The organism is Bacillus cereus group sp. N14 (genome assembly GCF_016483555.1).
GTDB classification, from domain to species: domain Bacteria; phylum Bacillota; class Bacilli; order Bacillales; family Bacillaceae_G; genus Bacillus_A; species Bacillus_A wiedmannii.
The window spans coordinates 115,343-346,028 of sequence record NZ_JAEHBQ010000001.1; the positions used below are offsets into that span (position 1 = coordinate 115,343).

A 230,686-nucleotide genomic window follows, 5' to 3' on the forward strand; every position below is an offset into this window, starting at 1 on the left:
TAAAGAATATGAAGCTGAGATAGATATATTTGTGAATGACGCTTTGACAATAGAAGAGCAAATAGAAGATAAATTTAAAAAAATAGAAAATACCACCAATGGAGGTTATATTCTTTTTGGTAAATTGCTTAAAGATAATATTTTAGACGTTGGATTCTTTATAACTAGTGACTTATTTGAAGACTACAAATATTTAGAAGGTCAATATGTCTGTTTACAAGTTGACAGACTACAAGTATCTTTTGACTAGCTACTTTTCTAGATTCTGAGGGCAAGAAAGAAACTTTTTGAAGAACAAGCCTTCTTTAAGATTGGATATTTCAATGAACCATGTTATCTAACTTGGAGTAAGTGAAGAGAAAGTTACATATGGAGAATAATCAACAAAAGAGACCTCACATTCGGGGTCTCTTTTGTTGATTTAAATTAAAAATTATTATTTAAGTGGATGCTCTTTTGTAACTCTTACTTTACATACACATATGCTTCAATTGCTGATACATGATATGTTTTACCCTTGCTGTTATGTACTTTGTATTGTGGCGCTCCATTCACAGTTACCTTTACATCAATGGTAAATCCTAATCCTGCATCTAAAGTACCAACAACATCTTTATCCTGCCAAGAAGGAGCATCATAGAAACGTAGATTGTTAACTTTTGAAACAACGTGCTTCCCTACAATAGAAGAATCCACTGTACTTTTCTTGTTAAACTTCACATAAGATGGATCGTTCTTAATCCATTGTTCTCCACTAAGATTTAACCAACCATCCTTTTCAGCCCATACAGCATAATATAAATCATTAGCATCAATTTATTACTTTCCCATTTGTATTTCACCTCTACGTTATACTACATTACCTATTTAGAACTATAACAAACACATATGTTGTAAAATACATTTTTTCCAAGGAAACTTTAACTATTTATTGTTATAATTATATCTGCAATATTTTCCCAGGAGAGGCCCTATGAAGAACAGTAAGATAATGGACATACATACTAGGCACTCCCCTTCCTTAATACGTTCATAGAAATAAGAACAAAAGGTATGTATCAAATTGAGGGAAAAGTAGATGGAATAACATATATTGTTGGATTTAAAAATGGCAGAATAGGACAATTATATCCTAAATAGAAATCCGAGGAGACGTTAATATGATTAGTGTAAAATCATATATAAAAAATGATAAAATAATAACTTCATTAGATAATATTGAAAGTAACTTTCTTGAATATTTCATAGATTTTGATAACACGAAATGTTTAGAACTAGTTATTGATTTTGATTATATGGAAGGTGCAATAATAATAAACTATTACGGAAATACTATTTTAGGATTTAAAGAATGGGATATGATTGATCAGTTATGGTCATATTTCATAAATGCAATTGAAGAATTGTTTGAAAATCAAAACGATGTAAGTTTTTATTTTCCAGACCAACCTTTAGAGGTAAAAATGCAGGTTATTTCGCAAGAGCAAATTTTATTATCTATTGCAGGAGAAAAAACATGTTTTAATAAAGATGAATTATTATTAGCTTTATTAAAAGGAGCAGAAAACTTTTTTGATATATTGAAAGAATGTCCTGATGAATATCTTGTAGAACAGAGTAATAATGAATTAAAGAGAATAGAAAAATTATTAAATAAATTGAACATTTAAATGAGAACATATTATTAAATACACTGTTTAAATTTAACACCTATAGTATGGTTAAAGTAGACACTTGAAACACTAAAAGAATCTATAAACAGTAAAGAATAAAGTTGCAATTAACAAAGCCGACTCATATCAATTTGAGTCGGCTTTTACTATTACTTCACACTCACATACTTCTCACTAGCAGTAATATAAAATGTCTTCCCTTTAGAATTATGTACACGATATTGTGGAAAACCATTCACCATTACTTTTTTATCAATTGCAAATCCTAAGCCTACATCTAATGTACCAGCAACATCTTTATCCTGCCAAGAAGGAGAATCATAAAAACGTAGATTGTTAACTTTCGAAACAACTCGCTTCCCTACAATAGAGGAATCTACTGTACTTTTCTTGTTAAACTTCACATAAGATGGATCGTTCTTAATCCATTGTTCTCCACTAAGATTTAACCAACCATCCTTTTCAGCCCATACAGCATAATATAAATCATTAGCATCAATTTATTACTTTCCCATTAGTATTTTACCTCTACGTTATACTACATTACCTATTTAGAACTATAACAAACACATATGTTGTAAAATACATTTTTTTGAGGATACTTTAACCGTTTATTGTTATAATTATATCTGCAATATTTTCCCAAAGGAGTTCCTATAAAGAACAATAGGATATGGAAGAAAAATTCTGTAGGGACCAAGAAAAAATCCTAATAAGAATGAAATTATTAGGGGACATTCTTCTGGAATAAATAATAATCATCATAACTATGTTGTAGAGGAAATTAAAATTAATCCAGATGGAACAAAGAACATTAAGTATACTACTCAGTTTCCAGATGGTAAATTATCTAAAATAAAAAGTAGTACAGTATTTCCAGATGGGTGGCGTGACACAAAAATAATAAATTGCGTTGAGAATATCGGGAATTCTAAATTTATAAGTACTAGAGCTAGGGACGGAGCAACTTGGCATCGAGGTACTATTGATGGTGTAGAAATAGGTGTGATAAAGAAAGGAGATAGTGTTATTAGTGCCTATCCGACAGGTAAAGCTAATGCATTACCACCATCTGGATTTTAGAAATAAAGGAGGAATAAGAAATGTATGAAGAATTAAATGAAATATTATCCGAAAATAGTTCAGAAGATTCTTGGTATGATGATGGATTTATGTATGCTCAAGAACTGCTGAATGATTTTACTGACAAAGATTGGGGAAAATTATTTCAAAGTATTAATGATAAAAATGATAAGTGGAAAATTAGGCTGGCTTATTGCATTGATGATGATTTAGGGATAAATGGATTAGAATTACTATTGAATATGCTTGATGAAAGTGATGAAGTTGTTGAGACTACGATAGATTCTTTAAGGTCTTTCAATTCTGAAGAACATAAAAAGATGATAGTATCCAATAGTCGAGTAATTGATACAGCACAAAAATTATTGGAAAAGGCTAGCTTACCCGTCAAAAAAGTTCTAGAAGATTTTTTGAAAGATATTAAAAATTAATTTTTTCGGAATATGAAGAAGAAGTAGCATGGGTGAAAGTAATTGAATTTGACTAGCTATTTTGGTAGATTCTGAGCACAAGTAAAGTAGAGAACTTTTCGAAGAAAAAGTTTTCTTTAAGATTGAATATTTCAATGAAGCATGTTATCTAGCTTGGATTAAGTGAAGAGAAGTTACATATGGAGAATAATCAACAAAAGAGGCCTCACATTTGAGGTCTCTTTTGTAACTCTTACTTTACATACACATAGGCTTCAATTGCTGATACATAGTATGTTTTGCCCTTGCCATTGTGTATTTTGTATTGTGGCGAACCATTTACACTTACCTTTGCACCAAGAGTAAAGTCTAATCCCATATCTACAGAACCAGCAACATCTCTCCCCTGCCAAAAAGGAGATTCATAGAAAGGAGAATTTTATATGTCTTTAGATAAGTATAAAAATATGTCTGATGAAGAGTTTAAACAATTGTCTACTGAAGAATTTCAAAATTATATTAGATTAAAGCAAGAAGATTTTTCAAGACATTATAGGAAAATAAATGAAATTACTGTAGATGTGATGTTAAAGCCTCAGGAAGCAATAGAAATTGCTAAACATTATCATAAGAAAAATAAATTAGATGGAGTAGTTAATGAAGATATCAACCATCTTTTCTTTGATGAGGCTTATACATTTAAAATTGAGAAAGAAAATAGAAACAAAGATGATATAAGACCAGCTTGGAGAATATTAGTGGATTTACCAAAAAAACCTTTTCTTATGGAGGACTATACACTAATTGTGTCTGATAAGGATAAAAAAGTGATGGGTATGCTCGATCCAAATGGGCATCCAGTATTTAAAGGCAATGAATTTACAGATGAAGATATCGAATATATTATGAGCGATGAGGATTCTAAAGATTAATTAAGGTAATAACTTAGTGGATAGTTTTATAAATAGAATTACTGTCTTTTTTAATTAGTTATTATCCTATTTTGCTAGATTCTAAGGGCGGAGAAAGATGAATTTAAAAGAACAAGATAAATAGTTAGAGCAAACAGTGGTAGCAGAAGGAACAAATATAGAAGCATAAAAGAAGACAGCCCCTTAACAGACAGTTTTTCTATGTCCTCACAACACTACTCTACTATTTCACAATGGAAGAAAAAATTTCTACATCTCCAGTTTTTGATATAATGATACAGTTATTACTATCATCTAGGAGGAACAAATGCATTTAAAGATTTAACTTTAATACAAAATCATTCCTATCATAAAGCTATAACTAATACACAACGTATATTAACTAGATACTTACAAGATGGAGATAGTGTAGACGTAAGCTGGCCTATCCAAAAATACAACATCTACCCTAAGGAAAAATAAAATAAACTTAGAAAGGGATTTTTATATGTGGAAAAATCTGATTGTAGATATTGAAAAAATAGAGAAAAGTTTTAATGATAAACTGAATACACCAGCAACAGATAGTGAAGTTCAGAAATTAAAAGAACGTATGAAAGAGAATTTTAATATTGACTTACCGAGTGAATATGAGGAATTTCTCAAAACTGTAAATGGATTAGATTTTAACGGGCTAGTACTTTATGGAGTTGACTCTTATTTGTTAGATATAGAAAGGGACGAATCAATTTGCGGGCTTATAGAAACCAATGAGATTTGGTATGAAAATGAATTTCAAAAAGAGTACCTTTTCCTTGGAGATTCAGATATTGCATGGTTTTGTAAAAAACTATCTGATGGTACTTACTTAGAACTTGATAAACCATCTGGTACAGTGATGGAAACATATAATGATTTCAATACAATGCTTGAGGAAGCATTGAAAACAGCCTTGCTTTAATAGGGGGTATTAATGACAAGGTAATTTACACGACGGAATATCATTTTACTAATAAGGAATATACGGGACGAGGTAATAGATACATTGGTAGAACGCCACATGGTATAGAAATTATGATGTTCATTGATTCAAGGAATCGCGTTATTTCGGCCTTTCCATTACGTTAACCATTGAAAGGATGATCTTTAATATATGAAATACACATATGAATTTTATCAAGGACCTTTTAATCTTTTGATGATTAAACTTCCTGAAAATATATCGTTGGTAGGGGAATTTTTAGAAAATGATATTCAAAATAGTGACGGTGTGTTTTGGCTATCTCGTATAAATAAAGTATTGAACTGCGAAGTTGATTCTCTAGAATTAGGTGGAAATAGTTGTGATTTAGAAATACGTAATGACTTCACAAAAATTATCCATCGATATATAGAAGATGAAAACTACTCTTGCAACATCGAAACCGATGAACTACAAGAATTAATTTTAGTATGGGTTAAAGAAAAAGAAAAAGAAAAACAAAAAAAATAAGTTCGAATATTTTTGGGCAGATATTCAAAAATATAAAACTTTCATAGTTAATAATTATGATGAAGATGAAATCTCTCTTGAAATAGAAACTATTACATTACGAAATCTAATACACATTTGAATAAATGAGCACACAAAATTGACAACCGAAAAAAATAACAAGTAAATAATGTTACATACAGCACGAAAAAGACCGCACATTCACATACGCATCACTAGCCGTAATATAGAACACTCGCCAATAACTATTATGCACTTTACATTGATACGAACCATTTACACTTATCTTCGCATCAATCGTAAATGCTAATACTCCCCCACAGAACCAGCCACATCTTTATCATGCCAAGATGGAGATTCATAGAAATGCAGATTGTCCACTCTAGAAACAAAACACTTTCCTATAATAAACTAATCACAATATTTCTTTATTACTGTATCTTTCTTCTCCACATCAAATTAAATAAACGTCAAAATTATTAGTACACATAACCTGTCTATTTTCTATACAAAAAAAGAGGAATTACTCCTCAATATTTTCTTTCGTTTGCAATTCATCAATGATGGCCCAACTAGCCTTGTAATATGCTCGAAGGATTTTATCAATATCCTTTTTGGTTTTCGGCTCTGGAGCCACAATATAAACTTTCGTTTTCCCAAATTTATAAGACGCGGCATATTTTTCTTGTTGGCTCATGGTGTCACCTCTTGAAGTGCTTTCTATATTTGTATGCTGCTGATTTGTTAGTACTGCCATATTAGTTGCTAACCATTTCAAAGCAGAACAATCATCGAAATATTAAAGTATCGGAAAACGACGAAGAATCTTAAATGCTTTCTTAAATCAAACATGTCATTACTTTCGCTACTTTAAATAGCCATTTCTACTTCTTATATATACATTTCTCGTATATGAATTAACTATATAAGGAGGTCTAATCATGAAAACCGCAATCTACCTAAGAAAATCCCGCGCCGATCTCGAAGCCGAGGCACGAGGCGAAGGTGAAACGTTAGCAAAGCACCGCACTACCCTGCTGAAAATAGCGAAGGAAATGAACTTAAATGTTTTAGCTGTCCGTGAGGAAATCGTTTCTGGTGAGAGTTTAGTGAAACGACCTGAGATGTTAGCATTGCTTGAAGAAATTGAAGATAACAAATATGATGTTGTTCTTTGTATGGATATGGACCGTTTAGGTCGTGGTGGTATGAAAGAACAAGGAATCATTTTAGAGACGTTTAAACGCTCGAATACGAAGATTATGACACCTAGGAAGACTTATGACCTTAATGATGAGTGGGATGAAGAATACAGCGAATTTGAAGCGTTTATGGCTCGTAAGGAGTTAAAGATTATTACACGACGTATGCAACGAGGTCGTGTAGCCAGTGTAGAGGCTGGGAATTATCTTGGTACACATGCACCATTCGGATATGATATCCATCGCTTAAATAAGCGAGAACGTACTTTAACGATTAATCCAGAAGAAGCTTCAGTTGTAAGAATGATATTTGATTGGTATGCAAATGAAGATATGGGCGCTAACGCAATCCGAAGCAAGTTAAATGATCTTGGCTACAAAAGTAAGCTAGGTAATGAATGGAACCCCTACAGCATCTTGGATATATTAAAAAATAATGTATACATAGGAAAAGTAACGTGGCAAAAACGAAAAGAGGTAAAACAACCTGATGCCGTAAAAAGAAGTTGTGCTCGTCAAGATAAATCAGATTGGATTATTGCTGATGGTAAACATGAGCCTATCATACCTGAAAGCTTATTTGAGCAAGTGCAAGAAAAATTAAATTCAAGGTATCACGTTCCTTACAATACGAATGGAATTAAAAATCCACTAGCTGGTATTATTAAATGTAGTAAATGTGGTTATAGTATGGTCCAACGTTATCCGAAGAACCGAAAAGAAACGATGGATTGTAAGCATCGCGGTTGCGAAAACAAATCAAGCTATACGGAATTAATTGAGAAGCGTTCACTCGAGGCATTAAAAGAATGGTACATCAATTATAAAGCTGATTTTGAAAAACATAAGCAAGATGACAAATTAAAAGAAACACAAGTTATTCAAATGAATGAAGCTGCGTTACGTAAGCTTGAAAAAGAATTAGTGGATGTCCAAAAACAAAAAAATAATTTACATGATTTATTAGAGCGTGGTATTTACACAGTCGATATGTTTTTAGAACGTTCGAATGTAATTTCTGATCGCATTACTGAAATTACTTCCACGATGGAAAACTTAAAGAAAGAAATTAAAACTGAAATTAAGAAGGAAAAAGTGAAGAAAGATACAATACCTCAAGTGGAGCATGTTCTTGATCTGTACTTTAAAACAGATGATCCCAAAAAGAAAAACAGCCTCCTAAAGTCAGTTTTAGAAAAGGCTGTTTATAAAAAGGAAAAGTGGCAAAGGCTCGATGATTTCGAACTTGTGCTTTACCCTAAACTCCCTCAAGATGGCGACATATAAGCGTTTATGCTTTGTCGTCACCTTGTTGGTGTAATTAGATTTACTCCATTCAGCCCTAAAGCATCATTCGTCGAAACAGCCAATACGACAGGCTTGCCATTTCTTAACGTCGCTTTCGCTGCCATTAGTACTGGAGAGTCTGTCATTGCATTTGCAAATTTACTCATAGAATTTCCTGTTAGTGGTGCAATTACCATACAATCTAGTGGAATTTTAGGTCCTAGTGGTTCTGCGCCAACGATTGAATTAATCGCTTTAAATCCTGTTACTTCTTCAATCTTTTTAATCCACTCTGCTCCTTCTCCAAATCTCGTATTTGTTGATTGAACAGTGTAAGAAACAACGGGGCGTACTTCTGCTCCCTCAGCAATTAATTTTTCTAAATGAGGCATTACTTCTTCGTACGTACAATGTGAACCAGTAAAACCAAACCCTATTCTTTTCCCTTTTAAATTCATTCCCCATTCTCCTTTCTTGCTATTACGTCTTCTGCTAGTAACTGAGAAAGAACGTTCGCTAAAATTTGTCCTGCTGTTTTTGGAGCAACAATACCTGGTAATCCAGGTGCTAACAGCGCTTTGACTCCTCTTTTTTCCGCATATCTAAAGTCGGTACCGCCTGGTTTAGAAGCTAAATCAATTACTAACGTATGAGCCGGCATTTTCGAAATAACATTCGCTGTCACGACGAGATGCGGAATTGTATTAATGACAATATCGATATTTCCTACTTCTTTCTCAATATTTTGCATATGAAAAGGAGAAAACATCATTTCTGTAATACGTGCAATATGTTCCGATCGTCTTGCTCCAACTTTGACATGGGCTCCTAATGATTGAAATGCTCTGGCAACACTCATCCCTGTTCTACCAAATCCTAAAACCATTACATTGGAACCATGAATTGTATAGTCGGTATGTTGAATTACCATCATTAATGTACCTTCTACAGTTGGAATAGAATTGTAGATTGCCACATCATCACGATCAAATAATTTAACAAGTTTGCGGTTTGTAGTAGATACGAGATTTTCCAAGTAAGGCGTACCAATACCTGAATATATAGTAAAATGTTCTGGTGTATTTTCAATTTGTTCTTTCGTTATAGAAACTTTTTCGTTTGAAAAAATAGTATCTACTTCTCCCTTGGCATTTGTACCTGCAACTGGCAAAATAATTGCATCTACAGAAGTGAAATCTAAATTTTGTATACTTTCTTTTGCTGCCCCTGTGAAGCCATGATCTAACTGATCAAACCCTATCAATGAAAGTTTCGCATCCAATTCAACTAGCTTGCGAATTACTTCTAGCTGTCTTGCATCTCCTCCTATGACAGCAATATGCATCTCAGTCAACATTCCCTAATTCACCTTCTTTTTCTGTCATTTATAAGAAAAGTGCCTACTTTTTCTTTTTCCTCCACATCATATGTAATGTACGAGTTTTAGGTGATTGAAAAACGAAAGCATGTATGATTTATCCCGCTATTTGTATGCAGTTAGACCTCCATCTCAACATTCGACATATGAGAGGACATTATACGGGAAATTGATTTCCGGTAAACGCTCGATTCATGTGAGCTTTTACTCAGAAGAGAATGAACAAAAAAAGATGACCAAAATGGCCACCTTTCACTTCGAATTTGAATGATCCGTAATATCACAAAGGATCATATCGTGCCCTACTTTCTTAATTTGGCTCCACGTGACTCTTACTTCTTGTGGTTCCTTTTTAAAACCTCCCCATTTCCCAGCCGGTATGATAAGAGCCTGTATTTGGCCATCCTTCTCATCAATCTCTAAATCCACATAACCTAAAACTCCCATTTTTTCTGCTCTTTCTAAATTTACAATCTCTTTGCCACTTAATTCACTTAATCGCATACAATCTCCCCCTACCGAATTATGAATTTAAGTTATCCATAATTAGTACCTATTCTGTATATCAAAAAAAAATAACCGTATCTCTTTTAAAAGAGATACGGTTATTTTTACATACTTCATATAAAGCAATTATAGTTTTATTCCTTTTGGAAGTTTTCCATCTGGACTAATTAATGCTGCAGAGAATTCATCTGTAAACATGTTACGAATTAACTCATCAACATTTTCTTTTGTTACTGTGTTTACACTTTCAATAATCTCATCAAGTGAACGATGCTTACGAAGTAGCAACTCATTTTTACCATTACGGCTCATACGGCTATTCGTACTTTCTAAACTTAACATTAAGTTTCCTTTTAATTGCTCTTTACTATTAATAAGCTCTTTTTCTGTAATACCTGTATTTTTCAATGTTTCTAATGTTTCTTGCATTGTTTCATACAGTGTATCTAATTGTTGGCTACCTGTTCCACCATACAGCGTTAACATACCTGTATCTTCATAAGAAGAATGGTAAGAAAATACTGAATAGGCTAACCCGCGTTGCTCACGTACTTCTTGGAATAAACGGCTACTCATACTACCGCCTAAAACGTTATTTAATACAATTAAGTTATAAATATCTTCGTGTCCCATTTGTAAGCCTTTATATCCTAAACATAAATGAGCTTGTTCTGTTTCCTTTTTACGTGCTACCTTATTAAAATGGAAAATTGGGCTATGTACTTGTTCACGGTTTGTTGTTCCTTCATAACTACCGAAATATTGCTCTACCGTTTGCAAGAAGGCTTCATCAATATTTCCTGCAACTGAAACAACGACATTTTCAGGTGTGTAATGATCCTTGATATATTGGCGTAGCGTATCACCTGTAAACGTATCAAGCGTTTCTTCTGTTCCTAAAATAGGATATCCAAGTGGATGCGTTTCATATGTTGCTTTCGTTAACATATCATGCACAATATCATCTGGAGCATCTTCGTACATTTTAATTTCTTCACATACGACATTCTTCTCTTTTTTCAGTTCTTCCTCATCAAATGTTGAATTAAAGAACATATCTGCTAATACATCTAAAGCATATTTAGCATGCTCATCTAGCACTTTTGCATAGTAACAAGTGTATTCTTTTGAAGTAAAAGCATTCACTTGCCCACCAATGCTATCAAATGATTCTGCAATTTCGCGTGCACTACGTGTTTCCGTTCCTTTAAAGAACATATGCTCTAAAAAGTGGGAAACCCCGTTATTTTTTTCATTTTCATTTCTTGATCCCGCATGAATCCAAATACCAATTGCAACCGATCTTACTGTTGGTATATTCTCCATAACGATTCTTACACCATTTTTACAAGTATATTTTTTAATCAAAAACTTTCCTCCTACTGCCAGTTTCTCTAATTAATTGCTATTATTTAATGATAACAAGTTTAAGGATGAATGTCATGCAAATGTATTTAATCCACACGTTTTTCATCCAGTAATTCTGTTATATTCCCTACTTTATATCCTTGTTCCTTCAATTTTGTAATCATTGTATCTAATGCTTCTGCTGTAGATGAAGTTGGATGCATTAATACGATAGCACCTGGATGTATTTTTGTCATCACTCTCTGCAATAGTACCTCTGGTTCAGGTCGCTTCCAATCAATTGTATCTACAGTCCACATAATCGTTCCCATTTGGAAATCATCTGCAATTTTCACGACTTCATCCCGAAAACTTCCACTCGGCGGAGCAAACCATCTTACCTTTTGATTCGTAGCTGCTTCGATCATTCGATTTGTTTTTTGTAACTGATCTCGGATTTCATCAGAAGATAGCGTTTTCATATTAGGGTGTGTGTAAGAATGATTTCCGACTTCTTGATTTGCATCAACAATCATTTTTGCAAATCGCAAATTTTCCTTCACCCAACGTCCTTCTAAAAAGAAAGTCGCTTTCACATCATGTTTTTTCAATATTTCTAATATACGAGGCAAATACTCGTTTCCCCACGCCACATTTATTGTTAATCCCACCATCTTTTTATTTGGATGTCCCCTATAAATTGGAGCTGGTGATAAACCTTCTAAGTGGACACTCGGTGATACTTCCTTGAATTCCAGATATTTTTGATCAAATTTCTTTAGTTTCCTCATATTATTATAAGATGCTTCGATATCAACTTTTCTTCCATTATATCCTGGTGTTGCTTTCCATATTTTATCAACCATCGCATTTTGAGGTGCAATCTCATATTGTTTTGCATGTTTTTGAATTTCTTCATACAAATTATCCTGTGCAAAAACGGAATAAGAGCCTACACTGACATATAAAAAGAATATACATATGTATGCCAATATACGAGCTTTCATATAAACCCTCCCATTAACTATATAAAAACCTTTTTTCTTCTTATCTTTGTTAATTTGAGCGTTATAATGAAAACTATACCTATACTGACATAAAAATATATGTAAATCATATTTTTTACATAACAAAAAAAGCCAGTTTAACTGGCTTTTACTTATTGCTGCTCTTGTTTGTTTTCTTCTTTAGCAGCTTCTTTTTCTTGCTCTTCTTTTAGCAATACTTTTCTAGATAGATTCACACGACCTTGCTTGTCAATCTCGATAACTTTAACTGTAATTACATCACCGATCTTCACAACGTCTTCTACTTTACCTACACGCTCAAGTGCAAGTTCTGAAATGTGAACTAATCCATCTTTACCGCTGAATAATTCAACGAAAGCACCGAATTTCTCAACACGTTTCACTTTTCCTTCGTAGATTTCACCTACTTGTACTTCGCGAACGATATCTTCGATAATTTTCTTAGCTTTGTCATTCATTTCTTGATTTATTGAAGAAATGAATACTGTACCATCTTGCTCGATGTCAATTTTAACGCCAGTTTCTTCAATAATTTTATTGATTTGTTTACCGCTCGGCCCAATAACGTCACGGATTTTATCTGGGTTAATTGTCATTGTAATAATCTTTGGAGCGTAAGCTGATAATTCAGTACGTGGCTCTGCAATAACAGATAACATATGATTTAGAATGTGCACACGACCAACTTTCGCTTGTTGTAATGCCTCTTCTAAAATTTCACGAGATAGACCATCGATTTTAATGTCCATTTGCAGTGCAGTTACACCTTTTGCTGTACCTGCTACTTTAAAGTCCATATCACCTAAATGATCTTCCATACCTTGAATATCAGATAAAATTGTGTAATGCTCACCAGTTTTAACTAGACCCATTGCAATACCTGCAACTGGAGCTTTAAGTGGAACACCAGCATCCATCATTGCTAAAGTACTACCACAAATACTTGCTTGTGAAGTAGAACCATTTGATTCTAAAACTTCAGATACAAGACGTACTGTATATGGGAAATCTTTTTCAGATGGAATTACAGGCTCAAGAGCACGTTCTCCTAGTGCACCGTGACCAATTTCACGACGACCTGGTCCACGCATCGGTCTTGTTTCACCAACACTAAATGATGGGAAATTGTAATGGTGCATAAAGCGTTTTGATTCTTCTACACCAAGACCATCTAAAATTTGTACATCGCCTAATGCACCTAATGTACAAATACTTAATGCTTGTGTTTGTCCACGTGTGAATAAACCAGAACCGTGTGTACGAGATAAAATACCAACCTCTGATGCTAATGGACGGATTTCGTCACCTTTACGGCCATCTGGGCGGATTTTTTCAACTGTAATAAGACGACGTACTTCTTCTTTTACAATTTTATATAAAATCTCACTTACTTGTCCTAATGTATCAGCGTCAGCTTCCTGCGCTTCGTAATGCTCAATTACACGCTTTTTCACTTCGTTAATTGCATCTTCACGTGCATGTTTCTCATGTACTTGAATTGCAGAATGCATATCCTTCTCAGACATTTCACGTACAGCTTGATTAAGATCAGCGTCAACTTCATAAAGTTTCACTTCTGTTTTCTCTTTACCTACAGCTTGTACAATCTCTTCTTGGAATGCAATTAGACGTTTAATTTCGTCATGTCCAAACATAATTGCTTCTAACATTGTTTCTTCAGGCACTTGATCTGCTCCTGCTTCAACCATGTTAATTGCATCTTTCGTACCAGCTACAACAAGGTGAATATCACTTTGTTCTTGCTGTTCTACTGTTGGATTAATAACGAATTCGCCGTTAATACGACCAACTGTTGCGCCCGCGATTGGACCTTCAAATGGAATATCTGAAATCGATAACGCTAATGAAGAACCTAGCATAGCTGCCATTTCAGAAGAACAATCTTGATCAACACTCATTACTATGCTGACAACTTGTACTTCGTTACGGAAACCATCTGCGAAAAGCGGACGAATTGGACGGTCGATTAAACGACTTGCCAAAATTGCTTTTTCACTCGGACGACCTTCACGTTTAATGAAACCGCCAGGAATTTTTCCGACTGCATATAAACGCTCTTCATAGTTTACTGTAAGTGGGAAGAAATCTACATTTTTTGGTTCTTTTGATGCAGTTGCTGTAGATAGAACCGCTGTATCGCCATATCTTACTAATACTGCTCCGTTCGCTTGCTTCGCAAGCTGACTTGTTTCAACTGTTAGCTGGCGACCAGCTAAATCTATCGAGAAGACTTGCTTTTCTTGACTCATTTAAGTACCCCTCTCAATTTAAAGTATTCAATTCTTCTATGTAAATGGATAGTATATCACAATATTCTACCTCTAGTATTACCGAAAATGAAGTAAGCTATAAAGGGTAGAAGATATATTTTTACCTAACAAAAAAGCGGGAATATTCCCGCTTCTTTGACTATCGACGTAAGCCAAGCTTTGTGATTAATTCACGGTAACGTGTGATATCGCTATTACGAAGGTAAGTTAGTAAGTTACGACGTTTACCAACCATCTTTAATAGACCACGACGTGAATGATGATCTTTCTTGTGAGTACGTAAGTGCTCGTTTAGAGTGTTAATTTGCTCCGTTAGGACAGCAATTTGAACCTCTGGAGAACCAGTATCAGTCTCATGAGTTCTAAATTGTGCAATGATTTCATTTTTACGCTCTTGTGTTAAAGCCATCCTATTTCACCTCCTATTAATTAAACCCCCAATTACCTAGCAAGCGTCGGTGAGTCGCAATGCCAAGCAATGGTTGTCATAAAGTACATAACATAGAATACTACTTTTCATTTGAAAAAGCAAGTATATTCTTTTCGTTCGCAAAATATTCTTGTGCTGTTTTCTTATCTTTTGCAATTTGTTCAACTAACTCATCGATGCCATTGAATTTCTTTTCTTCTCTTATACGCATATGCCACTCTACTGTAACATTTTGATCATATATGTCTTTGTTAAATTCAAATAAGTGCACTTCAATAGATAATTGACGCTCATCTTCTTTAAATGTTGGTTTATATCCAATATTACATACACCATCGTACCATTCATCGTGAACTTTTAATCTCACTGCATAAACACCTACAGGTGGTAATAGATACTCATCACTTAAACCTATATTAGCTGTGGGAAAACCAATTTGACGTCCACGCTTATCACCGTGTACAACCGTTCCCCCTACTGTATATGCTCTACCTAAAATAGATGGAATTTGTTCCATTTCGCCATTTCGAATTAACTTTCGTAATGCTGTAGAACTTACTTTCTCTTCTTGAAATTCAACTTTTTCAATCACAGTCTGTGTAAACTCCCCTCTTGCATGAAATGGTAAAGTCTCCATCTTTCCTTTTCCTAAACGTCCATATGAATAATCAAACCCTGCTACTACATGCTTTACATTCAAACCAATAATATAATCATCTACAAATTGTTGTGGCAATAAGCCTGCAAACGATTCATCAAATTTAATAACATATAATATATCGATCCCTAAGTTTTCGACTATTTTTTCTTTATCACACATTGGTGTAATATACTCCGCATGCGCTTCCTTTTTTCCTAAAACAACAGATGGGTGCGGATAAAATGTCATAACTGCACTTTTATATCCTCGTTCATCAGCTATTTGTTTCGCAGTTCGAATCACACATTGATGTCCTAAATGAATGCCATCAAAAAATCCTAATGCCATTACAGTAGGTGGTAATTCTAATTTATTTTGTTCATGTGGATGAGTTAAATGAATAAGTTTCACGCTTGAATTCACCTTTTTCTGTAATAATCCTTCCAATAATTCATTATAGCTTTAGTTCTTGATTATTCACAAGTACTTTCATCGGCTTTAGCATACCAGGGTGTTTTGGATGGTGCTCATAAATTGCAAGGCAGCGATTATTTGTATCAAACACTGTTATAAATGGCGCCGTTATTTGCAATTCATTTTTTAAGAACATACCATTCTTTATTTTCTCTGCTTGCTTTTCATCTACAACCATTTTCGGAAACTTACTTAATGCTTCATCAATTGAAATGAAGATAGACTCTACTGTTCCATTTTGCACGTTTTCTTCAATTTCTTCAAATGATATGCAATCTTCTAATAAAAATTCACCAGAAGCTGTTCTTACAAGGTGAGACATATGTGATGGGAAACCAAGTTTTTCACCAATCATTACTGCTAACGTTCTTACATATGTCCCTTTACTACACGTTACACGGAAACGGAATGAAATATTTTCCCCCTCAAACACTTCACGGTCATCTAGTAATACAAATTCATGAATTGTAATTGTACGAACTGGACGTTCAACTTCTTGTCCTGCTCTTGCATATTCATATAATTTTTTTCCGTTAACTTTTACAGCTGAAAACATAGGAGGCATTTGTTCAATCGTACCTGTTAATGCAGCAAGAGCCCCTTCTACTTCCTTACGAGTAATAACACGATCTACATTTTTCCTTTCAACAACTTCACCAGAAGCATCTTCAGTTGTCGTTGAAAATCCAAGTGTTACTTCACCTTCATATGTTTTCGTCTCACTTGTTAAAAATTGTGCAATCTTCGTTGCTCGTCCTACACAAATAGGTAATACTCCTGTTACATCTGGATCTAATGTTCCTGTATGACCAATTCGTTTCTCACGCAATATCTTTCTTAATTTAAATACACAATCATGTGATGTCATGCCTTTTGGCTTATGTAATAATACTACACCTTCCATATATGTTCACCTCATCATAATTCTTTCATAGTAATTATCCAAAATTAATTTTGCATTGAAAAAATGGATAGACAAATGTCTATCCATTATTCTTCACGTTTACCGTCTTTATTAATTTGATGTAAAAGTGTATCAATTCGATGACCATATCCGATAGACTCATCAAACTCAAAGGAAATTTCCGGTGTTTTACGAAGACGAATGCGCTGGCCAATTTCTGAACGAATGAAACCTTTTGCCTTCGCTAAACCTTTTAATGTACTTTCTTTCTGTTCCTCATCACCTAAAACAGAAATATATACTGTAGCAATTTGTAAATCTCCACTCACTTGTACATCTGTTACTGTAACAAATCCAACACGTGGATCTTTAATTTTACGACTGATGATGTCGCCTAATTCTTTTTTCATTTGCTCGCCTACACGGTTTGCACGTAATTTCATAACTCTTCACCTCATTCAATACCATTCCAATTGTGTTATTGTACGTTCAATTTCAGGAAATGAATCGATGTACTCGAGTACACGATTCATTTCTTTTTCACAAATAACACGATTAGAGGATACAGAAACAATTGCAATTTCTGTACGTTGCCATACATCTTGATGCCCTACTTCTGAAACAGCTACATTATAACGCTGCTTCACACGAGTTAGCACCCGTTGCAAAATTGCTCGTTTCTCTTTTAAAGAATGCACATCGTAAATCATACACTCGAATGAGAGTGAAGCGATAATCATCGCTTCACTTCTTCCATAATGTACGCTTCAATGATGTCCCCTTCTTTAAGATCATTATATCTCTCAATTGTAATACCACACTCATAGTTTTGTGCAACTTCTTTTACGTCATCTTTGAAACGTTTTAACGTATCAAGTTGTCCTTCGAAAATTACTACGCCATCACGGATAATACGCACGCCACTATCACGTGTAATTTTACCGTCAATTACGTAACAACCTGCGATTGTTCCAACTTTTGTTACTTTGAATGTTTGGCGTACTTCCGCTTGACCGATTACTTTTTCTTCGAATTCTGGATCCAGCATACCTTGCATTGCTGATTCGATTTCTTCGATTACTTTATAGATAATACGGTGTAAACGAACATCAACATTCTCTAATTCAGCTGTACGCTTCGCATTCACATCAGGGCGTACGTTAAATCCAATTACAATTGCATTAGATGCAGAAGCTAAAATAACATCAGATTCTGTAATCGCACCTACGCCTGTATGGATAATTTTAACTTTAACACCTTCAACATCAATTTTACGAAGTGACGCTGCCATTGCTTCTACAGAACCTTGTACGTCTGCTTTCACAATTAAGTTAATTTCTTTTACATCGCCTTCTTGGATTTGTTGGAATAAATCTTCAAGGCTTAATTTAGATTTTTCACCACGCTGAGCAAGTAACGCTTCTTGTGCACGTGATTCACCGATTTGACGAGCTTTCTTCTCATCAGCGAATGCCATGAAACGATCTCCCGCTTGTGGTACTTCGTTTAAACCTGTAATTTCAACAGGAGTTGATGGACCAGCAACTTTTACACGACGACCAATATCACTTACCATTGCACGAACACGTCCGAATGAAGTACCAACAACGATTGGATCTCCAACTCGAAGTGTACCGTTTTGAACAAGTAATGTCGCGATAGTTCCTTTACCTTTATCAAGCTGTGCTTCGATTACAGTACCAGTTGCATAGCGGTTTGGATTTGCTTTATATTCTTCTACTTCACTTACAAGAAGAATCATTTCTAATAAGTTGTCAATTCCTTCACCTTGAATTGCAGAAATTGGTACGAAAATTGTATCTCCGCCCCAAGCTTCTGGAACTAATTCATATTCTGTTAATTCTTGCATTACACGATCAGGATTTGCCGCTGGTTTATCCATTTTATTCACAGCTACAATAATTGGTACTCCAGCTGCTTTCGCATGGCTAATTGCTTCAACTGTTTGTGGCATAACACCGTCATCAGCTGCAACAACAAGGATTGTAATATCCGTTACTTGCGCACCACGAGCACGCATCGTTGTAAATGCCGCGTGACCAGGCGTATCTAAGAATGTAATCTTCTTGTCATTTACTTCAACTTGGTATGCACCAATATGCTGAGTAATTCCACCTGCTTCGCCTGCAGTTACTTTTGAATTACGGATAGAGTCAAGTAAAGTTGTTTTACCATGGTCAACGTGCCCCATAATTGTAACTACAGCTGGACGCTCTTTTAAGTTCTCTTCATCATCTTGCTCATCGATGAATGTTTCAAATTCAGTTTCACTTACAACTACTTCTTCTTCTACTTCAATACCATAATCAGTAGCAATTAACTCAATTGTATCTTTATCTAAGTCTTGGTTAATTGTTGCCATAATTCCAAGCATAAAGAGCTTCTTAATAATTTCAGACGGCTCTTTGCTTAATTTTTTAGCAAGCTCACCTACTGTAAGACTTCCAGAGAAAGTAACTTTATCTGGTGTTTCTACAGTTTGTGTTTGTTGTCTTCCAGCAAAGTTATCTTGACGTTTGTCTTCATTTCCCTTGCCTTTTTTCTTTTTCTTATTGCTGTTCTTTTTACTACGAACAACTTTTTCTTCTACTTCAAACTCATCTGCAACAGAAGGTTTTTCAGTTTGATACGCATTATCTAATTTATTTACTACTTCATCTTCTAACATTGTCATATGATTCGAAACCTCGATATTCATTTCTTTTAGTTTTGTCATAAGATCTTTACTTGAGATATTATGTTGTTTTGCATATTCATGCACTCGAATTTTACTCATACCTTCACCCCCGGTAATTTGTATCGAGCATGCTACGCAGCTTTTTCGCAAAGCCCTCATCTAACACAGCTACAACGACTCGCTCGTCTCTCCCAATCGCATGCCCTAATTGTTGTCGATTTTCGACCTTTCTCATTGGTACGTTGTAATACGTCGCTTTATCCGTGATGCGTTTTGTAGTATTTGCTGACGCATCTTCAGATAGCAATACAAGTTTTGCTTTGCCACTTCGTACTTCTTTTAAAACAAGTTCTTCACCCGAAATAATTTTCCGAGCCCGGTTTGCTAGTCCTAAAAACGATTTCCAATCGGACACTTATTTCGACTCCTTCTCAACAAGCTCAAGAAGCTCTTCGTATAGAGAACCGTCGATTTTCGCTTTTAGATGATGTTCCAAAACATTTTTCTTTTGAGCTTGAAGAATACTTTCTTTATCTTTTGATAAATAAGCACCTCGTCCTGATTTCTTTCCAGTTAAATCAATGGACACTTCTCCCTCTTTGGAACGAACAATGCGAACGAGCTCTCGTTTTGATTTCATTTCTTGCGTTGCAACACATTTTCGTAACGGAACTTTTCGATTGCTCATACTCATCACCTCTATTCGATTTCGTCTTCAACTGAATCGAATCCGAATGCGATTACGCTATCTTCTTCTGTTACAATACCAAGTTGTTTCGCATCAGACTCACTCTTAATATCAATTTTCCAACCTGTTAATTTAGCTGCAAGACGTGCATTTTGTCCACGCTTACCAATAGCTAATGACAGTTGGTGGTCTGGAACAACAACTGTTGTTGCTTTTTCTTCTTCATCTACAAGCACTTTAACAACTTGTGATGGGCTTAAAGCATTTGCAACATATTCTACTGGATCATTTGACCAGCGAACGATGTCAATCTTTTCGCCTTTTAGTTCGTCTACAATGCGTTGTACACGTTGTCCTTTCGGTCCTACACAAGAACCTACTGGATCAACATCAATGTTCTCTGCATGTACAGAAATTTTAGAGCGATCGCCTGCTTCACGTGCTACAGAACGAATTTCAACAGTTCCATCATAAATTTCAGGAACTTCCATTTCGAATAAACGTTTTAAAAGACCAGGATGTGTACGTGATACGTAAATTTGTGGTCCTTTCGTTGTTTTTTCTACTTTCGTAATGAATACGCGAATACGATCATGTGGTTTGTACTGTTCGTTTGGCATTTGCTCACTTACAGGTAATAAAGCTTCTACTTTCCCTAAGCTTACATAGATGAAACGAGCATCTTGACGTTGTACGATACCCACCATGATATCTTCTTCACGGTCACTAAACTCAGAGTAAATAACACCACGCTCTGCTTCGCGCACTCGTTGTGTTACAACCTGTTTTGCAGTTTGTGCTGCAATACGACCGAAATCTTTTGGTGTTACTTCAATCTCTAGTACGTCACCATCTTGATAGTTTGGATTAATTTGTCTTGCTTCTTCAACAGAAATTTCAAGACGTGGATCAAACACATTATCTACAACGTCTTTACGTGCTAAAACTTGAATTGTTCCCACTTCTGGGTTAAAGCTCACACGAACGTTTTGTGCTTGATTAAAATTGCGTTTATAAGCAGAGATTAACGCTGCTTCAATCGCATCAATAATAATATCTTTGCTGATTCCTTTTTCTGACTCTAATACGAGCAAGGCATCTAACAACTCAGTGCTCATGAAGATCCCCCTTCTAACTAAAACGTAACAGCAAGTCGCGCATTTGCAACTTTATCCATTGGAATTTGGATTTCTTTTTTACGTGTTTTAATTGTTAATAATAATGTAATTGTAGTACCATCGTAGGAAAGTAGCTTTCCTTCAAACATTTTTTCACCATCAATCGGCTCATATGTTTTAATTGCCACTTGTTTTCCTACCGCTTGCTGGAAGTCTTTCTCTTTCTTTAATGGGCGTTCCGCTCCAGGAGATGATACATCCAAAAAGTAAAGATGAGGAATTGGATCCTCTTTATCTAAAGCTTCGCTTAAACGTTCACTTACCGCACCGCATTCTTCAATGTCGACTCCCTTTTCAGAATCGATGAATACGCGTAAGAACCAGTCTTGTCCTTCTTGCACATACTCTACATCTACAAGTTCAAGATTTAACTCTTCAACGATTGGCTGCGCAAATGCTTCTACAACTTCTGTGACTTTCTTATCCATAAACAGCCTCCTTCCTGCCGCCATGTACCATTTACAAGAAAAGACCCCGTCCATAAAAACGGTCCATCTTATTCTTTCTCGTTAGCTAACAAAAGCCCCTGCCGTTAAGCAGGGAATATCTGTCTTAGTATTACCAAATTTAAGAAGTAAAACTTGTAACAAAATATGTATATACGACAGAAATTTCTTACCTCTCCACATCAATAAAACGTAGATAGTAACACGAAAGAGTGGGTTTCCCCACTCTTTTTTTTACACAATATACATGACATGGTTATCTCGGTTAATAGTATACCATAGCAAATGTTGATTTGCAAAGAATTTTCCTACCTATTAGAACAGTGATAACTGGTTTTGATCAGGTAGATCGCCTAAGCAACCTTGACTATCTAAATACTCAATAATTGTTTTCGAAACCTTACTGCGCTGCTGTAAATCTTCTTTTGATAAGAAATCTCCATTTTTGCGTGCTTCTACAATACTTAAAGCTGCGTTTGTACCAAGTCCAGGCACTGCATTAAATGGAGGAATTAAAGTATCCCCATCAATAATAAATTCTGTTGCATGCGAACGGTATAAATCAACCTTTTGGAATGAGTATCCACGCTCACACATTTCAAGTGTCATTTCTAGTACTGTTAATAAACTTTTCTCTTTCGGCGCTGCATCCAAACCTTTTTGCGCAATTTCATCAATTCTTACACGTATAGATGCTGAACCTTTCGCCATCGCCTCTATATCAAAGTCATCTGCACGAACTGTAAAGTATGCCGCATAGAATAGAAGCGCGAAATGTACTTTAAAGTATGCAATACGTACAGCCATAAGTACGTAAGCAGCCGCATGGGCTTTAGGGAACATGTACTTTATTTTCTTACATGAATCAATATACCAACCTGGTACATTATTACTTTTCATGTCATCTTCCCATTCTTCCGGTACACCTTTACCTTTACGAACTGACTCCATGATTTTGAAGGCTAATGATGGGTCTAAACCTTGATAGATTAAATATACCATGATGTCATCACGACAACCGATAACTTCACTCAGCGTACATGTACCGTTATAAATTAACTCGTTTGCATTACCAAGCCATACGTCTGTACCATGTGATAGTCCAGAGATTTGGACTAACTCAGAGAATGTCGTAGGTTTCGTCTCTTCTAACATCTGCCTTACGAATTTCGTACCAAACTCTGGTATACCAAGTGTACCTGTTTTACAGTTAATTTGTTCTTCCGTTACCCCTAACGATTCCGGGCCTGAGAAAATTTTCATTACTTCCGGATCGTCTGTTGGGATTGTTTTCGGATCAATACCACTTAAATCTTGTAACATACGAATAACAGTAGGATCATCGTGTCCTAGTATATCAAGTTTCAATAAATTATCATGAATGGAGTGGAAATCAAAGTGTGTCGTTCTCCACTCAGCCCCTATTGAATCTGCCGGAAACTGAATTGGTGAGAAATCAAAGATATCCATGTAATCTGGCACAACGATAATACCACCTGGATGCTGTCCTGTTGTACGTTTTACGCCCGTACATCCTGCTACTAAGCGGTCAATCTCTGCATTTCGAATCGTTAAATTATGATCATTTGCATAACCTTTTACATATCCATAAGCCGTTTTTTCCGCAACTGTACCTATTGTACCCGCACGGTATACATAATCTTCACCGAACAGTACTTTCGTATAGTTATGGGCACGTGGTTGGTATTCCCCGGAGAAGTTCAGATCGATATCGGGTACCTTATCTCCTTTAAATCCAAGGAACGTTTCGAACGGAATATCATGTCCATCTTTCACGTATGGAACATTACATGCAGGACATTCTTTATCCGGCAAGTCAAAACCAGAACCTACAGAACCATCATTAAAGAATTCTGATTGCTTACACTTCGGACATACATAGTGTGGTGGTAATGGGTTTACTTCTGTAATTTCCATCATCGTTGCAACGAATGATGAACCTACCGATCCACGCGAACCTACTAAATATCCGTCTACTAATGATTTTTTTACGAGCTTATGTGAAATTAAATAAATTACGGCGAATCCATGCCCAATAATACTTTTTAATTCTTTTTCTAAACGCGCTTCTACAATTTCAGGTAACTCTTCACCATAAATGCTACGCGCCATTTTATAACTCATGTCACGCGTCTCATCATCTGCACCTTCAATTTTCGGTGTATATAGATCATCTTTCACTGGATGAACATCACCAATTAATGATGCAATCTTCTGTGTATTCGTTACAACAATTTCTTTCGCTACGTCTTCACCTAAGAATGAAAAACACTCTAACATTTCATCCGTTGTACGGAAATGTACAGGTGGTAAAGAATGTCGGTTTAACGGATTGGCTCCACCCTGCGAACTGACTAAAATTTTGCGATACATCGCATCCTCTGGATCTATATAATGCACGTTTCCTGTAGCAACAACTGGTTTATCTAACGTCTCACCTAGTTTTACTAAGTTAGAAATAATTGTTTTTAATTGTCCCTCATCTCGAACAAGTTCACGTTCTACTAAATGACGTAACACCTCTGGAGGCATTACTTCAATATAATCATAGAACTGCGCAATTTCTTCTACCTCTTCAGGAGCTTTTTGCATCATCGCCTCAAACACTTCACCTTTATCACAAGCCGTTCCTACTAAAATTCCTTCACGATATTTTTTTAATAGTGACCTTGGTACTCGTGGTACACGATAAAAGTAATTTAGGTGAGAATAGGAAACAAGTTTATATAAATTTTTCAACCCTACATCTGATGTGGCAAGTAACGTCATATGACTTGGACGTCCACGCTTATACGCATCCCCTTGCCCCATGCTATCATTTAATTGATCGTGATATTCAAATCCCTTTTCAATCACATCTTTTAACATTTTCACAAGTAAGTATCCCGTTGCTTCTGTATCATAAATCGCACGGTGATGTTGCGTTAATTCAATATCAAGCTTTTTACACATCGTATTTAATCGATGGTTTTTCATTTCTGGGAATAAGAATCTTGCAAGTTCTAACGTATCAATAACAGGGTTATTCGTTTTTTCTAGTCCAGCCTTTTTAAAACCTACGTTAATAAAGCCCATATCAAAACTTGCGTTATGAGCAACAAGTGTATGGTCGCCCATCCATTCTTCAAACTTTTTAAACACTTCGTCCACTTCTGGTGCATCCGTTAACATATCATCTGTAATACCTGTTAATTCAATAATCGTCGCAGATAATGGTTGATGTGGATTTGCGAAAGATTCAAAGCGGTCAATAATTTCGCCACCTTTTACTTTTACAGCCGCTAACTCGATAACAGTATCATATACAGCTGATAAACCTGTCGTCTCAACGTCGAAAACAACATACGTTTCCTCTGCAAGTAAACGATGCGCTTCGTTATATGCAATTGGTACACCATCATTAACTAGATTCGCTTCTACACCATATATAACTTTAACCCCAGCCTTTTTACCCGCAGAATATGCCTCTGGGAAAGACTGTGCAACAGCATGGTCTGTAACAGCGATTGCCTCATGTCCCCATTTACCTGCTTGGGCAACAAGTCTAGAAACAGGAGTAACAGCGTCCATTTGGCTCATCGGTGTGTGAAGATGCAGCTCTACACGTTTTTCACCTTCTGGCGCTTTATCTTTACGAGACGGTCCTGTTATTTCATTTATATCATTTGCAATCATTACTAAATCTCGAACGAATGTATCATTTTGAACAGAACCACGCGCTTTCACCCACATTCCTTTTTTCAAGGATTGCAGCATTGGAATATCTTCTTTGTCACGCGAGAACATTTTGATCATAATTGAATCCGTATAGTCTGTTATTTTTAACGTTAATAACGTACGGCCACTACGCAGCTCTTTCGTTTCTACATGGAAGACGTACCCTTGAACTGTTTTTCTTCTTTCTTCATCTTGAATTTCTCGCATCGGTGTAATCTCTTCATCCGGCTTAATAAGATATCCGAGTACAACCGGTCCTTCATGCACAACGCTACTTTCTTCAGCTTGCTTCTTCGCCATTTCTTCCATAGCTTGTATAACACGTTCACGATCTTCTTGCTGCGTTTGCTCACGAAACTTTTGCATTTCTTCTGTATTTTGCTGTATATGTGTGTCTAACTGAAAACGCGGGAATCCAAAAGTTTCGTATTGATCCCCTACTGGTTTCGCAACGTTTTTCTTTAAAGCAGTAGATTCCAGCTCATTATTCACATTTATTAGCAACTTCACTCCATTCACCTGCGGAAGCTGCTTCTTTAAGTAAGCAAACATAGGTGAAAATGTAATTCGTTCCGTACAAAGCGGCCAATACGCCCTCACTTCTTCTTCTGTAAATTGTTTATTCTCTGTTTCTAATGCAAATGTTGTTCTTGCAATATGAGAAAATGATTGCTTAAGCTTTGTTTCTAGCAATTCATATAATTCTGTAGGCAAAATACGTGGCACTTGTAAATCAAAATGCCAACTTTTATTCGATTTATCAATAACGAGCCTTTCAATACCACCACCTTGTAAATATTGATTTATAAGGTCGTCTGGTATTTGCAACTGCTGGAGCAAAATTTGAAATCGCTCTTGTTGTTCATTTGTTAAAGACATAAGCACTCTCCTTCCATTTGCTATTATAAATTGAAACGTACTACAAAGAAAGATTTCTCCCTTCTTCTTTTACAAAATACGTTTACAAAGAAAGAGAAGGTACCTCATTACGAGGTACCTCTTCTTATTTTAAAATATTTGCAATATATGTTTGAAGTTCTTCTACTTTCACTTCTTCAGACTCGCCTGTAGCACGTACTTTCACTTCTACAATACCTTCGTCTGCTTTTTTACCAACTGTCACGCGAACTGGAAGGCCGAATAAATCTGCATCTGCAAATTTAACACCTGCACGTTCTGCACGATCATCTAGTAATACTTCGTACCCTTGCTCTTGTAATGAGTTGTAGATGTTTTCACCCATTTCACGTTGCGCATCAGATTTCATATTTACTGGAATTACATGCACATGGAATGGTGCTACAGCTTTTGGCCAAACTAAACCGTTCTCATCATTAAACTGCTCTGCGATTGCTGCCACTGTACGAGATACACCGATACCGTAACAACCCATAATAAGTGGTTGTGTTTTTCCGTTTTCATCTAGGAATGTTGCGTTCATTGCTTCACTATAACGTGTTCCTAATTTGAATACATGACCAACTTCAATTCCGCGTGCGAAAAGAATTGTTCCATTTCCGTCTGGAGATTGGTCTCCTTCTTGAATGAAGCGTAAATCTGTGTATTGACTTACTTTAAAGTCGCGTTTTGGATTTACATTTACATAATGGAATCCTTCTTCGTTTGCTCCTGAACATCCGTTAACAATTGATGCTACAGCATGGTCAGCGATAATTTCTATATCACCTGTTACACCAATCGGTCCTAAAGAACCAACTTCACAGTTTAATAATTCTTTCACTTCTTCATGAGAAGCAAGCTCAACAACTGAAGCGCCGTATACGTTTTTCACTTTTACATCGTTTACTTCATGATCACCACGAACAAGTACAACTACTAATTTCTCATCTACTTTAAATACCATAGACTTAATGCACTTGTCAGCTTCAATGTTTAAGAATGCAGATACTTCTTCAATTGCTTTTTGATCTGGTGTTGCTACTTTTTCAAGTGCCTTTTCTGCTTCATCACTCTTCGTATACGTAGCTACCACAGGAGCCATTTCGATGTTTGCTGCATAATTAGATGTATCAGAGTATGCAATTGTATCTTCACCAACTTCAGATAATACCATAAATTCATGCGTATCTTTTCCGCCCATTGCTCCAGAGTCAGCAATAACTGCACGGAAATTCAAGCCACAACGAGCAAAAATGTTAGAGTATGCTTTGTATAAGCGATCGTATACTTCATCTAAGCTCTCTTGTGTAGCATGGAAAGAGTATGCATCTTTCATTAGAAACTCTCTTCCACGTAATAAACCGAAACGCGGTCTTTGTTCATCACGGAATTTTGTTTGAATTTGGTACAATGTTAACGGTAATTTTTTATATGATTTCACTTCATCACGTACAAGATCCGTAATTACTTCTTCATGTGTCGCTCCTAATGCGAATTCACGAGCGTTACGATCTTTCATACGCATTAATTCAGATCCGTAAGAATACCAACGGCCTGATTCTTGCCATAATTCTGCAGCTTGCATCGCTGGCATTAATAATTCTACAGCTCCTGCGCGCTCCATTTCTTCTCGAACGATACGTTCTACTTTGTGTAGTACTTTTAATCCAAATGGTAGAAAACTATAAATACCAGAAGCATTTTGACGCATAAAACCTGCACGAAGTAATAACTGATGACTCTTAATCTCCGCATCAGCTGGAACTTCACGTAATGTAGGACTGAATACCATACTTTGTTTCATTTATTCGCACCTCTTCATTTTACTCTTACACGCAGTAAAACCCCTCACCTCGAGTTAGGTGAGGGATTTTATTCTACGAGCTCTATTTCATTATAAGTTTCACTTTATTTTACAAGAAAAACTTACGAATGTCATTCCAAGTTACAACTAACATAAGTAACATTAATAATGCAAAACCAATAAAGTGAACCATTCCTTCTTTTTGGCGGTCAATTGGTTTCCCTCGTAACGCTTCAATTAAGAAGAAGAACAAACGTCCACCGTCTAAAGCAGGAACTGGTAGTAAATTAAATAAACCAAGGTTAATACTTAAAACTGCTGCTAAACTTAATACACGCGTAAATCCATAATCTACAACTTGATCTGTTAGATTATAAATTCCTACTGGACCTGACAACTCATTAATAGAGAATTGACCAGTTACTAATTTCACAAGTGAATCAAAAATTAGTTTTGTCCATTGGTATGTTTGTTCAAATCCTGATTTAATAGAACCCATTACTGTTTTCTCTACTGGAGAGTAAACACCAATTCTACCTACTTCGTCTTTTCCTTCTTTATCGAGCGTTGGCGTTACTTTTACATTAAACTGTTCACTATCACGCTTTACTTGTAACGTAATTTCTTTATTTGGGTTTTCACGTACAATGGTAACAACATCTTTCCATGTACTTGTGTTTTTCCCATCGATTGCTTGAATTGTATCATTTTCTTTTAATCCAGCTTGCTCGGCTGCACTATTTCCCATTATTTTTCCGACCATTGGCTTGTCAACAGGAACACCTTGTACAAATCCAAGAATCACAAAAATAACAAATGCTAAAATGAAGTTCATTGCAGGACCTGCAAAGATTGTTAAAGCACGTTGACCCAATTTCTTGGAGCCGAACTGCCTATTATACGGAGCAATTTGTATTTCTTCACCAGCAGTAATAATACGAGCCTTTTCATTCACTCGGAATGTTTGAAGCTCTTCCTCGTACTCTTCATAGCCCGAAATTGCTAAATTATGCTCTAAATCAGCTTGTTCGACTTCAATGACACGAACATTTGGATACTTTTCGTATCCATCAAAAACTAATTTCGCAACTTCGTCTTTTTCATTTAATACAAGGCCAACCTTTTTTCCAGGCTTTAACTCAACTGTGTCTGCATCCTCGCCAGCCATTCTTACATAGCCACCAAGGGGCAGTAATCGAATCGTATACACCGTTTCATTCTTTTCAAATGAGAATATTTTCGGACCAAAACCAATCGCAAACTCACGGCATAAAATACCTGCTCTTTTTGCGAAATATAGATGCCCTAGCTCATGGAAAAATACGAGTGCACCGAAAATTAATATAAAGGCAATCGCTGTATTCAATTCCATACCACCTTTGCTAAATTTGTTCCATCACAAACCGTCTTGTGGTTGCATCAATTTCCAGAATTTCCTCTAAGCTCGGACGTGCAATGACATTGTGATGGTTCATTGCTTTTTCAATGAGGTCTTCCACTGTTAAGAAACCAATTCTCTTTTGTAAAAAAGCTTCAACAGCTACTTCATTCGCTGCATTCATTACAGCTGGCATACTTCCACCTGTTTTTCCAGCTTCATACGCAAAACGCAAACAACGGAAACGTTCTTGGTTCATTTTCTCAAAATGCAATGTTCCCATTTCCCATAAATTTAACTGCTTTGTGTCTGAAAGAGGTAATCGATCAGGATATGTAAGTGCGTATTGAATTGGTACTCGCATATCCGGTGAGCCAAGCTGTGCCATCACACTACGATCTTCAAATTCAACCATAGAATGAATAATACTTTCTTTATGTAAAACAACATCGATTTGCTCATAAGGGATACCAAAAAGCCAATGTGCTTCAATTACTTCTAGCCCCTTATTCATCATTGTAGCAGAATCAATTGTAATTTTCGAACCCATTGACCAGTTTGGATGTCGAAGCGCATCTTCTACCGTCACATGATGCAATTCATCTCTCGTTTTATCACGGAAACTTCCTCCAGAAGCTGTAATAATCAGTCGAGAAATTCTTTTTTCATTTTCACCATTCAAGCATTGAAAAATAGCTGAATGTTCACTGTCTACTGGAAGTAACGAAACATTATGTTTTCGTGCTGCTTCCATTACAAGATGCCCTGCGGTTACTAACGTTTCTTTGTTTGCAATTCCGATTGTTTTTTTCGCCTCAATTGCACGAAGTGTTGGTAACAACCCTACGCTACCTACAACAGCATTTACTACAATCTCTGCATCTGGATGTAATGCTACTTCTAAAAGCCCTTCACTACCATATACAATTTTTGTATTACCAGAGACAGCTTGTAATTTTAAAACATCTTCCTCTCTTTGCACAGAGACAATTTGCGGAGAAAATTCTTGAATTACCTTTACTGCGTAGTCAATATTTTTCCCTACAGAAAAAGCAACGAGACGGAATTGGTCTGGGTGCGAGCGTAATACATCTAAAGTTTGTGTACCAATTGATCCGCTTGCACCTAATAAACTAATGTTTTTCATGACTCCAACCCCTCGTTCATTTATTAATTGTATTGTAATAAGAAGTAGAGAATTGGTAAAACGAATAACCAACTATCTGTTCGATCTAATATACCACCATGGCCAGGTAAAATTGTACCTGAATCTTTTACGCCATAATGACGTTTAAATGCAGATTGTACTAAATCACCAATTTGTCCAAAAATAGAAATGATAATTGTCAACACAATTAAAATCCCTACATTAGCCTCAACTGGGAAGAACATATTGTAAACAAGTGCCACAACAATCCCACAAACGATGCCGCCTAATGAACCTTCAATCGTTTTATTCGGACTAATTTCTGGCCATAATTTTCTTTTTCCTAATGCTTTCCCTACGAAATATGCGCCTGAATCGGTAGCCCATATAACAAATAATGCGCAAAACACATATTTAATTCCTAAAATTCTCGTTTCATTCAAATATAAGAATCCCATTGCAACATATGTTGTTGCCATTAGTAAAAAGGAAGCATGGTCAAAAGTAAATGTATTCTTAGAAAGGACTGTATATGATAAAAGTAATAAAACAATCACAAATGTGATTTCTAATTTACCTAATCCAATCTGCGTAAACAGCTCTGATGCACTACTTGGAATTAAAATAATCCATAATAATACTGCAGCTAAAACTGTTGGTATTGACATAAGCGTAAGCTTACTCATACGAATTAATTCATATAAACCTATAGAAGCAAGTGCATACACTAAAACCGTAAAAGGCACGCCACCGTAAATTACGATGGGAATGAATAGCGCGGCAGCAACCACTCCAGTAATAATTCTCTGTTTCACTACCAAACCCTCTCTTTCTACACGCCTCCGAATCTGCGCCCTCTATGCTGAAAGTCTGTAATCGCATTTAGCAAATGTTCCTCGGTAAAATCTGGCCAATACACATCTGTAAACCAAAATTCCGAATATGCAATTTGCCATAACATGAAATTACTAATACGTAGCTCTCCGCTCGTACGGATTAACAACTCTGGGTCAGGTAAAGAACTCGTCATTAAATAAGAAGAAAGCATTTCTTCACTTACATCTTCAACACGAATTTTTCCTTCCTCACTATCTTTCACCATATGTTGCACAGCAGAAACGATCTCGTCTCGACTTCCATAGTTTAACGCGAAATTAAGAATTAATCCCGTATTCTCTTTCGTATCTTCCATGGCCTTTTCCATCGCTCTGCGTGTATGCGTAGGAAGACGATCTTGTTGTCCTATTACTCGGACTTGTACGTTCTCTTCAATCAATTCTGGTAAAAATGTACCTAGAAATTCTTCTGGAAGCCTCATTAAATAGTCAACTTCCTTTTTCGGTCTTTTCCAGTTCTCAGTTGAAAAAGCATAAAGAGTTAATACTTTCACATTAAGTTTGCTTGCAAATTTTGTGATTTTCTTTACAACTTGCATGCCTTCATGATGTCCCGCAATACGAGGCATCGCTCTCCTCTTTGCCCATCTTCCATTACCATCCATAATGATGGCAATATGTTCTGGGATGTATCCTTTTTTCACTTTTTCAACGAGATGATCAAACGATGCGACCTTTTTACTTTTAAAAAAAGGAAAGTTTTTAAACATCATTCATACCCTCCAGCAAGCAGACGTATGCCTAAAAGTGTAAAAAGACCCCCTTAAGAAGAGGGTCATATTTGCGAAGGTATCGCTATTACACTTCCATGATTTCTTTTTCTTTGTTTTTTGCGATTTCGTCAACTTTTGCAATATATTTATCTGTTTCTTTTTGGATATCTTCAGTATATCCTCTTAAATCATCTTCTGTAATATCGCCAGCTTTTTCAAGCTTCTTAAGATCATCGTTACTGTCACGACGTACGTTACGAACAGCAACTTTTGCTTCTTCAGCATATTTTTTCACAACTTTTACAAGATCGCGACGACGCTCTTCTGTTAATGCAGGGAATGCAATACGAATTACAGTTCCATCATTAGAAGGATTTAAGCCTAAATCTGCTTTTAAGATTGCTTTTTCAATATCACCGATAGAAGTTTTATCATAAGGTTGAATTACAAGTAAACGTGCTTCTGGAACTGTAATGTTCGCTAATTGCACAACAGGTGTTGGTGCACCATAGTAATCAACTTGTACCTTATCTAATACAGACGAGCTTGCACGACCTGCGCGAACTGTTGCCAATTCACGAGAGTAAGCAGCAACTGCTTTTTCCATTTTTTCATTTGAAGACTTCAATACTTGTTGTCCCATATTTATTTCCCCCTTACAACTGTTCCGATATTTTCGCCTAAAACGGCACGTTTAATGTTACCTTTTTCCATAACTGAGAATACAATTAATGGAATATCATTGTCCATACATAAAGAAGAAGCTGTTGAATCCATTACACCTAAACCTTCTTTTAATACATCTAAGTAAGTAAGTGTTTCGTATTTCGTAGCTGTTGGGTCAAGAGATGGATCTGCATTATATACGCCATCTACATTGTTTTTCGCCATTAAGATAACGTCTGCTTCGATTTCCGCTGCACGTAGGGCTGCTGTTGTATCTGTAGAGAAATATGGGTTACCTGTACCTGCTGCAAAGATCACAACACGTTTTTTCTCTAGATGACGAACTGCTTTACGACGAATGTAAGGCTCTGCTACTTGACGCATTTCGATTGAAGTTTGAACACGAGTTTGAATTCCAATGTTCTCCAGGCTATCTTGAAGAGCTAATGAGTTCATAACTGTTGCTAACATACCCATGTAATCCGCTCCAGCACGATCCATTCCCATTTCACTTCCGATTTTTCCACGCCAAATGTTTCCGCCACCAACAACAACAGCAACTTCTACATCAAGTTCTGCAATTTCTTTCACTTGTTCCGCAACTGATTTAATAACAGATGGGTTAATTCCAAATCCTTGTTCGCCAGCTAACGCTTCTCCGCTTAGCTTTAATACGACACGATTATATTTCGGTTTACTCATAATGAACCTCCAATTGCTTACATCTTTATTTTAAAAAAGGGAACACAATGTGCTCCCTAATCTGTATTAGTTACTACCTTTTACTTGGTTCATTACTTCTTCAGCAAAGTTGTCTTCGCGTTTTTCGATACCTTCACCAACAGCGTAGCGAACGAATCCTTTTAATGTTCCGCCTTTAGACTCAACGAACTGACGAACTTTCATATCAGGGTTTTTAACGAATGCTTGGTCAAGTAAGCAAATTTCTTCGAAGAATTTGCCAAGACGGCCTTCAACCATTTTTGCAACGATTTTTTCAGGCTTGCCTTCGTTTAACGCTTGTTGTGTTAATACTTGACGCTCATGCTCAACTTCTTCAGCTGTTACAGCATCGCGGTCGATGTATTTAGGGTTAACTGCTGCGATGTGCATTGCTACATCTTTAGCAGCAGCTTCGTCAGTAGAACCTTCAAGAACTGTTAATACACCAATACGTCCACCCATGTGTAGGTAAGCGCCGAATGCATCAGCATCAGTTTTTGTTACGATTTCGAAACGACGAAGTGTAAGTTTTTCACCAATTTTAGCGATTGCTTCGTTGATGTGCTCTTCTACTGTTTTGCCGCCTTCGATTGTTTGAGCCATAGCTTCTTCAATGTTAGCTGGTTTGTTAGCTAATAAGTGAGCAGCTAATTCTTTAATTAATGCTTGGAAACCTTCGTTTTTCGCAACGAAATCAGTTTCAGAGTTTAATTCTAAGATTAAACCTTCGTTACCGTTTGTTTCGATGAAAGTTAAACCTTCAGCAGCGATGCGGTCTGCTTTTTTAGCAGCTTTTGCAATACCTTTTTCACGTAAGAAGTCAATTGCTTTCTCCATGTCGCCATTAGTCTCAGTTAAAGCTTTTTTGCAGTCCATCATACCTGCGCCTGTTTTTTCACGAAGTTCTTTTACCATTTGTGCAGTGATTGCCATATTTTTCATCCTCCTAAAATATGTATTTATACCTTTTATAAAGGTGTTTATACCTTAAAAAAGGTGATAAAAGGCCGAACCCCTTATCACCTTTCCAAATTTGTTACGCAGTAACAGTTTCTTCACCTTGTTTTGCTTCAAGGATCGCGTCTGCCATTTTAGATGTAAGAAGTTTTACAGCACGAATTGCATCATCGTTTGCTGGGATAACGTGATCGATTTCGTCTGGATCACAGTTTGTATCAACGATACCGATGATTGGAATGTGTAATTTGCGTGCTTCAGCAACTGCAATACGCTCTTTACGAGGGTCTACTACGAATAATGCACTTGGAAGACCTTTCATATCTTTAATACCGCCTAAGAATTTCTCAAGACGCTCTAACTCTTTTTTAAGTTGAACAACTTCTTTCTTAGGAAGTACTTCGAAAGTACCATCTTCTTGCATTTTTTCGATGTCTTTAAGGCGCTTGATACGCTTTTGGATTGTTTGGAAGTTTGTTAAAGTTCCACCTAACCAACGTTGGTTAACGAAGTACATACCAGCACGAGTTGCTTCTTCTTTAATAGCTTCTTGTGCTTGTTTTTTAGTACCTACGAATAAGATGTCTCCGCCTTCAGCAGCGATGTCACGCATCGTTCTGTAAGCTTCCTCAACTTTTTTCACAGTTTTTTGTAAGTCGATGATGTAGATACCGTTACGCTCTGTGAAAATGTAACGCTTCATTTTTGGGTTCCAACGACGAGTTTGATGTCCGAAATGAACACCAGCTTCAAGCAATTGCTTCATAGAAATTACTGACATAATATAGTTCCTCCTAAATGGTTTTTGATATCCTCCGTTTACTTCATCTCTAAGCGAAACTACAAACGTAGCACCAACACTTAAATCAGTAAACGTGTGTACTTTGTACTGACACCACTGCTTACTATATCATACTGAAATATTACAATCAAGTCGAAAATGCGAACAATGTAAAACTTTCTTTGTTCACGCTCGAATTCTAGTATTACCAACCTGTATTTCCTTTAAGCAAAAAAATAAAATTCAACTCATAGCTTTTCCGAAAAACACGATTATGACGCTATTTACAAACAACATCAATCTTTTATACACAAAAAAACTCTCCTCAAAAAATGAGGAGAGTTTTATAAATTAGTTTGTTTTTAATTTAGCAAGTTCCTGTAGAAACTTGTCGTTTAGCACTTTAATGTATGTTCCTTTCATACCTAAAGAGCGAGACTCAATAACACCAGCACTCTCTAATTTACGAAGTGCATTTACGATTACAGAACGAGTAATTCCTACGCGATCAGCAATTTTACTTGCAACAAGTAAACCTTCTGTTCCATTTAATTCTTCGAAGATATGCTCGATTGCTTCTAACTCACTGTAAGATAATGAGCTAATCGCCATTTGAACAACAGCTTTACTACGTGCTTCCTCTTCGATTTCTTCTGCTTTTTCACGTAAGATTTCCATACCTACTACAGTTGAACTGTATTCAGCAAGGATTAAATCATCGTCTAAGAACTCTTGACCAAGACGAGCTAACACTAATGTGCCTAGACGCTCACCGCCACCAACGATTGGTACGATTGTAGTTAAACCTTGACCAAATAATTCTCTATTTTCTACTGGGAATGCTGTGTAAGCACTGTTTACATCTAAGTTTGAAGATGTTTCTGTAATGTTGAATAAGCTTTGCGTGTATTCTTCCGGGAATTGACGCTCTGCAAGCATTTGTTTCATACGCTCATTCTCAATTTGTTGGTGAATTGCATAACCTAGTAATTTACCACGACGGCTTACTACGAATACGTTCGCTTCGATTACTTCACACATTGTGTCAGACATTTCTCTAAAGTTTACAGGCTTTCCTGCTGCGCTCTGTAATAACGCATTTAATTTTCTTGTTTTTGCTAATAATTCCATTTCAAAAGTTCCTCCTACATGTTACTTACATATTTTTTCATCACTTGGAAACTAGGGCGAGTCACCTGATGACACTATTACAAAATAAACTGGCTCACATCTTTATTTTTAGCAATCGTTGCTAATTTCTCCTCAACGTATTGAGGTGTTATCGTTATTTTCTCTAACGTAATTTCAGATGCTTCAAACGATAAATCTTCAAGGAGTTTCTCCATAATCGTATGAAGTCTTCTTGCTCCAATATTATCTGTATCCTGATTAACTTGATAAGCAATCTCAGCAATCTTACGAATAGCTTCGTCTGAAAATTCAATTTCTATACCTTCAGTCGCTAATAAAGCCATATATTGTTTAATTAACGCATTGTCAGGCTCGATTAATATTTTAACGAAATCATCTGTCGATAATTTTGTTAATTCTACTCGAATCGGAAATCTCCCTTGCAGTTCCGGAATTAAATCCGACGGTTTAGACATATGAAACGCTCCAGCTGCAACGAATAAAATATAATCCGTTTTTACTGATCCGTATTTTGTCGCAACATTCGATCCTTCTACAATTGGTAAAATGTCACGTTGCACACCTTCACGTGATACATCTACGCTATTCGACTGCTTACCAGCAATTTTGTCAATTTCATCGATAAAAATAATCCCGAGCTGTTCAGCACGATAAACAGCCTCTTGTGTAACTTCATCCATATCAATTAAGCGCTGTGCTTCCTCATTTGTCAAGAGTTTTCTTGCTTCTTTCACAGAAAGTTTACGTTTTTTTGTTTTTTTCGGCATAAAACTTCCTAATGCATCTTGGAAATTCATTCCCATTTGTTCCATGCCAGTTCCTTGTAACATATCAAACATGGAAGACTGTTGCTCAGTCACTTCAATCGATACAATTTCATCTTCAAGAAGTCCTGCAGCAAGCTTTCTTTCCACGTCTTGACGTTTCTTTTCGATTTCAACATCTTCCTGTGCATCAGATGTTTGATTCGAATTTTGAGCACCGCCAAATAGCATTTCTAATGGGTTTTTAAATCCAGATTGTTTCTCCGGACTCGGCACTAAAATTTCAACAAGACGTTGGTTCGCTTGTTCTTCTGCTTTGTCTTGTACTTTAATTACCATTTCTTCTTTCACGATACGAACTGACGTTTCCACAAGGTCACGTACCATCGATTCTACATCTCTACCTACATATCCAACTTCTGTAAATTTGGTAGCTTCAACCTTAATAAAAGGTGCTCCAACGAGTTTCGCCATTCGTCGTGCTACCTCTGTTTTACCAACACCTGTCGGTCCAATCATTAAAATATTTTTAGGTGCAATTTCATCACGTAGATTTTCAGCTAATTTACTTCGACGATATCGATTTCTTAAAGCTACAGCAACCGCTTTCTTCGCATCTTTTTGACCGATAATGTATTGATCTAATTTTTCCACAATTTGACGCGGAGTAAAATGTAAATGCATATAAAATGCCTCCCTTACGATTCTACAATTCTTCCACAATTATATTGTGGTTTGTATAAACACAAATATCGCCAGCAATGTCTAAACTCGCTTTCGCAATTTGCTTCGCTGTTAAATGTTCACTTGCATATTGCTTTAAAGCACGACCTGCAGAAAGCGCATAATTCCCACCAGATCCAATCGCTAAAATACCATCATCCGGTTCAATCACTTCTCCTGTACCTGAAACAAGAAGCATAGTTGTTTTATCCATGACAATGAGCATCGCTTCTAGCTGACGTAACATTTTGTCGCCACGCCATTGTTTTGCCATCTCAACTGCAGCACGCTGCAAGTTCCCATTGTACTCTTCTAATTTCCCTTCAAACATTTCAAAAAGAGTAAATGCGTCAGCAACGGAACCTGCAAAGCCAGCTAAAACTTTCCCTTGGAAAAGTTTACGGACTTTACGAGCTGTATGTTTCATTACAACTGCATTTCCCATTGTCACCTGACCATCTCCAGCCATTGCACATTCTCCATTATGATGAACTGCAAATATCGTTGTAGCGTGGAAATTTCCCATAGAAAAAAACTCCTTTATATGTTTTTATAGCTTTAAAAGCAATTTATGCCCGCGGGTGATGCTTCATGTAGACCGAACGCAATCTTTCTTTAGAGACATGCGTATAAATTTGTGTCGTCGACAAATTCTCATGACCAAGTAGCTCCTGTACAGTACGTAAATCTGCCCCTTCATCTAACATGTGTGTAGCAAATGTATGCCTTAACATATGGGGACTTATCCGCATTGTCAGTGAAGCCTTCTTAATGAGTTCGTTTAATACATAACGTACCCCTCGACTTGTTAGCGGCGTGCCTTTCGCATTTAAAAATACCATATGAGAGTGCTCTTCAGTTTTGTGAGCTAACTGTTTTCTCCCGTTCTCTATATAAGTAATTAAAGCATCTTGCGCATAGCTTCCGAACGGAATATACCTTTGTTTTTTTCCTTTTCCCATTACTAAAATTGTTCCCACCGCGAAGTCAATATCGGTAAGTTGTAAATTGACACATTCACTCACACGGATTCCAGTCGCATACATCAACTCTAATAAAGCTTGATTCCTTTGACCTAACGGCGTTTCCGTATCAGCAACTTCAAATAATTCCTCTAATTCTTCAGCATATAAAAACTTTGGGATTGACAATTCTTTTTTGGGGAGTGACGCAAGTGCAAACGGATTATCTTTCCGATAACCTTCACGCATCAAAAAACGATATAAACTTCGTAAGCTTGATACTTTTCTTGCGACAGATTTACGGGCTAACTTTTCATCGTGCAACGTCGTTAAGTACAAACGAACATCCGCGTATGTAACATCTAAAAAAGAGGATATGCCTTCTCGCTCCATAAATTGCACAAAATGTTCTAAATCATTTTGATAACTTGCAATTGTATATTTTGAATAATTTCTTTCAATTTGTAAATATCCAACGAATAATTGTAACAATTTCTTCACATTCACACAATTCACCTCAATAAAGGCTACTAAATCGTATCACAACTTAGTAGCCTTTGCAAGAAATTTAACTAAATATTTACAAAATTTTGAATTGTTTCTAAAGCGCGTGTTGCATATGCTTCATTTCGTTCTGCTTTCCTCTTAACTTTCTTCTCTAACGGTGCAAACAAACCGAAGTTTGCATTCATTGGCTGGAAGTTTTTCGCGTTTGTCGCAGTAATATAATTCGCCATACTCCCCATTGCAGTTACAGGCGGTAATACAACCGGCTCTTCACCTTTCACAAGTCGAGCAGCGTTAATACCAGCTAGTAATCCTGATGCCGCCGATTCAACATATCCCTCTACTCCAGTCATTTGGCCAGCGAAGAATAAATCATCACGTTGTTTATATTGATATGTTGGACGAAGCAAGTTAGGTGAATTAATAAACGTATTACGATGCATTACACCATAACGTACAATCTCTGCGTTTTCCAGTCCCGGAATCAACTGTAACACTTCTTTTTGTGGCCCCCACTTTAAATGCGTTTGGAAACCTACGATATTGTATAACGTTCCCGCTGCATCATCTTGGCGTAACTGAACAACGGCATATGGCGTTTTCCCTGTTTTCGGATCTTCTAATCCAACAGGTTTCATCGGTCCAAATACTAGCGTCTGTCTTCCTCTACTTGCCATAACTTCTACCGGCATACAACCTTCAAAGAAAATTTCTTTTTCAAATTCTTTTAAAGGTACTGTTTCAGCAGCAATTAAAGCCTCGTAAAAACGGTCAAATTCCTCTTCCGTCATTGGGCAGTTTAAATATGCAGCTTCACCTTTATCGTAACGAGACTTTAAATATACTTTATTCATATCAATGCTGTCTTTCTCAACAATCGGTGCTGCAGCATCATAGAAATAAAAATAATCTTCACCTGTTAATTCTTTTAATTGCGCAGCAAGATCAGGAGACGTAAGTGGACCTGTCGCGATAACAGTAGGTCCTTCTGGAATTTCAGTAATTTCTTCATTCATCACAGTTACGTTCGGATGGTTTTTCACATACTCCGTTACCTTTGCCGCAAATTCATGACGATCTACAGCTAAAGCCCCTCCTGCTGGTACAGAGCACTCATCAGCTGCACGAATAATAACAGAGTCCATTAAACGCATTTCTTCTTTAATAACACCAACAGCGTTTGTTAATGTGTTTGCGCGAAGTGAGTTACTGCATACTAACTCTGCAAATTTATCTGTGTGATGAGCTGGCGTTTGCCTTACTGGTCTCATTTCATATAATTTTACTTGGACACCACGTTTTGCAATTTGGTAAGCTGCTTCACTTCCTGCAAGACCTGCGCCAATGACGTTTACTACTTGTGTTGTCATATTTATCACCTTTCCTTTTCTTCCCGAAAAAAATGTGAGCAGTTACGCTCACATTTGTTGTTCTTCTTCATAATCACACGAAATACATTGTACTTGCACGCCTTTTTTCAACTTCTTCTCTACAAGCATACCTTCGCACTTCGGACATTTACGACCAATTGGTTTATCCCAAGATACAAAGTCACACTCTGGATACGTACCGCATCCATAGAAAAGACGTTTCTTTTTATTACTACGGCGTTCAATAATTTGACCTTTATCACACTTCGGACAAGTAACACCGATTTCTTTCACAATCGGTTTTGTATTACGACAATCTGGGAAATTCGAACAAGCCATAAATTTCCCGTATTTACCCATTTTAAAGACCATTGGGTGATCACACAATTCACAGTCTTCCCCAGCTGGTTCATCTTTAATTTCCACTTCACGCATTTCTTTTTCCGCTTTTTCTAAACGCGGTTCAAAGCCTACGTAGAAATCATCAACAATTTTTACCCAATTCGCATTTCCTTCTTCTACTTCATCAAGACTTTGCTCCATGTTAGCAGTAAATTCAATGTTAATAATTTCTGGGAAAAACTCTAAAATAAGTTCAATTACTATTTCACCAAGTTCAGTTGGAACGAAGCGTTTATTATCCAAACCTACGTATCCACGTTTTTGAATCGTTTCAAGTGTCGGTACGTAAGTCGACGGTCTTCCAATTCCAAGCTCTTCAAGTGTTCTTACTAGACGAGCCTCTGTATAGCGCGGCGGAGGTTGTGTAAAGTGTTGCTTCGGTTCTAAATCCTTCGAAAATACCGTTTCCCCTACTTCTAAAGGTGGCAACATTTTATCCTTTTCTTCAGCCCCGTCATCTTTCGACTCTACATACACTTTCATAAATCCTGGAAACTTTACAACCGATCCACTTGCACGGAACTGAACATTGTTATTAATGAGTCTAGCTGTCACAGTATCCATTATAGCAGACGCCATTTGACTTGCAACAAATCGCTCCCAAATCAGTTTATACAACCGAAGTTGATCACGACTTAAGAAACTCTTTAGTTCCTCTGGCCTTCTCATTACCGAAGTAGGACGAATTGCCTCATGCGCATCTTGCGCGTTCGACTTTTTCGTTTCTTTCTTCTTTTCTGTCCCTATGTATTCCGCACCAAACGCCTCAGTAATGTAAGTACGCGCCTCTGTTTGAGCTGTTTCTGAGATACGTGTTGAGTCAGTTCTCATATACGTAATAAGACCTACAGTCCCTTGCTTTCCAAGATCTATACCTTCATACAATTGCTGCGCGAGCATCATTGTTTTCTTTGCTCGCATGTTTAACTTACGCGCTGCCTCTTGTTGCAAGGAAGATGTTGTAAACGGTAATGCAGGATTACGTTTTCGCTCTTTTCGCGTTACATTTTCAACTGAAAACGCATTATCTTTCATCTGTTCAATTATTTCATTCACTTGCGTTTCATTCGTTAATTGAACTTTTTCACCATCTACACCGTAAAAGCTTGCTTCAAATGTGTCTTTCCCCTTCACAAATTCTGTCTTAATTGTCCAGAATTCTTCAGGCTCAAAGATTTGAATTTCTTTTTCACGTTCGATAATTAAACGAACTGCTACAGATTGTACGCGCCCTGCACTTAATCCTTTTTTTACTTTCTTCCATAATAAAGGACTAATATTGTAACCAACAAGACGATCTAGTATACGCCTTGCTTGTTGTGCATCTACTAAATCCATATTAATCGCACGAGGATGTTTAAACGATTCTTTTATTGCATCTTTTGTAATCTCATTAAACACAACTCGACAATCTGATTCAACGTCCACATTTAACGTATTGGCTAAATGCCAAGCAATTGCTTCCCCTTCGCGGTCTGGATCGGCCGCGAGATAGACTTTCTTTGCTTTTTTGGCCGCTGATTTTAAATCTTTTAAGACGGGACCTTTACCACGAATGGTAATATACTTCGGGGTGAAGTTGTTCTTTACTTCTATCCCCATTTGGCTTTTAGGTAAATCGCGAACGTGTCCCATAGACGCGACAACTTTGTATTTTTTCCCTAAATATTTCTCAATGGTCTTCGCCTTAGAAGGCGACTCCACGATTACGAGGTAATCTGACATGCTAGTGCCTCCTTAAGAGGTGGATTCAAGTCTTCATCAATCTTATTGATTTCTCTTGTTTTTGTCAATCAAGAATGAATATACCATACAGTGCCTATCTACCATTTGTCAATAATTGTTTAATAAAAACATAAAAATATAAGGTTAATTTAAAACCTCTTCCAAGATATCTTCTGCATTTCTTACTAGTTTTGCTCCTTGTTGAATCAGATGATTCGTTCCTGATGCACTATCTATAAATATAGGCCCAGGAAGTGCAAATACCTCTCTATTTTGCTCTAAAGCAAGGTCCGCAGTAATAAGTGTTCCACTTCTTGATTTCGCTTCTACAACTAAAACACCCTTACTTATACCACTAATAATCCGGTTCCTTTTTGGAAAATACCATTTTTTCGGTGCATAGTGCGGCGGATACTCTGTTAATAACAATATATATTCATTCCACGTTTCATATAAATGTCTATTCTCTTTTGGATACATATACGATAATCCGTGTCCTAGTATTGCAATAGTCGGGCAATGCCGTCTTACTGTAATTTCATGAGACATTGTATCTATACCTCTTGCAAACCCACTGACAATAAGCCATTCCCTTTCTAATAATGGGTGTAAAATAAATTTTAAACTCTCATGTCCATATAAAGTCGGTTCTCTCGTGCCAATAACCGCTAATTTATTCGCTTTATTGAGAAAATCCTTCTCTCCTTTTCCATATAACACAAAGGGGGGATCTTGTATTTCACGTAATAATTGTGGATAATCTTCATCCCATATAGTCATATAAAAGATTCGATTTTTCTCTAAATAAGATATATATTGCGGGAGATTTGAACTTTGAAGAAAATTTACTAATTCTGAAGATTTTTTCGAAGATATTCCAGTGTAGTATTCCATTTGTTTTGTATTAAAAGTGTATATTCCCTTCAATTCAGGATCGACATATAGTAGTCTTTTCATCGCCTTCCAATGATCTGCTAAAAAATAATGAAGATGTAATAATCGTTCTCTTTTCATCTTAATTCCCCTTACCCATAATTTTTATTATGTAAACAAAAATTGCGTAAAAAGACACCTTCAAGCGAGAAGGTGTCTTTCAACAGATTAGTAGTTTTTACAAGTCTCAAATAGACCTTTTTCTTTTAAGACAGAGATTAGCGTTTCGCCCATAACCGCTGGAGTTTCCGCTACTTTAATACCGCAAGCTTCCATCGTTTTAATCTTTTCTGCAGCAGTTCCTTTACCACCAGAAATGATTGCACCAGCATGGCCCATACGTTTGCCAGCAGGCGCTGTTTGGCCACCAATGAAGCCTACAACAGGTTTTGTCATATTAGCTTTCACCCATTCAGCTGCCTCTTCTTCTGCTGTACCACCGATTTCACCAATCATAATTACAGCATGCGTTTCTTCATCTTCATTAAATGCTTTTAACGCATCAATAAAGTCCGTACCGTTAACTGGGTCCCCACCGATACCTACAGCAGTAGATTGGCCAATACCTTCTTGTGTTAACTGATGTACAGCCTCATACGTTAATGTACCAGAGCGAGATACGATACCTACATGGCCTTTTTTATGAATGTACCCTGGCATAATACCAATTTTGCATTCATCAGGCGTAATAACACCAGGACAGTTTGGTCCAAGTAAACGTGTATGTTTACCCGCCATATATCTCTTTACATTTACCATATCTAATACAGGAATTCCTTCAGTAATACATACTACTAAATCGATTTCTGCATCAACTGCTTCCATAATTGCATCAGCCGCAAAAGCGGGTGGAACGTATACAACCGAAGCATTTGCGCCTGTTGCCTTCACTGCATCTTCTACAGTATCAAATACTGGTACACCTTCAATATCAGTGCCACCTTTACCTGGCGTTACACCACCGACAATTTTCGTACCGTATTCAATCATTTGTTTTGTGTGGAATAAACCTTGAGAACCTGTAATACCTTGAACAATAACTTTTGTATCTTTATTAACTAATACGCTCATTTTTCTCCCCCGCTTTCTATTAGCCCACTAGTGAAACAATTTTTTGTGCACCGTCTGCCATAGATTCTGCTGCAACAATATTTAAGCCAGACTCATTTAAAATTTTCTTACCTAACTCGACGTTTGTACCTTCAAGACGCACAACTAAAGGCAATTCAAGACCTACTTGTTTCGTCGCTTCAATAACACCTTCTGCGATAACATCACACTTCATAATGCCACCAAAAATGTTAACGAAGATACCTTTTACATTTTTGTCAGAAAGGATAATTTTGAATGCTTCTGTAACTTTTTCAGCTGTTGCACCGCCACCAACATCTAAGAAGTTAGCTGGATCGCCATGGTAATGTTTAATGATATCCATTGTAGCCATCGCTAAACCTGCACCATTAACCATACAACCGATATTTCCATCTAAAGGAATGTAGTTTAAGTCATATTTAGAAGCTTCAATTTCTTTTGAATCTTCTTCATCAAGATCACGAAGTTCTAAAATGTCTTTATTGCGATATAAAGCATTAGAATCAAAGTTTAATTTCGCATCTAATGCCATAACTTTACCGTCACCTGTTGTAACAAGTGGATTAATCTCCGCGATTGAGCAATCTTTTTCGATAAACGCACGGTATAAGCCCATCATAAACTTCACAGCTTGTCCTACAAGCTCTTTTGGAATATTGATGTTAAACGCGATTCGGCGCGCTTGGAAGCCTTGTAAGCCTACTGCTGGATCAATATATTCTTTAAAGATCTTTTCAGGTGTTTGCTCTGCTACCTCTTCAATTTCTGTTCCACCTTCTTCAGATGCCATTAAAACAACTTGAGAAGTTGCACGATCTAAAACTAAACCAACATAATATTCTTTTTTAATATCGCAACCTTCTTCGATAAGTAAGCGTTTTACTTCCTTACCTTCAGGACCTGTTTGATGTGTCACAAGTGTAGTTCCTAAAATGCTCTCTGCATATGTACGAACTTCATCTAAATTTTTTGCAACTTTTACTCCGCCAGCTTTGCCGCGTCCACCAGCGTGAATTTGTGCTTTTACTACACATACATCCGTTCCTAATTCTTTCGCTGCTTCTACAGCTTCTTCTACTGTAAATGCAACCTTCCCGTTTGGAACGCTAACCCCATAGCTTTTAAGGACTGCCTTACCTTGGTACTCATGGATATTCATGGTCCCATCCTCCCCTGTTTTCCTGTTTTACTCGAAAAGTTTTTTAATGTTTAAAAAACATTACATTGCCATTGTATAAGATGATTGGCACGCTGTCTACAATAAAGTGTCAGAAAACTGAAATCGCTTTATTCTTTTTTGAAAATAATAATGTTCATATACCAAAATAAAAAAATAAGCTGCATATTCACAGCTTATTTTTGAATCGTATCTTTAATTGGTGCAAAAGATTTCCGATGTTCTTCTAATACTCCATGCGCTTCAATCGCTTCTAAATGTTGTTTTGTGCCATATCCCATATGTTGTTCAAATCCATATGCAGGATACTTTTCTCCAAGCTCTTTCATCATACGATCTCTCGTTACTTTCGCAATAATGGATGCAGCTGAAATAGAAATACTTTTCGCATCCCCTTTAATAATGGACGTTTGCGGAATTGGTGTAGGAAGTTTCATCGCATCAATTAATAAATGTTCTGGTGCACAAGATAAATTCGCAACAGCATCTAACATCGCTTGTTTCGTCGCTTGATAAATATTTATCTCATCAATAACTTGTGGTGATACAATTCCAACTCCAATTGCAATTGCTTGTGCTTTAATTTCATCATAAAAACGCTCTCGCTTCGCCTCACTCAGCTTTTTCGAGTCATTTAACCCTGGAATATAAAAATTTTCTGGAAGGACAACAGCTGCCGTCACGACAGGCCCAGCTAGCGGCCCACGCCCTACTTCATCTATACCGGCGATAAGTGTGAGCCCTTTTTCACGTAATGCAATCTCGTACTTGGACATTTCGAAAAACTTTTCTTTTTCTTTCTGCGCTAACTCTTTTTGTTTATGCCACTTCAAAATAAGCTTTTGTATTCCTTTTCGCTCGTCTTTCATTAATATTTGGAAGCAGTCGTCCTCCTCACTCATTATTTCATGCAGTAAACGTTCCGCTTCTTGAATAGTCACTTTTTGCATTCATGCCACTCCCTTTATATACAAAAAAGAAAAGACGTACAAACGCACGTCTTATACTTCTTCTACTTTTTCTGCATCTTCTGTCTGCTCCGCAAACTCTTCTGGTGTTTCAAACGTCATTTTCCCAAGTTTTCCACCACGAAGCTCACGAAGTATAAGCTCAGATGTTTTATCATAATCAATCATTCCGCCGCCCATTAAACAGCCTCTATTTTTTCCAATTGCATCGAATAACTCCACAATATCTTCTGGAATTTCATTTAAATTATATCGATCTTTCAAACGTTCTGGATAATGTTTTTCCATAAAACGTAAAGCGTAAACAGCAACATCTTGTAAATTTAAAATTGAATCTTTAATTGCGCCCGTTGTCGCTAAACGAAGACCCACTAATTGATCTTCAAATTTAGGCCATAAAATACCGGGTGTATCTAACAGTTCCATTTCCTTCCCAACTTTAATCCATTGTTGAGCTGTTGTCACACCAGGACGATCTCCTGTTTTAGCAATATTTTTCTTCGCCAACTTATTAATTAACGTAGATTTACCAACATTCGGTATACCTACAATTAATGCACGAATTGCTCTCGGTCTAATACCTTTTGCAACCATTTTATCAAATTTTTCTTTCACTAACACTTTACAAGCCGCTGCAATTTCTTTCATACCTTGTCCAGCTTGTGCGTTAATTGAAATTGCCATCTGACCTTTTTCTTTAAAATATGCGATCCATTGCTTTGTTAAACGATCATCTGCCATATCCGCTTTATTTAAAACAACAAGCCTCGGCTTATGTGTAATAATCTCATCGATCATTGGATTTCGAGAAGATAAAGGTAATCGAGCATCTACAAGCTCAATTACAACATCAATTAACTTTAATTTTTCTGTTACTTGGCGTCTAGCCTTTGCCATATGTCCCGGGAACCATTGAATTACCATGTTGCCACCTTCTTTTTCTTTTATTTCACAATACGAGCATCTTTTAACGGCCAATATAGTATATTTGCTTTTCCAATCACTTGGTCCATTGAAATTGTACCAATCGAACGGCTATCTTTACTAAAACGACGATTATCGCCTAAAACAAATAATTGACCTTCTGGAACAGTTTTCTTCCCTGTCATTTCTTCAAGAGTAAAATCATATGTAAGCGGTCCGTCAGCAATTTGTTTTTTTTGCTTGTCTAAATACGGCTCCTCATAAGCCTTTCCGTTAACATATAGTTTATCATTACGATACTCTATTTCATCGCCTGGCAGGCCGATAATGCGCTTAATATAATCTTTATCTTCCGTCGCTTGGAATACGATAATATCAAATCGTTTCGGATCTCCTATGTGATAACCGATTTTATTGACAATCATTCGATCGCGATCATGTAAAGTAGACGCCATCGATACTCCATCTACGAGAATTGGAGCAAAGAAAAACTGTCTAATAACACCCGCTAATACAACAGCAATCAAAATTGCTTTGATCCATTCCCAAAGTGAACTCTTTTCTTTCTTCATGCATTTCCCCTCCACAATTATGTAAGCTGCTCGTATTATATCAAAATTTTATATAGATTGGAAAAAGGGAGCTTGTGTATTTACAAGCTCCCATACATGTCTTATCGAATTTCTTTAATACGTGCTTTTTTACCGCGAAGGTTACGTAAGTAGTATAACTTAGCACGACGTACTTTACCACGACGAAGTACTTCAAGTTTCGCGATTCTTGGCGTGTGAACTGGGAATGTACGCTCAACACCTACACCGTAAGAAATCTTACGAACTGTGAATGTTTCACTGATTCCGCCACCACGACGTTTAATTACAACACCTTCGAAAAGCTGAATTCTTTCACGAGTTCCCTCAACTACTTTTACGTGTACACGTAAAGTGTCTCCAGGACGGAATGAAGGAAGGTCAGTTTTTAATTGGCCTTGAGTAATTTCTGCGATTAATTGTTGCATATTAAATTCTCTCCTTTAAACAGATGCTCTTATAAAGTCTTAATAAATTACAGCGGAACATCGTTAATACGGCCACTGATTTCAGTAGCACAAGTGTTATAATAGCATATTGCTAGGACTGTTGCAATAGAAAATATATCAAGCCCTTACTCGTCTTCTTTAATTTGTTCTAGCCATTTCGCTTCTTGCTTAGATAATTCTCGTTCTTCCAGTAAATCCGGTCTACGCGTGTACGTACGACGTAGAGATTCTTTGTGTCGCCATTCATCAATATTTTTATGATTTCCTGACATTAGTACATCCGGTACCTTCATACCACGAAAATCAGCTGGACGTGTATAATGAGGATGTTCTAATAAACCTGTACTAAACGAATCCTCGACTTGTGAAGCATGATTTCCTAGCACTCCCGGGAGGAGACGCACGACACTATCCGTAATAACCATAGAGGCTAACTCTCCGCCGGTTAATACGTAGTCACCGATCGAAATTTCATCCGTTACGAGATGCTCACGAATTCGTTCATCGTACCCTTCATAATGACCACACACAAAAATAACATGCTCTTCTTCAGCAAGTTCTTCTGCCTTCTTCTGCGTAAAACGCTCTCCTTGTGGACACATTAGGACAACTCTCGGTTTACGGTCTGTTTCCTTCGTTAACTCTTCCACTGCATCAAAGATAGGCTGGGGGGTTAATACCATCCCAGCGCCACCACCATACGGATAATCATCTACGCTATTATGCTTACTCGTTGTATAATCGCGGAAATTGACAACACGAAGCTCTACCGCTTCTTTTTCTTGTGCTTTCTTTAAAATTGAAGATCCAAACACACCCGTAAACATATCTGGAAACAATGTTAAAATGTCAATTTTCATTATAATAGCCCTTCCATTACATGAATGGTTACTAATTTATTCTCAATGTTAACTTGAAGTACAACATCATCAATATAAGGAATTAATAGATCTTGACCTTTTGGACGTTTAATTACCCAAACATCATTTGCACCAGGAGATAAAATTTCTTTTATTGTTCCTAACGCTTCTCCTTCTTCCGTTACAACACTGCAACCAATAATTTCATGGTAGTAGTATTCGCCTTCAGCTAGTTCACCTAACTGCTCTTCTGGTACTTTTATTAAAGAACCTTTAAACTTCTCTGCTTCATCTACATTGTTGTATCCTTCAAATGTTAATAAATCAAATGTCTTATGTTGACGATGAGAAGTTACTTTCACTGGAAGGTAGTCTGTACTTTTCTCATTACTTATGTATAACGTGTTTCCTACTTTATATCGCTCTTCTGGAAAATCAGTACGAGAAATAACACGAATTTCTCCTCTTACGCCATGAGTATTTACAATTTTCCCTACGTTAAACCATTTTGTCATAAATAGTATGTCACCCCTGGTTTCTATATAAATTAAGCATCTCCATTTCACATATGGAACATGCAACTTCTCTTTAAATGTTAAAAAAGGGAGAGGAAATAACTCCTCGCCCTTTTTACGTTTATTGAATTTCCAGTGTTACTTTTTCATCATTATGATGTCCCACTGAATACAAGAGCATTCGAATTGCTTTCGCAACTTTCCCTTGCTTTCCAATGACTTTTCCAACATCCTCAGGATGTACAGTTAATCGATACTTTATCTCTCCGTTGTAAAGTTCCTGTGTAACTTTTACATCTTCAGGATGATCGACAAGAGGCTTGACAATCGTCTCGACTAACTTCTTCATAGTCATTGCCTCAATTACTTACCTTGTTTAGATAAGTGGAATTTCTCCATGATACCTTGGTTAGAGAATAAGTTACGAACTGTATCAGATGGTTTAGCACCATTTCCTAACCATTTTAATGCTGCTTCTTCGTTGATCTTAACTTCAGCTGGTTGAGCAACCGGATTGTAAGTACCGATTTCCTCAATGAAACGTCCGTCACGAGGAGAACGAGAATCTGCAACAACTACACGATAGAAAGGAGTTTTTTTAGCTCCCATACGTTTTAAACGAATTTTAACTGCCATTTATAAAGCACCTCCGAATTTATTTCACACAGATAATTATATTAGCAAAAAGACTATTGCTTTGTAAAGTATTTTTTCTTAACAGAGCCATCTTTTTTCCTTACATGAATGGAAACTTCAATCCACCTAGTCCTTTTTTCTTACCTTTTTGCATTCCCGTCATCGTTTTCATCATCTTTTTCATATCATCAAATTGCTTGATTAAACGATTGATTTCTTGTACCGTTGTACCGCTACCTTTGGCAATGCGCTTTTTGCGACTAGCATTGATTATTTCCGGTTGTTCTCGCTCTAATTTAGTCATAGAACGAATAATTGCCTCAATATGCCCAATTTGTTTTTCATCAACTTGCGCATTTTTCAGCCCTTTAATTTTATTTGCACCAGGAAGCATTCCTAACAATTCATCAAGCGGTCCAAGTTGACGCACTTGTCCAAGTTGTTCTAGGAAATCGTCAAGCGTAAACGAAAGCGTACGCATTTTTTGCTCAAGTTCTTTTGCTTTCTCTTCATCAACTGTAGCTTGCGCTTTTTCAATTAATGTTAAGACGTCTCCCATCCCTAAAATACGGGATGCCATACGCTCTGGATGGAACGCTTCAATCGCATCTAGTTTTTCACCCATACCAGCAAATTTAATCGGTGTATTTGTTACCGCCTTAATAGATAATGCCGCACCACCGCGCGTATCACCATCTAATTTCGTTAATACAACACCTGTTAAACCTAACTGTTCATGGAAACTTTGCGCAACATTTACCGCGTCTTGTCCCGTCATCGCATCGACAACAAGGAAAATTTCATCCGGTTTCGCAACTTCTTTCACTTTCGCTAATTCATCCATTAGTTCTTCATCAATATGCAGGCGACCTGCTGTATCAATTAAAACATAATCGTGATGATCTTCTTTTGCTTTTGCAATCGCTTGTTTCGCAATTTCAACAGGACTTACTTGATCTCCTAAAGAGAATACAGGCATGTCCAATTGCTTCCCTAATGTTTCAAGCTGTTTAATCGCTGCTGGACGGTAAATATCCGCTGCAACAAGCATTGGTTTACGATTATGCTTTTTACGAAGCAAATTCGCAAGCTTACCTGTCGTCGTTGTTTTACCCGCACCTTGCAGACCAACCATCATTATAACAGTCGGTGGCCTATTAGCAACAGCAATTTTACTTTGCTCTCCGCCCATAAGTTCTGTAAGTTCTTCCTGTACGACTTTAATTACTTGTTGTCCAGGTGTCAAACTTGTCATTACATCTTGTCCGACAGCACGTTCAGACACACGCTTTACAAAATCTTTTACTACTTTAAAGTTAACGTCCGCTTCTAAAAGAGCTAGACGAACTTCTCTCATCATTTCTTTCACATCGGCTTCAGAAACTTTTCCTTTGCCGCGGATTTTTTGCATTGTCTGTTGAAGTCGGTCGGCTAATCCTTCAAATGCCATATTGCCGCCCTCCTAATCTAATTTTTCGATAGCTTCAACAACTTGTTTCATTTCTTCATTCACATGCTCTTCTTCGCTGATTAGCTGTTTTAGCTTTGCAACAAGTCGCTGTCGCTCTTGAAACTTTTGAAGTAATACTAATTTATCTTCATATTCTTCAAGCATCGCTTCAGTCCGTTTAATGTTATCATACACGGCTTGGCGACTTACATCAAATTCTTCCGCAATTTCACCAAGAGATAAATCATCTAGATAATAAAGCGACATATAACTTCTTTGTTTTTGCGTTAACAACGATTGATAAAAATCAAATAAATAGTTCATTCTCGTTGTTTTCTCGAGCATGTTGGATCATCCTTTGTTAAGTGATTTCCCTTTACATGAATTAGTTTACATGGAGTACAAAAGAGTGTCAAGTTTTTTTCTTAACATCACATATTTTTATAGAAAAAGAAGCGGAAAATGCCGCTTCTTTCACTTACACTTCTTCTGTTTCTACTAAGTTCGCAAATAAACCATACACATATTGTTCTGGATCAAACTGCTGCAAGTCATCCATTTGCTCTCCTAATCCAACGAATTTCACCGGTACATCCATTTCGTTACGAATCGCTAATACAATACCACCTTTAGCAGTTCCATCTAACTTCGTTAAAACAATACCAGTAACGTTCGTTGCTTCACGGAATGTCTTCGCTTGACTTAAACCGTTTTGTCCTGTTGTTGCATCAATAACAAGTAATACTTCGTGAGGAGCCCCCGGTACTTCACGCTCAATTACACGCTTCACTTTCTCTAACTCTTTCATTAAGTTTACTTTATTTTGTAAGCGTCCTGCTGTGTCACATAGTAATACGTCTACTTTACGTGCTTTCGCGGCTTGTACAGCGTCATACATAACCGCCGCTGGATCAGATCCTGACCCTTGTTTAATCACTTCTACACCAACGCGATCGCCCCATACTTCTAATTGTTCAATCGCTCCTGCGCGGAATGTATCTCCTGCCGCCAATAGGACAGACTTACCTTCTGATTTGAATTTATGTGCTAGTTTACCAATCGTCGTCGTTTTCCCTACGCCGTTAACACCGACAAATAAAACAACTGTTAGTTGATCCTCTTGCATATTAATTTCGTTACTAAACTCACTGTCACCTTTGTAAATTCCTACTAACTTTTCTGAAATAACAGCTTGTACTTCTTTTGGATCTTGGATGTTACGACGTTGCACTTCTTCTTTCAATTGATCAATTAATTCCATTACCGTCGAAACTCCGACATCTGCACCAATTAAAATTTCTTCTAATTCCTCAAAGAAATCTTCATCTACTTTACGATAACGATAAACTAAATCATTTACTTTATCTGCAAACGAATTTCTCGTTTTTTCTAATCCATGTTTAAATTTCTCTGTTACTGTATCTGTTTGTTTTGAAATTCTTTCTTTTAATTTTTTAAAAAAACTCATACTGTCCCATCCTTCCTAATTACTTGCAACTAGTTCTTCTCCATCATCTAAACGAACCGAAACAAGTTTAGATACCCCTGACTCTTGCATTGTTACACCGTACAATACGTCAGACTCTTCCATTGTACCTTTTCTATGTGTAATGACAATAAACTGTGTCTCATCACTAAATCTCTTTAAATACTGCGCAAAACGAGCAACATTCGCCTCATCAAGAGCCGCCTCTACCTCATCTAATACACAGAATGGGACTGGGCGCACTTTTAAAATACCGAATAACAGCGCAATTGCTGTTAAAGCACGCTCCCCACCAGAAAGTAAACCTAAGTTTTGCAGTTTCTTCCCTGGCGGTTGCGCTACAATATCAATACCAGTATTTAATAAGTCCTCTGGATTCGTCATGACTAAATCCGCTCTACCGCCACCAAATAATTCAGAGAATACCGATTGAAACTCCATTCTAATTCCTTCAAACGTAGTAGAAAAACGTTTTTTCATTTCTTCATCCATTTCGGTAATAAGTTGGTGCAATGTCGCTTTCGCTTCTTCTAGGTCATCTTTTTGCTCTAGTAAGAATGTATGACGCTCTGCTACACGCTCATACTCTTCAATTGCCCCTAAGTTCACTGTGCCTAGCTCTTCGATGGATAATTTAATTAGTTTCACCTTTTTACGTGCATCCTCTGCAGGCATCATCATTGTATACTTCAGTTTTGCTGCTTCAAATGAAATCGTATATGTTTCACGTAAATGTTGTAATCTATTTTCTAACTCTACATCAAGTCGGTTTATTTTTACTTCTTGATTTTTCAGCATCTCAAGAATGTATTTATGTTTACCTGTTGTTTCTTTCAGATTACGTTCTAAATGTTCTACTCCCTCTTGTAACGATACGCGTTGTTCACGACGAGAGCGAATTAACTCTGAAGTTTGATTACGATCATATGCTTTCTTCTCAATCATATTCGTAATCTGTTCTTCACCACTTGAATTAGATGTCATTTCTTGTTTTAAGAATGCTAAATCCTCTTTCGTTTTGACAAGCGTTGCATCCGTTTCTTCTTTTTCCTTCGTCAATCGTTCAACTTTTTCTTTTTGATTAGATAAGCGTTGTTGCTTTTCAGCCGCCAACACTTTTAACTCAGTCATTTCTTTTTGCACTTTTTCTTTCGAAGAATACTGCTCACTTTTTTGTTTTGTTAAAGCGACAATTTTGCTATCTAATTCCGTAATCTCCGCTTGAAGCGTTGCTAAAATCTTTTCTAGCTCTTCTTTACGCCCTTGTATCTTCACTTGATCTTGTAAAAAACCTTCAATCTCTAAATCGTAAATAGATAAACGATCATTAATACGATGTTCTTCTAATTCTAAGCGACTAATTTCTTCTCTTAATTTCTGTTCATCTACACGCTCTGCTTCTACACCTTGCCTTAGTTCGCGTATTTTCACTTCTTTTTCTTGAATCTCTTGCTTTACTGCTTTAACAAAGTTTTCTAACTTCGTTGTTTTTTCTTCCATATCAGTTAACTTGCTCGTCCACTCTTCTAGCTCACGTTGACGTCCTAATAAAGAAGATTTCGCCTGTTTTACCGCTCCACCAGTCATAGAACCGCCAGGGTTCACTACATCACCTTCGATTGTTACAATGCGATAACGGTATTGCAGTTGTTTCGCCAACTCATTCGCCCCGCGTAAATCTTTCGCAACAATAACAGTACCTAATAAATTTGAAACTACATTTTCATATTTATTGTTATATTGCACAAGTTCTGCCGCCACACCTACAAACGATGGGTGTTGATTTACAATACGTAATTGTTCAAATGATAACGATCTACTTTTAATAACAGCTTGCGGTAAAAACGTTGCTCGTCCATGTTTATTTTGTTTTAAAAATGTAATTGCATTACGAGCATGTTCTTCTTTTTGTACGACAATATGCTGCATCGCTGCACCTAGAGCAATTTCCATTGCAATTTCATATTCTTTCGGTACCGTTAGCAGTTCTGCAACAGCACCCTCGATACCTTGCAACCTATCTTCTCTAGCTTTTAACACTTCACGTACCCCTTGATAGAAACCAGAGTAATCCTCTTGCATCTCTTCTAGCATTTCTTTTCGAGAACGTGCCTGTTGTACAAATTGATACGCTTGATACAGTTTTGTTTCATTTTCACTATACTGCGTCTTGCATTTCCCAAGTGCCACTTCTGTCTTTTGTATATTCGAAAGGATACCAGCTACTTTTTCTTTCACTTGTTCATAACTTTCCACAAGTTTCGTCTTTTTCGCTGTAATTTCCATGCGTATTTCTACATATTTCGCATTTTCTTCATCGAGGCGTTCATTTTTTGAGTTTTGTTGTTTAGATTGTTCTTCAATCATAGATAACTCATTACGATGACTAGCTTGTTGATTTAAAAGTTCAATATAGTCACCTTTTAAATTCTCAATTTGTTCCTCTAAATTGTCAGCAAAAGTTGCAAGCAGTAGCTCATTATCATGCAATTTTGTCTCCAACTCTTTTACTTGATTTACAAATTGCATCAACACTTCTGTACTGGATTCAATTTCACCATCATAACTTGTAGCTTTCTCTGTTAATTCAACAATTAACTGTTCGAGTTGTGCACAATGCGTCGTTGCATTTTGTTTTCTCTCTTTTAATAACTCACGCTGTCCTTCTAACTTTTCTAGCTCTTTACTAGAAAGAAGCAGCACTTCTTGTAAGGAATCTACAGACTCATCTACTGCTTGTAATTGTCCTCGTAATTCCTCAAGCTCTTCTTCACCTTTTTGTAAATGCGTTGACATTTTAGCTTCTTCGTTTTTATTATGCCCAAACTGATTTCGAAGCGCTTCCCATTTCTCATGTAATTCTTCAATTTCATGTACAATAAGCGCCGCTTCTACTTTCTCTAATTCTTCTTTTTTCTCGAGATAATCTTTCGCAATAGAAGCTTGTCTTTCTAAAGGTTCTACTTGACTACTTAATTCGTGAATGATATCTTGTACACGATTTAAGTTTTCTTGTGTGTCTGCTAATTTCACTTCAGCTTTCTTTTTACGAAGTTTGTATTTCAGCACTCCCGCAGCTTCTTCAAATACACCACGACGTTCTTCTGATTTACTACTTAAAATCTCTTCAACTTTCCCCTGGCTAATAATCGAAAAAGCTTCTCTTCCCATACCAGAGTCCATAAATAAATCGATAATATCTTTCAATCTACATGATTGTTTATTAATATAAAAATCACTATCACCAGAACGAGATACACGACGCGTTACACACACCTCATTATATTCAATCGGTAAACGTTGATCTTCATTATTTAAAGTTATTGTTACTTCAGCAACATTAACTGCTCTTCTCGTATCACTGCCTGCAAAAATAATATCCTCCATCTTTGCACCACGTAATGATTTTGCAGATTGTTCACCAAGTACCCAGCGAATCGCATCAGTAATATTACTTTTCCCACTTCCATTAGGTCCTACTACGGAAGTTACACCTGGGACAAAATCAACAGATACACGCTCAGCAAAAGACTTAAACCCTGCTATTTCTAATCTTTTTAAAAACACGAAAGGCCTTCCTCCTATTCTCCGTTGTTATAACTGTTGTCTATACAAACACAAGCTATTATACGGATTTCCCTTCCCTTTATTCACAAACAAAAAGAAAGTTTCATTCTATGCATAAGGAATCCCCCTCATTCAAAGGGGGATTCCTTATAGTTGTTCTTTTAATTTTTTCAATGCTTCTGCAGCAGCTTGTTGCTCTGCTTCTTTTTTCGACTTGCCACTACCAAGACCTAAAGCCACGTTATTTAACGTAACACGTGACACAAATTCTCGATTGTGGGCCGGTCCTTTTTCCTGCAAAATTTGATACTCAATATTGCCACTACCATCACGCTGAATCAACTCTTGTAATTGACTCTTATAATCCATCACATGAGAAAAAGCACCTTCATTAATTTTAGGGTATACAATTTCTTTTAAGAAGCCCCATACTGTTTCTAACCCTTGATCAAGATAAAGGGCACCAATAAACGCTTCAAAGACATCCGCTAATAAAGCTGGTCGTTCACGTCCACCTGTCATTTCCTCACCTTTTCCTAATAAAACAAGGCTACCAAATGACAACTCGTTTGCAAAACGAACAAGAGATGGTTCACATACAATAGCTGCACGTAGTTTTGTTAACTCTCCTTCGCTCATTGTCGGATATTTTTGAAACAGATACTGTGACACAGTAAGTTCCAATACTGCATCTCCAAGGAATTCGAGACGCTCATTATCTTCATGCGGTTTTTTTCGATGCTCATTCACATACGATGAATGCGTAAATGCTTGAATCAATAATTTTTCATCTGAAAACGTAATACCTATCTCTTCTTGAAATACTTTAAACGCTTCACGATATTTTGTTTCGTATTTTTTTTCTCTATGTTTTCGGTACGGCATAGGTCCCTCCAGATATAAGCCGAGAAGCCCCGCTAAAAAACGGGACTTCACTTAAGCATTATAGATGACTCTCTATGTAAGTCACAGCATCGCCAACAGTAGCAATCTTTTCAGCATCTTCATCAGAAATTTCCATTTCGAATTCATCTTCCAATTGCATTACAAGTTCTACTACATCTAGGGAGTCTGCGCCTAAATCTTCTTTAAAGCTCGCAGCTGGTACTACTTCAGTTTCTTCTACACCTAAACGATCAACGATGATTTTTGTTACACGCTCTAAAACATCTGCCATTCCATTCACCTCCCCTCAAATATTATATTAAATATTGGCCAAAAAAACTAGTTGAAATCAATTCTTTTATTACATTACCATTCCGCCATCAACATTTAACGTTTGCCCTGTAATATATTTGCTTTGATCAGAAGCAAAAAACGTTACAGTATTTGCGATATCTTGCGCTTCACCAAACTGAGCTGCAGGAATTAACTTTAACATTTCGGTTTTTATATTTTCATCTAATATATCCGTCATATCAGTCGCAATAAAACCTGGAGCAATTGCATTTACAGTAATATTACGGCTCGCTAATTCTTTTGCTGATGTTTTTGTTAATCCAATTACACCCGCTTTAGCAGCAACATAGTTTGCTTGTCCTGGATTACCTGTCACTCCAACAACAGAAGCGATATTAATAATACGTCCATGACGCTGGCGCATCATGTATCGAGATACTGCCTTCGTACATAAGAATACACCTTTTAGGTTTGTATTAATAACTGTATCCCATTCTTCTTCTTTCATACGCATTAATAAATTATCTTTTGTTACACCTGCATTATTTACAAGAATATCAACTTGTCCAAATGTATCTACAGTTTGTTTCACCATATTTGTAACGTCTTCAGCATTTGCAACATCTGCTCTTACTGCAATTGCATCCGAACCTAATTTCTTTATTTCATCAACTACTTCATTCGCCTTTTGCTCATTACCAGCATAATTTACTACAACATTTGCCCCTTGTTTCGCTAAATCAATCGCAATCGCACGACCAATTCCACGTGAAGCGCCAGTTACTAATGCTACTTTCCCTTTTAACATCAGTTTTCTCCTCTCAAATTTGAAATGGTATCTTTTAATGTCTCTTCATCGTATATCGCATATGCTTTCACTGATGAATCAATTGACTTCATAAGTCCAGCAAGTACTTTCCCAGGTCCAATCTCAATAAATGTATCTACCCCTTGATTCACCATGTTTTCAATGGACGGGTACCATAAGACAGGGGAATAGAGCTGTTCAATTAGCTTTTCTTGAATAAGTGCACCATTTGTAATAACGTCTGCTGTTACATTTGCGATAACAGGAATATTCGTATCTTGAATTGTAATTTCTTTTAAGACACTTTGGAACTTCTCCGCTGCTGGCTTCATAAGCGAAGAGTGGAACGGTCCACTTACCTTAAGCGGAATTGCTCTCTTTGCACCATTTTCTTTCGCTCTTTGAGAAGCAATCTCAACTCCTTGCTTTGTTCCAGAAATCACAATTTGCTTCGTACTATTCATATTAGCGATTTGCACTGCATATCCTTCACTTGTTACTTCTTCTGTAACTTGTTTCAGCATATGTGGATCAGCACCTAAAATAGCCGCCATTGCACCTTCTCCACCAGGAACAGCTTCTTCCATATATTCCCCACGTTTTCTTACAGCATATACAGCGTCTTCAAAAGTTATTGCACCCGCTGCTACAAGAGCGCTATATTCACCTAAACTATGCCCTGCAACAAAGTCTGGTGTAATATCATACTCTTTCAAAGCTGTCAAAATAGCAAAACTCGTTGTTAATAAGGCCGGCTGCGCATTTGTCGTTAACGTAAGCTTTTCCTGCGGCCCTTCAAAAATCACTTCTGAAAGTGAATCTTGCAACACCTCATCTGCTTTCGCAAACACATTTGCAACCTCTTTATTATTCTCCGCTAACTGTTTACCCATTCCAACTGCCTGTGAACCTTGGCCCGGAAAAAGAAATGCTAGTTTTCCCATTTCAAATCCTCCTCTTATTGGAGTGGCTCTTTCTCCATTACGCTTGAAATAGTAGGAATAACTTCTTTCGCTACCATTTCTCTCGTTTGACGAATCGCACTAAATATTGATTGGTCATTGGAAGAACCGTGAGCCTTAATGACTGGAGCTTTCAATCCAAATAATGCCGCTCCTCCATACTCCGAATAATCCATTTTATCTTTTAATACCATAAGTTTTGGCTTTAATACCGCTGCTGCTAATTTGCTCGTAAACGAACTCATTAACTGCTCTTTTAACATAGAAAATAACGCAAGTGCTGTTCCTTCTAATGATTTTAGCGCTACATTCCCTGTAAAACCATCACATACAACAACATCTGCTACACCTTGCAATAAATCTCTTGATTCAACGTTCCCAACGAAATTAATTGGGGCATCCTTAAGCATTGCAAAGACTTGTTTTGAAAGCTCGTTCCCTTTGCCATCCTCTGTTCCAACGTTCAAAAGTCCAACGCGAGGATTTTTAATTCCTCTTACTTTCTCAGCGTATACAGATCCCATTACTGCATATTGATATAAATGAATTGGTTTTGCATCAACGTTCGCTCCAACATCTAACATAACAAAACCTTCTCCATCAACCGTTGGCATTGTAGGGGATAAAGCTGGTCGCTCAATCCCTTCCATACGACCTACAACGAACAATCCAGCCGCCATTAAAGCTCCTGTACTACCAGCTGATATACAAGCATCCGCTACGCCGTCTTTCACTTGCTGCGCTGCTAGTACCATTGAGGCTTGTTTTTTTCGACGAACCGCTCTTACTGGTTCATCTGTCGATTCGATTTTTTCATCTGTATGAAGTATAGTAATTCGTTCTTCACTCGTTAAGTATTGACGAATTTCCTCTTCTTTCCCTACTAACGTAATATGTAAATCAGAATATTCCTTAATAGCTTTCATTGCTCCTAATACGACAGCCTTTGGAGCATGATCGCCGCCCATTGCATCTATTGCGATTTTCATAAGTTGTTACCTTCCTCACTATAATTACTAGATCGATACATTTCAAAAGTGCCTGTAAAAACAAGTTCTTCTCCAACAAAGCTACGCACTTTGACAACGGTCCGTCCTTTATCATTCTCTACATCTTCAACGCGCGCTTTTGCAACAACACGCTCTCCTAATTTTACAGGACGAATGTATCGAATGGTAGACTTTGCAGTTAAAGCTAATTCTTCATCAATAACCGCAACAGCTAGTGAGTTTGCTTGTGCAAACAAATGATGCCCACGGGCAATCTGATTTCTTTTAAATACGTGTTCTACCTTCACTTCAAAGATAGAAATCGCATGTCTATCTAATTCTATATCGATAATTTCTCCGACAACCTCTTCTAACGGTAAAGATTTCACATCTTCTTCATGTTGCTTTGTAGCTACATGTTTAATTCTTTCTCTTAATTCAGGAATAGATAATTCCATACGGTCAAGACGTACGGTTTGTATACTCACTTGAAATTTTTCTGCTAAATCTTCATCCGTAATAAAAGGATTCGTTTCTATTGTTTGTTGTAATAATTCTTGTCTTTCTTTTTTACTTCTTCTTTTTTTCATACCGCACCATCCATTTTTATGACTAGGTACTAACAGTAGTATATAATCATTAAAAGTAGAATGCAACAAAAACTTTCGTTGCCTCCCTTTAATCGAGCTTCTCTCCTTGGAACACACCTGTCCCGTCAAGATAAGTACGCAGCGAAGCATACTGATCATTATGCCAAAACGCTTCTGATTCTACTAGTAACGCCGCATCTTGTCTAGCTGTTTCTAACGCTCGATAATCATGTACCATATCAGCAACCTTAAATTCTGGTAAACCACTTTGCTTACTTCCAAAGAAATCTCCAGGACCTCTTAACTCTAAATCTTTTTCTGACAATACAAATCCATCATTCGTTTCGGTCATAATACGCATTCGCTCTTTTCCCGTTTCCGATTTTGGATCCGCGATTAATAAACAATATGATTGTTCACTACCACGCCCAACACGTCCCCTGAGCTGATGGAGCTGCGATAAACCGAAACGCTCTGCATCATAAATAACCATTACAGTCGCATTCGGTACGTTCACACCTACTTCAACAACTGTTGTCGACACAAGAATTTGCACTTTATTTTCACTAAATTGTCCCATTATCTCTTCTTTTTCTTGAGATGAGAGTCTGCCATGCATTAATCCGACTTGACATTTCCCTTGATAATGATGAGTCAGCATACTATGTAAGTCAATCGCATTTTGTACATCAAGTTTCTCAGATTCTTCAATAAGGGGACAAATAACATATGCTTGTCTTCCTTTTTTTATCTCCTTCTCCACAAAACCGAGAACTCGATCTAACATATCATGTTTTGCCCAGTATGTTTCAATTACCTTTCTACCAGCTGGCATCTCATCGATTATAGAAACATCCATCTCTCCAAATGCAGTAATTGCTAACGTACGCGGAATTGGCGTCGCCGTCATAAATAAAACATCCGGACTTTCACCTTTCTCCCTTAAAACTCGTCGCTGCGCTACACCAAATCGATGTTGTTCATCAGTAATAACGAGACCTAACCTATGAAAGATAACTTCATCTTGAATTAAAGCATGTGTTCCAACAAGGATATCTATTTCTCCTTGTTCTAATTTTGCCAAAATCTCTCGACGCCTTACACCTTTAACAGAACTGGTTAACAATTCAACATTCATACCAAAGTGCGAGAACGTCTCTGCAAGCGATTGATAATGTTGCTCTGCTAAAATTTCTGTAGGAACCATTAAAGCACCTTGATAATGTGCTAACTTCGCTGCATAAAGGCCAATCGCTGCAACGACTGTTTTCCCAGAACCTACATCACCTTGCAACAGACGATTCATCCGATAAGGAGATGTCATATCTTTCATAATTTCATCTACTACCCGACGCTGCGCACCAGTTAATGGAAACGGAAGTGCATCAATAAACTCTTGCAATTCTGCTGAAGGAATTTCTTTTTTCGTCCCTTTCGAATTTTCCCTCTCCATTTTCCGTAATGTTTGCATTTTTAGCTGAAATAAGAAAAACTCCTCATATACAAAACGGCGACGTGCTTGTTTTAAATCTTCCTGTCCTGCTGGAAAATGCAACGACCGAAGCGCTTCATAACGCGGCAATAATTTATATCGACTTAGCAATCCATCAGGTAACACTTCAACTATAGATTCTCCATACTCCTTGAACGCTTGGGCAATAAAACGGCGCATCTGTTTTACTGTAAGTTTCCCTTTCACTGAGTATACAGGCTCTACTTCTTGTTGACGTACAACTGGTCCAAAATGAAGCTCTGATACCGCAATCGTTTGACGGTGCTGATCCCATTTACCAGTAATCGTTACTGTTTCATTTAAATTTAACTTCTGCTTATAGTACGGCCTATTAAAGCATACAGCTGTAATTAAATAACGACCGACGAGGACACGAACCGTAAGACGCGACTTCTTCTTCCCATAATATTGCAGTAAAGGAGCACTATGAACCTTTCCCTCAACTGTTACACGTTCATCATGCTTTACTTCAGCAAGATCTTTCATCGCATAATCTTCATAACGGTACGGAAAATGTTCTAATAGATGAGAAACTGTATAAATCCCCATCTCGTTTAGTAATTCAGATGTTTCTCCTCCGATTCCCTTTACATCCGTAACAGGAACTTGTACAACTTCATTCAAGATTCTCACGCTCCGTCACATTATTTTCTTTGATTCATTCATACTATTGACATCTGTAATCGCTCTCTTTCACCCTATATATTCTATCATAGGCATTCTTAGAGAAACTACTCAAATCCCTCATAAACAATACGAAAGAAAAGAGCCTCACTATTAGCAGCAAGGCTCTTTTTTATCTTCAATATGCTAGCCTTTTGAATAAAAACTAGTAATAAACTTCATATTACTACTTCTTATCCATTAGCAAGTAAGTAATCCATTTATTTTCAAAACGAATTTTCTCTTATTCTACAGAGAAGATGAACGAATACACCGGTTGGTTTCCAGCATGTACTTCTACTTCTGCATCTTCAAAATTCTCTTCTACAAATGCAACTAACTCAGCTACTTCTTCGTCAGTTGCATCTTCACCTTGAAGAATCGTTACAATTTCAGAATCTTCATCAATAAGTGCTTCTAGTAATTGCTTTGCAGCTCCTACTTTTGCAGCGTTTGTTGATACAATTTTTCCATCTGCAATACACATGAAATCATCTTTTTGAATCGCTACACCATCAATTTCCGTATCACGTACAGCATACGTAATTTGACCGGTTTTCACATGAGATAAAGCTTCTTTCATGTTTTCTTCGTTCTCTTCTAACGTTCCAACTGGATTAAATGCTAACATTGCAGCCATACCTTGAGGAACTGTTTTTGAACGAATTACAATCACTTCTTGATCCACAACTGACGCTGCTTGTTCTGCTGCCATCACGATATTTCCGTTGTTCGGTAAAATAATGATTTTTTCAGCATTCGCTTCTTCAATCGCCTTCACAATATCCTCCGTACTTGGATTCATCGTTTGGCCACCTTCGATAACTTTCGTCGCGCCAATGCTCTCAAATAAAGTTTTGATACCAGATCCCATAGCAACAGTTACGATACCGTACGGTTGTTTCTCTTTAGACTGGCTAGTTGGCTCAGGCATCATAGTAGGCTCATCTAATAAAGCAGTATGCTGTTCACGCATATTTTCTACTTTAATCTTAATTAAACTACCATAGCGTTGTCCATAATTCATAGGATCTCCAGGATGTTCCGCATGAATATGAACCTTAACAACCTCATCATCTGATACAACAAGTAGTGAATCTCCGTACACACTAATATCTTCACGGAATTTTTGTTCAGAGAAATTATGTTCTTTCATTTTTTCAGGCTCTAATTTCACCATGAATTCCGTACAATATCCATACTTAATATCTTCTGTACTCAATTGGCTTTGTACACTACGGTGATGTTCTGCGCGTACCATGTCATTCATAGATGGTTGGGCAGACACATTAGAAGAAATCGTTTCTCCTTTTAAGTCAGCTAAAAATCCTTCGTATACAACAACAAGACCTTTACCACCGCTATCTACAACGCCAACTTGTTTTAATACAGGTAATAAATCCGGCGTACGATTTAACGATGCATTCGCTTCTTTCACAACGTCTTCCATAAACAAAACAAAGTCGCGCTGTTTTTTCGCAACTGTCACTGCATATTTACCCGTTTCTCTTGCAACCGTTAAAATCGTTCCTTCAATCGGTTTCATAACCGCTTTGTAAGCCGCTTCTACCCCAGCATCTAAAGCTGCAGCAAAATCAACTGTTGTTAATTCTTCTTTTTGTTCAATGGATTTAGAGAAACCGCGGAACAACTGAGATAAAATAACTCCAGAGTTACCACGTGCTCCCATTAATAATCCTTTGGCTAAACTTACGCCGACTTTACCAGCATGCTGTGAAGGATTTGCTTTCACTTCACGTGCGCCTGAAGTCATTGATAAGTTCATGTTTGTACCGGTATCGCCATCTGGAACCGGAAATACGTTTAATGCATCAACAAGCTGAACATTATTTGTTAAATTATTCGCTCCTTGCATGATCATTTGTGATAAACGTTTCCCATCAATTTTTTGAATTGACACAGATTTTCCTCCTTAATGCACATTACAAGTTTATTACTTTAACTCCTTGTACGTAGATGTTTACAGAATCTACTGCTAGTCCTACAGTTTGATCTAATGTATATTTCACTTTCGTCTGCACGTTATGTGCTACTTCTGAAATTTTCGTACCATAGCTCACAATAATATACATATCAATATGTACTTCATCTTCATCTTTACGAACAATAACACCTCTAGTGAAGTTTTCTTTTCGTAAAATGTCTGTTAAACCATCTTTTAACTGATTTTTTGATGCCATACCTACGATACCGTAGCAATCTACTGCGGCACCTCCAGCAATTGTTGCAATTACATCTGTACTAATATCAATTTGACCATACTTCGTTTTAATTTCAATTGACATCTCGTTTCCCCCTTCATAAATGGTGAAAGTGAGCTAGACTACTTTAGTTACTATCATATAATCTTTTTAAAGAAAATTCCATCGTTCTTTCTTTTCACTCTCATATTTTATGTTTTAAATCACATTTTTTATGATGAGCAAAATAGTCCATTGTTATTATACAACATGTACCACTATAATATGTCAAGCAATTTTTCTTGATTTCAACTTTTCATCATCGACATATGGTGTCAAGTAATTTTTCTTGATTTCTTTTTTCTACGGTGTTGCATTCTCTTTTTAGTTGTGTTAAATTATAGTAGTGTTTTTAGCATCGCAAAAAAGACTAACATTGAAAAATTACGTATGGTAAGGTATCAAGGGAGGGAAATATAAATGGCTCGTGTTTGTGCTATCACTGGAAGAAAAGCTCGTTCTGGTAACTCTCGTTCTCACGCAATGAACGCTACAAAACGTAAATGGGGCGCTAACCTTCAAAAAGTTCGCGTACGCATCGACGGAAAAGTTCAACGTGTTTACGTTTCTGCTAGAGCATTAAAATCTGGCAAAATCGAACGTGTTTAATAATAAAAAAAAGAGCCGATAGGCTCTTTTTTTACTATGACAATGGAAAAGCACCGGTAATAGGTGCTTTTTTTAATCTTTTTTGAAGGTATTTAACATGGCACGAACAATTCCACCAAGAAATTTAGGTAACTTAATTGTATAAAATCTCATGGTTTCCCTCCTAATCCCCATTACTCCACTTGTTCACTATATGATGTAAGGAGCAAAATTGTTTCTTTAATCAGTGCTTCTTATCACCATTAATATGCCAGAAGTAAATGAAAAAGTACCTTTTTCCTCAACGAGTTCATTACTAATACAAAGTGTTGATCCCCATTCTATTGTTTTATTAGTTAGAGGATACTTAAAACCAAGTAATGTAATCCCTTCTACTATTTCAGTAACCGGCACAAAAGATACATAAGGGAAATTTTTATTTTCTTCAATTATATGTGTACCCACTTTTTTCACGCTTATTTCATTTTTATTATCTACAATACACATTTCTATCCCTACTTCTAACCCTCTTAAAAGCATCTGTATATTTGCTAAACCGTGATCCAGCCTTCCACCGGTGGCACCAAAAATACGAATCAATGTCGGATTTTCTTCTAACGCCCAGTTAATCGCAATTTCTAAATCTGTTTGATCTTTTTCACGAGGAACAATATGTAAGTCATTTGTTTGCTGGCCCATCCATACTAATTCCTCTTCAGTAACTGAATCGTAATCTCCAAATGCAACCGCTGGAGTAATCCCTCCTTTTAATAGACGATATACTCCTCTATCAACTGCCGCCCACACTACTTTCTCATTTTCATATCGAGAAAAATCTGCACAATATTCCGCAGGTCCACCCGCTAAAATATGAATAATCATGTTTCCTTCCCCTTCTATTGTAAAAAGGCAATCTGCCATTCGGTAGATTGCCTTTTTACATATTTTTTCTCTATCCTTTATAAATAGTGAAAACTTACTACACTAGCAGTTTCACTAGGATAAAGACTCGTTCATTCATTATCCACGAATGACACGAATTGCTTCACCACGGTCTTTTTGATTGTATACTGCTGATCCAGCTACAAGTACATTTGCTCCTGCTTCAACACAAAGTCGTGCTGTTTCAGTGTTTACACCACCATCAACTTCAATTTCTACTTCTAGATTGCGCTCTTTAACCATTTCTGCCACTTGTTTAATTTTCGGTAATACAGAATGGATGAATTTCTGTCCACCAAATCCAGGGTTTACTGTCATAAGTAATACCATATCGATATCTTCTAATACATGCTCAATCGTCGAAACTGGCGTATGCGGATTTAATACAACTCCCGCTTTAATGCCATGAGACTTAATTAGCTGAATTGTACGATGCAAATGAGGGCACGCCTCTACATGAACAGTAATAATATCCGCTCCCGCTTTTGCGAAAGTCGGGATATAGTTATCAGGATTTTCAATCATTAAATGTACATCTAATGGTAAAGATGTAATTGGACGGATAGCTTCTACAATTAATGGTCCAATCGTAATATTTGGTACGAAATGTCCATCCATTACATCGACGTGAATGTAATCCGCTCCACCTTTTTCTACATCTTTAATCTCTTCCCCTAATTTTGAAAAATCTGCTGATAAGATCGATGGTGCAATTTTAATCATAACTAATACCTCGGCTTTCTCTCTCTAATTTCTTCTACGAATTGTTTGTAATTTTTATAACGATATTCTGTAATCTTCCCTTCTTCAACTGCTGTCTTCACAGCACATTTCGGTTCAGAAAGATGTGTACACCCTCTAAATTTACAGTATTGGCTCGCTTCTTTCAACTCTGGAAAACAATATGTAAGATCTTCTACCTCTATATCTATGAAATCAAGTGAACTAAAACCAGGTGTATCTGCAACTAGTCCGCTTCCAACCGCAATTAATTCCACGTGTCTTGTCGTATGTTTCCCGCGTCCTAAATGCGAGGAAATATCATTCGTTTTCAGTTCTAACTCTGGACGTAAAACGTTAAGCATAGAAGATTTTCCAACACCAGATTGCCCTGCAACGACAGAAATACAACCTTCTAAGAATGGTTTTAAAATATCAATACTTTCCGATGTATTTATAGAAGTAAATAATACATCATATCCCATCTCACGATAGTCATTTGCATAAGATTCAACAGTCTCTCTCATTTTTTCATCCACTAAATCCATCTTACTAATGCAAATAATCGGCTTAATGTTATGATATTCAATCAGCACTAAAAATCGATCTAATAGTCCCGGATTAAAATCTGGTTCTACTGCAGAGAAAACGAGAATTGCTTGATCAACATTAGCAATAGGAGGCCTAACAAGTTCATTTTTCCGATCAAATACTTCAAGCACATATCCTTCAGTTGGATTATCTGCTTGAAAGACAACTTGGTCTCCTACCAGTGGCGTAATTTTATTTTTTCTGAACACACCACGCCCACGGCATTGTGTAATCCCTTCTTCATGCTGCACATAATAAAATCCACTTAGAGCTTTTACAATTTTTCCTTCTGGCATATAATTCTCCTTTATTTTGTATAAAGTGAAGCTGTCATTAATATTAAATGGTTTAAAATTCTTTAAATACTTATTTCAAAACCCGTCATATATACAAGTTAATATATTTAATCTACCATCAAATTTAAAATATTATTTATAACAGTATCACTTTTATAGCTTTTTGAATCATATATTTTTGCCTGTTATACAGTCCACTATATGTAGACAGCATAACAGGCAAGAGTAATACATTCCATCCCCTCTAGAAAGAAAATGGAAGTCATTGTTATTGAGTTGGGTATGGTACTTCTTTGTCGATAATCGTTACACCATCTCGTACAATTTTATAGTGTCCTTTTGTACCTTCTTGAATTACAAATTCTAAAGAAATAGTTGCCGACTCTGAAATTGTTCTAGTTTCAATTGGTCTATCCATTTTTTGTTGCATATCTTCTTTATAAATTTCTATTGTTTGCGGTTTTTTCTCACCAATTATAGAAGACTCATACGGAATAGAAATATTATCCACTTTCACTGTTTTCGTTACTTTCGGCTTAGGCCCCTCTGAGATGATAATCGTCACTTTATCTCCTTCTTTTAACGGCGTTCCTGGTTTTGGAAATTGCGAAATTACAAGTCCTTTATCAACAGTATCGGAATACTCTCGTTTTATATCTGGAGTTAGTTTTCTCTCATTCAAATAACCGTTTACGCTATTTTCAGTCCATCCTGAAAAATCACCTGGTCTAATTTGATAAGGACCTTTACTTACCCAAATTTTCAGTTCTTGTTCCGCCTCTACTACCATTTGATCAGGCGTCGGAATTTGCTCTACGATTTCACCTTTTGGCCTATCATTTTCAATATAATTTATTGTAACTTGCTTATATTTTTCTTCTAATTCATTCCTTATACTCTCAAAATCTTTTCCTGTGAGATCACTCATCTTACTTTTCTTTTTTCCACCTGATTGATAGATAGTAATTTTAGAGTTTTCTTTCACGACTCTACCAGCCACAGGGTCTGTTTTTATCACATCACCGGTTTCAACATCATCTGTATATACAATATTAGGTTCCGTAACCTCAAAACCCTTTTCAACTAATTTATTTACTGCTGTCGTATACTTCATACCAGCCACATCAGGGACTTTTACATCTTTTGGAATAAAGAATCCCGGAATAACAGTAAGCGCTAACGTTATTCCAATTGCTAAAAGTAAAAATGTCGTAATTAAAACTTTGATCCATTTATTACTTCGTTTTTTCTTCTTATTTAATTCCGTTTCTTCTTTTCTTTTCTGTTCATCCACTTTACTTCCTTTTAAAACAATTGTTTCATCAGTTACATTTTCGAATAATTGTTCTTGTTGAATAATCGGAATCGCTTTTGTCGCTTCCATATCTTCCGGTATGTAAAATGGCTGCTCATTTATCCTCTCTGGATATAGCGCAGTTTCAATATCTCGTTTCATCGCATTGGCAGATTGATATCGGTGAAACGGATCTTTCGCAGTTGCCTTTAATATAATATTTTCGACACTTTGCGGAATATTTTCATTCCATCTCTTTGGAGACGGAATTTCACTTTGTAAATGTTTTAAAGCTATAGCAACAGCAGATTCGCCAGAAAACGGTTGTCTTCCTGTTAACAACTCAAACATAACGATTCCTAGGGAATAAATATCTGATTGTTTATTTGCTATCCCGCCGCGTGCTTGTTCTGGTGATAAGTAATGCACCGAACCGAGTACCGAATTTGTATGTGTAATTGTTGTTGCACTTGTAGCTGTCGCAATTCCAAAATCTGTTACTTTTATTACTCCATCAGCTCGAATTAAAATATTGTGCGGTTTAATATCACGGTGCACAATTTCAAAATGATGGGCGTGTGCCATGGCGGATGTTAACTGCTCCATAATATCAAGAGCTTCTCCTATAGGTAACATCCCTCGCTCAATTATGTATTGCTTCAATGTTTGTCCTGGTACATACTCCATTACAAGATAATATATACCATCTTCTTCTCCGACATCATACATATTCACAATATTTGGATGCGACAACGTTGTAACAGACTGCGCTTCTCGATGGAAACGTTTAATAAACTCTTCATTATTTGAATAGTCGAGTCTTAATATTTTTACCGCTACATCTCGGCCAAGTATATCATCATGAGCTAAATACACATTGGCCATTCCACCACCACCAATCATTTTCAGCAGCTTATAACGGTCATTTAAGCGTTTTCCAATCAGCACGTTGCACTTCACCTACTTTCGTTTGTCGAACCCGCATAATCAATAAGAACAAGGGTGATATTATCTTCCCCGCCACGATCATTCGCCAATTGAATGAGACGTTGTCCCTTAGCTTCAAGCTGTTCATTTAACTGTAAAATTTGTTGCATATCAGCAATAGAAACTTTGTTAGATAACCCATCCGAGCAAAGAAGTAACTGATCATCTTCCTCAAGCACCAATGTTTTAACATCTAATCCGACTTTTTCTTCTGTTCCTAATGCCCTTAACAAAACATTCTTTTTCGGGTGATATTCTGCGTCTTCTTTTGAAATTTCACCATGTCTTACAAGTTCATTTACAAGTGAGTGATCTTCCGTTACAAGCGAGATTTCTCCCTCTGATACCATATAACAACGACTATCTCCTATATGACCTATTGTCACAAAGTTTGGCGTACAAATCGCTATTATAAGTGTTGTTCCCATACCATTACATTCTACATGTTGCTTAGAGTACTCATATATACGCTCATTAATAATCCCAACACTCGTATGTAACCACTCTTCTACTTTTTTTGGTTCATTCATATTATGCGTTTGCTTCCAATAATCATGGAATAATTGAATGGTCATCGAGCTAGCTACATCACCAGCTCGATGACCTCCCATTCCATCTGCTACTACCGCTAAAATATTTCCATCTAAATTGTGAAAAACTCCCGCACTATCTTCATTATGTTGACGAACTTTTCCTTTATCTGATAGAAACACGGCTTTCATCTCGTCACCTCGTCTCTTCTTTACGCTCCTTCGCACGTAACTGACCGCAGGCTGCATCAATATCATGACCTTGTTCACGGCGAATTGTTACATTCACTCCACGATCTTTTAACGTTTTTTCAAATAAGAAAATTTGTTCACGTGGCGTACGTACATAATCACGTTCAGGTACGTAGTTTACCGGAATTAAGTTTACATGACATTTTACACCTTTTAAAAGCGCAGCAAGTTCTTCAGCTTGCTCAACTTGGTCATTTTCTCCTCCAAATAAGCCATATTCAAACGTAATACGACGCCCTGTTCTATTTACATAGTATTTAACAGCTTCCATTAAGTCTGGTAGCTTATAAGCACGGTTAATCGGCATTAATTTTGAACGTAACTCTGTATTTGCAGAATGCAATGAAATCGCAAAATTAATTTGCATATCTTCTTCAGCGAACTTATAAATTTTTGGAACAATTCCACTTGTTGAAACTGTCATATGTCTTGCACCAATATGAATTCCTTTTTCATGGTTTACAATGCGTAAGAATGACATTAAGTTGTCGTAATTATCAAACGGCTCTCCAATTCCCATAACAACAAGCGAACTTACACGTTCTTCTGTTTCATCAAGTGCACGTTGCACTTCTACTACTTGCGCTACAATCTCTCCAGCCTCTAAGTTTCGTTTTAACCCACCAAGTGTAGATGCACAGAACGTACAACCAATACGGCATCCAACCTGTGTTGTTACACAAATAGAATTTCCATATTCGTGTCGCATTAACACTGTTTCAATAGAATAGCCATCATATAATTGGAATAAAAATTTAATTGTTCCATCAGAAGATGTTTGTTTTACTAATGTATTTAAAGTAGTAATATCAAAGGAATTCGACAATTTATCGCGTAATCCTTTAGAAAGATTCGACATGTCGTCATAATTTTTTACACGTTTTTTATATAGCCAATCAAAGATTTGTCCTGCACGGAATTTAGGTTCTCCTTGTTCCTTTAACCAATCTTGCATTTCATGAAGTTGTAAAGAATAAATTGATGGTTTCTTCGTTTCTAGATTTTTCTTTTGTTTTCTCACAGTCGTTTCCACGATGCTACACCTTCTTCCTTAAACAAGCAATATAAAAGCCATCTGTTGCAAAATAATGCGGTAAAATTCGCACTTGACCTTCATCAATATACGGATTTAATTTTTCTGGCATGCGATCTTTTATCGTAGTATCCCATTCAAATTCAGGATGCTCTTGTAAAAATTGCTTTATTACTTGTTCATTTTCTATTTTTTCTATTGTGCACGTACTATAAACAAGGCGACCACCTTGTTTTAATAACGGTGCTATTTTTTCTAGTATTGCAAGTTGAATCGTCGATAATCTTTCACTATCGCCTTTATTTTTACCTAACTTAATATCAGGTTTACGTCTAATCACACCAAATCCAGAACATGGTGCATCTACTAATATTTTATCAAATGTTTCATTCGCGAAGTGTTCTTGTACTTTTCTAGCATCTAGTGCTTTTGTTTCGACATTTTCTAAACCAAGTCTCTCCGCTTGTTGTTTAATTAAACGTACTTTGTGTGCATGTAAATCAAGAGACATAACTTGACCTGTTCCTTTTAATCGCTCTGCAATGTGCGTTGTCTTTCCGCCCGGAGCAGCACAACTATCAAGAACTTCATCTCCCTCATTTGGTTCTAAAGCGCGTGCTACAAGCATAGAACTTTCATCTTGAATAGAAAGAAAACCTTTTTTGAACGCATCTGTATGCGCTACATTCCCTCTTTCAATTTGAATTGCATCCTCTGATAAATCGCCGCGCTTCGCTTCTATACCTTCACCAGCCAACAACTCAATTGCTTCTTCTACTGTTATTTTATCAACATTTACACGCGCTGTTGGTACCGGGGGTAGCATGTTCACTTCACACATTTTCTCTGCTGTCTCTAAACCATATTCAGAAGCCCAGTCTTGCACAAGCCACATTGGATGACTTGTTGCAATTGCCAAACGTTCTATTGGATCCTTGATTTCATCTACAGAAGGTACCCCTTCTCTCTGAATCGAACGTAATACCCCGTTTACCATACCAGCAATCCCTTTATGCCCGCGACGCTTTGCAATTTCAACTGCTTCATGAATAGCCGCTCTTTCTGGCACTCGGTCTAAATAAATCATTTGATATAAAGATAAGCGAAGTAATACTCTTACCCACGCCTCAACCTTCTTTTTTAAAAAAGGCTGTAAATAATAATCTAATGTGTCACGACGTTGAATCGTTCCATATACAATTTCAGTTAACAAACCAATATCTTTTCTATCAATTGCATTTTTTTCAATTAGATTATTTAAAAGTAAGTTACTGTATGCACCACTTTTTTCTACTTGAATTAAGCCATCAAGAGCTAACTCACGAACATTTTGTCTCATGCATTTTCTCCTAACTTCGTTCCAATTTCAGGTTTTGTGCCACGTAAAAATTGCGAACAACTCATACGTTTTTTACCAGAAGGTTGCAATTCAGTGATTTTAACACCTGTCTCATTCCCTGTTGCAACAACAAATCCATCTTCTTCAAGAGCTACTATTGTACCTGGTTCAGCTTTCTCTGTAATAGAGACCTTCTCTCCCCACCATACTTTAATAACTTGTCCTGCCAAAGTCGTATAAGCGACTGGCCATGGATTCAATCCGCGAATGTGATTGTATACTTCTTCACCTGTTTTTGTCCAATCAATTTTCTCTTGCTCACGTTTTATATTATATGCAAACGTTACTTCTTCTTCGTTTTGTTTAATTGGTTCTAACTTACCTTGAATTAATAAAGGTACTGTTTTAGATAGAAGGTGTGCCCCTGCTTCACTTAACTTATCGAATAAAGAGCCTGTCGTTTCACGCTCTTCAATCTCGACTTCTACTTGCGTTAAGATATCACCAGCATCCAATTTCTCTACCATATACATAATTGTAATACCCGTTTTTTCTTTACCTTCCATAATTGCATAATGGATTGGTGCACCACCACGAAGTTCAGGTAGTAAAGATGCGTGGACGTTAATACATCCATACTTCGGTGCTTCTAAAATTTCATTTGGTACAATCTGACCGAAAGCAGCTGTTACAATTAAATCTGGCTCTAATGCCAAGACTTGTTCATATTCGTCTTTTTCACGAATTCTTAACGGTTGTAACACCGGAATACCATGTTTTTCTGCTTCAACTTTAACAGGTGTAGGTGTTAATACTTTTTTTCTACCTACCGGACGATCAGGCTGCGTCACAACACCTATTACATCATAGCCATCTTCGATAAGACGACGAAGCACCGGCACTGAAAAGTCCGGTGTTCCCATAAATACTACTTTTATCATTCAAAAACCGCTCCTTTTAATACCTATTCTAATTCGTTTTCCTCATAATATCTTGTCACTTTCGATGTAAATAACACACCGTGTAAATGATCGATTTCATGTTGAATGGCACGTGCTAAAAATCCTTCTGCTTCTAGTAAAAATACTTTACCTCGGCGATTTTGCGCACGTACTTTAATATAATCCGCACGTTCCACTTCACCATAAAGTCCCGGGAAGCTTAGACAGCCTTCGGGACCTACTTGTTCACCACGTTTTTCTAGTATCGATGGATTGATTAACTCGATTTTTCCCGTATCATCACCGATATCAACTACCGCAACTTGCAAGCTTACACCTACTTGAGGCGCAGCTAAACCGACTCCGTCCGCAATTAACATTGTTTCATGCATATCTTTCAACAATTTCACTAACTTTTTATCAAAGTTAATTACTCTTTCGCATGGTGTTTCTAATACTTCATTTGGATGCTTTACTATTTCTAAAACTGCCATATTTCCCTCCGCTACATTAACATTGTTGGATTAAAATCAATTGAGATTTGTAGCTCTTTTTGCATTTCTGCTTGATAATGTTCATTTACCATTTTGAGCACGTTCTTTAAGTTTGGTTCCCGTTTGTATTTTATCATGCATTGATAACGATATCTATCTTTTATCCTTGGAATTGCTGAAGCAACCGGTCCTAACACCATCGTTTGCTCTGTGCAGTGTGCCCGTAAATGACCGACAATTTTTTCCGTCACTTGCACTGCCTTTAATAATTCTGGATGAGATACTGTTACAAGTACAACATAGTAATAAGGTGGATATTGTCTTGTTCGTCTCATTTGCATTTCTTGATCAAAAAACACATCATATTGTTGGTTCTTTGCTAACTCTATACTGTAATGTTCTGGCGTATACGTTTGAATTATAACTTCCCCTGGCAATTCATGTCTGCCTGCTCGTCCACTTACTTGCGTCAATAACTGATACGTCTTTTCACTCGCTCGAAAATCAGGCAAGTGAAGCATCGTATCTGCAGTTAAAACCCCGACAAGCGTTACTTTAGGAAAATCTAATCCTTTCGCAATCATTTGTGTTCCAAGTAGTATATCTGCTTTTTCTTCCCCGAACGCCTTTAATAATTTTTCATGCATTCCTTTACGACTTGTCGTATCTACATCCATTCGAATGACTCGTGCCTCTGGAAATAGTTTTGTAATTTCTTCTTCTACCTTTTGTGTACCTGTACCAAAGAAACGAATATATGTACTTTGACAAGCAGGACACGCAGTCGGCATATTCTCTTCGTGACTGCAGTAATGACATTTTAAACGATGGTTCATTTTATGATATGTCAGCGAGATATCACAATGCGGACATTGTACAACATACCCACAATCACGGCACATAACAAATGTAGAATGACCTCTTCTATTTAAAAAGAGCACCATCTGTTCTTTCTTTTCTAATCGATCTGCTATTTTTTCATGCAATGCCTTCGAAAACATGGAACGATTCCCGTCACGAAGTTCCTCACGCATATCAACAATCTCTACTGTTGGTAACGCTTGTTTATTCATACGTTTTTCCATCGTTAGTAATTCATACACACCTTTTTTCGCTCTTGCAAACGATTCAAGTGTCGGTGTTGCACTACCAAGAACGATAGGACATTTATGATATTGCCCCCTCCAGACAGCTACATCCCTTGCATGATACCTCGGATTATCTTCTTGCTTATAGCTCGATTCATGCTCCTCATCAATAATAATAATCCCTAAATTTTCAAAAGGAGCAAATACAGCTGAACGTGCACCAACTACAACTTTCACTTCTTTTCTTAAAATTTTACGCCATTCATCATATTTTTCTCCAACAGACAGCGCACTATGAAGAACCGCAACTTGCGAGCCAAATCTGCCTTTAAAACGATCTACCATTTGAGGCGTTAGTGCAATTTCAGGAACAAGTACAATAGCTTCTTTCCCTTTCGCGAGCACCGCTGCTATAGATTGTAAATATACTTCTGTTTTTCCGCTTCCTGTAACACCATATAGTAAAAATGGATTGTAAGTTTCATTTGTAATTGATGATAAAATCGGTGCAATAACTTGCTTTTGTTCCTCCGTAAGTGGGAATGGTTTCGTTTGTTCAAAATCATCATCGTCATACGGATTTCGGTACACTTCCACATACTTTTCTGAAATTAGCCCCTTTTTAACAAGTGCTTTAATCGGAGCGTCTGTTATTTGCAACTCTTCTGTTATCACTTTCAACGGCACACTTTTATAATTTTCCACAAAATAATAGAGTACGTCTTGTTGTTTTTTACTTTTCAGTTCAAATGCTGCTAATTCCAATTTATCTTCTGACAACTCCGGTTGAACGACTCTTTGTTTCTTCTTTTGCACTTTATCTTTTACCTGATAAACAACTTCAATCGTGCCATTTTTAATTTCTTGTTGAATCGTGCGGTATAGATGCGGCTGCGTCTCAATCGCTTCCCAATCTATCGCTTCTTTGTCCTGAAATAAAAACAGTAGTTCAGGTGCTACTTCTTCTTGTTTACGAAGTTGTAGACGCTTTTTATACGTGGCTTTTATTGCCGTTGGAAGCATGACTTGAAAGGCTGAAATCATATAACATAACGTTTCGCTTGTAAGCCAATATCCAAGCTTTAATAATTCCTCGTTTAAAACTGGTGTTACATCTAATATTTCATGGATTGTCTTTAGCTTCTTACTTTCTACTTCAGCCGAATCTTTGATCCCAATAATAAAGCCTTGCAATTTCCTTGGGCCAAATGGAACTACTACACGCATGCCTGTCTGAACAATATCTTCCCACTTTTTAGGGATAATATAATCAAATGGTCGATCTGTCTGACGTGCAGGTACATCAACAATTACACTTGCAAATTTCATAGACGATCATCTTCTAACATCATTTCAATTTGCTTTAATATTTCACGAGCAACCTCTTTCTTCGTTAAAAGTGGTAACTCGATAACTTCTCCATCTTTTCTATACATTGTTACAATGTTTGTATCTGTACCAAATCCAGCTCCTTGTGCCTTTACATCGTTCGCAACAATCATATTCGCATTTTTCTCACGTAATTTTTTTGTTGCGTATTCCTCTACCTTTGTCGTTTCAGCCGCAAAACCGACAAGTAACTGTTTATCCTTCATCTCACCTAACGTTTTTAAAATATCTACTGTTCTCTCAAGTTCGATTACAGCATCACCATTTTTCTTTTTCATTTTATTATCATGAACATATTTCGGGCGATAATCTGCAACTGCTGCTGTTTTAATGACAACATCTACGTTTTGATACTGTTGCAGAACTACTTCTAACATATCTTGTGCAGATTCCACTTGTACCGTATTTACATGTAATGGTGGGTTTAATGCTGTCGGTCCCGAAACAAGTATGACATCAGCACCTAAGTTCGCTGCCACTTCCGCAATTGCATATCCCATTTTCCCAGAAGAAAAATTGGTCATAAAACGCACTGGATCAATCTTTTCACGAGTTGGGCCAGCAGTTATTAATATTTTTTTTCCTTGCAACGGTTTTTGTTCGGAAAAAGCCTCTTCTAACCGTGCAATAATTGCTTCCGGTTCTTCTAGTCTTCCCTTCGCAACATAACCACACGCTAAAAAACCTTCTCCAGGCTCAATAAATGTATATCCTAACGTTTTCAACGTCATCATATTTTTTTGTACAATTTTGTTTTCATACATATGCACATTCATAGCAGGTGCAATCCACACTGGGGCTGTAGTAGCTAACAAAGTAGTTGTAATCATATCGTCTGCAATACCACCAGCTAACTTCCCAATACAATTGGCAGTAGCAGGTGCAACAAGTACTACATCTGCCCAATCTGCTAAATCGATATGTGCAATAACAGCCGAGTCTTTCTCATCGAATGTATCTGTATATACGTCATGGCGAGAAAGTGCTTGAAATGTAAGAGGCGTAACAAACTTCATTGCCGACTCACTCATCATTACTTTTACACTAGCACCAGCTTGTGTCAATTTACTAGTTAACGCAGCCGCTTTAAAGACCGCAATGCCTCCTGTTACACATAGAAGTATCTTTTTCCCTTTTAGCATATGGCTCGTCCTCTTTCTTTTTCAAACTTATAATACTGAAACAGAATTCCCAGCTCATCAGTACCAATATTTCTTCCCTATCCTAAAAAAATAACAACCTACTTGTAAATAGGTTGTTACCGTTACATAGAAAATTATAAAGTCTATGTTTTAATTTGTCGAAAAGAATGTCTTAATCGATGATTTTGCCTTCGCTTGGTACATATTTTAATACTTCTGCATCGATTTCTTCTAATGATTTACCTACACATTTATGAGAAACAGGTTGCTCGATAACACAGTTATCAGCAAGTTGCATTTCACGCGCACGTTTTGCAGCTACTGTTACAAGTGTATATTTAGAATCGATTTTTGTTAATAATGAATCAATTGATGGATTTAACATAATTATAGACCCTCCGTCATTTCTTTATAATATTTTGCTACTCTTTCGCGGCGGCAATGTTCACCAACCACAATTGCTTTAATTCTTTCACAAGCTAATTCAACTTGATCGTTTTCTACAACATAGTCGTAAGCGTCCATCATTTCGATTTCTTCTTTCGCTACCGTTAAACGATTTTCAATAACATCTTCAGTTTCTGTACCACGGCCGACAATACGGTTCTTTAGTTCAGATAAACTTGGAGGTGCTAAGAAAATAAATACACCTTCTGGGAAAGCTTTCTTAACTTGAATTGCTCCTTGCACTTCAATTTCTAAGAATACATCTTTTCCTTCTTGTAATGTTTTTTCAACATAGTCAATCGGTGTTCCGTAATAATTACCTACGAACTCAGCCCACTCCAGTAATTTTTCATTACGAATCATTTCCTCAAATTCTTCTCTCTCTTTAAAGAAATAATCCACACCATCTACTTCACCTTCACGTGGCTTACGTGTCGTTACTGAAATGGAGTACTGAAAACGTGTATCCTCATGACTAAACAGCTCTTTTCGAACCGTTCCTTTACCAACCCCAGAAGGTCCTGAAAGAACGATGAGCAATCCTCTTCTACTTCTCATAAATATGTAAAACCTACCCTTCCTCACTTAAATCTTCTTTATTATTCAAACGATGTGCAATCGTCTCTGGCTGAATTGGACTTAATACCACATGCCCATCATCCATAACAATAACCGCCCTTGTTTTTCTCCCATACGTAGCATCAAGCAAAGCATTATGTTCGCGTGCTTCCTGTACTGTTCGTTTAATAGGAGCTGACTCCGGACTTACAATAGCAATAATTCGATGAGCAGATACAATATTTCCGTATCCAATATTTAAAAACCGCATGGCCATAGTTTGCGCCTCCTAGTAAGTCTATCCGATTTCTCCACCACGTATAACTTTATATATTTTTTGAAAGCTACTCAATATTTTGTACTTGTTCACGAATTTTTTCAAGGTTATTTTTCATTTCTACAACATATTTTGAAATTGTTAAGTCATTTGCCTTAGAACCAATCGTATTAATTTCTCTATGCATCTCTTGCACGATGAAATCCATTTTCCTTCCAACAGGCTCTTCAATCTGCAGTGTTTCACGAAATTGCTCTAAATGACTTTGCAAACGAACTAACTCTTCGTGAATATCACAACGCTCTGCAAAGATTGCGACTTCTGTTAACAATCTTTGTTCATCTAGATCTTGATTATGTAATTCTTTTAAGCGATTTTCTAATCGTTCACGATATTTTTGTGTAACAATCGGTACATGCGGAATAATTGCATTTACACAATTGTGAATCTCTTGTAAACGATACGCTATATCTTTATGTAATCGTTCTCCTTCGCCATCTCTCATCGTTTTTAACATATGAGCAGCTTGGCGAACAGCCTCATATAAACCGTTCTCAAATTGTTCATTTACATTTTCTACTTCTTCAATCGCTGTTACTTCTGGCATTTCCATTAATTGCTGAAGTGTAATAGAATCTTGTAATTGAAATTTTTCTTTTATATCTTCCATAATCGATTGGTACTGCTCAAGAAGCGACCAATTCACACTTAATTTTCTTTCAACAAGCCCTTCACCCGTTATACTAATAGACACTTCAATGCGTCCACGCCGAACTTGTTCTGCAATTATTTTACGAATTTTTTCTTCAAATATCATCATTTGCTTCGGAAGTCGAATACTCATCTCTAGGAAACGGTGGTTCACCGATTTCATTTCTACTGTAATTTGAAAAGTATCATTTTCCACTTTCGATCTTCCAAATCCTGTCATACTACAAATCATTTTTATCACATCCAAGCCATGAAATAACTCAATGAAAAAGGTAATAGAGACAAGGCTCTACTACCTTCTGTAAATTATATCACATTTTCATATCATTGACTATTTCAAGTTTAATCCCTTCTTATATAATACTGACTTTTCCTTCTTCCCCTTTTTCCCTGTTAATAAAGAACCTACTAATAAGAAGGTCGGAATTGATGACAAACCTCCAATTAACAACCAATCTCTCGCTTGTATTGGCATTGTACTAAAGATCGGTTGTAGCGGTGGGTAATATATAACCACTAACATTAACAGTAAAGAAATAATAACCGCTCCTACTAAATACACGTTCCCAAACGGATTACGGTGGAAGATAGAATGTTCACTTCGGCAATCAAATACATGAATAAGTTGTGCAAGTACCAACGTCGCAAACGCCACAGTTTGTGCATATTTCAGTTCATTTGGATGCTGATTATATGCAATAATAAACGCCACTAACGTCACTGCTCCAATTAGAAAGCCACGGCTTATAATTTTCCAGGCAAGCCCTCTAGCAAATACCCCTTCTTTCGGATGACGCGGCGTTCTCTTCATAACGTCTCCTTCCGCCTTATCCAATCCTAATGCCATCGCCGGTAATCCGTCAGTCACTAAGTTCACCCATAAAATTTGAATGGGAACCATCGGCAGCGGTAATGCAAGTAACATTGCAAATAACATGACTAAAATTTCTCCTACGTTCGATGCTAATAAATAACGAATAAACTTACGTATATTCTCGTATATATTTCTACCTTCTTTAATTGCTGATTTAATCGTAGCAAAATTATCATCTAGCAAAACAAGAGAAGAAGCTTCTTTCGCAACGTCTGTCCCTGTAATTCCCATCGCTATCCCAATATCCGCTGTTTTTATAGCCGGAGCATCGTTTACTCCATCACCTGTCATCGCTACTATATGCCCTTTATTTTGCAACGCCTTAACAATCTTCAATTTATGTTCAGGTGATACTCGAGCAAATACATACGTATCTTCTACAACACTTTCTAGTTCCTCTACATCCATATTCGCGAGTTCTACTCCTTCAACAACACGTCCACCAGGTGGTAAAACCCCTAATTGTTCCGCAATTGCCATTGCTGTCACTTTATGATCTCCTGTAATCATCACTGTTCGAATACCAGCTTCTCTGCACTCTTTTACAGCCTGTTCTACCTCTGGTCTTGGCGGATCAATCATTCCCTGTATCCCGACCAACATAAAATCTTTTTCAACGTCTCTTTCATGTTCAATAGAATCTGTTACTTTTAATGGCTTAAATGCAACTGCAATTGTTCGGAGCGCTTGACTACCTAAACTATGAATAGCCGCCTGTACTTCTTTTCTATACAACTCACTTAACGGTTGTTGCTTATCCCCCCATAAAATCGTTTGACTCATTTGCAGGAGGACATCTGGTGCTCCCTTCGTAACAAGAAACTTTTTCCCCTCCCTATCTCGCACAATAACACTCATCATTTTTCGAGTTGAATCGAATGGAAATTCACGAATAATTTCAAATTTCCCTTTCAGTGCCTCACGCGTTATCCCCGCTTTCATTGCTGCAGCTACAAGTGCTCCCTCAGTTGGATCTCCATCTAATACATACGCCTTTTTCTTTTGAATAATATTTGCGTTATTACAAAGTGAACCAAATGTTAGTAGTTGATACAGTGCTTTTGTTTTAGCTGGATCGCATTCTTTTTCACCTTTCAAAAAAGAGCCATTAGGTTCATATCCTTGACCCGTAACTTTCCATAATTCCCCACCTGACCACATATGTGTTACCATCATTTTGTTTTGCGTCATTGTTCCTGTTTTATCAGAGCATATAACAGAAGCGCATCCTAACGTTTCTACCGCTGGTAACTTCCTTACAATTGCTCTCTTTTTAATCATACGCTGTACACCAAGCGATAAAGCTACTGTAACAATTGCTGGTAATCCTTCAGGAATAGCAGCAACAGCTAGCGACACGCCTGCTAAAAACATATGATACACTTCATTCCCTTGATACACACCGGCTAATACAACAAGCGCTGTCAAAATAAGAGCTACAATAATTAATATTTTCCCGAGTTGCTCTAATCTTCTTTGCAGTGGTGTTTCCATTTGCTCTGCATTTTGTAACATATTTGCAATTTGGCCCATCGCTGTATTCATACCAGTTGCTACAACGACCCCTGTTCCAGCTCCTCGTGTAATCATCGTACCCATAAAAGCCATATTTTTTTGATCACCAATTGAAACATCTTTCCCCTGCAGAGCTTCTACCTTCTTCTGCACCGGTACTGACTCTCCTGTCAAAGCTGATTCTTCGATATATAAACTTGATGCCTCAACAAGACGTACATCCGCCCCAATACGATCACCACTAGAAAATTTAATGATATCACCTAAAACAAGTGCTTTAGACGGTGCTTTTACCCAATTTCCATTCCGCATTACAGTAACTTGCGGGGCGGCTAGCTCTTTTAAAGCTTCCAGTGACTTTTCAGCCTTTCTTTCTTGAAAAAAGCCAAGAATACCATTGATAATAACAATCGCAACAATCGCAATAGAATCAATGTATTCACCTAAAAAAGCTGAAACTATTGTTGCACCAAATAAAACAAGCACCATAAAATCTTTAAACTGCGCCAAAAATACCATCAGTGCAGAAGGCCTTTTGGCTTCATCTAATTCATTTGTACCAAATTTTTTTATTCGCCCTTCTGCTTCCTTCTCTGTAAGCCCAACCTTCACATTCGTATTCGTTCTTTCTTCCACTTCGTGTGCGCGCATTCCATACCAGTTCATCCCGCTATCGACCTCCTGATTCCAGACATACTCTATTGAAAGCTTATTCAGCCTCGTCCAAAAAAATGCTATAATTAACTTTTAGTTAGAAAGGAGTGTTCATTTATGGCATTCGATGGATTATTTACAAGAGCAATTACACATGAAATTGCAAATTCTCTTTACACAGGAAGAATTTCCAAAATATATCAACCTTCAAAATACGAGATTTTATTACATATTCGAGCAAACGGAAAAAATCAAAAACTAATTCTTTCCGCTCATCCGACATATGCACGTTTACACTTAACAAATCAAAATTACGATTCACCTGCACTTCCGCCAATGTTTTGTATGCTTCTTCGTAAGCATTTAGAAGGTGGGTTCATTGAAAAAATTGAACAAATTGATTTAGAGCGCATTATTCAAATTACAGTTCGTAGCAGAAATGAAATTGGTGACGAATCGCTAAAAACATTAGTAATTGAAATAATGGGACGACATAGTAACATCATTTTAGTAGATACAAAAACAAACAATATTTTAGATAGCTTAAAACACGTTTCTTTAGCGGTAAACCGACATCGAACTGTATATGCTGGAGCGGAGTACATTGCACCACCAGCACAACATAAAATTAACCCACTCCAGATTGAAACAAATGATGAATTTATTAGACCGCTAGACTTTCTATCTGGAAACATGGATAAACAGCTTGTCGGCACCTTTACGGGAATTTCGCCGTTATTCGCAAAAGAAGTAGTGAAAAAAGCAGGTATGGTAAATGAAAAAGCATTAGCGGACGCATTTTTCTCCATACAAAAACCATTACTAACTCATACATATTCACCAACAATGACTACTTCAAATGGGAAAGAATTCTTTTATCTTTTCCCTCTTGCACACTTGCAAGGAGAAGACAAGACATTCTCATCTGTTAGTGAATTGCTAGACCGTTTCTTTTTCGGAAAAGCAGAGCGCGACCGTGTAAAACAACAAGCTTATGATTTAGAGCGCTTTATGCAAAACGAAAAAAATAAAAATGAGAAGAAACTCATTAAACTAGAAAAAACATTACAAGATGCCGGAAAAGCAGATAAATATCAACTATTTGGAGAACTACTTACAGCCAATATGTACGCTTTGAAAAAAGGTGATAAAGATATTGAAGTCGTTAACTATTACGACGAAAATGGCGGAACTGTAAAAATTACATTAGATCCTTTAAAAACACCATCTGACAATGCGCAACGCTATTTCCAAAAGTACCAAAAAGCGAAAAATTCAGTTGTTGTTGTAGAAGAACAAATCGAAAAAACAAATGAAGAAATTCTTTATTTTGATAGCTTACTTCAACAAATGGAAGCTGCTTCTTCAAAAGATATTGAAGAAATTCGCGAGGAATTAGCTGAAGAAGGTTATATGCGCAATCGTAAAGCAAAAAATGCTAAGAAGAAACCAACTAAACCGGTATTAGACAAATATTTAGCTAGTGACGGAACAGAAATTTTCGTCGGTAAAAACAACAAGCAAAACGATTATTTAACAACGAAGTTTGCCCGTCGTGATGAAATTTGGTTACATACGAAAGATATCCCTGGGTCTCATGTTGTCATTCGTTCTCTTGAACCTACCGAAGAAACCGTGTTAGAAGCTGCTAAAATCGCTGCCTATTTCAGTAAAGCAAAAGATTCTAGTTCTGTTCCTGTAGATTTCACCAAAATACGCCATGTCAAAAAACCGAGTGGTGCAAAACTTGGTTTTGTTACGTACGACAATCAGCAAACCGTATATGTAACACCTGATGCTGATACTGTAATGAAATTAAAAGCTTAAATATAAAAATGCGTTGCTCATAAGCAACGCATTTTTATATTCGTTCAAACTAGTTCATATACCCATTCACTAATTCATAACATCTTTCTTTTGTCATGTTGTATTTCTCTTCTGAAGCTTCTATACGTCTCATCGTTCCGTTATTTGTATCAGTACCAATTGCTTTAACCTTACTTTCCTTTTCTTTAACCCACGCAATTTGTTTCGTTTTTAATGACTGGAATGCATCAGGGGACATCGTATTTTTTAATGTACTGTAAATTTCATTTAGCTTATTATCCCACAGTTCATAATTTCCTTCTATTTCATTTACTATGTCATTTGTTGATATAGCATTTATATGTTTTTCTTGGTTTTCTAGAGCTGCTAACTCATTTAAAACCTTAGTTTTACCTACCGCTAACGAAGTTTCTTTTTTTGAACTAGTATACGTACTAGAATCATTCCCCTTAACTGTTTCTTGCTCTTGAATAAAATCCTTTTTCGTTACCTTTTCTTGCTCTTCATCATCTACATTGTGAGTAATAACCGAGTTTTTGGCGTCAACAGCAACTACTCCGTTACTTTCTTTAAAAATATATTTTTTATTTCCACTATTCTCTTCTCTAACAAAAGAGACATTCTTGAAACCCTGTACTCTAAGAAGTTCTTTAGCTTCTTCTTTAGTTAAATTTAAATCTACTGGCGTATTTGATGACCATTTATCCATTAACCAATTTCCATCGGTATACACTAAAACAAATTCCCACATCTCCGCTTCACTCCCCATATCATTTGCAAGAGTAAGCGTCTCAACCTTTAAAACATCATTTTTCTGTGAATAAGTTATCCTCACGTCCGGCTCAATATGAATCGGAAATGGTAACATATCAGTTTCTCTTGATCTATTAAATGTATCAAGCAATCCTGGAAGCTCCTTCTCCACAAACTTATCTGAAACTAACCCCTTAACGCCTTTTTTAGCTGTTCCTAAATCTCCAGGATTATTTCGGCTCCATCCATTTTCTTTTTCCATCTCATTAAATGCATTTGCTATTGCATCTACATTCTTTCTTACAATCTTTTTCGCTTCTTTTTCTGTCACTTCTGGCGCTTCATTAAGCTGTTCAATCGTTTCATTTACTTGAACTTTGTTTTCACTTTTTTCACAACCTGTTACAACTAACATACTAGCCACCAAGCAAAATGACATTACTTTACTTAATTTCTTCATGTATTCACAACCCTTATTCCTTCATATTCGTTACGTTTCCCTATCTTCGAGAGAAATCCAACAATTACCTATTATATCAATAACAATTATTTATTTATATATTAAATTTTACATCAGAACAAAACAAAGAACATACTTTCAAAATATATATACTAAAAAACCTCTTATCCTTTTCTTCCATATTGTCAAAAAAATTGACAGTGCTCTTTCGAATTTGTATAAATTTTTTGACAAATTGTAAAGAAAGTGAAATTGTAGTCGATATTTTTCTCATTCTCCCACTGACAATTGAAATAATCTGTATTTCACGAGCAGCCCACCACCCACAAATAGCGGGCTAAATTTCCTACCTAAAAGATATGCAATTTCTGCTAACTTCTCTCGAAAAATATTTTTGTGGCACGCTATTTGCTTTATTCAATACTGTGAATAGGGGGAATTAACATGACTTTAAAAATTAATAAAATCCAAAATCAACTACAAAACTATGAAATTGACGGATTACTAATTACAAAAAAAGAAAATCGCCAATATGCAACAGGCTTTACAGGTAGTGCTGGCGTCGTCTTAATCTCTGCGGATAAAGCTGTTTTTATCACTGATTTTCGCTATGTAGATCAAGCGAAATCACAAATAAAAGATGCTGAAATTATTATGCATACAGGAAATTTAGAAAAAGAAATTGCACATCAAGTATCGAAATTAAACATTCAAAAACTTGGAATTGAAGAAAACAACATGACATTGCAACAATATAAAAACTTACAAAAATACGTACATGCGGAAATGGTTCAAGTGTGCGAAATCATTGAAAATATTCGTATTATTAAAGACACGCCTGAAATAGAAACAATGAAAATCGCAGCTAATATTGCTGATGAAGCATTTCACCACATCCTTACGTTTCTAAAACCAGGAATAAGTGAAAATGATGTACGAGATGAGTTAGAATTTTTCATGCGGAAAAAAGGAGCTACATCCTCTTCCTTCCAAATTATTGTAGCTTCTGGCGTCCGTTCTTCACTTCCTCATGGAGTTGCATCAAATAAAATAATCGAACGAGGTGACATCGTTACATTAGATTTCGGCGCACTTTACGACGGATATTGTTCCGATATTACACGTACTGTAGCAATTGGGGAACCATCAGAAGAATTCAAAAAGATATACAATGTTGTACGAGAAGCGTTAAAACGTGGGACGGAAGCAATTAAACCTGGGGAAACTGCGAAAAGTATCGATGATATAACGAGAGATTACATTACTGAACATGGATACGGCCAATATTTTGGACACTCTACTGGTCATGGTCTTGGGTTAGAAATTCATGAACCTCTCCGCTTATCCCAAGAAAGTAAAGCTACTTTAGAAGAAGGTATGGTTGTTACAGTGGAACCAGGCATTTATATACCAGACTGGGGCGGTTGCAGAATTGAAGATGATATTGTCATCACAAAAGACGGATATGAAGTTATTACAAAATCAAATCGGGAACTAATTATTATTCCTTGTTAAAATCATGGGCTTTTTAAAAGGAGTTTTTCGCTGCACATAGAATTCTTTCTCTGGAGTCATCGTTTAAAGAGGGGGAATTTAAATTGAACTTTGTAATTGATAAAATAGATGGTTTACAGCTTGAATTTTCCAAACTTGTTTCCATGATGAATTACGCTCGCTATACAACAATGCAAGCGGTGGAAGGTTTAACAATTGAAGAACTTGATTATTTGTATGATGAAGAAGCAAATTCAGTCGGCATGTTATTGTACCATATGGCCGCTATTGAATTTTACTACCAGATTCATACTTTTGAAGACCGTGAACCAACGGAGGCTGAGTTAGAACGGTGGTTACCTGCTATTGAGTTAGGAGATCTTGGACGCGAGAAAATAAAAGGCAACTCTATAGAATTTTACATACGTACATTGCAAGAAGTACGTTCCAAAACGATCGAGACTTTTCAATCGTTACCTGATGAATGGTTATTTAAAACGACAGACTTTTGGTATGATAAACCAGCAAATAACTACTTTAAATGGTTTCACGTATTTGAAGATGAAATCAATCATCGCGGACAAATTCGTTTAATTAAGAAAATGCAAAAAGCCCATTCAGTAAAGTAAGAAAGTGCCACCTTATTCGGTGGCACTTTCTTCTATTCATTAGCAAATATTATTTCATTTACTTTTTTAGCAATCACTACTATCGCTATTAGAATGCAAATTAAATATAGCAATTTCGCGATAAATAACCACCCTTGAAACATTACAATTTCACCTATTATCTCATTTCCTTTCAATAACAAAAACGGAATTGTACTAATTATAATGACAAACTCAATACTGAAAACAATTTTCTTTTTTCGACTATATGCTTTCCATTCATCCCAGCGATACATGGGAGCAAAAATCAATACTCCTATACATAATATAATCGGTATCCATTCACTTTTAAGAAATTGTCCTGAAATAACTGATAATAGTAAACAAACGAGCACACCATAATAACCTATTCTCTCTCTCATTCATACTCCCCCATTCTACTTTCCCTTTAATATGTAGCTTGCTATGCTTATAACAATTTTCAGAAAAACAACTACTACAATTACAATATAAAGACCTTTTGCAGACGACATCCATTCTTGAAAAATAGACATTTTTTCCATTTGTTTCTGCCCCTCTATTAAAATAAACCCTACGAAAAATGAGCAAACAACAGTGATACCTATTATAATTCTGATACTTTTCTTACTATATTGTGTCATGTCATCCCAGCGGTATAACAGTATAAAAACAAACCCGAAAACAGGTATGATACCTATCCATTCGGTATTTGTAAATAGATTTAAAATGATTACTAGAATACAAGATATGATGAATCCCCAAAATCCAATTTTTTGCACATAACCCCTCCTTAAATTCCATTTTTAGGATTAATTGTATTGTAACATCCATTTCAAAAACTTACCATTACAGTACATGAAATTTCACTTTTTTCTTTTTCCTATACTCACATACTTTCACTGCTTTCATACAATAAACTACACGAATGCCTAAAGGATGTGAATGTTATGGGAGTTGAATTAACGCTATTACACGCTCTCTATGTTCTTTGTTTACTCACTATTATTACCTTTTTTATTCTCCGAAAAGATACGACGATCATTTGTATCGTTTTTATCTTTTTACTAGCATTAACCGCAACAAACTCTATCCCTCTTGCCGTTAGCGGCATTTTTCAAAGTTTCATTTACGCCATTACTGAACTATTACCAACTATATTAATCATCTCCATTATCGTATCCATGAGCAATTTACTCGTTCATACCGGCATAAATGATACGATGATTTCACCATTTACAAAGATGATTCGTACACCTACACTCGCCTACTGGATTATCGGTCTTTTAATGATGACAATTTCTTTCTTCTTTTGGCCTTCTCCAGCTGTCGCTTTAATGGGAGCTATTTTATTACCAGTCGCTGTACGCGTCGGTCTTCCGCCAATTGGAGTTGCAATTGCTATGAACTTATTCGGTCATGGGATTGCTTTATCCGGCGACTTCGTTATACAAGGCGCACCAAAATTAACCGCAGACGCTGCTGGTCTCCCTGTTTCCAGCGTTGTATCTGCAAGTTTTCCACTCGTTATCGTTATGGGCGTTGTTACAACTTCTGTCGCTTTTTTCTTCTTACGAAAAGAGTTTCATACAGGACTATCATTGCAAGACACCTCTTCATCAACTGAACCATCTAAAACTACCATTTTATTATCTCCTCGCATAAAGAAATGGCTCGCTATATGTATCCCTATCGTATATATCATTGACATCCTTTGCATGATTCAATATAAACTACAAGGAAGCGACGCAACTGCACTTATCGGCGGGACGACTGTTATTATGATTATCATCATTTCTCTCATCACCTACAAAGGACATGGACTAAATAAAACGACCGATTATTTTATAGAAGGGCTTCAATTTGGATTTAAAATTTTCGGACCAGTCATTCCAATTGCTGCACTTTTTTATTTAGGAGATAGCGGCTTTGTGAAAATCATCGGAGACTATTTACCGAAAGGTTCACACGGAATCATTAACGACTTAGGAATCGCTTTATCACAAACTGTTCCTTTAAACCAATATGTATCAGCTGGAACATTAACTATCGTTGGTGCCATAACAGGATTAGATGGATCTGGATTTTCCGGCATTTCACTTGCTGGTTCAATTGCCAATCTTTTCGGAACAGCGCTTGGGCATGGGACCGCTACATTAACAGCTCTCGGACAAATTGCAGCTATATGGACCGGGGGCGGGACGTTAATTCCTTGGGCGCTTATTCCTGCTGCTGCCATTTGTAAGGTGGATCCATTTGAACTTGCACACCGAAACTTTTTACCGGTTGTGATTGGCTTAATTGTCACCACAATCGTTGCGATGTTTATTTTATAACGTAAGCAAGTGTTCTCTTGCTTACGTTTTTTTCTTGTGAAATTCATCATGAATTACTCGTTTTCAAGAGGGATTCGTTATTACTTAGCGAAATTATATTAGGAGAGTAATTATTTCAAAACGTTTACGAGAAACAGATTACTGCAATTCGAAAAGGGGACATAACTATGAATGAATTGATTTTCGTCTTATTAATTTGTCCATTACTTATCTTTATCGTTTCTGTTATTGGAACGCGCAAGACGAAAACGTATTACGTAATGCCGATTGTAACGTTTGCTAGTTTTTTAATAATAGGTGTTATCGCCTTTACTCCAAAATTTTTCTTTTGGGTTGGCATGTACAGCATCTTCTCGTTTATTGTTTCTTATATGACACTATTGTTTGTGAGAGGGTATGAAGTTGCGGAAAACGCTAAATAGTTATTAACGAGGAGTTTGTCATATGATTTTCTTTGATGTCGATGGAACTTTATTTGATTATGAGGCGGCTGAAAGAAATGGTATTATAGATTTCTTTCAAGTATATAGTACTATTTTTTCAGGTAATGAATTAGAGGCCACAAAAGTCTGGCATGAATTATCCGAAGAATATTTCAACAAATTTTTATCCAAGGAATTATCTTTTCAAGAACAACAAAGGATGCGAATGTATCATTTATTTAAAACATATGGATTAAACTTATCACCCGAGGAATCTCAGCACAGATTCAATCAATATATAGAACTTTATAAGAACAACTGGGCCGCGTTTGAAGATGTACACTATACATTACAGACCTTAAAGCAAGAAGGGCACTCATTAGGTATCATTAGTAATGGTGACTATGAACAACAAGTCGAAAAATTAACTGCCCTAAACATTTTAAAACATTTCAAATATATATTTACTTCTAGTGAACTTGGTATATCGAAACCAGATCCTGAAATTTTTCACAGAACCGTATTACAATCGAATCTTGAAATGAAAGATTGCTATTATATTGGCGATCGATTAGAGACTGATGCAATTAGTAGTACAGCAGCTGGGATGCAAGGGATATGGTTAAATCGGGATAACTCACAACTCAAGTACGATATTCCTACTATCTGTTCTTTACATGAAGTTTTAACAATAATATAAAAAACGACCGCGTTCCCCCGCGGTCGTTTTTTTCGTGTTACGCTGTGATCCAAGCTTCGTTTGCTGGATTTTTACGCCACTCTTGTAATTTTTTCGTTTCAGCTTGTCCGATCATACCTTTTTCTGCTGCTACTTCAGTTAATGCACTGTAGTCGCTTAAAGAGTATGATGCTACGTTAGCTGCTTCTAGTTTTTCTTTTCCTGCTTCTAGCTCGTATGTGAAGATTGATACGATTCCTAATACTTCACATCCAGCTTCGCGAAGTGCTTCTACACATGTAATTGCACTACCGCCAGTTGAAATTAAGTCTTCTACTACTACTACTTTTTGACCTTTTTCAGCTTTTCCTTCAATTTGGTTCCCTTTACCGTGACCTTTTGCTTTACTACGTACGTAGCACATTGGTAAATCCATACGATCGCTTACCCATGCAGCGTGCGCAATACCAGCCGTTGCTGTTCCTGCAATAACTTCTACAGTTGGGAAGTGCTCTTTAATTAACTCTTCTAATCCAGCTGCAATCGCTTGACGTACTTTTGGATAAGATAAAGTTAAACGATTATCACAATAAATTGGTGATTTCATACCTGAAGACCAAGTGAATGGATCATTCGGTTGTAAAAATACTGCTCCAATTTCTAATAAATGCGATGCGATTTCTTTTTTCATACTGATACACCTTCCCACTGTTGTTTTACTGTTTTATACGCTTCAAGCGGATTTTCCGCTTTTGTAATACTACGTCCAACTACGATGTAGCTTGAGCCAAGTTCCCTCGCACGTTTCGGTGTTGCTACGCGCACCTGGTCATTTACATCATCGCTTGCAAGACGAATCCCCGGTGTTACTGTTACAAATTCATTTCCGCATACTTCACGTAATTTCGGAACTTCAAGTGTTGAACAAACAACACCATCAAGTCCACTTTCTTTCGTTAGTTTTGCATAATGAGCAACCGCTTCTTCTAACGTTTTCTCAATGCCAATCTCTTTTTTCATCATAGCTTCCGAAGTGCTTGTTAGTTGTGTAACTGCAATACAAATCGGTCTCTCTTTTCCTTCTTGCTTACCTTCCTCTAATCCCTCAATCGCAGCTTTCATCATACTGCTTCCCCCAGCAGCATGAACATTTACCATATCAACATCTAGACTAGCTAGGCTACGCATAGCGCTTTTTACTGTATTCGGAATATCATGAAGTTTTAAATCTAGGAAGATCTTATGCCCTTTTTCTTTTAAGTACGTAATAATCGCAGGTCCTTCTTTGTAGAATAACTCCATACCAACTTTGACAAATAACTCTTCCCCTTCAAAGTGGTGTAAGAATTGTTCTACATCTTGTTTCCCTGGAAAATCTAGTGCAACGATTAACGACTGTGACATGTTTGCTTCCAGCTCCTTCCTTGACATTCCGAAATGTGATCAAATCCTAATTCATCTAGTAATGCTGGTAATTCTTCAATAATTGTCGGACATACGAATGGATCGATAAAGTTCGCTGTTCCAACTGCAACCGCGCTTGCGCCAGCATAGAAGAATTCAATTACATCTTCCGCAGTTTCAATACCACCCATTCCGATAATCGGAATGTTAACCGCTTGGCTTACTTCATGTACCATACGAATTGCTACTGGCTTAATCGCAGGACCTGATAATCCGCCTGTACGGTTTGCTAAAATTGGTTTAGCTGTTTTTAAATCTAGACGCATACCAAGCAATGTATTAATCATCGTTAAACCGTCCGCACCCGCATTTTCAATTGCTTTTGCAATCTCCACAATGTTTGCCACGTTCGGTGACAATTTCACATATACCGGTACTTCAGAAACCTCTTTTACTCGCTTCGTTAAATCAGCAGCAATTTCAGGATTCGTACCAAAAGCGATACCACCCGTTTTTACGTTTGGACAAGAAATATTTAATTCTAGCGCATGAACATTAGGTGCCTTTGAAATTTCCTTCGCAACTGCTACATAATCCTCAGCTTGTGAGCCAGCAACATTTGCAATAATCGGAAGATCAAATTGCTCGAGAAAAGGTAATTCAGAATTCATTACCTTTTCTAATCCAGGATTTTGAAGCCCGATTGCATTTAGCATTCCGCCTGGTGTTTCCGCAACACGAGGCGTTGGGTTTCCGTAACGAGGCTGTTCTGTTGTCGCTTTAATCATAATTGATCCAAGTACACTTAAATCATAGAACTGTGCATACTCACGACCAAATCCGAAGCAACCAGATGCTGGGATGATTGGATTTTTTAATGATAACCCTGGTAATTCAACTTGCAATCTGTTCATAGTACAACCTCCCCGATTGGAAATACTGGTCCGTCGCTACACACCTTCTTGTAAGAATGTCCACTCGGATCTGCTTGTAAATGGCATACACATGCGAAACATGCTCCAATGCCACAGCCCATACGCTCTTCTAATGAAATATAGGCTTTTCTCTCTTTATAGCGTCCTTCTAATGCACGAAGCATCGCTAAAGGTCCACATGAGTATAGAATGTCAAAGTCGATTCCATAGCTATCAATTACATCTGTTACAAAGCCTTCTGTACCATGCGTACCATCAACTGTTGCAACATACGTATCACCAAGCTCTGCGAATTTCTCTTCATAGAAGACAACATCTTTCGTTTGGAAACCTAAGATGTGAATAACGCGTACTCCCTTTGCTACAAGACGCTGTGACAATTCATATAGTGGTGGTACACCAATTCCCCCTCCAACTAATAGAGCCGTTTGTCCAGCTTCCGCTTCTTCTACAGGAAAACCATGTCCAAGTGGTCCTAACACATCTACAAGTTCGCCTTGTTTTCTTTTCGCTAATGTTTTTGTTCCTTGTCCTTCCGCACGATATAGCATTGTAAATTCGTTCTTCTCTTGATCGACATTACAAATACTAATTGGGCGGCGCAGAAGGGGCGTAATGCCCTCTGCTACCTTAATGTGTACAAACTGCCCTGGATCGTTCATTTGCTGCACTAGATCCCCTTGAAGCACTAATTCGTAAATGTTTTTTGCGATTTCTTTTTGGTTAACGACGATCATATTTTGCTTTTGCATCATGCATGTACCACCTCGTGACGCTTCGTTTGCGTAATTTCTTTCATTGAATGAGCTGAGAATGTCATAGATTCTAGTACTCGTAAGATTGCTCTCGTTGTATCAAGTGATGTTAAGCAAGCCACACCATTTTCTACTGATTCACGGCGAATGCGGAAACCATCACGCGCTGGTTGTTTGCCTTTTGTTAATGTATTGATTACAAACTGTGCTTTTCCTTGACGGATAATATCAAGTAAGTTGTATTCTTCAGAATCAATTTTATTTACAACTTGCACTGGAATGTTTTGCTCTGCTAACGACTGTGCTGTTCCAGCTGTTGCTAATAAGTTATAGCCGATTTCGTGGAAACGTTTTGCAATTTCCATTGCTTCTTCTTTATCTTTATCCGCTACAGTGATGATTACTGATCCGTGCGTTGGGATGTTAATTCCTGAAGCAACTAACCCTTTGTATAATGCTTTTTCAAGTGTTAAGTCTTTACCCATTACTTCCCCTGTTGATTTCATTTCAGGTCCTAATGTTGTATCAACTGAACGTAGTTTCGCAAATGAGAATACCGGAGCTTTTACATATACTTCTTTCTCTTCTGGGTGATAACCCGTTCCATATCCTTGCTCTACTAGGTCTTGCCCTAAAATAACTTTCGTTGCAACATTCGCCATCGGTACACCTGTAATTTTACTTAAGAATGGTACTGTACGGCTCGCACGTGGATTTACTTCAATTACATACACTTCATCTTTGAATACTACAAACTGAATGTTTAGTAATCCAACAATGTTTAAACCTTTTCCAAGTGCAATTGTATGTTCAATAATTTGTTCTTTCAGTTTTGCAGATAAGCTTTGCGGTGGATATACTCCGATTGAGTCACCAGAGTGAACTCCAGCGCGTTCAATATGTTCCATAATACCTGGAATGAATACATTCTCACCGTCTGAAATTGCATCTACTTCAATTTCTTTACCAACCATGTAACGATCGATTAATACTGGGTGATCTGCGTGAACTTTAACCGCATTTTTCATGTAGTGCAGCAGTTCTTCTTGACGATATACGATTTCCATCGCGCGTCCACCTAGTACGTAAGATGGTCTTACTAATACTGGGTAACCAATTTTGTCAGCGATTGCTACTGCTTGCTCTACAGTCGTTGCTGTTTTACCAACTGGTTGCGGGATACCAAGCTGTGTTAGAGCTGCTTCAAACTTATCACGATCTTCTGCACGGTCTAAATCTTCAAGTGATGTTCCTAAGATTTTCACACCGTGAGCCTCTAATTTAGCAGCTAAGTTAATTGCCGTTTGTCCACCGAATTGGACGATAACACCTTCTGGTTTTTCTAAATCGATAATGTGCATTACATCTTCGATTGTTAATGGTTCAAAGTATAATTTGTCAGAAATACTGAAGTCTGTTGAAACTGTTTCTGGATTGTTATTAACAATAATTGCCTCATATCCAGCTTCTTTAATTGCCCATACAGAGTGAACTGTTGCATAGTCAAACTCAACACCTTGACCGATACGGATTGGACCAGATCCTAGAACTACTACACTCTTACGATCTGTTCTAACCGATTCATTCTCATCACCATATGTGCTGTAGTAGTATGGTGTTGCAGATTCAAACTCTGCAGCACAAGTATCTACCATTTTATAAACAGGAGTTATATTGCTTTCTTTACGCATGTCGTAAATTTCACGCTCTGTTTTGTTCCAAGCATTGGCGATGTAATGGTCACTGAATCCCATTTCTTTCGCTGATTGTAATACTTCCATATTTCCTACATTTGCTTTTACTTCGCGTTCCATGTTTACGATATTTTCAACTTTTTGTAAGAAGAAGAAGTCCATTTCACACCAATCGTTGATTTCTTCTTTCGTTACACCTTGACGAATTGCTTCCGCTACAATAAACAGTCGCTCATCATCAGCTTTTATAATGCGTTTTTTCATTGTCTCTTTATCAAGCTCTTTTAAATGCTCTAACTCTAAGTGATAAACACCAAGTTCTAAAGAACGAATCGCTTTTAATAATGATTGCTCTAAATTACGTCCGATTGACATAACTTCACCAGTTGCCTTCATTTGTGTACCCAGTGTTCTGTTTGCTGATTCAAACTTATCAAATGGCCAGCGCGGAATTTTTGAAACAACATAGTCTAATGCTGGTTCGAAACAAGCGTATGTTTTTTGTGTTACTGGGTTTATAATTTCATCTAATGTTAAACCGACTGCAATTTTTGCCGCTAGCTTCGCAATTGGATATCCAGTTGCTTTAGATGCTAGTGCAGATGAACGACTTACACGCGGGTTTACTTCGATTACATAGTATTGGAAGCTATGTGGATCAAGTGCAAGCTGAACGTTACATCCACCTTCAATTCCTAATGCACGAATAATTCGTAATGAAGTGTTTCGTAACATTTGATATTCACGGTCACTTAATGTTTGGCTCGGTGCTACAACGATAGAATCACCTGTATGAACCCCAACTGGATCGATATTTTCCATATTACATACTACAATCGCGTTATCATTTGAATCACGCATTACTTCATATTCAATTTCCTTACAACCAGCAATGCTCTTTTCTAATAAACATTGTGTTACCGGACTATGTTTTAATCCACCTGATACGATTTCAATTAGTTCTTCTTCATTACTACAGATTCCGCCACCTGTTCCCCCCATCGTAAATGCCGGGCGAACAATAACTGGATATCCAATTTCTTTTACAAATTCATGTGCTTCTTCTAGCGTATGAATAATAGTACTAGATGGAATTGGTTCATTTAATTCCTGCATTAAGGTACGGAATAGATCACGATCCTCCGCTTGCTCGATTGCTGATAATTTTGTTCCTAAAATTTCAACTCCGCACTCTTCAAGTATGCCTGATTTCGCAAGTTCAACAGCCATATTCAGGCCTGTTTGACCACCTAATGTTGGTAAGATTGCATCTGGACGTTCTTTACGAATGATACGGCTTACGAATTCTAGTGTTAATGGTTCTATATATACTTTATCTGCCGTTGCAGTATCTGTCATAATTGTTGCTGGGTTAGAGTTAACAAGGATTACTTTGTAACCTTCTTCTCTAAGAGATTGACAAGCTTGTGTACCAGAGTAGTCAAACTCTGCTGCTTGCCCAATTACAATTGGTCCTGATCCGATTACTAAAATTGTGTTAATGTCTAGGCGTTTTGGCATAACTCTTCCCCTTCTTTCTTGAAGTTTTCAATCATTGCTAAGAAATCTTCGAACAAATCGTTTGCATCTTCTGGTCCTGCAGAAGCTTCTGGATGGTATTGTACTGTAAATGCTGGGAACTTCGTATGACGAAGACCTTCTACTGTTCCATCATTTAAAGCAACATGTGTAATTTCAAGTTCTGTATTTTTAACTGATTCTTCTTCTACTGCGTAACCATGATTTTGAGATGTAATTGCTACTTTTCCAGTTGCAAGATGTTTTACCGGATGGTTTAAACCACGGTGACCGAATTTTAACTTACTTGTATTCGCACCAGATGCTAGAGCGAATAGTTGATGTCCTAAGCAAATTCCGAATAAAGGAACTTTACCGATAATGTCTTTTAACATTTCAATTGCTTCTGGTACATCTTTTGGATCTCCAGGTCCGTTACTTAACATAATTCCATCTGGGCTAAGACGTAAAATTTCTTCTGCTGTTGTATTGTAAGGTACTACAATTACATCACAGTCACGTTTATTTAATTCTCGTAAAATACCATGTTTCATTCCGAAGTCTACAAGTACAACTCGGTGTCCACGGCCTGGGCTTGGGTATGGATCTTTCGTTGATACGCGTTTCACGTGATCTGTAAATACTGTCGCTTTTAATTGGCTCACGATGTATTCTACATCTGCATCCATGTTACATAGACGTCCACGTAATGTACCGTATTGACGAATTTTTCTCGTTAATTTTCTTGTATCAATTCCTGCTAACCCTGGGATATTTCTTTCTTTTAAGTAATCATTTAACGAAATTTCATTACGGAAGTTTGATGGATGATCACAAATTTCGTTTACGATTAAACCATTTACAGATGGGTGAATCGATTCAAAATCGTCACGGTTGATGCCGTAGTTTCCGATTAATGGGTACGTGAATGTTACAATTTGACCGCAATATGATGGATCAGATAATGTTTCTTGATATCCAGTCATTCCTGTTGTAAATACAACCTCACCTGACTTTTCGATTTCTCCTCCGAAACCTTTTCCAATTAATACTGTTCCATCTTCTAAGATAAGTTGTCTTTTCATACTAATGCACTCTCCTTTTGCCATGCGATCTTACCACCAACGATTGTCATTACCGGCCATCCTTGGCATTTCCAACCTGCGAATGGTGTATTTTTTCCTTTTGATAAGAATGTTGTTGGGTCAATCTCTTCTTCTTGTTCTAAATCAATGATTGTAATATCAGCTGTTCTACCTTCTTTCAGGCGACCTGCTTCTAAGCCGAATGTATCAGCTGGTTTTTCTGTTAAGAATTGAATTAACTGCTCTAATGTAATAATTCCCTTTTTCACAAGGTTTGTGTATAGAAGTGGGAATGCTGTTTCAAAACCAGTAATTCCGAATGGTGCTCTTTCAATTCCTTGCGCTTTCTCTTCCGCTGTATGCGGTGCATGGTCAGTTGCGATCATATCGATTGTTCCATCTAATAAACCTTCAATTAGTGCTGCGTGATCTTCTTTCCCACGAAGCGGTGGGTTCATTTTAAAGTTAGGATCAGCTGATGGGATATCATCTTCACATAACACTAAGTGATGAGGTGTTACTTCTGCTGTTACTTTAATTCCAGCGCGTTTCGCATCTCGAATTACGCGTACAGAACCTTTCGTACTTACGTGACATACGTGATAGTGACAATTTGCCGCTTCAGCAAGCAGTATATCCCTTGCAATATGTACAGATTCACATACTGATGGGATACCGTTTAATCCGTGTTTCTCAGAAAACTTCCCTTCATGTACACAACCTTTATTAATAAGAGTATTCTCTTCACAATGTGCAACTACTGCCATATTTAATTTCGCTGCACGCTTCATAGCAGCTAACATCATGCTAGCATCTTGTACGCCTACACCGTCATCAGTGAAAGCAAATGCTCCAAGTTCTTTTAATGTTTCGAAATCTGTCATTTCAGAACCAGCTTGGCGTACTGTAATTGCTCCGTATGGTAGTACGTTGACATGCGCTTTTTCTTTAATACGATTTTGCAAGTCTTCCATATGTTCTCTGCAATCTGGTACTGGGCGTGTATTTGGCATTGCACAAATTGTAGTGAACCCACCTTTTGCCGCTGCTAGTGTACCTGTTTCAATTGTTTCTTTATGTTCACCACCTGGTTCACGAAGATGTACGTGTACATCTACTAATCCAGGTGCGATTAACTTTCCGTTCACATCGATTACTTCAGCATTATCTGCCGTAATATTTTCTGCTACCTTAGCGATTTTACCGTCTTGTACGAGAAGATCTGTTGCTACGATTTTTCCTTCTTCATTCATATAACGACCATTTTTAAACAAGTAATTCATGTTTCATTCCTCCTAATACATTTGGTAAGGCGCGTTTTAGTACAGCCATTCTTACGTAAACTCCATTTTCCATTTGTTTAAATATGCGTGAACGCTCACACTCAACAAGTTCACTTGCAATTTCAACATCACGGTTTACAGGAGCTGGATGCATAATAATGCTTCCTTCTTTCATACGCTTTTCTCTTTCCACTGTTAATCCGTGTTTCTCATGATACTCTTTCATAATGTCTGTTTCATAATGATCATGACGCTCATGTTGTACACGAAGTAACATCATTACATCCACTTCTGGAACAAGTTCATCTAATGGTTTGTATGTTCCAAACGTGCTGTCTTCATCTTTCCACTCTTCTGGACTTGCAAAGTAAATTGTTGCACCCAGTTTCGTTAATGCTTCTGCATTAGAACGTGCTACTCGGCTATGACGAACATCTCCTACTATCGCAATCTTTAATCCTTCAAATCTTCCAAACTCTTGTTTAATTGTAAGAAGATCGAGTAGGCACTGCGTTGGATGGTTTCCACATCCATCTCCAGCGTTTAAGATTGGGATATTTACCTGTTCTTTTAGTTCATCGAAGTAGCGATCTTGCTCATGGCGGACGATCACCGCTTTTGTTCCGATTGATTCTAGTGTTCTTACCGTATCGTATAAAGTTTCTCCTTTTTGTACGCTAGATGCATCCGCTGAAAAGTTTAAAACTTCAAGTCCTAATCTCTTCTCAGCAACTTCAAAGCTAAATCTCGTTCTCGTACTATTCTCAAAGAACAAGTTCGCAACAAAAGTTTGCTCTGTCGTTTTGCTCTCTTTTCCATTCGCGAAATCTTCTGCGTCTTTTAGAATTTCTGAAATTTCTACTTCCGATAATTCACTCATCGTTAACAAATGGCTCATCGTCATCCCTCATCTTTCTGATTTTTATGTTACCACTTTTGTATTTTTATAACAACTTTCGTATAAAAATACCCTAGTCATGTGAGACTAGGGTGCAAGGAAGAAGCCACCCTTTCCGGTCTCACAGGACTGAATTAAAAGGTTGTTATTATGAAGCAATCTGCTTAGATTGTTTTATTTGTTTCGTTTCCGGTAGTAGTAGATTTAACAGTACACCTACAATTGCTGCTAGTGCCATTCCTTCTACTTGGAACGATTCTCCTACATGAAGTACCGCTCCACCAATACCGATTACTAGTATTACTGATGCAATCATTAAGTTTCGTTTGTCACTTAGGTCTGTTTTATCATCTACCATCATGCGTAATCCGCTTGATGCGATTACACCGAATAGTAAGATTGATACTCCACCCATAACCGGTGTTGGTATGGAGTGAATCAGCGCGGAAATCTTACCGATAAAACCAAACATGATTGCGAATACTGCTGATCCGATGAATAAGTATACGCTGTAAGCTCTCGTAATTGCTAGCACACCGATATTTTCACCATACGTTGTATTCGGTGGTCCACCTATTAGTGATGCAATCAATGTTGCTATTCCATCACCGAAGATTGAGCGATGTAAACCTGGTTTTTCAATTAAATCTCTTTTAATAACGTTTCCAAGTACAATTTGATGTCCGATATGTTCTGAAATTGTTACTAGTGCAACTGGTACCATCAAGAGTACAATCTTCCACGAAAACTCCGGAGTATATGTTACAAATGGTACTGTGAAATCTGGTACAACAAACCATTTTGCCTCAGCTACCGGCTTTAAGTTTACTAGCCCTTGGAAGTAAGCGAAGATATATCCGCCGATAATGCCCAGTAACACTGGTATGATACTGAAAAACCCTCTTCCGAATATAGAGCAGATAATTGTAATTGCTAATGTTACTAATGCTACTGAAAAGTGTGTAAAGCTATATTTGCCATCCGCACCGTTCATCGCCATGTTAACTGCTGTATGTGCTAAAGCTAGACCGATTACCATTACGACTGGACCAACTACGATTGGCGGAAGTAATTTCATAATCCACTCTGATCCTGACTTCTTAATTCCGAGTGAGATTAAGATGTACACAAGTCCTGCAAACAAACCACCGAGCATTGCTGCTCCAGGTCCACCTGCTGTTTTCGCTGTTATAATCGGTGCGATAAAGGCGAATGATGATCCTAGATAGGCAGGTACTTGACCTTTCGTTATAAGAAGAAACGCTAGCGTTCCTAATCCACTTGATATTAATGCTACTGACGGATTCAATCCTGTTAAAAACGGAACAAGCACTGTTGATCCAAACATCGCGAACAAATGTTGTATACTTAAAAATAACCATTTTCCCGGTTTCGGTACTTCATTAACGTCTAACACTGGCTTTTGTTCCATTGTTACATCCTCCTTCAGTTTAAATCTTTGCAATAAAAAAACTCTTTGTGCCTGTGCACAAAGAGTCCTACACTTTCGTATGCCAAATTTGACATATGAAAGCCAAGACCCTTTGGCAGCCTCACAGGACTACATTTAAAAGGGCTTTACTTATCGTATATGCTTACTCGATCTTGTTGATCTGTCTCTTGCAAATCAACTTCGATACGCTCTTCACTTGATGTTGGAATGTTCTTTCCTACATAATCAGCGCGAATTGGTAGTTCACGATGACCTCTATCAACAAGAACCGCCAGTTGGATTTGTGATGGTCTACCTAAATCCATAAGAGCATCCATTGCCGCTCGAACTGTTCTTCCTGTATATAATACATCATCCACAAGGATAACTTTTTTCTTCGTAATATCTACAGGGATATCAGAACCTTTTACAAGTGGTTCTTCATTTTTCGATTGTAGTGTTAGATCATCACGATATAACGTAATATCTAGCTCTCCAACTTCCATTTCTTTTCCTTCAATTTGACCAATTCGTTCTGCCAAACGTTGTGCAATAAAAATTCCACGAGTTTTAATTCCGACAAGAACACAATTATCGACACCTTTATTTCGTTCCACGATTTCATGACTAATTCGTGTTAAAGCGCGGCGAATCATTTGGTCATCTAAAACGACAGCTTTCTCTTGCATGCTCTACACCTCCAAGCTTTTTTCTTGCGTGAGAGTAATGGTATAAAAAAAGTCCTCTCAGCGTGTGCGAGAGGACTTTTGAAAAAAGGGTACAGCATACCCTATGTATTTCAAACCGTTACCTTCTCAACCTCACGGGGCTGTGTTAAAGGATCATTATTTAACTGTTGTCAGTATCTCAGTTTTCTTATGATTTGTCAATACTATTTCCGTAAAATATTTAATGCGTCTTCAAACACTTCTGGAATCGGTGCCTCAAACTGAATATATTCACCAGTACGAGGATGGTCAAACCCTAAAATACCTGCGTGAAGTGCTTGTCCATTCATGTCTAATGTTTTCTTCGGACCATACTTCGGATCTCCTGCAAGTGGATAGCCAATGTATTTCATATGAACACGAATTTGGTGCGTACGTCCCGTTTCTAAGCGACATTCTACAAGTGTAAAATCTTTAAAGCGTTCTAACACCTGGAAGTGTGTAACAGCATTCTTACCATTTTCATCAACTGTCATGCTTTGACGTTCTTTCTTATCGCGACCAATTGGCGCATCGATCGTTCCTTTATCATGCGGAATCACACCGTGTACAATCGCTTTGTAACGTCTTGTTACTGTTTTTGCTACAAGTTGATTTACAAGTGACTCATGCGCCACATCATTTTTAGCAACCATTAATAGTCCAGATGTATCTTTATCAATACGATGCACGATACCAGGACGCATTACACCGTTAATACCTGACAGGTCTGTACAATGGTGCATAAGTCCGTTTACAAGCGTACCGCTTGTATGCCCTGGAGCTGGATGTACAACCATACCACGTGGCTTATTTACAACGAGTACATCTGCATCTTCATAATAAATTTCTAAGCCCATATCTTCTGCTTGGATATCTAACTCTTCTGGATCAGGAATCGTTACTGTAATTTCATCGTTTTCTTTAACTTTATAATTCACTTTTACCGATTTTCCATTAACTGTAACGACATCATCTTTAATCCATTGTTGTACTTGTGAACGTGACCATTCACTGTTTATTTCTGCAACGAATTTATCAATTCGCTCACTTTTTTGTTCTTCTGCAACTGTTACTTGTACTACTTCACTCATTCAATTACTCCTTCGTTTTCTTGCCTTCTAATAATGTTTGAATAATAATTAATACAACACCAATACATAATGCTGAATCAGCTATATTGAATACTGGATAGTTGTACGAGAAAATATACACGTGAATGAAATCCACTACTTCTTGTCTAAATACACGATCAATGAAATTACCAATTGCTCCGCCTAGTATTAGACCTAATGAAATCCCTAGAAGTTTGTCTGTTTTCGCATATTTTTGCATATAAATTACGATAAATACTACAAAAACGACTGTAATAATGTAGAAAAACCACATTTTATTTTCTAAAATCCCCCAGGCAGCTCCTCTATTTCGATGTGATGTTATGTATAATACATTATCGATAATCGGAATGCTCGTACCCAATTCCATGTTCTTTACAATTAGCCATTTCGATATTTGATCGATGGCAATGACAAATAACGCTATTACATAATATATCATTTTCATTTCCCCCACAAAGACAGTGTACCTCAAAATTTTAGCATAGCTGCAACCTTTTCACAATGAACCTTTATAGAAGAATAAAATAAATTAAAAAAAGGTAATATAATATCGTTGTGCGCATTCATACATTTACTTTTTCATAGAAAAATTCATGAATGGTACGGGCAGTCGGCATCGTCTTCATTTGTTTTACCGAAATTGCTCTCCCCGTTTCTTCACAAATACCATACATATCTATTTCCATTTTAAATAATGCACGTTCTACATCTTTTAAGTCCTCTTTTATATCATGTAATAGGAGTTTTTTCTTTATCTCTTCCTTAATTTCATATCCAAGCTCTTCGCTAAACTCTGTATCATATTTGTGCATGACCTCTTTAGCTAGCCTCTCTTGTAACTCTTTTCGCATCAATTGCAATTCTTCTTTGATTTCCATATACATTTCATTCACGTGTACATTCCTCCTAGCTGCAATGTACGATTAGTGTGTCCGAAATTTCTATGCTTACCTCACACACATTTTTCCTTCATAGGAAAGAGAGTGAAAGTTATTTTAATATATCATCAACAAAAAAACTGACTGTACTTACGCACAGTCAGTTTTTTTATTATTTTACATAGTTTTCTTTAACAACTGTTGCACAACGCTCACATAATGTTTCATGTTCAGCGTCTTTACCAATTGTTTCTGAAACTACCCAACAACGTTCACATGTTTCACCAGTTGCTTGAGCAACAACAACCGCTGTATGCTCATACTTCGGCGCATCTGCTGGCGCTTCTTCCATCATACCACCAAGTTTATACTCAGAAACGATGAATAATTGCTTTAAGTCTTCGCTAATAGACTCTAACATAGTTTTCATTTCTACAGTCGGATATAGCGTAATACTTGCATTTAATGACTTACCGATTACTTTCTCATTACGAGCTACTTCTAACGCTTTTAATACATCATCACGCAGCGTCATAAATGCATCCCATTTTGTTTTTAATGCTTCCGCACCATCTAATTGTACAGCTTCTGGCATATTAGTTAATTGTACACTTTCTTCTGTTACACCCGGAATGTATGGCCATACTTCATCAGCTGTATGCGGTAAGATTGGTGTTACAAGTTTCGTCAATGCAACAAGAACATCATATAATACAGTTTGAATTGCACGACGATCTTCATGGTTTGCACCTTCAATGTATAAAATGTCTTTCGCAAAGTCTAAGTAGAATGAACTTAAATCAATTGTACAGAAGTTATGAATTGCATGATACACAGCAGCGAAGTCGTATGTTTCATATGCTTCTTTTACTTTTGTAATTAAGTCATTTAATTTCACTAACATGTAACGATCTACTTCACGAAGTTCAGCTACAGCTACTGTATTTTCACTTGGCTTAAAGTCATCTAAGTTTCCTAATAAGAAACGGAATGTGTTACGGATTTTACGATACACTTCTGCTACTTGTTTTAAAATATCATCTGAAATACGTACATCAGATTGATAGTCAACAGAAGATACCCATAAGCGTAAAATATCTCCACCTAATTGATCCATAATCTTCTTCGGTACGACGATGTTTCCAATCGACTTACTCATTTTACGTCCTTCACCATCTAATACGAAACCATGGCTTAGTACGCCTTTATATGGAGCTTTACCTGTTACAGCAACTGCTGTTGATAATGAAGAGTTAAACCAACCACGATACTGGTCAGATCCTTCTAAATATAAATCAGCTGGACGTTGTAAGTCTTCGCGCTCTTCTAATACTGCTTGGTGAGAAGAACCTGAATCGAACCATACATCCATGATGTCTGTTTCTTTACGGAATTCACCATTTGGGCTACCTGTATGTGTAAATCCTTCTGGTAATAGATCTTTCGCTTCACGCTCAAACCATACGTTAGAACCGTGCTCACGGAATAAATCTGCTACATGGTTAATTGTTTCATCTGTAATAATTGGATCACCATTCTCTGCATAGAATACAGGGATTGGCACACCCCATGCACGCTGACGAGAAATACACCAGTCACCACGGTCACGAACCATATTATGAAGACGAGTTTCTCCCCATGCTGGTACCCATTTTGTTTCCGCAACAGCTTCTAATAATTCTTTACGGAACGCTTCAATAGATGCAAACCACTGTGCTGTTGCACGGAAAATAATTGGTTTTTTCGTTCTCCAATCATGCGGGTATGAATGCGTAATGAACGTTAGTTTCAGTAACGCGCCTACTTCTTCTAATTTTTCTGTAATTGGCTTGTTAGCTTTATCATAGAATAAGCCTTCAAATCCAGGTGCTTCATTTGTTAATACACCTTTATCATCAACTGGGCAAAGTACTTCTAATCCATACTTTTTACCAACAACGAAGTCATCTTCCCCGTGTCCTGGTGCTGTATGAACACAACCTGTACCTGCATCTGTTGTTACGTGATCTCCTAGCATAACTAATGAATCACGATCGTAGAATGGATGTTTTGCAACTGTATACTCAAGTTCGCTACCTTTTACCGTTTTCACAACTTCAGCATTTTCCCACTCTAACGTTTTTGCAACTGTCTCAAATAGTTCAGAAGCAATAATATATTTTTCATCATTTACTTTTACAATAGCGTATTCAAGTTCTGGGTGAACAGAAATACCTAAGTTTGCAGGTAACGTCCAAGGTGTTGTTGTCCAGATAATAAATTTCTCATCACCTTCTAATACGTTCTTTCCATCTTTTACAGGGAATGCTACGTAAATAGATGCTGATTTTTTATCTTGGTATTCAATTTCAGCTTCTGCTAAAGCTGATTCACTCGTTGGAGACCAGTAAACTGGTTTTTGTCCTTTATAAATATAACCTTTTTTCGCCATATCACCGAACACTTTAATTTGTTGCGCTTCATAAGCCGGCTCTAAAGTAATATATGGGTTATCCCAATCTGCACGTACACCTAAACGCTTAAATTGTTCACGTTGACGTTCTACTTGTTCATATGCATACTCTGCACATAACTTACGGAACTCAGCAACTGTCATTTCTTTACGCTTTACACCTTTATTTGTTAAAGCTTGCTCAATTGGTAAACCGTGTGTATCCCAACCCGGTACATATGGTGCGCAGTAACCTGTCATTGATTTATAACGAACAATAAAGTCTTTTAGCACTTTATTTAATGCATGTCCCATATGAATGTCACCATTCGCATATGGAGGTCCATCATGCAGTACAAATAAAGGACGACCTTTCGTATGTTCTTGTACCTTTTCATAAATATTCATTTCAGCCCACTGTTCTTGCATTGCAGGCTCACGTTTTGGTAAATTCCCACGCATTGGGAACTCTGTTTTTGGCATTAGTAATGTATTTTTGTACTCCATGCTCAATTCCTCCTTACATGTATAAAAGAAACACTTAAAAAACGGAATAGAAAAGAGACCTTCTCATCCCAAAAAGGGACGAGAAAGTCTCCCGCGGTACCACCCTAGTAGATCCTATACGTATGTATACAATCCTCTTTATATTCTTAACGCGAATATACGCCTACGCTTACTCTATTTGTTCAGCGCGGAACTCCAGGGTGATATTCCCATTATCTCCTTATCCTGAGCTTACACCATCCTCAGTTCGCTATATAAGGTATGAAAAAGGTACTTATCCCTATCTTCGTTTTTCTTAATAAATATGTTGTTTAAAATTATATGTAATAATGAGAAAAACGTCAAGCTTACACTGTTTCTTCTTTTTTCAACAGTTCATCTACTTCGTCTTCTAACTCAATTAGTTTATCCCAATCATCGTTGTTTAACATTTCAAGCTGTGTTTCTAATAACATACGGAAACGAGTGCGGAATACTTTCGCTTGTTTCTTTAGCTCTTCAATATCAAAGGCAACTTTTCTTGATTTTACTAACGCTTCGTTAATAATACGGTCTGCATTCTTTTCAGCTTCACGTACGATTAATTTTGCTTCTTTTTGCGCATTACGTTTTACTTCTTCCGCTGCTTCTTGTGCAACGATGATAGATTTGTTTAACGTATCTTCAATATTAGAGAAATGATCTAACTTCCCTTCTAATTGCGCAACTTTTTCTTCTAAAGCTTTTTTCTCACGAATGACTAATTCATAATCTTTGATAATTTGATCAAGAAACTCATTTACTTGATCTTCATCATAGCCACGGAATCCGCGACCAAATTCTTTGTTATGAATATCTAATGGTGTTAACGGCACAACGCCACCTCCAAGTAGTTATCTAAATTTCCTATTTCAATTATATCTTTTCTTCGACAAAATAGGAGGATTTCCTTCTAAAAAACCAATCATTTTAGTATACCATACAAAATTCTCCATTTGTCGCGCTTTGTTCTACCTTCTACAGAAAACAATTTACTTCGTCCATATCCTCTCACTGAAAAAACATCTCCTGGATAACATTCATAAGAAGTTTGCTCCACTGTTTTCCAATTAACTTTTACTAAACCATTTTTTATGAAAGGTTGTACTTTTTGTCTGGATATATGTAACATTTCAGCTAACATAACATCTAAACGAAGTGAAGAAACCGTTCCAGATTTCTCTCCCCACGTTTCTTGCATCTGTAGAATTTTTTCTCCTTGCACTGGTGATAAGGAGACTTTCACTTTCCCTATAGATTGTAAGTTCATCTCAATATAAGATACAACTTCTTTCGCGACTACAATTTGGGCACGATCTTCTTGAAGCAAAATATCACCACATTTTTCTCTCGTTAAACCAAGAGACATAAATGTACCTAATATTTGCCTATGTTCTAGCGTATAAAACTTGGAAGGATAGTCAATTTCCAATACTTCTACTTGAAATTCCTCTTCATTCACTACTAGATAGTCCGGATAAATGAGTGCTCTCTTACGCTCTGCATGAGGCGTTGCACCATCAAACTGTACAGCAACATCCCCTTGTCCTATTACCATAGTGACAATTTGTTGTTGTCTTGGATCAAGGAAGTCTGTTAACTTCACTTGATGGTACTCCGCTGCTCGCTTCCACTCTAACACCTTATCCACAAAGACCTCTTCATCGGGTCTGAAATGTTCATAGATGCTCATGTATTTAACCTCTTACTATAAGAAATAGTTGAATATACTTATTAAACCATTCGTAGCAAGCTTTAACGTGAAAATCGCAACGAGTGGAGAGATATCAATCATACCAAGCGGCGGAATAAATCTGCGAAATGGTTCTAAATACGGTTCACAAATACGCGCAAGAATTTCTCCAAAAGTTGATTCTTTTGCACCAGGGAACCATGATAGAAGAATGTAAATAATAAGTGCCCACGAGTAGATCTCGATAGCAGTAATTAAAACGTTTAAAACTGTTACCATGGCGTATTACCACCTCTTTATATTTGTGTCTTCTTCTTCACCGAATAACTCTGAAATTGCACCAACAATATCTACATTTTCAGGGGTACACATAAATGTTTTCGGTCCTATTTTTTGAATGTCCCCGCCTATAGCGTATACAGTACCACTTAAAAAGTCAACGATACGTACAGCTTGATCAGTAGACATTCGTTGTAAATTAATCACAACAGCTCGTCTACCTTTTAAATGGTCCGAAATCCCTTGTGCTTCCGAATATGTGCGTGGTTCTAATAAAACAACTTTTGAAGATTGCTTTGCCGTTTCAATGCTCACAACATTTTGTTTCGGTTGCGCTTTTGGAAACGCAACATCTTGTTGTTCTGGCGGATCTTGCTGCTTCTTCATGTCTGTTTGCTCCTTTTCATAACTATATTGAGCTGCTTCTTTTTCTTCCGGTGTATCAAAAAAGAAGTATTTTACTTTTGACCAACTCATAATAAGATTCTCCTTCCTTTTACGCTTTTCCTACTAAAATCGTCCCCAAACGAATATATGTAGCACCTTCTTCAATTGCAATCGTGTAATCATTAGACATTCCCATTGATAATTCTTTACATGGCGCATGTAATAATTCTAGCTCCTGCACCTCTGTTTGTAGCATACACAACTCCTTAAAACAGCGTCTGATTTCTTCCTCTTCTTCTGTAAACGGAGCCATTGTCATTAGTCCCACCACTTCAATCTTATCCAATTCTTGCAAACTTTGAATAAAAGAAACGGTTTCTTCTATTGCCAATCCTTGCTTTGATTCTTCAGATGATGTTTTCACTTGAATAAAACATTTCACTTTCTTATCAGCACGTTTTTGAATTTCTTTTGCAAGTGAAAGACGATCTAACGAATGTAAATAATCAATTTCATTAATGATTTCTTTTACTTTTCTCGTTTGTAATGATCCAATAAAATGCCAATTCACTTTTGAACCGAAATGTTCGTACTTCTGTAAGAAACTTTCATTTCTATTTTCACCTAAATCGATAATTCCAGCTTCAATTACTTCGTTTGTTTTTTCAATTCCTACCGTTTTTGTAACCGCAACGAGTTTAATATCTTGCAACGAACGTCCCGCTCGTACGCAAGATTGTTTAATTGCTTCATTTACAGTTGTTAAATTTTTTTGTACTGTCACTTGCTTTCTTCCTCCTTAAAACCTATGAAACTCAACATTCTTCCTGTCTTACCTTGATCACGACGATGAGAGAAAAATAGTTGTTCTTCACAGCTTGTACAAAGAGATGACATTACAATATTCTCTTCTTTTATGCCTGATTGTACACATAATATACGATTAATTTCTTTTAAATTAATTGCGTACTGCCCATCAGAAATTTTTTTATAAGGGACAGAGCCGTTTACTACTTGCTCTGCTGCTGTTAACACTCGATCATCAACAACGTAACAACAAGATCCAATTGCTGGTCCAATTGCAACATGAATTTCATCACTTGAAATCCCTTCTGCATTCCATTTTTGAATCATTTCCTTTGCAATCTCTTTTACAGTCCCTTTCCATCCAGCATGCGCAAGTCCTATCATACCATGTGATGGTGCATAAAAATAGAGTGGAACACAATCCGCGTAACATGATGTTAGAAGAACATCATTATTAGTCGTATAAATGCCATCTGTTTTTGAAATGCCGTCTTCATATGAATAGACGCCACTTCCTTTTTCCTGTTGTCCTACTTTTTCAACATGATGATCATGAACTTGTTCAGAGCAAATCCAGTTTTCTAATGGTTTTTGTAACTTATTTGCTAAAATGCGTCTGTTTTCATGAACGTTCTCCACGATATCATTCACATGTAATCCTAAATTCATCGCATGATAGGAGCCCGTACTTACCCCACCATCTTTTGTCGTAAATCCAGCAGTAATGTTTCCAAGTTCTTTCCACGCTTGTAAATACAGTATACCGTCCACATATTTAAATGGTTGTCTCATAAAGTGACTCCTTTTAATTAAAATAACATAAAAAAGCATGGTACTTCCTGTCTATTTTACCATACTTTTATTTTTTCATAATGCCAACAGAAAAAAAAGAGGAATTTGTAATATTCTTTATGAAATTGTCGGTGTTTGTATTGATTCTGTTACAGAATTAACAGGATTTACTCTAACAAGTATGACATCTTCCCCAATTTTCATAATTTCCTCCCAAGGAATTACAATTTCTACATCCTTCCCAAAGATCCCTAACATACGTGCCTGTTTGGAAATAATAATAGACCCGATCTTCCCTGTGTTCATATCAATTTCAATATCTCCAATATTCCCAAGCCTTTTTCCATCTGAAACATTTATTATCTCTTTCATCTGCAACTCCGAAATTCTTATCATTTTCATCCTCTCCCTTATATATGACGAATTGAAAAAACACTGTTTCTCAAATTAACAGGAAGCACCCTCTACTAATCCCATATTATTTTCATTATATGAACACAGCTTCCCTACTATGAGCGAAGACAAACTATATTACATATAAAAAGGTTTCACCATAAATGGTGAAACCTTATCCTTGAATCGTCTTATTCATTTGTTTAATAGCTGATTTCTCTAAACGTGACACTTGTGCTTGAGAAATCCCAATTTCTTCTGCAACTTCCATTTGTGTCTTTCCTTGAAAGAAACGTTTTCGAATAATCATTTTCTCACGATCATTTAAACGCTTCATCCCTTCTTTCAGTGCTAACTCTTCAACCCACTGCTCGTCCTTTTGTTTTTCATCACTTAACTGATCCATAACAAAGATAGGATCTCCCCCATCGTTATAAATCGGTTCAAATAATGAAACTGGATCTTGAATCGCATCTAATGCAAAAACAATTTCTTCATGAGTCACTTCAAGCACTTTTGCAATATCCATTGCTGTTGGTTCTTTTGAATTTTCTGCAATCAATTTCTCTCTTACTTGTAACGCTTTATACGCAATATCTCGTAATGATCGAGATACGCGAATCGGATTATTATCACGCAAATATCTGCGTATTTCCCCAATAATCATCGGCACAGCATACGTTGAAAATTTTACATTTTGGCCTAAATCAAAGTTATCAATGGATTTCATAAGTCCGATGCAACCAACTTGAAATAAATCGTCAACATATTCTCCTCTGTTATTAAATCTTTGGATGACGCTCAGTACAAGACGTAAGTTTCCATTCACTAATTTCTCTCTTGCGCTTATCTCTCCACTTTGCATTTCACGAAATAATTTACGCATTTCATCATTTTTTAGTACGGGAAGTTTAGCTGTATCAACACCGCAAATTTCTACTTTGTTTCTCGTCAAAGTGTTCCCTCCTATCGGGAGTTGCTGTACAGTGTAAAGTATTTCCTTTGAAGGGGATTTTATGCATGCGGTTTTCTCTTCATTTTTCATTTTCTTTGTCTCTTCTCATACAACGAAAGAGAATAAGACCAGCCTAGATAACGGCTGGTCTTATTCTTTACACCATTTTATTAAATTCTTTTCGTAATCTTTTTATGATTCTTTTTTCTAAACGCGAAATGTATGACTGTGAAATCCCAAGCATATCCGCCACATCTTTTTGCGTCTTTTCCTCTTCTCCAGCAAGCCCAAACCGAAGTTCCATAATTTGTTTTTCACGATCATTTAATTGATGCAATGCTTTCATTAGAAGATGACGATCTACAGTAGCTTCTAAATCTTTTGTAATAATATCATCATCTGTACCTAATACATCTGATAACAAAAGTTCATTCCCATCCCAATCAATGTTAAGCGGTTCGTCAAAAGAAACTTCTGAACGATTTTTATTATTCCGACGCAAATGCATTAAAATTTCATTTTCTATACAACGTGAGGCATATGTCGCTAATTTTATTTTCTTTTCCGGATTAAATGTATTCACTGCTTTAATAAGGCCGATTGTTCCTATACTAATCAAATCTTCAATATTTATCCCTGTATTTTCAAACTTTCTTGCTATATATACAACTAAGCGTAAGTTGCGTTCAATCAGTAACGATCTTGCTGCCTGATCTCCTTTTGGCAATTTATTCAAAAGAACTTCCTCTTCTTCTTTCGTTAACGGTGGTGGCAACGCTTCACTTCCACCGATATAATAAATTTCATCGGTCTTAATTCCTAATTTCAACAATACTTTATACCAAAGGTATACTAAATAAAATTTTAATTTCATCATATTATCCCGCCTCCCATTATTAAGCAATTACCATTTTTTGCGAAATTAACATTTTCGGATGCACAATACATTGATACTCTCCATTGGTTGACAACTGTTGTGTATTCAATCCAATCAATACTTTGCTGACTACAATAGAACTACCTTCATGATAAATTTGCACACTGTCTGGCTTAATTGCCCATAAAAATTGATTCTCTACTCCTACTGCTCTGAAAGGAATTAAGCGTAATTTTGTCGCCCAGCCAGAATCATTTTCTGGTATTTGAGGAATCTCTGTTTTGGAATAAATTTGTTCTGTTAACCAAACTGGCAAGCAATGCTCTAATGATGAAATATGCATAATCATAACGGGTGTTTTTGTTAACGGGTCGTAAAGTTGGTTCCCACTATCAATTAAACCTGCGAGTTCTAGTTCCTCTTCAGCTAATTGAATTTTCAATTTCACAATTTGGTCATAGTGTATTTTTGTAACCTCTACGCTTTCAATACGCTTTTTAGAAAAATAATAAATTACTGGAAAACCAAAAACAACAAACAACCAGCTAATTGGATCACCGTAAGAAATTGATTGAGATTGAACCAATCCATTTACCATTTCATTCGTTTGCAAAAAGAAATGAGTCCCAATTAACCCTCCGCCAACCATAAAGGTTACAAAGTAAAAAGTAAAAACAGTTTGTGCATAGTTTCTAAACGTTGTAAACCCAAATGCTGTATACACAATAAGTAACGAGTACAGTAGTTTCATAATTGGATGTGTCATCATAGAAGCAAAAGGAGTAAAGGCAAAAATAACAATGGTTGAACCTATAAATGCCCCTAACACAAGCCTCCATCTTTTGATCTTCTTTTTTAACACGGTTGCTGTTAATAAAAGTAAAAGAAAATCAATGCAGGCGTTTAACAACCAAACAACGTCGGCGTAAACAACCAAACAATTCACCTCTTTTTTTAAGTTGAGACTAGTATAATGCATATCCAATAGGAAAGTGTGTCAATTTGCGGAGGTGTTTTTTTGTTATTTTGTGCTTTCTAGACAAAATCTGTCGGTAAAAAATAAAAGTATATGTTTCATAGAATACTATATCTTTTTACTTATATATTAAGTGAAACTTTAATCACCCCGCACGAATCAGGCTGCCCAGCAAATAGCGGGATAAATCGAAATATATAAAATAAAAAAAGACCTGCTTAGCAGATCTTTTCCCTGTATAAAACAAAAAAGGAGCATAAAAACTCCTTTTCTTTTATCGTCTACGACGGTTACGTAAGAATGCTGGAATATCGATGTCATCTGAATCTGTATGACGCTCATGCACAACCGGCTCTTCACGTTTCATTTCACGCTTAACTTCACGTTGTTTTGAAGGTTGAGCTACTTGCTGTTGCTGTTGTTGCGTGTGATTCGCAGTCGGACGGATAATTGGTTTTGGTGGCTGCGTCGAAGCACTATCATCAAAACCAGTTGCAATTACAGTTACAACGATATCATCTTTTAATCCTTCATTAATAACAGAACCGAAGATCATATTTACTTCTGGATCTGAAGCTGAAGCTACAATGTCTGCCGCTTCTTGTACTTCATATAAGCTTAAGTTAGCTCCACCCGTAATGTTCATGATAACACCTTGAGCTCCATCAATAGATGTTTCTAATAATGGACTAGAAATCGCTTTTTTCGCAGCTTCAGCAGCACGATTTTCTCCATTACCAGAACCAATACCCATTAAAGCAGAACCTCTATTAGACATAATTGTCTTTACGTCTGCGAAGTCTAAGTTAATTAAACCTGGTGTTGCAATTAAATCAGAAATACCTTGAACACCTTGACGTAATACGTTATCTGCTTCACGGAATGCTTCTAACATCGGCGTATTTTTATCAACAATCTCTAATAAGCGATCGTTTGGAATTACAATAAGCGTATCTACATTTTCTTTAAATGCCGCAATACCAGATGCTGCTTGCGTTGCACGTTTACGTCCTTCAAATGTAAATGGACGTGTCACAACACCAACTGTTAATGCACCTAATTCTTTTGCAACTTGAGCAACAACTGGAGCTGCACCAGTTCCAGTTCCGCCGCCCATACCAGCAGTTACGAAGACCATATCCGCACCACGAAGTGCTTCTTGGATCTGTTCTTTACTTTCTTCTGCAGCTTTTTTCCCTACTTCAGGGTTTGCACCTGCACCAAGTCCACGTGTTAATTTTCCACCAATTTGCATTTTTGTTTCAGCTTTTGATAGATTTAATGCTTGTGCATCAGTATTCACAGCGATAAAGTCTACACCTTGTACACCGTGTTCAATCATACGGTTTACAGCATTGTTTCCGCCACCGCCGACACCGATAACTTTTATATTCGCTAATTGATCTTGAGTAGTATCAAACTCTAACATGTCGAAATCCCCCTAGAACCTCATTTTTCGTGTCCAATTTTAATCCCATAAATAACGGAATACACGTTTTACTTTTGACATCATACGTTCATCATTTTGATTATTATTGTTTTGATTACGAGTTTTTTGTTTCGCAGGTTGCTGTTGTACCGGCGTTGGTGCTGGTGCTGGTACTGGTTCAAAATGTTCTTGCTTTTCCTGCACATTTTTCCCACGTAATTTAGCTTTTTGATAAGAATGTTTAATTAATCCTACTCCACTTGTATATTGGGGCTCACGCACACCAATATAATCAGGAGTCGCTATACGAACATTTTCATGTAAAATATCATATGCAAGATCAAGAACACCCGGCATAGAAGCAATTCCACCAGTTAGTACATAGCCAGAAGCTACTTGCTTTACTCCTAACTTACGCACTTCATCTTGAACAAACATTAAAATTTCCTCTACACGAGCCTCTATTATATCCGATAATTCCAACTGAGAATATTGTTCTGTTTGATCGCTTCCCATAATAGGAACCGTAAACATCTCTTCTTCAGATGCTGTATCATAAAAAGCATGTCCATATTTCAACTTTATTTGATCTGCATTGTCTGTTGAAGTTTTCAACCCAATCGCAATATCCTTCGTTATATGGTCTCCACCTAACGGTAATACGCTCGTCGCTTGTAACTCTCCATCTTTAAAAATAGATAAAGTTGTAGATCCTCCCCCCATATCAACAAGGGCTACTCCTCTATGTTTCTCATCTGAAGATATAGCAACTGTTGCAGCCGCTAAAGGTTGAAGACAAATATCAACTATTTCAAGACCTGCTTTTTCTACACAACGAAGTAGGTTATGTAGTAAAGTTCTCGAGCCTGTTATAAGTGTACCTTCCATTTCTAATCTTACACCGATCATCCCGCGTGGATCGTTAATCTCGTCAAGACCGTCTACGATGAACTGTCGAGGTACCACATCAATAAACTCACGCTCTGGAGCAATTGACACAACTTGTGCTGCATCTAGAACGCGTAAGACATCTTCATTCCCGATTTCACGATCTTCATTTGAAACAGCGACTACTCCGTGACAAGGAAGTAGCTGTACCTGGTTTGCATTGACACCTACTACAACTTGCTCAATGTGGATTCCCACCATGCGCTCAGCTTGTTCAATTGCTTTTTTAATTGATCGAACAGTCTCGTCTATATCAACTATCGATCCCTTCTTTAAACCATTTGATTTTACATTTCCAACACCAATAATGTTTAAGCTGTCATTAACCATTTCACCAATGATGACTTTAACATTGGATGTACCGATGTCAAGACTAACATATATTTCATTGCTGTTCATTCTTTGGCACCTCCTTCTTTATTTATACCATACAACTCAATATATGGAACAACAATCGCAACTTTACTATTTATAAGAAAAATATTCAACGTCTTTATACGTTTCCCTTTTTTAACCCTATATTTTTCTTATTTTTATTTAACATTCATTTAAGAATATCGCAGTAAACTGTGAATAACTGCTTATCTTGAAATAATTCTATTTCAAGTGTAAAGATTACCGCCAAGTATAAGTCTACACTAAGATGTACTCATAGAAAAGTGAAACTTGTACCAATCCTAGTATGAATCTAAGAATTTTTACATCTTTTTCATCAAATGAACCATTCTTGTAAATTCAGATGCATTCAATAGAACGTTCGTTTCGTTTTTTCTACAGGGACGTAGTAAAAACTATCGTTCTATTCTTTTTTTTCTTCCGCTCCTAATTCTTTCGTATATGCCCCTACTTCTAAATCAATTAATACCTTTTTACCCGGTTCAATTGTTTTTAAGATAAGCGGATAAGCTTCCATACGCTTTGCGAAATTTTGAATCGTAGTGCTCACTTCGTACCCTTCGTTCATATATAAAGTAAGGTGATCTTCATTCGCATTCGTCGGTGAATAACGAATTTCAGAAATAGACCTTAAAATAGTTGGTGTTAATTTTTCAAGCTCAGCAATTAACTCCTTCATTTTTTCCTCTTTAAAAGGTTCAAAAATTGGTGCTGCAACAGGAAGTTTTCCGTTCGGAAGTACATCAAGTGTTTTCCCGTTCTCTAGTAACGGTTGTAATTTCCCATCTTTGTTTATATAACCAATCGTTAAATATTCTTCAATATGAACATCAATTTTATTTGGAAAACGTTTTTTTACATTTACTGCTTTAATTTCTTTTCGTTTCGTTAGGTTTTCTTCTGCTTTATGTGCTGTCACTCGGAAATAACTTGTATCATACGTCACACCTGATTCCTTCATCACTTGTTCATCTGTCATATAATGATTTCCAAACACACTTATCTTTTTGATATTGCTTAGCGGAGACCGAAAATAAATTAAAAAGAGCACTAATAAAAATAAAATTGATATGTATAAAATCAACCGATGATTAACATTTTTCTTGTTTTTCTTCTGTTGATTTTTTAACTTTGGTACACGATCCTGTAGTTTAATCACTTTACTATTTTTCATGTACGATCCCCCTACGTAACATAAAAAACGGCATGTTCCTCATGCCGTTCTTATCTTCTTATTATAACATAAATGATAATGAGCGGAACGAATAACCGTTATCTTCCAATGATTTCTACTTCTGTATGCATTTCTACGCCAAATTTATCCTTGATTGTTTGTTTTATTAATGCAATTAAAGATAAGACATCTTGCGCACTGGCTCCCCCAGTGTTAATAATAAAATTCCCATGCATTTCAGAAATTTGAGCTCCGCCTATTTGATAACCACGAAGCCCCGCCTTTTCTATTAAGTCTCCTGCAAAGTATGGGATTGGATTCCGAAATATGCTTCCTGCACAAGGATGATTCCACGGCTGTGTTTCACGACGGTAGTCTTTATTCTTTTGCATGACGCTTACGATTCCCTCACTCTCTCCTACCTGCAATTGAAACTCAGCTTCCAAAACAATACCAGGACGTTTCGTTTGCAATACAGAAGTACGATAGGAAAACTCCATTTCTTCATGTGTTAACCAATCAATTGTTCCGTTTTCAAACAAAATAAGAGCTTTTGATAATATGTTTGATATATCCGATTTATGTGCTCCAGCATTCATATACACTGCACCACCAACACTTCCTGGAATACCACTGGCAAATTCCAGACCGGATAACCCTTGACGACTAAGTAAAGTTGATAATTTAATAAGGGGATACCCACCACCAACTCTTACTCTATGTTTTTCGACTTCTAAGTGGTCTAATCCTTCTCCTAAACGAATAACGACACCTTCTATACCTAGATCAGATACAAGAAGGTTCGAACCTCGACCAATTACAGTCCACTTTGTTTTATATTTTTTTACTAACTGCAACGTTTTTTCAATACTGGCAACATGCTTTGGCACAATTAAAATATCAGCTGGTCCACCTATTTTCATAGTGGTATAACGCGCTAACGCTTCATTCACTAACACGCGACCAACATTTGCTTCTATAAGCTCATTTACTAATTGCTCCATAAACAATCTCCCCCATACTAAGTATCCTTATTACAGTAGTATGCAGGGCGTTCACCTAACGTTATTTTTTTACAAGCTTATTCATTACTTCATACAGCTTATTTGCTGCATCTGGAATACCTAATTGCCCCGCAGCCAGCTTCATATTTTGTAATGTTTGTGCATCTAATAAAATCTCATCAATATCACGAATAAGCGTTTCTGCTGTTAAGTCTTTTTCAAGCAACATTTTTGCTGCTCCTTTATCGACAACGGAACGTGCATTCTTTTCCTGATGGTTATTTGTTACGTAAGGACTAGGTATTAACACACTTGGCTTACCTAACGCGGTTAATTCTGCAAGTGTTGTTGCCCCCGCTCTTGAAACAACAAGATCTACCCCTGTAAGTACCTCTGGCATATTATGAATGAAAGGTTTAATAATAACATTATTCGGATTCCCTTTTTGCTTCACTGCTTCCATCACTTTGTCATAATGAACTTCACCTGTTACATACAATATTTCGTAACTTTTATTTCCAAACTGTTCAATTGCCTCTACGAAAGCATCGTTAATCGGTCTAGCCCCACGACTTCCACCAAAAATAAGTACCGATTTTTTAGGAAGAGATAAACCTACTGAACGTTTTCCTTTCATTCCATTCTGATCCATTACTTCTGATGCTCTTGGATTTCCTGTCATCACCACTTTTGACTGTGGAAAATGTTCTGCAGCCGCTTCAAAACAAACCGCAACTTTATCAACATAGCGGCTTAAAAATTTATTCGTTACACCAGGTACACTATTTTGTTCATGTACAATGGTTGGAATACCTAATTTTGCTGCAGCATATACAACTGGTCCACATACATATCCACCCGTTCCAATCACAATATCCGGATTAAAACGACGAATATATCGTTTACTATCTTGTACACCCTTTAGGAAACGCATCACCGTTTTCACGTTATCTAACGATATTTTACGCTTAAATCCACTTATAACAATAGATTGAAACGGTATGCCTGCTTTTGGAACGATTGTGCTCTCTAATCCACTCTCCGTACCAATATATAAAAACCTTGCTTCCGGATTTAATTTTTTTATTTCTCTTATTAGAGCAAGAGCCGGATAAATATGACCTCCAGTGCCCCCACCACTTACTAATACACGCACTACTAACTCCTCCGCTTCTCTTTTCTTATTTCAGTCGTATTTATTTCTATATACATCATGTTTCTTCGCGCACATACGAAAAACCCTGTCTTATAAAACAGGGTTTAGTAGCGAGAATGGCGACTTATATTTAATAATACACCTACTGCCATTAACATTAATGTCAAACTTGATCCACCATAACTTAAAAACGGCAAAGTAATACCTGTTACAGGCATCAATCCTGTTACAACACCAACATTAATCATTACTTGAATCGCAATCATCGCCACAATACCTACTGCTAAAAACGTACCATATAAATCTGGCGCTCCTAAAGCTATACGAATCCCACGCCATAATAATAGACTAAATAATAATAACACAAATGAACCACCAATAAAACCTAATTCCTCGGATAAGATTGCAAATATAAAGTCTGTTTGCGGTTCAGGTAAATAAAGAAACTTTTGTCTACTTTGTCCAAGTCCAAGCCCGAATAATCCACCAGGTCCAATTGCGAGTAACGATTGAATAATTTGAAATCCACTTCCAAGCGGATCTGACCACGGATCTAAATATGATGTAATACGTTTCATTCGATACGGTGCTGATGCAATTAGCCCTACAAATCCTGCTACACCAAGCAAACCAAACATTGCAAAGTGAAAGACCCTTGCTCCCGAGATAAATATCATAATAATACATGTCCCAACCATTACCGTTCCTGTGCCAAGATCTGGCTGTAACATAATCATCCCAAAAGCAAGAAATACAAAACTAAGAGCTGGCAGTAAACCACGTTTAAAAGAGGTAATTAATTTTTGTCGTTCCGCTAAAAATTTTGCTAAAAAAATAATCATCGCAAACTTCATAAATTCTGACGGTTGAATGGAAAATGCCCCGATTCCAATCCAACTTCGCGCTCCTCCTCGAACAAGTCCTACCCCAGGAACAAGAACAAGAATAAGAAGAATGAAGCAAACTAGCAAAATTACTTTTGAATACGTACGCCACACCCAATAATCAATTTTCATAATTAAAAACATTGCCACTACACCAATACTTGCAAATAGCAATTGCCTTTTTGCAAAAAAGAATGAGTCCCCCATTTTATAAGAGGCCCAAACCGCACTCGCACTATACACCATAACCATTCCGATTGTTAACAACGCAAGTGTAACGATGATGAGAATAAAATCAGGGGTTTTCTTCATTACCCATAAACACCACCTCTTTAGGCAGAAACTTTTGCCCTATGTAACAAAACATCAGTAGGTATTAGCCTACTGATGTTTTGATTTACTTTATATAAGTTTATGCACAGCTTGTATAAACATGTCTCCTCTTTCTTCAAATGTTTTAAATTGATCCCAGCTTGCACATGCTGGAGAAAGAAGAATTACATCGCCATCTGTAGAATGAGCATAAGCTTTCACTACCGCTTCATCTAAAGTATCGACACTTTCAATTGTATCTAATCCCGCTTTTTCTGCAGCTCTTACTAATTTTGGAGCTGTTTGTCCAAATGTCACAATTGCTTTTACATTTTTGAAATACGGAATTAAATCATCGAATTCATTTCCACGATCAAGCCCACCTGCTAATAACACAATCGGTTGTGTAAACGCAGATAATGCTTTCTCAGTCGCTAACATATTCGTTGCTTTTGAATCATTATAAACCTTACGATTGTTAATAGTTGTTACATATTCTAAACGATGTTTTACACCTGTAAAACGTTTTAACACCGCCGTAATCGCTTCATTAGAAACACCTAATAATTTTGCGATACTCATCGCTGCTAAAATATTTTCTAAATTATGTTGACCAGGTAAAACGATATCGCCTACTTCAACAACTTTTTCACCTTTAAAACAAAGAGCATTCTCTTTTATACACGCACCATCTTCAATTTCTTTCGTTGTCGAGAATAGTACTTTTTGCCCTTTACTATAAGCAGATAAAGCCATCACATCTGCATCATCTGCATTTATTACACTATAATCATTTTCTGTTTGGTTTTTAAAAATATTTGCTTTTGCTAAACCATATTCCTTCTTCGTCCCGTGATAATCTAAGTGGGCCTCAAATAAATTTAAAAACGCAGCAATTTTAGGTTGGAACAATTCTACTCCCATCAGTTGAAACGATGAAAGTTCTGTAACTACAACTTCATTTTCTTTTGCATCCTGTGCTACTTCACACGCTACAGTTCCTATGTTCCCTGCAATTACAGGATGCTTTTGTCCTTCTTTTAGCATTTCAAATGCAAGCATTGTCGTCGTCGTTTTACCGTTAGACCCCGTAATCCCAACAAATGGCGCTTCTGAAATACGATATGCTAATTCAACTTCCGTAACAATTGGAATTTGCTTCTCTTTCGCAGCAACTAATATTGGATTAGAATACGGGATTCCTGGATTTTTTACTACAAGAGAAATATTTCTCTCTAACAATTCTAAAGGATGACCACCGCATACAACGTCCATTCCTTTTGCTTGTAATTCTGCAGCAAGTACATTATCCGCTAAAGGCTTTCCGTCATTTACAATTACATTTGCCCCTAATTTTTGTAACAGCGTAGCTGCTGCATAACCACTTTTTGCAATGCCTAATACAAGAATATTTTTATTTTGAAATTCAGTTACAGTTTTCAATTACATCCACACCCCGATATAAATTCCTAACACAGCTAATAAAAAGCCTACAGACCAAAATGTCACAACAACACGCCACTCTGACCAACCACATAATTCATAATGATGGTGTAATGGACTCATTTTAAAGACACGTTTTCCTGTTGTTTTAAAAGAAATGACCTGAATAATAACAGATAAAGTTTCCATTACGAATACTCCACCAATGATTACAAGTAGTAATTCTTGTTTTAATAAAATCGCTACAGCTGCAATGGCTCCACCTAAAGCTAAGGAACCTGTATCTCCCATAAACACTTTCGCTGGATTTGCATTGAATACTAAAAATCCAAGTACAGCTCCTACAACTGCCATACAGAATATCGCTACTCCAAATTGCTCTTGCGCTACTGCAATAATACTAAACGCTCCAAATGCAATAGCAGCTGTTCCTGATAATAAACCATCTAAACCGTCAGTTAAGTTAACTGCATTTGATCCACCAATAAGCATAAATAATACAAGTACAAAATACGCCCAACCTAGTTCAAACTTAACATCTGTTCCCGGAATCATGATGTATGTGTGGAACGCTTGCCCTTTTCCAATTAAAAAGAACGCAATAGCAATAACAAGCTGACCTACTAATTTTTGTTTTGATGTTAAACCAAGATTTCTCTTCTTAACTACCTTTATGTAGTCATCTAAAAATCCAATTAATCCGTAGCCAAATGTCACTAATAATAATAACGAAACCTCTGCACCTAAATGATTAAACTTAATCGCCATAATAAGTGAAGTTACCATCATAGATACATATATGACAATACCACCCATTGTAGGTGTCCCTGATTTTTTTTGATGTGACTTTGGTCCCTCATCACGAATACTCTGTCCGAACTTTAATTTCCTTAAAAATGGAATAAACAATGGCGAAAGGGCAACAGAAATTAAGAATGCTACCCCAGCCGTTACTAATAAACCTTGCTCAAGCACATGTAGTCCTCCTCTCACGTTGTTACTCTTCGTTGTTTAAACGCTCTGTAATTGCTTCTTTAGCGACTTCACGATCGTCAAAATGATGAACGTCTTTACCAATAATTTGATACGTTTCATGACCCTTACCAGCAATAATGATGATATCTTCAGCTTTCGCGTTAGCAATTGCATGGTATATCGCTTCTTTTCTATCAATAATTACTTCATAATTATTCCCATTTGCACCCTGCACCATATCATCTAAAATAGCCCCTGGCTCTTCACTTCTTGGATTATCTGAAGTGTAAATTGCATGAGTTGCATATTTTGTTGCAACATTTGCCATAATTGGTCTCTTTGTTCGATCTCTATCTCCACCACAACCGACGATGCAATATACATCGCCTTTTGCAAACTGTTTTGCTGTTTTTAATACATTCTCTAAGCTATCTGGTGTATGTGCATAATCAACAATAACTGTATAATTTTGTCCACCATCAACTACTTCAAAACGTCCTGGAACTCCAGCTAGTTGCTTTATTACATCAATAACCGTTTCTAAACTTACACCAGAAACAAGTCCTGCCGCTGTTGCCGCTAGTACGTTATATACATTAAATTTCCCAATCAATTTCATCGTAACATTTACACTTTCATACGGTGTTACAAGCGTAAATGTAGTTCCACCACTCGTCATAACGATATCTTTGGCCATAATATCACTTGTTGTATCAATTCCATACGTTACAACAGTTGCCGCAGTACTTCTCATATATTCCGCAGTTACAGCATCATCGTTATTCAGTACCGCGTACTTTTCACGATCATGGTTATAACTATTGCCAAGTTGTGCAAATAGCAACCCTTTTGCATGTTTATATTCTTCCATCGTTTTATGATAGTCTAAATGATCTTGTGTTAAATTTGTAAACACTGCTACATCGTAATCACATCCGTGTACACGACCAAGATCTAAAGCATGTGACGAAACTTCCATTACTGTACTATCTACACCGTGCTCAACCATTTTTAAAAACGTCTGTTGAAGTGTTAGTGCATCTGGTGTTGTATTTTTCACCTCAAATGTTTCATCACCGATTTTCATATTAATCGTTCCAATTAGCCCCGTTTTATGACCATGTGCGCGCATAATCTCATCCATAATATGCGATGTTGTTGTCTTTCCATTTGTACCTGTAATTCCGATTAAATGTAACTTGTGTGTTGGTTGACCATAAAAATAATCAGCTAAAACCGCTAACGAACGAAAAGTGTTTTTCACAAGTACAACTGGAACGTCAACATCAATTGGTCTTTCCGCAACAATAGCAGCCGCTCCTTGTGCCGCTGCTTGCTTAGCAAAATCATGGCTATCAACCGTATATCCTTTCATACATACAAATAAGCTTCCCTCTTTCACTTTACGTGAATCAGCTTCTATAGATGTGATTTCTGGATTTTCTTTTGGAACAACTGGAAAATCATGCAAACATGATAAAAGTGTATGCAACTTCATTTCACTAAACCCTCTCTACATTGTGTATTTATCTCTTTTTTAATAAGCAACACGTTACCTCCTAAATATGTAAAATAGGAGGTAAGTGCTACTGTGTCTAATAAATAGACTTATTTATAATTGGGGCTCTTACAGCCTCAAATTAAGTAACTCTTCTATAAAGAACTCACTTCCACCAATTGTACCATAAAACGTACTAGGTTACCTTTAATTCCCGAAGTAAATTCTAATTTTTGAGCCTTCTTTCACTTTAGCTCCTGCTTCTGGGGATTGTTTAATTACTTTCTCTCCGTCTCCACTTATATCAAGCTTCAAATCGACGAGTTGTGTCTGTAAGTCTTTCTTTTTCATACCAATTAAATTCGGAACTTCCACAGTTGGTGTATCGCCCCATTTATATTCTCTCTCAACTTGTTCTTTTCTCGGTTTCACTCCCATAACAGGAAGTGCATCCCGAAGAATATTCCCAACAATTGGAGCTGCTACTACTCCACCAAATTGCGTTACACCTTTCGGATTATCAACAGCAACATAGACAACAATTTCCGGATCATCTGCTGGAGCAAAACCGATAAAAGATACTATATAATTATTCTCTAAATATTTACCATCTTTCACCTTTTGAGCCGTACCTGTTTTTCCACCTACACGATACCCATCAATGAAAGCACCTTTACCAGATCCCTTTGCTACAACATTCTCTAATGCATACCGAACTTTTTCTGAAGTTTCCTTGGAAATAACTTTTCTTTTTTCCACAGGTGTCTTTTTACTTACAACTTGATTATTTTTCGGATCAATAAATTCCTTAGCTATATACGGTTGATACAATGTCCCACCATTTACAGCCGCTGCTACTGCTGCTACTTGTTGAATTGGTGTTACAGAAACTCCTTGACCAAATGAAGTAGTTGCTTGCTCAACTGGACCGACTTTATCTAAATTAAATAAAATCCCACTACCTTCACCTTGCAAATCAATTCCGGTTTTCTGTCCAAAGCCGAAATTACGAATGTATTTAAACAATCGGTCTTTACCAAGACGATCACCAAGTTCAATAAATCCTGGGTTACATGAGTTTTGAACTACTTCTAAAAACGTTTGGCTACCATGGCCTCCCGCTTTCCAGCATTTCAATCTAGCTCCACCCACTTCAGCTGCTCCATCATCATAAAACGTATCTTTCTCTAAGTCTACTAAATTTTCATTCAAGGCTGCTGCTAACGTAATGATCTTAAATGTTGAACCAGGCTCATACGTACTCCATACTGGTAAATTTCTATTATACACTTCTGGAGAAACACTTTGAAAATCTGCTGGATCAAAACTCGGCCGACTCGACATACCTAAAATTTCACCATTTTTCGGATTCATTGCAATCGCAATCATACCATCTGGATTATATGTCGACTCTGCAATATTCATTTCTCTTTCCATAATTCTATTAATACGTGCATCAATTGTTAAACCTAAATTCAAACCAGCTTCTGGTTTTTTGAAATCATCGCCAACATTAGGCATCCTTTGGCCTTTTGCATCTGCAAAAAAACGCACATGACCTTCATCACCATTTAGCTCTTTATCATAATATTTTTCCAGTCCCATAAGACCTTGGTTATCACTACCTGCAAACCCTAATACGTGTGATAAAAAGTTGCCAAATGGATAGTACCGGATAGAGTCCTCTGCGATATAAACACCTTTCAAACTTAATCCTCGTACCTCTTTCGCTTTATCATGTGATATTTTTCTTCCACCTTTATCTAACCTTACAATCGATTCTTTTTTTGTAATCCGCTTATAAACCTCATCTTTTTCCACACCTAATACTGCAGCTAACTTCTCTGCAGTCTCTGCTGGTTTTTCAATTTGCCTCGGTACAACAAAGACAGTTGGGGCACTTTTATTCGTAGCAAGTTCCACACCATTCCGGTCTAAAATCTTCCCACGTTCAGGTTCAAAAGTAATATTACGACTCCATGAATCTTTCGCACGATCCGTTAACATATTCCCAAGAAAAAATTGCACATATCCAAGACGAATATCGATGATAGTGAAAATAAGTATACCTGATATGAGTATAAAAATAAGTCTTTTTCTAACTGTTACATTTGATACACGCATATTGGAACAAGCCTCCCTTACGCCTAGCTTGTTCCAATATATGCTTGTACTTATTTAATTAGAACTTCTTCTCTTTTACCATTACTGTTTTTCTGCTTCTTGTTGTGGTTCAAGTGGCGGTACAAGTGTTACACCTAACTCTGTACCAGGTTGTAACAATGTTCCTTCTGCCACACTTTGTTCAGTTACATATCCGGTACCAGTAGGTTTTAGGTTAAGCTTTAATGTTTTCGCTAAATTCATAACATCACGCAGTGCCCAGCCTTGTATATTTGGCATTGTAGGTTTATCTCCTACTAAGAAGACTCGGTCACCTTTTAATGTTTGCTCAGTTGCTTTTGGCACTTGCTGCTGCACTTTCCCTTCACCTAATACGATTGGACGAAGTTTTGCTTTATCAATTGCTTTTTTCGCTTCTTCCATCGTTTTCCCTGTTACATCCGGAACGACAGTTTGTTGTTCTTTCACATATTTTTTCGGGTCTTTTATTTCATTTGGCTTAATCTTTAAATACTCTAAACTATTTTTAGTTACATATTTAAAAATATCAGCTAAAGGCTGTGCGCCATTCTCATCATCTTTCAATTTCGGCTGTTTTACAGCTACATACACAACAAGTTGTGGATCGTCCATAGGTGCCATCCCTAAGAATGAGAATATATAATTCTCTCTTCCCGTCATATAGCCACCTTTTCCATCCGGAATTTGCGCTGTCCCTGTTTTACCACCAACTGAATACCCATCAACTTTATAAGCAGTTCCTGTTCCTTTCGGCGATGTAACAACACGTTCTAATAACTGTCTTACTTGCGCTGCTGTTTCTTTCGTAACAGGTTTTCCCACTTCCTCTGGCTTATGTTCTAATTTTACTTCGGCTGTTATTGGATCTACAATTTTATCAATTGTATAAGGCTTCATCATTTTTCCATCATTTGCAATAGCAGTTGCAGCTTGCACAAGCTGAATTGGCGTTACAGTAGAACCTTGTCCAAAAGCTGTTGTTACTTGCTGTATTTGTTGATCAAATACAATTGCATTTGAACCTTCACCAGGTAAATCAATATTCGTTTTTTCATCTAATCCAAAACTATGAATATACTTTCGGAAACGTTCGGGGCCAAGTTTTTGATCCCCTAAAATTGCAAACGCTACGTTGGAAGAACGCTCTACCCCTTCATCAAATGTGATAGATCCCCATCCAGCGCCACCGTTATGATCTTTTATTTTTCGGTTCCCGACTTGATATGTACCAGACTGATAATAATCTTGTCCTTTATACACACCTTCATTAATAGCTGCTGCTAACGTGAAAATTTTCATTGTTGATCCAGGTTCAAATGCATTTGCAATTGCATCATTGAAGAAATATTTAATTTGACGATCATTTGGATCATAACTAGGTTTACTAGACATCGCTAATATTTTCCCTGTTTTTGGATCCGCAACAATCCCTATTAAACTTTCTGGGTCGTAATGCTTACTTGCAGCTTTCATCGCATCTTCTAAATAACTTTGAATACGTTGATCTATCGTTAAATACGCGTTATCTCCGTTTTTAGGTGCCTCTACGTTCACTTTTCCACCGTCAAGAGACACTCCTTTACGATCGCCTGTATAAGCTACTTTGCCGTTAGAAGCACTTAAATATTTATCTAAACTTTTTTCTAAACCAAATTGCCCTACCGAAGTCCCCTCTTCATTCGGTTTAGCATGACCTATAACGTAAGATGCAAAATCACCGTTCGGATACACTCTTGCATTTTCAGTAATAAAAGATATGCCTGGCAATTTCAATGCTTCTATTTGTTCCTTCTGTTCTTTCGTCAAATCTTTACCTAGTGTTCCAAATTCGACTTGACTTTTATCTTTTTTATTTAACGTGGCTAAAATCTTCTCTTCATCTTTTCCGAGTACTCCCGCAATTTTCTTTGCAGTATCCTCTTTATTTTCAACATGATTCGCACCTTTTAATTCCGCTACAAGTTTATAAGAGTTTGCATCTTGCGCTAGTACATGACCGTTTTGATCATAAATCGTCCCGCGATTTGCTTCTAGAACTCCTTTTTTACTATGTTTTTGCTGAGCAAGTTTATCCAAATCTTGATTATGAACAGTTCCTGTTGCTTGTATGTAAAAAAATCGGGCTAACAATAGCAAAAAGAGCAGGAGGAATAAAATCATAAAATACCCTGCTCCCTTATTGGTATGAAATTTAGTCATATTTCTTTTCATTTTCCCTTCACACCTATTGCCTTATTTGAGGCCCTTCACATTATTCGCATTAATTTCTAGCCCGTGTTTTTTTGCAACTTCAGCGATTCGTTCATAGCGACTTAACTTCTCTACTTCAGCCTGTAACTCTTGATTTTCTTTTTGCTGCTGTACAATTTTTTGTTCTATCGTCGCTGCTTCTACATTAACTTGATAAAGGCCTGCTTTATTTCCAATAAACGCTACACAGGCATACAATAAAAAGCCAATAAATGCTACATACAACAGTTTTTCGATTCTTGTAATCTTCGCTTTAGCTTTTGGCTGAACCATCTGCTGTGGGGGCGTTTGAATCTGTATCTCTTCTTGCGCTTGTTGTTTGTACTTTACAGCTAAGTTACTCATACCTCTCTCCCCTTTTTATCGTTTTTCAGCGATTCTCAATTTCGCAGAACGCGCTCGATTATTTTCTTCTAACTCTATATCAGAAGGTAAAATCGGTTTTCTTGTAATAAGTTTTAATTTCGGCTTAAATTCATCAGGAATAATCGGTAATCCTGGTGGCAATTGTGGCGTTGTACTATTTCGCTTAAACGTCGTTTTACAAATACGGTCTTCTAAAGAATGGAATGTTATAACACTAACTCTTCCACCTGGCTTGACCATGTCAATTGCAGATTCCAACGCTTCTTCAAATACTTTCAATTCATCATTTACAGCAATACGGATTGCTTGGAACACTCGCTTCGCAGGATGTCCACCCGTTCTACGAGCAGGAGCTGGAATACCCTCTTTAATTAGTTCTACTAATTCTCCTGTCGTTTCAATAGCTTTATTCTCACGATACGCCTCAATTTTCCTTACTATTTGTTTTGAAAATTTCTCTTCACCATACTGGAAGAAAATTCTTACAAGTTGTTCATATGACCAGCTATTTACAACATCATATGCTGTTAATGGGGCATCTTGATCCATCCGCATATCTAACGGTGCATCATGATGATAACTAAAGCCACGCTCTGGTGTATCTAATTGTGGGGATGAAACACCTAAATCAAATAAAATACCGTCTACTTCTGTTATACCTAATTCCTGTAGTTTTTCAGATAAATAACGGAAATTACTCTTTACTGTTATGAACTGCTCACCGTATGAAGAGAATTTTTCTTTCGCATTTTGAATCGCTATCTCATCTTGATCAAACGCGATTAATCTTCCACCTTCAGTTAATTGGGATAATAAATAAGAACTATGTCCTCCTCCCCCCAGTGTACAATCTACATATGTACCATCTGGCTTTATATCTAAGCCGTCTACTGTTTCCTTCAAAAGCACTGTTACATGTTTAAACATTGTTGCACCTACTCTTTTTCCAATTAATTATGTTGAATGCATCTCCTCCCCCAAACGCATATTTCACGATTAGAGAACGAAATACTATGAAAGAACGACTCATTTAACTTGCCTACAAAGGCAGCATACTATACAAATCGCTATTTTCTTTTATTATATACTAAATTTTATCATTTTTTGCGGGAATTTAAATAAAAAACTGTCGAAAAAGATGATAATACGTTTACATTTTGTGCTATTTTGTCATATATTTAAGTATCCTGCATAATTACGATATTCACTTTTTTAAAATTAATAATTCAGAAAAATTCCACTTCACAGTAAATTCAACAGGACAAAAATAAAATCCTGCTCCTAAGAGCAAGATTCTATAGTTTTATAACATGATGTTTTCCGTCCCAAGAAAACGGTTTTTCCATTACACGATCAACGAAATCCAAACCGAACTGATTTAAATAGTAACATACATTCCACACACGCTCTTGCGGCGCCCCTAATGGACGAAGTGCAAATTGTATGCGACGGAATTTATTTAGCTGTACTTCATGTTTTTTCTCAACATTTCTTTTCAACATTCTTTCCAACAGTTCAATTTGTTCATTAATTTTGAATTCATTTTTCCCTGCAAACGCACTTAATCCAGGATCTATTTTCTTCACAAACTGTTGTAATGACGTATGGATATCAATTATTTCTTTTTTCGCCTCTACAAATCGATCATCTATCGGTTCCTCTATTTGATTAGATAACCAGTTTTCACGCAACTTATCTACGTTATTTAAAAACGGATCACTGTCTTGCAATTGCAAATCGTATAAATCTGTCGCTATATCCCTCTCTACATAAGTGATTGTAATACGCGGAACGACAGGCGGCATTTGGAAACCAATCGTATGGAAAACTTGTTGCAATTCACTCCAGTAAGCTAATTCCCCTGGTCCTCCAATAAACGCAAGCGTAGGAAATAGATACTCTTGCATAAGAGGGCGCGTTACAACATTATTACTAAAGCGTTCCGGACTTCTTTCCATCTCTTCCATCAATTCCTCATATGAAAAGGAATACGCTCCATCCTTCCCTACAAACTTCCCTTGATCGTCTTCAAGTAATACTCGCTCATTATCAATTTCCATGAATATATGTACTGCATTATACTTTGTTTCAATAATTGGTTTATATCCTAATTCTTTAATTACTTCCTGTTGGTTATGAAGCCCCTCTTGCACTTCTTTATACTTACCTATAATTCGCTTGAAAAACGGCACTTCTAATTTTCTTAATTCAGGATGATGCGAATCAACAAGAATTAAACCAGAATTAACGAACATTTTCATAATAAGATGGGCAAAGAAATCTACATACGTATTCGATTTCCCCAAAGAATCATCAATAAATTGCAGTACATCCTTTGTAAAATTCGTTTCAGGGTATGTTTTGAAAATTTCTTCAATCCACTTTCTACAGTCTTCCAAAGAAAGCTCGGACTCTGAAGCACTCGCCACTTTCGGATTACGGTCATGAAAAATAGTCTTTTTTATTTTTTTATTCTTCGTTACAAAAGTATGATTAATTTCATCCATATCATGGTCTTCACCAGCAATCCAGAAAACAGGAACGACTTTAACACCTAAACTTTCTTCCTTTTCCCTCGCAAGCTGTAAAACTGAAATAATTTTATGAATTGTATAAAGTGGTCCAGTTAATAACCCAGCTTGTTGTCCAGCTATAACAACATATGTATTTTCATCTCCAAGCGCTTTTACATTTTGAATCGTAGCTTCTCCCGCTTGTAATTTTGTATTATATTCTAATAAATGCGCTACTAAGTCTTGGCGGAAAAACTCCCTCTCACACAAATCATGTACACGCTGTTTAAAAGCATCTTCTGTTAACATATAGTCAAAACACGACTGTATCTCTTTTTTACCGTTCATATAGTCCGCTACAACACCTTGTTGCGGAACAGAGATTTCTTTTATCTCCATATAATTCTTCCTTTCGTATCCTGTTCTCTCACCAATCCACATTGTAGTCAATGTTGCACGTAAAAGCAAAGAATTACACTTATTCTTTTACTTCTAATCCTTTTATTGCATCGAACAAAAATTGCAGTGTCGGAACAGATCGTTGCTGTTTCTTAGCTTCTTCTAATACATATCCAACAATCGCACCGATTTCCGTTTGTCTATTTGCCCTTACATCTGCCAGCATAGATGATGTATTACGAGACGTTCTTTCACATACGCGATGTACCATTTTCCATACCATTTCTTTTTCTTCTTTAACAAGAAAAACGACTTCCTGAAAAACTTGCTCCATCAATCGATAAAAAAACGGGTTCGTAATCAACTCTCCGTTCTGGACTTGTAATAATGCTGTCAATGGATTGATACATACATTAACTACTAATTTTTTGTGCATGACATCCTTCCAATCATCTTCTATTTGAATCGGAAAATGAGGAAATGGAAAGCAATTAAATATTTTTTCAAAATGTATAGACTGGCCGTGCACGATTCCAAACTTCGTTACACCTATTCCCGTATGATAAACGATATGTCTTTCTTCTTTTTTTGCACCATGCTCTACAATCCCAACCGCAATATTTTTATTCCTTATTTGCTGCATAGCATGAAGGTGCGACATTCCGTTTTGCAAAAAGATTAATGAGGATTCCCCTCGCACAAAAGGTAGTATGTCAGTTATATGATATTGCTTAACAGCAATAAATATATAGTCTAGCTTCTGGTCTAGCATACTTTCTATTGGTAAAACAGGTGGGAATACGGTTTCACGTTTTTCCTCCCTCATACAAGTTACACCCGTTCTATTCAATTCCTCAGCCTGTTTAGCTGTCCTTGTAAACAACGTAACATCTTGATTACTTTTTTGTAAATAAAATGCATATAACAGACCGATAGCTCCTGGTCCCACAACTCCGATTTTCATTTTCACACAAGGAACTCATATAAATACGTTACACAAGTCCCTTTCCCTCCCCCTTTTTATCCCGCAAACGCCTGATTGGTGCGGAATCATAATTAACTAAAGGTGAACAAATCCCACCGATTACAGTTTCACTTTACCTTTCTCAATTCCATGAACATAGTTTACAATTTCATTGCTCTTTAACAAACAAATGCAACCTCTACTTTCAATATGTATATACTACCTATTAATATGCTTCTACTCTTAGTTTAGCAAATCCTCAAAAAAATAATAAAAGAAATATACTATCTTCTTCATAAAAATAAAAAAATGAGTTATAATATTATTATAAATATTTTTACTTTTCTGCATTCAACGAGACAAGAAAAGGATGTGATGTTATGGGATTCCCAAAAGTTGAGCGCTTGCTCATCAATTATAAAACATTAGACGAATTTAAAAAATTTAAAGGTTGCGGAGCTCAAGAACTATCCATGTTAGAAGAATTACAGGCAAACATTATTGAAAACGATAGTGAATCTCCATTTTACGGTATTTATTATGGCGGATCACTAATTGCACGCATGAGTCTATATATGAAAAGGAACGGCGGAGAACCATTCGAAATTACAGGTACTTACCTAGAACTCTATAAACTTGAAGTGTTACCGACTTTCCAAAAACAAGGATTCGGAGAAATGCTTGTAAATTATGCGAAGGGGCTACAGTTCCCAATTAAAACGATCGCACGTATCCATTCAGCTGGTTTTTGGGATAAATTAAATTTCCAGCCTGTATCAGTACCTGATGGTGATTTTTATGTTTGGAACCCAGAAACAAATTTGAATACGGTTACAAACGAAGAGTCTGCATAAGAAATAAAAAAACAGCTACATAGCAGCTGTTTTTTTATTTCTTTAACTTTTCTAATTTCCCATTCGAACGAGCGCTATTTCTTTCCGCTACCATTACACTTCTTTTTTGATCGATATAATCAAGCAATGTTCTATACTCTTCCTCATATACTGATAATCGCTCCAAAAGACTCTCTCTCTCTGTTTGTAACGATTCAATTTGCTGTTGCAACACCATTAAAGAGTTTTCATCTTTATAATTTTGCAAGAAATCAATAACATCATTCAATGTAATTGACGTAGGCTCTACTACCTTTGTCTCTTTTACTTCATAATTTTCTACTTTACGTAGTTGCTTCGCTTCTTCAATACGTTCTTTGTATTGCTTTCTAACGTAAGAATTCCATCTAAAGCCACATGCTGCTGGTGTACGAGATAAATGTCTTCCCACTTCTTTAAAGGCAGATAATTGCGTTCCACCTTCTCGAATATGCCGGAGTACTACTTCTGCCAGAAGCAAATCTTCATCATCAGTCCAAGCATCTTGTCTTGTTGTCGCCATCTCTCTAGTCCTCCCTATGCATTTTTTATTAAGCATATGCAGTTACTAGAAAAGATAGAATACAACAAATAAAGAATAAGACAAAAAAAAATAAACGCAGAAGATATCTTCTACGTTTATTTTCCCGCAATTACTTGCTGATTACTTCTTTACCTTTGTAAGTACCGCATGCTTTACATACACGGTGAGCTAATTTCGCTTCACCACAGCTTGGGCACTCTACCATACCAGGTACTGATAATTTGAAATGCGTACGACGCTTTCTTTTTACTGTTTTAGAAGTTCTTCTAAAAGGTACAGCCATTCTTCCCACCTCCTTAAAAGAAATAGTTATTTTCATATGAAGGCCTAAACCAGTCTTCCGATTATTTGTCAAAAAACTTTGCAAGTCCTGCTAATCGTGGATCAACAGTCTTTTCTTTGTTTTCTTCCGAAATCACTTGCCAGTCTTGACCTTGCATCGGTGCTCCACCAGAAACATCATCACTGAAAATTTGCATTGGAATCTCCAAAAGTATATTTTCCTTGATTACGGGCAGTAAGTCAAGTACTTCTCCTTCTAAACAATGAATTTCAGCTTCAGTTTCAAATTCTTCTTGTGAAGTTTGGAACACCTCAGTTGTTTTAATGTCAAATGGTAATGTCACATCTACTAAAGAGCGAGAACATGGTAAAACCATGCTTCCAGTTATATGTAGATGGAACGTAAACTTACCGGAGCCAAAATCAACTCTTCCTGTTACATGAGCAGGATTAATTTCACGAATATCTTTCTCGACCTCTTGCAGCTCACTTACATCTACCATCTCATCCAATGTCAATCCTTTATTTCTCAATTTATTCAATTGATGGATGGACCATTTCATATCATATCACCTCAAGGCAACAAACAAAATTATAGCTAGCCATTTTATATTTGTCAATGTTTTTTCTTTACACTATAATGAAGTCATCATAGTAAATAATATATAGAGTATCACGTTTTTGAAAAAGATGCTACATCGAAAGGAGAGATTACCATAAAAGCCAGTGGCATTGTTGTTGAATATAACCCTTTTCATAACGGTCATGATTATCATGTGCAACAAACAAAAAAGTTAACACACGCCGATATTACAATCGCTGTTATGAGTGGCCCTTTTTTACAGCGTGGTGAGCCAGCACTCATATCCAAATGGTATCGTACCAAAATGGCCTTATCATGCGGTGTAGACCTTGTTGTAGAGCTTCCATACGCCTTCTCAACACAAAAGGCTGAAACCTTTGCAAATGGCGCTATTTCTATTTTAAACGCCCTGCGTGTTTCTGAAATTTGTTTCGGTAGTGAAGATGGGCAGATTGAAAATTTTCATAACACCATCTCTGTGCAAAAAAATGAAGAAGATACTTTTAATCATCTTGTAAAGCAATTTATGAATGCAGGTAACAGTTACGCAAAAGCTACATCTGAAGCCTTCCTACACATTTTACCATCCGAAAAAAACATAGACATGTCACAACCGAATAACATATTAGGATTCCAATACATGAAATCAATTTTCTTACAAAATAGTTCTATGCAAGCACAAACGATAAAAAGATTCGCATCTCATTATCATGATGAAACATTTAGCGACCAACATATTGCAAGCGCAACTAGTATTCGTAAACAACTTTTTAGCGAAAATAGTTCTTTTACAGAAATTGAGCCTTTTATCCCAAAAGCGACTGCTTCTCTTTTAGCAAGTTACAAACAAAACTACGGGATATTACATAATTGGGAACAATACTTTTCATTTTTTAAATACAAACTCATGACGATGTCTCCAGAAGACTTACGACATATATATGAAATAGAAGAAGGTTTAGAGCATCGTATTTTATCAAAAATACAAAACAGTTCCTCCTTCCATTCATTCATGGAAGCATTAAAAACGAAGCGTTATACATGGACTAGATTACAAAGAGCTTGTACACACATTTTAACAAATACAACAAAAGAAGAAATACATAGCGCAAATATAGAGCAGCATGCACCGTACATTCGTCTACTAGGCATGTCACAAAAAGGACAAACTTACCTTTCAAAAAACAAGAAAAAAATAGAACTTCCCATCCTTACCCATACAAAAACATTTGACCATCCTACTTTACATATAGAGCGAAAAGCCAATTCTGTATATTTCTCCATCATGCAAGAACCATTACGAACACAACTACTAAAACAAGATGCAACACACCATCCAATTCGTTATGATGAAACAACTGCAAAATTTCTATAAATAAACCTCTCTTTTTCAGAGAGGTTTATTTTTTCTCGCCCATTTTTTCCAAATACAGCAATGCATCATCCAGCGTATCAACTGGTACAACTTTCATTTTTGTTTTAATATCTTTCGCAGCCTCAAGCGCATCTTTATAATTCGATTTCTCCGCACCTTTTTCATTTGGCGCAAAGAACACTTCAGCACCAGCATCACTTGCAGCAACCACTTTTTGCTGAATACCACCAATCGGGCCAATTTCTCCCTTTTCATTTATCGTCCCTGTTCCAGCTATTTCATGCCCTCTTGTTAAATCATCTTCCACAAGTTGATTATATATTTCTAATGTAAACATTAGGCCTGCCGATGGTCCGCCTATTTCATGAGAATCAATTTTCACTTTCGGATCTACCACTAATTCTCTTTCAGTAACGATAGAAACCCCTATACCAACACGCCCATTTCCATTCGGAATGGCCTTTACATTTAAATTTTCTTTTAACTGTTTTCCATTTCTCTTGTACTCAATATTTACTGCTTCCCCTTCTTTTTTCCCTGTCATATATTCAATAAATTGCTCCGTCTTTTCAAATGTTTTTCCGTCGACAGCTATGATGACATCTCCAAGCTTAAGCTTTCCTTCTGACGGCATCCCTTTCGCTACTCCTGCAACCAATACACCTTTATTTTCAAAAGAAACAGTACGGTTTGCACGTTTATACGCATTATAGATTGCTGCATTTTGCGAATCTTTCATCGCATAATTTTGGCGGAATTGATATTCTTCATCACTCTCACCTTTTTGCAATATTTCTTCCGCTTTCGAAATATGTGTATATTTATTAAACTGTGCCGCTATTAAATTCACCACATTTGCTGGTCCCATTGAAACCGTAACAAGCATAAAATCACCGGATTCTTTCGTTCCACCCTCAACTTGAACGTAAGGCTCTAATTTGGCCGCCATTCCTGGTTTTGTTACATAATACGGTAAACGTACGTAAACAAGTAACATCGCCAATATAACCCCTATTAAAATTGCATATATAAACCGAAAACGCTTAAACATTATGTTTCTCCTTCCACTGCTCAATTAATAAATAAATATTTGCAACATGTTTTTCCGCCTCTACTTCTCCAACTCGAATAATGTCTTCAATGTTTGTAAAAGCACGTGAACTAAATTGTTCTACAGCTGGTCGCATCATTAAATCCGATGCAATTTGTCGATTCATCACCAGCTCATGTTGCATAATTTCAATACTCTGCATAATTACATCATAAATAGACGTAACCTCTCCATTCACTTTAATCGGCGATACATCAACAGCAATAACAATATCGGCACCTAACTCTTTCACAACCGATACTGGAATGCGATCAATCACTCCGCCATCCACCAATAATCGTCCATCTATTTTTTCTGGTACAAACACTCCAGGTACAGATATGCTAGCTCTCACAGCCTCTGCAACAGGACCACTTGTAAAAACTACTTTTTCCCCCTTCAAGATGTCAGTAGCCACAACAGCCGTCGGGATATCTAACTCTTCTAAATTTTTATTATATGTAAACATTTTAATCATATCTTTGACACGTTTTCCAGCAATAAATCCCATTTTCGGAACTGTAAAATCTAAATAATATTTCCTCTTAAAAACATTTGCCAGTTTATACAACCTTTCAACGTTTGAGCTAGCTGCATAAAACGTACCTACTAAAGCCCCCATACTACTTCCTGCAATCATATGAATCGGTATACCATTTTCTCTTAAAACTTTTATAACACCAATATGCGCAAACCCTTTTGCGCCCCCAGATCCAAGAGCTAAACCAATTTTCGGTTCTTTCATTTTTCTCACCCTTTAATTTTTTTCATTCCTTTTTCATACTTATGGTCTAAATGCACTACGTATCCACGTATACTGAAATGAACGTTTTTTGGGACAAAGGGGGATTTACTTACATGTATGAAAAATGGAAAACGGCTTTTCTTACCATATCAACACTGTTTTTAACCTTTTCTCTTGTACTTCACCCCCAAGCTGCTTTGCAAGCTTCCATTCGAGGGTTAAATATATGGTGGGAAGTTGTATTCCCTTCACTTTTACCGTTTTTCATCATTGCGGAACTTCTAATTAGTATTGGTGTTGTAAAATTTATAGGTGTTATATTAGAACCACTCATGCGACCACTTTTTCGCGTTCCAGGGATAGGCGGATTTGTTTGGGCAATGGGAATGGCTTCTGGATTCCCTGCTGGCGCCAAATTAAGCGCTAGACTACGTAAAAGTAATCAGCTAACACAAATCGAAGCAGAACGCCTCGTATCTTTTACAAACTCATCTAATCCACTTTTTATTTTTGGAGCTGTTTCTATCGGTTTTTTCAATAATCCAAAATTAGGAATCGTATTAGCCGCTGCACATTATTTAAGTAACTTTGCCGTCGGGTTATTGATGCGTTTTTACGGCAATAACAATATTTCCACGAAGGATCAACATCCTACTAAAAAACGTCCTTTTCAAAACCCTTTTTCAGTCCTACACGAGACGCGCATGCAAGAAAAAAGACCATTAGGAAAATTACTTGGGGACGCTATCGTTTCTTCTATTCAAACATTACTTATGATTGGTGGATTTATTATTTTATTCTCTGTTTTAAATAAAATGATTACTGTATTTCATATTACAGCAGCACTTTCTTTTATTATGCAACATATTTTATCATTCTTCCAACTAACTACAGAATTTAGTATTCCAATCTTATCAGGCATTTTTGAAATGACACTCGGTAGCCAAATGATTAGTCAAATAAATGAAACACCCCTCCTGCAGCAAGCTATGGTAACAAGCTTTATTTTAGCGTTTAGCGGCCTTTCTATTCAGGCACAAGTTGCTAGCATATTAGCTGAAACAGACATCCGATTTAAGCCCTATTTTTTCGCACGAATTATCCAAAGTATTCTGGCTCCTATTTTTACTTTTATATTTTGGAAACCATTTTATGAAAAAGTAAGCTCTTTTTCACCTATGCAAAAAGATATCCCCGTATTTTTATCGAATCATTCTTCTATACTGCAAGAAATTTGGACATCTTTTGTACACTATGGACCGATCTTTACTTTATTTTGTTTATATGTATATGTTATCTTATTATTTTTTCGTAGCAACAAAGAAAAACCCCGTTCACTTTAACGGGGTTTGAAACTTTTCTTTTAAAGCACGTTCTACAACAGGAGGTACAAGATCTACTACGCTTCCTCCATATCTCGCAACTTCTTTTACAATGCTCGAGCTTAAAAATGAATATTGGTTATTTGTCATAATAAAAAAGGTTTCAATATTTTCATCTAATTTTCGATTCATAGAAGTAATTTGCATCTCATATTCAAAATCAGAAACCGCTCGTAACCCACGCAAAATCGCGTTTGCATTACGCATTTTCGCATACTCCACTAGTAGTCCACTATGTGAATCTACTTTTACATTCGGGATATCCTTTGTTGCTTCTCGAATTAAATCTAAGCGCTCTTCAACTGAAAAGAACGGTTTTTTTGACGAGTTGTTTAAAACTACTACGTATACCTCATCAAATACTTTTGCTCCCCTTTTAATAATATCCAGATGCCCAAGGGTAATTGGATCAAAACTTCCCGAAGAAATAGCTATACTAGTCATTCCGTCCCCTCACCTTCATACTTATAAATCGATATTGCTGTAATCCCATAATTTTCAGCTCTTACTTTTACAAGACTCCCTATAGAATCAGGTAAAACTACATCATTACCATGCTCTGACATAATTAATCCATCTCTATGTAGCAATCCATGTTGATCCATCACACTAATTAAAGATACAATTTTTTGATCTTTATATGGAGGATCAATTAATATAAGATCGAATGATATTTCACGTTTTATAAGAGCCTTTACCGCACGTTCTGCATCATTTCGATATACTTCAGCTTGTTCCTGTATTCGACAACTTTCTAAATTTTGATGGATTACTTTTATCGCTTTATTATCTCGATCAACAAAAATTGCTTTATCAATCCCTCTACTTATAGCCTCGATTCCAAGACCACCACTACCGCCAAATAAATCAAGAGCGATGCCACCATCAAAATAAGGACCTATCATATTAAAGATTGATTCTTTTACTTTATCTGTCGTTGGACGTGTTGTATTACCTGGCACCGCTTTTAGTGGATGCCCTTTACATTTTCCTGAAACTACTCTCATCTGTTGTCACTACCTTTATTTCAATCTATCGAGCAATTATAGAAAACCTTTCTCCATTCGGTAACCGCTACCAAACTATACTATTCCATGAAATTTTCCATTCATTTCTCAACGAACAATAGGAGAACTTTGGCTTAAAATAACCGCTCTGCATTTTTATGTATTCATCTCACTATGCGCTAACACGAACCCATTATGTATATTCGTTTCACTTTATCTTTTTTATCCTATCATAAAATAAAAAAAAGAAAAATAAAAAGCCAAACATAAAATTTAATTTCATGATGTATATCTTCATTTAGATTGGACATAAATAATTATAACAACATCACCTTCGATGTTGTTGCCAACCGCGGAGAAGACTTACGTTTCCCCATAAGTTCTTCCTCCGGTTTCTCCTCTCCCTTTGCCTTCTTACTAGTACATGCTAGTATAAGAAGGGCCCTGCTTTGCAGGGTTTTTTTTCTTTGTCTACTTTTCATTTAAAAAGTGAGATGGTACAGTAAATAAAAGAAAGAGGAGGAAAAAATATGATTCAACGCTTTATAGAACTCGGAGAAGGCTACTCTGATTTATATGAATTACTTGAAATTGCCAAAGCAAATCAAGAACGTATAACACATATGTTACAATTTGAAACGATTAAAAATGAAAAAAAAGTGTGCTCACTTGTTGTAATATTAAAACCAACTACTACTGGTGATTTCCAACCATTATACATATGTCGTGAAGGCATTCCTGTACTTGAAAATAAAAAAAGTAAACGCGTCATTTTATTTGAAGAAACGGCAGAACAACTAGGAAGAAAAGTGACTACCTTTACGGTAAAACCATCCACAACTTTCCCAGAAAAAGAACTGTTTTTCAATCATTTAATTGGTATTTTACGAATGAATAATTTCATTCCTCCAATGAAATAAAGTGTTATTTCAAGTAAAAAAATCCCCTACTAAAATTAGCAGGGGATTTTTTCTATTAACTATAATCGTATTCTTTTGCCCGATCAGGACGTGAATTTTCAAATTCCGTTTTTAAATACGGGCGGTACGACTGTTCTATCTTCTTCACAAAAGGAAGTTTGTTCAACTTTTGCATCATATGCTCAATTTGTTCCATATCACAATATACTACTGCGTATTTTAAGCGTTTTGATATGTAATGTATGTTACCATATTTCCTTAAAATCTTGGCATGTTTCAATGAATGTAAATAAACAATCATACTTTGTCGTTGCCCGAACATAATCTTCTCCATCTTCTCCTTTTAAAAACATATATTTTATATTTTATGAAAACCAATCAGAAATTTATGACATTACAGGACAAACTCTGTATACGTTTTCTTCTATCTTCTAAAAAACGGGGTAATTTACCCCGTTTTACAGCCACAACCTCCGCCGGTACCACAACCGCCACCACAGCCACCAGCATCAAAAAATGGATTTCCTGTTGGAACTTTGATGGAAGAAGACACCTCAGAACCGATTGCTACACTAACTTCATCTAACAACTTTTGCAAAGCTGTTTCTACTCGTTTAAAAGCTGCAACCTTATCATGTAAGTCTACAGAACGCTTTAACTCCCTCATTTTCGTCGAAACGAAAGTATAATCAGGATGGTATTTACCGAAACGTTGCACTTCTTCATATCGTTCTTTCATCGCTGTAAATTGCTGAATTAACGTCTGAACTTCCATATCTTCATGCAATTCTTTATAACACTTACGATAGTCTTCTGCTATATCTGAACAGATAATCGCTTTTGCAAGCTGCTCTGCCTTATCTAATATCAATACGCTTTCCAGCGTCGCTACAATCATGAGAGACACCTCCGAGTATTCATCATACCACATTTAGAATAGAACTACTAATTGAAGCGTCTCACTAAACAGAAAGATACCACTCTAACTATTTTCCGTATAATCCCAGCACATACTTATACATTAATATGTTCCGCAATATTATATTTCAGAACATCCCATTTCCCACTATTTTCTTTCACATAACTAATACATGCATTTTTTAATGGTGTCTTAAACGAAATATCTTCCGGTGCAATTGCATGTAAAATTGCTTTTATCGCATGTGAATGAGCTACAATGATAATACGTTTGCCAGAATGAGTTTCTGCAACATCTTTTATAGCAGCAAAGCAACGAGTTACAATCTCGTCATCTTGCTCCATACCTTCTACTTTACCTTCTGCAATTAGCTCCCTAACAGTCGCAACCGGCTTCCCAGAAGCTTCACCAAAATTACGTTCAACAAATCGCTCATCTAATAAAATCGATTGCAATCCTGCAGCCCCTGCAATTTCCTTAGCTGTTTCGTGCGCTCTAATTAATGGGCTACTTATAATTACATCCCATGCTTCCGCTTGCAAAGCAACTGCACTTTGACTTGCTTGCTTCTTTCCCACTTCATTAAGTGGAATATCTTCACGTCCCTGAATAATCTCTTGAAAATTCCAATCAGTTTGTCCATGTCGTACTAAACAAATTTCCGTCATGCTCATGCTGCAACTCCTTTTTAAATAATCCGCTTCTATTGTATCAAAAGTTCTGCATGACGGACATAGTTTTCCCTTCCAATTATGTTGTATTTTGCTGCTTCATATACTGAAACATATCGATCATAATGGAGGCAACTGCCAATTGGTTTTGAAATTTCTCAACTTTATCTGGTATCGTTTTTTTGAAATGCTGCATAGCCGCTAACTCAAATGCCTCTTTTTCTTCAGGGTTTCGCGTTAGTTTTCTATACCAGTACGGTTGCTCCCTAATATAGCGAGATAAATCCTCATCAGCCTTTATAAACTCCATAATTTCTGCTCTCATCCGCTTTCCCCCTAATCCTTCTGAAAGAAAAATGGATTATTTTCGGAAGTACTTTCTTCTTGCCGCGCGGGCTTCCCTTGAAATTGTTGAAAAACTTGTTGCACACTACCAATAGCACTCGTCACATTAGCTAAATGGTGTTGCATCTGTTCCACATCTAGCTTTTTAAAGAAAGAAAGCATTTGTCCCATCACATCAGCAGTTTTTTCCTCTTCAGTTCGATTATCTTTTTCTTTTTCTTGTTTATTTTCTTTTACCGAAGAAAAAGCTGGCGCTCCATCAGGCCTAAAAGTTGCCCATATCGGATCTTCTTCACCAAGTAAGTACCATTCTTCATAAAACTGTTGCCAAGTTTTGTGACCACTTCTAACCTCATGAACCATTTTAGGGTGATGGTTTACAAACTCTTTAAACTGTTGAACCGATGGATGTAACGGCCCTTTTGTTGTTGGCATAATCCTCACCTCTTCATGTATATCTACTATATAGTAAGAAAAAAAAGGCACATGGTTCGCCTATTTTTAGACGATTCATGCACCTTTTTATCCTGCTATTTGCATACGGTAAGATTCCGACCTACACTTCAGTGAATACGAAGTACTTAAACGTGAGGTGTCCCCTACACAACTTAAAATTTCACTTTATTTTCGAATAAAGTTTTGTGTATAAAACTTATCGTATACCCCAACACCTAATCCTGTAAATTGTTCATTTAATACATTCTTTCTATGCCCTTCACTATTTAGCCAACCTTGCACCGCCGCAATTCCATCACTATGCTGCGCCGCTATGTTCTCACCAGCAAGTTGAAACCCTACTTTCCCGCGCTGTAAACGATCTCCTAACGTACCTAGTGTAGGTGAATCGTGTGAAAAGTAATTATTATCCTTCATATCTTTACTATGCCCTATAGCCACCTCTGCTGTTTGTTGATCCCAAGCTAGCAGCGGTAACTTATAGCGACTTCGAATAATATTTGTTAAATCAAAAATTTGTTGCATATTCCCATTCTCTATTTGTTTCATTTTATCTGGAGTCAATGGTTGTTCAGCTAGTAATTCACCCGAATAAACAAGCTGATACGGTCTTTGGCGTAATAACGTTTCATCATCCATATAACGAACACCAACAAGCTCATGTGTAAAATGATCAAAATATAATTGTGCCCAGCCATCTTCTACAGGTATTAATGGTTGTTCCATCACTTCCGTGTCAGATAACTCAAATTGATAACTATTTTTCCCTCTTTTTAACGAAATCTCATGCGAGAGTGGACTCTTTTTATACACTTCTTCATACTTTTCATTTATATAATAAGGCGGCACCTTAACTTGCTCACCAGCGACATACGCCGTTACAACTTTTCGTTCTGCAACTCCAAATTGCACATACTTAGTTAAATCTTGATTATATACCCACCATTCATATCCGTAAGCAGATGGCTCTATTCGAGATGGTTCGCCCCATTTTGCTAATAAATTTTCAGAGTCCCCACCAATCATATTTAAAACAGTATCGGAAGAGTCTTCATTTACTTGTTTTTTCTTTTTCACAATTTTATTTTCTTGCTTTGATTGAGATGGGGTTAATATATATTGTGAAACGAGTAATTTTCCGTATAAATCAACAGCTAAAATTAAAAATGTAATCATTACGATACGCAATAATTTCTTCAATCGATATACCTCCTGCACAAAACATAAAATTGAGATATACACAAATCCTTTTCTTTCCTTTTTTGTGTGTACCGTACTCTTTTCACTATATCATATTTTCGCAAAAAAAGTCTGGATTCTACCTTTTCTCTCAATATGAATTGCGCTTTCTTATTATTCGTACTATTATAAAAATAATGATGTAACATGAAAAGAGGAGGTATTATATGCAATTTACAAATACGAAATTTAATGGGGCAGTCGTTGATTTAACACTATTAACAGAGATTATGGAAAAGAACCATTTTGTACTTGCTGGACAGTGGGATTATGAACGAGTTACATACGATTATAAATTTGAAATATTAAATGATATTTATTATTTGCGCGTACAAGGTTTGGCTGTTGAAGGTGATGTTGGTAGCAGACACGCTGATATAAAGCTACTTCCTCCCTTATTAGGAAAACATTATTATCCTCACGGCGTTGAATATGGTGATGGTGAAACTTTCCCAACGAATGTACTTCAAAAAAGCGAACAACTCCTACAAAATATCGAAAAAGAGTTAAAAGAGTTCCAAATTATTGAGTAAATAGAAAAAGCGCATCATAGTGATGCGCTTTTTCTATTTATCTTACTTAAGAATGAATCGTCTTTTTGACTGGATACCCATAAATAGTTCCATCCTTTACTTTAATCTCATCTTCCCAAGGAACCTTATATTTACCTTCAGCTAAATCTTTTACAAACGTATACGGGTTTTCTTTCACCCCTCCAGGAGTCGCTACATATCCCCTTGAACCTAAATTATATATATTATTTTCGAGACCCCATCCTAATCTAGCCTGATCTGCTAGCTCTGGATATACTTCGGCAGTAACAATCTCCCAAGGATTTCGGTGTCCCTGCACTAAAGTAGTCCCATCAAAATTACATACTTGTCCTTCACCAAAGTAATAAAATACCCCATCATAACCCGCTAAGTTCACTGACAATGTATACATTAAGTTTTGCCATGCATTCGAACGATTAGTTAACATCCATTGTTCACTAACTTGTGTGCTATATCCAGAAATACGAATCAAGACATTTGCACCTTTATAAGCTGCTTCACGAGCTACTTCAGGAAACATACCATCATGACAAATACAAACAGCTAATTTACTTCCTCCAGGTCCATCACAAACAGGTAAGCCTAAATCTCCAGCTTTCCAAGGTTCGACTGGCACCCAAGGATTTAGCTTACGATACTTCAAAATCATTTCACCTTGTGGATCAATAATTATTGCTGTATTATACGGTTCTCCACCATCAGGGTTTCTTTCCATTATAGAAAAAACACCATATACCTCAGACTCTTTACATGCCTCAGCAAACAAGTCTGTTTCTGGCCCAGGAACTGTACATAAAAACTCTTCTGTAGTCCATTTTTTTGTATTAAGCCCTTGTGTACTATATTCTGGAAATACTATCAATTCCAATCCAGGATACCCTGATTTAGTTGAATGAATTGTTTTTATGATCTGTTTAATTTGTTTATCAATGTCTGCACGTGACTCTACTACCGGTACTGGATATTGTATTAATGCTGTTAAAAAACCACTAATTGGCTTTACCATACTTCCACTACTACCCATTTAAATTCCCCCTTAAAATAGTTCTTGTTTATTAAAGATAACAATATAAATTTGTAACTCTCTAAAAAACTTGCACTACACATGGAATCATTACGTATTAAAGCTAGTAGTAAATCTTATATCCACTTTTAGTACATGCCTACACTAACTTAACATAAATAAATTGAAAATTCAATCTTTTTATAGTTTACTAAAACTAAAACTAAAAAAGTGTATGGAAACCTATACACTTTTTTACTTAGTCTGTAAATACGGCGGCAATTGTTGCAACTGCTCTTTATCCTTTTCACGCTCTCGACGCGCCCATCGAAAGAATACATAGCCTATAATTGTGCCATACACTATTTCCTGGACAATTTTCATAATGATTCCACCTGTTTGTTGGTCTTGTACGACTGGCATCCAGTGTAAAAATTCTGGTCCCGTTATATTTAAATCTGATAAAGTTCCCGCGGGTACACAAAGTTCCATCGCCTTCATCCAAGCAGCCGGATCCGTATAGGTTGCAAATAACGGTGCAGTTGCAAAAATGATTAACGCACAAGCTGGCGTTAATAATATACCGTTAGCAAACATATAACCAAGTTTCTTTATATCACTTAATGTTTGATATTCTGGTAATGGATTTAGCATCGGCCACCACATCATGATTGCCGTAAAGAACAATATAGCGAGACAAATAGGATGAGCAATTTGACTTTGTTTTACTGTATCAAAAACAACTGGTAAATGATAAAAAGAAAACAGGCCATTAAATACAAACAATGCAATAAGTGGTTTAGCAAATATCTTTAATATAATTTGAACGAACTTAAAAGAAGTAATATAACGATATAACCAATCTGGTATACCAAGCAACAATAACGGTGGAACTGCAATATACATAACTGCCATTTCAAACATATGTGCACTAAATATAATATGACCAATTAAATCAATAGGCCCTCCCTTTACAAGATACAAAAGAACAATCCCGGTCGTAAAATAAAAAATTTGCTTCTTACTTACCTTCCTCGCATTTTCAAATCGCATTCTATATGGCCCAATAATTAAAAAGTACCCAATAAGAATCGAAAGCATAAATAATAAAAAGATTGGACTCCATAGAGCTTGAAAACCAAATATCCACAAGTTACTCATTGTTACACCTACCTTCTTAAGGTTATCCTTTCACATAATAAGAAGAGGGAGCTGTGCCAACACAAGCTCCCTTATTTTTCACTTTTCAAATCCACACAATTGTCATAAAAGCTAAAATTGTAATTAACCCGATCAACAGACCAGAATAAAGAAAGAAACTTGCCGCTTCATGTCCTTTATGACTCATATGCATAAAATAATACAATTGAAAAATTACTTGTACCACTGCTAATAGTAAAATAAATGGTACTGAGAAAGTCGGACTAAAAGTTTTCGGATATGCGACTGCTGCAAATGCAACTAATGTTAAAAAAATCATTAATGCAAATGTAATAACTTGATGCTTCATTTCCTCCGCACTTTTTCTCTTCCGATAAACAAGATCAACTTTAGGATTATTCGTTTGCTTTATCGCCATTGTTTATCCCACCATTCCCATCAAATATACTACAGTGAAAATAAACACCCAAACTACGTCAATAAAGTGCCAATAAATCGATGCAACATAAAACTTCGGTGCATTGTATAAATTTAGACCTCTCTTCGCATTTCTAAAGATTAATGTTAAAATCCAACATAATCCAAACAATACGTGGAGACCATGTGTACCAACAAGAGCATAAAACGCGGAACCAAATGCACTACTTCTCATAGTATGCTTAAATTCATGCGTATAATGATAAAACTCATATATCTCAAATGCTAAAAACCCTAAACCTAGCAACACTGTTACTAGTAGCCAAAGTTGCATTTTTTTAAAGTTAAAGTTTTTCATATGATACATCGCATAAACGCTCGTTAAACTACTCGTTAATAAAAGCATCGTCATAATGAAAACGAGTGGCATTTGGAACATCTCTTGAGATGTTGGTCCACCATTTGTAGAATTCTTTAACGCCAAATATGTGCCAAATAAGGAAGCGAACAATACTGTTTCGCCTCCAAGAAATAACCAAAAACCGACAAACTTATTTTTCCCCTCAAGGGTTGCTTTTTCAGGCTCTGCTGGAAATGTTTCATTCGTTAATTTTTCATCTACATGCATTATGCCTTGCCCCCCTTATCTTCTAAATCTTCCTTATGAATATGATATCCATGATCATCAATTACTGAACGTAGGAACATTGTGCCAAATGTAATGATTAAACCGATAATTGCTACTAATAACCAAAACTTATCTTTTCCACCCTGCATATACATTGCACCGAATGCCGCTATAAACAATCCTAAAGAAATGATAAATGGTGAAAATGATGGATTTGGCATATGAATATCACCAACTGGTTCCGCCGCTGTCATCTCTTTATTCCCTTCACGTTTTTCAATCCAAAACGGATCTAACCCGCGAACAAATGGTAATTGTTTAAAGTTATATTCTGGTGTTGGTGCTGGCATCGTCCATTCTAATGTACGTGCATCCCATGGATCACGACCAGCCTTTTCTTTTGAAACTGTCGTTTTAATTACATTGAATAGAAGAACAATCGTTCCAAGAGCCATAAATACCGCTCCAATAGAACTAATCATATTCCCCATTTCCAACCCTTGGCCTTCAAGATATGTGTAGTAACGACGTGGCATACCAATTAAACCAAGGAAATGCTGTATGAAGAACGTTAAATGGAAACCGATAAAGAATAGCCAAAATGTTATCTTTCCTAACGTTTCATTCAATACTTTATTAAACATCAGTGGCCAATAATAATGAGCTCCTGCAAGTAGACCAAATACAACACCGCCGACAATTACATAATGAAAGTGAGCTACTACGAAATAGTTATCATGAAATTGATAATCCGCTGGTGCAGATGCTAGCATAACCCCTGTAACTCCACCCATTACGAATGATGGAATGAAAGCTACTGCCCACATCATCGGTGTCGTAAAACGAATACTTCCTCCCCACATCGTAAAGAGCCAGTTGAATATTTTAATACCGGTCGGTACTGCAATCGCCATTGTTGCAACTGAGAAAATAGCATTTGCAACTGGACCAAGTCCAACAGTAAACATATGATGCGCCCATACCATAAATCCTAAGAATCCAATTAATACTGTCGCGAACACCATCGACGAATAACCAAATAATCGTTTTTTCGAAAATGTTGCGAAGATTTCTGAGAATATTCCGAAAGCTGGGAGTATAAGAATGTATACTTCTGGATGACCGAAAATCCAGAATAAATGCTCCCATATAATCGTATTCCCGCCCAATGCTGGATTAAAGAAACTTGTTCCAAATAAACGATCTAACATTAAAAGTCCTAATCCTACAGTTAACGGCGGAAAAGCGAATAATATTAGAGAAGATGTTACAAATGTCGTCCATGTAAACATCGGCATACGCATATACGTCATTCCTGGCGCACGCATATTAATAATGGTTACAAGGAAGTTAATACCTCCAATTAATGTACCAATACCGGAGATTTGCAAGCCGAGTACATAAAAATCAACACCATGGCCTTTAGAGGCTAAAGCTAAAGATGCATAAGATGTCCAGCCTGCATCAGGTGCTCCACCTAAAAACCAACTTAAATTTAAAAATACTCCACCAAAGAAAAATAACCAAAATCCGAGTGAATTCAAAAACGGGAACGCTACATCACGTGCACCAATTTGAAGTGGTACAGCGGCGTTCATAAATGCAAACACGAGTGGCATAGCTGCGAGGAAAATCATTGTTGTACCGTGCATCGTTAATACTTGATTATAAGCATCCCCAACAAGAAAAGCGTTGTTAGGAATCGCTAATTGAAGGCGAATAAATAGAGCTTCTATTCCGCCTATTATAAAAAACAATCCACCTGCAATTAAATAGAGAATGGCAATCTTTTTATGGTCTACTGTCGTTAAATAATCCCATATGACAGCACCCATCCCCTGTTTTTTTGCTACAGAACTCACGTTTTCAACCTCCCCTTCGCGAATAATCCCTCTTTACTTTTCAACTTTTAACGTTTGTAAGTATGCATTTAATGCATCAACTTGATCATCCGTTAAGTTGCCATATTTACCAGTCATTTTATTTCCTGGTTTCATATTTTCAGGATCTTTCAGCCATTTTTTTAAGTTTTCTTCATTGTTTTCGGCAATACCGGCAACCATATCGCGATCCGCAAAGTTTGCTAAGTTTGGTGCGATACGAGCGGAAGGTGGTCTACTATCATTAGATCCAACTGCGTGACAACCAATACAGCTTTTATTAAATATTTCTTGGCCCTCTTGCGCCTTTGTTGAAGCTACTTCTTTCTTCCCATCAATCTTCTTCATATCAGCAAGCCACTTTTTGTACTCGCTTTCATCTAAAGCTTTCACTTTGAATTGCATTAAAGAATGTGATGGGCCGCAAAATTCTGTACAAAAACCATTATAAGTGCCCGATTTATCTGCCTTTAACCACATTTTGTTCACATTGTCTGTATTTGTATCCATTTTCCCAGCTAAAGATGGAACCCAAAACGAATGTTTAATATCGGCACCCTTCAAATTCAAATACACTTTCTTACCTGTGGGGATGACTAAATCTTGAGAAGTTACTATTTTTTCTGATTTATAAGAAAATTCCCACCAATAAAGATTCGCTGTTACATCAACAACGATAGTATCTTTATCAATATTCTTTTTCTCCATCGCACTTACATCAGCAAGTTTGAATGTATATGTAACCGTCGGAACAGCTAAGATTAACAAAAGAATAATCGGAATAACTGTCCAAATAATTTCTAGTTTGTGATTCCCTTCAACTTGCTCTGGAATATAATCTTCCTGACCTTTCTTTTGTCGGAAACGCACAATTACATATAAGAAAATAATAGTAACTACTAGTACTACTCCTACCATAATCGCAGTTGCTAGTAAGAGCAAATCATATTGCATTTTTGCTACTTCTCCTTGCGGAATTAAAGTAGATTGAAAGGCTTTACCGCATCCCCCTAACAGTAAAGCCAGCAGTGAAACGAACGAAAGCAGTCGCCACTGTTTCTTCATACAAACAACCCCCACTTTCCTTGTGAATTAGATTGTACTTTATAGTTAAGTAAAGTAAATCTCAACGTAAAGAAATCCAATTATGTCGTTGTCTTAGAAGAATGTAACTACAATCATTGATACAAATAAGATTGTTAAATAATTTAGGGAATAAACAAACATTTGTACGGACCATTTGATGTCATCTTGCTTACGGAAGCCATAAAATCCTAAAACGATCCATCCGATGTTTAACAATGTTGCAATTACCATAAATGTTATCCCTAGTCCACTCATATAAAATGGTAGTGGTAATAAACATACTGTCCAAATCATAATTTGGCGTTTCGTAATTTCAAATCCATGAACTACAGGAAGCATTGGAATTCCTGCATTTCGATATTCATCAACACGTTTCATCGCTAATGCGAGGAAATGTGGGATTTGCCAAATAAACATAATTAAAAATAACATCCAAGCAATTGGATGGCCTAAAGATGGATCGATTGCTGCCCATCCAATTAAAGGTGGAACTGCTCCAGATATACTACCTACAACAGTATTTAGTGTATACTTTCTCTTTGTCCATAACGTATATAAGACAACATATGTGAAAGCACCAATAAATCCCATTAATACTGCCATTGGTGTTGTTAATAATAAAAATACAAATCCAAGAAGTAATATAACTAGTCCAAATGTAAGTGCAAATCCCGGTTTATACTTCCCAGTAACTGTTGGACGGGTTTTTGTTCTTTCCATTAACGGGTCGATGTCTCGATCAATGTAGTTATTTAAACAACATACCCCTGCCATAATTAATCCAGAACCAACGATTGTAAAGAATAACTTATCCAGATTATCCATCACACTTAATCCATTAAAATGTAATGCCAACCAAAATCCTGTAAATACAGTAAGTGTATTTGAGTTTACAATCCCCATTTTAACGAGCGCTGATAAATCTTGTAGCCGAGTTGTTTCCGGTACGCTTGTAACAGCTGACTCATCATGCAGCTCACTTGTTGCATGGCTCATCACTTTAACCCCCTCTTAAAACTTTCATCTTTCTTTTTGCGCCTATTTCGAATGAAATATTTCGCTTCTATATAGCAATATTATTACAGTAGAAATATTGTTAATCCATTCTACTACTAATCTACGCCCATACTCCAATATATTAAATCATATTTCCCGAACATTTTGTGAAGAAAACATGAACTTTTTGTGTCGAATATAAAAACTTAATTCTTACTTGTCCTTATCATAACATGATGTTACCTTCTATAATAAACTTTTTTGTCATATTTAACACGTATTCTCCCCATATCTTTTCAAAATAGCCTGTTTTTCACCTAAAAATTCCCTTATATATCCTATTTCCACACCCATTTTCTCTCCCCTGTCTGCCCCCGCCATTTCTTTGCTATTTTATTATTTTTTATATATCATAGGAACTAGCGCTTTTTATTCTATACATAATGGAATGAAAATATTTCGCAATAACTTCATAGCAGAAAGATGGTGAAATAGATTGCAACGCTTTATTAAATGGTTAGCAGTCATTACGAGTCTTGATTTATTAATAGTTTTACTAGGAGGCGCCTTAGTTACAAAAACAGGTTCTGGCCAAGGGTGCGGTAAATCATGGCCACTTTGTAACGGTGAATTTGTTCCATCTAATTTATCAATGGAAACTATTATTGAACTAAGTCACCGCCTTACATCAGGATCAGCAGGAATTCTTGTCACTCTCCTTTGTATTTTGTCCTGGAAATATTATAAACATGTGCGCGAAACAAAAACGTTAGCAATTTTATCCTTCGTATTTTTAGTTGCGCAAGCATTAATGGGAGCGGCAGCAGTTGTTTGGGGACAAATGCCAGCTGTACTTGCTATCCATTTCGGTATTTCCTTAATTTCATTTGCTTCTGTCATTTTATTAACGTGTCTTATCTTTGAAATTGATCAGAAATTTGATGCACGTTCACTTATTATGGACAAAAAAATGAAATTTCATATTTATGGTGTAACAATTTACAGTTATATTGTCGTCTACACAGGTGCTTTAGTACGTCACGAACGAGCTAGCTTAGCCTGTCCAGACTTTCCTTTATGTAGCAAAAATAGACCTATGCCAACTCAACTACATGAATGGGTTCAAATGGGACATAGAGTTGCAGCGATGTTAATTTTCGCTTGGATACTATACGCGATGATTCTCGCTATTCGCCATTACAAGCAGCAGCCTGTCGTATACTGGGGATGGATCATTTCATTTATCCTTGTTACACTTCAAGCTATCGTAGGAATTTTAGTCGTATTTACAAATGCTAATTTAGTAATGGCATTATTACATTCACTATTCATTTCTTGCTTGTTTGCTGTACTATGCTATTTAGTTATGTTAGGTACACGAAGTAAAGTGAATGCAAAAGAAGCTGAATCAACTTCTAAACAAACAAAATAAATTCAAATTAAAATACCTTGCTGAATTGGCAAGGTATTTTTTGCAATAAAGTGAAACTTTAATCAGTGGGGGCTTCATCCCCCACTGATTATTAGCCCGCACCAATCAGGCTTTTATGGGCAGTTGATCCCCCATCTAACTTCTTTGTTTTCGCTGAATTTTGAGGCGGGTGTCTTACTGTCCGGCGAATAGCGGGATAAAGAAAAAGAGCTGCATTTACACAGCTCTTTTTCTTTTTTAGTGATCTAATTCAATGAGTAAGTCACCCGTTTGAATTGCATCTCCATCGTTAACATATACTTTTTTCACTTTACCATTGAACGGCGCTTGAACTGTCGTTTCCATTTTCATCGCTTCTGTAATTGCCATAGAATCGCCTTTTTTCACTTCATCGCCTTCTTTTACAACTACTTTAATAACCGTTCCCGGCATTGTTGCACTAATGTGGTTTGGATTTTCACGGTTTCCTTTCACACGTTGTGCCACTGTTGCTTTCACACTTTCGTCTTTCACAACAATCTCACGTGGTTGACCGTTAAACTCCAAGTAAAGAATACGATTTCCATCTGGCTGAGGCTCTCCGATTGATACTAGTTTAACCATCAATGTTTTACCTTGTTCGATTTCCACATTAATTTCTTCACCAAGTCTCATACCATAGAAGAATGTCGGTGTATCAAGCACAGACACACTTCCATAAAGCTCAGCAACTTTTTCGTAATCCATAAATACTTTTGGATATAATGCATATGCAACAACATCAAAAATCGTCACTTCGCGTCCAAGCTTATGGAATAGCTCTTCTTTTAACGCGTCGAAATCTACTGGCTCTAATAATTCACCCGGTCTTACTGTTAATGGCTCTTTCCCTTTTAAAATAATTTCTTGTAACTTTTTCGGGAAACCACCATACGGTTGTCCTAAATCTCCTGAGAACATTTCAACAACAGATCCTGGGAAGTCCATAGAATGCCCACGCTCTAAAACATCTTGTTCTGTTAAGTGATTTTGAACCATAAATAATGCCATATCACCGACAACTTTAGATGATGGTGTTACTTTAACAATATCGCCAAACATGTCATTCACACGGCGGTACATTACTTTCACTTCATCGAAGCGATCTCCTAAACCAACCGCTTTCGCTTGTTGTTGTAGATTACTATACTGTCCGCCTGGCATTTCGTGCATATATACCTCTGTATGAGGTGCATTCATACCACTTTCAAACGGTGCGTAGTATTTACGTACATCTTCCCAATAATGAGATAGTTTTTCTAATGAATCTATATTAACGTCTGGCTGTCTTTCGTTTCCACCTAATGCATAGTATAGCGTGTTCGCACTTGGTTGTGACGTTTGACCAGCCATAGAACTTACTGCTACATCGACAATGTCAACACCTGCTTCAATTGCCTTTGTATACGTTAATATACCATTTCCACTCGTATCGTGTGTATGCAAGTGAATCGGAATCGATACCGTCTCTTTTAATGCAGAAACTAAATCATATGCCGCATTAGGTTTTAATAAGCCTGCCATATCTTTAATTCCTAATATATGTGCTCCTGATGCTTCTAACTCTTTTGCTAAGTTTTTATAATAATTCAAATCATATTTACTACGTAACGGATCATGAATATCTCCTGTGTAGCACATTGTTGCTTCTGCAATTTTACCAGTATCTCGTACAGCATCAATCGCAACTCTCATACCTTCTACCCAGTTTAAGCTATCAAAAATACGGAAGACATCAATTCCAGCTTGAGCAGAACATTCCACAAATTTTTGAATTAAATTATCCGGATAGTTTTTGTAACCAACTGCGTTTGAAGAACGAAGTAACATTTGGAATAAAACGTTTGGCATTTTTTCACGAAGATCTAGTAATCGTTCCCATGGATCTTCCTTTAAGAAACGATATGCAACATCAAACGTTGCACCACCCCACATTTCCGCTGAGAATAGGTTCGGTAACATTCTCGCTGTTGGCTCTGCAATTTGATGTAAATCTTTTGTACGAATACGAGTTGCAAGTAATGACTGATGCGCATCACGGAATGTTGTATCCGTTAAAAGTACACGGTTTTGATCTTGTACCCATTTTACTAATCCATCTGCTCCACGCTCGTCCAAAATTTGTTTCGTTCCATTTTGGATTGGCTCTGAATGTAATACATTCGGTATACGAGCATCCGGGAAAATTGGTTTCTCTTTTTTCCCTACTCCTGGGAAGCCATTTACTGTTACTGAACCAATGTAATTTAACATTTTCGTTCCGCGGTCTTTACGTTTCGGGAACAAGAATAGTTCAGGTGACACATCAATAAACGAAGTATCATATTCTCCTGATAAGAAGTTTTTATGTTTTACTACATTCTCTAGGAATGGAATATTTGTTTTAATACCACGAATACGGAATTCTTTTAAGTTACGTTCCATTTTTGCAGCAGCTTGTTCAAAAGTAAGCGCCCATGTTGTAACTTTTACAAGTAAAGAATCGTAGTACGGTGTAATAACTGCACCTTGGAAGCTATTTCCTGTATCAAGACGCACACCGAAACCACCGCCTGATCGGTACGCCATTATTTTTCCTGTATCCGGCATAAAATTATTTAGTGGATCCTCAGTTGTTACACGAGATTGGATTGCAAATCCATGCACAACTACTTCCTCTTGCTTCGGAACACCTACTATTTTACTATGTAATGCATGTCCATCAGCTATTAAAATTTGCGATTGAACGATATCGACTCCTGTAATCATCTCTGTAATCGTATGTTCAACTTGAACACGCGGATTTACTTCAATAAAGTAAAACTCATCACCTTTTACAAGAAATTCTACTGTTCCTGCATTTAAATAGTTTACATTTTTCGTTAATTTCACAGCAGCATCACAAATACGATGACGTAAATCATCTGAAAGCGACACACTTGGTGCAATTTCTACAACTTTTTGATGACGACGTTGTACAGAACAATCACGCTCATATAAATGTACAACATTGCCCTCTTCATCTGCTAAAATTTGAACTTCTATATGTTTAGGTTTTTCAACGAATTTTTCAACGTATACTTCATCATTACCAAAGGCTGCTTTCGCTTCTGACTTCGCTCGATTATACGATTCTCTTAATTCTTCACTAGTACGTACAATACGCATACCACGACCGCCACCGCCAAGGGAAGCTTTAATAATAATCGGGTAATCATACTTTTCAGCAAATTCTTCGACTTCTTCTATTGAATTTACTGGCCCATCACTACCAGGAATAACTGGAATTTGTGCTAGCTGCGCTTGTGTTCTTGCTTTCACTTTATCTCCAAACATATCTAAATGCTTACTCTTTGGACCAATAAAGATAATCCCTTCTTCTTCACAACGTTTTGCGAATTGAATATTTTCTGACAAGAAACCATATCCAGGGTGGATTGCATCTACATGATTACTTTTCGCAATCTCAATAATGCCCTCAACATCTAGATAAGCATCAATTGGCTTTTTCCCTTCCCCAACTAAATAGGACTCATCGGCTTTATAACGATGATAAGAACCGCTATCCTCTTTAGAATAGATTGCAACTGTTTTTAATCCAAGTTCCGAACAAGCTCGAAACACACGAATTGCAATCTCTCCACGGTTAGCTACCAATACTTTTTGAATACGTTGCAGCTTTGTCATGATTTTCCCCCTCTACTTTCCTACCACTCTAGAGATAAAATATATACACACCATAAAGAGCGTGAAGTTCTTCACTTTCTACATTATATTATAGTTAGAAAGCTTCACTTTATTTTTATCCATCATACCTTATTTTTTAACAAATGATAAGTTTTCTGATCAATTTGTTTCACAAAAATAGTATAGCATACCTCTTCCTTTTCTAACAACTTAATTGTATATCACATTTAATTAAATGTGATATATTTTTTAATATATATATCAATTAATGTATCCTATTCAATGTTTCTTGAACATAAAAAAACACATCACGCTCTAAAGCACAATGTGTTTTTTATTTTACTACAACAAGACGCGGTCCATCTTGCTCTCTTTCTTTCATTATCTCATTTTGTTGTTTCTCTTGTCGTTTTACATGACTAGCAATATTTAATAATATACCCATCGAGATTAGATTAGCCAATAAAGAACTACCACCATAACTAATAAACGGTAAAGGTACTCCTGTAAGTGGTATTAATCCAGACATACCACCAACATTAACAAAAGTTTGTATCCCAATTAAACTTGCAATTCCGATTGCAATTAAACTTCCAAATGGATCTTTACACTTTTGTGCTACTCTAAACGAACGAATGATAATAAGTAGTAAACAGATTAAAATGATAGCTACACCTATAAAACCTAGTTCTTCAGATATAATTGCCATAATAAAATCCGTTTGCGGCTCTGGTAAGTAGCCATACTTTTGTATACTATTCCCTAATCCTCTACCACCTAATCCACCTGAGGCAATTCCAATAAATGAATTTATTAGTTGAAATCCATCATTTTGCGGATCACTAAATGGATCAAGAAAAACTGAAAATCGAGCTTTTTGGTATAGACTTAATTTATAGTTTCCGATAAAATACAACGCCGGAATCCACACGACAGATGTTAATAAAAATCTTTTAATCCACAAGTTAACATTAACTCCTGAACAGAAGAACATAATTAACACTGTTCCACCTATTAATATGTCGGTCCCTAAGTCATTTTGTAATAAAATTAATACCATCGATCCACCGACAACAAATATAGGAGGTATTATCCCTTGAAAAAAAGGGGTTTGCCTCTCTTGTTTCTTAGCAAAAAAACTTGCTAGCGTAATAATAACTGCTATTTTTACAAACTCAGCTGGTTGTATACCTAGTATCCATCCTTTTGCACCATTGATTACCTTACCGAAAAGAAAAGCTGCTGCTAGTAAGCCCAGACTCCCTAACCCCATCGCTGTAAGAACTATTTTTTCCCTCCAAAATTTGTAAGGAATTACAGCGACAATCACTAGTATTACTGTTCCAATAGCAAGAGCAACTAATTGTTTTTTAAAAAAGTGATCTGCTGGCCAGTTATATTTCGACGAAATCGCGACAATGGAACTAGAACTATATACCATTATAACTCCCAACACACATAAGATAACAAGAGGAAGTAATAATGAATAATCCATTGATTTCCATACTCTTTTCATTTCATTTCCTCTTTCTGTTTCAATTTAATTATTGTTGTATTCCATATGTACATTGATTCTTCCTGCTTTATTATACAAATAAAAAGCCCAAACTATTTCAGTTTGAGCCCCCCTATTTGAACCCGTTATTGTTGTTTGTTCGTAAATGCTTCATGAAGTGCAGATAACTCACGTTCAAGCTCTCCTAACATTGCTTTCCCTTGTTCTTCTGCAATAAGACCAAGGCGAACTGCAAAATCGACCTCGCGGGATAGTCCAAACATTTGTGTGTCTAACACTTCTTCATATAATGGACATTGCGGCATTGTAAGATTGTCCATTTGCACCTTAATAAGTCTTAAAATCTTCTCCGCATCCGCTTGTAGAAGGGCTAGTGCCTTTTCCTGATGATTTGATACTGTCTCAGACGCCAAATTGATTCCCTCCGTTTCCGTCCTACTCTCTCCTATCTATTAATATTAGCGATAGTTTTAGTAAATTGCAATAGAAACATTTTTTGTGACAACCGTGTCTAATGCTATTATACTGAAAAGTGGGAGTATAACACAAATGGGGGAACAACAATGAGCGAAATTTTATTTATTAATGGAAAAGTTCGTTTTCCAATCACTATCGATCCAACTGTTTGGATCTTTGATGATCGAAAAGTAGATTTGACAACTTACTTTGATGAAACAAGAGAAAACACTTCAGAACTAGAAGCTTATTTAAAAAACACTTCAGAGCATTGGGATCGCGAAATCCGTGATGGTGCTGCGTTTCCACCGATACAACAAAGTGTAAAGAAATATAAAAAAGAACAACTAATTACCGGAACGTTCGGTATACCATTTCATCCATTTCTTGCTAACGCCGAAACTTCAGAGGACGCTACGCAAGTCGAAATTGAAACAGTAGATCAAACAATAATACTTCCATTAGAAACTGTAGCAAATGCTATTCTTGGTTTTTCAAAAGAAGGAAAGCCATTAAAAGAGGATGGACCTGTTCATCTATATTACAATGATGGATCTAATAGACAAAATCCAATCCGTAACATCCGTAAATTTACAATTATTTAAAGTGTATACTTGGAAGAAAAAGGAGTGAGCCTCAGCTCACTCCTTTTATAATAAATCTGCTGCAAGTTGAGCTAAATTAGACCGCTCCCCTTTAACAAACTTTACATGACCACTAATACGTTGCTCTTTAAACTTCTCTACAACATATGTTAAACCATTATTATATTCATCCAAATACGGGTGATCAATTTGCTGAGGATCTCCCATTAATACAATTTTACTTTTTTCTCCTACCCTTGTTAATATCGTTTTCACTTCATGCTTCGTTAAATTTTGTGCTTCATCAATTATAATGAACTGATCTGGAATACTTCTCCCACGTATATAGGTAAGGGCCTCTACTTCAATCGAACCCATTCCAGCTAAAATAGCATCTAACTCTCCTGGCTTTTTCGTATTAAATAAATACTCTAGATTATCAAAAATCGGTTGCATCCATGGTCTTAACTTTTCTTCTTTTTCTCCTGGTAAATAACCGATATCTTTTCCGACCGGAACAATTGGCCTTGCAACGAGTAGTTTTTTATATAGTCCTAAATCTTCCGTTTGCATGAGTCCTGAAGCCAACGCGAGTAATGTTTTTCCTGTACCAGCTTTCCCCGTTAACGTTACTAGCGGAATATCTTCACGAAGCAACAATTCTAATCCCATAATTTGTTGCACATTTCGTGGTCGTATCCCCCATACTTGTTCATTGTGAAAAATAAGTTTCTTTACCTTCTTACCTAAATGATCCACAATGCCAAGTGCTGAACTAGATCCCCCTAATGCATCTTTCATTACTACAAACTGATTTGGATAAAAAGGGTGATTTGCAATTTCGGATAAAGGCAATTCACCTTTTTCATAAAAATAATCTAATTGCTCTTTTGATATATACCCTTCTAAAAATCCTGAATATATATTATCTACTTCAATTACACGATCACTTAAATAATCTTCCGCCTTCAAACCAATTGCATCAGCTTTTACCCTTACGAGCACGTCTTTACTTACTAAAATAACAGACTTCCCGTCCTCTTTTTCTTGTTCTTCTAAAGATAGATTTTTTGCTACAGCTAAAATTCGATTATCATTCGTTTTTTCTACAAAAATATCTTGTAGTTGAACAAATGAACGATGATTTAATTCAATACGAAATGTACCGCCGTTTTCTAACGGAATACTTTCATGCAGCTTTCCTATTTCACGAAATTTGTCTATTAGCTTAGATACATAACGAGCGTTTCGTCCTACTTCATCCATATAACGTTTTTTCGAATCAACCTCTTCTAATACAACTGCTGGAATCACTACTTCATTTGTTTCAAATGAAAAAATAGATAAAGGATCCTGCAAAAGTACATTCGTATCTAACACATAAATTTTATCCAACCTGTTACCCCCTGACTCCACTTTTAAATTTGTAGAACAAGGGTTTCATCCATAAAATATGGACGAACCATTGTTATAATTATATGTACCGTATAAACGAGGTAGAATCGAAATTCATAGCCATGAAACCTTTTATTTATTTTTTATTCATTTCTATTCAATATATTACTTTTAATTATAATTATTAACATAAAATCACAATAACTGATTACAAAAGTTAATAACTTATTTTCTTATTTATCACATTTATAATTCTTTTATTCCTACTAACACTTGGTTATCCAGCTTTTTCGCTGCGCGAATATCATATGTTTTTTCATAGGTTGGCTCAGTTGCAAGCTTCGCTCCATAAAACATAACATCACGTACTTCTTGTACATTTACTTCTATTACAGTTAATTTTAGAGGAATGCCTTCCATTCTATCAGTCAAAATTTCACCTGCACCACTTATGGAAAATACGGATTCATTCGCCATTATAGTCAATACTAGCCCAGTACTATGCCGTATATTTTCCACAATACGTGAACGTTGATCTACTGCAAATCGAATACTAGTTTTACTCACTGCATACACCCAAGAAATAGCACTTACGTTAGGAACTTGTTTTTCGAAGTCTGTTGTTGCTACCATAACAATACATTCTTTACGTAACGTTTGTACTAAATCATCTGTTAATGTAGGATCTACTACATTCGCCATATTTCCACCTCCAAATATAATTAGTATATCCTTATCATAACTTATTTTTCGAATTGCGAAAATATTATTTTTTCCCGCTATTATTCAAAAATATTACACTTCCATGATATACTTATACTGATAGAATTCGTATTGAGGTGACGAAATGAGAGTCAAATGTATGATTTGTGATAAAAAAGATATGTTAGATGATGAAAATCCTATGGCAAAAAAACTACGTAACCGCCCTATTCATACATATATGTGCATGGAATGTTCGGAACGAATTGCAGAACGTACGATGGAACGTCATGCAAGTGGTAATTTCCGATTATATCGTGATAAAAAAGTCGAAGACGATTGGTAAAATGTAAATAAGTCCTTAATCATATAGATAAGGACTTATTTATATTTTTCAGGTTCACGATTCATTTGATCCAAAAAGCAATCAATAGCTTCTAACGGAAACCTCGCAGATTTTCTTTCTCCATTCATTTCATATGTAATCAAATACATTTCTTCATTCTTTTTAACTTCCACATTCTTTAATTTATGTTCCTCATATATCATATTTTGAAATAACAAATACGTTTCTTTTGCAGCACGATCATCTGGACGTGCTTCGGCAACTGTTTTAATTGTTAACCAATTATATAATGCATCTTGTACTGAACGCATAAAACTCCCCCCCTCATCCTGCTTTTTGTTGTCTCGCTTGACGTAAACGCAACCTATAAATCCCAAGTACAATTGCCGCTACAACAAGGCCCTCTCCAACAGGTAAAAAAACTGCAAAGAAAGTTAAAACTGTACACCCAATCGCTAACGATATATATATCACTATATTTTTTATTATTGATAGTTTTCTTGCAAAACCTAAATTATACACAAGTGCACTTAATATAATAATGATGCCATATAGCAACCACATCCCTAGTTCTGGATTTTCATCAACTTTACATAATTTCGCAAAAAACGACATTCTTTCTAACATCATTCATCCCCCTTTCTCACAAGAAACAAATTTTATTTATGTACTTAATACAAGAGTAACCCGCAAAAAAAATACTGTCCACAAAAAAGAGTAAATATTCCAAAAATAAATACAATAAAAAAACAGCTACCCCTCAAAGGTAGCTGTTCTATTATTTTACGCTTCTACAGATTTCTTTTTCTTAGCAGCTCTTTCGCGCTCGCTCTTATCAAGAATCTTTTTACGTAGACGAATTGATTCTGGAGTTACTTCACAGAACTCGTCATCGTTTAAATACTCTAATGACTCTTCTAAAGTCATTAAGCGTGGTTTTTTCATTGTTGAAGTTTGATCTTTCGTCGCAGAACGAATATTAGTTTGTTGTTTCATTTTTACAACGTTAACTGTTAAGTCATTCTCACGAGTGTGTTCTCCAACAATCATACCAGCATATACTTCTGTACCTGGTTCAACGAAGATTACACCACGGTCTTCAACTTGCATAATACCGTATTGTGATGCTTTTCCTGTTTCAAGTGAAACTAGAACACCTTGGCGACGTCCACCAACTTGTCCAGCGTGTACTGGTTGGTAGCAATCGAATGTATGGTTTAAAATACCGTAACCACGAGTTAATGTTAAGAATTCTGTTGTGTAACCAATTAAACCACGTGCTGGAACCATGAAAGTAAGGCGAACTTGACCGTTTCCGTTATTCACCATATCTAACATTTCACCTTTACGTGCACCCATAGATTCCATAATAGAACCAGTGTATTCTTCAGGTACATCGATTTGCACGCGCTCTACAGGCTCACATCTTACGCCATCAACTTCTTTAATAATTACTTCAGGCTTAGATACTTGTAGTTCATAACCTTCACGACGCATGTTTTCAATTAGGATAGATAAATGTAATTCCCCGCGTCCAGATACGATCCACGCATCAGGAGAATCTGTATTATCTACACGTAAACTTACATCTGTTTCTAATTGTGAACGAAGACGCTCTTCAATTTTACGAGATGTAATGAATTTACCTTCACGACCTGCAAATGGGCTGTTATTTACAAGGAATGTCATTTGTAGTGTTGGCTCATCAATACGTAATAATGGTAAAGCCTCTTCATGCTCAACCGGACATACCGTTTCACCTACGTTAATGTCTTCCATACCTGAAACAGCTACTAAATCTCCAGCTTTTGCTTCTTCAATTTCTTGACGTTTTAATCCAATGTAACCAAATAATTTCGTTACACGGAATTGTTTTACAGTTCCATCAACTTTCATTAATGCAACTTGTTGTCCTACTTTCATTGTACCACGGAATACGCGTCCAACTCCGATACGACCAACATAGTCATTGTAATCAAGAAGTGCTACTTGGAATTGAAGTGGCTCTTCGCTGTTATCAACTGGTGCTGGAATATGTTCAATAATTGTGTCAAACAATGATTTCATATTCTCTTCTTGATTTGCTGGATTTGAATCTAAGCTTGCTGTTCCGTTCATTGCTGATGCAAATACAACTGGGAACTCTAATTGATCTTCGTTTGCACCAAGTTCGATGAATAAGTCAACTACTTCATCAACTACTTCATCAGGGCGAGCGAAGTCACGGTCAATTTTGTTTACAACAACGATTGGAGTTAAGTTTTGCTCAAGAGCTTTCTTTAAAACAAATCGTGTTTGTGGCATACAACCTTCATATGCATCAACAACAAGTAGAACACCATCAACCATTTTCATGATACGCTCTACTTCTCCACCGAAGTCAGCGTGACCAGGTGTATCTAAAATGTTAATTCTTTTATCTTCATAGTGAATCGCAGTATTCTTCGCTAAAATTGTAATACCACGTTCTCTTTCTAGATCGTTTGAGTCCATTGCGCGTTCTTCAATATGTTCATTCGCACGGAACGTCCCCGCTTGACGTAATAACTGGTCAACAAGTGTTGTTTTACCATGGTCAACGTGGGCAATAATTGCTATATTTCGTAAATCTTGTCGTTTTTTCAACATGTCCAACTCCTAATGTCTTTTTAATCCTTCTCTATTATAAGAGCGAAGGGGATACAATGGCAATCAAAATAAAATCAAGAATGAAAATATAGTTGTATTCTTACTTTTGTGAAAGTAAAATGAGATTGGAGGGTGAAGAAATGGAACACATTCAATATCGCTTTTTATTAACTGCAATTATCGGTGTTATTTTCTTAATTGGTATCGGCATTATGGTTGCTGAAAATAGTCCCATCGGTATTATTATTTGCATTATCGGCACATTTGTTACAGTTGGATACGGTTTTGTAACAAAAAGAAAAATGCGTAAATCGAAATAACGTCAAAAAGTAAGAAGCGCTTATACAGCCTCTTACTTTTTTTGTTACTCCGCTATAAATCGTAACAACTCTTCATACACTCCTGGTTTTGCAACTAATACGCTGCTCTTCTCTACGATAGAAAGCGGGGATCCAGAAAAAGTTGTCACCTTGCCTCCAACTTCCTCTACAATTATCTGTCCCCCACCAAAATCCCATGGTGATAATCTCGGCGTTACATATGCATCTATTCTTCCTGTTGCAACGTATACCATCTCTAACGCTGCACAGCCATATGATCTCGTGCCTCTTGCTTTCTTAACCAGTGCCATCATACTTTCCTTATTAAGCATTGGATTGTCGGTAAGCCATATCGCATTTACAGCTACAATACCTTGCTCTACAGTTCCTTTTTCCAATAAAGGTATTGGTACTTCATTACAAAATGCTCCAGCTCCCTTTACCGCATGGTATAATTCATCATGGACTGGATCATAAATGAGTCCAACCTTTCCGATACCGTTCTCATAAATTCCAATTGAAATTGCGAAATTTCTTTTTTGATGAACAAAGTTCATCGTGCCATCAATTGGATCAATTAACCAAACAACCCCTTCAGAAGAAGTTACCTCATCTCCATAACCTTCTTCTCCTAAAATATTATGGTTCGGGAATGTTTCTTTAATTTTCCCAATTAAAAACTGTTCTATTTCTCGGTCCATATTTGTTACTAAATCAGCTGCATTGGATTTCGTTTCTATAATAAGTGCTTTTTCCATTGATGCCATTAAAAACTCTCCTGCATCTCGAATCCACTGTTTGGCGTGTGCATCGATGTCTTTCCATACTTCTTGCATGTTTAAACACTCCGATCTATACTGTTCACAGAAAAAACGAACCCTTTATAAGGTTCGCACCAACTAATTTTTTATACATATACTATTATTACGCTTCTAAACGAATCATTTCAAGTCTTAACACTTCTAACTTTTGTACACACTCTTCTTTTTTCAGTTTATCATTTTCCATCATCGCATCATATAAAGTTGCTAATTCATAATCTAGCTCCAAACGTAGCACCGGTATTCTCTTTTCAGCATCTGTTCTCTTTAACGCATTAATCACCTGTCTCATATTATTTGCCTCCTCCCAATATTCGTCTGCCCTCGGACTAGAATTGATTAAATTTTCTGATTTTTTGTTTTATACTATACTATGTTGGATAAATCATCTATGCAACAAAATTATATTTTTTTATTTAAATTTTTTTGTGCTGTTTTTTTTATGAATAGTACAAGCTATGCTAAAATAAAAGCAAAATAGGAGTTGGAGGAACAATCATGACACTACAAACATTCAAGTCAACTGATTTTGAGGTCTTTACAGTTGATGGTCTCGAAGAACGAATGAGTGCAATTAAAACGAACATTCATCCTAAGCTGGAAGCTTTAGGGGAACAGTTTGCAACGTATTTATCCAAACAAACTGATGAGAACTTTTTTTATCATGTAGCAAAACATGCACGTCGCAAAGTCAATCCACCAAACGATACTTGGGTTGCTTTTTCAACAAATAAACGCGGATATAAAATGCTACCACATTTCCAAATTGGATTATGGGGTACTCATGCCTTCATATACTTTGGTTTAATCTATGAGTGTCCACAAAAAGTGGAGACGGCTCACGCCTTCTTAGAACATTTAAATGATTTAAAAACAAATATTCCAAATGACTTCGTTTGGTCCATTGACCATACTAAACCAAGTGTAAAATTACATAAAACACTTGAAACAGAAGACTTACAAAAGATGATTGAACGTCTAGCTACTGTGAAAAAAGCAGAATTATTAGTTGGTATTCATATATCACCAGAGGAGTTTTCAGCAATGACCAACGAACAATTCCTTGCTAAGATTGAATCTACGATGCAATCACTCCTTCCTTTATATGCACTTTGTAATCGATAGTAGAAAACGGACAATTTATATTGTCCGTTTTTAGTTGTTATCACATTATATCACTTCAGTTTTCATTTTTCAAAATATTTTTACATTTTAACAAGCTTTTGTTCTTCCGTTTCTTTCGCCCTTTGAATCGCACGGTATATAGAATATCCACTTACTTCTTGAAACTCTTTATCAATTTTCTTCTCTTCTGCTTTAGATGGAACAATCTCTTTAAAACGACGATATAATCCCATTAATTCTTCTCTTATAATTCCTTTTTCGTATGCTTTCTCAATTGCTTCATAAAACTTCACAATTACAACCATTTCCTCATTTGACCAATCATAATCTAACGGATATTGATATTCCATTTCGCACCTCATTTATCATTTCTTCTTATTTCGATATGCTATCTTAAAGGGATTTTTTCTTCTTCACTATAGCCACTTTGCATTATACACTATTTATTCATTGTGATGGAATTGTCTTCCTCTATAAGTTAATTGGAAATAACTATTTAACATACTCACTGTAAAAATATTTTTTTCTATACATCTATAATTATTGGTGATATAATGCTTTTGTTTTATAGAAAATAAAGTGAACCTACCATCTCAAAAATGCTTTTGTGATTGGCAGAAAAACAAGTCTCATTCTAAAAAGCACTTAACTTTTTTAGAACAAGATTATATAAAACAAACTCTAATAAATATTATGAAAAAGAAGGGGTGTATAGATTGTCCCAATACGAAACACCATTGTTTACCGCTTTAGTTGAGCACAGTAAGCGAAATCCAATTCAATTCCATATTCCTGGTCACAAAAAAGGACAGGGCATGGATCCTACATTTCGCGAATTTATTGGGCATAATGCATTAGCAATTGATTTAATTAATATTGCGCCGCTCGATGATTTACATCATCCGAAAGGTATGATTAAAGAAGCACAAGATTTAGCAGCCGCTGCATTTGGTGCAGATCATACTTTCTTTTCTATTCAAGGTACAAGTGGTGCAATAATGACAATGGTGATGAGCGTGTGCGGTCCTGGTGACAAAATCCTAGTGCCACGAAACGTGCATAAATCAGTAATGTCAGCTATTATTTTCTCAGGTGCAAAACCGATTTTCATGCATCCTGAAATCGATCCAACACTTGGTATTTCACACGGAATCACAATTCAATCTGTCAAAAAGGCACTTGAAGAGCATTCAGATGCGAAAGGCTTACTTGTTATTAATCCAACATACTTTGGCTTTGCTGCGGACTTAGAACAGATTGTCCAATTAGCGCATTCTTATGATATCCCTGTACTAGTTGATGAGGCTCATGGAGTTCATATTCATTTTCACGATGAATTGCCGATGTCAGCGATGCAAGCCGGTGCAGATATGGCAGCAACAAGTGTTCACAAATTAGGAGGATCTTTAACGCAAAGTTCTATTCTTAACGTGAAGGAAGGCCTTGTGAACGTTAAACATGTTCAATCTATTATTAGCATGCTTACGACGACATCAACTTCTTACATCTTGTTAGCATCCCTAGATGTTGCTAGAAAACGTCTTGCTACAGAAGGAACAGCACTCATAGAACAAACAATACAATTAGCGGAACAAGTTCGTGATGCTATTAATGCTATTGAGGATCTTTACTGTCCTGGGAAAGAAATGCTAGGTACGGATGCTACTTTTAACTACGATCCTACAAAGATAATTGTATCTGTAAAAGATTTAGGTATTACAGGCCATCAGGCTGAAGTATGGCTTAGAGAGCAATATAACATTGAAGTAGAACTCTCAGATTTATACAACATACTATGTCTTGTCACTTTTGGGGATACAGAAAGTGAGACAAATACACTTATTGCAGCATTACAAGATTTAGCAGCAACATTTAGAAATAAAGCCGATAAAGGTGTTCAAATACAAGTAGAAATTCCAGAAATTCCAGTGCTAGCACTTTCTCCTCGAGATGCTTTTTATTCGGAAACAGAAGTCATTCCGTTTGAAAATGCAGCAGGTCGTATTATAGCTGATTTCGTTATGGTTTATCCGCCAGGGATTCCAATCTTTACTCCGGGGGAAATTATTACACAAGATAACTTAGAGTATATTCGTAAAAACTTAGAAGCAGGTTTACCTGTACAAGGTCCTGAAGATATGACATTACAAACATTACGTGTGATTAAAGAGTACAAGCCTATCAGTTGATAGGCTTTTCTTTCACCCTTTTTCTCTTTTCCCATACGATATTAAGTAATGTAACGTATAGGTGGGGATACTATTATGATTGTAATAGGCCGTTCTATTGTACATCCTTATATCACAAATGAATATGAGCCATTTGCAGCTGAGAAACAACAAATTTTATCGATAATGGCAGGAAATCAAGAAATTTATTCCTTCCGAACATCTGATGAACTCAGCTTTGATCTAAATTTGCGAGTGAATATTATTACTTCTGCATTAGAACTTTTTCAAAGTGGATTTCAGTTTCGCACATTTCAACAATCCTTTTGCAACCCCCAGTATTGGAAAAGAACACCACTTGGAGGGTTCGAGCTACTACCAAACATACCCCCTTCCATTGCCATACAAGATATTTTCAAAAACGGAAAACTATATGGAACTGAATGCGCCACCGCTATGATCATTATTTTTTACAAAGCTTTACTATCATTATATGAGGAAGAAACTTTCAACCGTCTCTTTGCAAACCTTTTACTTTATACGTGGGACTACGATCAAGATTTAAAGCTCATAACAAAAACGGGTGGCGATCTTGTTCCAGGTGATCTCGTTTATTTTAAAAATCCACAAGTGAATCCAGCTACGATCGAGTGGCAAGGAGAAAATACAATCTATCTAGGAAATTTCTTTTTTTACGGACATGGCGTAGGTGTAAAAACAAAAGAGGAAATTATATACTCATTAAATGAACGACGAGTCCCTTACGCTTTTATTTCAGCTTTCTTGACCGATACTATTACCCGTATTGATAGCCGTCTCATGAGCCACTACGCCTCTCCTAGCACTCCACAGACATCGATAGGATTTATTCCAATTAGAGATGATGCAATCGTTGCAACAGTTGGCCATACAACTACAATTTATTAAAAAAGCGCCTACATATATATGTAGGCGCTTCTTCTTATTTAAGCTTTTGTATGTTCTTTATGGTCACATTCGCAATGAGATCCACATTTTCCGTATAGTACTGTTGATTTTTCATCTTCAAAATGTCCGATTGTTCCTTCACATACTTGGCATACGATTGTTCCCATTTTTCATTTCCCCCTGAGTTTTAATAATAATCTACTTATTTATAATTAAGCTTTCGCCTTGTCTCTATTAGCACAGTCACAATTTGTACCACATTTTCCGTAAAGCACTGTCGTTTTTTCATCTTCAAAATGTCCGATTGTTCCTTCACATACTTGGCATACGATTGTTCCCATTTTTCATTTCCCCCTAAGTTTATGGTCCTAAAAACTTTTAGCTGTCCATTTCCTATCAATTATTGGGCTTTTGTATGCTCTGTGTGATCACATCCGCAAGATCCACATTTCCCGTAAAGTACCGTTACTTTCTCATCCTCGAAGTGTGCAATTGTACCTTCACAATCTTGACATACGATCGTTCCCATTTTTCATTTCCTCCTAAGTTTATAATCCCAAAAACTTTTGTAACCGCTTAACTTTCTGTCTTTATTTTAATATGTTATACTTTTTACGTCAATAGGTTTTTAGTATAACACATTAAATATTTTTAATTTAAATTAGTATGCGATATTCAAACAAAAAAACAGCCATATTTATACGTACGACTGTTTTACATTAATTATTCTTCATATTCCGCATGCAAAGAAGTAGATGGGACTAAAAATTTAAAAAACTGAGCTAACTCTGCTGCTTCCTCTTCTGACCCTAATTTAAAAACTTCCTGTATATGTTGCACATTCTCTACATCATCTCTTCCAAGTAAAGTAGACCTTCCTGTTTGCATACAAACAATGAGTGGCTTTCCAAAAAACATATTTGTATAAATAACACCAAAATCATAACGAGTATCATGTGTCATAAACCCCAAAAATCGTACCTTCACACTTTCATGCTCATCATACAATTTTTCAAACATCGGTTTCCACCTTTCTACATCACCTTTCATTAGTATATTAAACAAAAAAAGGAATACTCCTTTTAATTGTCAAAAAATTCAGTAGGATGTAGAATGATAGTATTCTACTAAGTTAGGAGGAACTTATATGCAACATGCCTTTATTACGCTTGTACCTAAATCCAATCAACAAACTGTTTCAACAGATGATATAAAACAACTTTTTCAGTGCTATAAAACAGTTACTTCCAAAACTGGTGTTCAAATTAATTACGCTTATACAAATACCGCTTTTCCTTATGAAATTTTAGATACATCAGCAACAACATTAAAACTACAAGCTACTCACGATCGATATGACTCCATATATGTTGGTGTTGGTATAGAAAAGGAACAATCTTTTATTCAGATTTCTTTACCACCTAATGCAACATTTGGTGATAAAGGAAAAGCAAATGAATTTTGCCGTTTTCTAGCGAAGAAATTAGAAGGAGAATTACAATTATTTAATGGAAGAACAATGTATTTCTATAAACGTTAATTTAAAAAATAGAATATACAATTAAAAAAAGTATGCAATTTGAACACGTAAGGAATAATGCCTGCTTTCTGATGTGCAATACAAAATATGCGATCACATATGCTAAATAAAGAAATACAAAGAATAGCATTACTTTGTAATGCAACTTATCACCATTTGACAATGATAATACTACGGAAAAACCACTCCATAATAAAAAATGATAAAATATAACATGTAATATTCTCATGGAACCTTCTCCTTTGACATGCTCTATTTTATTAATATATGGGATTAAGTTTGAATCAATTACATATTATACGAAAGCATATATACTACTTTTGAATTAACATATGTTCTAACGATTCATTTAAAGTATTATATATTCATTCGACAAGTACACATAAAGACCTTGCAAGCCATTTTATTAAAATAAAAATAACCCCTCTCTTTAAATAAGAGCGGGGTTATTTTCATTACTTAAATTATTTTACAATGTGAATTGGCATTCCAAGAGCAACTTCAGCTGCTTCCATTGTGATCTCACCTAATGTTGGGTGAGCGTGGATTGTTTGAGCGATATCTTCTGCTGTCATTCCAGCTTCGATAGCTAAACCAATCTCAGAGATAATATCAGAAGCGCCTGCACCTGCAACTTGAGCACCTACAAGAAGACCATCTTCTTTACGTGTTACAAGTTGTAGGAAACCGTCAGTGCTGTTTAATGATAATGCACGACCGTTAGCAGCGAATGGGAACTTAGATACAGCTACTGTCATTCCTGCTTCTTCAGCTTGTTTCTTAGTGTAACCAACAGATGCTAATTCAGGATCAGTGAAGCATACTGCAGGAATTCCGATGTAATCGATTGCTGATGCATGGCCACTAATTGCTTCAACAGCTACTTTACCTTCGTAAGAAGCTTTGTGAGCTAATGGTGGTCCAGGAACGATATCACCGATTGCATAGATGTTTGATACGTTTGTACGACATTGCTCATCGATTTCGATGATGCCGCGGTCAGTCATTTTAACTCCAACTTGCTCAAGACCAATTTCTTGAGTGTTTGGACGACGACCTACAGTTACTAATACGTAATCTGCTTCTACAGTTTGGATTTCACCTTTAACTTCAAAGCTAACTTTTACGCCAGTTTCTGTTTCTTCAACGCCTTTAGCCATAGCTTTTGTATGGATATTTACGTTACCTTTCTTTTGAAGAGCACGTTTAACAACAGAGCTCATAGCTTTTTCGAAACCAGCTAAGATTTCGTCGCCAGCTTCTACTACAGTAACTTCTGTACCGAAGTTAGCATATGCAGTTCCTAATTCCATACCGATGTAACCGCCGCCGATTACAACAAGTTTTTTAGGAATTTCAGGTAAGCTTAAAGCACCTGTAGAGTTGATAACACGTTTAGAGTATTTGAATCCTGGAATTTCGATTGGTGTAGAACCAGTTGCAAGAACAGCATTTTTAAACGTATACGTTTGTGCTGCATCTTCAGTCATTACGCGTAATGTATTAGCATCTACGAAGTAAGCTTCACCGCGAATGATTTCAACTTTGTTACCTTTAAGAAGGCCTTCAACACCGCCAGTTAATTTCTTAACTACGCCGTTTTTCCATTCTTGAACTTTTGTAAAGTCAACTTTTACGTTCTCTGCAGTGATACCCATGTCATCAGAATGCATTGCATTCTCATAACGATGACCTGCATTGATTAACGCTTTTGAAGGAATACATCCAACGTTTAAGCATACGCCACCAAGGTTAGCTTTTTCGATAATTGCTACCTTTTGACCTAATTGTGCTGCACGAATTGCCGCAACGTATCCACCAGGACCTGCACCAACAACGACTGTATCTAATTCAATTGGGAAATCTCCTACTACCATTGTTATTACGCCTCCATTACTAATAATTGTGGGTCATTCAATAGACGTTTAATTTGGTTTAATGCTTTTTGAGCAGTTGCGCCGTCAATTAAACGATGGTCAAAGCTTAGAGATAATGCTAATACTGGAGCTGCAACGATTTCACCGTTTTTCACAACTGGCTTCTCAGCGATACGGCCGATACCAAGGATTGCTACTTCTGGGTGATTGATAACTGGAGTGAACCATTGTCCACCTGCAGAACCAATGTTTGTAATTGTGCAAGAAGCACCTTTCATTTCAGCCGGAGCTAAACGACCGTCACGTGCTTTACCAGCAAGATCATTGATCTCGTTAGAAATAGTGAAGATAGACTTGCGATCTGTATCTTTAACAACTGGTACTAATAGACCTTTGTCTGTATCAGCTGCGATACCGATGTTGAAGTAATGTTTATGAACTACTTCTTGAGAAGCATCATCTAAAGAAGTGTTTAACATTGGGTATTCACGTAATGCAGATGTTAAAGCTTTAACAACGTATGGAAGGTAAGTTAATTTAATACCTTTGTCAGCTGCAACAGCTTTGAACTTCTTACGGTGAGCAACAAGTTCTGTTACATCTACTTCATCCATTAATGTTACGTGAGGAGCTGTATGCTTAGAGTTAACCATTGCTTTAGCAATCGCTTTACGGATACCACTCATTTTCTCACGAGTTTCTGGATATTCACCAGCTGGGATTGGTTGTGCTTTTGGTGCTTCTTCTTTCGCTGCTGCTGGAGTAGCTTCTACTGCTGCTGGAGCCTCAGTTGCTGCTACTGCTTGTCCACCATTTGCAAATGCATCGATGTCAGCTTTTACGATACGGCCGTTCTTACCAGAACCAGCTACTTTATGAATGTCTACGCCGTTTTCACGAGCATATTTACGAACAGATGGCATAGCGATTACGCGCTCATTTACTACTTCTGCAGTTGCTGCTGGAGTAGCTTCCGCTGCTGGAGCTTCTACTGCTGCTTCTTCAGCTTTTGGAGCTGCATCATGATCGTCACCTTTAAATTTAAGGTTTTCGTATCCAGGAGCATCAAATTTAATTAATGTATCTCCTACAATTGCAACTGTTCCTTCTTCTACAAGTACTTCAAGTACTTTACCTTTAACAGGAGAAGGGATTTCTACTACTGCTTTATCATTTTGTACTTCAAGAAGTACATCGTCTTCGTTTACTTCATCGCCTGGTTTAATAAACCATTTTACGATTTCACCTTCGTGGATACCTTCACCGATATCTGGTAGTTTAAATTCAAATGCCACGGAATTCAGCCCCCTGATTCATTTCATTATTATGGAATATGTACAAAAGAAACCAGCATGTGCTGATTTCTTTTGCACATGAAAAGCTAAAAATTAGAAGTTCATTACTTTGTTAACAGCTTCAACAATATCTTTATGGTTTGGTAACCATACGCTCTCAGCTTGAGAGAATGGGAATACTGTATCAGCAGCTGCAACACGTACAACTGGAGCTTCTAAGTTTAAGATTGCACGGTCGTTAATTTCCGCTACAACGTTAGCTGCAATACCAGCTTGTTTTTGTGCTTCTTGAACTACAACTACGCGGCCTGTTTTTTCAACAGAAGCGATGATTGTTTCGATATCTAATGGTTGAACTGTACGTAAGTCAACTACCTCTAAAGAGATACCTTCTTTTTCAAGTTCTTCAGCAGCTTTTAATGCAGCATGAACCATAGCACCGTAAGCGATAACAGATACATCTGTACCTTCACGTTTGATATCAGCTTTACCTAAATCAATTGTGTAATCGCCTTCTGGTACATCTTGACGGAATGAACGGTACAATTTCATATGCTCTAAGTAGATAACTGGATCGTTGTCACGAATCGCAGAGATTAAAAGACCTTTTGCATCGTATGGAGTAGATGGAATAACAACTTTTAGACCAGGTTGTTGAGCCACTAATCCTTCTAAGCTATCAGCATGTAGTTCAGGAGTATGAACACCGCCACCGAATGGAGAACGAATTGTTACTGGAGCAGTCCAACGTCCACCAGAACGGTAACGCATACGAGCTAATTGACCAGAAACTGAATCCATTACTTCATAAATGAAACCGAAGAATTGGATTTCTGGAACTGGACGGAAGCCTTCTAATGCAAGTCCAACTGCAAGTCCACCAATACCAGACTCTGCAAGTGGAGTATCCATTACACGATCTTCACCGAATTCAGCTTGTAAACCTTCAGTAGCACGGAATACACCGCCGTTTACACCAACGTCTTCACCAAACACAAGTACGTTAGGGTCATTTTTCATTTCAACGCGTAAAGCATCAGTGATTGCTTGAATCATTGTCATTTGAGCCATGGCTTACTTCGACTCCTTTTCTTTGTAAATTTCATATTGTTCAGCTAAGTTGTAAGGCATTTTTTCGTACATGATTTCCATTAAATCAGTAACTTTTTGTTTTGGAGCTTGGTCAGCCTTAGCAATTGCTTGTTTGATATCTTCTTTTGCTTCTTCGATTACTTTCTCTTCAACTTCTTGAGACCATAGGCCTTTGTTTTCTAAGAATGCACGGAAGCGTACGATTGGATCTTTTTGTTCCCATTCGTTCTCGATATCTTTTGTACGGTAACGAGTTGGGTCATCACCAGCCATTGTATGTGGACCGTAACGGAATGTTAAAGTCTCGATTAAAGTAGGGCCTTCGCCGTTTACTGCACGCTCACGAGCGAAAGCAGTTGCTGCGTATACAGCTAATGGATCCATACCGTCTACTTGAATTCCGTAAATACCTGCTGCTACTGCTTTTTGTGCTACAGTTTTAGCTGCAGATTGCTTTTCTACTGGAGTAGAGATTGCATAACGGTTGTTTTGTACAACGAAGATTGCTGGAGCTTTGAATGCACCCGCAAAGTTCATACCTTCGTAGAAGTCACCTTGTGAAGCACCACCGTCACCAGTGTAAGTAATTGCAACAGATTTTTTACCACGTAGTTTCATACCTAACGCAACACCAGCAGTTTGGATGATTTGCGCACCGATAATGATTTGTGGAGCAAGTGCATTTACATTCTCAGGCATTTGGTTACCCATGAAATGTCCACGAGAGAATAAGAATGCTTGGTATAATGGTAAACCGTGCCATACTAATTGTGGCACATCACGATATCCTGGTAAGATGAAATCTTCTGCTTCAAGTGCGAAATGACTTGCTAATTGAGAAGCCTCTTGTCCAGCTGTTGGTGCGTAGAAACCTAAACGTCCTTGACGGTTTAAAGAAATAGAACGTTGATCTAGTACGCGAGTATACACCATACGGCGCATTAATTCTTTTAATTGATCATCAGATAATTCAGGCATAGCTGCTTCATTCACAACTTCGCCTTTTTCATTTAAAATTTGTAATGTCTCAAATTGAGCTGCGATAGCTTTCATTTGCTCATCAACATTAAATAGGGTCTTTTTTGTTTTAGTACCCATTCCGTTCACCTCTTCCTCTCTTGAACCATATTCTGAAACGCTTTCACTATCTATTAGCTAGACTGAAAACGCAACAATGTAAACCAACAAATTTATCTGTCGGTTGAGAATAATTTTGTGTACCTAACAATCTGTACTAATGTTTTTTCAGAAACATATTAATACAATCTTGATCACGTTTTTTAGTTTACAACTATTCTAATTACGATGTCAATTACTTTGGTTACGTTTTTTTATAAATAATCTGCAGGTTTCTTCTACACAAACGTGTTTTTATTTTTCACATCTGTATTAGTAAGCATTAACCTACTGTTATATTATTCCCTTTTCAACTTATTTTTTCTCTTAGAATAATATGTAAACGATTTAATTCTCTTTAGTTTTTCTCTCTTCTTAGCAAAAATATACAAACTCTTCTTCCTTTTATAGGTAATTACCCATACATTTCTATCCTTCCCTCCATACATTATAGTAACCGCAGTGTTAGCGGGAAATGATAAAGGAGGTCATCTCATGTACGGATACTCATATTGCTATCCAACTTGTTCAAATCCTTCCTACGGTTATGGCGGTTCTTGTGGCGGGTCTGGACGCGGCTTCGCCTTAATCGTTGTGTTGTTTATTCTTTTAATTATCGTTGGTGCTGCTTGCATTCGCTAATGTAAAATGAAACAACTATGGAAGAAACAGACGGCTTTGCCGTCTTTTCTTTTTATTACATACATAAATATTCTATAGTAGAACGCTTTCCAAAGCGCTTCCCTACTTGTCGATGACTTTTTCCATCTCCTTTGGTAGACTAAAGAAGAAAGGAGAGATTACATATGCTTACAATGAAAGATGTAATTCGCGAAGGAGATCCTATTTTGCGAAACGTTGCAGAAGAGGTATCAATACCGGCGAGCGAAGAAGATACAACTACCCTTAAAGAAATGATTGAATTTGTAATAAATAGCCAAGATCCTGAAATGGCTGAAAAATATAGTTTACGCCCTGGAATCGGATTAGCAGCTCCACAAATCGGTATTTCAAAGAAAATGATTGCGGTTCATGTAACTGATACTGACGGTACGTTATATAGTCATGCATTATTCAACCCCAAAATCATTAGTCATTCTGTTGAACGTACATATTTACAAAGCGGGGAAGGCTGTCTATCAGTAGACCGCGAAGTACCTGGTTATGTCCCTCGTTACACAAGAATTACAGTGAAAGCAACATCTATCAACGGCGAAGAAGTAAAATTACGTTTAAAAGGTTTACCAGCAATTGTATTTCAGCATGAGATTGACCATTTAAATGGTGTTATGTTCTATGACCACATTAATAAAGAAAATCCATTTGCTGCTCCTGACGATTCAAAACCTCTAGAGCGATAATAAAAAAAGGCGGGAGTTAATCTTCCGCCTTTTTTATATGAAATGGGTTCCATATTCACTTATAGCAATCCAGCCCATTTTAAGCCATGATATATGCCGTCTTCACTAACATCCTTTGTCACATGATTTGCAAGTTTTTTCAAGTCTTCGTGACCATTCCCCATCACAATACCTGTCCCAACTGCTTCGATCATTTCTAAATCATTTAAGCCATCTCCAAATGCATACACTTGTTCACGGGTAAATCCTAATTTTTCAATAAATTTCTCAATTCCTTTTGCCTTCGAACCACCATTCGGAATAATATCCATTGAATATGCATGCCAGCGAATAAAATGAAAGTCTGGGTAATGATTAATAAACTTTTCTTCTTCATTCACTTCACAGAAAAGAAGTGTTTGATAAATATTACGTTTCTCATAGAAATCAGGTTCATATGCCGGATGTTCAAAGTTTAAGCTTCCAAAACCTTCTTTCACATAATCATGATATTCTACTGATGCTCTCATTTCTTGATGATCCAGATATACAAGTGGATATCCTTCTTGTTTTGCAAACTGAGTAAACTTATGTAAGGCAGCTGGATGTAACGGGTTATTAAATATTACCTCATCTTCAAATACAACGTACTGTCCATTAAAGCTAACATAATTATGTATATTGAGTTCCTCACGAATATCTTCAAACATAAATGGCGCACGTCCTGTCGCAATTGCTACATGCACACCTTTTTCTTGTAAATGTCTTACTGCATCTCGTGTAGATTGCGGAATCTTCTTATCGTGATCTAATAATGTTCCATCAATATCAAAAAAGACAATTTTATCATTCATTTGTCAAAATCCTTTCCGTTACTCTATATTCCTATTTTGATTATCACTTTTCAAATTCTAAAAAAAAGTATAACATATTAAACATCTGTGAAGAAAGCGTTCACTTTCTGACCTTATTTATGAAACCTGCATATATATATTAGTAAAAAATGTGGATACTTGTTCGTATGAATTTTCTTTTCTATTCTTTCTCATACTATACCTATAACTAACGGCTACTAATCGTTACTATAGAATAACTTTCCCTGTATGAGAAAGGACAAGATTCAACATTCACTTTTGTCTTCTTTCTTATATCAGAGACGGAGTTTTCACTAGTAATATGCATGTTTAAAATAAGGAAAGGAAGGAGTAATCATGCTGAAGAAGCTGAAGAAAAAGCTCAAGCGTTATTTAAAAGATCTAGTCCGTAAAAAGACAATCGCTTAAATTGTGCCCATTTCGGGCTTTTTCTTCATTCTCATTCGAAAAAACATGAAAATCGTGACTGTTTGCTTTATAATAAGTAACAGATAATGCAAAACATAGACAAGGAGAGGTTTTCCAAATGATTTTTAAAGTATTTTATCAAGTAAAATTGACTGAGGTTCCAGTACGTGAAAATACAAAAGTTTTATATTTAGAGGCTACGTCTGAAAAGGATGTTCGTAAGAAATTAAATAAGTTCGCATATAATATCGAGTTCGTTCAGTCTGTTACTGGTGCTCATCTTGAATATGAAAAAGAAAACGCTGATTTAACATTAGCGGAAATCGTATAGTCATATGAAATTTCTAAAGAATGATCAAGCAGCCGTTTTTGCTTTAGGTGGACTTGGTGAAATCGGTAAAAATACATATGCTGTTCAATTTCAAGATGAAATTATTATTATTGATGCTGGAATTAAATTTCCAGAAGACGAACTCCTCGGAATCGATTATGTAATACCAGATTACACTTATTTTGTGCGAAACGAAGATAAAATTAAAGGATTATTCATTACACATGGTCACGAAGATCATATCGGTGGAATTCCTTACTTATTACGTCAAGTAAACATCCCGATTTATGGCGGAAAATTAGCAATTGCACTAATCAAAAACAAATTAGAAGAGCACGGATTACTTCGTAAAGCAAAACTTTATGAAATTCAAGAAGATGATGTTATTAAATTTAAAAAGACATCTGTTTCCTTCTTCCGTACAACTCACAGTATCCCAGATTCATACGGAGTTGTTGTGAAAACACCTCAAGGACAAGTTGTTCATACTGGCGATTTCAAATTTGATTTCACACCAGTCGGTGAACCAGCGGACTTAACAAAAATGGCTGAAATCGGAAAAGACGGCGTACTTTGTCTCTTATCTGACAGTACAAACAGTGAAGTTCCAAACTTTACAATGTCTGAGCGCCGTGTTGGTGATAGTATTCAAGATATTTTCCGCAAAGTAGAAGGTCGTATTATCTTTGCAACCTTTGCATCAAATATCCATCGTCTACAACAAGTTGTTGAAGCGGCTGTTGAAAACAATCGTAAAGTGGCTGTGTTCGGTCGCAGTATGGAAGCGGCGATTGAAATCGGACAAAACCTTGGTTATATTCGCTGTCCGAAGGATACATTCATAGATACAGCTCAACTAAACCGCCTACCGGCTAATAAAGTTGTTATTTTATGTACAGGTAGTCAAGGTGAGCCAATGGCAGCACTTTCACGTATTGCTAATGGTACTCATCGTCAAATTCAAATCATTCCTGGCGACACAGTTGTTTTCTCTTCTTCACCAATCCCTGGTAATACAATTAGTGTAAGCCGTACAATTAACATGTTGTATCGTGCTGGTGCTGATGTAATCCACGGGAAACTGTCAAACATTCATACGAGTGGACACGGTGGACAAGAAGAACAAAAACTAATGCTTCGTCTAATTAAACCGAAGTATTTCATGCCAATTCATGGTGAATATCGCATGCAACGTATGCATATGAAGTTAGCAAACGATTGTGGTATTCCAGAAGAAAACTGTTTCATCATGGATAATGGAGATGTTCTTGCTCTTCGTTCTGATGAAGCAAGCGTAGCTGGTAAAATACCATCTGGATCTGTCTATATTGACGGAAATGGTATTGGAGATATCGGTAATATCGTATTACGCGATCGTCGTATTCTTTCTGAAGAAGGACTTGTTATTGTAGTTGTAAGCATTGATATGAAAGAGTTTAAAGTTGCAGCAGGACCTGATATTATCTCACGTGGTTTCGTGTATATGCGCGAAAGTAGTGATTTAATTAATGATGCTCAAACATTAATTACAACTCATTTAGAAAAAGTAATGGAGCGTAAAACAACACAATGGTCTGAAATTAAAAATGAAATTACAGATACATTAGCACCATTCCTATATGAGAAAACAAAACGTCGCCCAATGATTTTACCAATCATTATGGAAATATAAGAAAAAGGACAATACCTTCGTGGTATTGTCCTTTTTTCTTATCTTAAAAAGTGTTTAAAACGATCTACTTCATCGTCATGACCAATTACAATTAATATATCTCCCGCTTGAATATTTTCCGTAGCTCGAGGAGATACAATAACTTCTTTACCACGTTTAATCGCTACAATATTCAATCCAAACTTCGCACGAATATCTAATTCGATTAAAGAATGACCATCAATTTTTTTATTTGCAATAATCTCTACAATACTATGCTCATCTGAAAGCTCAAGATAGTCTAATACATTACTTGATGCAATATTATTAGCAATCCTTTTTCCCATATCACGCTCAGGATGCACAATGTGGTCTGCCCCTATTTTACTTAACACTTTTTCATGGTAATCATTTTGAGCTTTTACAGTAATATTTTTTACACCTAATTCTTTCAAAATTAATGTTGTTAAAATACTTGAATTTAAATTATCTCCAATAGCAACGACTACATGATCAAAATTACGAATACCAAGACTTTTTAATACCATCTCATCTGTTGAATCTGCAATTACAGCATGTGAAGCTATATTTGCAAACTCATTAATTTTATCCTCATCTGAATCAATTGCCATTACTTCCATACCTAATTGAGCGAGTTCTCGGCAAATGCTTCCACCAAAACGTCCAAGCCCAATGACAGCAAATTCTTTCTCTTTTTCACCCACAGGGATTCCTCCAATAACATCGAATACTATGTATTTTTATTGTAACATACTTTAGATTTGCTACAAAAACCTGTATATCATTCTTATTTTTGTTTTTGCATATAAAAATACTGTTGTAAATAAAATGCGATACTGAAAATTAACATACCAAATACAAATATATTTCCAAATGAACTAAATGTTTCAAAAACGAATAATAACGTTTCTTGTCCGAAGAAAGCAAATAATAGTTGTGTAAATGCGAATAGCAATGCCAATATATAATGATGTTGATGGAATAAATAATGTGTTGCACCTAAAAAAGCGATAAACGAAATGATGAAAATCCACCAATTTTCTAAAAACAGTTGCCAATTAGTAAATTGATACCCATTTACTAATATCGCAATAATTCCTATAACAGCCATCGTTGGCACACTCCAAAATAATGCTCGCCCTCTAAAGAAGCGTGTTCCTTTAACATCACCTTTTTCATGTGCAATGTATGTGAGTACTACCGTACTTATGTACAAAACTGAAAGAATTGTTAAAACGATAATAAGCCAAAAATGTAATTGATAATACTCATGCTCTATGTTTGTCACGATAGCCGCTAACATACACGGGATTAACATTCCAGTCCAACCATCTACTTTTCTTTCATTCCAAAACACTGTGTTACCAATCCGTATCCCTAACAACATAAAAATAATGATACCTAGTACAAATAATGTCGTTTTATTCCCTACTAAACTCGTCGAGAAAGCAATTAATCCAATAAATAAAAAGAGCACAAACCCATTCATAATTTCTAATACAGGTGATAAATATCTTTTCACCCATCTATAAGTTTCGTCATATTCATGATTATCTACTAAACGGTAGGCATAAAAACTTATCCCAAAATACACCGCCGCAATAATAACATACGCATATAAGACGAAACACAACATTGCACTGCTAATTTGCACGTAATTCCCCACCCTTTTTTCTATGTTTCACCTTGATTTTACACACTTTCTACACGAAATGTAAACATATATAAGCTAGTTAACTAATCATCTTCTCAATAAGCGATAATGAATAATGAGCAGCGGCTCAAAACCGCTGCTCATTACTTTATCCATTTGTATGCCAATGTGTATCCAAAACAAATATGAAAGATGTTTTCGTCTTGGAACTAATAAGTACCCACTGTAAGTTTTTGCAAAGTTGGCGAGCGAGTTTACTTTCTAGTTCCTTTCCACTTTACATATTGATCTAAAAATGCGATAGCTTTCTCAATAACCTCTTCATCTGGTTTTAATTTTGCATGGTGTAAACCATATTCTGAATTTACACCAAGCCAAAACATAAATCCAGGAATCTCTTGAAGCATATAACCAAAATCTTCCCCTGTCATTGCCTCAGTACATGTAATTACATTCATATCAGTTTGTTCACTTACAAACTGCATAAACTCTCTCGTTAATACTTCATGGTTATATACTTGATGATACATCGCTCCATAGTCAATAATAGCTTCACATTGGAAGGAAGCTTCTATACCTGCAACAATTGCCTCAATCCTACTTTTAACACGCCTCATTGATTCCACTGATAACGTTCGGATCGTTCCTTCTAACCGAGACTTTTCTGCTATGATATTTTGAACTGTACCACCTGTTATTTTTCCGATTGTAATCACTGCACTATCAAGAGGATTCACATTACGACTAATAACGGATTGAAGTTGTGTAACAAGGTGACTTGCTGCTACAATCATATCATTTGCAGTATGCGGGTAGGCTGCATGTCCACCTTTCCCTTTCAAATCAACATATAACTCTGATGTATTTGCAAATAATAGCCCCTCTTTTGTGGCAATTGTTCCTACAGCGTATTCAGGTGCAATATGAAGACCAAGAATTATATTTGGCTTCCATTCTTTTAACTCTTCACTCTCTAACATAGGAAGAGCCCCTCCTGGCCCTTCTTCAGCTGGTTGGAATAGAAACACAAGGTCATCATCTATTCTTTCTGTTACAGCTGCTGTTAGAAGGCCTAAACCGATTGTTGTATGCAAATCGTGTCCACATGCATGCATCATTCCTTCATGAATAGAAGCAAACTCATATCCAGTTTCTTCGGTAATTGGTAAACCGTCTATATCTGCGCGATAACCGATAATTTTTTCTGGATTTTTTCCATTTACTTTAACAATGACACCCGTTTTCCATACTTTCACTTCCACATATTCATTCGAAAGCGTTCCTATGTAATCTAAAATATACTGTTGTGTTTTCCACTCTTTAAATCCAATTTCCGGTATTTTGTGTAAGTCTCTACGAATTTGAACGAATTTGCTTACTGCCATTTTTGCACCTCTATCTATAAAAAGCGCAAGAGCCTGTTATGCTCTTACGCTTTTTTGTGTTTATTTCTCTGGGTTTAATTGACGAAGCTCTTGTTTAATTTCAGTTTTTGCTTTTGTCTTCTCATCAATCTCTTTAATTACACGTGCTGGAGTACCGGCAACAACTGTATATGGAGGTACATCTTCTGTTACAACAGCTCCTGCTGCTACAACTGCACCCTTACCTACTGTAACTCCCTCTAACACAACTACGTTTGCACCAATTACAACATCATCTTCAACGATAACTGGTTTTGCTGAAGGCGGCTCAATAACACCTGCAAGTACTGCACCTGCACCTACGTGACAGTTCTTACCAACAGTTGCACGTCCACCAAGTACCGCGTTCATGTCAATCATAGTACCTTCACCAATTACAGCACCGATATTAATTGTTGCATTCATCATAATAACAGCGTTGTCGCCGATTTCAACGTGATCACGAATAATCGCGCCTGGCTCAATACGAGCTTTAATACCTTTTAAATCAAGCATTGGAATTGCAGAATTACGACGGTCATTTTCAACAACGTAATCAACAATGTGCTTGCTATTTTCATCAAGAATTGTCTTAATTTCAGACCATTCTCCAAATAATACACCAGACTTTTTATTTACAAATGCTTGTACCGTTTCAGGGAATGTTACTTCTTTTAAATCCCCTTTTATGTATACCTTTACAGGAGTTTTCTTTTCACTTTTTTGAATAAACGAAATAATTTCGTTAGCGTCCATCATTTTCATTCTTGTTGCCTCCTAAATCCATTTATAATGTTACTCTACCAAACGATAGAGCGAGTAGCAAGATAATAATCCTATTTTTCCATTTGAATTTCTTCTATAATTTCTAAAAATGCCCTTACTTGCTTCAATTGTCTGGCCGATTCACTCGTCAATAACCATGTTTCTCTCGTTAATTGAACAGGTGTTTTATACATATTTTCCTGTACTTCTTTTAAAACGGTAGAAGGTAGAAGAGCATAACCTATACCATTTAAAACGAGTTGTTTGCAAGTCTCAATTTGATCAACCACAATTGTTCTCTTAGGTGGATTAGAAAATAAACCATACCACCAATTTTGTATTTGTCCATAATAAGTCGAATCACTTTTAAATTGAATAAAAGGTCTATTTGTTTCTTTTAACATCGTAATATCTTTTATTTCTTTATCCACTAAATAAAGTTCATCTTCAAATAATTGTTGCTTCTGACCTTTATATTCTTGTGTTCCTCTCAATATAGCAACATGAACGTCTCCTTCATAAAATTGCTTTTGCACTTCACTACTCCAGCCAGTAAACAGCGATATTTTCACAGAAGGGTATTTATGTACAAACTTCTTCAAAACAGGAGGAAGCCAATATTGACCAATAACTGATGCAACAGCTATTTTTAACGTTCCGTGAGTTTCTGTTCTAAAAACAGCTAGCTCACTTTTAATATCCTCTTCCTTTTGTAGCATTTCTTTTGCATAATTTGCGACTTTTTCCCCTTCAGGTGTAATTGTCAATCCTTTTTGTGAGCGAATAAAAAACTTCATTCCCCATTGTTTCTCCATAGATTGTAATCGTTGACTAAGCGCAGGTTGTGAAACAAATAAACGTTCCGCCGCTTTTCTCATATTCGATTCCTGAGCTAACACAACCATCATTTGAAAATCATCAATTTGCAACTTTCTCCCTCTTTCCTTAGCTTCCATACACCTTATCTCAATAAGCTTTTCATCCTTAATTTAACTATATACTCTTATATTTTTTATCTTTTTAAATATAATACATACACAACTGATATGCACGAAAAAAAGTGACTTCTCCGCTTCTATGAAGTCACTTTTCTCACATTATCGATTATGTTGCCTTACTTTTTTATTCAACAATTTTAAAATAGCCCGACGTGTTAAAATCCCCTCAAAATACCCATCTTCATTGACAGCGCAAATAAAAGGATGATCAATTGTCATTTCTAAAGCTTTTGCAAACGAATCTTCTAACTTAAGAACCGGAATGTCTTCCTTCATCACCTGTTCTACTTTCATTTCGTCAAGTCTTTCAAACTCAATACGTTCTAACCCTAACATACCATCTAAAATCATAGCAGTACTAATTAACCCATGCAATTTATACATCGGGTCCAAAACAGGTATCGCCGAATATCCAGATTTCACAAGAACGAGTAAAGCATGCTCTAAACCATTCCCCATTTGGACATGTGCTACTTTTTCTGATGAAATCATTAAATCTTTCACAAAAATTTGTTGAAACTCGTCTTTCGGAATACTAATCATATTACATCCCCCATTTTCCCTTTTTCCTACTTTTAATCATCGACTCTATTCACATTTTATGACAGCGTTTTCATATTATTATTTTGTCCTTACTTTATTTCAATAAAAACAAAATTACACAGCTATTTTAGCATACAACACAAAAAAAAGACTACCATCCCGGTAGCGCTTAATACCCCTTATTTTTTAATCTGTAAAATAACCTTGTGATTTTTTTATATTGTGTCACATCTGTCTGTTTTAAGCCATTCTCAATATCTGTAATTTCCACAGATAAAATTTCACTCGCATAATTTTGCTGAAATAGAATATCTAGTAATAAACTCTCTTCTTCTTCTGTTAAAACAAATTCCCTTTTCATATACCCCTCTCCTTATACTCGCATCGTTACTCTTATTATATATAATTTCCAACCTATTTAATAGATGTAATATTCAGTTTTTAGTGAAGGATATATAAAAATTGTTTTTTATTTCGTATATCGATTTGCATAACTAAACGCCGCATAAGCATCTGGCTTAATTTTTGCAGTTAATCCCATCGCTTGAATTTTCGCTGTCATATCTAGAATAAATTCTTTTGTTAAACCATCATTTCCGATATCCAAGTGAATTTCCATTATAAATCCAGCCCCATCTTGAGCATATGGATGCAATAAATCCCATATTGTTTGTATATGATTTGGAGTAAATAGGCATGCGATCTCTTGGCTAAACTGCGTTTCTAAATATATTTTCTCACGTAAAGTTGCTGGCTTATCTTTCACTGATTTATGGTGTAAACACCCCCAGGCACCTTTTCCAACGCGATGAATATGAATTGCCGTAATAAACCTCGTATCCTTTTGATGTGCTTGTGAGTCTGTCCCAATGGATAAGCGATATAAATTTCGTGGATCCTTTTCAATGAAACTACAAATACGGCTAAAGACCATATCAAAATTTAAATGTCTCTCTGAAACATTATAAAATGTATGTTCACCGGCCACATAGTCACGTCCTTTCAATTAGACAGACTTTTCGTATTCTCATTGTATGGGACAAAAATAAAAATTATAACTTCCTATCCTTTATTCGTTTCAATATTTCGAATTACATAATGGCAAACTTGGCACGTATAAATTACATTTTGATTCGATTGAGCTGTTAATACATGAATAATCTCAGCAGAATTATGACATTTAGGACAAATCACAACTGGTAAACGTTCCATACAACACACCTCCTCGTTATTTTTATCTCGCTTTTGCTATCTGTAAACAACCAATTGGTGATGACTAATATTCAGTATAGGACGAAGAAGCCCCACTGATTACAATTTCACTTTATTACCATTGTAGGAAAAATAAAAACTCCCTATACCTATATGCTAAAAAGTAATAGAACTAAAAAAGGTGTTGCCATATGGCAACACCTTTTTTATATGTATCAAGAAATGATATCGTAAATCTCAATTGCAACCATATCGATATTATCGAATTGATACACTTGAGGTTTTTCACCTTGTTGATACACTTCTAACTCATACATTTCACTTTTATCGAAAAATTTCACGCTACATTTGCGCTCACCGTTCACTTCAAAATAGCGTTGTGCTACTTCACCGCTTTCAGCTTGTTCTTGTAGACTAACAAGTCGAGTTAAAATTCCTTGGAGTAGAGACATGAAATCTCTCCTTTCTCTGATCTTCCTACCAATAGGTTTTACAGCTATACTCATTCTATCCGTCATAACAGAAAAAATGTTCCACAGTCTAGGATAAAGGTTATTGGCCAGAAACTCAACTAAAAATTTGTCGAAATGCGAAGGAAAAAACAGAAAGAACATTTTTTCCCTTCTTTATTGCGATTTTTATACTGGAAGAATATAATAAAAAACAGAAAAAAGGAGGAATTACAATGAGAAAAATTGAGGTTTACACACAACCTGATTGTCCGCCATGTGTCATTGTGAAAGAATTTTTAAAGCATAATAACGTTGTATATGAAGAATTTGACGTGAAAAAAGACGCTGCTGCACGCAATCGTCTTTTATACGACTATGATTCGTATTCAACTCCAACAGTTGTAATTGATGGAGAAGTTGTTGCTGGTTTTCAAATTGAAAAATTACAACAGCTACTCAATATTGAATAAGAATAGGTAAAGACCTATTCTTATTTTTATCCCACTATTGGTGCGAGCTATTAATCAGTGAGAGATGAACATCCTCACCGATTACAGTTTCACTTTATAATTGTTGTAATCGTTTTATTTCAGTTAAAAGTTCTTGGCTTTCATGATATCCGGCCAATTTCCATTTTCCTTGATCTCTTTGCAATGTTACAATTTGATATTGTCCACTTTTCGCCCGCTCATATACATATAAAATTTTATGTTCTTCATCATATGACATTTTCGTTTCTGAATGAAAAGAAAACGGCGCTTCTTTTGCTGGAAGTAAATATTCACCACTTTGTTTATCACTTCTACTATTTTCATCTGTAAATACTTGAAGGAAATTCTCTGTAAAATATGGTGATAACGTTTCTATCATCTTATTCATCGGCAAATGCTTCCCACGAATTGAAAATTGGGTTTCATAGCCCTTTTGTATCGTTGTAAACACTTCTTCCCGATCGACTTTCACTTCCTCTTTTCCTAAAACAGTTGTGACACTATAACCAACTAGAAAGGCAACGCATACAAATAGAACTAACCATATTCCATATTTCCTCATTTTTTCACCTTCCTTTTAAGAAAACTTGTCTTTGTAGTATTCATTGTAACAATGATTATGCAAAGACAGGGGTGGTTTCGTTCGTAAAATCTTTACAACGATAGACAGCATTTTCATCACCATTTTCACTATTACCAATTTATGATAAAAACAAACAAAAAATGCACGAATCTCTTCGTGCATTAAAATAAAACATCTTCTTCATATAAATATTCATACGATAAATCTATAAATAAAAAGTTTTCATCATCAATTGGGAAGGAAAATGTCCGTACCATCTCACCGGTTTCAATATCAGCATATAAATCTGAAAGTCTTGCCTTATTCTCAAAACGCATTTTCATAATATTTTCTAGAAAATACGGACGCCAACTCCAGTTCTTCATATAATACTCAGGCATCACAATCCATTCCCCATCTTTTTTCATAACGTTTCCTGATTGTTGGAAACCATCTTCGTTACAAATAAATATGCGGAAACTACACTGTGATACACTTTGGCTAAATTGTAATAACCAATCATTTATATCTTCATTCTTTTTCTGTTTGGCTAGAACATCACCAATTCGATCACGTAACAGTTCTGTTAAATTATAAATTTTTTGTAATTTCTTCTTCTCATGTTGAATAAATTGATGACACTCATTACCAAGTCGTTCTTTCAAAACATTCGTTTCAATAAAATCAGGTAAGCACTCTTTCAAATAATTCCCTTGATAATATCTACCACCGTTTTTCCAAGCATATTGTAGTTGATAAAAAGCATCTATTTCTTCATATAACAATGTTGCACCAATTCTTCTAGCAAGTAATGATAAAGAATATAAAATATCTTGATAAGATTGTAAAAGTGCAGTTTGCCTTAAGTTTGTTAAATCTACTTTTAAAATATCCGGTGCTAACACGCTAATACGTTCTAAATTACTTGTACCCGTTCCGACTTTATTAATCGAAATTTGAATACCATATGTACGATAATACATAAGCAAATGATTAAATTGCTCTATATCTTCTTTACATTCATGTTCTGTAATTTCTAAAACAATGTGTTTCAAATTTAAACCTTGCTCTTCATACATCAATAAAAGTTGAAGTAAACTTTCATCATCATCGTTCATTAATACGTTAGCATTCCGATGTATAAATAATAATAGTTTTTGATCACTTTCTAAATAACGATTTAAAGCCTTTTCTACTATAATGTTATCCGCTTCCAGTTGAAACTCACTCGGAATAGAATCATCATGAAAGAAAGAAGCTAAACTTTGTATGCCCTCTTCTGTTTGAATACGTCCTACTACTTCATATCCAATTACAGTATGCTCATCAGCACTAAAAATAGCTTGATAATAAGGAAGGACTTTATCCAAGTTACTCATTACATCTAATGCATCTATCAATGTGCTTCCCTCCCTTTACTTTTCAAAAATTATAACATGATATTTACGGAAAAATAATAAAAAATCCCTTCAGTTTTCCTGAAGGGATTAGAGGGGTAAAATGCTAAGGGGAATTAGCAATTCTACTATGAAGAAAAAAGAGGTCTTAAATATAACGTATATATGACCTCTTGTAAACACTTTTCTTTCACATGTCACAATTCCGTCACATTTAACCGTAAGAATATGAATCAAACATTCATTTTCTTATCCCTTTTAAAATGGATATTGATGTAAATGTTGTCCTCCATCCATTGTCATGCAAGTTCCATTTATGTACGCAGCTTCATCTGAACATAAATAATAAGCTAGACCTGCAATTTCTTCTGGCGTGCCCAGTCTTCCAAGCGGAACACTTTGTATCGTACGCTTAGCCATTTCTTCTGAAATCCATAATTTATCAGCACCGCCCGTACGTTCAATTGGTCCTGGCGCGATAGCGTTAACTCGTATTCCATATTTACGGCCCCACTCAACAGCGAGTGTCTTCGTCATTGCTAATACTCCAGCCTTCGCTGCAGCCGAATGAATAACTCCCGGACCTGCATCCCATGCATATGTTGCTACCATGTTAATGATATTCCCTTTTATACCTTTTTCAATCCAATATTTTCCGACAGCATGGCTGCAGTAAAATGTACCGTTTAATACAATATTAATGACTGAATTCCAGCCATTCACGGATAAATCTTCTGCTGGACAAATAAAGTTTCCAGCTGCATTGTTTATTAAAACATCAATTCGACCAAACTTCTCATCAATCTCTTCAATCATTTTCTGAATGTCATCAGTATTTCTTACATCCATTTGTACGGGTAATACTTGCCCCGGAAATTGTTCAATTTCCAACTTTGTTTCCTCTAGTTTTTCCTTTGTACGTCCTGTAATAACAACTCTTGCCCCTTCTTTTGCAAAACGGGTCGCCATTCCTTTTCCCATTCCGCTCGATCCACCTGTTATAATAACTACCTTTTCTTTCACATACATCCCCTCCCAAAAATGAATACACATTCATTTTATCATTTTATTTAATAGAAATCTTTATATTTTTAAACTTTTCTGATATTTTAACGTAAAGAGGTTTCTTTTTATTCGTTTTTTTCGTAATCCATACTACTTTTTTATTATTTAAAATATATTTGAAATAAACTGAAAGGAGATTTGAGTAACCTATAAATGTAACGAAAACATGTGATATAAGTTAAATAGGTATACTCATATTTTTATGAAGAAAATTACAAGAAGAGATTTTTTTAAAGCTGGAATGCGCACTTGTCTATATTCATTTATAACCACTAGCATCGGATACTATTACGCTAAATATATTGAGCCTCATTTACTCTCTTTTACAGAGCATACACTTAAATCACAACTCATACCCAAAAGTTTTCATGGTATGAAGATTCTTCAATTTAGCGATTTACATCTCGGATACTATTTCTCTCTCCAACATTTATCTCAAATCGTTTCTAAAATTAATGCTGTAAAACCTGACATTGTTCTTTTCACTGGTGATCTCATTGATAATTATCAAACATATACTGACACTCCTTTCGTTCCATCTATTTTAAAAAATATACAAGCACCCTTCGGTAAATTTTCTATTTATGGTAACCATGATCACGGCGGATATGGAACGGAATACTACGAGCACGTCATGCGTGAATCTGGATTTGAACTACTACTAAATAGCGAAAAGAGAATTCGTCTACTGGATAATAGTGAAATTTCAATTTTCGGTCTTGATGATATACTACTAGGCAAACCCAAAATAGAAGAAACACTACAGCACGCGAGGCAAAACACTTATAACATTGTTCTTGTTCACGAGCCAGATATTGCACCACAAATCGCTAAATATCCAGTTAACTTACAACTTTCTGGTCATAGCCATGGCGGACAAGTACAAATTCCTTTTTTAGGTGCTATTATTACCCCATCACTTGCTAAAAACTATGTTGAAGGTTTCTATACGATTCAAGATTTAGCTCTCTATGTCAATCGAGGTCTTGGCAGAACACGCGTCCCATTCCGATTTATGGCAAAACCTGAAATTACAATTTTTACGCTCCAACATTCGTAATAATTCGCCTATTTTCTTACATATCCTTTCTTGTACGCGCTCATCCACGTTTCATTTACCATATGATAAAAATGAGTCCAATAAAGGAGGTTTGTTCATGTATCCATATTATCAACCAATCCCAGTCCGTTCAGCACCTATTGGTCCAGTAGGCGACTCACGCTTCTTTCCGTTTTTTGGTGTTCCATTTCTAGCTGGGATTGCTGGTGGACTGCTCGGTGGAGCATTAGCTTTCGGTCCTAGACCGTATTACCCACCATATCCACCACCTTTCCCACCGCCAACACCTTATCCTTGTTATGGCGGACCTTGTCAACAACCATTCTATTATTAATGTACTCCAACAATTCTACCAATGTTATTCCCTCTCTTAACTGATCCATTAACATGCTTATAATAAAAACTATTCTCTCTACGCATCCTTCTATTTAGAGAATGTATAATAAGTAGAGAACAAAGTAAAAAAACCTCTTAAAAAAAGAGGTTTTTTTACTTTGTTCTCATTATTCAGCATCCGTGTTTTGATACGCCATCTTAAACAACTTCACTTGGCTATCAATTTCTTCTGTACTACTATTAATAACATAGTAGTACTCACCAGATTTATTCTGTTCACGTGTTTTCACATTATCAGCTAATATAAGTTGTAAAATCGCCTTAATTCTCGCCTTCATTTCAATATCTAATATCGGGAAAGATATTTCTACTCGCTTCTCCATATTCCGCGTCATCCAGTCAGCTGAAGATAAGTATATTTTCTCTTCTCCATTATGATGGAAATAATAAATTCGGCTATGTTCTAAATATCTCCCGACAACACTAACTACCCGAATATTTTCACTTACATTTGGAATACCAGGCCTTAAACAACACGTTCCTCGAACGATGAGCTCTACCTTTACTCCAGCTTGTGATGCTTCATACATTTTTTTGATTAATGGTTTATCTGTTAATGAATTCATCTTAGCGATAATATATCCATTTCCATATTGCCTATGATAACGGATTTCTTCATCTATTAAATCCATAAATTGCTCTCTTATATCAAATGGTGCAACCGATAAATGATGAAAATGTGGCTTGGTTGTATAACCACTCAAATAATTAAAGAAATTTGTTGCATCGACCCCAAAGTCTTTTCGTGATGTAATATACCCGAAATCAGTATATAACTTTGCTGTTGCGTCATTATAATTTCCAGTCCCGAGATGTACGAACCTTTCGATTTTTCCGTTTTTTCTTCTTACAACTAGCGTAATTTTACTATGTGTTTTCAAGTGGCTTACACCGTAAATAACGTGACAGCCTGCCTTTTCTAATTCTTTAGCCCAATGCACATTATTTTCTTCATCAAATCTTGCCTTCAATTCAACTAATACCGTAACTTGCTTCCCTTTTTCAGCTGCTACCTTTAGCGCCTGAATAATCGGCGAATCCCCACTTACTCGATATAATGTTTGTTTAATTGCAAGTACATTCGGATCGTCTGCCGCATCACGGACAAAATCAACTACTGGCTGAAATGATTCAAAAGGATGATGTAATAAAATATCATGCTCAATTGCTTTTTCAAATACATCTTCCGCATCCCCCAAGTCTTGAGGCCGTTGCGGAATAAGAGCCGGATATACTAGATGTTCATATAAAGGAGCTAGTTTTTTATATAAAGAAAATAGACATGTTAAATCTAATGGTCCATCCATTATATACACATCTTCATCTTTTACTTCCAACACCTCATATAATAATGCTAATACTCTTTCATCAATATGCTCTTTGCCAACTTCTAAACGTACAGCAGCTCCCCACTTACGCTTTTTTAATTCTTTTTCAATTACCTTTAATAAATCCCTCGCACCTTCTTCATGAATCGTTAAATCCGCATTGCGTGTAATACGGAAACGAGTAACAGACGATACTTTATATCCTGTAAATAATTTATGAGTAAAACCACTAATTACATCTTCTAATAAAATAAATTTATGCTTTTGCCCCTCACTCGGTAAAAATATGAAACGTTCAAGTAATGAAGGAACTTGTACAATTCCTAACTTCGTGCGGTTTTCTTCCTCCACTTGTTTCTCATCATATAAAAGAGTAGCTAAATTCAAACTTTTATTTAATAACATCGGAAATGGACGATATGCATCAATAGCTACAGGTGTTAAGACTGGAAAAATCTGCTCATCAAAATACTCTTCTATAAATTCCCTCTGTTCTTTCGTCAAATCGTGGAATGTTAAACGTTCAATCCCCTCTAACTCCAGCGCTGGCAACACATAATTTTTAAACGTATCATATTGTACAGTCATTAATTCATGGGCCTTTATCGCAATTTTATTTAATTGCTTTTTTGGTGTTAAGCCAGCCTTATTTTCTGGTTGGTTAAACCCAGCACTCACTTGATCCTTCAATCCTGCTACGCGTACCATAAAGAATTCATCTAAATTGGAACTGAAAATGCTAATAAACTTTAATCTTTCCAAGAGCGGATTTGTTTCATCCTGTGCTTCTTGTAGTACACGTTCATTAAATGCTAACCAACTTAATTCTCGATTATTGTAATAAGCTGTATCATTTAAATTTACTATATTCCCCATCAACATTTCCATCCTCTTCACACTTCCCCTGAAACTTTTTTACTATAATTTAGTTACTTTTATTTTAGCAAATTACAATATTCCAAGGTGTTAATTTTTTGTAAAGACATCCGTACAACTTAACGTTTTGATTCGAAGGATAAATTAATAGTCGTTTTCAACACTCTTTCCAGCTGCTTTTTTTGTTTTTCAGCTTGCACTTTTTCCGCTAATGCCGATTGCTCACATACAATTTTAAATGTTAATCCTTCTTTACTTTCTGTTATAGATATCGATTCAACAAGCGATCTTTGTCTTATATTCAGAGCTGCTGAAAACTGTAAAACAGCCCCTAATAGACGGATTTTTTTTTGTTCATTTTTATCAAACCATCCTTCAAATGGGGACAAATGTTGTTTGAATAACATTTTTGATTTATAAGACGCAATAAGCGCTAATCTAACTCGCTCTTTATGCATCATCCCATCAATTGTTTTATTCGCTAATAAATAAAACGTATGTAAGCGGCTCGCTTCTTCGTCTATATATTTACCTATATTAAATACTTTCGCTGCTTGATGGAATACTTCCCAGTCTTTTACTGACATAGAAATCAGCCCTGTTTCTTCAAGTTGTTGACAAATGAGTCTTCCATGTTTAATAAGCTGCATTACAAATTCCATATCCATTTCATATTCATGTGATAATAAATACAAACTTTCTTCGACTACGTTCGGATAATATGAAATCCCCAAATCTTTTGTCAACTCTTCATAGAAAACACCTTCTCGTAACCCTTTTCTACTTAACACAAATGCTGGTGCCTCTATAACATTAACAAGCATATGAAAAACTTCGACTGCTGGAATAATTGTATCTGCTCGATCTTTTGCCAATCCTTCCAATTTTTGAAGTTCTATGAACGACAATGCTTCCAATTCTTCTTTCACATTTTTAATATCTTCTTCTTTCATTTTATATAAATGTACCCCTGCTATAGGATAACAAATTAAATTTTGATGGATTTTCACTAAGTTCCTCGCACTACCACCAATTGCAATAAGAGGCAATTTCTTATCAATTAACCATGGTAATGTTTGAAATTGATATTCTAAGTACGTTTGAATCTTTTCCAACTCGTCTTCAGTAGGTATATCCTCTTTAATAAATTGTTGCTTTAAAGAAAGTGCTCCAAAAGGAAAGCTATGGTACTCTAGAATCTCTCTATTTCGAAAGTATGTAACTTCTGTACTTCCTCCACCAATATCTACTGTAATTCCTTCAGAGAACGAAGTTGAATTCATAACTGCTAAATAGCCGTAACGTGCTTCCTCATATTCTGATAAGACTCTAAGAGTAAAGTCTGTTTGTCCTTCAACCAGTTTTTTAATTGCCTCTTGATTCTCAGCCTGTCTAATTGTTGCTGTTGCAACACAAAGTACATGATGCAACTGGTGGAATCGCGTACTTTCTTGAAATTGAAATAATGTTTGTAACAATACCTCTATTCCTTCTTCAATCAACACACCATCAATTAAGTAATTCCTTAACCGAGCAACCACTTTCGTATTTTCAATCTCCTTATAAAAACCTCCGTTTTGCTTTTCATAAATAACTAAACGCATTGTATTAGATCCAATATCTATAATGGCATATTGCTGTTTTAATATTTCTTTCAAACTTCTCACTCTTTCATTATCAAATTTCTAAAGCACATTCTATTACTATTATACAAAATAGTTGTTTTTTGTAACAATATTGCTTTAATATTGAAAATATATACAATCACTTTTTGCATATAATAAAAACCTCTTTTATTTATGTTATAATAATGAAAAATTGAAAGGAGATTCAATATGAAACCTTCACAACCACAATCTCAATTACAAAACCAACATTCTATTAATCGACTAGCTCAATCTATTTTCGTTGTGAATCGTCATGCTAAAGCTGCAACTAATCCGAAGTATTTATACTGGTTAAAAAAGACGGCTTTAGAACGCTTAATTGCTGAAAAAAAAGCTATTAAAGAAGGATTACATTTTTCTAGAAATCCACGTTTTAGCCAACAACAATCTGATGTTCTTATACGTTTAGGTGATTATTTTTTCCATATTCCTCCTACCAAAGAAGATTTTCGAATCCTACCACATCTTGGTCATCTTGAATCCTCCTATCGAAATCCGAAAACAACCTTATCTTTAACAGTAGCAAAAAAAACACTTCAAGATTATATTGGTCCTGAAGCACTGAAACAAGAAAAAAAATTAAGTGAACCTGTCCCATGGTATAGTCGTACTTATACAAAAAAATAAAACAGTTTGGCCAATTGTAGGCCAAACTGTTTTATTTTTTCTCTTCTTTAATTTTAATATTTGCTTGTTTATAAAAAGCTATTTTTTCTGTATTATAAGATTTTGTAAATTCATTAAACTTGTCTTTTTCTGATTCAATATCCTTATAAGATTGATTTACTACTTTTACTTTTTCACTAATATCTTTTAATTTTGTACCTTTATCTTGTAACATTGTATATAATTCTTTTTCTTGTTTTAACGATTTATTATAGCTATCATACATCTTGTTAAATGAATCTTGTCGTTTCTCATATGTGCTTTTCACTTTATCCGCTTGATCTTTCAATTTCTTATCTTCAATTTTCTTCACATATTTATCTGCTGATTTTACTTCTTCTTGTGCCTTACTTAAAGATTCTTTTTCTTTTTTAAGCACTTTGTCTCGTTCATCTGTATTTTTCACTGCTTGGTTCAATTTTTCCTTAACAGTTTGATTATTATCTTTTCCTTCTTGAACAATCTGGTTATATAATTCTTGTCCCTCTTTTTCTAAAGTTTCAAGTTTCTTTGCATCTTCAAACATTGTTTTTTCTTGCTTTGCAGCATTTTCAAATGCAACATATAATTCCTCTTCTGGTTTCGGTCCGAAACAACCGGCTAATAAAGTCATTGATAATGCAGTTACAATTGCTAATTTACTATATTTCAACATCTTCTTCCTCCTACTTATATACGATCATCGTGTAAAAAGCTATGAAAATTATACATCCTTCTATAAACTCCATACTCGCACCTTTTCTACGAAAATCATTGATATTGTTTATAATGCTTGTACAAATTGTATTACTTAAAATTACATTTTACTTTTTTGAACCAATTAGCAGTTTCATATCCATCTTTTACTTAGCACTTTTTAAAGCCTGTTCATACTATGTATTACATAAAAGTACAACGGAATTCATCACAGCCATAATAATTTGAAGAACAACAGTAATAATAATTCACCTGATAAAAGATGATCGTTGTTCTCTCACGTCTATCATTCTATCATTCCCTTTCCGGCTTTCTATCAAATAATCTATTTGTTCATTTTACACAGTATAAATGCTATCTTGCAACAACTTACAATTATTCTTGTCATTCCCTAAAAAGGAAAAGTGTAGAGCATGCTTTCCTCTACACTTTTAAAATGAAACACATTGTGCAAAATGCATTGACACATCCATCATAATTATATGCTTATTCCATATATTTTTAAAGACTTTTATTACAATAAAAGTTCTTTTTGTAATAAAAGTCAAAAAAATGTTACATTCAAAACTTCTTCATATCATATTTCTTCAAATCAAGGTTTCACTCATTTTCTTACAAATCCCTATGCTGGTACAATTGATTTTGTGCCTTTCTTAACAATTCTTCAAAAGTTTTTCCTTCTATTGGATAACTAGCAGCTCCAAATAATAGCGTCATACTTAACAAACCATTTTCTATTTCACTTTCAATATTTTTCATTAATCGATTTGTTATTGTCGACTTTTCATGTCCGTTATCAATCGCCACAATAACATACTTATTTTCATCCCACCTAGTAACGACATCTCCTTTACGAATTGTCTTTACAATCGTACTCTCCAATTTTTGTACTAACACCTCCAATTTTTTTTCTTGCACTGTTTCTTTTAGTTCTTTCCATTCTTTCACAGAAAGAATGTACACTGTAATATTATGAGAATCCCGTTCTGATAAAGCAGCTACTTTCTCAAAGAAATCAACTACAAAATCATTACTTGCCATCCCCCCTACTTCCGTATCCATACGCCCACTCGCTCTTTTATCATACCAATGTCCAAAATAATAGCTGAGTATCATTTGCAATATATAAATAATAAAGACGGTATAAAATGATCGCGAATCCAGTTTTGTAATTACATCCTGAAGCGCAATCCATTCTGTAACTGCCACTGTATTCCCAAGTAATAACCCACTAATTTTCCCTTTATGTTTCATACTTCTCCTCCTTTCTATACCAATATATGTTTCTATAACAATTATGTTTTTCTACAAAATAAAAAATGTACATATTGAGTGTACATTTCCGCTTAAGCTTGTCTACCATTTCTATTCTATTTCATATATATACTATATATCGTTTTAGAAAGAGGTGACTTATATGCTACAAAAAGAGAATCTATCAGATATTATACGTTTACTAGCAGGTTTTCTATTATCATTAAAATTACTGTTTAATTCTTTCGGAGTGAACTTTATTACAAACGATCAAATTGATGCTATTGTAAATGTTGCTTCCTTTCTTTTCATTTTATATTTTGGTTATAAAAATAATTATGTAGGAAAAAAAGGAATCGAGCAAAAAAAAGTACTCAAAAAACACAACCTTCATTAAAAAAGGAACCTTTCTTACAGGTTCCTTTTTATCATTGCCGCACAACAACTTCATTTGTTTGTAGCGGGCCATATGATACTCCTTTATATTGAAATGTATATGTAGCCTGAAATAATGCGTTTTTGATTGCTTTATCTCTATTTGCTTTTATTTTACAAATTAGTTCTACTTTCTCATTCGGTAATAAATTATCAATTCGCCACCTTACAAGCTGGAACAAAAACTCGCTCATCCCCTTATCAGCCTTTAATGAATTTGGGATATATGCAAAATAATCTCGAATCATATGACTTACTACAACTCGTGAAATCATTTCCATTCCTTTATTTTCTACTTCAATTCGAATAATAAGTATGTCATTTACATCATAGGTCAGTTCATATGAAAATTTTTCTTTATACATACTACGGATTTGCAATGTAACTGCTACATTAGGACATTCGTTTTCCTTTTTTGAGCCATCAATCCATAACACCGGTTGTAGCGGCATTGAACGCCTACCTTGATCTGAAATTCGTTTCCATATTTTCATAATAATATTCACCCCATTTCAGATGCATCATATCCATACGACCTTATTCTGCCTCTCCACACAATATTAATAAAGCTTGTTACAAACGATATATAGTTATTACTCTTCCTTTTATCCTATTCGACAATATAAAGAAAAAACCATTTTTCCTCTGTTAACAGAAGGTATTCTTACGGAAATATTTTTTTACAATTTCCTTCATTGACTTTACACCAATACTAAGTATTGCTCACTCTTTCTCTGTCCATACAACAGAATATTTTGGCGGAAGAAAAAGTTTGCCTTTTAGTCAAATTTGACTATAATATTCTTTATGGCTTTGTCAGTGCACTTATGTAAATTGATTTAAAAAACTATATTTCAAATTTTTATGCGCTGCACTCAAAACTTCATATATTTTACTATTATTAAAGGAGGGTTATATTTGGAATCTCAATTATCAAAAAAAGACTCCAACAATACAAAATTTGTTGTTGCAGGTTTATTACTTGGTATTTTAATGGCGGCAATGGATAATACAATCGTTGCAACAGCAATGGCAACGATTGTTGGAGACCTAGGAGGATTTGACAAGTTCGTTTGGGTCACGTCTGCATATATGGTAGCAACAATGGCAGGGATGCCTATCTTCGGAAAACTTTCTGATATGTACGGACGGAAACGCTTTTATATTGGTGGTCTCATTCTTTTCTTATTTGGTTCTGCACTTTGCGGGACAGCATCTAGTATTGAGCAACTAAGTATTTATAGAGCAATTCAAGGGATCGGTGGCGGTGCTCTTATGCCTATCGCCTTCACGATTATGTACGATATATTCCCACCAGAAAAGCGTGGGAAAATGACAGGGCTATTTGGTGCGGTTTTCGGGACATCTAGTGTATTTGGCCCTTTATTAGGTGCTTATATTACAGACTATATAAGTTGGCATTGGGTCTTCTATATTAATATTCCATTAGGAATTATCTCCTTCTTCTTCATTACTAAATACTACAGTGAATCTCTAGAATTTAGAAAACAAAAAATTGATTGGGCTGGCGCTATTACACTTGTTATTAGTATCGTTTGCTTAATGTTTGCCTTAGAACTTGGTGGTAAAGAATACGCATGGAATTCCACTGTAATTATCGGTTTATTTACAACAGTTGTTATTATGCTTATTATTTTCTTCTTCGTAGAACGAAAAGCAACTGAGCCTATCATTTCTTTCCATCTATTTAAAAAACCTTTATTCGCAGCTAGCCAAGGCGTTGCCTTTTTCTATGGTGCCGCTTTTATTATCTGTACAGTTTATATCCCAATCTTCGTTCAAGGTGTTCTCGGTGGTTCAGCCTCCAATGCTGGATTAATTTTAACACCTATGATGGTTGGCTCTGTAATTGGAAGTCAAACAGGTGGACAGTTAGCTTCTCGAACAAGCTATCGTAACATCATGATGGTATCTGGCATTTTCTTCGTAATTGGTATTTATTTACTAAGCACTTTAACAATGGATACACCTCGTCTACTTGTAACGCTATTTATGGTTCTCACTGGACTTGGAGTTGGTTTCTCGTTCTCAGTTTTAAGTATGTCTTCTATCCACAAGTTAGAAATGCGAGACCGTGGTTCTGCTACATCAACAAACTCATTCTTCCGTTCACTCGGTATGACTCTTGGTGTAACAATTTTCGGTACAATTCAAAACCATATTTTTACTACTAAATTAAACACTGTGTTCCCTCCTGAACTAGCTAAATTAGTTCCAAAAGGCGGAGACACAAGTTTCTTATTATCACAAGGTGCTACCGAGAAGATTCCAGCTGAAATATTAACTGGTATTAAAGATGCTCTCGCTACCTCTATTGCCAGTACATTCTTCTGGGCACTGATCCCGGCTGTACTAAGTGTTATTTGTATTTTACTTATGGGAAATGAACGCCTCTTTACAGGTCCAAAAACGAAACAAAAACAAAAGCAAGTAAGTTAATATAGAGAAAAGAAACGGCATATCCCTTTATGAAAACGGATATGCCGTTTATAATATGTATAAAGTTTTTATTTATAGGAGTTGAGACAGCATGAGCATGAAATTAGTCATTCTCGGCTTGCTACTCGAAGGAGATAAACATCCATATGAAGTGCAACACATCATGAAAGAACGACAAATGGATTGTTATATTAAATATGCAAAAGGATCACTTTACTACGCCTTCGAGCAATTAGAAAAGCAGGGTGCAATTCGTATTACCACGATTGTTCGAGATACGAATAGACCCGATAAAACAATCTTTCATATAACAGAAGAAGGTAAACGGTTATTTCACACGTTACTATTAAAACAATTCGAGGCACAAAATCAAATATATAAACCAATTTATTCAGCACTCTCTTTCGCTCATTTTGGTGATGATCAAGAGTTAATTCCTATTTTAGAAAAAAAGAAAAATGATACCGTTCAATATTTACATAAAATGCAAACTATATATGATTGTAGTAAAGGACAAATTCCACGTGCACAACTATATATTTTACAAAGCGTTATTGAACATATTACAGTTGAATTGCAATGGTTAAACACCCTCCTTACAGATGCAGTTGCAGGGCGACTGTCAGAAATTGATATAGATACAAATTAAACTTATAAAGAAGAAACTGTAAAAAGACAATAAAGTTATTTCTTTTTACCCCCTAAAACAAGCATAGCCCCGTTCTAACTTAGGACGGGGGATGCTTGTTTTATTTTCGCTATAAGATACTTATTTCACTGCACTCAAAAATATAACAAAGATTTATTTATCACCGGTATCACATAATAGAAGATTATTTCTTAAAATTCTATATAAAAAGGATGTTGATTTTCATCCAAACTGTATTCAATTCTTTGTCTGAAATTCATAAAATTCACCATCTCTAACGCCTGCTCAATAGGATAGAACCCTACTTCCAAACTTTCTGGTGTAGTCGTTAATTTACCTCCAACTGGTCTAGCTAAAAACAACGTATTACAGATTGAATGGTTCACATTTTGGAATACTCCACAAAATTTTAATACTTCAATATCAATACCTGTTTCCTCTTTAGTCTCCCTTATTGCAGCATCTTTCAAAGACTCCCCTTCTTCAACTTGTCCACCTGGCATTTCCCATCCTCTTCTAGGTCCCTTAATTAATAGAATTTCTTTTTGTTCATTAATTACAATTGTCGCTGCTGAAACTATATGTTTTGGTGGTGAATAAATATTTTTTGTACTTTGTTCCAATTGAAATTCCCCATTTCTATAAACTTAGTATATTTATCTTTATACAGGAGCCTTACTCTTTCTTGTGATACGTTACTATTTCAAAATGAACCATTCAATTTCCTTCCATCTCCCAAAATACGGAAGAGTTTTCAAATAAAATAACTCGTATCTTATCTCTATACAAGTGTATACTTCTTTGTATGTTTAATCGCTCTTCATTTCAATTCCCTTCGCCTTAAAAAACTCAGAAAAATCATAATAATTAAAATTAAAAACTTTAGAATTTTCTTATTTTAAAACAGTAGACAAAATTCCAAAAATTGTGTTAGAATTTGTTTCAATATCATATCGCTTGTTAACTTCCTTTCAAAAGGAAAATAGGTACACGAAAATTTCGTTTCGTGTTTAAAAGGGAAGCTTGGTGAAACTCCAACACGGTCCCGCCACTGTAAATGCTGAGATTTCTTTTCTATGCCACTGTGAAAACGGGAAGGTAAAAGAGATTATATGAAGCATAAGTCAGGAGACCTGCCTGTTTTAACAACACTGATAGATTCACGGATGATGATGAGGTGTTAAAACAAAAAGGAAGGCTTATTTTCTATGCCTTTATGCTTTTTGTTATAGGTATTTCCTAGTAAACGGAAATGCTTACTTTCAATTAGGGAGGAATTTAAAATGGCAATTCAAACAAGTAACTTAGGTTATCCACGTATCGGACTACAACGAGAGTGGAAAAAGACATTGGAAGCTTTTTGGTCCAATAAAATCGATGAAGAACAATTTTTAACAAAGATGAAAGAAATTCGCCTTCAACACGTAAAAGTACAGCAAGAAAAAGGGATTGAACTCATTCCAATTGGCGACTTTACATATTATGATCACGTTTTGGATACTGCTTATATGCTAGGATTTATCCCATCACGTTTTTCTGAGTTTACATCTTACCTTGATGTATATTTCGCAATGGCGCGTGGCTCTAAAGATCACGTAGCTTCTGAAATGACAAAATGGTTTAACACAAACTATCATTATATCGTTCCTGAATACGAAGAGGGATTACAAATCTCTTTAAAAGATAATCGTCCACTTCGCTTATACGAAGAGGCAAAACAAGAATTAGGAGTAGATGGAAAACCTGTTATTTTAGGACCATATACTTTCTTAAAATTAGCTAAAGGTTATACACAAGAACAATTTACTACGATTTTAAAACAATTAGTTGCACCATACGTACAACTGCTTTCAGAACTACATGCAGCTGGTGCACAAGTCATTCAAGTTGATGAACCGATTTTCGCTTCCTTAACGAAAGAAGAAGTTCAACAAGCAAAAGAAATTTATGAAGCTATTCGTAAAGAAGTTCCAAATGCGAATCTTCTTTTACAAACATATTTTGATAGTGTAGAAGAAAACTATGAAGAAATTATTACATTCCCTGTATCCGGTATTGGATTAGATTTCGTTCATGGTAAAGAAGGTAATCTACATGCTATTTCAAAATATGGATTCCCAGCTGATAAAATTTTAGCTGTCGGTTGTATAGATGGCCGTAACATTTGGAGAGCTGACCTTGATGAAGTTATTACGTTATTTACAACGTTACAAAAAGAAGTCCAAACGAAAGACTTCATCGTTCAGCCTTCTTGTAGCTTATTGCATACACCAATCGATAAAACAGAAGAAACTCACTTATCGACTGAACTATTCGATGCGTTAGCATTTGCAAATCAAAAATTAGAAGAGTTAGTTCTCATTCACTCTGCTCTCACTAAAGGTACAGAAAGTATTAGTAATGAGCTGGAAACATATCGAAATGTACATCATACAATTCGTTCATCTGCTGTACGTAACCGTGAAGATGTCAAAGCCGCACGAACAGCACTAAAAGAAGAAGATTTTTCACGTCCTCTTCCATTTGAAAAACGATACGAATTACAACAAGTTGCCCTAGAGTTACCGTTATTACCAACAACGACTATTGGTAGCTTCCCGCAAACAACTGAAGTTCGTCAAACGCGAAAAGAATGGCGTAACGGTGTTATTTCAAATGAACAATATGAGCAATTTATTGAAAAAGAGACAGAAAAATGGATTCGTTACCAAGAAGAAATTGGTCTTGATGTCCTTGTACATGGTGAATTCGAAAGAACTGACATGGTCGAATATTTTGGTGAGCGCCTTGCTGGTTTCTCATTCACTAAAAACGGTTGGGTACAATCATACGGTTCTCGCTGCGTAAAACCACCTGTTATTTATGGTGATGTTGCCTTTATTAATGGAATGACTATTAAGGAAACGGTTTATGCACAAAGCTTAACAGAGAAAGTTGTAAAAGGAATGTTAACTGGACCTGTTACGATTTTAAATTGGTCTTTCGTTCGAAATGACATTCCAAGAAAAGAAGTTTCGTATCAAATTGCATTAGCTCTTCGTCACGAAATTGAACTACTTGAATCTTCCGGAATTCGAGTAATCCAAGTCGATGAGCCAGCACTTCGTGAAGGAATGCCACTAAAAGAAAAAGATTGGGACGCTTATATTACATGGGCAGTACAATCCTTCCTTTTAGCAACTTCTTCTGTAGCAAATGAAACACAAATTCATACGCATATGTGTTACAGTAACTTCGAAGATATTGTTGATGCGATTCGCGCATTAGATGCAGATGTGATTTCTATCGAAACATCAAGAAGTCACGGTGAATTTATTGACACATTAAAACATACAACATATGAAAAAGGCATCGGTCTAGGTGTATATGATATTCATAGTCCACGTGTACCGAGTAAAGATGAAATGTATAAAATCGTGGAACAATCTTTAGAAGTATGCGATCCTAAATATTTCTGGATTAATCCTGATTGTGGTTTAAAAACGAGAAGAACGGAAGAAGTTATCCCGGCTTTAGAACACATGGTGCAAGCAGCAAAAGATGCACGTTCCCTACTAAAAACAAACGCATAACGAAAATGGGTTATCCTTTTTGAGGATAACCCATTTTTTATTCTTTACTTTCAAAAAAGAATTCGTATTGTATTTTATATAATTCATCATCCGTTGGTTCTTCAAGAGGAGTTGCTTGTAATACAACTGTATACTCACCATTTGGAATAGGGATTTGAAATTTATTTGAAAGAATACTTGTTACAACGATACATTCATTTTCAATTGTAAAAGGAACTGTAACCGTTCTAATCACTTCTTCTTTCTCAATATGCTTCCCGCAAGTCACTTTTACTTCACAAGTATAATCAGAGAGTGCTTCAAAAATAACAGTTCCATCCGCCTTCGCATAACCTCTTTCAAAATCTTCATCCGTCCAGTCAACGTAAGGCTGATCACCGTCATAGTTCATCAACATTAATTGCGAATACGAAATTGTTAACTCCATAGGTCACTTCTCCTTCATTATGAAATATGCAACTACTACTTTACGTCAAATTTCACACGTGTACCATCTGGGTATTTATCTAACTTATTCCCTACCCAAGACCCTGCCCCGCGATTATCGGCTGGACTTATATATTCAATATGTGCTCCTTTTCCGCCTTCTTTACACATCGCCATTGGCCATTCATCACGATCATACCCTTTTTTTGATGGGTATGGAGCTAACGATAATTTTCTTCTATCCGCAGCGCCACCACGGTCGATTGTACAAACTTCTGAATGCCCTTCTTTTATAGCATCGGTAATATGTTTCCCTGTCTCTGGATATCGCTCTTTCGGAAATTCTAGAACTTGATCATACGCATTTGTTTTTTTGATACTTGTTTCTTCTGGAACAAGTACTTCATACACCGCTACTACAATAGAAAGAATTGCAATAATTGAAATGATAATACCTTTTAATTGCTTCATGTATACCTCCATGATTCTACCAGTTTCTTTTCCTCCGTTATTATAACAAACTTCTCCTGTATATGTTTTCAGACATTATTTTAGCTCTTCTTCGCCATTCCGCCAAAAAACTCTCATTTTCCTTCATCTTTTCACTAATGCTGTAGAAAACTAATAACCTTCCGACATTCTTTTTTAAAGGAAGTCCTCATAAAAGATTGAAATGATATATACGATACTTTTTGGGGAGGAAATAACATGGAAGCTATCTATAAAACGAAAGATGTCACGAATAAAACAGGCATCCCAAAACATATAGTCCGTAAATATAGCCAACTGTTAGAGGAACATGGTTATATCATTTCAAAAACAGCTGATGCTCGTATTTATAAACTGGATGATTTAAAACTATTGAAATCTATACATGAAAGAGCTGCTAAACTGCAAGAAGATATTTCAGAAACGATACCTATTATTTTAAAAGAAAAAGAGGACCCGCCTGTACCCGCTATACAAGATAAGCAAGAAATACAAACGAAAGAAAAAGAAGATGGGCGTAACTTTGAGGAGTTCATGTTAAAACTTGAAATGCTCGCTCAATTAAATGAAGCAATTATTCATCAAAATTCTACTCTTATTACCCAAAACCGTTTAAAAGATGAAAAGCTAGATGAATTGATGCAACAAGTTTATGTAAAAGAAGGCTCTCAAGAAAAAATGCTACAAGAGTTAGTAGATCATGCCGCTCAAACAGATGCCCTGCAAAAAGAAAAGATGGACTTATTAATGAATCATATGTATAAACGAGAATCCAAGCAAGAGGAAAAAATGAATAAACTCGTAAATCAAATTTATAATAAAGACAGCAACCGGGATGCACAACTTATGCAAGTGATTCGCGAAATTCAAGAAACAAAAAGATTAGTCGCAGCTTCGAAAGAACAAAGTTTTTTTCAATCATTTAGAAGTTTATTTAGCCGATCAAAACAAGAAAAAACATCTGAATAAAATAATATTTTTTTCCTATATAAAATAAAAAGTTACCTTCCATCGGTAACTTTTATTCCTTATTTCTTACAGCTGGCAATATAATAATCGCTTCAGTTCCTTTCCCACTTTCGCTTTTATATTCCAGCGTACCATTATGCGCTTGTAAAATACTAAATGTTACCATAAGCCCTAATCCTGTCCCTTTTTCTTTTAAAGAATAATACGGTTGTCCCAGTCTTACTAACTGTTCTTTCGTCATTCCAACACCACTATCTTTAACTCTTATTACTATCGTTTCATCTTTTTGCATAGCCGTTACTTTTAGATATCCTTTATTTCCTTGGATTGCTTCAATACCATTTTTAACAACATTCATAATAGCTTGCTTCAATTTCGTCTTATCACCGATCGTATAAAGACTTTCAGAAATCTCAACTTGCAAATATACACCTTGCATCGCAGCAAATGATGACATAAGAGTTGTCATTTCTATTAATTGAGCGGATAAGCAAATGTGTTCTTTTTTCTCAATTTGTGGCCTTGCTAAATTCAAATAATCTGAAATAATTTGTTCTGCCCGATCCAATTCGGCTAATACGAGACGCATATAATCCTTATTTTTCACATCTTCCGTACTTTCTAACAATTGAATAAAACCACGAACAACAGTGAGTGGATTTCGAACCTCGTGTGCAACACTTGCTGCCAACTCACTTACAATATTAAGCTTTTCTGACTTTTGCATCTCTGTACGTAGTATTGCATTTTCATTTAAATATTCTGTTAAGTACACTTGAAATACCATAGTCATAACCATAGTAAGCGAAGCAAATATATATCCGCTATATAAGTGTGAAATATGTGGTGTAAACCCCGTTTCTAACAGAACGTTAATCATGCCAATCACTAAAGAAACAAGTACGTATAGTGATGAAATCATAAATGCTAAAATTAGCTTCTTATCCCTTGAAAATAGAGACCATTTCTTTGATAAAAATAATGGAACTATCAATAGAAATATTACTTCTATGACTGGAAGAAGGCTCATTCCCTTTAGCGCCCATTCATATGCAACAAAAATAACGGCCGGGATTAAACCAACAATCCCACCATATAAAAAACCACTAACAATCGGGATTGGGTGAAAATTATACCCACAAATGTCACCAAAACAAATAGAGTATGTCATGGAGAGAATGAGTGTAATGCTGGATAAAAACATAATAAAGTAGCGGTTCGGCTTCGGAGGCATTTCTTGATAACGATTTAAACGAATCGCTTCATATAAAAATAGTGGCAAAATAATGATGGCAATTTGGATCATTAAATCACGGATCAGCTCCATAGCCTCTCATCCCCTATATGTATTTTGATATGATTATATCATTTTACGGGTTTATTTGTTTTAAAATTTTGATTTTTCTTAACATATTTGTTAATTCTTTGTTAACAACACATAATAATTGTTACAGATTTTCGAAATGAATGTAAACCCTGTACCAAATTTCTGCCCGACAGTATACAATGAATACGGATTACAAAGAAAATAAAAAATACTTCATGAGACGGACAACTATAGCAAAATACAGCATATAATCCATACTATCTATGTTTACAAATAAGTGATCATTATTTTAGTAGGAGGAAGATAAATATGGCGGGTACTACGCTTGTTTTAAAAGAAGAAAATTTGGTCGTTCTAGAAAATGTTGAAAAATCAGTATATGAAGAATTACAGCATAAAACCGGAGAAGAAAATTGCACATGTGCTGTGAATGAATCAGTTGTTCACCTTGGCAAAGTATCCTCTGTACTTTGGAATGAAGATGAAATAGATTGGGAGTACGGATATTAAAAAGTCGCTTACAGCGGCTTTTTTTCTATTATCCCTCTCTTTCTACATAACATATACACAAGCGAAATCATAGAAAATATGTTAAAATGAACTTAATTTTCAAACGGAAGAAAGGGAGATACAATGGAACAATTCATTAACCCTAGAGTGAAGGACATCCAAATTTCTGGAATCCGTCAATTCTCTAACATGATTCAAAACTATGATAATCTTATCTCTTTAACAATTGGACAACCCGATTTCCCTACACCTTCTCTCGTAAAAGAAGCGGCAAAACGGGCTATTACAGAAAATTATACAAGCTATACACATAACGCTGGTTTACTAGAATTACGCAAGGCAGCTTGTAACTTTGTAAAAGATAACTACGATTTACAGTATTCACCTGAAAACGAAACCATCGTTACAATCGGTGCCAGTGAAGCAATTGATATTGCATTTCGAACAATTTTAGAGCCAGGAACAGAAGTTATTTTACCTGCCCCTATTTATCCAGGATACGAACCAATTATTCGACTATGCGGTGCTACACCTATTTTTATCGATGTTCGTGAAACTGGCTTCCGTTTAACAGCCGAAGCGCTAGAAAATGCTATTACAGAAAAAACAAGATGCGTCGTACTGCCGTATCCTTCTAATCCAACTGGTGTAACTTTATCAAAAGAAGAATTACAGGATATTGTAACTGTTTTAAAAGATAAAAATATTTTCGTCCTTTCTGATGAAATTTATAGCGAACTTGTATATGAACAAAAGCATACATCTATCGCTCATTTCCCAGAAATGCGTGAAAAGACTATCGTCATTAACGGTTTATCAAAATCTCATTCTATGACTGGCTGGCGTATCGGTCTATTATTCGCACCAAGCTATTTAGCAGGACATATACTAAAAGTTCATCAATACAACGTAACGTGTGCTACTTCAATCGCTCAATATGCTGCAATTGAAGCATTAACAGCTGCTAAAGATGCACCAAAAATGATGCGTCATCAATACAAGAAACGCCGCGATTATGTATATAATCGACTCATTCAAATGGGCTTAACAGTTGAAAAGCCAACAGGTGCATTTTACTTATTCCCATATGTTGGTCATTTAACATCTTCATCATTTGATTTTGCACTTGACCTTGTCAAAGAAGCTGGACTAGCTGTCGTTCCTGGAACTGCATTTTCTGAATATGGTGAAGGCTATCTTCGCTTGTCCTATGCGTATAGTATTGAAACTTTAAAAGAAGGCTGTGATCGATTAGAGGCCTTTCTACAACAAAAAGCTAAGAGTTAAACTCTTAGCTTTTTTATGCATAACGATCGCAAGTTTGGCGCTTTAGTAATTTATGAGGAATAATAATACACTTTGCAGTAGACTCCGCATTCTCTACTTTATCCACTAAAGCTTTTGCTGCCTCATATCCTAGTTGATAAATATTCACATCAACTGTCGAAAGTGGCGGACTCGCAATTTCTGATAATAAAGCATTGTTAAAGCTTATAATGGAAACATCCTTTGGTACAACGAATCCTTTTTTAGAAAGAGCACTTAACACACCAAGTCCAATTAAATCATCCGTTGCCACAATTGCTGTCGGTGGTTGCTGTAGTCCCATTAACTCCTCAACGGCTTGTTGACCACTTTCCCTCGAAAAATCAAAATGTAAAATATACTCTTTTGGTAATACAATGTCCGCTAATTTTAAAGCATCACTCATACCAGCCAAACGATCTCTCGTTACAAGTAAATCTGATCCACCGCCGATGAACGCGATTTGTTTATGACCTAATGAAATCAAATATTCTGCTACTTCTCTTGCAGCTGTATAATTGTCATTATCTACATATGTAATTTCATCTTTTCGATCATACGGTTTCCCAATTAAAACAAACGGGAAATTTTGTTTATGCAAATATTGAATAATCCGATCATTCTCTCTTGAATATAAAAGAATAATGCCACCAATTTGGCGCCCCTGTACCATCTTTACAACACCATTAAAAATTTCATCTTCCGTTTCACCTGTCGACATATAAAGCGCATACCCTTCTACATGTGCAAATGAACTAATCCCTCTTATAACTTCTGGGAAAAACGGATTTTGAAAAGCTTTACTTGCAGAACTTGGCATAACAAGACCAAGTGTTTTTGTTGTTTGGTTAGCTAGATTTCTTGCGTTTAAATTGGGATGATACCCTAGTTCACTCATTACTTTCCGAACACGACGCTTTGTTTTTTCACTTATACTTGGATTATCAGCAATTACACGAGAAACGGTAGATGGTGCTACATTTGCCTTCTTCGCCACATCTTTAATTGTAACTGTCATAAAAATCCCCCTCCTCTCACTTCTCTGCCATTTTGTTATATATTTTAATCTTGCACCCGTTGCAAGTAATAGGAGAAGACATAAACTTTCATTGATTCTATCTTGTAAATCCTATCATATTCTCCCTCTCCATGTATTGTAAGGGATATAGCCCTTTTTTCCTATACTATAATATACTATTTATTTCACTTCTTTTCATATGTGATGTCAAATCTCTTTTCATCTCCCTATAAAATTTTTTATAGGGAGATGAAAAGAAAAATGGGACGTAATGTCCCATTTTTCATCCTTTCGTACCCCCAGCAGTTAAACCAGAGATAAAGTATTTTTGTAGTGATAGGAATAAAATTGAAATTGGGATTGCAATCAATACTGAACCCGCTGCGAACGTTGTGAATTCATTACCAAATTTCTTCGCTACCATTTCATATAACCCAACTGCTAACGTATAATTTTCTGGTGTGCGCAAAATAACACTCGCTAAAATGAAATCTGTAAATGGACCGATGAAAGTGAATAACGCCACAACTGCTACGATTGGCTTTGCAAGTGGCATAATGATTTGCCAAAAAATACGGAAATGTCCTGCCCCATCCATACGAGCTGACTCATCCAATTCTTTCGGAATCGTATCAAAATATCCTTTCATAAGCCATGTATTCATTGGAATTGCCCCACCTACATAAATTAAAATTAATGCAAGGTGCGTATCGATTAACCCTGTTAACTGTGCCAATACGTATAGAGCGATTAACGCCGCAAAGTTCGGAATCATTTGCAGAATTAAAAACGTTAATAAACCATTTTTTCTTCCAACAAAACGGTATCTTGAAAATGCATAAGCAGTAAAACTAATTGCTAACACTGAGAAAATCATCGTTATAACACTTACTTTTAATGTGTTTTTATACCATAGTAAATAATTACTATTCTCTAAATCTAATAACTTACGATAATGATCTAACGTTGCATTTTGCGGAATAATACTTGATCCAGATAAACTATCACCCGGATTAAACGATGAGCCAATAATCCATAATAATGGATAGAAAATGATGGCACACATTACGAAAATAACGAGATAACTTAATGAGAGACGTAACATCTTTTGTCTTTTAATATTCATTTACATCATATCCTCTTCTTGGAATGATTTTGTTCTCTTAAATTGCCATAACGCAACTGTAATAACGATTAACGATAAGATCATTGTAAGAGCTGCCGCTTTCCCGTACTGCGCCGAAGTCATCGTTAACTTATAAATCCATGAAATTAAAATATCTGTTCCACCTGCGTCTTGTCCAGCTACAGCAGGACCTCCGCCGTTAAATAGATAGATGATACTAAAGTTATTAAAGTTAAACGTATATTGCGTAATTAATATTGGTGCTGTTGCATATAGAACAAGTGGCAATGTAATTTTACGAAACTGCTGCCAAGCTGTAGCTCCATCTACTGTAGCAGCTTCATATAACTCCCCTGGAATCGATTGCAGTATGCCTGTTGTCATTGCAAAGACGAACGGGAATCCAAGCCATGTTTGAATCATAATTAAAGCGATTTTTGCCCAAAATGGATCTGTCATCCAAGCAATCTTTTCGATTCCAAATAAAGCTAATACTTGATTGTTAATTGCTCCAAATGTCTCATTAAACATACCAGAGAAAACAAGAATAGATACGAATGCTGGAACCGCCCACGGTAAAATGAAGATTGTTCGAATAATTGCCTTCCCTTTAATACCAGGCTGATTCACGATAATCGCTAAGAAAATACCAAGCGCAACTTGTAACGTCGTTGCAACGAATGTCCAAATGACAGTCCAAGAAAATACGCTTAAAAATGTCTCTCTCCACATCGGTAATGTAAAGATATCAATAAAGTTTTTGAAGCCCACCCAATCTACTAATTTAGCTGGAGGAGAGTGGTATAAATCATAATTCGTAAATCCAATTAAAATTACGAAGATGATTGGAAATACAACTACAAAGATAAGTAATAGAAAACCTGGTGAAACCATTAAATATGGAAAACCTTGATCTAGTAAATTACGGTATTGCTCTTTTACAGAGTTTAAAGGTGTTCCTATATCACGTTTCTTCCCGTTTTGGTATGCATCATATAAATTAAATGCATATATTCCGAGTCCAAAAACGATGACGATGAGTGCCAAGATTCCTTCTACTAATAGAAAGACAGAATGATCACGTGGAACTTCTGTACCTAGCGTTACAATTCCCCATAATCCCATATTTAATAAATCAGCAAAGGCTACAATAAATGAACCTGTTAATACTAGAAAAATAAGACCTTTTACAAATTGCTTATTATACATTTGGCCCACGCCTGGAATGATAGATAACATGGTTGCCATTTTCCTATGCTTTGAACCGTTTAAACCGTTTGCTGGTTCCATAGATGTTTGCATGTTCCTTCCCCCTTTTTTCTGGGAGAGAATTCATGCCCCTCATATGAGAGGCACGAATTTCACCTTATTTTTTCTTACTATGATTTGCCTCAATATTACCTTTAATTTGCTTCACTGCATTGTCAAGTGCTGCTTTTGGTGCCTCTTTTTCCGTAACAACTAATTGAAGCGCATCTCCAGCTGGTTTCCATACTTCTTGCATTTCTGGAATGTTCGGCATTGGAATTCCATTTTCAGATTGTGTTGCAACTGCTTTTGCAGCTTCATTATCTTTAATGATTGGATCTTCCATTACTGCTTTTACTGGAGGAATTTCTTTTGTTTTCTCAAATCGAATTTTTGCGTTCTCTTCATTTGTTACCCATTCAGTGAACTTTGTAGCTAAATCATTTTGTTTAGAGAAACTTGTTACATGCCACCCTTTAACCCCAACAAATGTTTTCATTGGTTGACCGTTTGGTAATTTCGGCATTGGAGCAACGCCATAATCAATTCCGTTCTTTTCCATTGCTTGGAACGCCCATGGACCATTCATGATAGATGCTGCTTTTCCTTCGTTAAATAGTCCATCAGCAGCAGGTCCACCAGATTCACCGATAATACCTTTCGGGAATAACTTTTCTTTGTACCATTTTTGAAGATATTCAGCACCTTGTACTGCCCCACTATTATTTAATCCAACATCACTTGCATTTGGCTTTCCATCTTTTTCACCAAACACATAACCACCCATACCTGCCATGAATGCATTAGCAAAGTAGAAGTTATCTCCTAGTGTTAAAAATCCATACTTGCCATCCTTCGTAAATTCTTTTGAGAAGTTAAACAGCTCGTCCATCGTTTCTGGTGCTTTTGGCATTAATTTTTTATTGTAAATAAAGACTGGTGTCTCAATTGCTTTTGGTAAACCATATAATTTTCCGTTATATGTCTGTGCTTCTATTGATGATTCAGTAAATCTACTCTTCACAGCATCATCAGCTTTCACTTCAGAAAGTAAACCTTCTGTTACTGCGTTTCCAATTTGATCATGTGGCAATGTTACAACATCTGGTCCCGTCCCCGCTGGTCCATCAAGGCGTAACTTCTTCACTTGATCTGTCATTTGCATTTCAACGACTTTTACTTTTACTTTATATTTTTCCTCAAAACTTTTCACTGCTGGTTCTAAACCAACACCTTTTTTATCATCTTCCCAAACGAGAAGATCGTAATCTTTCTTCGCTTTACTTTCTTCTTTCTTCCCTGAATCTTTCGGTCCACATGCAGATAACATACCAATTGATAATGCTGAAACCGTTAATAATGATAATGCTTTCTTCATCCCAAAAACCTCCCTAAATTGTATATGTACCTTACTAATTGAAAACGTTTGCATTAAATGGTTTAATAGAAGCACAAACAATATCTCAATCTATGAAAACGTTTGCGCTATTTGTCTATCATTATACATTCTTTTATTCATTTTGCAAATATTAATTTTAAAATATTATTACTACACTCTTTATACATTGACTTTATATGAAATGAATACTACTCTTATAAGCAATATTAAAGCTATGCAAAAAGCAATCGTTTGCAACATATACTTTATTATTATACGTAAGGGAACAATATGCATGGAGATATTAAAGGGGGATTTTCTATATGCTTAAAGAAGCTATTTATCATAGGCCAAAAGATAATTACGCATACGCTTACGATGAAAAAACGATTCACATCCGAATACGTACGAAAAGAGAAGATGTTCAAAGCGCCACTCTTATTTACGGTGATCCTTATGAATGGAAAGAAGGGAAATGGATTACATCAAGTATACCGATGAAAAAAACTGGTTCTACTGCATTGTTTGATTATTGGTCCATTTCCATCGAGCCAAAATTTAAGCGCTTACGTTATGGATTCGAATTAAAAAATGATACAGAAACGCTTATTTATGCAGAGCGAGGATTTTTTTCCAGTATTCCAAATGATGACGTTGGTAACTTTTTCTGTTTGCCATTTATTCATGCAAATGATGTGTTTCAAGCACCTTCTTGGATTAAAGACACTGTTTGGTATCAAATTTTCCCAGAACGGTTCGCTAACGGAGATCGTGCACTAAATCCAGAAAACACTCTTCCTTGGGGAAGCGCTGAGCCAACTCCAACTAATTTTTTCGGCGGAGATTTTGCTGGTATTATTCAAAACCTCGATTACCTTGTTAAGCTTGGAATTTCGGGAATATACTTCACACCTATTTTCAAAGCACATTCAAACCATAAATATGACACAATTGACTACATGGAAATCGATCCGCAATTCGGGACGAAAGAAACGTTCAAAGAACTCGTTCAAGCATGTCATACACACGGTATAAAAGTAATGCTCGATGCCGTGTTTAATCATAGTGGATACTTTTTCGATAAATTCCAAGACGTACTAGAAAACGGTGAGAAGTCTGCTTATAAAGAGTGGTTCCATATTCATGAATTTCCAATTGTAACGGATCCACTCCCGAATTATGATACTTTCGCGTTTACACCGTATATGCCTAAATTAAATACAGCACACCCAGATGTAAAAGAATACTTACTTGAAGTAGGGCGTTATTGGGTAAGAGAATTCAATATAGACGGTTGGCGCCTTGATGTAGCAAATGAAGTAGACCACAGCTTTTGGAGAGAATTCCGAAGCGAGATAAAGGCATTAAATCCTGAAGTATATATTTTAGGAGAAATTTGGCACGATGCACTTCCATGGCTACAAGGAGATCAATTTGATGCTGTAATGAGCTACCCTGTTACAAACGCTCTACTGTCTTACTTTGCTAATGATTCCATTAAAGCAAATGAATTTATGAAACAAATTACAGAATCTCTACATTCCTACTCTATGAATGTAAATGAAGCAGCGTTTCATTTGTTAGACAGTCATGATACACCAAGAATATTGACAACATGTAATGGAGATAAAAATAAGTTACAGTTACTTTATGTATTCCATCTTTCCTTCATCGGCTCTCCTTGTGTTTATTATGGAGACGAAATTGGTATGGACGGCGGTATGGACCCAGATTGTCGCAAATGTATGGTTTGGGATACGAAAGAACAAGATCATCTATTATTTACACATATACAAACATTAATTTCATTACGAAAGCAATATAAAGCATTCGGAGGACATGGTACTTTCCAATTCATCGAAGCAAATGATGAACATAATTATATTTCTTATACGAAAACATATGAAGATGAAACTATCTTTTTCGTTTTAAATCCGAATAATAGTGATGTTACAGCTTCACTCCCTCTCCATGTTACTGGAAAGAAAATCATTAACATTTATACAAATGAAGAATTTTCAGCGGAAGCAAGTGTATTACAAGTTACACTTCCTCCATATGGATTCTCAATCTTAAAATGGTAATAAAAAATCCTTATGCCAAGGTGTGGCATAAGGATTTTTCTTATTTTAATTTAAATACCATCGCTTCATATGGACGTAATACAATGTTATCTATCGATCCACTCTCTACGTCGTAATTGTGTATTAATAACTCTGATTCACTATAACTAATGTCCTTAGGCAATTCAAATACACATTCTTCCGCCGTAAAGTTTGCAATAACAAGAAGTTTTTCTTCTTCATATGTTCTTACGTATGCAAAAATAGAAGGATTATTATCTAATATTAAATCATATGATCCGTACACAACTATTTCATTATTTTTGCGTAGGTCAATTAATTTTTTATAGTAATAAAAAATTGAATCTTTATTTTGGATCGCTTGTTTCACATTGATTTCTTTGTAATTAGGGTTTACCGTAATCCAAGGCTCACCTGTTGTGAATCCAGCATGATCTTTATCATCCCACTGCATCGGTGTTCTAGCATTATCTCGGCCTTTTATATAAATAGACTGCATTACTTTATCTATATCTTCACCGTGCTCTATCACTTTTTCCTTATACATATTTAACGTTTCAATATCTCGATATTCATCAATCGATTCAAATCGAACGTTCGTCATTCCGATTTCTTCTCCTTGATAAATATACGGTGTTCCTTTCATCATATGAAGCACCGTCGCTAACATTTTCGCAGATTCAATGCGATACATTCCATCATTACCAAAACGAGATACAACGCGTGGCTGATCATGGTTATTCCAATACAGACTATTCCACCCTGTATGCTCTAATGCTTTTTGCCACTTCGTTAAATTCTCTTTTAAAGTAAGAAGTGAGCATGGTTTTACATCCCATTTTCCGCCTTCTCCCGAATCTAAATCCATATGTTCAAATTGGAATACCATCTGCAGTTCTTTTCGTTCTTCCCCAGTATACATTTTCGCTTCTTCTGTCGTTACACCAGGCATTTCACCAACCGTCATAATATCATAATGAGACAATACTTCTTCATTCATTTCATGTAAATATTTATGAATGTTTGGACCGTTCATAAAATGCTTATGACCTGAAACATACCCCTCTTCTTCGGTTTCAACAGCTGGTAACCCCTCATCTTTAGAAATAAAATTAATAACATCCATACGGAAGCCATCAATTCCTTTTTCTAACCAAAACTTCATCATTTCATAAACATCTTGTCTTACCTTTTCATTATCCCAATTTAAATCCGGCTGTTTTTTAGAAAACAGATGTAAATAATATTCATCTGTCATTTCATCATACTTCCATGCAGATCCACTAAAAGCTGCTCCCCAGTTGTTCGGCTCTTTCCCTTCTTTTCCAGGACGCCATATATAGTAATCTCTATATTTATTATCTTTTGATTTACGTGATTCAATAAACCAATTATGTTCATCAGAAGTATGGTTAACAACTAAGTCCATCATAAGTTTCATATTACGTTCATGCATTTCATGTAATAGCTCATCCCAATCTTCCATTGTTCCGAACTCATTCATAATTTTACAATAATCACTTATATCATAACCATTATCATCATTTGGAGATTCATAGACCGGTGATAACCAAATGACATCAATCCCTAATTCTTTTAAGTAATCTAGCTTTGAAATAATCCCACGAAGATCCCCAATACCATCACCGTTACTATCCATAAAGCTACGAGGATAAATTTGATATACTACACTTTCTTTCCACCACTGTTTTTCCATTATGCTACCCCATTTCATTAATAATTCGATTTTCTCTTTTTTAAGGCGCAAACGTTTTCATTAATGAATGATAACAGATTCTATCTTAATTTAAAATAGCGCTTACAACTTTTATTCTTATTTTTCTAAGAAAACATACGCAAATTACTAATATTCCTCTAATAAATGAAAACGTTTTATTTTTTTGTTTATTTTTTGAATCTATTAGTTTATAATGAACTCAAAGAAAACGTTTGCATAATTTTTTCTAGGGGGCAATACCATGGCAGAATTGAAATTAGAAAACATTTATAAAATATATGATAATAATGTAACAGCTGTAACAGATTTTAATTTACACATTCAAGATAAAGAGTTTATCGTATTTGTCGGTCCTTCTGGATGCGGAAAATCTACAACATTACGAATGGTGGCTGGACTTGAAGATATTTCAAAAGGAGAGTTTTCAATTGATGGTAAGCTAATGAATGATGTCCCTCCAAAAGATCGCGATATCGCAATGGTCTTCCAAAACTATGCTTTATATCCACATATGAGTGTGTATGATAATATGGCATTTGGATTAAAACTTAGAAAAATACCAAAAGATGAAATCGATCGTCGTGTGAAAGATGCAGCAAAAATTTTAGGACTGGAACAATATTTAGATAGAAAACCGAAAGCGTTATCTGGTGGACAACGTCAACGTGTTGCGTTAGGGAGAGCAATTGTTCGAGACGCGAAAGTGTTCTTAATGGATGAACCTTTATCCAACTTAGACGCTAAATTACGTGTTGCAATGCGCTCAGAAATTTCTAAATTACATCACCGTCTTGGAACGACAACAATTTACGTAACACATGATCAAACAGAAGCAATGACAATGGCTTCACGTCTCGTTGTTATGAAAGACGGAAAGATTCAACAAATCGGAACTCCAAAAGAAGTATATGAAACACCTGAAAATATTTTCGTTGGTGGATTTATTGGCTCTCCAGCAATGAATTTCTTCCGTGGTAAATTGACTGAAACCGATTTCGTTATAGATAATTCATTAAAAGTCAAAGTAACTGAAGGAAAAATGAAGATGTTACGTGAACAAGGCTATGTAAATAAGGAAATTGTTTTAGGTATTCGTCCTGAAGACATTCATGATGAACTATTATTTTTAGAAGCTTCACAATCTACTGCCTTCACAACAAAAATCGAAGTTGCTGAGTTACTAGGTGCTGAATCTATTTTATATATGAAACTTGGAGATCAAGATTTTGCAGCACGTGTTGATGCAAGACATACATTTTCACCTGGAGATCAAATTAAACTAGCATTTGATATGAATAAAGCACATTTCTTTGATAGTCAAACTGAACAACGTATTCGTTAAAAAATAATTTTCCTCTGTATAACATACAAAAAAACCGTCCACATACTTTGAGGGCGGTTTTCATTATTATACGAGGGCTTCTACTGTATGAAATGATTGTCCTTTCGTGCCAATAATACCGAAAATCGGTAAGTCACTCAGCACCACTTCTTCTTGCTGTTTCATAAAAGATGACGTTAATTGTTTTATCTCTATCCAAACGTCATTAATACAAAGTACATTGGAATCGTTCTCTTGTTGGCGAGAAAAAATAGAATCTATTTTATATAAACCAGCATTTTGAAAAAGCATATCAATGCGACTAAATGCATTCAAAGTAATACTGATAACGCGTTGCCAATCTCCTTGCTTTCCCATATCATAGGATACAAAAAGTGCTTCTCCGCCTAGATTCGTAATTTCCTCCACTGTTGCTTGTCCACTTTCTTGATCAATGTCCGTCACAATTACTTTTGCGCCTTGTTTAGCCAACAAAAGAGCTGTATTACGTCCAATACCGATGCCACCGCCAGTTACGATAGCAACTTTTCCTGCAAGCTTCATTTTCATTACCCCTTCTATAAGTCTTACCGTCATTCAGTATACTCCTTTATGAGATTAGTCTGCAAGCAAGAAAAGTTGCTTATTAATTTGTAAGCGATTACTTTTTTGCTCCTTCTTTTTTCTTACTATTACGCTGATCGAAAACTAAACCGATGAAAATTAAAATCCCCCAAAAGATTACGCTACCCCCAGTCATTTCAATTTCCCCCTTATTATATAAAGATATTATTTTAATCATTATAACATTTTCTTAATTTTCAATCTATTAAAATCAAAAATGATATGGATTAACTTTTTCTTATTATATATCCTTTAAAATATATTTATATAATTAAAAAAGACCTTCTTATTTTATGTATAAAAAGGTCTCTGTTTTATTATACAAGACTTATCACTTTTGTTTTTGTAATTAAATCTTGAAAACCACAATTATCTTTGCGGAATAACATCATATATACGTTACATAATATCGGAATTCCAAGTAGCAATATGTTCGGTAATAACAATACAAAAAACCTTATAATTAATGTTTGTAATGTTAACTTTTCACTCTTCAATGAAATTAATTTTATTCTCGTTACCTTTTTACCAACTGTAACACCGTTCCAAATAAAGGGTACCAAAATAAAATATATCGCCATTAATATAAAAACTACTGCGAGATCATATCTATAATCACCAAAACTAATATTAAAGCGATTAAAAATAGCACTATAATTTCCGGTCGTAATAGCTACTACTGCACCATACATAACCGAGATTAAAAACATGTCAATTAGGGAAGCACCTATGCGATTCATTACAAGCGCTGGACGATGCATCTTTAACTTCATTTTATGTCGACTCCTTCATATCCTTCTTTACCCGTCTCATCGTACCACTTCTAAAAAACATTGTAAACTAGCGTTTCTCTTACTTTTCTTGTACAATGTGTTACAACAGCATTGTAAAGGAGGTTCCCATATTGAAAAAATGGATAATCCTATTCGTCGCATTCCTATTAGCCGGTTGTGCTGGAAATACAAATCATATAACTTATACGATTAACGATGAATACGAACTCATACGTACTTCTGGAAATGCATTTGAACTTTTCCCATCGCAAGATGCTGTATATGCCACACAATACATTCCTGCAAAAATTACAGACATAGCTTGGGATGATAAATACATTATTGCAAAACAAATTGAGGAAAAGTCAGATCCGAATAACCCTGACGGAGCAATTGCAAATAAAAAAAGTGAGCATTATTGGATTATTGACGTAAAGCATAATAAACGTTTTGGCCCTTATAATGAAAAGCAATTTAATGAACAAAAAGATGCATTTAAAATTAAGGTACCTTTTCAAAATGTAGATTCATACATAAAAGAAAAGAAAAAACAGTCAGCATAATATTTTTAACGCTGACTGTTTTTTCTTTTCTGTTTTTAAAAATCCCCTACTCAGAAAGTGAGATATTAAAAGTTTCTGCCTCTTTTACAACATCTTGCGTTTCTGTATCTGCTGCGACTACATTATCTGTTGTAAACTTAATATCCTTTACCTTTTCTTTTCCATCATCAAGTATTAAGCCGATAATACCATCTCTTGTTTCACCAGGCTTATAGTCTTCCCTTGATACATTTTTTGTACCAACGAGCGTATCTTCATCATATAAAAAGTTTTGAGTTGCTACTTTAAAATGTTGCTTATCATTAATCGTAACATCATTCATAGAGAAAAATTGCATATTTTTATTCCCGCTATTTTCCACCTTATATGTAATTTCAACGTAACGAATCGTATCACTAATCTCTGTACCACTTATCGATGCATATAACTCCGCATCTTCTTGACTTACTTTATCTCC

The 230,686-nt window shown here is 36.1% G+C and carries 233 protein-coding genes, 5 pseudogenes, 1 riboswitch and 1 other annotated feature (2 of these 240 cut by a window edge); of the genes and pseudogenes, 46 read left to right on the plus strand and 192 right to left on the minus strand.

All coding sequences use genetic code 11. The features are described 5' to 3' along the window. Window positions 1–250, plus strand: partial view of a hypothetical protein gene (locus JDS82_RS00535; RefSeq protein ID WP_016135238.1) — the 3' portion only. 119 nt of this gene lie to the left of the window's left edge; 250 of the gene's 369 nt are visible here — the last part of the coding sequence; its start codon lies off the left edge, out of view; it ends in the stop codon at window positions 248–250. Window positions 251–465: 215 nt separating this feature from the next. Here the strand turns inward: JDS82_RS00535 and JDS82_RS00540 are convergent. Next, window positions 466–795, minus strand: a pseudogene (locus JDS82_RS00540) (N-acetylmuramoyl-L-alanine amidase); the annotation flags it as partial. Between the two features lie 365 nt (window positions 796–1,160). Between JDS82_RS00540 and JDS82_RS00545 the strand changes: the two are divergent. Next, complete coding sequence (locus JDS82_RS00545) at window positions 1,161–1,670, plus strand: hypothetical protein (RefSeq protein WP_016135240.1); 510 nt, start codon at window positions 1,161–1,163, stop codon at window positions 1,668–1,670. A gap of 152 nt (window positions 1,671–1,822) precedes the next feature. Here the strand turns inward: JDS82_RS00545 and JDS82_RS00550 are convergent. Beyond that, window positions 1,823–2,152 (minus strand): annotated as a pseudogene (locus JDS82_RS00550) (N-acetylmuramoyl-L-alanine amidase); the annotation flags it as partial. 244 nt (window positions 2,153–2,396) lie between these two features. Here JDS82_RS00550 and JDS82_RS00555 point away from each other — a divergent pair. Both JDS82_RS00555 and JDS82_RS00560 read left to right on the plus strand, forming a co-directional pair. Further along, entirely contained in the window at window positions 2,397–2,756 is a 360-nt protein-coding gene (locus JDS82_RS00555) for an EndoU domain-containing protein (protein ID WP_472926238.1), read from the plus strand. 20 nt (window positions 2,757–2,776) lie between these two features. Next, window positions 2,777–3,187, plus strand: coding sequence for a hypothetical protein (locus JDS82_RS00560; protein ID WP_000272777.1), 411 nt, complete (start codon window positions 2,777–2,779; stop codon window positions 3,185–3,187). Between the two features lie 232 nt (window positions 3,188–3,419). On the opposite strand, the pseudogene JDS82_RS29630 reads toward JDS82_RS00560, so the two are convergent. Beyond that, window positions 3,420–3,605 (minus strand): annotated as a pseudogene (locus JDS82_RS29630) (N-acetylmuramoyl-L-alanine amidase); the annotation flags it as partial. 4 nt (window positions 3,606–3,609) lie between these two features. On the opposite strand from JDS82_RS29630, the gene JDS82_RS00565 reads away from it, so the two are divergent. The 3 genes from JDS82_RS00565 (at window position 3,610) to JDS82_RS00575 (ending at window position 5,569) form a co-directional block, all read left to right on the plus strand. Beyond that, on the plus strand, window positions 3,610–4,098 hold the full coding sequence (locus JDS82_RS00565; RefSeq protein WP_064473508.1) for a hypothetical protein: 489 nt from the start codon (window positions 3,610–3,612) through the stop codon (window positions 4,096–4,098). Window positions 4,099–4,585: 487 nt separating this feature from the next. Then, a complete protein-coding gene (locus tag JDS82_RS00570; protein ID WP_000265798.1) occupies window positions 4,586–5,038 on the plus strand; it encodes a YrhA family protein in 453 nt (150 codons plus the stop codon). Window positions 5,039–5,230: 192 nt separating this feature from the next. Then, window positions 5,231–5,569: a hypothetical protein gene (locus JDS82_RS00575; protein WP_016086625.1), complete on the plus strand. Its 339-nt coding sequence runs from the start codon at window positions 5,231–5,233 to the stop codon at window positions 5,567–5,569. 172 nt (window positions 5,570–5,741) lie between these two features. On the opposite strand, the pseudogene JDS82_RS29635 reads toward JDS82_RS00575, so the two are convergent. Together JDS82_RS29635 and JDS82_RS00580 are read right to left on the minus strand one after the other, a co-directional pair. Next, a pseudogene (locus tag JDS82_RS29635) lies at window positions 5,742–5,977 on the minus strand (N-acetylmuramoyl-L-alanine amidase). A 115-nt stretch (window positions 5,978–6,092) separates the two neighbouring features. After that, a complete protein-coding gene (locus JDS82_RS00580) occupies window positions 6,093–6,326 on the minus strand; it encodes a hypothetical protein (protein ID WP_071742778.1) in 234 nt (77 codons plus the stop codon). Between the two features lie 184 nt (window positions 6,327–6,510). Between JDS82_RS00580 and JDS82_RS00585 the strand changes: the two genes are divergently transcribed. After that, window positions 6,511–8,058 carry a recombinase family protein gene (locus JDS82_RS00585; protein ID WP_199712512.1) on the plus strand — a complete coding sequence of 516 codons (1,548 nt, stop codon included), beginning with the start codon at window positions 6,511–6,513 and terminating at the stop codon, window positions 8,056–8,058. A gap of 32 nt (window positions 8,059–8,090) precedes the next feature. Here JDS82_RS00585 and dpaB read toward each other — a convergent pair. The 56 genes and pseudogenes from dpaB to JDS82_RS00865 form a co-directional block, all read right to left on the minus strand. Further along, window positions 8,091–8,516 (minus strand): annotated as a pseudogene (gene dpaB, locus JDS82_RS00590) (dipicolinate synthase subunit B); the annotation flags it as partial. Next, window positions 8,513–9,415 carry a dipicolinic acid synthetase subunit A gene (dpaA, locus tag JDS82_RS00595; RefSeq protein ID WP_000954740.1) on the minus strand — a complete coding sequence of 301 codons (903 nt, stop codon included), beginning with the start codon at window positions 9,413–9,415 and terminating at the stop codon, window positions 8,513–8,515. The gene dpaA and the pseudogene dpaB, both read right to left, overlap by 4 nt. Window positions 9,416–9,688: 273 nt before the next feature. Beyond that, the gene (locus tag JDS82_RS00600) at window positions 9,689–9,940 is read right to left on the minus strand and encodes a YlmC/YmxH family sporulation protein (protein WP_001239751.1); all 252 of its coding nucleotides are present in this window, start codon (window positions 9,938–9,940) and stop codon (window positions 9,689–9,691) included. Between the two features lie 129 nt (window positions 9,941–10,069). Next, window positions 10,070–11,311: a M16 family metallopeptidase gene (locus JDS82_RS00605; RefSeq protein WP_000593006.1), complete on the minus strand. Its 1,242-nt coding sequence runs from the start codon at window positions 11,309–11,311 to the stop codon at window positions 10,070–10,072. An 86-nt stretch (window positions 11,312–11,397) separates the two neighbouring features. Further along, complete coding sequence (locus JDS82_RS00610) at window positions 11,398–12,297, minus strand: polysaccharide deacetylase family protein (protein ID WP_000647536.1); 900 nt, start codon at window positions 12,295–12,297, stop codon at window positions 11,398–11,400. 152 nt (window positions 12,298–12,449) lie between these two features. Beyond that, on the minus strand, window positions 12,450–14,588 hold the full coding sequence (gene pnp / locus JDS82_RS00615; protein WP_000076761.1) for a polyribonucleotide nucleotidyltransferase: 2,139 nt from the start codon (window positions 14,586–14,588) through the stop codon (window positions 12,450–12,452). Window positions 14,589–14,748: 160 nt separating this feature from the next. After that, on the minus strand, window positions 14,749–15,018 hold the full coding sequence (gene rpsO, locus JDS82_RS00620; RefSeq protein ID WP_001229392.1) for a 30S ribosomal protein S15: 270 nt from the start codon (window positions 15,016–15,018) through the stop codon (window positions 14,749–14,751). A gap of 100 nt (window positions 15,019–15,118) precedes the next feature. After that, window positions 15,119–16,090: a bifunctional riboflavin kinase/FAD synthetase gene (gene ribF, locus JDS82_RS00625; RefSeq protein WP_000766715.1), complete on the minus strand. Its 972-nt coding sequence runs from the start codon at window positions 16,088–16,090 to the stop codon at window positions 15,119–15,121. A gap of 43 nt (window positions 16,091–16,133) precedes the next feature. Continuing rightward, window positions 16,134–17,057 (minus strand): tRNA pseudouridine(55) synthase TruB, encoded by a 924-nt coding sequence (gene truB, locus JDS82_RS00630; protein WP_046957399.1) that lies wholly within the window; start codon window positions 17,055–17,057, stop codon window positions 16,134–16,136. 86 nt (window positions 17,058–17,143) lie between these two features. Beyond that, entirely contained in the window at window positions 17,144–17,500 is a 357-nt protein-coding gene (gene rbfA, locus JDS82_RS00635) for a 30S ribosome-binding factor RbfA (RefSeq protein ID WP_000776445.1), read from the minus strand. A gap of 15 nt (window positions 17,501–17,515) precedes the next feature. Continuing rightward, the gene (locus JDS82_RS00640; protein ID WP_000582364.1) at window positions 17,516–17,797 is read right to left on the minus strand and encodes a DUF503 domain-containing protein; all 282 of its coding nucleotides are present in this window, start codon (window positions 17,795–17,797) and stop codon (window positions 17,516–17,518) included. Continuing rightward, window positions 17,794–19,854, minus strand: coding sequence for a translation initiation factor IF-2 (gene infB / locus JDS82_RS00645; RefSeq protein ID WP_000036353.1), 2,061 nt, complete (start codon window positions 19,852–19,854; stop codon window positions 17,794–17,796). Before infB ends, JDS82_RS00640 begins: the two co-directional genes overlap by 4 nt. A gap of 4 nt (window positions 19,855–19,858) precedes the next feature. Continuing rightward, a complete protein-coding gene (locus tag JDS82_RS00650; RefSeq protein ID WP_001286521.1) occupies window positions 19,859–20,170 on the minus strand; it encodes a YlxQ family RNA-binding protein in 312 nt (103 codons plus the stop codon). Beyond that, window positions 20,171–20,443 (minus strand): RNase P modulator RnpM, encoded by a 273-nt coding sequence (gene rnpM, locus JDS82_RS00655; RefSeq protein WP_000071127.1) that lies wholly within the window; start codon window positions 20,441–20,443, stop codon window positions 20,171–20,173. It abuts the gene before it with no gap. An 11-nt stretch (window positions 20,444–20,454) separates the two neighbouring features. After that, the gene (gene nusA / locus JDS82_RS00660; RefSeq protein ID WP_000102596.1) at window positions 20,455–21,561 is read right to left on the minus strand and encodes a transcription termination factor NusA; all 1,107 of its coding nucleotides are present in this window, start codon (window positions 21,559–21,561) and stop codon (window positions 20,455–20,457) included. Between the two features lie 17 nt (window positions 21,562–21,578). Then, window positions 21,579–22,049, minus strand: coding sequence for a ribosome maturation factor RimP (gene rimP, locus JDS82_RS00665; protein ID WP_000359098.1), 471 nt, complete (start codon window positions 22,047–22,049; stop codon window positions 21,579–21,581). Window positions 22,050–22,382: 333 nt separating this feature from the next. Continuing rightward, complete coding sequence (locus JDS82_RS00670) at window positions 22,383–26,684, minus strand: PolC-type DNA polymerase III (RefSeq protein ID WP_000060008.1); 4,302 nt, start codon at window positions 26,682–26,684, stop codon at window positions 22,383–22,385. 124 nt (window positions 26,685–26,808) lie between these two features. Continuing rightward, window positions 26,809–28,509, minus strand: a complete 1,701-nt coding sequence (locus JDS82_RS00675; protein WP_000814330.1) for a proline--tRNA ligase — start codon at window positions 28,507–28,509, stop codon at window positions 26,809–26,811. 109 nt (window positions 28,510–28,618) lie between these two features. Next, window positions 28,619–29,875 carry an RIP metalloprotease RseP gene (rseP, locus tag JDS82_RS00680; protein WP_071742773.1) on the minus strand — a complete coding sequence of 419 codons (1,257 nt, stop codon included), beginning with the start codon at window positions 29,873–29,875 and terminating at the stop codon, window positions 28,619–28,621. Between the two features lie 16 nt (window positions 29,876–29,891). Beyond that, complete coding sequence (dxr, locus tag JDS82_RS00685) at window positions 29,892–31,034, minus strand: 1-deoxy-D-xylulose-5-phosphate reductoisomerase (protein WP_000790363.1); 1,143 nt, start codon at window positions 31,032–31,034, stop codon at window positions 29,892–29,894. 23 nt (window positions 31,035–31,057) lie between these two features. Further along, window positions 31,058–31,849 carry a phosphatidate cytidylyltransferase gene (gene cdsA / locus JDS82_RS00690; protein ID WP_000813597.1) on the minus strand — a complete coding sequence of 264 codons (792 nt, stop codon included), beginning with the start codon at window positions 31,847–31,849 and terminating at the stop codon, window positions 31,058–31,060. A 17-nt stretch (window positions 31,850–31,866) separates the two neighbouring features. Next, a complete protein-coding gene (uppS, locus tag JDS82_RS00695; protein ID WP_000971311.1) occupies window positions 31,867–32,643 on the minus strand; it encodes an isoprenyl transferase in 777 nt (258 codons plus the stop codon). Between the two features lie 85 nt (window positions 32,644–32,728). Continuing rightward, on the minus strand, window positions 32,729–33,286 hold the full coding sequence (gene frr, locus JDS82_RS00700) for a ribosome recycling factor (RefSeq protein WP_000531506.1): 558 nt from the start codon (window positions 33,284–33,286) through the stop codon (window positions 32,729–32,731). Between the two features lie 2 nt (window positions 33,287–33,288). Next, entirely contained in the window at window positions 33,289–34,011 is a 723-nt protein-coding gene (gene pyrH, locus JDS82_RS00705; protein ID WP_000042667.1) for a UMP kinase, read from the minus strand. A 66-nt stretch (window positions 34,012–34,077) separates the two neighbouring features. Continuing rightward, the gene (gene tsf / locus JDS82_RS00710) at window positions 34,078–34,965 is read right to left on the minus strand and encodes a translation elongation factor Ts (RefSeq protein WP_001018585.1); all 888 of its coding nucleotides are present in this window, start codon (window positions 34,963–34,965) and stop codon (window positions 34,078–34,080) included. A 103-nt stretch (window positions 34,966–35,068) separates the two neighbouring features. After that, complete coding sequence (gene rpsB / locus JDS82_RS00715) at window positions 35,069–35,770, minus strand: 30S ribosomal protein S2 (RefSeq protein ID WP_000111484.1); 702 nt, start codon at window positions 35,768–35,770, stop codon at window positions 35,069–35,071. Window positions 35,771–36,121: 351 nt separating this feature from the next. Next, window positions 36,122–36,901, minus strand: a complete 780-nt coding sequence (gene codY, locus JDS82_RS00720; protein WP_000421290.1) for a GTP-sensing pleiotropic transcriptional regulator CodY — start codon at window positions 36,899–36,901, stop codon at window positions 36,122–36,124. Window positions 36,902–36,978: 77 nt separating this feature from the next. Beyond that, window positions 36,979–38,370, minus strand: coding sequence for an ATP-dependent protease ATPase subunit HslU (gene hslU, locus JDS82_RS00725; RefSeq protein WP_000550070.1), 1,392 nt, complete (start codon window positions 38,368–38,370; stop codon window positions 36,979–36,981). 22 nt (window positions 38,371–38,392) lie between these two features. After that, window positions 38,393–38,935, minus strand: a complete 543-nt coding sequence (gene hslV, locus JDS82_RS00730) for an ATP-dependent protease proteolytic subunit HslV (RefSeq protein WP_000526271.1) — start codon at window positions 38,933–38,935, stop codon at window positions 38,393–38,395. A gap of 43 nt (window positions 38,936–38,978) precedes the next feature. After that, on the minus strand, window positions 38,979–39,878 hold the full coding sequence (xerC, locus tag JDS82_RS00735) for a tyrosine recombinase XerC (protein WP_001101235.1): 900 nt from the start codon (window positions 39,876–39,878) through the stop codon (window positions 38,979–38,981). A gap of 65 nt (window positions 39,879–39,943) precedes the next feature. Continuing rightward, a complete protein-coding gene (gene trmFO / locus JDS82_RS00740; RefSeq protein ID WP_000211997.1) occupies window positions 39,944–41,248 on the minus strand; it encodes an FADH(2)-oxidizing methylenetetrahydrofolate--tRNA-(uracil(54)-C(5))-methyltransferase TrmFO in 1,305 nt (434 codons plus the stop codon). Between the two features lie 48 nt (window positions 41,249–41,296). Beyond that, the gene (topA, locus tag JDS82_RS00745; protein ID WP_001286953.1) at window positions 41,297–43,375 is read right to left on the minus strand and encodes a type I DNA topoisomerase; all 2,079 of its coding nucleotides are present in this window, start codon (window positions 43,373–43,375) and stop codon (window positions 41,297–41,299) included. A gap of 144 nt (window positions 43,376–43,519) precedes the next feature. Beyond that, complete coding sequence (gene dprA, locus JDS82_RS00750) at window positions 43,520–44,389, minus strand: DNA-processing protein DprA (RefSeq protein ID WP_000818023.1); 870 nt, start codon at window positions 44,387–44,389, stop codon at window positions 43,520–43,522. Between the two features lie 87 nt (window positions 44,390–44,476). Further along, a complete protein-coding gene (gene sucD / locus JDS82_RS00755) occupies window positions 44,477–45,379 on the minus strand; it encodes a succinate--CoA ligase subunit alpha (protein ID WP_000115178.1) in 903 nt (300 codons plus the stop codon). 19 nt (window positions 45,380–45,398) lie between these two features. Further along, window positions 45,399–46,559, minus strand: a complete 1,161-nt coding sequence (sucC, locus tag JDS82_RS00760) for an ADP-forming succinate--CoA ligase subunit beta (RefSeq protein WP_001020778.1) — start codon at window positions 46,557–46,559, stop codon at window positions 45,399–45,401. A 194-nt stretch (window positions 46,560–46,753) separates the two neighbouring features. Then, the gene (locus JDS82_RS00765) at window positions 46,754–47,527 is read right to left on the minus strand and encodes a ribonuclease HII (protein ID WP_001174726.1); all 774 of its coding nucleotides are present in this window, start codon (window positions 47,525–47,527) and stop codon (window positions 46,754–46,756) included. Window positions 47,528–47,578: 51 nt separating this feature from the next. Beyond that, entirely contained in the window at window positions 47,579–48,469 is an 891-nt protein-coding gene (gene ylqF, locus JDS82_RS00770; protein WP_000236708.1) for a ribosome biogenesis GTPase YlqF, read from the minus strand. A gap of 20 nt (window positions 48,470–48,489) precedes the next feature. Next, complete coding sequence (gene lepB / locus JDS82_RS00775) at window positions 48,490–49,041, minus strand: signal peptidase I (protein WP_000711855.1); 552 nt, start codon at window positions 49,039–49,041, stop codon at window positions 48,490–48,492. A 101-nt stretch (window positions 49,042–49,142) separates the two neighbouring features. Beyond that, window positions 49,143–49,487, minus strand: coding sequence for a 50S ribosomal protein L19 (gene rplS / locus JDS82_RS00780; protein WP_001186518.1), 345 nt, complete (start codon window positions 49,485–49,487; stop codon window positions 49,143–49,145). Between the two features lie 146 nt (window positions 49,488–49,633). Then, window positions 49,634–50,368 (minus strand): tRNA (guanosine(37)-N1)-methyltransferase TrmD, encoded by a 735-nt coding sequence (gene trmD / locus JDS82_RS00785; RefSeq protein WP_199712513.1) that lies wholly within the window; start codon window positions 50,366–50,368, stop codon window positions 49,634–49,636. Next, a complete protein-coding gene (rimM, locus tag JDS82_RS00790) occupies window positions 50,368–50,883 on the minus strand; it encodes a ribosome maturation factor RimM (RefSeq protein WP_000170282.1) in 516 nt (171 codons plus the stop codon). The genes trmD and rimM overlap by 1 nt, the downstream gene beginning before the upstream one ends. A 121-nt stretch (window positions 50,884–51,004) precedes the next feature. After that, entirely contained in the window at window positions 51,005–51,232 is a 228-nt protein-coding gene (locus tag JDS82_RS00795) for a KH domain-containing protein (protein ID WP_000737397.1), read from the minus strand. Window positions 51,233–51,246: 14 nt separating this feature from the next. Continuing rightward, complete coding sequence (rpsP, locus tag JDS82_RS00800) at window positions 51,247–51,519, minus strand: 30S ribosomal protein S16 (protein WP_000268750.1); 273 nt, start codon at window positions 51,517–51,519, stop codon at window positions 51,247–51,249. 100 nt (window positions 51,520–51,619) lie between these two features. Beyond that, window positions 51,620–52,969, minus strand: a complete 1,350-nt coding sequence (ffh, locus tag JDS82_RS00805) for a signal recognition particle protein (protein WP_000863466.1) — start codon at window positions 52,967–52,969, stop codon at window positions 51,620–51,622. A 12-nt stretch (window positions 52,970–52,981) separates the two neighbouring features. Further along, a complete protein-coding gene (locus JDS82_RS00810; protein ID WP_000891061.1) occupies window positions 52,982–53,314 on the minus strand; it encodes a putative DNA-binding protein in 333 nt (110 codons plus the stop codon). A gap of 133 nt (window positions 53,315–53,447) precedes the next feature. Further along, window positions 53,448–54,437, minus strand: coding sequence for a signal recognition particle-docking protein FtsY (gene ftsY / locus JDS82_RS00815; protein WP_000007661.1), 990 nt, complete (start codon window positions 54,435–54,437; stop codon window positions 53,448–53,450). Between the two features lie 15 nt (window positions 54,438–54,452). After that, complete coding sequence (smc, locus tag JDS82_RS00820; protein WP_199712514.1) at window positions 54,453–58,022, minus strand: chromosome segregation protein SMC; 3,570 nt, start codon at window positions 58,020–58,022, stop codon at window positions 54,453–54,455. Window positions 58,023–58,169: 147 nt separating this feature from the next. Beyond that, window positions 58,170–58,907 (minus strand): ribonuclease III, encoded by a 738-nt coding sequence (gene rncS, locus JDS82_RS00825; protein ID WP_001146867.1) that lies wholly within the window; start codon window positions 58,905–58,907, stop codon window positions 58,170–58,172. A gap of 58 nt (window positions 58,908–58,965) precedes the next feature. Then, window positions 58,966–59,199, minus strand: a complete 234-nt coding sequence (gene acpP / locus JDS82_RS00830) for an acyl carrier protein (protein ID WP_000786062.1) — start codon at window positions 59,197–59,199, stop codon at window positions 58,966–58,968. 69 nt (window positions 59,200–59,268) lie between these two features. Then, window positions 59,269–60,009 carry a 3-oxoacyl-[acyl-carrier-protein] reductase gene (gene fabG, locus JDS82_RS00835; protein ID WP_098058150.1) on the minus strand — a complete coding sequence of 247 codons (741 nt, stop codon included), beginning with the start codon at window positions 60,007–60,009 and terminating at the stop codon, window positions 59,269–59,271. Further along, window positions 60,009–60,953, minus strand: a complete 945-nt coding sequence (gene fabD / locus JDS82_RS00840) for an ACP S-malonyltransferase (RefSeq protein WP_000516944.1) — start codon at window positions 60,951–60,953, stop codon at window positions 60,009–60,011. Before fabD ends, fabG begins: the two co-directional genes overlap by 1 nt. A gap of 14 nt (window positions 60,954–60,967) precedes the next feature. Then, window positions 60,968–61,960, minus strand: coding sequence for a phosphate acyltransferase PlsX (gene plsX / locus JDS82_RS00845; RefSeq protein WP_000684108.1), 993 nt, complete (start codon window positions 61,958–61,960; stop codon window positions 60,968–60,970). Beyond that, window positions 61,957–62,550, minus strand: a complete 594-nt coding sequence (gene fapR, locus JDS82_RS00850; protein ID WP_000747352.1) for a transcription factor FapR — start codon at window positions 62,548–62,550, stop codon at window positions 61,957–61,959. Before fapR ends, plsX begins: the two co-directional genes overlap by 4 nt. An 88-nt stretch (window positions 62,551–62,638) precedes the next feature. After that, window positions 62,639–64,687: an ATP-dependent DNA helicase RecG gene (gene recG / locus JDS82_RS00855; RefSeq protein WP_001006891.1), complete on the minus strand. Its 2,049-nt coding sequence runs from the start codon at window positions 64,685–64,687 to the stop codon at window positions 62,639–62,641. Between the two features lie 283 nt (window positions 64,688–64,970). Next, on the minus strand, window positions 64,971–66,647 hold the full coding sequence (locus tag JDS82_RS00860) for a DAK2 domain-containing protein (protein ID WP_000027123.1): 1,677 nt from the start codon (window positions 66,645–66,647) through the stop codon (window positions 64,971–64,973). A 22-nt stretch (window positions 66,648–66,669) separates the two neighbouring features. Then, complete coding sequence (locus JDS82_RS00865; RefSeq protein WP_000021109.1) at window positions 66,670–67,032, minus strand: Asp23/Gls24 family envelope stress response protein; 363 nt, start codon at window positions 67,030–67,032, stop codon at window positions 66,670–66,672. A 375-nt stretch (window positions 67,033–67,407) separates the two neighbouring features. Here JDS82_RS00865 and rpmB point away from each other — a divergent pair, with 375 nt between their 5' ends. After that, window positions 67,408–67,596: a 50S ribosomal protein L28 gene (gene rpmB, locus JDS82_RS00870; RefSeq protein WP_000124776.1), complete on the plus strand. Its 189-nt coding sequence runs from the start codon at window positions 67,408–67,410 to the stop codon at window positions 67,594–67,596. 72 nt (window positions 67,597–67,668) lie between these two features. On the opposite strand, the gene spoVM is transcribed toward rpmB, so the two are convergent. From spoVM to JDS82_RS00955, 17 genes are all read right to left on the minus strand, one after another. Then, a complete protein-coding gene (spoVM, locus tag JDS82_RS00875; protein WP_001213599.1) occupies window positions 67,669–67,749 on the minus strand; it encodes a stage V sporulation protein SpoVM in 81 nt (26 codons plus the stop codon). A gap of 66 nt (window positions 67,750–67,815) precedes the next feature. Further along, window positions 67,816–68,496, minus strand: a complete 681-nt coding sequence (locus tag JDS82_RS00880; protein WP_002096352.1) for a thiamine diphosphokinase — start codon at window positions 68,494–68,496, stop codon at window positions 67,816–67,818. Between the two features lie 99 nt (window positions 68,497–68,595). Next, window positions 68,596–69,240: a ribulose-phosphate 3-epimerase gene (gene rpe / locus JDS82_RS00885; protein ID WP_000589963.1), complete on the minus strand. Its 645-nt coding sequence runs from the start codon at window positions 69,238–69,240 to the stop codon at window positions 68,596–68,598. 2 nt (window positions 69,241–69,242) lie between these two features. After that, window positions 69,243–70,124: a ribosome small subunit-dependent GTPase A gene (gene rsgA, locus JDS82_RS00890; protein ID WP_001113945.1), complete on the minus strand. Its 882-nt coding sequence runs from the start codon at window positions 70,122–70,124 to the stop codon at window positions 69,243–69,245. Window positions 70,125–70,392: 268 nt separating this feature from the next. Further along, window positions 70,393–72,366, minus strand: coding sequence for a serine/threonine protein kinase PrkC (prkC, locus tag JDS82_RS00895; protein ID WP_000904764.1), 1,974 nt, complete (start codon window positions 72,364–72,366; stop codon window positions 70,393–70,395). A gap of 8 nt (window positions 72,367–72,374) precedes the next feature. Then, the gene (locus JDS82_RS00900) at window positions 72,375–73,127 is read right to left on the minus strand and encodes a Stp1/IreP family PP2C-type Ser/Thr phosphatase (RefSeq protein ID WP_061678218.1); all 753 of its coding nucleotides are present in this window, start codon (window positions 73,125–73,127) and stop codon (window positions 72,375–72,377) included. Between the two features lie 4 nt (window positions 73,128–73,131). Continuing rightward, window positions 73,132–74,220: a dual-specificity RNA methyltransferase RlmN gene (gene rlmN, locus JDS82_RS00905; protein ID WP_000450539.1), complete on the minus strand. Its 1,089-nt coding sequence runs from the start codon at window positions 74,218–74,220 to the stop codon at window positions 73,132–73,134. Window positions 74,221–74,224: 4 nt separating this feature from the next. Beyond that, complete coding sequence (gene rsmB / locus JDS82_RS00910) at window positions 74,225–75,559, minus strand: 16S rRNA (cytosine(967)-C(5))-methyltransferase RsmB (protein WP_001249653.1); 1,335 nt, start codon at window positions 75,557–75,559, stop codon at window positions 74,225–74,227. Then, complete coding sequence (fmt, locus tag JDS82_RS00915) at window positions 75,556–76,500, minus strand: methionyl-tRNA formyltransferase (RefSeq protein WP_000598793.1); 945 nt, start codon at window positions 76,498–76,500, stop codon at window positions 75,556–75,558. Before fmt ends, rsmB begins: the two co-directional genes overlap by 4 nt. A 23-nt stretch (window positions 76,501–76,523) precedes the next feature. Continuing rightward, window positions 76,524–76,994: a peptide deformylase gene (gene def, locus JDS82_RS00920; RefSeq protein WP_000279468.1), complete on the minus strand. Its 471-nt coding sequence runs from the start codon at window positions 76,992–76,994 to the stop codon at window positions 76,524–76,526. An 11-nt stretch (window positions 76,995–77,005) separates the two neighbouring features. Beyond that, window positions 77,006–79,411 (minus strand): primosomal protein N', encoded by a 2,406-nt coding sequence (priA, locus tag JDS82_RS00925; RefSeq protein ID WP_000666707.1) that lies wholly within the window; start codon window positions 79,409–79,411, stop codon window positions 77,006–77,008. Then, window positions 79,408–80,613 carry a bifunctional phosphopantothenoylcysteine decarboxylase/phosphopantothenate--cysteine ligase CoaBC gene (gene coaBC / locus JDS82_RS00930; RefSeq protein WP_199712515.1) on the minus strand — a complete coding sequence of 402 codons (1,206 nt, stop codon included), beginning with the start codon at window positions 80,611–80,613 and terminating at the stop codon, window positions 79,408–79,410. The genes priA and coaBC overlap by 4 nt, the downstream gene beginning before the upstream one ends. 172 nt (window positions 80,614–80,785) lie before the next feature. Further along, a complete protein-coding gene (rpoZ, locus tag JDS82_RS00935) occupies window positions 80,786–80,998 on the minus strand; it encodes a DNA-directed RNA polymerase subunit omega (protein ID WP_000933965.1) in 213 nt (70 codons plus the stop codon). Between the two features lie 2 nt (window positions 80,999–81,000). Further along, window positions 81,001–81,618 carry a guanylate kinase gene (gmk, locus tag JDS82_RS00940; protein WP_001257740.1) on the minus strand — a complete coding sequence of 206 codons (618 nt, stop codon included), beginning with the start codon at window positions 81,616–81,618 and terminating at the stop codon, window positions 81,001–81,003. Between the two features lie 13 nt (window positions 81,619–81,631). Then, the gene (gene remA, locus JDS82_RS00945; RefSeq protein WP_001251456.1) at window positions 81,632–81,895 is read right to left on the minus strand and encodes an extracellular matrix/biofilm regulator RemA; all 264 of its coding nucleotides are present in this window, start codon (window positions 81,893–81,895) and stop codon (window positions 81,632–81,634) included. Between the two features lie 67 nt (window positions 81,896–81,962). Further along, window positions 81,963–82,838 carry a YicC/YloC family endoribonuclease gene (locus tag JDS82_RS00950; protein WP_000563110.1) on the minus strand — a complete coding sequence of 292 codons (876 nt, stop codon included), beginning with the start codon at window positions 82,836–82,838 and terminating at the stop codon, window positions 81,963–81,965. A gap of 99 nt (window positions 82,839–82,937) precedes the next feature. Beyond that, window positions 82,938–85,661 (minus strand): calcium-translocating P-type ATPase, SERCA-type, encoded by a 2,724-nt coding sequence (locus tag JDS82_RS00955; protein WP_048565651.1) that lies wholly within the window; start codon window positions 85,659–85,661, stop codon window positions 82,938–82,940. 105 nt (window positions 85,662–85,766) lie between these two features. Here JDS82_RS00955 and JDS82_RS00960 point away from each other — a divergent pair, with 105 nt between their 5' ends. Then, on the plus strand, window positions 85,767–87,476 hold the full coding sequence (locus JDS82_RS00960) for an Rqc2 family fibronectin-binding protein (RefSeq protein ID WP_000863260.1): 1,710 nt from the start codon (window positions 85,767–85,769) through the stop codon (window positions 87,474–87,476). Window positions 87,477–87,525: 49 nt separating this feature from the next. Here JDS82_RS00960 and JDS82_RS00965 read toward each other — a convergent pair whose 3' ends face one another. After that, on the minus strand, window positions 87,526–88,689 hold the full coding sequence (locus tag JDS82_RS00965; protein WP_033658710.1) for a lysozyme inhibitor LprI family protein: 1,164 nt from the start codon (window positions 88,687–88,689) through the stop codon (window positions 87,526–87,528). Between the two features lie 444 nt (window positions 88,690–89,133). On the opposite strand from JDS82_RS00965, the gene JDS82_RS00970 reads away from it, so the two are divergent. After that, on the plus strand, window positions 89,134–90,204 hold the full coding sequence (locus JDS82_RS00970) for a M24 family metallopeptidase (RefSeq protein WP_000172797.1): 1,071 nt from the start codon (window positions 89,134–89,136) through the stop codon (window positions 90,202–90,204). Between the two features lie 83 nt (window positions 90,205–90,287). After that, window positions 90,288–90,812: a DinB family protein gene (locus tag JDS82_RS00975; protein ID WP_001012027.1), complete on the plus strand. Its 525-nt coding sequence runs from the start codon at window positions 90,288–90,290 to the stop codon at window positions 90,810–90,812. 32 nt (window positions 90,813–90,844) lie between these two features. On the opposite strand, the gene JDS82_RS00980 is transcribed toward JDS82_RS00975, so the two are convergent. Both JDS82_RS00980 and JDS82_RS00985 read right to left on the minus strand, forming a co-directional pair. Further along, entirely contained in the window at window positions 90,845–91,213 is a 369-nt protein-coding gene (locus tag JDS82_RS00980) for a YoqO family protein (protein WP_001209170.1), read from the minus strand. 15 nt (window positions 91,214–91,228) lie between these two features. Next, window positions 91,229–91,591, minus strand: a complete 363-nt coding sequence (locus tag JDS82_RS00985) for a YoqO family protein (protein WP_001169219.1) — start codon at window positions 91,589–91,591, stop codon at window positions 91,229–91,231. A gap of 168 nt (window positions 91,592–91,759) precedes the next feature. On the opposite strand from JDS82_RS00985, the gene JDS82_RS00990 reads away from it, so the two are divergent. The 3 genes from JDS82_RS00990 to JDS82_RS01000 all read left to right on the plus strand — a co-directional run bounded on the left by JDS82_RS00990 (window position 91,760) and on the right by JDS82_RS01000 (window position 94,267). Beyond that, the gene (locus tag JDS82_RS00990; protein ID WP_199712516.1) at window positions 91,760–93,145 is read left to right on the plus strand and encodes a hypothetical protein; all 1,386 of its coding nucleotides are present in this window, start codon (window positions 91,760–91,762) and stop codon (window positions 93,143–93,145) included. A gap of 167 nt (window positions 93,146–93,312) precedes the next feature. Then, complete coding sequence (locus JDS82_RS00995; protein WP_001003934.1) at window positions 93,313–93,567, plus strand: YbeF family protein; 255 nt, start codon at window positions 93,313–93,315, stop codon at window positions 93,565–93,567. 22 nt (window positions 93,568–93,589) lie between these two features. Then, window positions 93,590–94,267 (plus strand): HAD family hydrolase, encoded by a 678-nt coding sequence (locus JDS82_RS01000; protein WP_000575809.1) that lies wholly within the window; start codon window positions 93,590–93,592, stop codon window positions 94,265–94,267. A gap of 37 nt (window positions 94,268–94,304) precedes the next feature. On the opposite strand, the gene pyrE is transcribed toward JDS82_RS01000, so the two are convergent. The 39 genes from pyrE to panE all read right to left on the minus strand — a co-directional run bounded on the left by pyrE (window position 94,305) and on the right by panE (window position 137,930). Beyond that, window positions 94,305–94,937, minus strand: a complete 633-nt coding sequence (gene pyrE / locus JDS82_RS01005; RefSeq protein ID WP_000711449.1) for an orotate phosphoribosyltransferase — start codon at window positions 94,935–94,937, stop codon at window positions 94,305–94,307. Further along, window positions 94,934–95,650, minus strand: coding sequence for an orotidine-5'-phosphate decarboxylase (gene pyrF / locus JDS82_RS01010; RefSeq protein ID WP_000083487.1), 717 nt, complete (start codon window positions 95,648–95,650; stop codon window positions 94,934–94,936). The genes pyrE and pyrF overlap by 4 nt, the downstream gene beginning before the upstream one ends. Further along, window positions 95,635–96,564, minus strand: a complete 930-nt coding sequence (gene pyrD / locus JDS82_RS01015; RefSeq protein ID WP_001081053.1) for a dihydroorotate oxidase B catalytic subunit — start codon at window positions 96,562–96,564, stop codon at window positions 95,635–95,637. Before pyrD ends, pyrF begins: the two co-directional genes overlap by 16 nt. Further along, a complete protein-coding gene (pyrK, locus tag JDS82_RS01020; RefSeq protein WP_000983347.1) occupies window positions 96,561–97,340 on the minus strand; it encodes a dihydroorotate oxidase B electron transfer subunit in 780 nt (259 codons plus the stop codon). Before pyrK ends, pyrD begins: the two co-directional genes overlap by 4 nt. Then, entirely contained in the window at window positions 97,337–100,555 is a 3,219-nt protein-coding gene (carB, locus tag JDS82_RS01025; RefSeq protein WP_001126133.1) for a carbamoyl-phosphate synthase large subunit, read from the minus strand. Before carB ends, pyrK begins: the two co-directional genes overlap by 4 nt. Further along, the gene (locus JDS82_RS01030) at window positions 100,540–101,637 is read right to left on the minus strand and encodes a carbamoyl phosphate synthase small subunit (RefSeq protein WP_000828668.1); all 1,098 of its coding nucleotides are present in this window, start codon (window positions 101,635–101,637) and stop codon (window positions 100,540–100,542) included. Before JDS82_RS01030 ends, carB begins: the two co-directional genes overlap by 16 nt. After that, on the minus strand, window positions 101,634–102,920 hold the full coding sequence (gene pyrC / locus JDS82_RS01035; RefSeq protein ID WP_001108381.1) for a dihydroorotase: 1,287 nt from the start codon (window positions 102,918–102,920) through the stop codon (window positions 101,634–101,636). Before pyrC ends, JDS82_RS01030 begins: the two co-directional genes overlap by 4 nt. Further along, entirely contained in the window at window positions 102,904–103,818 is a 915-nt protein-coding gene (gene pyrB / locus JDS82_RS01040) for an aspartate carbamoyltransferase (RefSeq protein WP_048565657.1), read from the minus strand. Before pyrB ends, pyrC begins: the two co-directional genes overlap by 17 nt. A gap of 148 nt (window positions 103,819–103,966) precedes the next feature. Next, window positions 103,967–105,250 (minus strand): uracil permease, encoded by a 1,284-nt coding sequence (gene uraA, locus JDS82_RS01045; RefSeq protein ID WP_000435919.1) that lies wholly within the window; start codon window positions 105,248–105,250, stop codon window positions 103,967–103,969. A 146-nt stretch (window positions 105,251–105,396) separates the two neighbouring features. Then, window positions 105,397–105,939, minus strand: a complete 543-nt coding sequence (gene pyrR, locus JDS82_RS01050; RefSeq protein ID WP_001156490.1) for a bifunctional pyrimidine operon transcriptional regulator/uracil phosphoribosyltransferase — start codon at window positions 105,937–105,939, stop codon at window positions 105,397–105,399. A gap of 203 nt (window positions 105,940–106,142) precedes the next feature. Then, window positions 106,143–107,051, minus strand: coding sequence for an RluA family pseudouridine synthase (locus tag JDS82_RS01055; protein WP_000005846.1), 909 nt, complete (start codon window positions 107,049–107,051; stop codon window positions 106,143–106,145). Window positions 107,052–107,055: 4 nt separating this feature from the next. Next, window positions 107,056–107,514: a lipoprotein signal peptidase LspA gene (gene lspA, locus JDS82_RS01060; protein WP_000642186.1), complete on the minus strand. Its 459-nt coding sequence runs from the start codon at window positions 107,512–107,514 to the stop codon at window positions 107,056–107,058. Between the two features lie 124 nt (window positions 107,515–107,638). Beyond that, window positions 107,639–107,968: a TraR/DksA C4-type zinc finger protein gene (locus tag JDS82_RS01065; RefSeq protein ID WP_001004658.1), complete on the minus strand. Its 330-nt coding sequence runs from the start codon at window positions 107,966–107,968 to the stop codon at window positions 107,639–107,641. Window positions 107,969–108,125: 157 nt separating this feature from the next. Beyond that, window positions 108,126–110,891, minus strand: coding sequence for an isoleucine--tRNA ligase (gene ileS2 / locus JDS82_RS01070; RefSeq protein ID WP_000455964.1), 2,766 nt, complete (start codon window positions 110,889–110,891; stop codon window positions 108,126–108,128). A gap of 71 nt (window positions 110,892–110,962) precedes the next feature. Then, window positions 110,963–111,187 (minus strand) — a binding site (T-box leader). 51 nt (window positions 111,188–111,238) lie between these two features. Continuing rightward, window positions 111,239–111,745: a septum site-determining protein DivIVA gene (divIVA, locus tag JDS82_RS01075; protein ID WP_001131609.1), complete on the minus strand. Its 507-nt coding sequence runs from the start codon at window positions 111,743–111,745 to the stop codon at window positions 111,239–111,241. Between the two features lie 89 nt (window positions 111,746–111,834). Further along, a complete protein-coding gene (locus JDS82_RS01080) occupies window positions 111,835–112,602 on the minus strand; it encodes a YlmH family RNA-binding protein (RefSeq protein ID WP_000029706.1) in 768 nt (255 codons plus the stop codon). Between the two features lie 15 nt (window positions 112,603–112,617). Then, window positions 112,618–112,881, minus strand: coding sequence for a YggT family protein (locus JDS82_RS01085; RefSeq protein WP_000259082.1), 264 nt, complete (start codon window positions 112,879–112,881; stop codon window positions 112,618–112,620). 6 nt (window positions 112,882–112,887) lie between these two features. Continuing rightward, complete coding sequence (locus tag JDS82_RS01090) at window positions 112,888–113,358, minus strand: cell division protein SepF (RefSeq protein WP_000119131.1); 471 nt, start codon at window positions 113,356–113,358, stop codon at window positions 112,888–112,890. A gap of 19 nt (window positions 113,359–113,377) precedes the next feature. Then, entirely contained in the window at window positions 113,378–114,052 is a 675-nt protein-coding gene (locus JDS82_RS01095; RefSeq protein WP_000218035.1) for a YggS family pyridoxal phosphate-dependent enzyme, read from the minus strand. Continuing rightward, on the minus strand, window positions 114,049–114,867 hold the full coding sequence (gene pgeF, locus JDS82_RS01100; protein WP_001249694.1) for a peptidoglycan editing factor PgeF: 819 nt from the start codon (window positions 114,865–114,867) through the stop codon (window positions 114,049–114,051). The genes JDS82_RS01095 and pgeF overlap by 4 nt, the downstream gene beginning before the upstream one ends. Before the next feature lie 117 nt (window positions 114,868–114,984). Then, window positions 114,985–115,263 carry a YlmC/YmxH family sporulation protein gene (locus JDS82_RS01105; RefSeq protein ID WP_000619414.1) on the minus strand — a complete coding sequence of 93 codons (279 nt, stop codon included), beginning with the start codon at window positions 115,261–115,263 and terminating at the stop codon, window positions 114,985–114,987. 172 nt (window positions 115,264–115,435) lie between these two features. Continuing rightward, window positions 115,436–116,215: an RNA polymerase sporulation sigma factor SigG gene (gene sigG / locus JDS82_RS01110; protein WP_000197753.1), complete on the minus strand. Its 780-nt coding sequence runs from the start codon at window positions 116,213–116,215 to the stop codon at window positions 115,436–115,438. A 157-nt stretch (window positions 116,216–116,372) separates the two neighbouring features. Further along, complete coding sequence (gene sigE, locus JDS82_RS01115; protein WP_000976947.1) at window positions 116,373–117,092, minus strand: RNA polymerase sporulation sigma factor SigE; 720 nt, start codon at window positions 117,090–117,092, stop codon at window positions 116,373–116,375. A gap of 19 nt (window positions 117,093–117,111) precedes the next feature. Continuing rightward, complete coding sequence (gene spoIIGA / locus JDS82_RS01120) at window positions 117,112–118,029, minus strand: sigma-E processing peptidase SpoIIGA (protein WP_199712517.1); 918 nt, start codon at window positions 118,027–118,029, stop codon at window positions 117,112–117,114. A gap of 313 nt (window positions 118,030–118,342) precedes the next feature. Then, a complete protein-coding gene (ftsZ, locus tag JDS82_RS01125; RefSeq protein WP_000888983.1) occupies window positions 118,343–119,497 on the minus strand; it encodes a cell division protein FtsZ in 1,155 nt (384 codons plus the stop codon). Between the two features lie 39 nt (window positions 119,498–119,536). Continuing rightward, window positions 119,537–120,844: a cell division protein FtsA gene (ftsA, locus tag JDS82_RS01130; RefSeq protein WP_001087543.1), complete on the minus strand. Its 1,308-nt coding sequence runs from the start codon at window positions 120,842–120,844 to the stop codon at window positions 119,537–119,539. Between the two features lie 400 nt (window positions 120,845–121,244). Next, a complete protein-coding gene (gene divIB / locus JDS82_RS01135; RefSeq protein WP_000798232.1) occupies window positions 121,245–122,015 on the minus strand; it encodes a cell division protein DivIB in 771 nt (256 codons plus the stop codon). Between the two features lie 98 nt (window positions 122,016–122,113). Beyond that, complete coding sequence (gene murB, locus JDS82_RS01140; protein ID WP_199712518.1) at window positions 122,114–123,019, minus strand: UDP-N-acetylmuramate dehydrogenase; 906 nt, start codon at window positions 123,017–123,019, stop codon at window positions 122,114–122,116. 61 nt (window positions 123,020–123,080) lie between these two features. After that, complete coding sequence (gene murG, locus JDS82_RS01145) at window positions 123,081–124,175, minus strand: undecaprenyldiphospho-muramoylpentapeptide beta-N-acetylglucosaminyltransferase (protein WP_001265424.1); 1,095 nt, start codon at window positions 124,173–124,175, stop codon at window positions 123,081–123,083. 104 nt (window positions 124,176–124,279) lie between these two features. Further along, window positions 124,280–125,371 carry a stage V sporulation protein E gene (gene spoVE, locus JDS82_RS01150; RefSeq protein WP_000753517.1) on the minus strand — a complete coding sequence of 364 codons (1,092 nt, stop codon included), beginning with the start codon at window positions 125,369–125,371 and terminating at the stop codon, window positions 124,280–124,282. Between the two features lie 90 nt (window positions 125,372–125,461). Further along, window positions 125,462–126,814 (minus strand): UDP-N-acetylmuramoyl-L-alanine--D-glutamate ligase, encoded by a 1,353-nt coding sequence (gene murD / locus JDS82_RS01155; RefSeq protein ID WP_000860101.1) that lies wholly within the window; start codon window positions 126,812–126,814, stop codon window positions 125,462–125,464. Continuing rightward, window positions 126,815–127,789, minus strand: coding sequence for a phospho-N-acetylmuramoyl-pentapeptide-transferase (gene mraY, locus JDS82_RS01160; RefSeq protein WP_000893058.1), 975 nt, complete (start codon window positions 127,787–127,789; stop codon window positions 126,815–126,817). It lies immediately after the preceding gene. Window positions 127,790–127,811: 22 nt separating this feature from the next. After that, complete coding sequence (gene murE / locus JDS82_RS01165; RefSeq protein WP_048565658.1) at window positions 127,812–129,287, minus strand: UDP-N-acetylmuramoyl-L-alanyl-D-glutamate--2,6-diaminopimelate ligase; 1,476 nt, start codon at window positions 129,285–129,287, stop codon at window positions 127,812–127,814. Window positions 129,288–129,494: 207 nt separating this feature from the next. Then, a complete protein-coding gene (locus JDS82_RS01170; RefSeq protein WP_001266244.1) occupies window positions 129,495–131,411 on the minus strand; it encodes a stage V sporulation protein D in 1,917 nt (638 codons plus the stop codon). An 81-nt stretch (window positions 131,412–131,492) separates the two neighbouring features. Continuing rightward, window positions 131,493–133,643 carry a penicillin-binding protein gene (locus tag JDS82_RS01175; protein ID WP_000828086.1) on the minus strand — a complete coding sequence of 717 codons (2,151 nt, stop codon included), beginning with the start codon at window positions 133,641–133,643 and terminating at the stop codon, window positions 131,493–131,495. A 21-nt stretch (window positions 133,644–133,664) separates the two neighbouring features. Beyond that, a complete protein-coding gene (gene ftsL, locus JDS82_RS01180) occupies window positions 133,665–134,027 on the minus strand; it encodes a cell division protein FtsL (RefSeq protein WP_000067079.1) in 363 nt (120 codons plus the stop codon). A gap of 15 nt (window positions 134,028–134,042) precedes the next feature. After that, window positions 134,043–134,975 carry a 16S rRNA (cytosine(1402)-N(4))-methyltransferase RsmH gene (gene rsmH / locus JDS82_RS01185; protein WP_000472509.1) on the minus strand — a complete coding sequence of 311 codons (933 nt, stop codon included), beginning with the start codon at window positions 134,973–134,975 and terminating at the stop codon, window positions 134,043–134,045. Window positions 134,976–135,343: 368 nt separating this feature from the next. Beyond that, a complete protein-coding gene (bshC, locus tag JDS82_RS01190; protein ID WP_000403047.1) occupies window positions 135,344–136,960 on the minus strand; it encodes a bacillithiol biosynthesis cysteine-adding enzyme BshC in 1,617 nt (538 codons plus the stop codon). Between the two features lie 79 nt (window positions 136,961–137,039). Then, on the minus strand, window positions 137,040–137,930 hold the full coding sequence (gene panE, locus JDS82_RS01195; protein WP_074651370.1) for a 2-dehydropantoate 2-reductase: 891 nt from the start codon (window positions 137,928–137,930) through the stop codon (window positions 137,040–137,042). A gap of 374 nt (window positions 137,931–138,304) precedes the next feature. Here panE and JDS82_RS01200 point away from each other — a divergent pair, with 374 nt between their 5' ends. After that, window positions 138,305–138,778: an N-acetyltransferase gene (locus JDS82_RS01200; protein WP_000506704.1), complete on the plus strand. Its 474-nt coding sequence runs from the start codon at window positions 138,305–138,307 to the stop codon at window positions 138,776–138,778. A gap of 34 nt (window positions 138,779–138,812) precedes the next feature. On the opposite strand, the gene JDS82_RS01205 is transcribed toward JDS82_RS01200, so the two are convergent. From JDS82_RS01205 to JDS82_RS01215, 3 genes are all read right to left on the minus strand, one after another. Then, on the minus strand, window positions 138,813–139,319 hold the full coding sequence (locus JDS82_RS01205) for an RsfA family transcriptional regulator (RefSeq protein ID WP_000246481.1): 507 nt from the start codon (window positions 139,317–139,319) through the stop codon (window positions 138,813–138,815). 130 nt (window positions 139,320–139,449) lie between these two features. Next, complete coding sequence (gene rpmF, locus JDS82_RS01210; RefSeq protein WP_001984764.1) at window positions 139,450–139,623, minus strand: 50S ribosomal protein L32; 174 nt, start codon at window positions 139,621–139,623, stop codon at window positions 139,450–139,452. Window positions 139,624–139,684: 61 nt separating this feature from the next. Then, window positions 139,685–140,185 carry a YceD family protein gene (locus JDS82_RS01215; RefSeq protein ID WP_000872150.1) on the minus strand — a complete coding sequence of 167 codons (501 nt, stop codon included), beginning with the start codon at window positions 140,183–140,185 and terminating at the stop codon, window positions 139,685–139,687. Between the two features lie 153 nt (window positions 140,186–140,338). Between JDS82_RS01215 and JDS82_RS01220 the strand changes: the two genes are divergently transcribed. Beyond that, window positions 140,339–141,580: a nucleotidyltransferase gene (locus tag JDS82_RS01220; protein WP_164085692.1), complete on the plus strand. Its 1,242-nt coding sequence runs from the start codon at window positions 140,339–140,341 to the stop codon at window positions 141,578–141,580. A gap of 25 nt (window positions 141,581–141,605) precedes the next feature. Here the strand turns inward: JDS82_RS01220 and JDS82_RS01225 are convergent, their stop codons facing one another. Further along, on the minus strand, window positions 141,606–142,631 hold the full coding sequence (locus JDS82_RS01225) for a SepM family pheromone-processing serine protease (RefSeq protein WP_000476310.1): 1,026 nt from the start codon (window positions 142,629–142,631) through the stop codon (window positions 141,606–141,608). Then, window positions 142,624–143,415, minus strand: a complete 792-nt coding sequence (locus JDS82_RS01230; RefSeq protein ID WP_000662602.1) for a patatin-like phospholipase family protein — start codon at window positions 143,413–143,415, stop codon at window positions 142,624–142,626. Before JDS82_RS01230 ends, JDS82_RS01225 begins: the two co-directional genes overlap by 8 nt. A 113-nt stretch (window positions 143,416–143,528) precedes the next feature. Here JDS82_RS01230 and ylbJ point away from each other — a divergent pair, with 113 nt between their 5' ends. After that, complete coding sequence (gene ylbJ / locus JDS82_RS01235) at window positions 143,529–144,758, plus strand: sporulation integral membrane protein YlbJ (protein ID WP_000273093.1); 1,230 nt, start codon at window positions 143,529–143,531, stop codon at window positions 144,756–144,758. On the opposite strand, the gene coaD is transcribed toward ylbJ, so the two are convergent. Together coaD and rsmD are read right to left on the minus strand one after the other, a co-directional pair. Continuing rightward, window positions 144,750–145,241, minus strand: a complete 492-nt coding sequence (gene coaD, locus JDS82_RS01240; RefSeq protein ID WP_000200598.1) for a pantetheine-phosphate adenylyltransferase — start codon at window positions 145,239–145,241, stop codon at window positions 144,750–144,752. The two genes, ylbJ and coaD, sit on opposite strands and share 9 nt — an antisense overlap. Then, entirely contained in the window at window positions 145,238–145,804 is a 567-nt protein-coding gene (rsmD, locus tag JDS82_RS01245; RefSeq protein WP_001266975.1) for a 16S rRNA (guanine(966)-N(2))-methyltransferase RsmD, read from the minus strand. Before rsmD ends, coaD begins: the two co-directional genes overlap by 4 nt. 530 nt (window positions 145,805–146,334) lie before the next feature. Here rsmD and JDS82_RS01250 point away from each other — a divergent pair. Next, complete coding sequence (locus tag JDS82_RS01250) at window positions 146,335–146,724, plus strand: DUF7147 family protein (protein ID WP_000616012.1); 390 nt, start codon at window positions 146,335–146,337, stop codon at window positions 146,722–146,724. Window positions 146,725–146,779: 55 nt separating this feature from the next. On the opposite strand, the gene JDS82_RS01255 is transcribed toward JDS82_RS01250, so the two are convergent. The 6 genes from JDS82_RS01255 to JDS82_RS01280 all read right to left on the minus strand — a co-directional run bounded on the left by JDS82_RS01255 (window position 146,780) and on the right by JDS82_RS01280 (window position 150,315). Then, complete coding sequence (locus JDS82_RS01255) at window positions 146,780–147,046, minus strand: YlbG family protein (protein ID WP_002080814.1); 267 nt, start codon at window positions 147,044–147,046, stop codon at window positions 146,780–146,782. Window positions 147,047–147,172: 126 nt separating this feature from the next. Beyond that, entirely contained in the window at window positions 147,173–147,622 is a 450-nt protein-coding gene (locus tag JDS82_RS01260) for a YlbF/YmcA family competence regulator (protein ID WP_000634355.1), read from the minus strand. Between the two features lie 116 nt (window positions 147,623–147,738). Beyond that, entirely contained in the window at window positions 147,739–148,311 is a 573-nt protein-coding gene (locus JDS82_RS01265) for a histidine phosphatase family protein (protein WP_002008391.1), read from the minus strand. A gap of 82 nt (window positions 148,312–148,393) precedes the next feature. Next, complete coding sequence (locus JDS82_RS01270) at window positions 148,394–148,639, minus strand: YlbE-like family protein (protein ID WP_001200991.1); 246 nt, start codon at window positions 148,637–148,639, stop codon at window positions 148,394–148,396. 11 nt (window positions 148,640–148,650) lie between these two features. Further along, window positions 148,651–149,094, minus strand: coding sequence for a YlbD family protein (gene ylbD, locus JDS82_RS01275; protein ID WP_001143336.1), 444 nt, complete (start codon window positions 149,092–149,094; stop codon window positions 148,651–148,653). Between the two features lie 186 nt (window positions 149,095–149,280). Continuing rightward, on the minus strand, window positions 149,281–150,315 hold the full coding sequence (locus tag JDS82_RS01280; RefSeq protein ID WP_000735385.1) for a CAP domain-containing protein: 1,035 nt from the start codon (window positions 150,313–150,315) through the stop codon (window positions 149,281–149,283). A 206-nt stretch (window positions 150,316–150,521) separates the two neighbouring features. On the opposite strand from JDS82_RS01280, the gene JDS82_RS01285 reads away from it, so the two are divergent. Then, window positions 150,522–150,887: a YugN family protein gene (locus tag JDS82_RS01285; RefSeq protein ID WP_001160937.1), complete on the plus strand. Its 366-nt coding sequence runs from the start codon at window positions 150,522–150,524 to the stop codon at window positions 150,885–150,887. A gap of 46 nt (window positions 150,888–150,933) precedes the next feature. Here the strand turns inward: JDS82_RS01285 and JDS82_RS01290 are convergent, their stop codons facing one another. The 7 genes from JDS82_RS01290 to ctaB form a co-directional block, all read right to left on the minus strand. Further along, window positions 150,934–151,932, minus strand: coding sequence for a formamidase (locus tag JDS82_RS01290; protein WP_000535797.1), 999 nt, complete (start codon window positions 151,930–151,932; stop codon window positions 150,934–150,936). A 234-nt stretch (window positions 151,933–152,166) separates the two neighbouring features. After that, complete coding sequence (ctaG, locus tag JDS82_RS01295) at window positions 152,167–153,072, minus strand: cytochrome c oxidase assembly factor CtaG (RefSeq protein WP_000069020.1); 906 nt, start codon at window positions 153,070–153,072, stop codon at window positions 152,167–152,169. Window positions 153,073–153,157: 85 nt separating this feature from the next. Beyond that, complete coding sequence (gene ctaF, locus JDS82_RS01300; protein WP_000985699.1) at window positions 153,158–153,490, minus strand: cytochrome c oxidase subunit IVB; 333 nt, start codon at window positions 153,488–153,490, stop codon at window positions 153,158–153,160. Between the two features lie 3 nt (window positions 153,491–153,493). Next, window positions 153,494–154,117 carry a cytochrome c oxidase subunit III gene (gene ctaE / locus JDS82_RS01305; protein WP_000557858.1) on the minus strand — a complete coding sequence of 208 codons (624 nt, stop codon included), beginning with the start codon at window positions 154,115–154,117 and terminating at the stop codon, window positions 153,494–153,496. Further along, window positions 154,117–155,952, minus strand: a complete 1,836-nt coding sequence (ctaD, locus tag JDS82_RS01310) for a cytochrome c oxidase subunit I (RefSeq protein ID WP_000501451.1) — start codon at window positions 155,950–155,952, stop codon at window positions 154,117–154,119. The genes ctaE and ctaD overlap by 1 nt, the downstream gene beginning before the upstream one ends. Window positions 155,953–156,012: 60 nt before the next feature. Then, a complete protein-coding gene (gene coxB, locus JDS82_RS01315; protein WP_000745279.1) occupies window positions 156,013–157,062 on the minus strand; it encodes a cytochrome c oxidase subunit II in 1,050 nt (349 codons plus the stop codon). Between the two features lie 93 nt (window positions 157,063–157,155). Further along, window positions 157,156–158,079 (minus strand): protoheme IX farnesyltransferase, encoded by a 924-nt coding sequence (gene ctaB, locus JDS82_RS01320; RefSeq protein WP_000017546.1) that lies wholly within the window; start codon window positions 158,077–158,079, stop codon window positions 157,156–157,158. A gap of 496 nt (window positions 158,080–158,575) precedes the next feature. On the opposite strand from ctaB, the gene ctaA reads away from it, so the two are divergent. Then, window positions 158,576–159,511: a heme A synthase gene (gene ctaA, locus JDS82_RS01325; RefSeq protein ID WP_001188735.1), complete on the plus strand. Its 936-nt coding sequence runs from the start codon at window positions 158,576–158,578 to the stop codon at window positions 159,509–159,511. A gap of 237 nt (window positions 159,512–159,748) precedes the next feature. Here ctaA and pyc read toward each other — a convergent pair whose 3' ends face one another. The 3 genes from pyc to JDS82_RS01340 all read right to left on the minus strand — a co-directional run bounded on the left by pyc (window position 159,749) and on the right by JDS82_RS01340 (window position 165,124). Further along, complete coding sequence (gene pyc / locus JDS82_RS01330; protein ID WP_199712519.1) at window positions 159,749–163,195, minus strand: pyruvate carboxylase; 3,447 nt, start codon at window positions 163,193–163,195, stop codon at window positions 159,749–159,751. A 334-nt stretch (window positions 163,196–163,529) separates the two neighbouring features. After that, window positions 163,530–164,711: an FtsW/RodA/SpoVE family cell cycle protein gene (locus JDS82_RS01335; RefSeq protein WP_199712520.1), complete on the minus strand. Its 1,182-nt coding sequence runs from the start codon at window positions 164,709–164,711 to the stop codon at window positions 163,530–163,532. Window positions 164,712–164,836: 125 nt separating this feature from the next. Then, window positions 164,837–165,124, minus strand: a complete 288-nt coding sequence (locus tag JDS82_RS01340) for an Fpa/YlaN family protein (protein WP_000135698.1) — start codon at window positions 165,122–165,124, stop codon at window positions 164,837–164,839. 150 nt (window positions 165,125–165,274) lie between these two features. On the opposite strand from JDS82_RS01340, the gene JDS82_RS01345 reads away from it, so the two are divergent. Then, on the plus strand, window positions 165,275–165,772 hold the full coding sequence (locus tag JDS82_RS01345) for a hypothetical protein (RefSeq protein WP_001289802.1): 498 nt from the start codon (window positions 165,275–165,277) through the stop codon (window positions 165,770–165,772). 45 nt (window positions 165,773–165,817) lie between these two features. On the opposite strand, the gene JDS82_RS01350 is transcribed toward JDS82_RS01345, so the two are convergent. After that, window positions 165,818–167,146: a PhoH family protein gene (locus tag JDS82_RS01350; protein ID WP_000358079.1), complete on the minus strand. Its 1,329-nt coding sequence runs from the start codon at window positions 167,144–167,146 to the stop codon at window positions 165,818–165,820. Window positions 167,147–167,392: 246 nt separating this feature from the next. Beyond that, a complete protein-coding gene (locus JDS82_RS01355; protein WP_000024571.1) occupies window positions 167,393–167,848 on the minus strand; it encodes a PNPOx family protein in 456 nt (151 codons plus the stop codon). A 145-nt stretch (window positions 167,849–167,993) separates the two neighbouring features. On the opposite strand from JDS82_RS01355, the gene JDS82_RS01360 reads away from it, so the two are divergent. Continuing rightward, the gene (locus tag JDS82_RS01360; RefSeq protein WP_001995040.1) at window positions 167,994–168,194 is read left to right on the plus strand and encodes a YlaI family protein; all 201 of its coding nucleotides are present in this window, start codon (window positions 167,994–167,996) and stop codon (window positions 168,192–168,194) included. Between the two features lie 35 nt (window positions 168,195–168,229). Here JDS82_RS01360 and JDS82_RS01365 read toward each other — a convergent pair whose 3' ends face one another. The 3 genes from JDS82_RS01365 to typA all read right to left on the minus strand — a co-directional run bounded on the left by JDS82_RS01365 (window position 168,230) and on the right by typA (window position 170,822). After that, complete coding sequence (locus tag JDS82_RS01365) at window positions 168,230–168,505, minus strand: hypothetical protein (RefSeq protein ID WP_001258133.1); 276 nt, start codon at window positions 168,503–168,505, stop codon at window positions 168,230–168,232. Window positions 168,506–168,518: 13 nt separating this feature from the next. Continuing rightward, a complete protein-coding gene (locus JDS82_RS01370) occupies window positions 168,519–168,821 on the minus strand; it encodes a YlaH-like family protein (protein WP_000893656.1) in 303 nt (100 codons plus the stop codon). Between the two features lie 156 nt (window positions 168,822–168,977). Further along, window positions 168,978–170,822 (minus strand): translational GTPase TypA, encoded by a 1,845-nt coding sequence (gene typA / locus JDS82_RS01375; protein WP_000914755.1) that lies wholly within the window; start codon window positions 170,820–170,822, stop codon window positions 168,978–168,980. A gap of 140 nt (window positions 170,823–170,962) precedes the next feature. On the opposite strand from typA, the gene JDS82_RS01380 reads away from it, so the two are divergent. Next, on the plus strand, window positions 170,963–171,142 hold the full coding sequence (locus JDS82_RS01380) for a DUF5325 family protein (protein ID WP_000400128.1): 180 nt from the start codon (window positions 170,963–170,965) through the stop codon (window positions 171,140–171,142). Window positions 171,143–171,186: 44 nt separating this feature from the next. Here the strand turns inward: JDS82_RS01380 and JDS82_RS01385 are convergent, their stop codons facing one another. Beyond that, window positions 171,187–171,978, minus strand: coding sequence for an inositol monophosphatase family protein (locus JDS82_RS01385; RefSeq protein ID WP_048565660.1), 792 nt, complete (start codon window positions 171,976–171,978; stop codon window positions 171,187–171,189). An 88-nt stretch (window positions 171,979–172,066) separates the two neighbouring features. Next, a complete protein-coding gene (locus tag JDS82_RS01390) occupies window positions 172,067–172,255 on the minus strand; it encodes a hypothetical protein (protein ID WP_001250166.1) in 189 nt (62 codons plus the stop codon). 206 nt (window positions 172,256–172,461) lie between these two features. Between JDS82_RS01390 and JDS82_RS01395 the strand changes: the two genes are divergently transcribed. Continuing rightward, window positions 172,462–173,088: a YktB family protein gene (locus JDS82_RS01395; protein WP_000175087.1), complete on the plus strand. Its 627-nt coding sequence runs from the start codon at window positions 172,462–172,464 to the stop codon at window positions 173,086–173,088. An 80-nt stretch (window positions 173,089–173,168) separates the two neighbouring features. Here the strand turns inward: JDS82_RS01395 and JDS82_RS01400 are convergent, their stop codons facing one another. Then, window positions 173,169–173,438 carry a UPF0223 family protein gene (locus JDS82_RS01400; RefSeq protein ID WP_000456565.1) on the minus strand — a complete coding sequence of 90 codons (270 nt, stop codon included), beginning with the start codon at window positions 173,436–173,438 and terminating at the stop codon, window positions 173,169–173,171. A 366-nt stretch (window positions 173,439–173,804) separates the two neighbouring features. Between JDS82_RS01400 and speA the strand changes: the two genes are divergently transcribed. Together speA and JDS82_RS01410 are read left to right on the plus strand one after the other, a co-directional pair. Beyond that, window positions 173,805–175,277 (plus strand): arginine decarboxylase, encoded by a 1,473-nt coding sequence (gene speA / locus JDS82_RS01405; protein WP_000084906.1) that lies wholly within the window; start codon window positions 173,805–173,807, stop codon window positions 175,275–175,277. A 75-nt stretch (window positions 175,278–175,352) separates the two neighbouring features. Beyond that, the gene (locus JDS82_RS01410) at window positions 175,353–176,183 is read left to right on the plus strand and encodes a protein-glutamine gamma-glutamyltransferase (protein ID WP_000635322.1); all 831 of its coding nucleotides are present in this window, start codon (window positions 175,353–175,355) and stop codon (window positions 176,181–176,183) included. A 38-nt stretch (window positions 176,184–176,221) separates the two neighbouring features. Here the strand turns inward: JDS82_RS01410 and JDS82_RS01415 are convergent, their stop codons facing one another. The 4 genes from JDS82_RS01415 to JDS82_RS01430 form a co-directional block, all read right to left on the minus strand. Then, the gene (locus JDS82_RS01415; protein WP_000536796.1) at window positions 176,222–176,350 is read right to left on the minus strand and encodes a GapA-binding peptide SR1P; all 129 of its coding nucleotides are present in this window, start codon (window positions 176,348–176,350) and stop codon (window positions 176,222–176,224) included. A 45-nt stretch (window positions 176,351–176,395) separates the two neighbouring features. After that, window positions 176,396–176,524: a GapA-binding peptide SR1P gene (locus tag JDS82_RS01420; protein WP_000536801.1), complete on the minus strand. Its 129-nt coding sequence runs from the start codon at window positions 176,522–176,524 to the stop codon at window positions 176,396–176,398. 59 nt (window positions 176,525–176,583) lie between these two features. Beyond that, entirely contained in the window at window positions 176,584–176,712 is a 129-nt protein-coding gene (locus tag JDS82_RS01425) for a GapA-binding peptide SR1P (RefSeq protein WP_000536778.1), read from the minus strand. Window positions 176,713–176,906: 194 nt separating this feature from the next. After that, on the minus strand, window positions 176,907–177,203 hold the full coding sequence (locus tag JDS82_RS01430; protein WP_033656384.1) for a DUF3055 domain-containing protein: 297 nt from the start codon (window positions 177,201–177,203) through the stop codon (window positions 176,907–176,909). 127 nt (window positions 177,204–177,330) lie between these two features. Between JDS82_RS01430 and JDS82_RS01435 the strand changes: the two genes are divergently transcribed. After that, window positions 177,331–177,723: a DUF1885 family protein gene (locus JDS82_RS01435; RefSeq protein WP_001163317.1), complete on the plus strand. Its 393-nt coding sequence runs from the start codon at window positions 177,331–177,333 to the stop codon at window positions 177,721–177,723. A 1-nt stretch (window position 177,724) separates the two neighbouring features. Here JDS82_RS01435 and JDS82_RS01440 read toward each other — a convergent pair whose 3' ends face one another. From JDS82_RS01440 to pdhA, 5 genes are all read right to left on the minus strand, one after another. Further along, window positions 177,725–177,952: a hypothetical protein gene (locus JDS82_RS01440; protein WP_001221352.1), complete on the minus strand. Its 228-nt coding sequence runs from the start codon at window positions 177,950–177,952 to the stop codon at window positions 177,725–177,727. Between the two features lie 235 nt (window positions 177,953–178,187). Further along, window positions 178,188–179,600 (minus strand): dihydrolipoyl dehydrogenase, encoded by a 1,413-nt coding sequence (gene lpdA / locus JDS82_RS01445; RefSeq protein WP_000260106.1) that lies wholly within the window; start codon window positions 179,598–179,600, stop codon window positions 178,188–178,190. Window positions 179,601–179,605: 5 nt separating this feature from the next. Then, complete coding sequence (gene pdhC, locus JDS82_RS01450) at window positions 179,606–180,895, minus strand: pyruvate dehydrogenase complex dihydrolipoyllysine-residue acetyltransferase (protein ID WP_000863412.1); 1,290 nt, start codon at window positions 180,893–180,895, stop codon at window positions 179,606–179,608. Window positions 180,896–180,988: 93 nt separating this feature from the next. Continuing rightward, a complete protein-coding gene (gene pdhB / locus JDS82_RS01455; RefSeq protein WP_000068162.1) occupies window positions 180,989–181,966 on the minus strand; it encodes a pyruvate dehydrogenase complex E1 component subunit beta in 978 nt (325 codons plus the stop codon). 3 nt (window positions 181,967–181,969) lie between these two features. After that, window positions 181,970–183,085, minus strand: coding sequence for a pyruvate dehydrogenase E1 component subunit alpha (gene pdhA, locus JDS82_RS01460; protein ID WP_000536893.1), 1,116 nt, complete (start codon window positions 183,083–183,085; stop codon window positions 181,970–181,972). Window positions 183,086–183,598: 513 nt separating this feature from the next. Between pdhA and JDS82_RS01465 the strand changes: the two genes are divergently transcribed. Together JDS82_RS01465 and def (JDS82_RS01470) are read left to right on the plus strand one after the other, a co-directional pair. Next, entirely contained in the window at window positions 183,599–183,745 is a 147-nt protein-coding gene (locus JDS82_RS01465) for a YjcZ family sporulation protein (RefSeq protein WP_000274561.1), read from the plus strand. A 164-nt stretch (window positions 183,746–183,909) separates the two neighbouring features. Continuing rightward, complete coding sequence (gene def, locus JDS82_RS01470) at window positions 183,910–184,464, plus strand: peptide deformylase (protein ID WP_000957045.1); 555 nt, start codon at window positions 183,910–183,912, stop codon at window positions 184,462–184,464. Window positions 184,465–184,523: 59 nt separating this feature from the next. Here def (JDS82_RS01470) and JDS82_RS01475 read toward each other — a convergent pair whose 3' ends face one another. Then, window positions 184,524–185,297 carry a Cof-type HAD-IIB family hydrolase gene (locus JDS82_RS01475; RefSeq protein ID WP_000998281.1) on the minus strand — a complete coding sequence of 258 codons (774 nt, stop codon included), beginning with the start codon at window positions 185,295–185,297 and terminating at the stop codon, window positions 184,524–184,526. Between the two features lie 547 nt (window positions 185,298–185,844). Between JDS82_RS01475 and JDS82_RS01480 the strand changes: the two genes are divergently transcribed. After that, complete coding sequence (locus tag JDS82_RS01480) at window positions 185,845–186,057, plus strand: DNA-dependent RNA polymerase subunit epsilon (RefSeq protein WP_000576445.1); 213 nt, start codon at window positions 185,845–185,847, stop codon at window positions 186,055–186,057. Window positions 186,058–186,061: 4 nt separating this feature from the next. Continuing rightward, complete coding sequence (gene rnjA, locus JDS82_RS01485; protein ID WP_000670370.1) at window positions 186,062–187,729, plus strand: ribonuclease J1; 1,668 nt, start codon at window positions 186,062–186,064, stop codon at window positions 187,727–187,729. Between the two features lie 38 nt (window positions 187,730–187,767). Here the strand turns inward: rnjA and JDS82_RS01490 are convergent, their stop codons facing one another. From JDS82_RS01490 to JDS82_RS01535, 10 genes are all read right to left on the minus strand, one after another. Further along, a complete protein-coding gene (locus JDS82_RS01490; protein WP_000504032.1) occupies window positions 187,768–188,433 on the minus strand; it encodes a potassium channel family protein in 666 nt (221 codons plus the stop codon). Window positions 188,434–188,516: 83 nt separating this feature from the next. Then, window positions 188,517–189,383, minus strand: a complete 867-nt coding sequence (locus JDS82_RS01495; RefSeq protein ID WP_001167333.1) for a hypothetical protein — start codon at window positions 189,381–189,383, stop codon at window positions 188,517–188,519. 254 nt (window positions 189,384–189,637) lie between these two features. Beyond that, complete coding sequence (locus JDS82_RS01500; RefSeq protein ID WP_000301170.1) at window positions 189,638–190,768, minus strand: N-acetyldiaminopimelate deacetylase; 1,131 nt, start codon at window positions 190,766–190,768, stop codon at window positions 189,638–189,640. A gap of 60 nt (window positions 190,769–190,828) precedes the next feature. Beyond that, the gene (gene dapD, locus JDS82_RS01505; RefSeq protein ID WP_000783245.1) at window positions 190,829–191,551 is read right to left on the minus strand and encodes a 2,3,4,5-tetrahydropyridine-2,6-dicarboxylate N-acetyltransferase; all 723 of its coding nucleotides are present in this window, start codon (window positions 191,549–191,551) and stop codon (window positions 190,829–190,831) included. Window positions 191,552–191,622: 71 nt separating this feature from the next. Continuing rightward, a complete protein-coding gene (locus tag JDS82_RS01510) occupies window positions 191,623–192,507 on the minus strand; it encodes a LysR family transcriptional regulator (protein WP_002008407.1) in 885 nt (294 codons plus the stop codon). A 141-nt stretch (window positions 192,508–192,648) separates the two neighbouring features. After that, window positions 192,649–193,092 carry a cyclic-di-AMP-binding protein CbpB gene (gene cbpB / locus JDS82_RS01515; protein WP_000623572.1) on the minus strand — a complete coding sequence of 148 codons (444 nt, stop codon included), beginning with the start codon at window positions 193,090–193,092 and terminating at the stop codon, window positions 192,649–192,651. Window positions 193,093–193,261: 169 nt separating this feature from the next. Continuing rightward, window positions 193,262–193,453: an antirepressor AbbA gene (abbA, locus tag JDS82_RS01520; protein ID WP_000817795.1), complete on the minus strand. Its 192-nt coding sequence runs from the start codon at window positions 193,451–193,453 to the stop codon at window positions 193,262–193,264. Window positions 193,454–193,561: 108 nt separating this feature from the next. Beyond that, a complete protein-coding gene (locus JDS82_RS01525; protein WP_000896654.1) occupies window positions 193,562–194,080 on the minus strand; it encodes a ribonuclease H-like YkuK family protein in 519 nt (172 codons plus the stop codon). Window positions 194,081–194,154: 74 nt separating this feature from the next. Next, entirely contained in the window at window positions 194,155–194,304 is a 150-nt protein-coding gene (locus JDS82_RS01530; RefSeq protein ID WP_000440533.1) for a hypothetical protein, read from the minus strand. Between the two features lie 215 nt (window positions 194,305–194,519). After that, the gene (locus JDS82_RS01535; protein ID WP_000055151.1) at window positions 194,520–194,756 is read right to left on the minus strand and encodes a YkuJ family protein; all 237 of its coding nucleotides are present in this window, start codon (window positions 194,754–194,756) and stop codon (window positions 194,520–194,522) included. 233 nt (window positions 194,757–194,989) lie between these two features. Here JDS82_RS01535 and JDS82_RS01540 point away from each other — a divergent pair, with 233 nt between their 5' ends. After that, entirely contained in the window at window positions 194,990–195,226 is a 237-nt protein-coding gene (locus JDS82_RS01540) for a glutaredoxin family protein (RefSeq protein WP_001225788.1), read from the plus strand. 94 nt (window positions 195,227–195,320) lie between these two features. On the opposite strand, the gene JDS82_RS01545 is transcribed toward JDS82_RS01540, so the two are convergent. The 3 genes from JDS82_RS01545 to fadH all read right to left on the minus strand — a co-directional run bounded on the left by JDS82_RS01545 (window position 195,321) and on the right by fadH (window position 198,229). Beyond that, on the minus strand, window positions 195,321–195,809 hold the full coding sequence (locus tag JDS82_RS01545; protein ID WP_001233813.1) for a DUF3993 domain-containing protein: 489 nt from the start codon (window positions 195,807–195,809) through the stop codon (window positions 195,321–195,323). Window positions 195,810–195,991: 182 nt separating this feature from the next. Next, window positions 195,992–197,209, minus strand: coding sequence for an EAL domain-containing protein (locus JDS82_RS01550; protein WP_000564299.1), 1,218 nt, complete (start codon window positions 197,207–197,209; stop codon window positions 195,992–195,994). A 255-nt stretch (window positions 197,210–197,464) separates the two neighbouring features. Further along, window positions 197,465–198,229, minus strand: a complete 765-nt coding sequence (gene fadH, locus JDS82_RS01555) for a 2,4-dienoyl-CoA reductase (RefSeq protein WP_000660912.1) — start codon at window positions 198,227–198,229, stop codon at window positions 197,465–197,467. Window positions 198,230–198,473: 244 nt separating this feature from the next. Between fadH and JDS82_RS01560 the strand changes: the two genes are divergently transcribed. Both JDS82_RS01560 and JDS82_RS01565 read left to right on the plus strand, forming a co-directional pair. After that, complete coding sequence (locus tag JDS82_RS01560; RefSeq protein WP_000724503.1) at window positions 198,474–199,331, plus strand: metallophosphoesterase; 858 nt, start codon at window positions 198,474–198,476, stop codon at window positions 199,329–199,331. A gap of 97 nt (window positions 199,332–199,428) precedes the next feature. Further along, entirely contained in the window at window positions 199,429–199,665 is a 237-nt protein-coding gene (locus tag JDS82_RS01565) for a hypothetical protein (RefSeq protein WP_000283744.1), read from the plus strand. 169 nt (window positions 199,666–199,834) lie between these two features. Here JDS82_RS01565 and JDS82_RS01570 read toward each other — a convergent pair whose 3' ends face one another. Both JDS82_RS01570 and ppx read right to left on the minus strand, forming a co-directional pair. Next, a complete protein-coding gene (locus tag JDS82_RS01570; protein WP_000425559.1) occupies window positions 199,835–201,943 on the minus strand; it encodes a polyphosphate kinase in 2,109 nt (702 codons plus the stop codon). Between the two features lie 107 nt (window positions 201,944–202,050). Continuing rightward, window positions 202,051–203,589, minus strand: coding sequence for an exopolyphosphatase (ppx, locus tag JDS82_RS01575; RefSeq protein ID WP_000658839.1), 1,539 nt, complete (start codon window positions 203,587–203,589; stop codon window positions 202,051–202,053). A gap of 177 nt (window positions 203,590–203,766) precedes the next feature. Here ppx and JDS82_RS01580 point away from each other — a divergent pair, with 177 nt between their 5' ends. Then, window positions 203,767–204,225, plus strand: a complete 459-nt coding sequence (locus tag JDS82_RS01580; RefSeq protein ID WP_000804864.1) for a YkyB family protein — start codon at window positions 203,767–203,769, stop codon at window positions 204,223–204,225. Between the two features lie 31 nt (window positions 204,226–204,256). Here JDS82_RS01580 and JDS82_RS01585 read toward each other — a convergent pair whose 3' ends face one another. Together JDS82_RS01585 and JDS82_RS01590 are read right to left on the minus strand one after the other, a co-directional pair. Continuing rightward, the gene (locus JDS82_RS01585) at window positions 204,257–204,919 is read right to left on the minus strand and encodes a YkyA family protein (RefSeq protein ID WP_000922489.1); all 663 of its coding nucleotides are present in this window, start codon (window positions 204,917–204,919) and stop codon (window positions 204,257–204,259) included. A 653-nt stretch (window positions 204,920–205,572) separates the two neighbouring features. After that, entirely contained in the window at window positions 205,573–206,214 is a 642-nt protein-coding gene (locus JDS82_RS01590) for a diguanylate cyclase domain-containing protein (protein ID WP_000680839.1), read from the minus strand. Window positions 206,215–206,377: 163 nt separating this feature from the next. Here JDS82_RS01590 and JDS82_RS01595 point away from each other — a divergent pair, with 163 nt between their 5' ends. After that, the gene (locus tag JDS82_RS01595; RefSeq protein ID WP_000939452.1) at window positions 206,378–206,611 is read left to right on the plus strand and encodes an SPP1 phage holin family protein; all 234 of its coding nucleotides are present in this window, start codon (window positions 206,378–206,380) and stop codon (window positions 206,609–206,611) included. Between the two features lie 31 nt (window positions 206,612–206,642). Here the strand turns inward: JDS82_RS01595 and JDS82_RS01600 are convergent, their stop codons facing one another. Then, complete coding sequence (locus JDS82_RS01600; RefSeq protein WP_000708185.1) at window positions 206,643–207,143, minus strand: hypothetical protein; 501 nt, start codon at window positions 207,141–207,143, stop codon at window positions 206,643–206,645. Between the two features lie 424 nt (window positions 207,144–207,567). Between JDS82_RS01600 and JDS82_RS01605 the strand changes: the two genes are divergently transcribed. Beyond that, on the plus strand, window positions 207,568–209,109 hold the full coding sequence (locus JDS82_RS01605) for an MDR family MFS transporter (RefSeq protein WP_000445748.1): 1,542 nt from the start codon (window positions 207,568–207,570) through the stop codon (window positions 209,107–209,109). Between the two features lie 91 nt (window positions 209,110–209,200). After that, on the plus strand, window positions 209,201–209,758 hold the full coding sequence (locus JDS82_RS01610) for a PadR family transcriptional regulator (RefSeq protein WP_000062072.1): 558 nt from the start codon (window positions 209,201–209,203) through the stop codon (window positions 209,756–209,758). A 191-nt stretch (window positions 209,759–209,949) separates the two neighbouring features. Here JDS82_RS01610 and JDS82_RS01615 read toward each other — a convergent pair whose 3' ends face one another. Continuing rightward, window positions 209,950–210,381 carry an NUDIX hydrolase gene (locus JDS82_RS01615; RefSeq protein ID WP_000438217.1) on the minus strand — a complete coding sequence of 144 codons (432 nt, stop codon included), beginning with the start codon at window positions 210,379–210,381 and terminating at the stop codon, window positions 209,950–209,952. A 344-nt stretch (window positions 210,382–210,725) separates the two neighbouring features. Next, window positions 210,726–210,913: riboswitch (cobalamin riboswitch) on the plus strand. 128 nt (window positions 210,914–211,041) lie between these two features. Here JDS82_RS01615 and metE point away from each other — a divergent pair. Next, window positions 211,042–213,330, plus strand: coding sequence for a 5-methyltetrahydropteroyltriglutamate--homocysteine S-methyltransferase (gene metE / locus JDS82_RS01620; protein WP_001007588.1), 2,289 nt, complete (start codon window positions 211,042–211,044; stop codon window positions 213,328–213,330). Window positions 213,331–213,367: 37 nt separating this feature from the next. Here metE and comJ read toward each other — a convergent pair whose 3' ends face one another. Together comJ and nucA are read right to left on the minus strand one after the other, a co-directional pair. Beyond that, entirely contained in the window at window positions 213,368–213,757 is a 390-nt protein-coding gene (gene comJ / locus JDS82_RS01625; protein WP_000424013.1) for a competence protein ComJ, read from the minus strand. A 35-nt stretch (window positions 213,758–213,792) separates the two neighbouring features. After that, window positions 213,793–214,227 (minus strand): DNA-entry nuclease, encoded by a 435-nt coding sequence (gene nucA / locus JDS82_RS01630; protein WP_000811502.1) that lies wholly within the window; start codon window positions 214,225–214,227, stop codon window positions 213,793–213,795. Window positions 214,228–214,464: 237 nt separating this feature from the next. On the opposite strand from nucA, the gene JDS82_RS01635 reads away from it, so the two are divergent. After that, on the plus strand, window positions 214,465–215,214 hold the full coding sequence (locus tag JDS82_RS01635) for a DUF3967 domain-containing protein (RefSeq protein WP_000387497.1): 750 nt from the start codon (window positions 214,465–214,467) through the stop codon (window positions 215,212–215,214). Window positions 215,215–215,266: 52 nt separating this feature from the next. On the opposite strand, the gene kinB is transcribed toward JDS82_RS01635, so the two are convergent. Continuing rightward, complete coding sequence (gene kinB / locus JDS82_RS01640; RefSeq protein ID WP_000420379.1) at window positions 215,267–216,541, minus strand: sporulation sensor histidine kinase KinB; 1,275 nt, start codon at window positions 216,539–216,541, stop codon at window positions 215,267–215,269. A 309-nt stretch (window positions 216,542–216,850) separates the two neighbouring features. On the opposite strand from kinB, the gene JDS82_RS01645 reads away from it, so the two are divergent. After that, entirely contained in the window at window positions 216,851–217,051 is a 201-nt protein-coding gene (locus JDS82_RS01645) for a hypothetical protein (RefSeq protein WP_000929285.1), read from the plus strand. Between the two features lie 123 nt (window positions 217,052–217,174). Continuing rightward, the gene (locus JDS82_RS01650; protein ID WP_000434595.1) at window positions 217,175–218,338 is read left to right on the plus strand and encodes an aminotransferase A; all 1,164 of its coding nucleotides are present in this window, start codon (window positions 217,175–217,177) and stop codon (window positions 218,336–218,338) included. A 13-nt stretch (window positions 218,339–218,351) separates the two neighbouring features. On the opposite strand, the gene malR is transcribed toward JDS82_RS01650, so the two are convergent. The 4 genes from malR to JDS82_RS01670 form a co-directional block, all read right to left on the minus strand. After that, a complete protein-coding gene (gene malR / locus JDS82_RS01655; RefSeq protein ID WP_000219037.1) occupies window positions 218,352–219,374 on the minus strand; it encodes a maltose operon transcriptional repressor MalR in 1,023 nt (340 codons plus the stop codon). 283 nt (window positions 219,375–219,657) lie between these two features. Further along, on the minus strand, window positions 219,658–220,500 hold the full coding sequence (gene malD, locus JDS82_RS01660) for a maltosaccharide ABC transporter permease MalD (protein ID WP_001022607.1): 843 nt from the start codon (window positions 220,498–220,500) through the stop codon (window positions 219,658–219,660). Further along, a complete protein-coding gene (gene malC, locus JDS82_RS01665; RefSeq protein WP_001194989.1) occupies window positions 220,501–221,802 on the minus strand; it encodes a maltosaccharide ABC transporter permease MalC in 1,302 nt (433 codons plus the stop codon). Between the two features lie 64 nt (window positions 221,803–221,866). After that, window positions 221,867–223,126 (minus strand): extracellular solute-binding protein, encoded by a 1,260-nt coding sequence (locus JDS82_RS01670; RefSeq protein WP_000709925.1) that lies wholly within the window; start codon window positions 223,124–223,126, stop codon window positions 221,867–221,869. Window positions 223,127–223,449: 323 nt separating this feature from the next. Here JDS82_RS01670 and JDS82_RS01675 point away from each other — a divergent pair, with 323 nt between their 5' ends. Further along, on the plus strand, window positions 223,450–225,210 hold the full coding sequence (locus JDS82_RS01675) for an alpha-glycosidase (protein ID WP_048565664.1): 1,761 nt from the start codon (window positions 223,450–223,452) through the stop codon (window positions 225,208–225,210). 40 nt (window positions 225,211–225,250) lie between these two features. Here the strand turns inward: JDS82_RS01675 and malL are convergent, their stop codons facing one another. Further along, on the minus strand, window positions 225,251–226,927 hold the full coding sequence (gene malL / locus JDS82_RS01680; protein WP_000415185.1) for an oligo-1,6-glucosidase: 1,677 nt from the start codon (window positions 226,925–226,927) through the stop codon (window positions 225,251–225,253). A gap of 262 nt (window positions 226,928–227,189) precedes the next feature. Between malL and JDS82_RS01685 the strand changes: the two genes are divergently transcribed. Further along, window positions 227,190–228,290, plus strand: coding sequence for an ABC transporter ATP-binding protein (locus tag JDS82_RS01685; RefSeq protein WP_000818929.1), 1,101 nt, complete (start codon window positions 227,190–227,192; stop codon window positions 228,288–228,290). A gap of 66 nt (window positions 228,291–228,356) precedes the next feature. On the opposite strand, the gene JDS82_RS01690 is transcribed toward JDS82_RS01685, so the two are convergent. The 3 genes from JDS82_RS01690 to JDS82_RS01700 form a co-directional block, all read right to left on the minus strand. Then, a complete protein-coding gene (locus JDS82_RS01690) occupies window positions 228,357–228,866 on the minus strand; it encodes an SDR family NAD(P)-dependent oxidoreductase (protein ID WP_000218424.1) in 510 nt (169 codons plus the stop codon). A 64-nt stretch (window positions 228,867–228,930) separates the two neighbouring features. Continuing rightward, window positions 228,931–229,029 (minus strand): hypothetical protein, encoded by a 99-nt coding sequence (locus JDS82_RS01695; protein ID WP_000145654.1) that lies wholly within the window; start codon window positions 229,027–229,029, stop codon window positions 228,931–228,933. A 181-nt stretch (window positions 229,030–229,210) separates the two neighbouring features. Then, a complete protein-coding gene (locus tag JDS82_RS01700; protein WP_000769084.1) occupies window positions 229,211–229,666 on the minus strand; it encodes an RDD family protein in 456 nt (151 codons plus the stop codon). A gap of 131 nt (window positions 229,667–229,797) precedes the next feature. On the opposite strand from JDS82_RS01700, the gene JDS82_RS01705 reads away from it, so the two are divergent. After that, window positions 229,798–230,229 (plus strand): DUF3997 domain-containing protein, encoded by a 432-nt coding sequence (locus JDS82_RS01705; RefSeq protein WP_000758773.1) that lies wholly within the window; start codon window positions 229,798–229,800, stop codon window positions 230,227–230,229. Between the two features lie 46 nt (window positions 230,230–230,275). On the opposite strand, the gene JDS82_RS01710 is transcribed toward JDS82_RS01705, so the two are convergent. After that, a protein-coding gene (locus tag JDS82_RS01710; RefSeq protein WP_000973879.1) for a CREC-EF hand family protein crosses the window boundary here: on the minus strand, window positions 230,276–230,686 show its 3' portion. It continues 354 nt past the right edge of the window; the window shows 411 of its 765 coding nt (coding positions 355–765); its start codon lies beyond the right edge, outside the window — the gene reads right to left on this strand; its stop codon occupies window positions 230,276–230,278.

Excerpts from the sequence above, each read along its gene's own strand:
- rnpM (WP_000071127.1), bottom strand. The coding sequence starts at position 20,443 with ATGAGCAATCGAAAAGTTCCGTTACGAAAATGTGTTGCAACGCAAGAA.
- JDS82_RS01090 (WP_000119131.1), bottom strand. The coding sequence starts at position 113,358 with ATGAGTTGGTCAAAAGTAAAATACTTCTTTTTTGATACACCGGAAGAA.
- rimM (WP_000170282.1), bottom strand. The coding sequence starts at position 50,883 with ATGACAAAATGGTTTAACGTAGGGAAAATTGTAAATACTCATGGCGTA.
- bshC (WP_000403047.1), bottom strand. The coding sequence starts at position 136,960 with ATGGAGATAAAAGAAATCTCTGTTCCGCAACAAGGTGTTGTAGCGGAC.
- truB (WP_046957399.1), bottom strand. The coding sequence starts at position 17,057 with ATGGAAGGTGTAGTATTATTACATAAGCCAAAAGGCATGACATCACAT.
- JDS82_RS00580 (WP_071742778.1), bottom strand. The coding sequence starts at position 6,326 with ATGGCAGTACTAACAAATCAGCAGCATACAAATATAGAAAGCACTTCA.
- JDS82_RS01595 (WP_000939452.1), top strand. The coding sequence starts at position 206,378 with ATGCTACAAAAAGAGAATCTATCAGATATTATACGTTTACTAGCAGGT.
- JDS82_RS01635 (WP_000387497.1), top strand. The coding sequence starts at position 214,465 with ATGGAAGCTATCTATAAAACGAAAGATGTCACGAATAAAACAGGCATC.
- ileS2 (WP_000455964.1), bottom strand. The coding sequence starts at position 110,891 with ATGGAGTACAAAAATACATTACTAATGCCAAAAACAGAGTTCCCAATG.
- JDS82_RS01085 (WP_000259082.1), bottom strand. The coding sequence starts at position 112,881 with ATGGTAACAGTTTTAAACGTTTTAATTACTGCTATCGAGATCTACTCG.
- acpP (WP_000786062.1), bottom strand. The coding sequence starts at position 59,199 with ATGGCAGATGTTTTAGAGCGTGTAACAAAAATCATCGTTGATCGTTTA.
- JDS82_RS01345 (WP_001289802.1), top strand. The coding sequence starts at position 165,275 with ATGAGCGAAATTTTATTTATTAATGGAAAAGTTCGTTTTCCAATCACT.
- JDS82_RS01435 (WP_001163317.1), top strand. The coding sequence starts at position 177,331 with ATGCAACATGCCTTTATTACGCTTGTACCTAAATCCAATCAACAAACT.
- tsf (WP_001018585.1), bottom strand. The coding sequence starts at position 34,965 with ATGGCAATCACTGCACAAATGGTAAAAGAACTTCGTGAAAAAACAGGC.
- pyrE (WP_000711449.1), bottom strand. The coding sequence starts at position 94,937 with ATGAAAAAAGAAATCGCATCGCATTTATTAGAAATTGGAGCAGTATTT.
- rplS (WP_001186518.1), bottom strand. The coding sequence starts at position 49,487 with ATGCAACAATTAATCGCAGAAATTACTCAAGGCCAATTAAAAACTGAC.
- metE (WP_001007588.1), top strand. The coding sequence starts at position 211,042 with ATGGCAATTCAAACAAGTAACTTAGGTTATCCACGTATCGGACTACAA.
- pyrH (WP_000042667.1), bottom strand. The coding sequence starts at position 34,011 with ATGAGTAAACCGAAATATAATCGTGTCGTATTAAAGCTAAGCGGAGAA.
- abbA (WP_000817795.1), bottom strand. The coding sequence starts at position 193,453 with ATGAAAAGGGAATTTGTTTTAACAGAAGAAGAAGAGAGTTTATTACTA.
- pgeF (WP_001249694.1), bottom strand. The coding sequence starts at position 114,867 with ATGAGACAACCATTTAAATATGTGGACGGTATACTGTATTTACAAGCG.
- JDS82_RS01465 (WP_000274561.1), top strand. The coding sequence starts at position 183,599 with ATGTACGGATACTCATATTGCTATCCAACTTGTTCAAATCCTTCCTAC.
- JDS82_RS00795 (WP_000737397.1), bottom strand. The coding sequence starts at position 51,232 with ATGAAGAAGTTAGTCGAGACGATTGTCAAGCCTCTTGTCGATCATCCT.
- JDS82_RS01200 (WP_000506704.1), top strand. The coding sequence starts at position 138,305 with ATGGGATTCCCAAAAGTTGAGCGCTTGCTCATCAATTATAAAACATTA.
- rpsB (WP_000111484.1), bottom strand. The coding sequence starts at position 35,770 with ATGTCAGTAATTTCTATGAAGCAATTGCTTGAAGCTGGTGTTCATTTC.
- JDS82_RS01570 (WP_000425559.1), bottom strand. The coding sequence starts at position 201,943 with ATGGAAATGTTGATGGGGAATATAGTAAATTTAAATGATACAGCTTAT.
- JDS82_RS01080 (WP_000029706.1), bottom strand. The coding sequence starts at position 112,602 with ATGAGCATCTATGAACATTTCAGACCCGATGAAGAGGTCTTTGTGGAT.
- JDS82_RS00675 (WP_000814330.1), bottom strand. The coding sequence starts at position 28,509 with ATGAAACAAAGTATGGTATTCAGTCCTACATTACGTGAAGTTCCAGCT.
- JDS82_RS01250 (WP_000616012.1), top strand. The coding sequence starts at position 146,335 with ATGATTCAACGCTTTATAGAACTCGGAGAAGGCTACTCTGATTTATAT.
- JDS82_RS01440 (WP_001221352.1), bottom strand. The coding sequence starts at position 177,952 with ATGAGAATATTACATGTTATATTTTATCATTTTTTATTATGGAGTGGT.
- JDS82_RS01105 (WP_000619414.1), bottom strand. The coding sequence starts at position 115,263 with ATGATAAGAATTTCGGAGTTGCAGATGAAAGAGATAATAAATGTTTCA.
- JDS82_RS01590 (WP_000680839.1), bottom strand. The coding sequence starts at position 206,214 with ATGAAACATAAAGGGAAAATTAGTGGGTTATTACTTGGGAATACAGTG.
- ctaD (WP_000501451.1), bottom strand. The coding sequence starts at position 155,952 with ATGGGTGCTGTCATATGGGATTATTTAACGACAGTAGACCATAAAAAG.
- JDS82_RS01055 (WP_000005846.1), bottom strand. The coding sequence starts at position 107,051 with ATGAGTGAAGTAGTACAAGTAACAGTTGCAGAAGAACAAAAAAGTGAG.
- def (WP_000957045.1), top strand. The coding sequence starts at position 183,910 with ATGCTTACAATGAAAGATGTAATTCGCGAAGGAGATCCTATTTTGCGA.
- JDS82_RS01355 (WP_000024571.1), bottom strand. The coding sequence starts at position 167,848 with ATGGCGAATGTAGTAGATCCTACATTAACAGATGATTTAGTACAAACG.
- typA (WP_000914755.1), bottom strand. The coding sequence starts at position 170,822 with ATGTTGAAAAAACGACAAGATTTACGAAATATAGCAATTATTGCCCAC.
- JDS82_RS01205 (WP_000246481.1), bottom strand. The coding sequence starts at position 139,319 with ATGGCGACAACAAGACAAGATGCTTGGACTGATGATGAAGATTTGCTT.
- plsX (WP_000684108.1), bottom strand. The coding sequence starts at position 61,960 with ATGAAAATCGCAATAGATGCAATGGGCGGCGATCATGCTCCAAAGGCT.
- JDS82_RS00585 (WP_199712512.1), top strand. The coding sequence starts at position 6,511 with ATGAAAACCGCAATCTACCTAAGAAAATCCCGCGCCGATCTCGAAGCC.
- JDS82_RS01420 (WP_000536801.1), bottom strand. The coding sequence starts at position 176,524 with ATGGGAACAATCGTATGCCAAGTATGTGAAGGAACAATCGGACATTTT.
- ftsZ (WP_000888983.1), bottom strand. The coding sequence starts at position 119,497 with ATGTTAGAGTTTGATACTACTCAAGATCAATTAGCGAATATAAAAGTT.
- JDS82_RS01565 (WP_000283744.1), top strand. The coding sequence starts at position 199,429 with ATGTATCCATATTATCAACCAATCCCAGTCCGTTCAGCACCTATTGGT.
- fabG (WP_098058150.1), bottom strand. The coding sequence starts at position 60,009 with ATGTTAAAAGGGAAAGTAGCATTAGTAACTGGCGCTTCACGTGGAATT.
- spoVM (WP_001213599.1), bottom strand. The coding sequence starts at position 67,749 with ATGAGATTTTATACAATTAAGTTACCTAAATTTCTTGGTGGAATTGTT.
- JDS82_RS01560 (WP_000724503.1), top strand. The coding sequence starts at position 198,474 with ATGAAGAAAATTACAAGAAGAGATTTTTTTAAAGCTGGAATGCGCACT.
- JDS82_RS00600 (WP_001239751.1), bottom strand. The coding sequence starts at position 9,940 with ATGCGATTAAGTGAATTAAGTGGCAAAGAGATTGTAAATTTAGAAAGA.
- ffh (WP_000863466.1), bottom strand. The coding sequence starts at position 52,969 with ATGGCATTTGAAGGATTAGCCGACCGACTTCAACAGACAATGCAAAAA.
- JDS82_RS00960 (WP_000863260.1), top strand. The coding sequence starts at position 85,767 with ATGGCATTCGATGGATTATTTACAAGAGCAATTACACATGAAATTGCA.
- JDS82_RS01260 (WP_000634355.1), bottom strand. The coding sequence starts at position 147,622 with ATGATTGTAGCGACGCTGGAAAGCGTATTGATATTAGATAAGGCAGAG.
- JDS82_RS01265 (WP_002008391.1), bottom strand. The coding sequence starts at position 148,311 with ATGACGGAAATTTGTTTAGTACGACATGGACAAACTGATTGGAATTTT.
- gmk (WP_001257740.1), bottom strand. The coding sequence starts at position 81,618 with ATGAGAAGTAGAAGAGGATTGCTCATCGTTCTTTCAGGACCTTCTGGG.
- JDS82_RS01585 (WP_000922489.1), bottom strand. The coding sequence starts at position 204,919 with ATGTTGAAATATAGTAAATTAGCAATTGTAACTGCATTATCAATGACT.
- JDS82_RS01580 (WP_000804864.1), top strand. The coding sequence starts at position 203,767 with ATGAAACCTTCACAACCACAATCTCAATTACAAAACCAACATTCTATT.
- JDS82_RS00575 (WP_016086625.1), top strand. The coding sequence starts at position 5,231 with ATGAAATACACATATGAATTTTATCAAGGACCTTTTAATCTTTTGATG.
- kinB (WP_000420379.1), bottom strand. The coding sequence starts at position 216,541 with ATGGAGCTGATCCGTGATTTAATGATCCAAATTGCCATCATTATTTTG.
- JDS82_RS01380 (WP_000400128.1), top strand. The coding sequence starts at position 170,963 with ATGGAACACATTCAATATCGCTTTTTATTAACTGCAATTATCGGTGTT.
- JDS82_RS01685 (WP_000818929.1), top strand. The coding sequence starts at position 227,190 with ATGGCAGAATTGAAATTAGAAAACATTTATAAAATATATGATAATAAT.
- infB (WP_000036353.1), bottom strand. The coding sequence starts at position 19,854 with ATGAGTAAAATTCGAGTGCATGAATATGCAAAACAACATAATATCTCA.
- dapD (WP_000783245.1), bottom strand. The coding sequence starts at position 191,551 with ATGAAAATGATGGACGCTAACGAAATTATTTCGTTTATTCAAAAAAGT.
- JDS82_RS01690 (WP_000218424.1), bottom strand. The coding sequence starts at position 228,866 with ATGACGGTAAGACTTATAGAAGGGGTAATGAAAATGAAGCTTGCAGGA.
- pyc (WP_199712519.1), bottom strand. The coding sequence starts at position 163,195 with ATGACAAAGCTGCAACGTATTCAAAAAGTATTGGTAGCTAACCGTGGA.
- JDS82_RS01530 (WP_000440533.1), bottom strand. The coding sequence starts at position 194,304 with ATGGAACGTTTACCAGTTGTGATTTGTCCTAAATGTCATAATTCTGCT.
- JDS82_RS01000 (WP_000575809.1), top strand. The coding sequence starts at position 93,590 with ATGATTTTCTTTGATGTCGATGGAACTTTATTTGATTATGAGGCGGCT.
- ylbD (WP_001143336.1), bottom strand. The coding sequence starts at position 149,094 with ATGCCAACAACAAAAGGGCCGTTACATCCATCGGTTCAACAGTTTAAA.
- priA (WP_000666707.1), bottom strand. The coding sequence starts at position 79,411 with ATGAAATTTGCAAGTGTAATTGTTGATGTACCTGCACGTCAGACAGAT.
- JDS82_RS00880 (WP_002096352.1), bottom strand. The coding sequence starts at position 68,496 with ATGGCAGATTGCCTTTTTACAATAGAAGGGGAAGGAAACATGATTATT.
- uraA (WP_000435919.1), bottom strand. The coding sequence starts at position 105,250 with ATGGAACAAAAGCCAGTGTTAGACGTTAATGAAGTACCGAAACCGGGA.
- JDS82_RS01415 (WP_000536796.1), bottom strand. The coding sequence starts at position 176,350 with ATGGGAACAATCGTATGCCAAGTATGTGAAGGAACAATCGGACATTTT.
- lpdA (WP_000260106.1), bottom strand. The coding sequence starts at position 179,600 with ATGGTAGTAGGAGATTTCCCAATTGAATTAGATACAGTCGTTGTTGGT.
- hslV (WP_000526271.1), bottom strand. The coding sequence starts at position 38,935 with ATGGGAAATTTCCACGCTACAACGATATTTGCAGTTCATCATAATGGA.
- cbpB (WP_000623572.1), bottom strand. The coding sequence starts at position 193,092 with ATGATTAGTATTCCGAAAGACGAGTTTCAACAAATTTTTGTGAAAGAT.
- remA (WP_001251456.1), bottom strand. The coding sequence starts at position 81,895 with ATGGCCATGCGGTTTTTAAATATTGGATACGGAAATATTGTATCTGCT.
- JDS82_RS01675 (WP_048565664.1), top strand. The coding sequence starts at position 223,450 with ATGCTTAAAGAAGCTATTTATCATAGGCCAAAAGATAATTACGCATAC.
- coaD (WP_000200598.1), bottom strand. The coding sequence starts at position 145,241 with ATGACTAGTATAGCTATTTCTTCGGGAAGTTTTGATCCAATTACCCTT.
- ctaE (WP_000557858.1), bottom strand. The coding sequence starts at position 154,117 with ATGCATGTAGATGAAAAATTAACGAATGAAACATTTCCAGCAGAGCCT.
- JDS82_RS00955 (WP_048565651.1), bottom strand. The coding sequence starts at position 85,661 with ATGAACTGGTATGGAATGCGCGCACACGAAGTGGAAGAAAGAACGAAT.
- JDS82_RS01395 (WP_000175087.1), top strand. The coding sequence starts at position 172,462 with ATGACACTACAAACATTCAAGTCAACTGATTTTGAGGTCTTTACAGTT.
- murE (WP_048565658.1), bottom strand. The coding sequence starts at position 129,287 with ATGAAGTTGCATACACTTTTATCATGTTTGCATGATTTTCCAGTTGTT.
- JDS82_RS00670 (WP_000060008.1), bottom strand. The coding sequence starts at position 26,684 with ATGTCTTTAACAAATGAACAACAAGAGCGATTTCAAATTTTGCTCCAG.
- rpsO (WP_001229392.1), bottom strand. The coding sequence starts at position 15,018 with ATGGCTTTAACACAAGAGCGTAAAAATGAAATCATTGCACAATTTAGA.
- JDS82_RS01695 (WP_000145654.1), bottom strand. The coding sequence starts at position 229,029 with ATGACTGGGGGTAGCGTAATCTTTTGGGGGATTTTAATTTTCATCGGT.
- JDS82_RS01390 (WP_001250166.1), bottom strand. The coding sequence starts at position 172,255 with ATGAGACAGGTGATTAATGCGTTAAAGAGAACAGATGCTGAAAAGAGA.
- dpaA (WP_000954740.1), bottom strand. The coding sequence starts at position 9,415 with ATGTTGACTGAGATGCATATTGCTGTCATAGGAGGAGATGCAAGACAG.
- sigE (WP_000976947.1), bottom strand. The coding sequence starts at position 117,092 with ATGATGAAATTAAAATTTTATTTAGTATACCTTTGGTATAAAGTATTG.
- JDS82_RS00900 (WP_061678218.1), bottom strand. The coding sequence starts at position 73,127 with ATGAAAGCCGTGTTTCTATCAGATAAAGGAAAAGTTCGTCAACATAAT.
- JDS82_RS01600 (WP_000708185.1), bottom strand. The coding sequence starts at position 207,143 with ATGAAAATATGGAAACGAATTTCAGATCAAGGTAGGCGTTCAATGCCG.
- hslU (WP_000550070.1), bottom strand. The coding sequence starts at position 38,370 with ATGCATTTACATTTTACTCCGCGTCAAATTGTGGAAAAATTAGATCAA.
- pdhB (WP_000068162.1), bottom strand. The coding sequence starts at position 181,966 with ATGGCTCAAATGACAATGATTCAAGCAATCACTGATGCTTTACGCGTT.
- pyrB (WP_048565657.1), bottom strand. The coding sequence starts at position 103,818 with ATGAGCCATTTGTTAACGATGAGTGAATTATCGGAAGTAGAAATTTCA.
- malD (WP_001022607.1), bottom strand. The coding sequence starts at position 220,500 with ATGAATATTAAAAGACAAAAGATGTTACGTCTCTCATTAAGTTATCTC.
- ftsL (WP_000067079.1), bottom strand. The coding sequence starts at position 134,027 with ATGAGTAACTTAGCTGTAAAGTACAAACAACAAGCGCAAGAAGAGATA.
- malR (WP_000219037.1), bottom strand. The coding sequence starts at position 219,374 with ATGACAGTTACAATTAAAGATGTGGCGAAGAAGGCAAATGTAGCACCA.
- JDS82_RS00810 (WP_000891061.1), bottom strand. The coding sequence starts at position 53,314 with ATGCTCGAGAAAACAACGAGAATGAACTATTTATTTGATTTTTATCAA.
- ylqF (WP_000236708.1), bottom strand. The coding sequence starts at position 48,469 with ATGGTAATTCAATGGTTCCCGGGACATATGGCAAAGGCTAGACGCCAA.
- carB (WP_001126133.1), bottom strand. The coding sequence starts at position 100,555 with ATGCCAAAACGCCTAGACATTAACACAATTTTAGTAATCGGATCAGGA.
- JDS82_RS00965 (WP_033658710.1), bottom strand. The coding sequence starts at position 88,689 with ATGAAGAAATTAAGTAAAGTAATGTCATTTTGCTTGGTGGCTAGTATG.
- comJ (WP_000424013.1), bottom strand. The coding sequence starts at position 213,757 with ATGGAGTTAACAATTTCGTATTCGCAATTAATGTTGATGAACTATGAC.
- rsmB (WP_001249653.1), bottom strand. The coding sequence starts at position 75,559 with ATGAGACAAAATGTTCGTGAGTTAGCTCTTGATGGCTTAATTCAAGTA.
- JDS82_RS01360 (WP_001995040.1), top strand. The coding sequence starts at position 167,994 with ATGAGAGTCAAATGTATGATTTGTGATAAAAAAGATATGTTAGATGAT.
- sucC (WP_001020778.1), bottom strand. The coding sequence starts at position 46,559 with ATGAATATCCATGAGTACCAAGGTAAGGCAGTCCTTAAAAGCTATGGG.
- rsgA (WP_001113945.1), bottom strand. The coding sequence starts at position 70,124 with ATGCCAGAAGGAAAAATTGTAAAAGCTCTAAGTGGATTTTATTATGTG.
- JDS82_RS00970 (WP_000172797.1), top strand. The coding sequence starts at position 89,134 with ATGACTTTAAAAATTAATAAAATCCAAAATCAACTACAAAACTATGAA.
- murB (WP_199712518.1), bottom strand. The coding sequence starts at position 123,019 with ATGGAGCAATTAGTAAATGAGCTTATAGAAGCAAATGTTGGTCGCGTG.
- lspA (WP_000642186.1), bottom strand. The coding sequence starts at position 107,514 with ATGATATATTATGTAATAGCGTTATTTGTCATTGCCATCGATCAAATA.
- JDS82_RS01545 (WP_001233813.1), bottom strand. The coding sequence starts at position 195,809 with ATGAGGAAATATGGAATATGGTTAGTTCTATTTGTATGCGTTGCCTTT.
- JDS82_RS01270 (WP_001200991.1), bottom strand. The coding sequence starts at position 148,639 with ATGAGAGCAGAAATTATGGAGTTTATAAAGGCTGATGAGGATTTATCT.
- rpe (WP_000589963.1), bottom strand. The coding sequence starts at position 69,240 with ATGATTAAAATTGCACCATCGATCTTATCAGCAGATTTTTCAAAATTA.
- fmt (WP_000598793.1), bottom strand. The coding sequence starts at position 76,500 with ATGATAAAAGTAGTATTTATGGGAACACCGGACTTTTCAGTGCCGGTG.
- def (WP_000279468.1), bottom strand. The coding sequence starts at position 76,994 with ATGGCAGTTTTAGAAATAGTAAAGCATCCAAATGAAGTATTAGAAACA.
- JDS82_RS01610 (WP_000062072.1), top strand. The coding sequence starts at position 209,201 with ATGAGCATGAAATTAGTCATTCTCGGCTTGCTACTCGAAGGAGATAAA.
- coaBC (WP_199712515.1), bottom strand. The coding sequence starts at position 80,613 with ATGCTAAAAGGGAAAAAGATACTTCTATGTGTAACAGGAGGCATTGCG.
- topA (WP_001286953.1), bottom strand. The coding sequence starts at position 43,375 with ATGTCAGATTACCTCGTAATCGTGGAGTCGCCTTCTAAGGCGAAGACC.
- JDS82_RS01290 (WP_000535797.1), bottom strand. The coding sequence starts at position 151,932 with ATGGGTAGTAGTGGAAGTATGGTAAAGCCAATTAGTGGTTTTTTAACA.
- pyrD (WP_001081053.1), bottom strand. The coding sequence starts at position 96,564 with ATGAACAGATTGCAAGTTGAATTACCAGGGTTATCATTAAAAAATCCA.
- dxr (WP_000790363.1), bottom strand. The coding sequence starts at position 31,034 with ATGAAAAACATTAGTTTATTAGGTGCAAGCGGATCAATTGGTACACAA.
- rpmF (WP_001984764.1), bottom strand. The coding sequence starts at position 139,623 with ATGGCTGTACCTTTTAGAAGAACTTCTAAAACAGTAAAAAGAAAGCGT.
- JDS82_RS01500 (WP_000301170.1), bottom strand. The coding sequence starts at position 190,768 with ATGGCAGTAAGCAAATTCGTTCAAATTCGTAGAGACTTACACAAAATA.
- nucA (WP_000811502.1), bottom strand. The coding sequence starts at position 214,227 with ATGAAGCAATTAAAAGGTATTATCATTTCAATTATTGCAATTCTTTCT.
- JDS82_RS01475 (WP_000998281.1), bottom strand. The coding sequence starts at position 185,297 with ATGAATGATAAAATTGTCTTTTTTGATATTGATGGAACATTATTAGAT.
- JDS82_RS00950 (WP_000563110.1), bottom strand. The coding sequence starts at position 82,838 with ATGATTTGTAGTATGACAGGATTTGGAAGATCGAAAGTGGAAAATGAT.
- ylbJ (WP_000273093.1), top strand. The coding sequence starts at position 143,529 with ATGTATGAAAAATGGAAAACGGCTTTTCTTACCATATCAACACTGTTT.
- JDS82_RS00995 (WP_001003934.1), top strand. The coding sequence starts at position 93,313 with ATGAATGAATTGATTTTCGTCTTATTAATTTGTCCATTACTTATCTTT.
- JDS82_RS01410 (WP_000635322.1), top strand. The coding sequence starts at position 175,353 with ATGATTGTAATAGGCCGTTCTATTGTACATCCTTATATCACAAATGAA.
- malC (WP_001194989.1), bottom strand. The coding sequence starts at position 221,802 with ATGCAAACATCTATGGAACCAGCAAACGGTTTAAACGGTTCAAAGCAT.
- JDS82_RS01535 (WP_000055151.1), bottom strand. The coding sequence starts at position 194,756 with ATGTCTCTACTCCAAGGAATTTTAACTCGACTTGTTAGTCTACAAGAA.
- ctaF (WP_000985699.1), bottom strand. The coding sequence starts at position 153,490 with ATGGCGATAAAGCAAACGAATAATCCTAAAGTTGATCTTGTTTATCGG.
- pyrR (WP_001156490.1), bottom strand. The coding sequence starts at position 105,939 with ATGCAAGAGAAAGCTGTCGTTTTAGATGACCAAATGATTCGCCGCGCT.
- uppS (WP_000971311.1), bottom strand. The coding sequence starts at position 32,643 with ATGATGTTTAAAAACTTTCCTTTTTTTAAAAGTAAAAAGGTCGCATCG.
- pyrC (WP_001108381.1), bottom strand. The coding sequence starts at position 102,920 with ATGAATTACTTGTTTAAAAATGGTCGTTATATGAATGAAGAAGGAAAA.
- JDS82_RS00570 (WP_000265798.1), top strand. The coding sequence starts at position 4,586 with ATGTGGAAAAATCTGATTGTAGATATTGAAAAAATAGAGAAAAGTTTT.
- JDS82_RS01225 (WP_000476310.1), bottom strand. The coding sequence starts at position 142,631 with ATGTTTAAGCGTTTTCGGTTTATATATGCAATTTTAATAGGGGTTATA.
- JDS82_RS01700 (WP_000769084.1), bottom strand. The coding sequence starts at position 229,666 with ATGAAGTTAAAGATGCATCGTCCAGCGCTTGTAATGAATCGCATAGGT.
- nusA (WP_000102596.1), bottom strand. The coding sequence starts at position 21,561 with ATGAGCACTGAGTTGTTAGATGCCTTGCTCGTATTAGAGTCAGAAAAA.
- JDS82_RS00610 (WP_000647536.1), bottom strand. The coding sequence starts at position 12,297 with ATGAAAGCTCGTATATTGGCATACATATGTATATTCTTTTTATATGTC.
- JDS82_RS01385 (WP_048565660.1), bottom strand. The coding sequence starts at position 171,978 with ATGCAAGAAGTATGGAAAGACATCGATGCACACGCCAAACAGTGGATT.
- JDS82_RS01170 (WP_001266244.1), bottom strand. The coding sequence starts at position 131,411 with ATGCGTGTATCAAATGTAACAGTTAGAAAAAGACTTATTTTTATACTC.
- JDS82_RS01230 (WP_000662602.1), bottom strand. The coding sequence starts at position 143,415 with ATGAAAGAACCGAAAATTGGTTTAGCTCTTGGATCTGGGGGCGCAAAA.
- rnjA (WP_000670370.1), top strand. The coding sequence starts at position 186,062 with ATGAAATTTCTAAAGAATGATCAAGCAGCCGTTTTTGCTTTAGGTGGA.
- sucD (WP_000115178.1), bottom strand. The coding sequence starts at position 45,379 with ATGAGCGTATTAGTTAATAAAGATACAAAAGTTATTGTTCAAGGTATT.
- JDS82_RS01645 (WP_000929285.1), top strand. The coding sequence starts at position 216,851 with ATGGCGGGTACTACGCTTGTTTTAAAAGAAGAAAATTTGGTCGTTCTA.
- JDS82_RS01255 (WP_002080814.1), bottom strand. The coding sequence starts at position 147,046 with ATGTTCGGGCAACGACAAAGTATGATTGTTTATTTACATTCATTGAAA.
- fapR (WP_000747352.1), bottom strand. The coding sequence starts at position 62,550 with ATGAAAAAAAGAAGAAGTAAAAAAGAAAGACAAGAATTATTACAACAA.
- JDS82_RS01215 (WP_000872150.1), bottom strand. The coding sequence starts at position 140,185 with ATGAAATGGTCCATCCATCAATTGAATAAATTGAGAAATAAAGGATTG.
- JDS82_RS00865 (WP_000021109.1), bottom strand. The coding sequence starts at position 67,032 with ATGTCAATTGAAATTAAAACGAAGTATGGTCAAATTGATATTAGTACA.
- coxB (WP_000745279.1), bottom strand. The coding sequence starts at position 157,062 with ATGAAGAAACAGTGGCGACTGCTTTCGTTCGTTTCACTGCTGGCTTTA.
- rncS (WP_001146867.1), bottom strand. The coding sequence starts at position 58,907 with ATGCCGTACCGAAAACATAGAGAAAAAAAATACGAAACAAAATATCGT.
- JDS82_RS01030 (WP_000828668.1), bottom strand. The coding sequence starts at position 101,637 with ATGAAAAGACAACTTATCTTAGAAGATGGAACAGTATTAATTGGAAAA.
- trmD (WP_199712513.1), bottom strand. The coding sequence starts at position 50,368 with ATGAAAATTGACATTTTAACATTGTTTCCAGATATGTTTACGGGTGTG.
- pyrF (WP_000083487.1), bottom strand. The coding sequence starts at position 95,650 with ATGTCACAGTCGTTAATCGTTGCACTAGATTTTCCAGGGAAACAAGAT.
- JDS82_RS01425 (WP_000536778.1), bottom strand. The coding sequence starts at position 176,712 with ATGGGAACGATCGTATGTCAAGATTGTGAAGGTACAATTGCACACTTC.
- fabD (WP_000516944.1), bottom strand. The coding sequence starts at position 60,953 with ATGGGAAAACTAGCATTTCTTTTTCCGGGCCAAGGTTCACAGGCAGTT.
- JDS82_RS00640 (WP_000582364.1), bottom strand. The coding sequence starts at position 17,797 with ATGATTATCGCTTCACTCTCATTCGAGTGTATGATTTACGATGTGCAT.
- JDS82_RS01650 (WP_000434595.1), top strand. The coding sequence starts at position 217,175 with ATGGAACAATTCATTAACCCTAGAGTGAAGGACATCCAAATTTCTGGA.
- JDS82_RS01480 (WP_000576445.1), top strand. The coding sequence starts at position 185,845 with ATGATTTTTAAAGTATTTTATCAAGTAAAATTGACTGAGGTTCCAGTA.
- JDS82_RS00980 (WP_001209170.1), bottom strand. The coding sequence starts at position 91,213 with ATGAGAGAGAGAATAGGTTATTATGGTGTGCTCGTTTGTTTACTATTA.
- ftsY (WP_000007661.1), bottom strand. The coding sequence starts at position 54,437 with ATGAGTTTTTTTAAAAAATTAAAAGAAAGAATTTCAAAACAAACAGAT.
- spoVE (WP_000753517.1), bottom strand. The coding sequence starts at position 125,371 with ATGAAGAAAACCCCTGATTTTATTCTCATCATCGTTACACTTGCGTTG.
- rbfA (WP_000776445.1), bottom strand. The coding sequence starts at position 17,500 with ATGAAATTACGTGCAAACCGTGTAGGCGAGCAAATGAAAAAAGAATTA.
- JDS82_RS01430 (WP_033656384.1), bottom strand. The coding sequence starts at position 177,203 with ATGTTTGAAAAATTGTATGATGAGCATGAAAGTGTGAAGGTACGATTT.
- rpmB (WP_000124776.1), top strand. The coding sequence starts at position 67,408 with ATGGCTCGTGTTTGTGCTATCACTGGAAGAAAAGCTCGTTCTGGTAAC.
- divIB (WP_000798232.1), bottom strand. The coding sequence starts at position 122,015 with ATGAAAAATAGTAAAGTGATTAAACTACAGGATCGTGTACCAAAGTTA.
- JDS82_RS01540 (WP_001225788.1), top strand. The coding sequence starts at position 194,990 with ATGAGAAAAATTGAGGTTTACACACAACCTGATTGTCCGCCATGTGTC.
- rpsP (WP_000268750.1), bottom strand. The coding sequence starts at position 51,519 with ATGGCAGTTAAAATTCGTTTAAAACGTATGGGAGCTAAAAAAACTCCT.
- JDS82_RS00565 (WP_064473508.1), top strand. The coding sequence starts at position 3,610 with ATGTCTTTAGATAAGTATAAAAATATGTCTGATGAAGAGTTTAAACAA.
- JDS82_RS00990 (WP_199712516.1), top strand. The coding sequence starts at position 91,760 with ATGGGAGTTGAATTAACGCTATTACACGCTCTCTATGTTCTTTGTTTA.
- JDS82_RS01365 (WP_001258133.1), bottom strand. The coding sequence starts at position 168,505 with ATGCGTTCAGTACAAGATGCATTATATAATTGGTTAACAATTAAAACA.
- JDS82_RS01285 (WP_001160937.1), top strand. The coding sequence starts at position 150,522 with ATGCAATTTACAAATACGAAATTTAATGGGGCAGTCGTTGATTTAACA.
- JDS82_RS00765 (WP_001174726.1), bottom strand. The coding sequence starts at position 47,527 with ATGCAAAAAGTGACTATTCAAGAAGCGGAACGTTTACTGCATGAAATA.
- pyrK (WP_000983347.1), bottom strand. The coding sequence starts at position 97,340 with ATGATGCAAAAGCAAAATATGATCGTCGTTAACCAAAAAGAAATCGCA.
- JDS82_RS00545 (WP_016135240.1), top strand. The coding sequence starts at position 1,161 with ATGATTAGTGTAAAATCATATATAAAAAATGATAAAATAATAACTTCA.
- rsmD (WP_001266975.1), bottom strand. The coding sequence starts at position 145,804 with ATGAGAGTAGTTTCAGGAAAATGTAAAGGGCATCCACTAAAAGCGGTG.
- ctaB (WP_000017546.1), bottom strand. The coding sequence starts at position 158,079 with ATGAGCCATGCAACAAGTGAGCTGCATGATGAGTCAGCTGTTACAAGC.
- rsmH (WP_000472509.1), bottom strand. The coding sequence starts at position 134,975 with ATGTTTAAACATGTAACAGTGCTTTTGAAGGAAACAGTAGACGGCTTA.
- pnp (WP_000076761.1), bottom strand. The coding sequence starts at position 14,588 with ATGAGTCAAGAAAAGCAAGTCTTCTCGATAGATTTAGCTGGTCGCCAG.
- JDS82_RS01400 (WP_000456565.1), bottom strand. The coding sequence starts at position 173,438 with ATGGAATATCAATATCCGTTAGATTATGATTGGTCAAATGAGGAAATG.
- trmFO (WP_000211997.1), bottom strand. The coding sequence starts at position 41,248 with ATGACAACACAAGTAGTAAACGTCATTGGCGCAGGTCTTGCAGGAAGT.
- JDS82_RS01510 (WP_002008407.1), bottom strand. The coding sequence starts at position 192,507 with ATGGAAGCTAAGGAAAGAGGGAGAAAGTTGCAAATTGATGATTTTCAA.
- rimP (WP_000359098.1), bottom strand. The coding sequence starts at position 22,049 with ATGGATAAGAAAGTCACAGAAGTTGTAGAAGCATTTGCGCAGCCAATC.
- JDS82_RS01370 (WP_000893656.1), bottom strand. The coding sequence starts at position 168,821 with ATGTTAGAAAGAATGTCGTTTTTTGCGAAATTATGTAAAGTTGATGAA.
- dprA (WP_000818023.1), bottom strand. The coding sequence starts at position 44,389 with ATGAAAAGAGAACGATTATTACATCTTCATTATTTTTTAGCAGATCAT.
- JDS82_RS01670 (WP_000709925.1), bottom strand. The coding sequence starts at position 223,126 with ATGAAGAAAGCATTATCATTATTAACGGTTTCAGCATTATCAATTGGT.
- lepB (WP_000711855.1), bottom strand. The coding sequence starts at position 49,041 with ATGAAGAAAGAAAAGAGTTCACTTTGGGAATGGATCAAAGCAATTTTG.
- codY (WP_000421290.1), bottom strand. The coding sequence starts at position 36,901 with ATGGAATTATTAGCAAAAACAAGAAAATTAAATGCGTTATTACAGAGC.
- JDS82_RS00560 (WP_000272777.1), top strand. The coding sequence starts at position 2,777 with ATGTATGAAGAATTAAATGAAATATTATCCGAAAATAGTTCAGAAGAT.
- malL (WP_000415185.1), bottom strand. The coding sequence starts at position 226,927 with ATGGAAAAACAGTGGTGGAAAGAAAGTGTAGTATATCAAATTTATCCT.
- JDS82_RS01175 (WP_000828086.1), bottom strand. The coding sequence starts at position 133,643 with ATGAAAAGAAATATGACTAAATTTCATACCAATAAGGGAGCAGGGTAT.
- rpoZ (WP_000933965.1), bottom strand. The coding sequence starts at position 80,998 with ATGTTAAATCCATCAATTGATTCATTATTAACAAAAATCGATTCTAAA.
- ftsA (WP_001087543.1), bottom strand. The coding sequence starts at position 120,844 with ATGAACAGCAATGAAATATATGTTAGTCTTGACATCGGTACATCCAAT.
- ctaG (WP_000069020.1), bottom strand. The coding sequence starts at position 153,072 with ATGAGTAACTTGTGGATATTTGGTTTTCAAGCTCTATGGAGTCCAATC.
- JDS82_RS01335 (WP_199712520.1), bottom strand. The coding sequence starts at position 164,711 with ATGAAAAGAGTATGGAAATCAATGGATTATTCATTATTACTTCCTCTT.
- pdhA (WP_000536893.1), bottom strand. The coding sequence starts at position 183,085 with ATGGGTACTAAAACAAAAAAGACCCTATTTAATGTTGATGAGCAAATG.
- frr (WP_000531506.1), bottom strand. The coding sequence starts at position 33,286 with ATGGGACAACAAGTATTGAAGTCTTCAAATGAAAAAATGGAAAAAGCA.